General features: G+C 51.7%; 212 protein-coding genes, 1 tRNA gene, 1 other RNA gene, 2 pseudogenes, 1 riboswitch and 2 other annotated features (1 of these 219 cut by a window edge). Of the genes and pseudogenes, 48 read left to right on the top strand and 168 right to left on the bottom strand.

Features of this window, described 5'->3' with window-relative positions; all coding sequences use genetic code 11:
* From hrcA to ACX93W_RS01010, 15 genes and pseudogenes are all read right to left on the bottom strand, one after another.
* On the bottom strand, positions 1-661 hold the 5' portion of the coding sequence (gene hrcA, locus ACX93W_RS01080; protein WP_459390474.1) for a heat-inducible transcriptional repressor HrcA. Its footprint begins 365 nt before the window's first position; 661 of the gene's 1,026 nt are visible here — the first part of the coding sequence; it begins with the start codon at positions 659-661; its stop codon lies beyond the left edge, outside the window.
* 280 nt (positions 662-941) lie between these two features.
* Positions 942-1,406, bottom strand: coding sequence for an N-acetyltransferase (locus tag ACX93W_RS01075; RefSeq protein ID WP_459391977.1), 465 nt, complete (start codon positions 1,404-1,406; stop codon positions 942-944).
* 119 nt (positions 1,407-1,525) lie between these two features.
* Positions 1,526-2,707 carry a radical SAM family heme chaperone HemW gene (gene hemW, locus ACX93W_RS01070; protein WP_459390473.1) on the bottom strand — a complete coding sequence of 394 codons (1,182 nt, stop codon included), beginning with the start codon at positions 2,705-2,707 and terminating at the stop codon, positions 1,526-1,528.
* A 76-nt stretch (positions 2,708-2,783) separates the two neighbouring features.
* A complete protein-coding gene (lepA, locus tag ACX93W_RS01065; RefSeq protein ID WP_459390472.1) occupies positions 2,784-4,601 on the bottom strand; it encodes a translation elongation factor 4 in 1,818 nt (605 codons plus the stop codon).
* Positions 4,602-4,679: 78 nt separating this feature from the next.
* Complete coding sequence (locus ACX93W_RS01060; RefSeq protein WP_459390471.1) at positions 4,680-5,069, bottom strand: hypothetical protein; 390 nt, start codon at positions 5,067-5,069, stop codon at positions 4,680-4,682.
* Between the two features lie 5 nt (positions 5,070-5,074).
* On the bottom strand, positions 5,075-6,421 hold the full coding sequence (gene spoIIP / locus ACX93W_RS01055; protein WP_459390470.1) for a stage II sporulation protein P: 1,347 nt from the start codon (positions 6,419-6,421) through the stop codon (positions 5,075-5,077).
* Positions 6,422-6,728: 307 nt separating this feature from the next.
* Positions 6,729-8,396: a PLP-dependent aminotransferase family protein gene (locus tag ACX93W_RS01050; RefSeq protein ID WP_459390469.1), complete on the bottom strand. Its 1,668-nt coding sequence runs from the start codon at positions 8,394-8,396 to the stop codon at positions 6,729-6,731.
* A gap of 35 nt (positions 8,397-8,431) precedes the next feature.
* Positions 8,432-9,238: a MetQ/NlpA family ABC transporter substrate-binding protein gene (locus ACX93W_RS01045; RefSeq protein ID WP_459390468.1), complete on the bottom strand. Its 807-nt coding sequence runs from the start codon at positions 9,236-9,238 to the stop codon at positions 8,432-8,434.
* A gap of 49 nt (positions 9,239-9,287) precedes the next feature.
* Positions 9,288-9,964: pseudogene (locus tag ACX93W_RS01040) on the bottom strand (methionine ABC transporter permease).
* Complete coding sequence (locus tag ACX93W_RS01035) at positions 9,933-10,718, bottom strand: methionine ABC transporter ATP-binding protein (RefSeq protein ID WP_459390467.1); 786 nt, start codon at positions 10,716-10,718, stop codon at positions 9,933-9,935. Before ACX93W_RS01035 ends, ACX93W_RS01040 begins: the two are co-directional and overlap by 32 nt.
* 41 nt (positions 10,719-10,759) lie before the next feature.
* A complete protein-coding gene (locus ACX93W_RS01030; RefSeq protein WP_459390466.1) occupies positions 10,760-11,950 on the bottom strand; it encodes an acyl-CoA dehydrogenase family protein in 1,191 nt (396 codons plus the stop codon).
* 31 nt (positions 11,951-11,981) lie between these two features.
* On the bottom strand, positions 11,982-13,178 hold the full coding sequence (locus ACX93W_RS01025; protein ID WP_459390465.1) for an acyl-CoA dehydrogenase family protein: 1,197 nt from the start codon (positions 13,176-13,178) through the stop codon (positions 11,982-11,984).
* Between the two features lie 3 nt (positions 13,179-13,181).
* Entirely contained in the window at positions 13,182-14,291 is a 1,110-nt protein-coding gene (sfnG, locus tag ACX93W_RS01020) for a dimethylsulfone monooxygenase SfnG (RefSeq protein WP_459390464.1), read from the bottom strand.
* Positions 14,292-15,452, bottom strand: a complete 1,161-nt coding sequence (ssuD, locus tag ACX93W_RS01015; protein WP_459391976.1) for an FMNH2-dependent alkanesulfonate monooxygenase — start codon at positions 15,450-15,452, stop codon at positions 14,292-14,294.
* 47 nt (positions 15,453-15,499) lie between these two features.
* Complete coding sequence (locus ACX93W_RS01010) at positions 15,500-16,954, bottom strand: 4-hydroxyphenylacetate 3-hydroxylase family protein (protein WP_459390463.1); 1,455 nt, start codon at positions 16,952-16,954, stop codon at positions 15,500-15,502.
* Between the two features lie 317 nt (positions 16,955-17,271).
* On the opposite strand from ACX93W_RS01010, the gene ACX93W_RS01005 reads away from it, so the two are divergent.
* Positions 17,272-17,928: a TetR/AcrR family transcriptional regulator gene (locus tag ACX93W_RS01005; protein WP_459390462.1), complete on the top strand. Its 657-nt coding sequence runs from the start codon at positions 17,272-17,274 to the stop codon at positions 17,926-17,928.
* 158 nt (positions 17,929-18,086) lie between these two features.
* On the opposite strand, the gene gpr is transcribed toward ACX93W_RS01005, so the two are convergent.
* Positions 18,087-19,091, bottom strand: a complete 1,005-nt coding sequence (gene gpr / locus ACX93W_RS01000; RefSeq protein ID WP_459390461.1) for a GPR endopeptidase — start codon at positions 19,089-19,091, stop codon at positions 18,087-18,089.
* A gap of 226 nt (positions 19,092-19,317) precedes the next feature.
* On the opposite strand from gpr, the gene rpsT reads away from it, so the two are divergent.
* Positions 19,318-19,590 (top strand): 30S ribosomal protein S20, encoded by a 273-nt coding sequence (gene rpsT, locus ACX93W_RS00995; protein ID WP_459390460.1) that lies wholly within the window; start codon positions 19,318-19,320, stop codon positions 19,588-19,590.
* Positions 19,591-20,204: 614 nt separating this feature from the next.
* Here rpsT and holA read toward each other — a convergent pair.
* From holA to ACX93W_RS00955, 8 genes are all read right to left on the bottom strand, one after another.
* Positions 20,205-21,254, bottom strand: a complete 1,050-nt coding sequence (holA, locus tag ACX93W_RS00990; RefSeq protein ID WP_459390459.1) for a DNA polymerase III subunit delta — start codon at positions 21,252-21,254, stop codon at positions 20,205-20,207.
* A 254-nt stretch (positions 21,255-21,508) separates the two neighbouring features.
* Complete coding sequence (locus tag ACX93W_RS00985) at positions 21,509-22,651, bottom strand: anti-sigma factor family protein (RefSeq protein WP_459390458.1); 1,143 nt, start codon at positions 22,649-22,651, stop codon at positions 21,509-21,511.
* On the bottom strand, positions 22,648-23,196 hold the full coding sequence (locus ACX93W_RS00980) for an RNA polymerase sigma factor (protein ID WP_459390457.1): 549 nt from the start codon (positions 23,194-23,196) through the stop codon (positions 22,648-22,650). The genes ACX93W_RS00985 and ACX93W_RS00980 overlap by 4 nt, the downstream gene beginning before the upstream one ends.
* A gap of 323 nt (positions 23,197-23,519) precedes the next feature.
* Positions 23,520-26,102, bottom strand: coding sequence for a DNA internalization-related competence protein ComEC/Rec2 (locus tag ACX93W_RS00975; protein WP_459391975.1), 2,583 nt, complete (start codon positions 26,100-26,102; stop codon positions 23,520-23,522).
* A gap of 7 nt (positions 26,103-26,109) precedes the next feature.
* Positions 26,110-26,745, bottom strand: coding sequence for an MBL fold metallo-hydrolase (locus ACX93W_RS00970; RefSeq protein WP_459390456.1), 636 nt, complete (start codon positions 26,743-26,745; stop codon positions 26,110-26,112).
* 72 nt (positions 26,746-26,817) lie between these two features.
* Positions 26,818-27,348 carry a deoxycytidylate deaminase gene (locus tag ACX93W_RS00965; RefSeq protein ID WP_459390455.1) on the bottom strand — a complete coding sequence of 177 codons (531 nt, stop codon included), beginning with the start codon at positions 27,346-27,348 and terminating at the stop codon, positions 26,818-26,820.
* 160 nt (positions 27,349-27,508) lie between these two features.
* Positions 27,509-28,801: a homocysteine synthase gene (locus ACX93W_RS00960; RefSeq protein WP_459390454.1), complete on the bottom strand. Its 1,293-nt coding sequence runs from the start codon at positions 28,799-28,801 to the stop codon at positions 27,509-27,511.
* Positions 28,802-28,882: 81 nt separating this feature from the next.
* Positions 28,883-29,674: a ComEA family DNA-binding protein gene (locus ACX93W_RS00955; protein ID WP_459390453.1), complete on the bottom strand. Its 792-nt coding sequence runs from the start codon at positions 29,672-29,674 to the stop codon at positions 28,883-28,885.
* Positions 29,675-29,814: 140 nt separating this feature from the next.
* On the opposite strand from ACX93W_RS00955, the gene comER reads away from it, so the two are divergent.
* Positions 29,815-30,654 carry a late competence protein ComER gene (gene comER / locus ACX93W_RS00950; protein WP_459390452.1) on the top strand — a complete coding sequence of 280 codons (840 nt, stop codon included), beginning with the start codon at positions 29,815-29,817 and terminating at the stop codon, positions 30,652-30,654.
* Between the two features lie 220 nt (positions 30,655-30,874).
* On the opposite strand, the gene leuS is transcribed toward comER, so the two are convergent.
* The 5 genes from leuS to ACX93W_RS00925 all read right to left on the bottom strand — a co-directional run bounded on the left by leuS (position 30,875) and on the right by ACX93W_RS00925 (position 35,621).
* Positions 30,875-33,313 carry a leucine--tRNA ligase gene (gene leuS, locus ACX93W_RS00945; RefSeq protein ID WP_459390451.1) on the bottom strand — a complete coding sequence of 813 codons (2,439 nt, stop codon included), beginning with the start codon at positions 33,311-33,313 and terminating at the stop codon, positions 30,875-30,877.
* A gap of 58 nt (positions 33,314-33,371) precedes the next feature.
* Positions 33,372-33,610 (bottom strand) — a binding site (T-box leader).
* Between the two features lie 114 nt (positions 33,611-33,724).
* Entirely contained in the window at positions 33,725-34,153 is a 429-nt protein-coding gene (locus tag ACX93W_RS00940; protein ID WP_459390450.1) for a hypothetical protein, read from the bottom strand.
* A 115-nt stretch (positions 34,154-34,268) separates the two neighbouring features.
* A complete protein-coding gene (locus tag ACX93W_RS00935; RefSeq protein WP_459390449.1) occupies positions 34,269-35,030 on the bottom strand; it encodes a GNAT family N-acetyltransferase in 762 nt (253 codons plus the stop codon).
* A 7-nt stretch (positions 35,031-35,037) separates the two neighbouring features.
* The gene (locus ACX93W_RS00930; RefSeq protein ID WP_459390448.1) at positions 35,038-35,352 is read right to left on the bottom strand and encodes a hypothetical protein; all 315 of its coding nucleotides are present in this window, start codon (positions 35,350-35,352) and stop codon (positions 35,038-35,040) included.
* A 74-nt stretch (positions 35,353-35,426) separates the two neighbouring features.
* Positions 35,427-35,621: a YwbE family protein gene (locus tag ACX93W_RS00925; RefSeq protein WP_459390447.1), complete on the bottom strand. Its 195-nt coding sequence runs from the start codon at positions 35,619-35,621 to the stop codon at positions 35,427-35,429.
* A gap of 153 nt (positions 35,622-35,774) precedes the next feature.
* Between ACX93W_RS00925 and ACX93W_RS00920 the strand changes: the two genes are divergently transcribed.
* The 3 genes from ACX93W_RS00920 (at position 35,775) to ACX93W_RS00910 (ending at position 39,553) form a co-directional block, all read left to right on the top strand.
* Positions 35,775-37,463 (top strand): DEAD/DEAH box helicase, encoded by a 1,689-nt coding sequence (locus tag ACX93W_RS00920; RefSeq protein WP_459390446.1) that lies wholly within the window; start codon positions 35,775-35,777, stop codon positions 37,461-37,463.
* A 165-nt stretch (positions 37,464-37,628) separates the two neighbouring features.
* Positions 37,629-37,718 (top strand): YjcZ family sporulation protein, encoded by a 90-nt coding sequence (locus ACX93W_RS00915; protein WP_459390445.1) that lies wholly within the window; start codon positions 37,629-37,631, stop codon positions 37,716-37,718.
* A gap of 209 nt (positions 37,719-37,927) precedes the next feature.
* Entirely contained in the window at positions 37,928-39,553 is a 1,626-nt protein-coding gene (locus tag ACX93W_RS00910; protein WP_459390444.1) for a family 10 glycosylhydrolase, read from the top strand.
* A 79-nt stretch (positions 39,554-39,632) separates the two neighbouring features.
* Here ACX93W_RS00910 and ACX93W_RS00905 read toward each other — a convergent pair whose 3' ends face one another.
* From ACX93W_RS00905 to ACX93W_RS00895, 3 genes are read right to left on the bottom strand one after another with little or no spacing between them, the layout of a single operon-like run.
* The gene (locus tag ACX93W_RS00905; RefSeq protein WP_459390443.1) at positions 39,633-40,439 is read right to left on the bottom strand and encodes a Cof-type HAD-IIB family hydrolase; all 807 of its coding nucleotides are present in this window, start codon (positions 40,437-40,439) and stop codon (positions 39,633-39,635) included.
* Between the two features lie 22 nt (positions 40,440-40,461).
* Positions 40,462-41,223 (bottom strand): pseudouridine synthase, encoded by a 762-nt coding sequence (locus ACX93W_RS00900; protein WP_459390442.1) that lies wholly within the window; start codon positions 41,221-41,223, stop codon positions 40,462-40,464.
* Positions 41,224-42,864, bottom strand: a complete 1,641-nt coding sequence (locus ACX93W_RS00895; RefSeq protein WP_459390441.1) for an RsmB/NOP family class I SAM-dependent RNA methyltransferase — start codon at positions 42,862-42,864, stop codon at positions 41,224-41,226.
* A 137-nt stretch (positions 42,865-43,001) separates the two neighbouring features.
* Here ACX93W_RS00895 and ACX93W_RS00890 point away from each other — a divergent pair, with 137 nt between their 5' ends.
* Together ACX93W_RS00890 and ACX93W_RS00885 are read left to right on the top strand one after the other, a co-directional pair.
* Entirely contained in the window at positions 43,002-43,532 is a 531-nt protein-coding gene (locus tag ACX93W_RS00890; RefSeq protein ID WP_459390440.1) for a thioredoxin family protein, read from the top strand.
* On the top strand, positions 43,529-44,098 hold the full coding sequence (locus ACX93W_RS00885) for a PCYCGC motif-containing (lipo)protein (RefSeq protein ID WP_459390439.1): 570 nt from the start codon (positions 43,529-43,531) through the stop codon (positions 44,096-44,098). The genes ACX93W_RS00890 and ACX93W_RS00885 overlap by 4 nt, the downstream gene beginning before the upstream one ends.
* Before the next feature lie 156 nt (positions 44,099-44,254).
* On the opposite strand, the gene ACX93W_RS00880 is transcribed toward ACX93W_RS00885, so the two are convergent.
* From ACX93W_RS00880 to ACX93W_RS00860, 5 genes are all read right to left on the bottom strand, one after another.
* Entirely contained in the window at positions 44,255-45,061 is an 807-nt protein-coding gene (locus ACX93W_RS00880; protein WP_459390438.1) for a GTP pyrophosphokinase, read from the bottom strand.
* A gap of 17 nt (positions 45,062-45,078) precedes the next feature.
* The gene (locus ACX93W_RS00875; RefSeq protein WP_459390437.1) at positions 45,079-46,176 is read right to left on the bottom strand and encodes a quinone-dependent dihydroorotate dehydrogenase; all 1,098 of its coding nucleotides are present in this window, start codon (positions 46,174-46,176) and stop codon (positions 45,079-45,081) included.
* Positions 46,177-46,510: 334 nt separating this feature from the next.
* Positions 46,511-47,908 carry a L,D-transpeptidase gene (locus ACX93W_RS00870; protein ID WP_459390436.1) on the bottom strand — a complete coding sequence of 466 codons (1,398 nt, stop codon included), beginning with the start codon at positions 47,906-47,908 and terminating at the stop codon, positions 46,511-46,513.
* Between the two features lie 802 nt (positions 47,909-48,710).
* A complete protein-coding gene (locus ACX93W_RS00865; RefSeq protein ID WP_459390435.1) occupies positions 48,711-48,953 on the bottom strand; it encodes a ferredoxin in 243 nt (80 codons plus the stop codon).
* A 73-nt stretch (positions 48,954-49,026) separates the two neighbouring features.
* A complete protein-coding gene (locus ACX93W_RS00860) occupies positions 49,027-50,313 on the bottom strand; it encodes a DNA polymerase IV (protein WP_459390434.1) in 1,287 nt (428 codons plus the stop codon).
* Between the two features lie 299 nt (positions 50,314-50,612).
* Here ACX93W_RS00860 and cimA point away from each other — a divergent pair, with 299 nt between their 5' ends.
* Entirely contained in the window at positions 50,613-52,226 is a 1,614-nt protein-coding gene (gene cimA, locus ACX93W_RS00855) for a citramalate synthase (protein WP_459390433.1), read from the top strand.
* A 122-nt stretch (positions 52,227-52,348) separates the two neighbouring features.
* Here the strand turns inward: cimA and ACX93W_RS00850 are convergent, their stop codons facing one another.
* From ACX93W_RS00850 to ACX93W_RS00840, 3 genes are all read right to left on the bottom strand, one after another.
* Entirely contained in the window at positions 52,349-52,906 is a 558-nt protein-coding gene (locus ACX93W_RS00850; protein WP_459390432.1) for a TlpA family protein disulfide reductase, read from the bottom strand.
* An 82-nt stretch (positions 52,907-52,988) separates the two neighbouring features.
* Entirely contained in the window at positions 52,989-54,677 is a 1,689-nt protein-coding gene (locus tag ACX93W_RS00845; RefSeq protein WP_459390431.1) for a methyl-accepting chemotaxis protein, read from the bottom strand.
* A 99-nt stretch (positions 54,678-54,776) separates the two neighbouring features.
* The gene (locus ACX93W_RS00840; RefSeq protein WP_459390430.1) at positions 54,777-56,096 is read right to left on the bottom strand and encodes an ABC transporter substrate-binding protein; all 1,320 of its coding nucleotides are present in this window, start codon (positions 56,094-56,096) and stop codon (positions 54,777-54,779) included.
* A gap of 194 nt (positions 56,097-56,290) precedes the next feature.
* On the opposite strand from ACX93W_RS00840, the gene ACX93W_RS00835 reads away from it, so the two are divergent.
* Positions 56,291-56,707, top strand: a complete 417-nt coding sequence (locus ACX93W_RS00835; protein WP_459390429.1) for a M67 family metallopeptidase — start codon at positions 56,291-56,293, stop codon at positions 56,705-56,707.
* Here ACX93W_RS00835 and ACX93W_RS00830 read toward each other — a convergent pair.
* From ACX93W_RS00830 to ACX93W_RS00820, 3 genes are read right to left on the bottom strand one after another with little or no spacing between them, the layout of a single operon-like run.
* The gene (locus ACX93W_RS00830) at positions 56,693-57,427 is read right to left on the bottom strand and encodes an exonuclease domain-containing protein (RefSeq protein WP_459390428.1); all 735 of its coding nucleotides are present in this window, start codon (positions 57,425-57,427) and stop codon (positions 56,693-56,695) included. The genes ACX93W_RS00835 and ACX93W_RS00830 overlap by 15 nt on opposite strands.
* Positions 57,428-57,447: 20 nt before the next feature.
* Complete coding sequence (locus ACX93W_RS00825; RefSeq protein WP_459390427.1) at positions 57,448-58,515, bottom strand: DUF294 nucleotidyltransferase-like domain-containing protein; 1,068 nt, start codon at positions 58,513-58,515, stop codon at positions 57,448-57,450.
* Between the two features lie 39 nt (positions 58,516-58,554).
* Positions 58,555-59,919, bottom strand: a complete 1,365-nt coding sequence (locus tag ACX93W_RS00820) for an ammonium transporter (RefSeq protein WP_459390426.1) — start codon at positions 59,917-59,919, stop codon at positions 58,555-58,557.
* Between the two features lie 409 nt (positions 59,920-60,328).
* Between ACX93W_RS00820 and ACX93W_RS00815 the strand changes: the two genes are divergently transcribed.
* Entirely contained in the window at positions 60,329-60,769 is a 441-nt protein-coding gene (locus ACX93W_RS00815) for a MerR family transcriptional regulator (protein WP_459390425.1), read from the top strand.
* A gap of 36 nt (positions 60,770-60,805) precedes the next feature.
* A complete protein-coding gene (locus ACX93W_RS00810; RefSeq protein ID WP_459390424.1) occupies positions 60,806-61,471 on the top strand; it encodes a zinc metallopeptidase in 666 nt (221 codons plus the stop codon).
* A gap of 63 nt (positions 61,472-61,534) precedes the next feature.
* On the opposite strand, the gene ACX93W_RS00805 is transcribed toward ACX93W_RS00810, so the two are convergent.
* Positions 61,535-62,437 carry a LysR family transcriptional regulator gene (locus tag ACX93W_RS00805; protein ID WP_459390423.1) on the bottom strand — a complete coding sequence of 301 codons (903 nt, stop codon included), beginning with the start codon at positions 62,435-62,437 and terminating at the stop codon, positions 61,535-61,537.
* Positions 62,438-62,504: 67 nt separating this feature from the next.
* Positions 62,505-63,137 (bottom strand): rhomboid family intramembrane serine protease, encoded by a 633-nt coding sequence (locus ACX93W_RS00800; RefSeq protein WP_459390422.1) that lies wholly within the window; start codon positions 63,135-63,137, stop codon positions 62,505-62,507.
* A 111-nt stretch (positions 63,138-63,248) separates the two neighbouring features.
* Between ACX93W_RS00800 and tpx the strand changes: the two genes are divergently transcribed.
* Entirely contained in the window at positions 63,249-63,767 is a 519-nt protein-coding gene (tpx, locus tag ACX93W_RS00795) for a thiol peroxidase (RefSeq protein ID WP_459390421.1), read from the top strand.
* Positions 63,768-63,855: 88 nt separating this feature from the next.
* Here tpx and ACX93W_RS00790 read toward each other — a convergent pair whose 3' ends face one another.
* From ACX93W_RS00790 to ACX93W_RS00780, 3 genes are all read right to left on the bottom strand, one after another.
* On the bottom strand, positions 63,856-64,245 hold the full coding sequence (locus ACX93W_RS00790; RefSeq protein WP_459390420.1) for a DUF1499 domain-containing protein: 390 nt from the start codon (positions 64,243-64,245) through the stop codon (positions 63,856-63,858).
* Positions 64,246-64,357: 112 nt separating this feature from the next.
* Positions 64,358-64,540: non-coding RNA, 6S RNA (gene ssrS / locus ACX93W_RS00785), on the bottom strand.
* A 48-nt stretch (positions 64,541-64,588) separates the two neighbouring features.
* Positions 64,589-65,389, bottom strand: coding sequence for a YesL family protein (locus tag ACX93W_RS00780; RefSeq protein WP_459390419.1), 801 nt, complete (start codon positions 65,387-65,389; stop codon positions 64,589-64,591).
* A gap of 181 nt (positions 65,390-65,570) precedes the next feature.
* Between ACX93W_RS00780 and ACX93W_RS00775 the strand changes: the two genes are divergently transcribed.
* The gene (locus ACX93W_RS00775; protein WP_459390418.1) at positions 65,571-65,675 is read left to right on the top strand and encodes a sporulation protein YjcZ; all 105 of its coding nucleotides are present in this window, start codon (positions 65,571-65,573) and stop codon (positions 65,673-65,675) included.
* A gap of 126 nt (positions 65,676-65,801) precedes the next feature.
* Here ACX93W_RS00775 and ACX93W_RS00770 read toward each other — a convergent pair whose 3' ends face one another.
* Positions 65,802-67,403, bottom strand: coding sequence for a DEAD/DEAH box helicase (locus tag ACX93W_RS00770; protein WP_459390417.1), 1,602 nt, complete (start codon positions 67,401-67,403; stop codon positions 65,802-65,804).
* A gap of 204 nt (positions 67,404-67,607) precedes the next feature.
* On the opposite strand from ACX93W_RS00770, the gene ACX93W_RS00765 reads away from it, so the two are divergent.
* From ACX93W_RS00765 to ACX93W_RS00755, 3 genes are all read left to right on the top strand, one after another.
* On the top strand, positions 67,608-68,408 hold the full coding sequence (locus ACX93W_RS00765; protein WP_459391974.1) for a YitT family protein: 801 nt from the start codon (positions 67,608-67,610) through the stop codon (positions 68,406-68,408).
* 221 nt (positions 68,409-68,629) lie between these two features.
* A complete protein-coding gene (locus tag ACX93W_RS00760) occupies positions 68,630-68,818 on the top strand; it encodes a hypothetical protein (RefSeq protein ID WP_068680840.1) in 189 nt (62 codons plus the stop codon).
* 137 nt (positions 68,819-68,955) lie between these two features.
* Entirely contained in the window at positions 68,956-70,158 is a 1,203-nt protein-coding gene (locus ACX93W_RS00755; protein WP_459390416.1) for a putative glycoside hydrolase, read from the top strand.
* Between the two features lie 71 nt (positions 70,159-70,229).
* On the opposite strand, the gene pfkA is transcribed toward ACX93W_RS00755, so the two are convergent.
* Together pfkA and ACX93W_RS00745 are read right to left on the bottom strand one after the other, a co-directional pair.
* Positions 70,230-71,198: a 6-phosphofructokinase gene (gene pfkA / locus ACX93W_RS00750; protein ID WP_459390415.1), complete on the bottom strand. Its 969-nt coding sequence runs from the start codon at positions 71,196-71,198 to the stop codon at positions 70,230-70,232.
* A 26-nt stretch (positions 71,199-71,224) separates the two neighbouring features.
* Positions 71,225-72,253, bottom strand: coding sequence for a tetraprenyl-beta-curcumene synthase family protein (locus ACX93W_RS00745; protein ID WP_459391973.1), 1,029 nt, complete (start codon positions 72,251-72,253; stop codon positions 71,225-71,227).
* A gap of 240 nt (positions 72,254-72,493) precedes the next feature.
* Here ACX93W_RS00745 and ACX93W_RS00740 point away from each other — a divergent pair, with 240 nt between their 5' ends.
* The 5 genes from ACX93W_RS00740 (at position 72,494) to ACX93W_RS00720 (ending at position 77,672) form a co-directional block, all read left to right on the top strand.
* Positions 72,494-73,678 (top strand): MFS transporter, encoded by a 1,185-nt coding sequence (locus ACX93W_RS00740; RefSeq protein WP_459390414.1) that lies wholly within the window; start codon positions 72,494-72,496, stop codon positions 73,676-73,678.
* Positions 73,679-73,903: 225 nt separating this feature from the next.
* Positions 73,904-74,137 carry a hypothetical protein gene (locus ACX93W_RS00735; RefSeq protein WP_459390413.1) on the top strand — a complete coding sequence of 78 codons (234 nt, stop codon included), beginning with the start codon at positions 73,904-73,906 and terminating at the stop codon, positions 74,135-74,137.
* 7 nt (positions 74,138-74,144) lie between these two features.
* Positions 74,145-74,327 carry a hypothetical protein gene (locus tag ACX93W_RS00730; RefSeq protein ID WP_459390412.1) on the top strand — a complete coding sequence of 61 codons (183 nt, stop codon included), beginning with the start codon at positions 74,145-74,147 and terminating at the stop codon, positions 74,325-74,327.
* A 287-nt stretch (positions 74,328-74,614) separates the two neighbouring features.
* Positions 74,615-76,405, top strand: coding sequence for an oligoendopeptidase F (gene pepF, locus ACX93W_RS00725; protein WP_459391972.1), 1,791 nt, complete (start codon positions 74,615-74,617; stop codon positions 76,403-76,405).
* A 289-nt stretch (positions 76,406-76,694) separates the two neighbouring features.
* The gene (locus tag ACX93W_RS00720; protein WP_459390411.1) at positions 76,695-77,672 is read left to right on the top strand and encodes an S-layer homology domain-containing protein; all 978 of its coding nucleotides are present in this window, start codon (positions 76,695-76,697) and stop codon (positions 77,670-77,672) included.
* Between the two features lie 185 nt (positions 77,673-77,857).
* Here ACX93W_RS00720 and ACX93W_RS00715 read toward each other — a convergent pair whose 3' ends face one another.
* From ACX93W_RS00715 to ACX93W_RS00685, 7 genes are all read right to left on the bottom strand, one after another.
* Complete coding sequence (locus tag ACX93W_RS00715; RefSeq protein WP_459390410.1) at positions 77,858-78,733, bottom strand: DUF92 domain-containing protein; 876 nt, start codon at positions 78,731-78,733, stop codon at positions 77,858-77,860.
* Between the two features lie 51 nt (positions 78,734-78,784).
* A complete protein-coding gene (locus ACX93W_RS00710; RefSeq protein WP_459390409.1) occupies positions 78,785-79,555 on the bottom strand; it encodes a glycerophosphodiester phosphodiesterase in 771 nt (256 codons plus the stop codon).
* A 3-nt stretch (positions 79,556-79,558) separates the two neighbouring features.
* Positions 79,559-80,998: a CapA family protein gene (locus ACX93W_RS00705; RefSeq protein ID WP_459390408.1), complete on the bottom strand. Its 1,440-nt coding sequence runs from the start codon at positions 80,996-80,998 to the stop codon at positions 79,559-79,561.
* Positions 80,999-81,193: 195 nt separating this feature from the next.
* Positions 81,194-82,729, bottom strand: a complete 1,536-nt coding sequence (gene hemG, locus ACX93W_RS00700; protein ID WP_459390407.1) for a protoporphyrinogen oxidase — start codon at positions 82,727-82,729, stop codon at positions 81,194-81,196.
* Between the two features lie 5 nt (positions 82,730-82,734).
* On the bottom strand, positions 82,735-83,685 hold the full coding sequence (gene hemH, locus ACX93W_RS00695) for a ferrochelatase (RefSeq protein ID WP_459390406.1): 951 nt from the start codon (positions 83,683-83,685) through the stop codon (positions 82,735-82,737).
* Complete coding sequence (gene hemE / locus ACX93W_RS00690) at positions 83,678-84,748, bottom strand: uroporphyrinogen decarboxylase (protein WP_459390405.1); 1,071 nt, start codon at positions 84,746-84,748, stop codon at positions 83,678-83,680. The genes hemH (ACX93W_RS00695) and hemE overlap by 8 nt, the downstream gene beginning before the upstream one ends.
* Positions 84,749-84,938: 190 nt before the next feature.
* Positions 84,939-85,601: an O-methyltransferase gene (locus ACX93W_RS00685; protein ID WP_459390404.1), complete on the bottom strand. Its 663-nt coding sequence runs from the start codon at positions 85,599-85,601 to the stop codon at positions 84,939-84,941.
* 179 nt (positions 85,602-85,780) lie between these two features.
* Here ACX93W_RS00685 and ACX93W_RS00680 point away from each other — a divergent pair, with 179 nt between their 5' ends.
* Together ACX93W_RS00680 and ACX93W_RS00675 are read left to right on the top strand one after the other, a co-directional pair.
* On the top strand, positions 85,781-86,929 hold the full coding sequence (locus ACX93W_RS00680) for a THUMP domain-containing class I SAM-dependent RNA methyltransferase (protein WP_459390403.1): 1,149 nt from the start codon (positions 85,781-85,783) through the stop codon (positions 86,927-86,929).
* On the top strand, positions 86,922-89,078 hold the full coding sequence (locus ACX93W_RS00675) for an LTA synthase family protein (RefSeq protein WP_459390402.1): 2,157 nt from the start codon (positions 86,922-86,924) through the stop codon (positions 89,076-89,078). Before ACX93W_RS00680 ends, ACX93W_RS00675 begins: the two co-directional genes overlap by 8 nt.
* Here the strand turns inward: ACX93W_RS00675 and ACX93W_RS00670 are convergent.
* From ACX93W_RS00670 to ACX93W_RS00605, 14 genes are all read right to left on the bottom strand, one after another.
* Complete coding sequence (locus ACX93W_RS00670; RefSeq protein WP_459390401.1) at positions 89,038-90,186, bottom strand: GNAT family N-acetyltransferase; 1,149 nt, start codon at positions 90,184-90,186, stop codon at positions 89,038-89,040. The two genes, ACX93W_RS00675 and ACX93W_RS00670, sit on opposite strands and share 41 nt — an antisense overlap.
* 60 nt (positions 90,187-90,246) lie before the next feature.
* Positions 90,247-91,617, bottom strand: coding sequence for a PDZ domain-containing protein (locus ACX93W_RS00665; protein WP_459390400.1), 1,371 nt, complete (start codon positions 91,615-91,617; stop codon positions 90,247-90,249).
* Positions 91,618-91,761: 144 nt separating this feature from the next.
* Positions 91,762-92,064 carry a hypothetical protein gene (locus ACX93W_RS00660; protein WP_459390399.1) on the bottom strand — a complete coding sequence of 101 codons (303 nt, stop codon included), beginning with the start codon at positions 92,062-92,064 and terminating at the stop codon, positions 91,762-91,764.
* Positions 92,024-92,638 (bottom strand): DUF3990 domain-containing protein, encoded by a 615-nt coding sequence (locus ACX93W_RS00655; protein ID WP_459390398.1) that lies wholly within the window; start codon positions 92,636-92,638, stop codon positions 92,024-92,026. Before ACX93W_RS00655 ends, ACX93W_RS00660 begins: the two co-directional genes overlap by 41 nt.
* A 132-nt stretch (positions 92,639-92,770) precedes the next feature.
* Positions 92,771-92,998, bottom strand: coding sequence for a YuzB family protein (locus ACX93W_RS00650; protein ID WP_459390397.1), 228 nt, complete (start codon positions 92,996-92,998; stop codon positions 92,771-92,773).
* A gap of 43 nt (positions 92,999-93,041) precedes the next feature.
* Positions 93,042-93,344: an iron-sulfur cluster assembly accessory protein gene (locus ACX93W_RS00645; protein ID WP_459390396.1), complete on the bottom strand. Its 303-nt coding sequence runs from the start codon at positions 93,342-93,344 to the stop codon at positions 93,042-93,044.
* 44 nt (positions 93,345-93,388) lie between these two features.
* A complete protein-coding gene (locus ACX93W_RS00640) occupies positions 93,389-93,622 on the bottom strand; it encodes a hypothetical protein (RefSeq protein ID WP_459390395.1) in 234 nt (77 codons plus the stop codon).
* A gap of 230 nt (positions 93,623-93,852) precedes the next feature.
* Positions 93,853-94,740: a M14 family metallopeptidase gene (locus ACX93W_RS00635; protein ID WP_459390394.1), complete on the bottom strand. Its 888-nt coding sequence runs from the start codon at positions 94,738-94,740 to the stop codon at positions 93,853-93,855.
* A gap of 158 nt (positions 94,741-94,898) precedes the next feature.
* Positions 94,899-95,708, bottom strand: a complete 810-nt coding sequence (racE, locus tag ACX93W_RS00630; RefSeq protein WP_459390393.1) for a glutamate racemase — start codon at positions 95,706-95,708, stop codon at positions 94,899-94,901.
* A gap of 242 nt (positions 95,709-95,950) precedes the next feature.
* Positions 95,951-96,463, bottom strand: a complete 513-nt coding sequence (locus tag ACX93W_RS00625; protein WP_459390392.1) for a YtxH domain-containing protein — start codon at positions 96,461-96,463, stop codon at positions 95,951-95,953.
* A 2-nt stretch (positions 96,464-96,465) separates the two neighbouring features.
* A complete protein-coding gene (locus ACX93W_RS00620) occupies positions 96,466-96,978 on the bottom strand; it encodes a hypothetical protein (RefSeq protein WP_459390391.1) in 513 nt (170 codons plus the stop codon).
* Positions 96,979-97,225: 247 nt separating this feature from the next.
* Entirely contained in the window at positions 97,226-97,924 is a 699-nt protein-coding gene (locus tag ACX93W_RS00615) for a helix-turn-helix transcriptional regulator (protein WP_459390390.1), read from the bottom strand.
* A 99-nt stretch (positions 97,925-98,023) separates the two neighbouring features.
* Complete coding sequence (locus ACX93W_RS00610) at positions 98,024-98,446, bottom strand: DUF86 domain-containing protein (RefSeq protein WP_459390389.1); 423 nt, start codon at positions 98,444-98,446, stop codon at positions 98,024-98,026.
* A 148-nt stretch (positions 98,447-98,594) separates the two neighbouring features.
* Positions 98,595-98,882, bottom strand: a complete 288-nt coding sequence (locus ACX93W_RS00605; RefSeq protein ID WP_459390388.1) for a Dabb family protein — start codon at positions 98,880-98,882, stop codon at positions 98,595-98,597.
* A gap of 142 nt (positions 98,883-99,024) precedes the next feature.
* Here ACX93W_RS00605 and ACX93W_RS00600 point away from each other — a divergent pair, with 142 nt between their 5' ends.
* Positions 99,025-99,285, top strand: coding sequence for a hypothetical protein (locus ACX93W_RS00600; RefSeq protein WP_459390387.1), 261 nt, complete (start codon positions 99,025-99,027; stop codon positions 99,283-99,285).
* A 74-nt stretch (positions 99,286-99,359) separates the two neighbouring features.
* Here ACX93W_RS00600 and ACX93W_RS00595 read toward each other — a convergent pair whose 3' ends face one another.
* The 18 genes from ACX93W_RS00595 to ACX93W_RS00510 all read right to left on the bottom strand — a co-directional run bounded on the left by ACX93W_RS00595 (position 99,360) and on the right by ACX93W_RS00510 (position 116,453).
* Positions 99,360-99,749 (bottom strand): cupredoxin domain-containing protein, encoded by a 390-nt coding sequence (locus ACX93W_RS00595; protein WP_459390386.1) that lies wholly within the window; start codon positions 99,747-99,749, stop codon positions 99,360-99,362.
* 147 nt (positions 99,750-99,896) lie between these two features.
* On the bottom strand, positions 99,897-100,313 hold the full coding sequence (locus ACX93W_RS00590; RefSeq protein WP_459390385.1) for a hypothetical protein: 417 nt from the start codon (positions 100,311-100,313) through the stop codon (positions 99,897-99,899).
* 113 nt (positions 100,314-100,426) lie between these two features.
* Entirely contained in the window at positions 100,427-100,816 is a 390-nt protein-coding gene (locus tag ACX93W_RS00585) for a phage holin family protein (RefSeq protein ID WP_459390384.1), read from the bottom strand.
* Between the two features lie 194 nt (positions 100,817-101,010).
* Complete coding sequence (locus ACX93W_RS00580) at positions 101,011-102,381, bottom strand: hypothetical protein (RefSeq protein ID WP_459390383.1); 1,371 nt, start codon at positions 102,379-102,381, stop codon at positions 101,011-101,013.
* Between the two features lie 91 nt (positions 102,382-102,472).
* Entirely contained in the window at positions 102,473-103,045 is a 573-nt protein-coding gene (locus ACX93W_RS00575) for an SLOG family protein (RefSeq protein ID WP_459390382.1), read from the bottom strand.
* Between the two features lie 90 nt (positions 103,046-103,135).
* The gene (locus tag ACX93W_RS00570) at positions 103,136-104,620 is read right to left on the bottom strand and encodes a phytoene desaturase family protein (protein ID WP_459390381.1); all 1,485 of its coding nucleotides are present in this window, start codon (positions 104,618-104,620) and stop codon (positions 103,136-103,138) included.
* Complete coding sequence (locus ACX93W_RS00565; protein ID WP_459390380.1) at positions 104,617-105,807, bottom strand: glycosyltransferase family 2 protein; 1,191 nt, start codon at positions 105,805-105,807, stop codon at positions 104,617-104,619. The genes ACX93W_RS00570 and ACX93W_RS00565 overlap by 4 nt, the downstream gene beginning before the upstream one ends.
* Positions 105,783-106,481: a lysophospholipid acyltransferase family protein gene (locus ACX93W_RS00560; RefSeq protein ID WP_459390379.1), complete on the bottom strand. Its 699-nt coding sequence runs from the start codon at positions 106,479-106,481 to the stop codon at positions 105,783-105,785. The genes ACX93W_RS00565 and ACX93W_RS00560 overlap by 25 nt, the downstream gene beginning before the upstream one ends.
* Before the next feature lie 31 nt (positions 106,482-106,512).
* The gene (locus tag ACX93W_RS00555; protein WP_459390378.1) at positions 106,513-107,232 is read right to left on the bottom strand and encodes a carotenoid biosynthesis protein; all 720 of its coding nucleotides are present in this window, start codon (positions 107,230-107,232) and stop codon (positions 106,513-106,515) included.
* A gap of 2 nt (positions 107,233-107,234) precedes the next feature.
* A complete protein-coding gene (locus ACX93W_RS00550; RefSeq protein WP_459390377.1) occupies positions 107,235-108,104 on the bottom strand; it encodes a phytoene/squalene synthase family protein in 870 nt (289 codons plus the stop codon).
* Positions 108,105-109,571: a phytoene desaturase family protein gene (locus ACX93W_RS00545; RefSeq protein WP_459390376.1), complete on the bottom strand. Its 1,467-nt coding sequence runs from the start codon at positions 109,569-109,571 to the stop codon at positions 108,105-108,107.
* A 53-nt stretch (positions 109,572-109,624) separates the two neighbouring features.
* Positions 109,625-111,136, bottom strand: a complete 1,512-nt coding sequence (locus ACX93W_RS00540; protein WP_459390375.1) for a phytoene desaturase family protein — start codon at positions 111,134-111,136, stop codon at positions 109,625-109,627.
* 472 nt (positions 111,137-111,608) lie between these two features.
* Positions 111,609-112,130 carry a preQ(1) synthase gene (queF, locus tag ACX93W_RS00535; RefSeq protein WP_459390374.1) on the bottom strand — a complete coding sequence of 174 codons (522 nt, stop codon included), beginning with the start codon at positions 112,128-112,130 and terminating at the stop codon, positions 111,609-111,611.
* A 21-nt stretch (positions 112,131-112,151) separates the two neighbouring features.
* Positions 112,152-112,856, bottom strand: coding sequence for a 7-carboxy-7-deazaguanine synthase QueE (gene queE, locus ACX93W_RS00530; protein WP_459391971.1), 705 nt, complete (start codon positions 112,854-112,856; stop codon positions 112,152-112,154).
* 152 nt (positions 112,857-113,008) lie between these two features.
* Complete coding sequence (gene queC, locus ACX93W_RS00525) at positions 113,009-113,677, bottom strand: 7-cyano-7-deazaguanine synthase QueC (protein ID WP_459390373.1); 669 nt, start codon at positions 113,675-113,677, stop codon at positions 113,009-113,011.
* Positions 113,678-113,863: 186 nt separating this feature from the next.
* Positions 113,864-113,907, bottom strand: a riboswitch (PreQ1 riboswitch).
* A 7-nt stretch (positions 113,908-113,914) separates the two neighbouring features.
* On the bottom strand, positions 113,915-114,241 hold the full coding sequence (locus tag ACX93W_RS00520) for a hypothetical protein (RefSeq protein ID WP_459390372.1): 327 nt from the start codon (positions 114,239-114,241) through the stop codon (positions 113,915-113,917).
* 59 nt (positions 114,242-114,300) lie between these two features.
* Positions 114,301-115,329: a leucine-rich repeat domain-containing protein gene (locus ACX93W_RS00515; RefSeq protein ID WP_459390371.1), complete on the bottom strand. Its 1,029-nt coding sequence runs from the start codon at positions 115,327-115,329 to the stop codon at positions 114,301-114,303.
* A gap of 20 nt (positions 115,330-115,349) precedes the next feature.
* Positions 115,350-116,453, bottom strand: coding sequence for a rhamnogalacturonan acetylesterase (locus ACX93W_RS00510; protein WP_459390370.1), 1,104 nt, complete (start codon positions 116,451-116,453; stop codon positions 115,350-115,352).
* Positions 116,454-116,576: 123 nt separating this feature from the next.
* Between ACX93W_RS00510 and ACX93W_RS00505 the strand changes: the two genes are divergently transcribed.
* Both ACX93W_RS00505 and ACX93W_RS00500 read left to right on the top strand, forming a co-directional pair.
* A complete protein-coding gene (locus ACX93W_RS00505) occupies positions 116,577-117,515 on the top strand; it encodes a J domain-containing protein (RefSeq protein WP_459390369.1) in 939 nt (312 codons plus the stop codon).
* A gap of 35 nt (positions 117,516-117,550) precedes the next feature.
* A pseudogene (locus tag ACX93W_RS00500) lies at positions 117,551-117,907 on the top strand (class I SAM-dependent methyltransferase); the annotation flags it as partial.
* On the opposite strand, the gene ACX93W_RS00495 reads toward ACX93W_RS00500, so the two are convergent.
* From ACX93W_RS00495 to ACX93W_RS00455, 9 genes are all read right to left on the bottom strand, one after another.
* Positions 117,892-118,617 carry a LutC/YkgG family protein gene (locus tag ACX93W_RS00495; RefSeq protein ID WP_459390368.1) on the bottom strand — a complete coding sequence of 242 codons (726 nt, stop codon included), beginning with the start codon at positions 118,615-118,617 and terminating at the stop codon, positions 117,892-117,894. The pseudogene ACX93W_RS00500 and the gene ACX93W_RS00495 sit on opposite strands and share 16 nt — an antisense overlap.
* Positions 118,610-120,187 (bottom strand): LutB/LldF family L-lactate oxidation iron-sulfur protein, encoded by a 1,578-nt coding sequence (locus ACX93W_RS00490; RefSeq protein ID WP_459390367.1) that lies wholly within the window; start codon positions 120,185-120,187, stop codon positions 118,610-118,612. The genes ACX93W_RS00495 and ACX93W_RS00490 overlap by 8 nt, the downstream gene beginning before the upstream one ends.
* The gene (locus ACX93W_RS00485) at positions 120,184-120,912 is read right to left on the bottom strand and encodes a (Fe-S)-binding protein (protein ID WP_459390366.1); all 729 of its coding nucleotides are present in this window, start codon (positions 120,910-120,912) and stop codon (positions 120,184-120,186) included. The genes ACX93W_RS00490 and ACX93W_RS00485 overlap by 4 nt, the downstream gene beginning before the upstream one ends.
* 82 nt (positions 120,913-120,994) lie before the next feature.
* Positions 120,995-121,753, bottom strand: a complete 759-nt coding sequence (locus tag ACX93W_RS00480; RefSeq protein ID WP_459390365.1) for a DeoR/GlpR family DNA-binding transcription regulator — start codon at positions 121,751-121,753, stop codon at positions 120,995-120,997.
* Positions 121,754-121,849: 96 nt separating this feature from the next.
* Complete coding sequence (locus tag ACX93W_RS00475) at positions 121,850-123,328, bottom strand: rhamnulokinase (RefSeq protein ID WP_459390364.1); 1,479 nt, start codon at positions 123,326-123,328, stop codon at positions 121,850-121,852.
* A complete protein-coding gene (rhaI, locus tag ACX93W_RS00470) occupies positions 123,325-124,545 on the bottom strand; it encodes an L-rhamnose isomerase (protein WP_459390363.1) in 1,221 nt (406 codons plus the stop codon). The genes ACX93W_RS00475 and rhaI overlap by 4 nt, the downstream gene beginning before the upstream one ends.
* 92 nt (positions 124,546-124,637) lie before the next feature.
* Positions 124,638-125,015 carry a sensory rhodopsin transducer gene (locus ACX93W_RS00465; protein WP_459390362.1) on the bottom strand — a complete coding sequence of 126 codons (378 nt, stop codon included), beginning with the start codon at positions 125,013-125,015 and terminating at the stop codon, positions 124,638-124,640.
* Positions 125,016-125,036: 21 nt separating this feature from the next.
* Positions 125,037-127,106, bottom strand: a complete 2,070-nt coding sequence (locus ACX93W_RS00460) for a bifunctional aldolase/short-chain dehydrogenase (protein ID WP_459390361.1) — start codon at positions 127,104-127,106, stop codon at positions 125,037-125,039.
* Between the two features lie 194 nt (positions 127,107-127,300).
* Positions 127,301-128,209 (bottom strand): ArsR/SmtB family transcription factor, encoded by a 909-nt coding sequence (locus ACX93W_RS00455; protein ID WP_459390360.1) that lies wholly within the window; start codon positions 128,207-128,209, stop codon positions 127,301-127,303.
* Positions 128,210-128,384: 175 nt separating this feature from the next.
* Between ACX93W_RS00455 and ACX93W_RS00450 the strand changes: the two genes are divergently transcribed.
* From ACX93W_RS00450 to ACX93W_RS00425, 6 genes are all read left to right on the top strand, one after another.
* On the top strand, positions 128,385-129,551 hold the full coding sequence (locus tag ACX93W_RS00450; protein WP_459390359.1) for an iron-containing alcohol dehydrogenase: 1,167 nt from the start codon (positions 128,385-128,387) through the stop codon (positions 129,549-129,551).
* Positions 129,552-129,655: 104 nt separating this feature from the next.
* Entirely contained in the window at positions 129,656-130,483 is an 828-nt protein-coding gene (locus tag ACX93W_RS00445; protein WP_459391970.1) for an aldo/keto reductase, read from the top strand.
* A gap of 137 nt (positions 130,484-130,620) precedes the next feature.
* Positions 130,621-131,289 (top strand): TetR/AcrR family transcriptional regulator, encoded by a 669-nt coding sequence (locus ACX93W_RS00440; protein WP_459390358.1) that lies wholly within the window; start codon positions 130,621-130,623, stop codon positions 131,287-131,289.
* The gene (locus ACX93W_RS00435) at positions 131,276-131,998 is read left to right on the top strand and encodes an oxidoreductase (protein ID WP_459390357.1); all 723 of its coding nucleotides are present in this window, start codon (positions 131,276-131,278) and stop codon (positions 131,996-131,998) included. Before ACX93W_RS00440 ends, ACX93W_RS00435 begins: the two co-directional genes overlap by 14 nt.
* Positions 131,999-132,110: 112 nt before the next feature.
* Positions 132,111-132,389 (top strand): hypothetical protein, encoded by a 279-nt coding sequence (locus tag ACX93W_RS00430; RefSeq protein WP_459390356.1) that lies wholly within the window; start codon positions 132,111-132,113, stop codon positions 132,387-132,389.
* Positions 132,390-132,641: 252 nt separating this feature from the next.
* Positions 132,642-132,830, top strand: coding sequence for a hypothetical protein (locus ACX93W_RS00425; protein ID WP_459390355.1), 189 nt, complete (start codon positions 132,642-132,644; stop codon positions 132,828-132,830).
* A 28-nt stretch (positions 132,831-132,858) separates the two neighbouring features.
* Here the strand turns inward: ACX93W_RS00425 and ACX93W_RS00420 are convergent, their stop codons facing one another.
* From ACX93W_RS00420 to ACX93W_RS00410, 3 genes are all read right to left on the bottom strand, one after another.
* Positions 132,859-133,296: an RbsD/FucU family protein gene (locus ACX93W_RS00420; protein ID WP_459390354.1), complete on the bottom strand. Its 438-nt coding sequence runs from the start codon at positions 133,294-133,296 to the stop codon at positions 132,859-132,861.
* A 75-nt stretch (positions 133,297-133,371) separates the two neighbouring features.
* Positions 133,372-134,025, bottom strand: coding sequence for a class II aldolase/adducin family protein (locus ACX93W_RS00415; protein ID WP_459390353.1), 654 nt, complete (start codon positions 134,023-134,025; stop codon positions 133,372-133,374).
* 24 nt (positions 134,026-134,049) lie between these two features.
* Entirely contained in the window at positions 134,050-135,840 is a 1,791-nt protein-coding gene (locus ACX93W_RS00410) for an L-fucose isomerase (RefSeq protein ID WP_459390352.1), read from the bottom strand.
* A 127-nt stretch (positions 135,841-135,967) separates the two neighbouring features.
* On the opposite strand from ACX93W_RS00410, the gene ACX93W_RS00405 reads away from it, so the two are divergent.
* Entirely contained in the window at positions 135,968-136,987 is a 1,020-nt protein-coding gene (locus tag ACX93W_RS00405) for a LacI family DNA-binding transcriptional regulator (RefSeq protein ID WP_459390351.1), read from the top strand.
* Here ACX93W_RS00405 and ACX93W_RS00400 read toward each other — a convergent pair.
* Complete coding sequence (locus ACX93W_RS00400) at positions 136,881-137,861, bottom strand: AraC family transcriptional regulator (RefSeq protein ID WP_459390350.1); 981 nt, start codon at positions 137,859-137,861, stop codon at positions 136,881-136,883. The genes ACX93W_RS00405 and ACX93W_RS00400 overlap by 107 nt on opposite strands.
* 175 nt (positions 137,862-138,036) lie before the next feature.
* Between ACX93W_RS00400 and melA the strand changes: the two genes are divergently transcribed.
* Positions 138,037-139,335 (top strand): alpha-galactosidase, encoded by a 1,299-nt coding sequence (melA, locus tag ACX93W_RS00395; protein ID WP_459390349.1) that lies wholly within the window; start codon positions 138,037-138,039, stop codon positions 139,333-139,335.
* Between the two features lie 86 nt (positions 139,336-139,421).
* On the opposite strand, the gene ACX93W_RS00390 is transcribed toward melA, so the two are convergent.
* From ACX93W_RS00390 to ACX93W_RS00375, 4 genes are all read right to left on the bottom strand, one after another.
* Positions 139,422-140,408 (bottom strand): Rpn family recombination-promoting nuclease/putative transposase, encoded by a 987-nt coding sequence (locus ACX93W_RS00390; RefSeq protein ID WP_459390348.1) that lies wholly within the window; start codon positions 140,406-140,408, stop codon positions 139,422-139,424.
* 138 nt (positions 140,409-140,546) lie between these two features.
* A complete protein-coding gene (locus ACX93W_RS00385; protein WP_459390347.1) occupies positions 140,547-140,852 on the bottom strand; it encodes a DUF6171 family protein in 306 nt (101 codons plus the stop codon).
* 65 nt (positions 140,853-140,917) lie between these two features.
* Positions 140,918-142,402, bottom strand: a complete 1,485-nt coding sequence (locus ACX93W_RS00380; protein WP_459390346.1) for an alpha-N-arabinofuranosidase — start codon at positions 142,400-142,402, stop codon at positions 140,918-140,920.
* A gap of 133 nt (positions 142,403-142,535) precedes the next feature.
* A complete protein-coding gene (locus ACX93W_RS00375) occupies positions 142,536-143,309 on the bottom strand; it encodes an alpha/beta hydrolase (RefSeq protein WP_459390345.1) in 774 nt (257 codons plus the stop codon).
* A gap of 158 nt (positions 143,310-143,467) precedes the next feature.
* Here ACX93W_RS00375 and ACX93W_RS00370 point away from each other — a divergent pair, with 158 nt between their 5' ends.
* Positions 143,468-144,445: an aldo/keto reductase gene (locus tag ACX93W_RS00370; protein WP_459390344.1), complete on the top strand. Its 978-nt coding sequence runs from the start codon at positions 143,468-143,470 to the stop codon at positions 144,443-144,445.
* Between the two features lie 437 nt (positions 144,446-144,882).
* Here the strand turns inward: ACX93W_RS00370 and ACX93W_RS00365 are convergent, their stop codons facing one another.
* The gene (locus tag ACX93W_RS00365; RefSeq protein WP_459390343.1) at positions 144,883-145,488 is read right to left on the bottom strand and encodes an ATP-dependent DNA ligase; all 606 of its coding nucleotides are present in this window, start codon (positions 145,486-145,488) and stop codon (positions 144,883-144,885) included.
* Between the two features lie 128 nt (positions 145,489-145,616).
* Between ACX93W_RS00365 and ACX93W_RS00360 the strand changes: the two genes are divergently transcribed.
* The 3 genes from ACX93W_RS00360 (at position 145,617) to ACX93W_RS00350 (ending at position 148,177) form a co-directional block, all read left to right on the top strand.
* The gene (locus ACX93W_RS00360; protein WP_459390342.1) at positions 145,617-145,829 is read left to right on the top strand and encodes a small, acid-soluble spore protein, alpha/beta type; all 213 of its coding nucleotides are present in this window, start codon (positions 145,617-145,619) and stop codon (positions 145,827-145,829) included.
* A gap of 204 nt (positions 145,830-146,033) precedes the next feature.
* Positions 146,034-147,224, top strand: a complete 1,191-nt coding sequence (gene fabV / locus ACX93W_RS00355; RefSeq protein WP_459390341.1) for an enoyl-ACP reductase FabV — start codon at positions 146,034-146,036, stop codon at positions 147,222-147,224.
* 17 nt (positions 147,225-147,241) lie between these two features.
* On the top strand, positions 147,242-148,177 hold the full coding sequence (locus ACX93W_RS00350) for a ribose-phosphate diphosphokinase (RefSeq protein WP_459390340.1): 936 nt from the start codon (positions 147,242-147,244) through the stop codon (positions 148,175-148,177).
* 137 nt (positions 148,178-148,314) lie between these two features.
* Here ACX93W_RS00350 and ACX93W_RS00345 read toward each other — a convergent pair whose 3' ends face one another.
* Positions 148,315-149,253, bottom strand: a complete 939-nt coding sequence (locus tag ACX93W_RS00345; RefSeq protein ID WP_459390339.1) for an aldo/keto reductase — start codon at positions 149,251-149,253, stop codon at positions 148,315-148,317.
* A 46-nt stretch (positions 149,254-149,299) separates the two neighbouring features.
* The gene (locus ACX93W_RS00340; protein WP_459390338.1) at positions 149,300-150,301 is read right to left on the bottom strand and encodes a Gfo/Idh/MocA family protein; all 1,002 of its coding nucleotides are present in this window, start codon (positions 150,299-150,301) and stop codon (positions 149,300-149,302) included.
* A 213-nt stretch (positions 150,302-150,514) separates the two neighbouring features.
* Here ACX93W_RS00340 and ACX93W_RS00335 point away from each other — a divergent pair, with 213 nt between their 5' ends.
* A complete protein-coding gene (locus ACX93W_RS00335) occupies positions 150,515-151,366 on the top strand; it encodes a helix-turn-helix transcriptional regulator (RefSeq protein WP_459390337.1) in 852 nt (283 codons plus the stop codon).
* Between the two features lie 153 nt (positions 151,367-151,519).
* Positions 151,520-152,170, top strand: coding sequence for a ThuA domain-containing protein (locus tag ACX93W_RS00330; RefSeq protein WP_459390336.1), 651 nt, complete (start codon positions 151,520-151,522; stop codon positions 152,168-152,170).
* Between the two features lie 54 nt (positions 152,171-152,224).
* Here ACX93W_RS00330 and ACX93W_RS00325 read toward each other — a convergent pair whose 3' ends face one another.
* Positions 152,225-153,541 carry a UDP-glucose dehydrogenase family protein gene (locus ACX93W_RS00325; protein ID WP_459390335.1) on the bottom strand — a complete coding sequence of 439 codons (1,317 nt, stop codon included), beginning with the start codon at positions 153,539-153,541 and terminating at the stop codon, positions 152,225-152,227.
* A 127-nt stretch (positions 153,542-153,668) separates the two neighbouring features.
* On the opposite strand from ACX93W_RS00325, the gene nagZ reads away from it, so the two are divergent.
* Positions 153,669-154,949, top strand: a complete 1,281-nt coding sequence (gene nagZ, locus ACX93W_RS00320) for a beta-N-acetylhexosaminidase (RefSeq protein WP_459390334.1) — start codon at positions 153,669-153,671, stop codon at positions 154,947-154,949.
* Positions 154,950-155,047: 98 nt separating this feature from the next.
* On the opposite strand, the gene ACX93W_RS00315 is transcribed toward nagZ, so the two are convergent.
* The 49 genes from ACX93W_RS00315 to ACX93W_RS00075 all read right to left on the bottom strand — a co-directional run bounded on the left by ACX93W_RS00315 (position 155,048) and on the right by ACX93W_RS00075 (position 210,174).
* Entirely contained in the window at positions 155,048-155,731 is a 684-nt protein-coding gene (locus ACX93W_RS00315; protein ID WP_459390333.1) for a PspA/IM30 family protein, read from the bottom strand.
* A gap of 117 nt (positions 155,732-155,848) precedes the next feature.
* On the bottom strand, positions 155,849-156,814 hold the full coding sequence (locus ACX93W_RS00310; protein ID WP_459390332.1) for an acetylxylan esterase: 966 nt from the start codon (positions 156,812-156,814) through the stop codon (positions 155,849-155,851).
* 159 nt (positions 156,815-156,973) lie between these two features.
* Entirely contained in the window at positions 156,974-157,711 is a 738-nt protein-coding gene (locus tag ACX93W_RS00305) for a hypothetical protein (RefSeq protein WP_459390331.1), read from the bottom strand.
* 249 nt (positions 157,712-157,960) lie between these two features.
* Positions 157,961-160,432, bottom strand: coding sequence for a LysM peptidoglycan-binding domain-containing protein (locus ACX93W_RS00300; RefSeq protein WP_459390330.1), 2,472 nt, complete (start codon positions 160,430-160,432; stop codon positions 157,961-157,963).
* 280 nt (positions 160,433-160,712) lie between these two features.
* Positions 160,713-161,594, bottom strand: coding sequence for a branched-chain-amino-acid transaminase (gene ilvE / locus ACX93W_RS00295; RefSeq protein WP_459390329.1), 882 nt, complete (start codon positions 161,592-161,594; stop codon positions 160,713-160,715).
* A gap of 111 nt (positions 161,595-161,705) precedes the next feature.
* Entirely contained in the window at positions 161,706-162,578 is an 873-nt protein-coding gene (pheA, locus tag ACX93W_RS00290) for a prephenate dehydratase (protein ID WP_459390328.1), read from the bottom strand.
* Positions 162,575-163,600, bottom strand: coding sequence for a homoserine kinase (thrB, locus tag ACX93W_RS00285; protein ID WP_459391969.1), 1,026 nt, complete (start codon positions 163,598-163,600; stop codon positions 162,575-162,577). The genes pheA and thrB overlap by 4 nt, the downstream gene beginning before the upstream one ends.
* Positions 163,601-163,643: 43 nt before the next feature.
* On the bottom strand, positions 163,644-164,930 hold the full coding sequence (locus tag ACX93W_RS00280; RefSeq protein WP_459390327.1) for a homoserine dehydrogenase: 1,287 nt from the start codon (positions 164,928-164,930) through the stop codon (positions 163,644-163,646).
* A gap of 54 nt (positions 164,931-164,984) precedes the next feature.
* Positions 164,985-165,422 (bottom strand): ACT domain-containing protein, encoded by a 438-nt coding sequence (locus ACX93W_RS00275; protein ID WP_459390326.1) that lies wholly within the window; start codon positions 165,420-165,422, stop codon positions 164,985-164,987.
* A gap of 175 nt (positions 165,423-165,597) precedes the next feature.
* Positions 165,598-166,923: a GTPase ObgE gene (gene obgE / locus ACX93W_RS00270; RefSeq protein ID WP_459390325.1), complete on the bottom strand. Its 1,326-nt coding sequence runs from the start codon at positions 166,921-166,923 to the stop codon at positions 165,598-165,600.
* Positions 166,924-166,936: 13 nt separating this feature from the next.
* Positions 166,937-167,671, bottom strand: coding sequence for a Spo0B domain-containing protein (locus ACX93W_RS00265; protein WP_459390324.1), 735 nt, complete (start codon positions 167,669-167,671; stop codon positions 166,937-166,939).
* Between the two features lie 145 nt (positions 167,672-167,816).
* A complete protein-coding gene (rpmA, locus tag ACX93W_RS00260) occupies positions 167,817-168,128 on the bottom strand; it encodes a 50S ribosomal protein L27 (RefSeq protein ID WP_459390323.1) in 312 nt (103 codons plus the stop codon).
* A gap of 45 nt (positions 168,129-168,173) precedes the next feature.
* Complete coding sequence (locus tag ACX93W_RS00255; protein WP_459390322.1) at positions 168,174-168,506, bottom strand: ribosomal-processing cysteine protease Prp; 333 nt, start codon at positions 168,504-168,506, stop codon at positions 168,174-168,176.
* Positions 168,507-168,518: 12 nt separating this feature from the next.
* Positions 168,519-168,830 (bottom strand): 50S ribosomal protein L21, encoded by a 312-nt coding sequence (rplU, locus tag ACX93W_RS00250; RefSeq protein WP_459390321.1) that lies wholly within the window; start codon positions 168,828-168,830, stop codon positions 168,519-168,521.
* Between the two features lie 188 nt (positions 168,831-169,018).
* Positions 169,019-170,278, bottom strand: a complete 1,260-nt coding sequence (locus ACX93W_RS00245; protein WP_459390320.1) for an Rne/Rng family ribonuclease — start codon at positions 170,276-170,278, stop codon at positions 169,019-169,021.
* 256 nt (positions 170,279-170,534) lie between these two features.
* A complete protein-coding gene (locus ACX93W_RS00240; RefSeq protein WP_459390319.1) occupies positions 170,535-171,416 on the bottom strand; it encodes a M50 family metallopeptidase in 882 nt (293 codons plus the stop codon).
* Positions 171,409-172,329 (bottom strand): peptidoglycan DD-metalloendopeptidase family protein, encoded by a 921-nt coding sequence (locus tag ACX93W_RS00235; RefSeq protein ID WP_459390318.1) that lies wholly within the window; start codon positions 172,327-172,329, stop codon positions 171,409-171,411. Before ACX93W_RS00235 ends, ACX93W_RS00240 begins: the two co-directional genes overlap by 8 nt.
* 184 nt (positions 172,330-172,513) lie before the next feature.
* A complete protein-coding gene (locus ACX93W_RS00230; RefSeq protein WP_459390317.1) occupies positions 172,514-173,665 on the bottom strand; it encodes an FtsW/RodA/SpoVE family cell cycle protein in 1,152 nt (383 codons plus the stop codon).
* Between the two features lie 7 nt (positions 173,666-173,672).
* Positions 173,673-174,464 carry a septum site-determining protein MinD gene (minD, locus tag ACX93W_RS00225; RefSeq protein ID WP_459390316.1) on the bottom strand — a complete coding sequence of 264 codons (792 nt, stop codon included), beginning with the start codon at positions 174,462-174,464 and terminating at the stop codon, positions 173,673-173,675.
* A 3-nt stretch (positions 174,465-174,467) separates the two neighbouring features.
* The gene (gene minC / locus ACX93W_RS00220) at positions 174,468-175,136 is read right to left on the bottom strand and encodes a septum site-determining protein MinC (protein ID WP_459391968.1); all 669 of its coding nucleotides are present in this window, start codon (positions 175,134-175,136) and stop codon (positions 174,468-174,470) included.
* A gap of 63 nt (positions 175,137-175,199) precedes the next feature.
* A complete protein-coding gene (gene mreD, locus ACX93W_RS00215; protein ID WP_459390315.1) occupies positions 175,200-175,721 on the bottom strand; it encodes a rod shape-determining protein MreD in 522 nt (173 codons plus the stop codon).
* Positions 175,718-176,575, bottom strand: coding sequence for a rod shape-determining protein MreC (gene mreC, locus ACX93W_RS00210; protein ID WP_459390314.1), 858 nt, complete (start codon positions 176,573-176,575; stop codon positions 175,718-175,720). Before mreC ends, mreD begins: the two co-directional genes overlap by 4 nt.
* An 84-nt stretch (positions 176,576-176,659) precedes the next feature.
* The gene (locus tag ACX93W_RS00205) at positions 176,660-177,691 is read right to left on the bottom strand and encodes a rod shape-determining protein (RefSeq protein WP_459390313.1); all 1,032 of its coding nucleotides are present in this window, start codon (positions 177,689-177,691) and stop codon (positions 176,660-176,662) included.
* A 41-nt stretch (positions 177,692-177,732) separates the two neighbouring features.
* A complete protein-coding gene (gene radC / locus ACX93W_RS00200) occupies positions 177,733-178,422 on the bottom strand; it encodes a RadC family protein (RefSeq protein WP_459390312.1) in 690 nt (229 codons plus the stop codon).
* 30 nt (positions 178,423-178,452) lie between these two features.
* The gene (locus ACX93W_RS00195) at positions 178,453-179,094 is read right to left on the bottom strand and encodes a Maf family protein (protein ID WP_459390311.1); all 642 of its coding nucleotides are present in this window, start codon (positions 179,092-179,094) and stop codon (positions 178,453-178,455) included.
* 40 nt (positions 179,095-179,134) lie between these two features.
* Complete coding sequence (locus ACX93W_RS00190; protein WP_459390310.1) at positions 179,135-179,377, bottom strand: DUF4321 domain-containing protein; 243 nt, start codon at positions 179,375-179,377, stop codon at positions 179,135-179,137.
* Between the two features lie 61 nt (positions 179,378-179,438).
* Positions 179,439-180,890: a hypothetical protein gene (locus ACX93W_RS00185; RefSeq protein ID WP_459390309.1), complete on the bottom strand. Its 1,452-nt coding sequence runs from the start codon at positions 180,888-180,890 to the stop codon at positions 179,439-179,441.
* Positions 180,891-180,991: 101 nt separating this feature from the next.
* Entirely contained in the window at positions 180,992-181,834 is an 843-nt protein-coding gene (locus ACX93W_RS00180; protein ID WP_459390308.1) for a hypothetical protein, read from the bottom strand.
* Positions 181,835-181,878: 44 nt separating this feature from the next.
* On the bottom strand, positions 181,879-183,285 hold the full coding sequence (murC, locus tag ACX93W_RS00175) for a UDP-N-acetylmuramate--L-alanine ligase (protein ID WP_459390307.1): 1,407 nt from the start codon (positions 183,283-183,285) through the stop codon (positions 181,879-181,881).
* A 7-nt stretch (positions 183,286-183,292) separates the two neighbouring features.
* A complete protein-coding gene (locus ACX93W_RS00170) occupies positions 183,293-184,669 on the bottom strand; it encodes a bifunctional folylpolyglutamate synthase/dihydrofolate synthase (protein ID WP_459390306.1) in 1,377 nt (458 codons plus the stop codon).
* Positions 184,670-184,688: 19 nt separating this feature from the next.
* The gene (locus ACX93W_RS00165; protein ID WP_459391967.1) at positions 184,689-187,304 is read right to left on the bottom strand and encodes a valine--tRNA ligase; all 2,616 of its coding nucleotides are present in this window, start codon (positions 187,302-187,304) and stop codon (positions 184,689-184,691) included.
* A 209-nt stretch (positions 187,305-187,513) separates the two neighbouring features.
* Positions 187,514-187,785 (bottom strand) — a binding site (T-box leader).
* A gap of 315 nt (positions 187,786-188,100) precedes the next feature.
* Complete coding sequence (locus tag ACX93W_RS00160) at positions 188,101-189,516, bottom strand: LysM peptidoglycan-binding domain-containing protein (RefSeq protein ID WP_459390305.1); 1,416 nt, start codon at positions 189,514-189,516, stop codon at positions 188,101-188,103.
* 88 nt (positions 189,517-189,604) lie between these two features.
* Positions 189,605-190,528: an RluA family pseudouridine synthase gene (locus ACX93W_RS00155; RefSeq protein ID WP_459390304.1), complete on the bottom strand. Its 924-nt coding sequence runs from the start codon at positions 190,526-190,528 to the stop codon at positions 189,605-189,607.
* A gap of 198 nt (positions 190,529-190,726) precedes the next feature.
* Positions 190,727-192,031, bottom strand: a complete 1,305-nt coding sequence (hemL, locus tag ACX93W_RS00150) for a glutamate-1-semialdehyde 2,1-aminomutase (protein WP_459390303.1) — start codon at positions 192,029-192,031, stop codon at positions 190,727-190,729.
* Entirely contained in the window at positions 192,028-193,032 is a 1,005-nt protein-coding gene (hemB, locus tag ACX93W_RS00145; RefSeq protein WP_459390302.1) for a porphobilinogen synthase, read from the bottom strand. Before hemB ends, hemL begins: the two co-directional genes overlap by 4 nt.
* A gap of 34 nt (positions 193,033-193,066) precedes the next feature.
* A complete protein-coding gene (gene cobA, locus ACX93W_RS00140) occupies positions 193,067-194,605 on the bottom strand; it encodes a uroporphyrinogen-III C-methyltransferase (RefSeq protein WP_459390301.1) in 1,539 nt (512 codons plus the stop codon).
* The gene (gene hemC, locus ACX93W_RS00135; protein WP_459390300.1) at positions 194,598-195,566 is read right to left on the bottom strand and encodes a hydroxymethylbilane synthase; all 969 of its coding nucleotides are present in this window, start codon (positions 195,564-195,566) and stop codon (positions 194,598-194,600) included. The genes cobA and hemC overlap by 8 nt, the downstream gene beginning before the upstream one ends.
* Positions 195,556-196,227, bottom strand: a complete 672-nt coding sequence (locus tag ACX93W_RS00130) for a precorrin-2 dehydrogenase/sirohydrochlorin ferrochelatase family protein (RefSeq protein WP_459390299.1) — start codon at positions 196,225-196,227, stop codon at positions 195,556-195,558. Before ACX93W_RS00130 ends, hemC begins: the two co-directional genes overlap by 11 nt.
* Positions 196,228-196,245: 18 nt before the next feature.
* Complete coding sequence (gene ccsA, locus ACX93W_RS00125) at positions 196,246-197,058, bottom strand: cytochrome c biogenesis protein CcsA (RefSeq protein WP_459390298.1); 813 nt, start codon at positions 197,056-197,058, stop codon at positions 196,246-196,248.
* Positions 197,059-197,120: 62 nt separating this feature from the next.
* On the bottom strand, positions 197,121-198,491 hold the full coding sequence (gene hemA, locus ACX93W_RS00120; RefSeq protein WP_459390297.1) for a glutamyl-tRNA reductase: 1,371 nt from the start codon (positions 198,489-198,491) through the stop codon (positions 197,121-197,123).
* A gap of 296 nt (positions 198,492-198,787) precedes the next feature.
* The gene (gene yihA / locus ACX93W_RS00115) at positions 198,788-199,423 is read right to left on the bottom strand and encodes a ribosome biogenesis GTP-binding protein YihA/YsxC (RefSeq protein ID WP_459390296.1); all 636 of its coding nucleotides are present in this window, start codon (positions 199,421-199,423) and stop codon (positions 198,788-198,790) included.
* A complete protein-coding gene (gene lon / locus ACX93W_RS00110) occupies positions 199,420-201,933 on the bottom strand; it encodes an endopeptidase La (RefSeq protein ID WP_459390295.1) in 2,514 nt (837 codons plus the stop codon). Before lon ends, yihA begins: the two co-directional genes overlap by 4 nt.
* A gap of 37 nt (positions 201,934-201,970) precedes the next feature.
* A complete protein-coding gene (gene lonB / locus ACX93W_RS00105) occupies positions 201,971-203,674 on the bottom strand; it encodes an ATP-dependent protease LonB (protein WP_459390294.1) in 1,704 nt (567 codons plus the stop codon).
* Between the two features lie 127 nt (positions 203,675-203,801).
* A complete protein-coding gene (locus ACX93W_RS00100; RefSeq protein ID WP_459390293.1) occupies positions 203,802-204,218 on the bottom strand; it encodes a DUF1801 domain-containing protein in 417 nt (138 codons plus the stop codon).
* A gap of 189 nt (positions 204,219-204,407) precedes the next feature.
* Positions 204,408-205,517, bottom strand: coding sequence for a flavodoxin-dependent (E)-4-hydroxy-3-methylbut-2-enyl-diphosphate synthase (gene ispG, locus ACX93W_RS00095; protein WP_459390292.1), 1,110 nt, complete (start codon positions 205,515-205,517; stop codon positions 204,408-204,410).
* A gap of 256 nt (positions 205,518-205,773) precedes the next feature.
* Complete coding sequence (gene clpX / locus ACX93W_RS00090) at positions 205,774-207,030, bottom strand: ATP-dependent protease ATP-binding subunit ClpX (RefSeq protein WP_459390291.1); 1,257 nt, start codon at positions 207,028-207,030, stop codon at positions 205,774-205,776.
* Between the two features lie 21 nt (positions 207,031-207,051).
* Positions 207,052-207,642 carry an ATP-dependent Clp endopeptidase proteolytic subunit ClpP gene (gene clpP / locus ACX93W_RS00085; protein ID WP_459390290.1) on the bottom strand — a complete coding sequence of 197 codons (591 nt, stop codon included), beginning with the start codon at positions 207,640-207,642 and terminating at the stop codon, positions 207,052-207,054.
* 267 nt (positions 207,643-207,909) lie between these two features.
* Positions 207,910-209,199, bottom strand: coding sequence for a trigger factor (gene tig / locus ACX93W_RS00080; protein WP_459390289.1), 1,290 nt, complete (start codon positions 209,197-209,199; stop codon positions 207,910-207,912).
* 87 nt (positions 209,200-209,286) lie between these two features.
* Positions 209,287-210,174: a hypothetical protein gene (locus ACX93W_RS00075; protein ID WP_459390288.1), complete on the bottom strand. Its 888-nt coding sequence runs from the start codon at positions 210,172-210,174 to the stop codon at positions 209,287-209,289.
* 223 nt (positions 210,175-210,397) lie between these two features.
* On the opposite strand from ACX93W_RS00075, the gene ACX93W_RS00070 reads away from it, so the two are divergent.
* The 4 genes from ACX93W_RS00070 (at position 210,398) to hemH (ACX93W_RS00055) (ending at position 213,673) form a co-directional block, all read left to right on the top strand.
* Positions 210,398-210,474: transfer RNA gene (locus ACX93W_RS00070), tRNA-Arg, on the top strand.
* Between the two features lie 312 nt (positions 210,475-210,786).
* Entirely contained in the window at positions 210,787-211,368 is a 582-nt protein-coding gene (locus ACX93W_RS00065; protein ID WP_459391966.1) for a TetR family transcriptional regulator, read from the top strand.
* Positions 211,369-211,395: 27 nt separating this feature from the next.
* Positions 211,396-212,607, top strand: coding sequence for a GNAT family N-acetyltransferase (locus tag ACX93W_RS00060; protein WP_459390287.1), 1,212 nt, complete (start codon positions 211,396-211,398; stop codon positions 212,605-212,607).
* Positions 212,608-212,623: 16 nt separating this feature from the next.
* Positions 212,624-213,673, top strand: coding sequence for a ferrochelatase (hemH, locus tag ACX93W_RS00055; RefSeq protein ID WP_459390286.1), 1,050 nt, complete (start codon positions 212,624-212,626; stop codon positions 213,671-213,673).
* Positions 213,674-213,792: 119 nt separating this feature from the next.
* On the opposite strand, the gene ACX93W_RS00050 is transcribed toward hemH (ACX93W_RS00055), so the two are convergent.
* The 8 genes from ACX93W_RS00050 to ACX93W_RS00015 form a co-directional block, all read right to left on the bottom strand.
* Positions 213,793-216,183 (bottom strand): ABC transporter ATP-binding protein/permease, encoded by a 2,391-nt coding sequence (locus ACX93W_RS00050; protein WP_459390285.1) that lies wholly within the window; start codon positions 216,181-216,183, stop codon positions 213,793-213,795.
* Positions 216,184-216,323: 140 nt separating this feature from the next.
* Positions 216,324-217,013, bottom strand: a complete 690-nt coding sequence (locus ACX93W_RS00045; RefSeq protein WP_459390284.1) for a response regulator transcription factor — start codon at positions 217,011-217,013, stop codon at positions 216,324-216,326.
* Positions 216,991-218,451, bottom strand: coding sequence for a sensor histidine kinase (locus ACX93W_RS00040; RefSeq protein ID WP_459390283.1), 1,461 nt, complete (start codon positions 218,449-218,451; stop codon positions 216,991-216,993). Before ACX93W_RS00040 ends, ACX93W_RS00045 begins: the two co-directional genes overlap by 23 nt.
* Before the next feature lie 229 nt (positions 218,452-218,680).
* Positions 218,681-219,430 (bottom strand): 4'-phosphopantetheinyl transferase family protein, encoded by a 750-nt coding sequence (locus tag ACX93W_RS00035; protein WP_459390282.1) that lies wholly within the window; start codon positions 219,428-219,430, stop codon positions 218,681-218,683.
* Positions 219,427-219,621: an MbtH family protein gene (locus ACX93W_RS00030; RefSeq protein WP_459390281.1), complete on the bottom strand. Its 195-nt coding sequence runs from the start codon at positions 219,619-219,621 to the stop codon at positions 219,427-219,429. The genes ACX93W_RS00035 and ACX93W_RS00030 overlap by 4 nt, the downstream gene beginning before the upstream one ends.
* 39 nt (positions 219,622-219,660) lie before the next feature.
* Positions 219,661-225,222, bottom strand: coding sequence for an amino acid adenylation domain-containing protein (locus ACX93W_RS00025; RefSeq protein WP_459390280.1), 5,562 nt, complete (start codon positions 225,220-225,222; stop codon positions 219,661-219,663).
* On the bottom strand, positions 225,215-226,627 hold the full coding sequence (locus ACX93W_RS00020) for a glycosyltransferase (protein ID WP_459390279.1): 1,413 nt from the start codon (positions 226,625-226,627) through the stop codon (positions 225,215-225,217). The genes ACX93W_RS00025 and ACX93W_RS00020 overlap by 8 nt, the downstream gene beginning before the upstream one ends.
* 30 nt (positions 226,628-226,657) lie before the next feature.
* Positions 226,658-228,526, bottom strand: a complete 1,869-nt coding sequence (locus ACX93W_RS00015; protein WP_459390278.1) for a non-ribosomal peptide synthetase — start codon at positions 228,524-228,526, stop codon at positions 226,658-226,660.
* A gap of 281 nt (positions 228,527-228,807) precedes the next feature.
* Between ACX93W_RS00015 and ACX93W_RS00010 the strand changes: the two genes are divergently transcribed.
* Both ACX93W_RS00010 and ACX93W_RS00005 read left to right on the top strand, forming a co-directional pair.
* Positions 228,808-229,635 carry an aminoglycoside adenylyltransferase domain-containing protein gene (locus ACX93W_RS00010; protein WP_459390277.1) on the top strand — a complete coding sequence of 276 codons (828 nt, stop codon included), beginning with the start codon at positions 228,808-228,810 and terminating at the stop codon, positions 229,633-229,635.
* 230 nt (positions 229,636-229,865) lie between these two features.
* The gene (locus ACX93W_RS00005; protein ID WP_459390276.1) at positions 229,866-230,186 is read left to right on the top strand and encodes a hypothetical protein; all 321 of its coding nucleotides are present in this window, start codon (positions 229,866-229,868) and stop codon (positions 230,184-230,186) included.
* The last annotated feature ends 500 nt before the right edge of the window (positions 230,187-230,686 follow it).

Below are 230,686 nucleotides of genomic sequence, written 5' to 3'. Positions count from 1 at the left end.
TGTCAAGCACGCCAAGCAGTCCTTCAAAATGATCTACATGACGCTCCAGCTCCTGCCCCACTTCGGAGTACAGCTTGGCTTTCAACCGTACAATCGGCACGCCAACAAGCTTGGTGTTCAGAATGTTGACGACCTTGGCCATATCGTCCATATTGAGATCGGGCGGAATCGATATGGTGCGGTTCTCGACATGCCCGGTATTGGTGACGATAATCGCCACCGCGCTGGAATCGTTAAGCGGCACCAGGCCAAAATGCTTAAGCGTTGTTTGAAACAGCTCCGGTCCCAGCAGAATGGACGTATAATTGGTCAGATTGGACAGAATCATCGCCGTATGCTGAATGACTTGCTCCATCTGATTCATTTTGCCAGTAACAAAAGAACGAACCAAATCCAGATCGCTTTGCTTGACCTCTCCAAGCTTAACGAGATGGTCTACGTAATAACGGTATCCCTTGGTGGATGGCACCCGGCCCGCCGAGGTATGCGGCTGCTCCAGAAAACCCAGTTCCTCCAAATCCGCCATTTCGTTGCGAATGGTTGCGGGACTGAAGCCGACATCGCCCCTTTTGGAAATGCTTCGCGAGCCCACCGGCTCAGCCGAGCGAATATAGTCATCCACAATGGCATTCAAAATCATACGCTGGCGATCACTCAACATTCCAAATCCCTCCATTCGAATTTCGTTAGCACTCAACTCCAATGAGTGCTAATCACTAATACAAAAATACCAAACCCGCATTGCCATTGTCAAGTGGGTTCCCTCTTTAGAACGGCGTTTTTTAAGATTTATAATGGAAAGACGAATGGGGGTTGCCGGGAACCCAGAAAACAACATCCCGTCACATGGTTACCAGAACAAAAACACCTCCAAGTTGCCTCCACATCTTACGATATGGAATCATGCTCTTGAAGGTGTTTTTACAATCTAGGTTGAAGTTCTACAATTTCAGCTCTCTCAACACAGCGATTTCGTCGCAAGCGAGCTGCTTGGGGCAGTTGACGCAGTCGCGCCAAACTTTTTCCGGGAAAATTTCCTTTTCCACAATGGTAAAGCCATTGCGCTCGAAAAATTTGTCGGCATAGGTGAGCGCCATTACTTTGGTTATCCCTTGCTCTCTGGCCATCTCCAGCAGGCGATCCACCAGCTTGCTGCCGATCCCCAAGCTTTTGTAGCCGTCGGTAATGCCCAGCGACCGAATTTCCACCAGGTTGTCGCCCAGCTTTGCCAGCGAGCCGCAGCCAACCACAACGCCGTCAACCTCCGCCACAACAAACGTGTCTATTAATTCAGTCAGCGTTTCGCGGGTGCGGGGCAGCATGATTGCTTTCTCGGCGTATCCTTTTATTAATTGAAATAACGTTTCGACATCCTGTGACGTCGCTCTTCTGCATAACACTTGCATGGTGGTCATGCCGCCTTCACCTCCGCCTGTCAACACTGTTTATGCAACGCTGACATGTTCGTTTCTGAAAGATAATATGAATAAATATACATCATAATGTATTTTTTCTCAAGAGGCTTTTACGAAGAGATTTTTGGCACTCCAAGGAATGCGCCAAAGACCTCATTGCCGAGCAATACACCCTGATCGGAAAGTTTGTAGATGATATCCCCCGCCTCCGACTCCTCGGAAAGCAGCAGTCCCTGCGTCAAAAGACGGTTGATAACGCCGCCGAATCTGGAATCCAGACTTTCTCCAGGGAATTGCGCCGAAAAGCTGCGAGAGCTTACGCCATCCAGAAGCCGCAGCCCCACCATCATGAAATCCTCCATTGCTTCCTCTTGCGGCACCACGTTTACTTCGAGACGCGGAAGTTTAACCGTTGCGGCATCGATAAAGGGCTGCACGCCTTTAAGATTGACATGCCGAACTCCATTCACATAACCATGTGCGCCTGCTCCGAGACCATAATAAGGCTCGTTGCGCCAGTAGGTGGAATTATGTCGGCTTTCAAAGCCCGGACGGGCAAAATTGCTGATCTCGTAATGACGGTAACCGCCGGCTTTCAGCTTGTCCATGAGCAGCAGGAACATGCCAAGCTCCTCCTCTTCCGCTGGAAGCGGAAGTTCATTGCGCTCGTACAGCTTATGGAACAGCGTGTTCTCCTCTACCTTCAGGCTGTACAGGGAGTAATGCGGCAGCCCAAGCGCCATCGCACGATCCACGCTATCCGACAAATGCTGAACAGTCTGCCCCGGCAGTCCGAACATCAAATCGATCGACAAATTATCAAAACCCGCTTTTCTTGCGTTCTCAAGGCTGCGGTACACATCGTCTACATTATGAATGCGGCCGATACGCTCAAGCAAGCTGTTCTCAAAAGACTGGACGCCAAAGCTGATTCGGTTAACGCCTCCGTCGCGCATTGCCGCCAGTTTATCGGGGTCGGTTGTTCCGGGATTGGCCTCCATGGTAAATTCCACGTCACTCGCAAGCGGGAAATGTTTTCGTACGGAGTCAAGAAACCGCTCCATTTGGGGGGGAGTCAGAACGGTAGGCGTGCCTCCGCCCACAAAGACGGTGCGGATGACTTCCGGCGGATTTTCCGCGACGGTAGCTTTCATTTCTTCCTCCAGCGCGTCCAGATAACGATCAACCGGCTGCCCTTTCAATACATAGGATGTAAAATCACAATAATGGCATTTGTTCGTGCAAAACGGGATATGAATATACAATGCCTCCGGCGTTTTCCATACCGTCATCTTCTTTCGCAGCCTCCTCAAACAAAGAAAGGAGAGCGGCGCTCTCCTTTCTCGTCGTATCGCATTTTTATTATTTTTAATCTTCGTCGATTTTCAATACCGCCATAAACGCCTCTTGCGGAACCTCTACGCTGCCGACTTGCTTCATCCGCTTTTTGCCTTCCTTCTGCTTCTCCAACAGCTTCCGCTTCCGGCTGATATCGCCGCCGTAACATTTGGCCAATACGTTTTTGCGCATGGCTTTTACCGTTTCGCGGGCAATAACCTTTGTGCCGATGGAGGCCTGAACCGGAACCTCAAACATCTGGCGGGGAATGAGATCCTTCATTTTGGAGCATATCGCACGGCCGCGCTGGTAAGCGCGGTCCCGGTGAACGATAACGGACAAAGCATCCACTTGCTCGCCATTAAGCATAATGTCCATTTTGACAAGACTGCTCTTCCGGTAGCCGGACAGCTCATAGTCAAAGGACGCATAACCTTTGGTGCTGGATTTCAGCTGGTCGAAAAAGTCGTAAACGATTTCCGACAGCGGAATATCGTAAGTGAGCGTAACCCTGTTGGTATCCAGGTATTCCATATTGACGAACTCGCCGCGTTTGCCTTGGCAAAGCTCCATAATGGCGCCTACGTAATCGTTTGGCACGATGATGGCTGCTTTGACATAAGGCTCCTCGACAAAATCCAGCCTGCCGGATTCCGGGTAGTTGGACGGGTTATCAATATTCATGGTTTCGCCGTTTGTGAGCGTAACCTTGTAAATAACGCTTGGCGCCGTCGTAATCAGAGGGATATTAAATTCCCGCTCGATCCGCTCCTGGATGATTTCCATATGCAGCAAACCAAGGAAGCCGCAGCGGAAACCAAAACCGAGAGCCGTCGAGGATTCCGGTTCGTACCGAAGCGACGCGTCATTCAACTCCAGCTTTTCAAGCGCTTCGCGCAAATCGTTGTAGTCCTGCGTTTCGATTGGATACAAACCGCAATATACCATCGGGTTGATGCGGCGATAACCAGGCAGCGGCGCCGGCGCAGGTTTGATTGCATCCGTAACCGTATCGCCTACACGGGTGTCCTTGACGTTTTTGATGCCGGCAACAATGAAACCTACGTCGCCAACCGCCAACTCGTCCACTATGCCCATGCGCGGCTTAAACGCGCCAACCTCGATAACTTCAAATTCCGCGCCTGTCGCCATAAAGCGGATACGCTTGCCGGCGGAGATGCTGCCGTCAATAACGCGGACATAAACGATAACCCCTTTGTAAGCATCGTAATGGGAGTCGAAAATAAGCGCCTTTAACGGCTCGTCGGGATCGCCTTGCGGCGCCGGAACCTTGGCAACAACCTGCTCCAATATTTCCTTGATACCGATGCCCGCTTTAGCGGAAGCAAGCACGGCGTCGCTGGCGTCTAGGCCGATAACGTCCTCGATTTCGCCTTTGACACGATCAGGCTCCGCACTCGGCAAATCAATTTTATTGATGACCGGAAGAACCTCCAGGTTGTTGTCCAACGCCAAATATACGTTCGCCAAGGTTTGAGCTTCAATTCCCTGAGCCGCGTCCACCACAAGCAAGGCGCCTTCGCATGCCGCCATGCTTCGCGAAACCTCGTATGTAAAATCCACGTGCCCCGGGGTATCTATCAAATTCAGGATATATTCTTCGCCGTCATCTGCGCGATAAGAGAGGCGCACCGCCTGAAGCTTGATTGTAATTCCGCGTTCCCGCTCCAGATCCATTTGATCCAGCACCTGCGCCTGCATTTCACGGGAGGATAACGCACCCGTATATTCCAGGATTCGATCCGCAAGCGTCGACTTGCCATGGTCAATGTGAGCTATAATGGAAAAATTTCTAATTCTCTTCTGCCGTTCACGAACATCCGTCATGCTTGAGCCCCCACACTTCCATTAATTCCAATCATTCTTTCAATTATATCAGCTTGGCGTGTGGTCAGCAACGGAAGATCACTCCATAAACCCTTCAAATAACGAAACAACAAAACGGATGCCTTTGCTTGAAGCGTTTTGCAGCATGCCGGCGGTTGAGTCCGCCAGCTTATTTACAGCAGGATGGTCCTCCCTGTAGGGCATCCCGGGCAAGCGATCTTCTCCGTTCCACCGGGTTCTCTCATACGCCAGTTCGCGAATTTCTTCAAGCTCGCGTTCAAGCTCGGCAATTCGGCGATCCGTATCGGAAGCGTAAGAGACTTCGCCGGATGGCGGCGCATAACCCGTTTCTGTTTCCAGGGGACCGTATATATTTTCAACGCCTTTTGTGGACAACTCCATGCCGAACAAAATAAGAAAGGTAAGCGAGCCGCCAAGCAGAAGCCACTTCCATGATTGCCGTTTCATTGCCGTCACTCCTCTCCGGATACTTTTTCCGCTTCCCAATAAATCGACGAAACCGCCTTGGCCAAAGCATCCGCCGTCCGGTACGATTCCTCCAGCGTGTTTTCCACACCGCCGATTTCCACCAGCACATTGCCCGGCGACAGCGACTGATTATATTCCGCGTTTCCCGTATTTGCAGTTTTCCCCCAAATGCCGCGCGAGATACCAGGATAATCCTTTTCCAATGCCTCATGAATTTTGGACGCCACTTTTTCGTTTTCCTTCCAGTCGGGATTGCGGTGGCCGATAATAAAATAAACCTGGGCGTAGCTTTTGCCGTCGATATCAACCGTTGTGTATTCCCGTTTTTGCGAATCGCGATGAATGTCGAACATAAACTTCAATTCATTGCTGCTCGCCAAAGCTTCCTTCACTGTTTTAAGCGAATATTTGTAGCTCAGCTCCCAGCGGTAATCCTTGATTGCAGTGGAATAATCCGTATCAGAATGCATGCTGCCAACGCCAAGCTCCTCAAGTTTGTCCGCGAGCCTTTTTCCCACCAGCGTAATGTTTGTTGTTTTGGAAGTGGCATCTTTGGCGTCCGCTCCGAGCTCCGGATACCAGGACTCCCGGTTATGCGAGTGATAAACAAAAACAACTTTGGAGTTCCCCGTCGTCAAGGCTCCTTTATCGGGTGGGGCGCCAACTTCGCCATCCTCGCCGCCTTCATCGGGTGAAGCCGGCTCCTTATCCGTACCTGCGACGGCCTCCCCGTCATTCTCGTTTAACCCCTCCAGCGGGTCATAGGTCGGCGGATGGTCCCTCGGCCCAACCTCGACATCTCCTCCCGCTCCTTTCCTGATCAGGAAATACCGGTTATCCGTCATCCCCGCCATTTGGCTGGCAACCAGGCTTTCAGGCCTCGCGGGGTTAATATCCGTCAGCGTGCGCATCAGAAATGCGCCAATTTCTTTGCCTGTCAGCGACTCCGATTCCAAACTGCTTTGAAAAGCAGGCATTTCCATCTCCAGCATCTCGCCAAAAAATCCGCTGGACAGTGATGCCGCAATGCCTTTCATTCCAGAAGAGTCGAAATTGGGATTAGAGCCATGCCAAGCAACCGCAACCCCAAGCACAATAAAAAAAAGCATGGAGCTAAGCGACATTGCGACATAAGCCCGTCCAGTGACCAAAATACTTCTCATCTTTTCTCCGCCGCCTCGATGCCTATGCCGTCCATAATCGTCCAGTTCCCCGCCATGCTCCAGCATAAGCGGCCTCATAGGGGCTGCATGATCGCTGCCCGTCCCTTGACCAAGCTCTTTCAGCGGCGATGTGCCGTTCATATTCTTCATCCATGTTTGTTTCAGCATTAGAGATGACCCTCCCGTTCCCGCGAATCCCAATTGTCCATCGCTTGTACTCTTAATCTATGAGAGGGGCGGAAATCATAGAACCGCAATCTCTGAACCTAGCGGATCGAATGAGAGAAGGAGAAGCCAGTCGGATGATAAGACACATAAAGGAGGATCGTACAGAATACCAGGAGACGGCAAAGAGCAGCTAAGCGCAGACGGAGAAAGAGGCAAACGGAAAAAGGGGCATTTGAAAAAGGCCCGGACGAAAAAACGCCGGGCCTGAATGATAGCAAGACGACAGCTGATGCAGCTAGATGCTTCCTTATTTGAAGCCCAAGCCTTGCTCGTGGGTATAAGCGTCTCCAGCGGCTTTTGGCTGATCAAAAGCATCGCTTGCCTTAAGAGCGTCGATCAACCTTAAAATCAGCACATCCGTCACATGCTCCATTATAAAAATATGAGCGTAGCTAACCCCGCCCATCTGTTCGGTAGACAAGGAAAAGCGGGTAACGATAGACGGATTAGGACGCAAAAATCTTACCGTAAGCGCGCCTGGCGAACGGTCTACATGCAAATCCAGCTTGCGCCATACCGTCTGCTGCAATACTTGCAGTTCTTGGTAGGCTCTCTGCGCCAGATTTTCCAGCCCAACCGCTTTGTCGACTTGATCGGCATAGGAGCGTTTGGCAAAATAATGCCACAGCAGCAACGCGGAAAAGCCGTTTCGCGAGCCGGACAACGTGGAATCGCGAGCTCCGACATAGCTGACATCAACAAAGTTGAGCAAATATTTGGTTTTGCTCAAATAAACGCCAGTTGGCCACGGCGCGCCAATCTCCTTATGTCCGCTGACGGAAATGGAATGGATGTAGGTCCGAAAATCAAAAACAGGCACATCTCCGGCATATCGTCCCTGCTTCTTCGCTATTTCCAGAAAAGGCATATAGGCGGCGCCGAGCGCCCCGTCCACATGGAACCAGAAGCCGTTGCGCTGGCTGATGACCGTTTTGTCTCCGACTACGACCTTGAGATCGCGCTGAAACAAGTTGTTGGCCTTCAGAATCGGAAGCAGCGTATTCACGGCCTTCTCAACCTGATCGTATTCGCCTTTAAAGGTTGTGCCGAAATTGAAGTTAACGGCAATGGGATGACCTTTAGACGCAAAAAACTGCACCAGCGTCTTAAGCAATTCCAGATTGATCGAGCCGTCTGCGTTGGATGGAACCTTTTCCGGCCAATCGCCGCCGAGAGGAGATTGCCCGGGATAATGCGCCTTTCCGTATTCGGAGAAGGTTGGCAGAAGCAGCAAATCCTTGATTTTGTCGATGGAATAATGCGTATCCTCCGAATAAAACAAGATCGGAATATAAGCATTGGCATTGTCCTCCACTGAATCCTCCGCGGTGTATTCCCTATCGGGCCCTCCATCTGAACCTCCTTCGCCATTCGGCTCCTGAGGTTTCAAAAACAAACCTTGATACAGCTTGCTTCGAAGCTGAACAGGCTGCTCGTCTCCAGTGGAATCGCCTTCGGCTTTAGCCGGAATATCGGATGCCAGCAGCTTGCCGGACAAATAATCTCTTGCGTTTCTTAACCCGTAAAGATTGCCCTCCGTGCCTCCCATGGACACGACATAGCCCCAGTATGATTCGCCATCTTTGTCATCATGCGGCGCCTTGGCGTTCCACAGCTTTGCAAAATAGTCCAGCACCGCCCGCTCGATCCACTTTGTATTCAGCATAAAATTGCCCGATTGGAACGGATCGCCGATGTTGTTTAAATGCAGATTGAGGTAGTCGCCGAGATCGTCCTTGTAATTCAGCGCCTGATTGGCCTGATAACCAAGGAAATTGGATTTATAAAGACTCGTATACACTTTCAACTGATTTAACGCTTCATTAAATTGAGAAACGGGCAGCGCATTTTCGCCAAGCTGGAACAGACGGGTATTAATACCGGGCACCGGCGGGTAATCGTTGTATGATGTCATCTTGCAATCTCCTTATCGAGTTTGTTTTGTGGAGCTTACCAGGCGGGGACCAACACTTCCTTGCCCCCATAGGCATCCTTAAACGCCTGCTTGATGGCATCGGATTGGTAGGCCTTCTGGAGCGCCTTGATTTTGTCGGAGTTTTTATCCTGTGGTTTCACCGCAATGATATCAGGGGACCACAGTTCCTCCGACTCCTTGATCAGTGCGTCTTCGCCGAAGATAAGGCCGATTTCGGCCGCTAGCGTCGCGTACAGGAATCCGGCGTCCGCATCGTCGAGAGCACGGGTTAACAGCGCGTAATCCACTTCCTGGAATTTAAAATTCCGCGGATTGTCCACAATATCGCGCTGAGTTATTTTTGCGGGTTCTACCCCCTCCTTCAGCGCAATCAAACCTTCCTTGGCCAGCATGACGAAGGTGCGGAAGTTGTTGGACGGGTCGACCGGAATACTGATCACCGCCCCGTCAGGCAGATCATTCAGCGTTTTGTGTTTTTTTGAAAACAGCCCGCTAGGATCGGTAAACGCCTGGAACGCTGGCACCAGATCCGAATTATGCAAGGCGTTAAACTCGTTCAGGTAGGCGATGTGCTGATGATAATTGGCATCTGCCTCTCCGCTAATAACCGCTTCATTCAATTGGGTGTTATCCGAAATGAATTTGTACTCAAGCTTGTAACCTTCCTTTTCCAGCTCCTGGGCCAAAATTTTGGTGGTATCTTCATACAGCTTGATGTTTGCGGCCACAAACTTGATCGTTTTCTCCGAGTTGCCTCCGCCGCTGCATGCCGTCAACACGAGAAGCAGCAGAAGAAGTGGAAGCAGCATTATTTTTTTCATGGCATGAACCTCCTGCGAAATCAACATTTGTATTGTTAAAAAATGTTCGTTAATGCCTTTTGTCTAATCTGCGAACCAGATAATTGCCGGTAGATTGAATGATTTGCACAATGATAACGATCAAAATGACGGTAAAGGCCATCACATCAAGCTGGTAGCGATAATACCCGTACCGGATCGCAAAATCGCCGATTCCGCCTCCGCCAACCAGTCCAGCAACAGTTGAAAAGCTTATGAAATTGATGGATATGATGGTGCATGTGCTCACAATGCCGCTTCGAGCCTCGCGGTAAAGCACCTTCGTTACGATTTGGTACGTAGAAGCACCCATAGATTCCGCCGCCTGGATGACGCCACGGTTGACCTCCAGCAGCGTCTGTTCGATCAGGCGGGCTAAATCGGGGATTGCGCTAATCGCAGCGGAACAATAACCGCTGTTGTGCCGATTGCCGTGCCTACAATAAAGCGGGTGAACGGAATCAATACAATGAGCAGGATCAAAAAAGGAAAGGATCGCAAAATATTCACCGCTGCATCCAAAACGGCATAAAGCCGCGGCCGCTGCGCGAGGGAGCCGGGACGGATCAAATAAAGAAACGTTCCAAGCGGAATCCCCGCAAGCGCGGCAATTCCCATCGCAAACACCATCATATAGCCGGTCTGGCCCAGCGCATGCAAAATTTCCGGCCAAAGCTCAATCGTTGGCCCGAAGAAGTCCGTAAGCATATTCCCCCTCCTTCGCCTCTTGGCCGCGATTAAACAGCAGCCTGGCAATTTGAGACTTGGGCTCATGCTTCCGCTCCGCAAGATCCAGCGTTTCCACTATTACTCCGCGTTCCATAAGCGATACCTTGGAGCAGATGGAGCCAACAACCTCCATTTCATGCGAAACAATTACGATCGTAATATGCAGCTTGGTGTTGATGTCCTGCAAAAAACGCAAAATCTGACCTGTTGTATCGGGATCAAGCGCCGATGTCGGCTCATCGCACAGCAGCAGCTTGGGGCGCGCAACCAGCGCTCTGGCAATAGCGATACGCTGCTTTTGACCGCCGCTCAGCTTAGCCGGATAAACAAGCGCCTTGTCCTGAAGCCCCACGATATCCAGACTCTCCAGAATTCGTTCCCGCCGTTCGCTCTTCGGCACGCCAGCTATTTCCAGCGGAAAGCTGATATTATCGTAGACCGTCCGATTTTCGATGAGATGGAAATGCTGAAAAATCATGCCGATTTGCCCTCTTGCGAGACGCAGCTCCCGCTTGCCCAGCTTTGTCAAACCTACTCCTTCCAGCCAAACCTCTCCGCTATCGGGACGCTCCAGCAAATTGATCGTACGAAGCAACGTCGATTTGCCGGCGCCGCTTGTTCCGATAATGCCATAAATATCACCCTTGCCGACGGAGAGCGAAACATTGTTGACAACGTCTTGATGACCGTCAGCTCCAGAAAACGATTTGAATATGTTTTGCAGCTCCAGCATGCGACGGGCTCCTTTCTTTCGAATTGAATGTTGATTACGTATCAGGAATAAAAACCGGGAGCCGGCCCTTTGCCATTGAGTACCCAATCGCCAACAGTGCGCAGCTTGAACTCCACAGGATTATGCAGCGTGTGGACCCGCGCATTGCGCCAAAAGCGGTCATAACCAAACCTGGAGGCCGTGGAGCGCGCGCCCATCACCTCGAATATGCGGCTGCTGAGCAGCAGGGCTGTCTCACCGGCCTTTACATTGGCCGCTGCTGTCAGTACCGCGCATTCTCCGCGTTCCTCCTCCGTCAGCGCCGTCCCCTTATCCCAAACGTCATCCAGCCGCAAAGCCGCCTTTTCTAGCAAGGAGAGGGCAGCCTGATGCTCGGTCCACAACTCGCCGTAGCGACGAAGCGTGGATGTTTCTTCGGAGGCTCGTTCCACGCCCGACTTATACCAAGGGCGGGCATCCCGCAAGGTGTATTGCCTTGCTTCCGCAATAATACCTTCGCTGATGCCGGCGAACAGGCTGCCCAATATGCTTTGCGACAGAATGGGAATCAGAGTCGAAAATACGGTATGCCCCGCATAGGGCGTATGCAGAATTTCGTTCTCCTCCACAACAACCTGATGGAATCGAACGGTGCCGCTGCCCGTCTGGCGCTGTCCAAAGGCGTCCCAGTCGTCAACGACAGTGATTCCCTCGCGGGATGTTGGCACAATGCCTTCGTAATAATCTCCTGTTTCGCTGTCATGCCATGAAATCGCCAGTATGTCGGAATCCGGCGATCCGGAGCTAAAGGATTTGGCTCCGTCCACAATAACCCGGGAGCCATTCCGAATCCCGATAATGCCGCGGTCAAGCGGATTGGAGGAATTGCCCCAAAACCAATTGTTCGCAGCGGTGGAACGGTAGAAATGGCCTCTCTGCTCCTCGCTGCCTGCCAAATGCGGCGCAACCAGGCATAAAAAATGATAGCCGTAAAGATGGGCGAGCGAAGGATCGGCGGCAGCCAATATCCGGGTTACCTCCAATACGAGCGACCATTTCGATCCATCGCCTCCATAGACCTTCGGAATAAGCAGCTTCAGCAGTCCGCTTGACCGCAGGGCGTCGCGCTGCGCCGTGGGCGTTCCCCCTTGCTTGTCGCGCTCCGCCGCGTCGGAACGCAGCCATTCCGCCAGCCTTTCCGCTTTTTCCAGCGCTTCGTCCCGTATTGTTTTGCCTGCAAGAACGTCCGCCATAACGCTAATCTCCTTTCCTCAAGCCGCTGTATTAATCGCCGCCAGGCGTCCACAGTTCGGCAGGCAGACCAACCAATTGCTTGCCTACCAGCTCCCGCGCCAGATTGTTGGATGGCGTCAAAGCAAGTCCCGCTCTTACATCGCGGTAGATGCGTTCGATCGGCCCTTTTTTGTAACCGTATCCGCCCGTCACGTCCAGCGCTACTCCAGCCGCCTGGTTTGCAACCTCCGTGGCATGAATTTTAAATTCCGCACCTTCATACCACAGCTCGCCAAGCGGCGTGCCCTGTGCTTCGTATTGCGAAAATTTGGCCGACAGCTCACGCTGCCACGGCTTCAGCGCGCTGATTGCAATTTTGATTCTGGCAAGCTGATGACGAATAACCTGATAATCTACAAGACTGCGGTCAAAATCGCGGTGCACGGTACGCTGAGCGTGGCTGACCGCCAGCTCCAGCGCCTCCTCCGCAACGCCGATCCAGGCGGAACCGATGCCGAGCAAATAAAGCGGATCTACGCCGTTCAGCGCAATTTCGGCAGCACGGTTTTCCTCCCAGATAAGGTCTTCGCGGGGAACCTTGACATTGTGCAGCTTCAAGGGTCCGCTCTGATTCCCCCGCACGCCAAGAGCCTCCCATGGTCCCGCCGTAATGCCCGGATCGCTTCCGTCAACAATAAAATAACTCAAATCCGATGGCTGCTCCGCGCCGGGCGTACGCGTCTGCAAAATGTAAAAATCGGCTTGCCCTCCGCTGGTCGTAAACGATTTTTCCAGATCCAGCACATAGTTTTCGCCATCACTTGCAGCCTCGCTCAGATTAAACCAAGTATGGCCCCCCGTTGCCTTTTCGCTCATGGAATGCGTTCCGATAGCGCCTCGCCGCACCGGCTTCAGCCAACGCCGCTTCTGCTCCTCCGTACCGTAATACACAATCGTTTGAGCCGCTCCCACGTGCATCACATAGATAAGCGAAGTAGACGGGCAGCCGCGCCCGATTTCCTCGGCTGCTATCGCAAAAGCGGTGTAGTCCAATCCCAGCCCATCGTAATCTTGCGGAATAAGCAGGCTGTTCCAGCCGGCATCCGCCAAAGCCTGCAGGTTTTCCTTTGGAAAAATGCCTTCGCGGTCAATTCTCTCCGCATTGGGCCGGATCGTTGCCGTCACCGTTTCCCTGATGCGGCTCCGCAATTGTTCATAATCGATTTTTACCGCCGATGTTGTGCTCATTGTTTATACACTCCCCTCGTTAACTTTTTCCCGTCCGGCTCCGACGCCATCCGCCTGCGCTTCCTTGCCCCTTACAAGCGGAATAACGTTTTTCCCAAAAGACTCCAGTTCCTCGTCATAATGAAGGAACCCCGTCAGAATCAAATCTATGCCGATTTCCGCCAGCTCCAAGGTCCGTTCCGCCACTTGCTCCGGCGTGCCGATGAGGCCTGTTTTGAAGCCATCGTTAAACTGTATCAAGTCCTCAAAAGAGGAATTGGCCCACATGCCCTGCCTCTCTTGGGAAGCAGCTCCCGCTTGGCGGGTCTGCTTTCTGAACAGCTCGACGGCATCCCGGTCGGCATGCTGAATAATCTCCCTGAGCTGCGCTTTGGCTTCCTCCTCCGTCTCCCTGACGATAACAAAGGCATTTACGCCAAAAGAAACGGTTCTTCCGGCATCCAGAGCGTATCTCCGCACCTCGTCGATTTGCTTTTTCAACTCTGCCGGCGCGTTTCCGTTCATCAGATAATAATCCGACACCCGGCCCGCCATACGTCTTGCGGCCTTGGAGTTGCCGCCCTGGAATATTGGCGGCCCTGCGGCTTGAAGCGGCTTTGGCTGGTATTCCGCCTGTCTCAGCCGATAGAAATCCCCGCTGAATTCCGCCTTATCCTCGTTCCAGAGCTTGCGCAGGACAGCAATAAACTCCTCCGAACGGCGATAGCGTTCTTCATGGTCAAGCCAAGGCTCGCCCAAAGCAATATATTCATCCTTCAGCCAGCCGCTGACCACGTTAATCGCCGCCCGCCCTCCGCTCACATGGTCGATTGTCGTCAGTATTTTTGCAACAATCGCAGGCGGCCACAAACCGGAAGCCACCGCTGCGATTAAACCGATTTTTTCCGTTTTTGCCGCAAGCGCCGCGGCAATCGTCAACGCTTCCCACTGCTCGGTGGAATCGCTGCTCGCGATAAAACGAGTCGGCAGCAGGGTATGGCTGTAGCCTGTTTCCTCGGCAATGCGCGCATAACGGACATTGTCTTCAAACGAGCTGCTCGTCCTGCCGGGAAGTTTTGTTGCAAGCAAACCGTTGTTTTCCAGCGGCGCCCAATATCCGAATTGCATTGCCATTCAGGCGCCCTCCCTCTGCCCGGCTGCCGCTTTGGCCGCTCCGGGCAACAGATTACTCGCGATCATTTCGCCGAACGGACTGACATAGGCGGGACCGCCGCTAGCGGCGGATGCCAGATTTAGCTGGGGAAATAAAAGCTCCGCCGTGCGGTAAGCTTCCTCCAGATGCGGGTAGCCCGACAAAATAAATGTCTCGATGCCAAGCGCTTCGTATTCCCGCATGCGAGCAGCCACATTTTCCGGACTGCCAACCAGCGCAGTCCCTGCTCCTCCCCGCACAAGTCCGATTCCTGCCCACAGGTTGGGGCCGATGACGAGGTTGCTTCGATCTCCGCCATGAAGCTTCGACATGCGCCGTTGTCCCTCGGAGTCCATCCGGGCAAAAATGTTCTGCGCCGCCTGAATGGTTTCCTCGTCAAGATGGGAAATCAGCTCGTCAGCCGCAGCCCAGGCTTCCTCTTCCGTAGGCCGCACGATCACATGCAGCCTGATCCCAAAACGCAGCTCCCGCCCGCGGGCCTTCGCCCGGCTTGCCATAACTGCGATTTTTTCTTTGACCTGCTCCAGCGGCTCTCCCCAGGTCAGATAGACATCCACATGCTCCGCCGCCACCTCCATGGCGGCTTGCGACGAACCGCCGAAGTACAGCGGGGGATGCGGCTTTTGAACGGAGGGATACAGCAGCTTGCCGCCGGCTACCTTCAGGTGTTCGCCTTCATAATCAACCTGCTCGCCCTTCATCTCCTTCCGCCAAATATCAAGAAATTCATCGGTCATGCCATAACGCTTGTCATGGTCCAGGAATAACCCTTCCCCTGCCATTTCAACGGGGTCTCCTCCCGCCACCACGTTAATGAGCAGCCTTCCTTCCGAAAAGCGATCCAGCGTTGCCGCCATTCTTGCCGCCGTCGTGGGCGACATCAGTCCCGGTCTTACCGCGACTAAAAACTTCAGTTTTTTGGTCGCAGGAACCAAAGTGGAAGCAACCACCCAGGGATCTTCGCATGACTTGCCCGTTGGCAGCAGCACACCGCCAAACCCGAGCTCATCCGCCGCTTGAGCAATTTGCCGGCAATAGGCATGGGTGACGGCCCGCGCTCCGTCTTGCGTACCCAGATGTCTCCCATCGCCATGCGTCGGAATAAACCAGAATACTTCCATCGACGTTTCTCCTCCTTTTTGATCTCTCGTCATATTGCGCATGACCGTCAACTAGTGGATGCTCCCATTTTGCTGGCATCCTTCATCAGTCTCCACACAGGGTCCGTTAAGGATTGTTTATTGAATTGGACATATTGCGAGGCATAATTGCGGACCGGATCGCCGGCATAAAAACGCTCATACAGCTCATGCCGCGCCCCCAGCGGGCTGCCGATCAAATCCCAGGCCAGCTTGTAAAGCTGGACCTTCTTCTCTGCGCTAACCGACGCGCCTTCGAAATAGAGATGCATAAGCCCCGATATCGGACCATAAAAATCCTCAACGCCGGATGGCGCCTGGACAAAACCTCCGCCGCCTACCTGCTGCAATATTTCGATGGCACGGGGGTAAAAGCGGGTCCCGATATTTCTTGCTGTATCAATATAGCTAAGCTTCGGCACGAGCACTCCCGTTTCATTGCGCTTGGCCTGCGTCTCCGAAGCCAGCACCAGCGCCTTCATGACATCAATTTGGGTCAGCAGCTCGCCAAGCTTTTCCTGAACGTGCAGAAAGCCGTCTGCGCCAATGGATTCCGCAACCGCAAAAGCAACCCCCGCCACAAATTCAAGCTTTGCTACGTACCGTACTATATTTTGATGAAACGCCAGGCCGTTGGCCGTCCGATTGGAGCGAAGGCTCAACACTTTTTCGGTGTCGCCGTGCAGCAGCACCCTTTCCCAAGGAACAAACACATCATCAAAAAAAAGCACGGCGTCCATTTCCTCGTAACGGGAGCTAAGAATATGATTTTGCTCCCGGCTGTCGGCAAACGACTCCCGGCAAACGATATGGAGTCCCTTGGAATTGGCAGGCACTAACAGTACATGGGCATGCTTCTTCTGCTCGGTGCTGAACTTCAGAAATGAAAAAACAACAAAGTCATGGGTGTAAGGCGCCCCTGTAGCAATCATTTTGGCACCGCGAATGACGATTCCGTCGCTTGTTTCCTTGACGATGTGCAAAAAGCGCTCCGCAATCCGGCTATCCTCCAGGCTGCTGGAACGGTCGATCTGGGGATCGATTATAGCTGTTGTCAGGAATAAATCTCCGTCACGCGCCTGTTCATAATAATTTGAGATTTTTGCGGAAAAGCCGGAATCGTACCGGGCAATTTCATGGCGCGCCGCGTACCATCCAGTCACTAGCGAACGCGCATAATCAGACAAACGGCTCATCATCCCATGCGTTTGCCGCGACCAGCAGTAAAAAGCTTCATGCCGCTTGCGCAAATCCTCCGCCGAAAAGGGGACGAGGAACGAACTATGCGCATAGCGATTTTGACCCGGAACCAAATAACCGACCTTATCCCGCTCCTCCGGCTGATCCAGAAGGTTGAATAGCGAGCTGATTGTATCCAGCGTCCCCTTGAAGGCAGGGTGCTCGCGCAAATCCGGCACCGTTGCGCCCTCCAGCCATACGCTGCGCCCGTCTTTCAGGCTCTCAATAAACTTGTCACCTCTCACCCCTGCGCCCTCCTAAAATAATTAGCATTAATCCTATTGAATTAATTGTATTTGTTGTTTATTATAGATTGAAATATTTTCTATTCAAGAAACAATTTGTATCGACTTGTCGTTTAGGGAACATCCATGCCGTATCTGTTGCTCTCGGACTTTTTTTCACGACGAAAAGCACCATATTGTAAGCCGGTGACAAGCTCTTGTCCCGCTTCAAAACAAAAAAAGCACAGAGAAGGCAAGCCTACTCTGCGCTTTGCAGCAGGTTTGATTTTGTTGTTTAACCGACAAATGGCATCAATATGTTGAGAGGTGGGATTTGCATGACAGAGCCAACCAATGATTCTCTCTCCGGCGACCGCCGCATTATGCGCACTAGGCAAACGATCATTGAGTCATTGATCAAGCTGGTTCGCCGCAAGGCATTCCAAAGCATTACTGTTCGGGATATTACGGATTTGGCCAATGTAAACCGCACGACCTTTTATGCCCATTACACCGATAAGTACGATCTGCTTGACAGTGTTATGGGAGAGAAGCTCCAGCTGCTGAAGAAGGAGCTTATGGAGAGTTTGGCAGCAGGCCAAAGCGTTGATTCGGCCCAACCGGAAGTTGCCGACGGGTATTATCTGTCTTTTTTCAACCATCTGGCAGAGCAGGAGCCCTATTACCGCATTATATTGGAGGAGCCTTATGCCGAGAAACATTACGCTGCCATGCAACATGTTGTCAGAGACAGCTTGTACGAACGGATATTAACTTTTGATCCCGAACAAAAGCTGCTGATTCCGCTGGATCTCCTCCTGGATTACATGAGCGTTTCATTAATGGGACTTTCCCGCAAATGGCTGGAACAGCAGATGATTTATACGCCTCGTTATATGGCGCTCCAGCTTACGAGACTATCCGCTATAGGCGTTTATCAAGCAATGGGCATGCCGCTAAAGCCGAGCCTGACCAAGCGCACGCCCGGCGTTTAAGCCTCCGCCTCCCCTCTCCGCTAACGCGCCTCATCGCTGAGAGCCCTTGAAATCTAACTCCCTTCACAACAAAAAACCTCAACATCCACCATTTAAAATGGAGATTGAGGCTTATGCTCTTCTTTATTTTCATCAGACTATGTTGACTATGTTGTGCTTCAATGCGTGTAGGCGGCAACGTTGCTGGAGTCCACCGCTTCATGCAGTGCCGCATTTAAGCCGCTGGCGATAATGTTGGCGATATCCTCGATAAACTCATCTACTTCCTTCGGCGTAACAAGAAGATCATGGCCAACGGGGGTTAATACTTCCCGTACAAGACCCAATCGCTCATTTTCATCCATGCCGTTCAGCAGCCCCAAAATTTGATTCGTATCTCCTTTTTGCCGCTCAAGATGGGCCTTCATCAGTTCAAAAGCATTGCTTACGATAGTGGAAGCATAAACCACCGTTGGGACGCCGATCGCGATGCAAGGCACGCCAAGCTGCTCTTGAGTTAATCCTTTCCGTTTGTTGCCGATCCCGGAGCCGGGATGAATGCCTGTATCCGCGATCTGGATCGTTGTATTGACACGCTCCAGCGACCGGGACGCCAACGCATCAATCGCGATAATGAGATCGGGAGACGATTTCTCAGAGATGCCCTGGATAATATCGCTGGACTCAATGCCCGTCGTACCCAGCACCCCGGGAGCAACCGCGCTAACCGGCCGATAACCGGGAGCCACCTGATCCGGCATCAGCTCAAAGAAATGGCGAGTCACCATGACGTTTTCGACAACGAGAGGCCCCAAGGCATCCGGCGTAACATTTACGTTGCCTAGCCCCACAATAAGCACGCGAGCCATTGGTGAAATGTTCAGGTCTTTAAGGAAAGACTCAAAATGTTTGGCGAAGGCGGTTGCCACTTTATCCTGCAGCACCGTATCGCCTCCTCTAAGGCCAGGCACCTCGATCGTGACATAACGGCCTTTCATTTTGCCGATAGCCTGCTCTCCTTGCTCATTCTGCACATGCAGCATTGTTACCGTGATGCCGTCGCCTTTCTCTACATCCGATAAAATACCCGGGATGGGGCTTCCTTTGGGGGACTCCGCCAGCTCCTTGGCCTCCAGCGCCAGATCCGTTGCGATATTGAATTGCTGTAAATCGAGATCGCTCATTATGCTTCCCCTTTCACCTTCGGTCTTGGCATTATTGTTCGCAGAGCGCCATTTTTCATTCAAGAGGTAGTTCGAAATATCGGCTTTTGCTGGCGTAATACACCTTTCGTCATAGGCGGGTTTGCTGGCAGGCGCGCCCACTTGCGCTATTGCATTTTGGCAAGGGGCATGGTAATATATTTTAAGTTGTGTTGTCTAGGTTTATTGAAAGTAGGAGGTGAATTCCATGCCAAACATTAAATCCGCGATCAAACGCGTTAAGACTAGCGAAAAACGCCGTGCTCTGAACGCTTCGCAAAAATCCGCTCTTCGCACAGCTGTTAAATCGGCTGACCAAGCGATTGCAGGTACTGATGTAGATGCTGCTAAAGCGGCTCTTATCGTTGCTTCGAAGAAATTGGACAAGGCCGTTACTAAAGGCCTGATTCATAAAAATGCGGCTGCCCGCAAAAAATCCCGCCTGGCTAAGAGACTGAACGTTCTGTCCGCTCAAGCCTAGTATGGAAAAAATAAAGAGCGATGTCCCCGGATAGGAGATACCGCTCTTTTTTACTGCCCTTTTTTAAAGACTCAAAAATGAAATCAGTTCTTCGAGAAGTGATTCCAATAAAATATGCTTCTGCAGGCGAATTTTCAGGAGGAGTGGCGAGGGTCGGATTTGGCGGAGTAGTTGATGTCATAATTGATAAGACTGGTCGTGAAGTTGGTAGTCACATAAATTATTACTTTGGAGAAGTCCATGATGGGATGGAGTATGTTAGTCGATATGGCGATATGTATTTATTGCAACCAGGCGTAACTCTCGATTTTCATGAACCCCCCCACTATGTCTGCACTAACCCCGAACGCAATACCCACAGCTTCCAAAGTGCTAGTCAACAATGAAGAAACAACTTTTGACGCTTACACTATTAACGGCAATAATTATGTTAAACTGCGTGACGTAGCACAGGTAGCTAACGGCTCAGCAAAGCAATTTGAGGTAACCTGGGACGGAGCAAAAAACACAGTGGTTATTGACACAACAGCGAGCTATACCGCTTATTAATAAAGAAAGCTGCATGCAACACTTGTATAATTGTAAGTCCTGCCAAACATAAAAAAATAAGCCGGCTAAGCGCCGGCTCCACTCCGTTTGTTATCCACACCCAGGGACAAAAAGTACAGCTCCAGTCCCAGATGTTTGTCAATTGCTCCCGTTTTCATCCCGTAATCCAGATCTGCCAATGCCGATAACAGCTTGCCAAGAACGGCCGGCGAAAACTTTTTCGCTTTCTCCGCAGCCAGCTTAACCGCATAGGGATGCAGCCCCAGTTGGCCTGCCATCTGCTGCGGCGAATAATGATGCTGCTCAAGCTCCTTGATTTGCAGCATGATCCGCAGCTGCCGGGCGATTAAAGCTGCGATTTTGATCGGCTCCTCCCGCTTGGTCAACAATTGCTTGTACAGGTCCAGCGCGCGTCGAATTTGCAGCTCAAGAGTAGCATCAACAAGCGCAAACACATCCTCTTCCAGTGAAGCCGCCGTAAGCTGGCCCACCTCTTCAACGCCGATTGAGCCGCCTTTGCCGACATGAAGGCATAACTTGTCCAATTCCTGAGACAAACTTCCTGTGTTCATGCCGATTCGGGTTATCATTAGCTCCGCGCCATCGGCATCCAGTCCCCTGCCTTGCTCAGCGGCACGTTTGATCAGCCATTGTCTCAGTTCGGCCATATCCATTTCCTGAAACGGAATCAGAGAATTTCGCTCTTTCAGTGCCTTGACCAGCTTCCGCCGTTCATCAAGCTTGTCCGATTGTACGGCAAATACCAAAACGGTATCCTCCATCGGCGCTTCCAAATAGGACAATACGCGCTCCGGCGCATGCTCGACTTTGGCGTTTTCTTTTCCGGCTGCCGCCATAACGGTATTGTCTCTGATTAAAACCAGCTTGCGTCCGCCAAAAAAAGAGGGCGTTTCTGCTTCCAAAACCGCCTCTTCCACCGACGTTTCTGCGGTATCAAACTTTACGATGCCCATTTCCTTCTCTTCGGCCGAAAACATCATATTGCTCAAGGTATCAATAAATTGCGACATCCGGTAACGATCTTTGCCGAACAACACATAAACAGGACGAAATTTTCCCGCCTTCATCTCTCTATACGCTTCCTTGGCATCCATCCCTCATCCCCCTGACCGGTCCGAACCTTTTCTCTATCATACCGCAACAATCATGACACAACAACAAAGGGATGACTCCCCGAAGGCAGCATCCCTTTGTCTTTATATAAACATTCGTAGGCAGCTCCATGGCACTGCCCGAGGAATGGTCATACGACGCTGCGGAACGTCGCAGACTGTTACCTAGATTTATCATACTCAAAACCATGGCTAAAGGTGACGGCTTTTGAGAAAAACTTCTATACAACAAAAAATTAATGGCTTGCTTTCTTTTCGGTCCAATCCTTGGCGGAAATCACATATTTTTCGATTGCCCCTTGCCCAAGCTTAACCTCATAGCTTAACGTCGATGCGTCTTCCGCCCAGAGAAGTTCTCCGAACTCTCCGTTTTTGCGGGAGGTTTCCATCAGCTTTTCGCCGGATTCAGCATTTGTCACGACGATTGTAAAGCCGTTGACTGCGGCAAAATATAAACCGTCAGGAGAAAGCGCAACTTCGCTTGATACCAAACTATGCATGCCGCCTGTCGCCAGGCCGTCAGGCATTTGTTTGTCCTCCAACGCCCCCACAGGTGCAGGGGAAAATGATTCCTGGCCGAATTGGTCTCTAACAACAGGTCCGTCATAGTTTGCAATGACGTCTTGCTGCTCCGTGGCATCCTTGTTCGTGTTATCGCAAACAGCTCCGGTTTGCTGTACGGATTCCGGCTTGCCCGACAAAGATTCATGATCTGCCGGCGCTCCACCCTCCGCCGGAGCGACTTCTCCGTGCCGCGCTGTGGACTCGGTCTGCAGTTTTTCCTGTTCCGATGTTCCCTCTGAATCAGGTCCAAAAGATTGGATGCCGACGTCACTGTTAGATGCATCGCCGCCTGGGTCCTCCACTTTATTTTTGATGCTGGCAGCTTCATCTTGCATCGCAACGGTGTAGGACAGATCACCCGCAGCGCCGGAGCTATTATTGGCATTGGAACCAAAATCCGGCGGATACGTAATCATAAAGATACTGGCCACGATACCTGCAGCTACGACGCCGCCAATGCTTCCCCAGGAACGCCAGCGCTTCCGTCGCCGCTGGACGCCGGGGTCCGGGATTGTTGCTGCAGGAAGGACGGTTTCCGTTTCCGGTTGCGAATTCGCCTGAGAGGCTTCATCTTTGCCAATGCTGCCCATTACGTCAATACGCAGCAGCTCCGGCATGATCGCATCTACCAAACTGTAGCTTGGCACCACTTTTGGCAAGCTTGTCAGCTCCGCCGATAGCAGCGTTAGCCTCTCCAGCATTTCCGCGCAGTCCGGACACTGCCTGGTATGATTCATCAAAACGACGATCTCGCTTTCATCAAGATCATCATCAAGCTGTCTTTGCATCAGTTCCATCACCTCTTGACAATTCATCCCCGGACGCCTCCTTTCTGATAATCATGTAGTAGCGATTGAAGCTGCTGTCTGGCCCTGAACAGGTAGGACTTAACCGTATTGAGCGGCAGATTGAGGCAATCGGCAATTTCATTGTAGGAGAAATCCTGCAAATATCGAAGCACAACGACCGTTCGATGATGCTCCGGCAGCTGGTCAATAGCGCTTCTTATGTCTTTAAGAGCATAGGATGACATAACTTCATCCTCAACATCCCGCTTTTCCCTGAATACCAGCTCATGTTCGTCTATGGACACGGTTGGCTTGCTCCTTCTGAACTTATCGATACAAATATTGGTAACGATACGTTGCACCCAGGTCTTGAATTGGGCTTTTTCCTCATAGGAGCCAATTTTGGTATAAATGCGGATAAGCGCTTCTTGAGCAGCATCCATCGCGTCTTGCTCATTATTCAATATATAATAGGCTGTCCGATAAACATGCGTTTCAATCTCTCGCAATAGAGTAATTAACGCTTCTCGATCTCCCGATTGGGCTGCTTTAATGGTGCTGAGCTCAACCACGAAGGATCCTCCTCTCTTGCAACCTTATTGACGGGCCGGTTGCTTTAAAAGTTGCACCATGATGTGCACATTTTTTTTGTTATTTTATGGGCTGAAACCATAGCTAAATACTCTAACACTGTTTCACCCATCGCCAAACATTCTTGGTTACGAAATATCGTATAAAAACAAAGGAATATGACTTCAAGAGCTGATTTCTGTTTCGACCAATTTTAAAAGCTGTATCATGTACGGCATAACGCCTCTTATAAACATATGTGTCGGCTTCGAATTTGAAACTCCACCTCAAAGCATACCAAAAATATGGGATTGCGTATATAGAATCATTTTCTCCAATAATAGATTTGCCCTTCGTCAACACGAAAGGAAGCTTCTCCCTGCTGATCGATTCTCCAGAGCGCAACCCCTGCTTCCCGAAGTCTTCCCAACGTATCGGGATGGGGATGATTGTACGGGTTGTTGGTGCCGGCGGAATTTACGGCAACGGCGGGCCGCCAAAAGTCCAGCCAGTCCGAAGCTGTAGAAAACCGGCTGCCGTGATGAGCAACCTTCATAATGTTTATGCCTGCCGGCTCATTTTTCCCCTCCACCATCATACGCATAAGCGACCTCTCCGTTGCGCTTCCAATGTCGCCCGTAAACAGGAACCGTTTGCCGTATGTCTCCAGCTCCAGCACGAGGCTGATTTCGTTCTGGTCCTTAACCAGCCGCACGCCAGCCGATTGGGAATCCACGGGTTCAGCCGGCGGCCACAAAACAGCGAGACTCGTATCGGGATCAGGATTCCAGATTTCCCCTGCTTTCGGCGCATAGAGCGGAATCTTTTTATCAAGCAGCAATTGCAGCAGGCTTTTGGCATCCTGGGCTTCCTTAATGCTCCCGTTCCACCAGACGGCCGAAATCGGGATTTGCTCCGCGATTGCCGCCAATCCGCGAATATGGTCGCTGTCCAGATGGGAAACCACCAGCAGATCGATGTGCTGCACCCCCCGCTTCAGCAGGAGCGGAACCACCACTTTTGCCCCCACTTCGAAAGGGTCCTTTCGTGTTTTCCAGGCTTCCTCCGGCTTCTGAAACGAAATCGTTCCTCCGCCATCGATCAGAATATGCTTTCCGCCGGGCGTCCTGATCAATGCCGAATCCCCTTGCCCCACATCCAAAAAACTGATGACGGCATCCCGGTTTGCGGCATCCGGCATATAGGCGTAAAACAGCAATAAACCAAATACGACTGCAAGTCCGGCTAAGCCATAACGCAGTCTTTTGGCCTTGTGCAAGCCGATTGCCGCAAAAGGATTCTCATCAAGACATCCCTCCGACGCGCTTCGCTTTTCTGCCGCCTTCATGGCTTGCCAACTCCCTAATAAACGGAACAGCGCCAATAATAGAAGCAACCAGGCCGAAACCCACCATAGCGGAGGCGTCTTCCAAATCAATCTCCATTGATCGCTAACGCCGGTAGACATCAGTTCGACAAGTTTAAATGAAAAATCGTTTGCCCAAATGCCAACTGACGCAAGCGCCTGGGCCCCTCCCTGCCAAACCAGCGAAAGCATCAGACTGGCGGAGCCGACAGGCAAAACGGCAAAGCTGATAAACGGCACCAGCAGCAGATTCGCCGGCAACGACAGCAAATGAAATCCATTAAAATAGTAAAGCGTAACCGGAAACGATACGAGCTGCGCCGTTACGGAAACAGCCACCAAATCCGGGAACCATCCGTGCTTCTTCCATGCCGGCATACATCGCCTTAGCGGCTGCACGCCAAGGATCAGTCCCAGCGTCACAATAAACGAGAGCTGAAAGCTGACATCGTTCAAATAATACGGATTGATGATCAACAGCGCCAGGGCTGCCGCGCTGATCAAATGCAGGCCGTCCTTCAACTTGCCCATACGTGCCGCCGCAAGCCCCAGCATCGACATAATCCCCGCTCGCAGCACGGAGGGCGATCCCCCCGTTAGCAAAACATAGACCGGAACTGCAAAAAGCAAGATGAGCAAAATACGCTCCTTGGGCAGCCTTGCAAAGCGAAGCAGTCCTCCAAGCACATAAAGAAACACGCCGACATGCAGTCCGGAAATGGCTAATATGTGCGTCAAGCCCAGCTTCGAAAATTGGCCGAAGCGTTCCGGATCGAGATCCTCGCGTATACCGAGGATCAGCCCTTTCATGTACCCCGCCTGGCTGTCGGGGTACAGCTCGTCGAAGGCCGCGCCGAGCCAGCCGCGCGCGGCATCCACGCGGCCCAGCAGAGCGGCCGCGGTAAAGGCGCCAGCCGCCGGCTCCACCTGCGCGGCGGTGGCGCCTTTTCCCTTGAGCAGCCAGTGGATTCTCTGGCTGCGCAAATAGCGGCGGTAGTCGAAGCCGCCGCGATTGGTTGCCTCGGCGGGAGCGGCAAGCTCGCCCGCCACGGCAATGGCGTCGCCGCGCTGCCAGGCCGCGGCGGTCACTTGCTCCAGCTGCTGCTGAAGGCGCAGCTGAACCATGATCCGCTCGCCGAGGCCCGTCAGCGGCGGAAAACCTTCGCCATGGACGCTGTGCGCCTCCATGGTAAATCGGACGCGGTCGCCGTCGACCTCGACCGCGCTAACGATGGTGCCGCTGGCGCGAACGGCGTATGCCGCCAGCGGACCATTCAGGACGGCGGCTTCCCGCAGAGCGACCAGCGCCGTTTCATTATGGGCGTCGGTCCAAAGCCGCTGTCCCGACGCCGCTGCCAGCGCCAGCAGGCAAGCCAGCATCAGGCGAGGGCTCGCCAGCTTCCAGGATATCGCCGCGACGGCGAGCAGGAACCCCGCTCCTGCTGCCAGCAAGCTGCCGCGCATGCCCAGCGATGCCGCAAATGTGCTGCCAGCCACCCAGCTCAGGGCAAACCATAATAAAGGCCGATTGTTCATGATCATCACGACTTCATCCTCTCCCATACACAAAAAAAGAACCTTTCAGCGCAAGCTCAAGCTTGCTCCAAAAGGTTCTTCCTTGTACATATTCCCTATTAAAAGTTGTTTCGAGAAGCCTCGATAGAGGTATTCTCATCACGCACTTAAAGATATTTTTAAAAAATACGAAGCTCCCCGTCTTGGGGATCCATACTTCCCCCCGGCAATTCTGTTCTCGCAAAAATGCATCAAGCTGATGAGCATGCGTCCCCTGGATTCGCTTGATCACAATACCTTCCCATTCAAGGCGATCATTTACTGGCAATGCTCTTGAAAATCCGGCAGAAATTACAGAAGTTTGGTCTTTGGGCTGACAAAAAACAGGAAGTTCTTTATCTAAAACGGACATTGCCCTCTTATCCCAATGATCGAAGTGGCGATGCGTTAACAAAATGGCATCCACTTCCTTGAACACACTCTGCGGAGTCTTCATTTGAATCAACGGATTCCTTACGTAATTTCGAGTTAAAGGCACAGGCGAAAGCTGACCAGCTTCGCTCAGCATAGGATCTATTAGAATTGTCTTGCCGTTTATAGTGAGAATCGATGTTGCGTGCCGAATATGATGGATGGAAATCGTGATGTGAAGCAACTCCCTTGATTGCATATCTGCTATTTATAAAAATGATGAAGTTACGGCATCCTCCAACATTGTTGCCAGCTCCGGCAACGTCTTATTTTATGGTATTACCGCCATCTGCGCCTGCTCGGGAGGCGCGTAAGATTGAAGCTGGCGAAAAATAATTCCTTTTTTCTCCATAAGGCTGTATACCTTTTCGCTGTCCTTTGGATAGCTTCGATGATAAACAATCTCCACCACTCCGCTGTTCGCCAGCATATTGGCGCAGGTCCAGCAGGGCTGGTCCGTTACATAAACGGTTGATCCTTCCCGGTTTGCACGGTCGGTGAAAAGCAGTAGATTTTGCTCTGCATGTATGGTGCGAATACAGCGCTGCTTGCGAATGACCTGCTCCACGCCGTCCGCCACGCTCACTTCAATATCTTCAGCGATCATGCAACCGGCATCGGAGCAATCCGGCACGCCCATCGGAGCGCCGTTATATGCCGTGCCCAGCAGTTTTTTTCCCTGAACAAGTACGGCGCCAACATGTCTTCGGGGACAGCGTGAACGAGTCGAAACCATATAGGCGATGTCCATAAAATAAGTATCCCAATCTTTGCGCGAGGCATCATTTCCGGTTTCCGTCATGTGTGCTCCCCCTTCTGCGTTTGGCGGACTTGTCCGCCATTGTCAACCATTCTGTTCTCATTATACTTCAGAATTTGCCCGCATTAAAGACAAGAAGAAGCGCTGTCGCTTATCCGACAGCGCTTCGAGAATAATAAATGATTGCCGCAATGATTAATGATTAAGACTGGCTTGCTGCGATCGCTTGCTCCAGATCCGCGATAATGTCGCGAATACCTTCGGTTCCGATGGATAGACGCACCATGCCCGGCTCAACGCCGGCAGCGGCTTGTCCTTCCTCCGACAGCTGCTGGTGAGTCGTGCTGGCGGGATGGATAATCAGCGATTTGGAATCGCCCACATTGGCCAGATGGGACAAAAGCTGGACGGAGTTGATGAGTTTTTTGCCGGCTTCGATTCCGCCTTTGATGCCAAAGGTCAAGATAGCGCCTTTGCCGTCCGGCAAATACTTCTGCGCAAGATCGTAGGACGGATGGCTAGGCAATCCCGGGTAGTTAACCCATTCAACCGCTTCGTGACCTTCCAAATATTCGGCAACCGCCTGGGCATTGCTGCTATGACGCTCCATACGGAGATGCAGCGTTTCCAGGCCCTGCAGCAGCAGGAAAGAGTTGAACGGCGACAGAGCCGCTCCCATATCCCGAAGCAGCTGCACGCGGGCTTTAATAATGTAAGCGACCGGACCAACTGCGTCGGTATAAACGACGCCATGATAGCTTGGATCAGGCTCGGTCAAGCCGGGGAATTTGCCGCTTGCTTTCCAGTCGAATTTGCCGCTGTCCACGATGATGCCGCCGATGGACGTGCCATGCCCGCCGATAAACTTTGTGGCGGAATGAACGACAATATCCGCGCCATGCTCTATCGGACGGCATAGGTAAGGGCTTGGGAACGTATTGTCCACAATAAGCGGAATGCCGTTTTCATGCGCGATTGCGGCAACGGCCTCAATGTCGATGACATCGCCTTTTGGATTGCCGATCGTTTCTACGAAAACCGCTTTTGTTTTGTCGGTAATGGCGGCGCGGAAATTTTCCGGATTTGACGGGTCCGCAAATTTAACCGCAATGCCCAGCTTAGGCAGCGTATGACAAAACAGATTGTAGGTTCCGCCGTACAGGCTGGTAGCGGATACGATCTCGTCGCCCGCGCCAGCGATATTCAGAATGGAGTACGTGATCGCAGCTTGTCCGGAAGCAACCGCCAAAGCGGCTGGAGCGCCTTCCAGTTCCGCAACGCGTTTTTCAAACACATCCGATGTCGGGTTCATAATGCGCGTATAAATATTGCCAAACTCCTGCAGGCCGAACAATCGGGCTGCATGATCCGTATCTTTGAATCCGTACGACGTAGTCTGGTAAATGGGAACGGCCCTAGACTGCGTTGTGGGATCGATAACTTGACCTCCGTGGACGGATAGCGTGTCTAGCGATAGCTTTTTTTCCTCTGACATGGTCCTGATCACCCTCCAACTAATTGCATCGATAATTAACCGCCAACCCTGCGATTGGTTGTCCTTTCCATTATCTCATAATCAGCGGTTTGCGACAACGCTTTCTTTCAAGCCTGACAAGAGCTTTTCGCCTATGCCCTTGACCCTCAGCAAATCATCTACACTGAGAAAAAAGCCGTTTAGCTCGCGATCGCGGACAATGGCCGCCGCCTTTGACGGTCCAATCCCCTTTAAGGTCTCCAGCTGCGCGGCGGTTGCGCGATTAATATCCAGCTTTCCTTCATTGGCTGCTGCCGTTCCCGCTGTGCCGCCGCTAGTCGTACCGGTTGGGTTGTCCGCGCTGTCCGTTTGACTGCCTGTGTCATTGATACTACCTCCGTTATTGCCATTTTCGGCTCTATCTCCGCCAGTACCGCCGCTCACCGTACCATCTGCGTCGCCACCGCCGCCCGCATGGCTCCCATCGATATCCTCTATCTGAGCTTCAGCAGTAACGCCCGGCTGCACCGTATTTTCTGGAGTCTTTGAACCATTAACTTCATTATCGCCGCCATCATTAAGTGCTGTAGCCGTTTCCTTCGGTGAGCTCCCGCCTTTTTTCCAGATGGCGGAATCCTCCGCTCCGTCAAGCTTTGCCTGCAAGGCTTCATTCAAGGGCACCCATTCCCCGCCAGCACCACTCTCTCCTCCTGTAAATGCCAGCAGCAGCAAAATTACGGCGCCTGCCGCGCACAGCAGCCCCAACGTTTTGGTTTGATGAAGCCGTTTTCCGCTGCTCGCTCCTCCAGCCAGTTGTCGGCTGATATTTTCCTTCTTTCCGTCCATTCTTTTATTGTAAAGCCATTTGCGAGCTTGAGCTGCAACATTACGCATACCTTTCACCCCTTCCACAATGTAAAAGCTACAAATATTAAACGGCCCTATCTGTAAAGTGATGACATATGGAACAAGTACCCCGGAATACATTTTAAAGAATATGGAAATTTTCAAACTCTGGCACGGGAGGTTATGCCATGAAGGTTGGATTTATCGGAACGGGCTCTATGGGGAGCCTGCTTATTGAGGCGTTTATGACATCCGGGGCGCTGCTGCCTGCCGAAGTAACGGTCAGCAACCGCACCTTTCCCAAGGCCCAGTCCTTTGCGGAGCGTTATCCAGGCATGAAGGCGGAATTTTACAATGCCGATACGGCCCAGGCCAGCGACATTGTATTTATTTGCGTCAAACCCCATGAATTCATTCATGTTGTAAAGGACATCCGTCCCGTCATGACGCCCGACAAAATCGTTGTGTCGATTACAAGCCCCGTGCTTGTCTCCCATCTGGAAGGCGAGCTGAATTGCAAAATAGCCAAGATCATTCCCAGCATTACCAATCTGGTATGGAGCGGATCGGCGCTCTGCATTTACGGCGAAACAATGGAGGACAGGGACAAAAAAAGGCTTGAGGCGTTGTTTAATCATATCAGCGAACCGCTGCGGATTGAAGAAAGCTACACCCGTATCGTTTCTGATCTATCCAGCTGCGGTCCCGCTTTTATGGCTTTTCTGCTGGAGCAGTTCGTCAATGCCGCAGTTGAGGAAACGGGCATTCCCCGCGAGTCAGCCCAACAGGTTGCCTCCAATATGCTGCTGGGAACCGCGCTGCTATTGACTGAAGGACGCATGACACCAGCCGAGGTGCAGGAGCGGGTTGCCGTACCCGGAGGCATTACCGCCAAGGCGCTTAAGCTGCTTGAACGAAAAAGCGATGGCATGTTTCGGGATTTGATCGCGACAACTCATGCCAAATACAGGGAGGACCTAATCAAAGTATCCAGCTCCTTTTACGGCGAAGAGGTGAACGGTCAATAGCTGTTCTTCAGCTAAAGTCCGCTCACCTCTTCGGTTTGAGCTTCACGTATAAGTCGGGCGCTCTGCGCCCCTGACGGTGCTGCCTCACTGTTGGGCCTTGCGTTAATTCTCGCGGTACTGTCATGCGTTATTGCCATGCGCCGGCCTTGCGGTGCCGACGCGCTTTAGAGCTTTGCTGCATTGCTTTTCGGTTATCGTCCGATATGTTTTGCTGCCGGGCTTAATTAGCTACGATGTTGACGAGTTTGCCTTTAACCGCAACGACTTTCCGTATTGTTTTGCCGGCAATCAGCTCCTGCACTTTTTGCAGTTCTTTGGCAAGGGCCTCCATGTCGGCTTGGTCTGTGTCGGCAGCGATGGATACGCGTTCCACGATTTTGCCGTTAACCTGAACCACGATTTCCACTTCCTGATCGACCGTCCAGGCTGCATCATACGATGGCCACTGGCTGTAGGTAATGGTGTCATTTTGTCCAAGCTTCGCCCACAGCTCTTCCGTAATGTGCGGGGCAATCGGGGACAGAAGCTGCAGGAAATCGCGCAGCGCTTGCTCCGGCAGAACCTCGGTTTTGTATGCCTCGTTAACAAAAATCATGAGCTGGCTGATAACGGTGTTGAAGCGCAGGCCCTCATAATCTTCGCCGATCTTTTTAATGGAGCGATGCCATACGCGCTTGAATTCGTCGCTGGTTTCGCCGTCTTTGTTCAGCTTGGCCGTCAAGGTGCCGTCTTCGTTAACAAACAGTCGCCATACGCGGGCAAGGAAGCGGTACGTGCCTTCCACGCCGTTCGTATTCCACGGCTTTGTCGCCTCCAGCGGGCCCATAAACATTTCGTACATCCGCAGCGTATCCGCGCCGAATTCGCCTACGATATCGTCGGGATTAATGACATTGCCGCGCGACTTGGACATTTTTTCATTGTTAGTGCCCAAAATCATGCCTTGGTTAACCAGCTTGTGGAACGGCTCCTTGGTTTGCACTACGCCGATATCGTACAGCACTTTGTGCCAGAAACGCGCATACAGCAAGTGGAGCACGGCATGTTCGGCGCCGCCGATGTACAGATCGACAGGCAGCCATTCCTTCTGTTTCTCCGGCGAGCAGATTTCCTTATCGTTTTTGGGATCGATAAAGCGCAGGTAATACCAGCAGCTTCCCGCCCATTGCGGCATGGTGTTTGTTTCGCGTCTTGCTTTCATGCCGGTTTCAGGATCAATGGTGTTGACCCAATCCGTCACGTTTGCAAGCGGAGATTCCCCCGTACCGGAAGGTTTGATCGCGTCTACGTCCGGCAACAGCAGCGGCAGTTGATCCTCCGGCACGGTCTTCATAGTGCCGTCCTCCAGGTGCAGGATCGGAATCGGTTCGCCCCAATAACGCTGGCGGCTGAACAGCCAATCGCGCAGACGGTAGGTTACTTTGCCTTTGCCCTTGCCGCTTTGACTCAAATGGCCGATCATGGCTTTAATCGCTTCTTCATTGTTCAAGCCGTCCAGGAAGCCGGAATTGATATGCGGTCCTTCTCCTGTATAAGCCTCTTTCGAGACGTCTCCGCCTTGCACTACTTCAATGATAGGCAAGCCAAACTGCTTCGCAAACTCCCAATCGCGGGTATCATGGCCCGGAACCGCCATAATCGCGCCCGTGCCGTAACCTGCCAGCACGTAATCGGCAATCCAGATTGGCGTTTTTTCGCCGTTTGCCGGATTGATGGCATAAGCGCCCGTAAATACGCCGCTTTTTTCTTTGGCCAGATCCGTTCGCTCCAGATCGCTTTTGCGTGCCGCCGCTTCCCGGTATGCTTCAACCGCGCCGCGCTTCTCCTCGGTTACGATAGCTGCCACCAGCTCATGCTCCGGCGCCAGTACGCAATAGGTTGCGCCAAACAGCGTATCCGGACGCGTCGTAAATACAACCAGCGACTCACTATGCCCTTCGATGGCAAAGGTCACTTCCGCGCCTGTCGATTTGCCGATCCAGTTGCGCTGCATATCCTTGATGCTTTCGGACCAGTCCAGCTCCTCCAGATCTTCAAGCAGGCGTTCCGCATATTCCGTAATTTTCAGAATCCATTGGCGCATCGGCTTGCGGACGACGGGATGGTTGCCGCGCTCGCTTTTGCCGTCGATAACCTCTTCGTTCGCAAGCACTGTGCCCAGCGCTTCACACCAGTTGACGGGAACCTCCGCCACATAAGCAAGACCGCGTTTGTACAGCTGGATAAAAATCCACTGCGTCCATTTGTAATACTCCGGGTCCGTTGTGCTGAATTCCCGGTCCCAATCATAGGAGAAACCTAATGATTTGATCTGGCGACGGAAGTTATCGATATTTTTGAAGGTGATGTCGCGCGGGTGCTGCCCGGTATCCAGAGCATGCTGCTCCGCCGGCAGTCCAAAGGCGTCCCAGCCCATGGGATGCAGCACGTTAAATCCTTTCATCCGCTTGTAGCGGGATACGATATCCGTTGCCGTATAGCCTTCCGGATGGCCGACGTGAAGACCCGCGCCTGAAGGATACGGAAACATATCCAGCGCGTAGAACTTCGGTTTGCCTTTATCCTCTTTTGTCTGGAACGTCTTGTTGTTGTCCCAATATTGCTGCCACTTCGGTTCGATTGCCAGCGGATTATAACCGTGGCGATGCTCATGACTCATGCCATACATCCTCCTAGTCGTAGAAAAACATAAAGCCCCCCGCCCCCAGCGGATTAACGCTAGGGACGAGAGGCTATTCTCCCGTGGTACCACCCTAGTTAGCTCGAACATGCTCTGTCCGACGCTCACTCAAAGCCCTTAACGCGGGCTGAATCGGTGCAGATGCCTCCACATTGACAGTGTCGGCCTTACACAGCTCCAAGGCGAGCTTCCTTCCGCATAAGGTCCGGCTTTCACCAAACGCCGGCTCTCTGAAACCTTCATGACGGATGTACTGTTCCTCTTCAACGCTTATTTATGGAAAAACGAATATATACGATTATATAAGGCGGATCATACTCATGTCAAGCAATCGGACGTGTCACCGGGCATTCCCGCCATGCTACCCGAAACGATTCCGTGGTCACACCCTCAAGATGATTGGCGCGACGTCCCTGCATTTTCTGCATAATTTACTTTCCCGGTAACAAAAATCAATGAAATGACGAGCAGCAGCACCGTATGCATCGCAACACCTGGAATACCTCCGTACCCGCTTATAAAAAGGCCGATGGCCCATAATCCCAGCGCAGGCAATTGAATGACAAACAACAAGCATAATAACAGGATCGTCTGACCGTCATTGATCGCGGCATTCATGCGCGAACGAAGCGCGAGGGTAACAAGGAGCACGGCTCCCAGCGCCATGGAGCATTTGCTCCAGAAGGAGGTTGCGGCCAACTCCGAGCCTTGCTCCATGCCCAGCAGTGTTTTGAAATAAAAACCGTCATTCAAATACATCCATCCCGCCGCCAGCGACATCAGCCCGACTACTGCAATCAGCCAGTTTTTGTGGTTCATGACATCTCAGCCTTCCTCATAATATAGTATTCGCCGTTCAGAGAAACACTATCAACAGTATATACCTCATCTGACGGCCATATACGGTGGAAGGTTGCAGCGGCTGGGCTGGTGATTATTGGCTGGCGAGAGATTTGACTCTGTACCAATATTCATAGATTGTTGCAAACCCAACTTTGCCATAAAGGTTTAGCGCGGGCCCGTTATCGTTAACGACGAGCAGATATGCCTTTTCAGCGCCATTCCGCTTCGCCCAATCCAGCAGATGGAGCGTTAGCGATAATCCATAGCCCTTGCCCCGGTATTCGGGGTTGGTCATGATGTCGGATAAACCCGCCCATCCGTCCTCCAAAACAATGTTCCCGTAAGCCACCGGCTGGCCGTCCGCTTTAAGCGACGCAAAACATTGTTTAAGCGGCTGGCCGGAGAACAGCTTTCTCTTCGTTTCAATTTGGGCCGGACTAAGTCCTTTTAACTCCGCTATCTGTCCAAGCCACGATTCGTCCACTTCAGCGGAAAACTCCACCTCCGTATGAACCGGAGCCTGGAGAGCGGCAAGCTCCAGCGTTTGAACCAGCACATGCTCCGCTTTACGGTAGCCCAGCTCCTCCAGTCGGCAATCCAGATTACCGGGACGGGAAAAAGGGGTGATTTTGAAAACGGAGTCCATTCCTCTTTCCTTGTAAAACAGCTCGCAAAAGGCGATTTTATCATCCAGAGGCAACGAGTGCCCGTATATCGGATTTATGGAATTCGACCGTTTGGTATAACCCTCCGATACCCGAAGCAGCCAGCCGTCATAAAGCACTGTCTGAAGGGCTGGCCAACCGTTCAGCGTAATTTCTTCGATTCGTTTGTTTAAATCGTTACTTTCCACGATGAATTTATCCCCCTATCGGCGCAATGCCAAATCGCTGCAGCATTCCCTGTTGTCCTGCCTTTTCCAGAATAGCGGCTTGACGAGGCCCGAACAGGTCAAAATGGGGATAATCTCCCCGATGATGTATGTATCGGTGATCCAGTCCGTTATCCTTGCACCATGATGCAAGCTTGGCCAGATCGGAACAGCCGACCTTGGTTACGGTCTTCATCCCGGGAAAACGGTCGTCGATCCAAAAATGAGTCAAAAAAGCAATTTCACCCCTCGCTACGGCGTTTTTCCATGCCGCAAGCTCGTCCCTCTTGATGCCAAATGCCATTCTCCAACCTCCCTGCCTTCCATACTTCCTTCATCGACAGAAGGCAAGCACTAATTTCTGTTTTTGAACCGTTTTTATTCTATAATTTCCTTTACTCTTCCGACCGCCCCATCGTTCAGCCTGACCTTGATCCCATGGGGATGGGATGGAGAATTCGTCAAAATATCTTTGACTACACCTTCGGTGAGCTGTCCCGTGCGCTGATGCTGCTTCAGCACAATCCTCACCCGCAGTCCCGCCTTGATGGAAGTACGCAATTTGCCGTCCATACTATATCTTCATTCCTTTACCTCTAAATATTTGGCTATTACAGGTGGTCTTTCATTATTAACATACCACAAGCAATTGACAGATGCACTTGTCCTCGTCAACTGTTATACTTAGCATCAATACCTATTGTCAGGAAATGAGGAATTTTTGAAATGTCAAAGTCATTTACAGCTCTTAGCGTTCAGCAGGAGCTTTGTGAAGCATTAGCGCAAAACGGAATCAATGAACCAACGGCTGTTCAAAGCCAAAGTATACCAAGGTTGTTCAAGGGCGAAGATGTCATTGCCCAAGCCCAGACCGGCACGGGAAAAACGCTTGCGTTCGCCCTGCCCATGCTGCAGCGAATCCAGCCTGGTAAAGAGCAGGTTCAAGGCCTTATTCTGACGCCAACGCGCGAGCTGGCGCTACAAATTACGGTAGAGCTGAAGAAGCTGGCTCCGGTTGTGGGAGCTACCGTTTTGGCCGCGTATGGCGGTCAGGACGTTGATGCGCAAATTCGCAAGCTTCAGAACTCCCCGCATATCGTCGTCGCTACGCCAGGACGGTTGATTGACCATATGAATCGCGGCACGATTAACCTGGGCAAAATTTCCATGCTGGTGCTGGATGAAGCAGACCAAATGCTGCATATGGGCTTTTTGCCCGAAGTGGAAAGCATTATCGTGCAAACTCCTAAAGCGAGACAAACGATGCTGTTCTCCGCCACTATGCCGGATGCGGTTCGCCGGCTTGCGGGCGAATATATGAATGACCCGGTCGACATCACGGTACAGAGCCGCCATGTCACGCTTGACAGCATCAACCAGCTGGTAGTCGAAACGACAGACCGGGGCAAACAAAATGCGTTAATCCATTTGCTGGAACAGCATACGCCGTATTTGGCTGTTGTGTTCTGCCGGACAAAGGTTCGCGCGAAAAAGCTGAACGAAGCTTTGCAGGATTATGGCCTTGTCAGCGACGAGCTGCACGGCGATTTGACTCAAGCGAAACGGGAGCAGGTCATGCGCCGCTTCCGCGAAGCGCGCTTGCAAATTCTGGTTGCAACCGATGTTGCGGCGCGCGGCTTGGACGTAGAGGGAGTTACCCATGTCTACAATTATGACATGCCGCTTGACGCGGAAAGCTACATTCACCGGATCGGCCGTACCGGAAGAGCCGGGCACGATGGCATGGCTGTCACGCTGACCACTCCTTACGATACAGGCAAACTGGCGGCGATTGAACGGGGCATCCAGGCAGGTCTGAAGCGCGTCTCTATTGACCGGGAAGGTCAGATATCCGATAGTCAAAGCTCCGCTCGCAGAAGCAGCGGCGCTCGCGGAGGCTCCACCCGTTCCGGGGATCGCGAAGAATCCGCAGGACGCGGATCTGCACGCAAAGGCGCTCGCGGTACGGAAGGCAGAGGTCCTCGGCGCGGTGAAGGAGCGGGACGCGGCTCTGAAGATAGAGGCGGAAGACGCGGCGGGTCACCAGGGCGCGGGGGAGCGGACAGACGCAACGCAACAAGCGGGCGTTCTTCTTCCGAAGGCCGCAGATCCAATACGGGAAGAGGCCCAACATCCGAAGGAAGAAGCTCTTCAGCGGAAGGACGCGGCTCTGCTCGCAAACAAAGCTCCGTTTCGACTGGCAGCGTAAGCGGAAATCCATGGGAAGCCGGTGAAACATCCGGCGTTAATTCCCGTGGCGGCCGGAATGACCGCAGCGGCGGAGGTTCCCGCAGCCAAAGCTCCCGCGGCAGCCGGGACGGCGCCGCACGTGGCGGCCGATCGGGAGGCAAGGACCGGCCAGGCGGAAGAGACAGCCGCCAGAATAAGCCTCCAGGGGGCCGAGGAAGACGCTAGTCACAGCCCTTCCAGACAATCGGAGTTTACTCTTGCATTACCGCAAACGTCCAAGCAAAGCCTCTATGACAACATATATTGAAATATGCCGATAGCTGAAGCAAAACGATCCACCAATAGAATACGCTGCAGCTTAGGCAATCAATTAGCTCGGGAGGCTTTGGCATGTCAGGTGTGTATGGAGGCTACACGTCGGCGGGTGTAATCCTGGTTCTGTTCATTCTTCTGGTCGTCATTACAAAGACTTTTCTGTAACAGACAGAACATCCCCATCGTGAAATCGCGTTAGGGCCAGACGGCTCCAGCGCACATGAACTCCCCCTTTTGCAGCGATGATTCCATCGTTTCGCAAAAGGGGGTTTTCTATGCAATTTGAATAGATTCTCCGCAACAAACACGCCCCTTTTTGCGTCTAACTGCAAAACAGTTCAAATCTAGCAATCGAAACAGGAGGTTTTCAAAAAATGAAAGCAAGAAAGACGGTCGGCTGGCTGCTGATAACGATGATGTTTTTGGCATTTGCCATCCCGTCCGCCGAAGCCGCATCGTTGCCTAATGGAGCAAACAGCGGCAGCAAGGAAATCCAGATTTTGCTGGACGGGAAAGTGATTCAAAGCGATGTCCCGCCTTATATTCTGCCGGCGGTTTATGTGACGATGGTGCCCTTGCGCGTTATTAGCGAAGAATTAGGCGCTAAAGTCATTTGGAATGAACAGGACCAGCAGGTCGTTATCGTCGGCAAAGAAAATACATACATGATTATGAAAAAAGGCTCCAAAACAGCTATGGTCAACGGGCAAGAAATCCCTTTGGATGCTTCGGTGGAGCTCAAAAACAGCCGAATGATGGTCCCGCTCCGTTTTGTCAGCGAGCAATTGGGATTAAAGGTAGAATGGAACCAGGAGCTTCGCAGAATCACGCTGACGACGCAAAACATCGCCCCCAAGCCCCCGGATCAAGGCGGGGTGGATGAAAACAATGATCAAACGGAGAAAGCCGAATTGCGCGGCGTCTGGATTTCAACCGTCTATAATTTGGATTGGCCATCCCAATCGTCCTATGGCAATGCGACCAAGCAAATGGACGAATATCGGAAGCTGCTTGATGAATTGCAGGCATTAGGCATGAACGCCGTGTTTGTTCAGGTTCGTGCCGCAGCCGATGCCATCTATCCCTCCCGGCTCGTTCCCTGGGCGACATCATTGACCGGCACTCAAGGACGCGATCCCGGATATGACCCTCTGGCGCTCATGATTGAAGAAACGCATAAGCGGGACATGGAGTTCCACGCCTGGTTCAATCCTTTCCGTGCCAGCGTTGACGCAAAGCTGGAGAAATTGTCCTCCGATCATATTGCAAAGCAGCAGCCGGACTGGATTGTTAATGCAAGCAACAAGCTGTACATTAACCCGGGAGTGCCGCAAGCGAGACAACATATTATAGATTCTATTATCGAAGTGGTTCAAAATTATAAGGTTGACGGCGTTCATCTGGATGATTACTTCTATCCATCCAATGTTTCGTTTGCCGATGATGCCGCCTATAAAGCTTTTAATTCGGAGCAATTCCGAACAAAGGCCGACTGGCGCCGCAATAACATCAACGTATTTGTCCGGGATCTTGGGCAAGCCATAAACGCGGTCAATCCCGAGGTCAGTTACGGCATCAGCCCCTTTGGCGTTTGGCGCAACCAGGCGACTGACGCGACCGGCTCCGAAACCAAAGCCGGCGTAACCGCCTACGACAGCATGTTTGCCGATGTCCGTACCTGGATAAAGCAAGGCTGGGTCGATTATATTAATCCGCAAATCTATTGGAGCCTTTCATTTCCGGCAGCGAGATATGATAAATTGGTAGATTGGTGGGCGCAAGAGGTGCAAGGCACCGGGGTGGACTTATATATCGGACATTCTCCATACAAGCTGGGAACAAAAGAGGCCGGATGGGACAGCGCGCAGGAGCTCATTAACCAGCTGCACTACAACAAGCAATATCCTCAAATCAGCGGCGACGTATTTTTTAGCGCCAAAGATCTGATGAGGAATCCTCTAAACATTAAGGAAGCCTTGCAAACCTATTATATGAACTAGAAAAACAAAGGACCCCGGTCTCCGCTCAAAAGCGGGAATCGAGGTCCTTCTGCGCATGCTAGGATGTGTTTGCAATCCCCTAGCAATTTTCCCCCAGCACGTACCGTCGCAGCGCCGCTGCGGCTCCGGCGTCGTTGTTGCTGCCGCAAACGGCGTCAGCCGCCGCTTTGACTGCATCCGGGGAATTGTCCATTGCTATGCCAAGGCCGGCAAACTGAAGCATGGAAATATCATTATAATAATTGCCGATGGCAAATATGCGTTCACGCGGCATGCCTCTTTGCAAAGCCAGCTCTTTTAATGCATCGCCTTTGCTTGCTCCGGGATGCTGGATATCAATGAAAAAATCCCCGCTGCGAATAATTTGCAGGGTCGGCGCGAGATTTTCCCAATACCGCTGAACCTCGTCGATCCCCTCCATTGGGCCAAATACAGACATTTTGATCAAGCCTTCAGGCAGCGGGTCGCCGCTATTCAGCACAACAGGTTCAACGTTCAGATGCTGATAAATCGCTTTTGCCTGCTCCGAAAGCTGCTCTACCATCACGTCAAAAGCTGTATTCAAGTCAAACTGAAGACCCTCGCGGCGGCACGTGTCAAGGAACAGCTTCAGCTTTTCATTATCCATCGTAAACTGGGCGATGACATGGTTGTCGCTGGACGATACGGTTGCCCCTCCATTATGGACAATCATCGTGCCCGCCAGACCAAGCTCTTCCATAATCGGCATGGCGGCTCTCGGTCCTCTGCCCGTGCATAATACAATTTCGGCGCCCGTTTGCGCCGCTTCGCGGACTGCGTCCTTTACCTCGGGCAACAAGGCATGATCGTCATTCAGCAGCGTTCCATCCACGTCCAATGCAATGATTCCAAATTTCCCCTTCATCTCTCCCACTCCCGTCTCTCTTTCATGCTTTCCCCTGTTTACCGCCTTGAAGCTCCTTCAGGCTAAGCAATTCTTCCTGGCTGAGTTCTCTGTATTGTCCTTCTGCAAGCTCCTCATCCAGAACCAAGGGCCCCATCGTTACCCGCTTTAATGTAAGGACGGTTTTGCCGACGGCTTGGAACATCCGTTTAACCTGATGAAACTTGCCCTCCTTGATTTTCAGCGAGATATAGGTTAAGTCGCCTTCTTCATCACTATCCGCATTAAGAATTTGCAGCTCGGCGGGCATCGTCATATAGCCATCCTCAAGCTCGACGCCTTCCGAAAATGCCGCTATATCTTCGCCAGTCACTTTTCCGCGCACCGTAGCTTCATACGTTTTGACAACGTGTTTGCGCGGCGACAATAAATCATGCGCCAAAGCTCCATCATTGGTCAACAGCAGCAACCCGACAGTATCCTTGTCCAGCCTGCCAACCGGGAACGGTCCCGGCAGCGTATCTTCCGGCTTGAGCAAGTCGATCACGGTTTTGTCCCTGGCATCCTCCGTTGCGGATATGACGCCTTGCGGCTTGTTCAGCATAAAATAAACCACGCTGCGGTAATGCACTTGTTCGCCTTGAAAAGCGATGACTTGCTCGGAAGGATTTACGATTAACCCGCTATCCTTGACCGTTATCCCATCCACAGTGACCATGCCCGCTTTGACATATCGCTTAATTTCGCTTCGTGTGCCGCAGCCCGAATGGGCTAGCAGCTTGTCGATGCGCAGACGTTCCGTCATTTATATTCGCCTCCAGCCTGCAGCCAACTCATTTTTCAACATTCCGTCGACGTATTTTCCCCATCCAAGCGGGAAGCCGTCCACGCATACCAATAAATATCCTTTAGCGGGCGCACCGTTCCGAAGAGCCAGCTCCTCCGGCTCCACAAACAAAGTTTCACCCCGCAAAAATCGGGCTACCCGATCGTCCTGACTGCTCCAGCTTACGCTTCGCGCCGCCTGCTCTTCTGTTAATCCCATCGCCAGCGGCTGGGACGGAACAAACCGGTTTTTTTTGGCTTCGCCAAGCAGCCAGCCCCCGCGAATCACTTTAAGCCCCTCCAATGGAGGCAAGGCGCGATGTCTGTAATAAACCTTCTCCTGAAAAGCTTCCATGACCGCATCATCGGGCGCGTCAAGCAGCAGATGTTCACGGCAAAAGTCCTCCCACAAGGCTATGGGGTCCGTCATTTCAACGCGAGACGCATGATGGTTTTCTCCATGGCGCTGCTTTCGGCCATTGCGATTTTTCGGCGAGTCCGCGTACCCGCCACCCTGCTTCCGCGCTGAAGCAAGCAATGCCGCTTCTCCCCGTCCTCCTCCAGGAGCTTTTCCTCTTTTGGTGGAGGAGGGCTCCAAATCACGGCTTCCTAATGCTGTATCGGCATTATCCCGACTGTTATCCCTGTCGGAATATTCAGCTGCAGCCGAATCCCCAGCCTTAGCGAGCAGCACAGCAAAATGGCCTTCGCCAACTGTATGATGCGGCCAAATTCGGACCGCGCCCTTTAAGCTGTCCGTTATGTCTTTCCCCGCCCGCTCCGCAATCTCTGCCCCAATCCAATCGGGCCGGCCCTGCTGGAGACCATGCACAGGCTTTACGGGCACAACTGTAAAATCTCGATTCTCAGCCAAAAAAGCTGCGATTTGCTCTTCGTTTTCCTCCGGCGAAAATGTGCAGGTGGAATACAGGAGCTGTCCGCCGGGAGCCAGCATAGCTGCGGCATGGACCAAGATGTCTCTTTGCATGGCAGAGCAGCGTTCAACCGAATGCCTCTCCCATGACGCCGCCATGCTTTCGTCCTTGCGAAACATGCCTTCGCCGGAGCATGGAGCATCCACCAATATCCGGTCAAACCAGCCGGTGAAAAGGCGGGCAAGCCGTTCCGGTTCCTCATTGAATACAACAGCGTTGCGAATGCCGGCCATAGCTATATTTTTGGCCAGCGGTTTCGTCCGTTCATAAGCATTGTCGTTCGAGACAAGCACGCCTCTGCCCATCAGCCGTCCGCCGATCTGAACGGATTTCCCTCCGGGGGCCGCGCACAAATCAAGCACCCTATGGCCAGGCCGCACATCCAATAATTCCACAGGCAGCATGGCGCTTGGCTCCTGAATGTAATATAAGCCGGCATTGTAGTAGGGGTGGGTGCCGGGCCTTTCATCCTCGGAGTAGTAGAAGCCGTCTCTGCTCCAGGCGATGGGCCGCGTTTCTCCTTCCGACGGCGTCAGCTCATGCCATTTTCCCGCATCCAGCTTTAAAGGATTGATTCTAAGCCCGTAAGCCCGAGGAGAATAATAGGATTTCACAAATTGTTCATATTCCGCGCCAAGCAGCCCTTTCATTTTGTCCAGAAACGCTGCCGGCAATATTTCGTTCATATGCTTGTCCTCCTGCGCCGATCTTCGCGCTCCGCTGTCATTTACAAACCCACTCTAGTTTGGTATATAATAAAAAGTAAGTGCAGTGTGCGATCTATCACGGCATTCATCCAAACTTTCCGGAGGTAAGCAAGCTAATGAAAAAAACAGTGAGCAAAAAGAAAAAATTTCCGATGATTTATGTGTACATCGCTATTGTCGTGGTTCTGTTCGGATCCATTTTTGCAATCAGCAACATGGGTCCCGTAAATGCGCTTTACGACAAAAAAGTAAATGATCTTAACCCTGCAACACGCGCCCAGCTCGATGATCCCAATTACCAGAATATCATATTGCCGGCGGAATTGGACAAGAAGATCGCGGACAAAGAGGATTTCTTCGTTTACATGTTCTCCGCTTCATGCAGCTATTGCAAATATACAACGCCGCTGCTGGTGCCGCTGGTCCAAGAGCTTGGCATCGACATGCCGAAGTTTAATTTGCTTGAATTCCCCGCATACAATAACAAGCTGAATATTAATTATACGCCTACTCTGCTTTACTTCAAAGACGGCGTTGAAGTAGACCGTATGGAAAGCGGGATAAGAGAAGAAGGCACGGATGTCGGTTACACGATCGATGACTTCCGAAGCTTCTTCACCAAATATTCGGGAGCTGAGGCTCAGTGAGTCAAAACAGCCATCAATCGGAAACTCCAGAGAACGGCAAAGGGCGTAAATCAACGCCGGGCGGCTCCGAGGGACAATTTCGATTCACGCCGCGCGGCATCATGTACGCCTTGGTGTTCGGCTTTGCGCTAATTACGCTGCTGACCGCCTGCGGTCTTGCCAAGGAGGAGGGCAGCCACGCCGAGCTGCACGGCTCCGAGCACTGGCAAACCACCGCATCGTCGGAAACGTTGCCAGGCTTTTTGGACGAGCATACAAAGCTGACAAAAGAGCTGTATGCCCAGGTTCACAACCACTCCGACATTATGAGCGGTTTGAATTGCTATTGCGGCTGCATGCAAGGAACTGAGACCGACGACCCCCATGATTCCTTGCTTCGCTGCTATTGGGCAGAGCATCCCGCCGATGAAGGAGCTGTAACCTGGACCGACCACAGCACGGGCTGCGGCATTTGCAAAAAGGAAATGGAAGAAGTGATAGCCCTTAAGAAGCAGGGCAAAAACCTCGATGAAATTCGCGAAGCCATTGATGCGAAGTTTAAACCCAAAACCTCCGGACAATCCTGAACCGTCCTGTCCCCCGCATCCCCAAGTCAGGCAAACAGCCTCCGCAGTCCCCCCGATCGGGAGGGCTGACGGAGGCTGTTTGGCTTATCACGGCTGATCTGGCAGCCCGATCTGATACACCGCTAATCTAGCGGTTGAATACTCTTTTCTGGGCCATCAATCATGGTTGGCGCTTTTTTTGGCCTTCCCGATGGATGATTGAATATCTGCGGACAACGCTTGAAGTCCAAAATAATCCTCTTGCTCGAACAACTCGTTAAATTTCATCTGAAAATGAGCTGCTTCCCGTACCCGGTGATAGAAGTATAAATTTTGGATGCCGCTCAGCACTTTTGTTACGATATTGGAATGCTCCTCAAACTCCGTCTGGGCATCCAATATTTCCATGCGGATGCTGGTCATTTCCGTATCCAGCAAAAATGCCGCTTCGGCGGCCTTTTTCAACCGGCTTTTGACGTCTTCGGGCAAACTTTCCTTAAACTTGTAATTAAGGGAATGCTCAATCGTTGCCCAGAAATTCATGGCGAGCGTTCTTATTTGAATTTCAGCCAGCACTTCCTTATAACCCAATGCCGTCTGAACGGGATATTTGACAATAATGTGATAGCTTCGATAACCGCTGTCCTTGTAGTTGGCGATATAATCCTTTTCGTATACCAGCTCCAAGTCCTTGCGATTGCGGATGAGCGCCGCCACCCGGTATATATCGTCCACAAATTGGCACATGATTCGAATACCCGCAATATCTTCAATTCCGGCGTCGAGCTGATCCGAGGGCACGTTCAGCCGTTTCGCCTTCTCCAAAATGCTGGATATTTTTTTGACCCGTCCCGTTACGAATTCAATCGGCGCATAAGCCTCTCTCAATTTGAGCTCCGTGCGCATGGTTTTGAATTTTACTTTTAATTCTTCAACTGCTTGTTCATAGGGCTGTAGAAATAGACTCCAGTCTCTACCGTCCATCCGGCCGCCTCCTGTTTCTAACGATGATCTGCCCCCACTGCTTCGGCAATGTTGCGGTAGCCATCCTTTTTCAAACATTCCGTAAGACCGCTTGTCAGCTCTCGCAGCACTCCCGGTCCCTTATAGATCAATGCGGTATAAATTTCCACGAGTGACGAACCCGCGCGAATTTTATCGTATGCGTCCTGTGCCGTAAAAATGCCGCCGGAACCGATTATGGGAATCGTCCCTTTACTCTGCCTGTAAATGGCGGCTATAACCTCCGTGGAACGGTCGCGCAGCGGCTTGCCGCTTAGACCTCCCGTCTCGGACGAGTTGGCGTGAGTCAGCCCGTCCCGAGACAAGGTCGTATTGGTTGCAATGATACCGGCAACCCCGCTTTCCTTTATCGTATGTACGGTATGCTCCAATTGGTCCTGAGACATGTCGGGCGCTATTTTGACCAAAACCGGTTTAGGCGCCGCGCCCCGCTTTTGGGCCTGGACGGTTATTTCGTCCTTAACCGCTTGCAGCAGCTCTCTCAGTTCGTTGCCATGCTGCAAATCGCGCAAGCCTTGGGTGTTAGGGGAACTGATATTAACGACAAAGAAATCGCCGCAGTCGTACAGAACGGAAATGCATGACCGATAGTCCTCTGCCGCCAGCTCGTTAGGCGTATCCTTGTTTTTACCGATATTCACTGCAATCGGCACGCGATGCACTTTGCGCTTGTCCAAACGTTCTTTCATCGCCGCCGCGCCGTAATTGTTAAAGCCCATGCGGTTAATAAGCGCTTCGTCGGGCGGAAGGCGGAATAAACGAGGCTGCGGATTGCCCGGCTGCCCCTTCGGAGTTACTGTCCCTACCTCCGCAAAACCAAAGCCGATGCTGGAGAAGCCGTCGCTAGCCGTACCGTTTTTGTCCAGCCCCGCCGCAAGTCCTACGGGATGCGGAAAAGTAATGCCAAAAAGCTCCGTTTGCAGTTCGGGCGAAGCCGGTACGCCATACATGGCATTCATGATGGAGGTGGCTCCCGGAATCGCGCTGGCCGCAGCCAGCCCGTCCACGACGAGATGATGGGCCTTCTCGGGATCCATTTTGAAAAAAAGCGGCTTAAGTATGGATGTATATAGCAAACCGGTCACTCCGTTCCGAAATTTATACTCTATCGAACAGTTTATCCCTTTTGGCACAAAAAGAAAAGAGCCGCAACGGAGTACAACCCGGTATTTGCCGGCCTGTCATATTGCGGCAGAAGTCGAAAACGATTACAATATATAATTATAGAAGGAAATTGAAATCCGAATCAGAAAGGTTGTATGTATGATGAGTGCTGCCAAAAGAAAACCCGCCACTATGAAGCAAAAACCAAAAGAAGAGGTCAATAAGAAAGCGCTGATCTGGATCGCTGCTTCAGTCGGTGTCGTCATCATCGCCGTCTCCGCGCTTCTTATTTTTACATCCTAATCATTATGTCAGCCATTTATACACTTTAGCGGGATTGCTTTCATTTTGCTGGGGCTGTAGCTTGAATCTTTTTTCAGGCGTCTCGGCCCGGGATGGAAGACTCCCGTTTTTAATTTTGACCGTTGTCCCAAGGGGCACCATGTCGAATAATTCCTCTACATCCTCGTTATACATCCGAATACAGCCCAATGATTCATCCTTGCCGATGCTGTCCGGCTTATTGGTGCCGTGAATGGCATACAGCGTATTGGACAACGTCATCCCTCTTGTTCCGAAGATGCCTTCGTCTTCGCTCTGCGGGTCCCTGACCTTCTCGCCGATATAAAAGGTTCCTTCCGGCGTTCTGTCGCCTCCCAGCCCTACTTTGTAGCTCCTGATGACCAGATCATTCTGAACGACCGCCAACGTGTGATTAGATGTGTCGATAATGATTTCCAGCGGTTTCGACCAATCTCCTTGGAAAAGCCCGTTTGAGCCGATAACCGATGATTTTCCGCTGCCGGAGCTATTGCTGTTGTCGTTGCCGGAACTGCTATCTCCGTCGCTTGTCCCCTGCTCCTGTTCCTTCAGCTTTGCCAATACCCGTGCAAAAACGGCTTCCATTTCCTTGGCATCGCCCGACAATACATTATTGGGATATGGCCGCACCAAATCGGACGAGCCGCCCGGCCATTTGCCGTAAATGCGCTTGTAGTGCTGAATACCGCTCATTACTGTCCAATGCAGCTCCTGGTCGGCTTGCCATGCGCCAAATTGCGACTTTAATTTCATACTGTCGCCTGGCTCGCATTGACAGGCGTCCCGATCCATCATCGCAACATCAAATTTACCCTGGCCTTCGCCTTTTGTAGCCGACAGCCAGAACTTGGCGTTGCCCAGCCAGCTGCGCCACCCCTCTTGCTCATCCAGCGTAATCGCAAAGGATTGGTCCGGAGCGGCATTTCCTGCCGCAATAATTCCGTTTAGCGCATAACCAACCGGCCTTATTTCTTTTTTAGGCACAAACAATACGCCAAGCTCAGGATCCGAAAGCGGCGCGACTGCAACGGCATCGTCTTCCTCCGGCGAGGATTTGTCGCCCAAATAATGCTGCGCAGGCGCAACAAGCGCAAGCAGCAGGAGCGGCAAAGCAAGCAACGCGACCCGCCAGGCCCGTCGTTTTTTCTTTTGTTTCTTCTCCCAATCCTTCAGGCTTGCGAGCTGCTGTTCCGCAAGCGCGATGGGATGCGTTTCTTCTTCAAACGCTTCATAGATATTGCCTGCTTGTATAAAGCAATAGTTGGCTTTGCCCTCCTTGCCAACCTCTCGGTAATGTTTGCCTAGCAGATACCAGCCCATCTGGTTGTTTGGATGCTGCTTCACGAACTGCTTCAAATAAAGTACGTCTTCCGGCTTATTCACGCGCATCCCTCCAGCCTGTTTCTTTATCTATTCTAAGAAGTATATCGGCACTTGCTAGATAAATATCCATATGGCTGAAGTCAGATATATAAATTAACAAAAAAATTTTGCGAACAGCAACGCCATGTGAAAAGTTCATCCGAGCGCAGTTGTTCCCAGATTTCCCTGAATGACAGGGGGTAGTGTTAAACACGGAAGACGATAGCTTTTTTTTCAAAATGGACTTCGACAGCTGCCTTTTGCCCGCCTAACGGTCACCGATGACCGCTAGAGCCCCAAATGGATGCATTGGCTTCAGCTAACGGTCACTCGTGTCCTTTAGACGCTCAAAAGCCGCGGTTTGGGGATGAGTGTAAGCTTTTACGGTCATGGATGACCTTTAAAAATGGATATTGCATCAATACAAGGCTTTAACGGTCATGGATGTCCATAACGTGCAGCTAACTTCCAGCCCTGCACCCCACAAAGATGCTGCGTAATGTTTACAAGTCGAATTCGGCAATCAGAAGCCACTTGTCCCTCAGCGTTTGTACTCTATCGAAGTCAAGCACTGATTTCTGTTTCGAGCCTTAACTATGGCCTCATTGCTTCCTTTGCTCATCCCAAAATCGTCTCCATTAATGATTAACAATCGATCAATTGCGGTATATCCTAATTTTGGGATCATAACTTTCCTCCTGCTATGAATCCATACTATAACAAATGGCCGCAAGCCATTGGCATAAAAAAAATGACACACAAAGCTGTTTCCAGCCTGTGTGTCATTCTGTATGCCATTTTTTAACTAAGCGAGCTCCCTCAATTAGCCTTCTGCGTTAAACGGCTCGTCGGCGATTTTGATGGAATCTGTCGGGCAGCCGTCGCATGCATCTTGCAGATCATCAAACATATCGTCAGGAATTGCCGTCACGCCGCGGTTTTTGTCGCCGTCGAAAATGACTTCTGCCAATCCCTCGTCATCGTAATCGTAAATGTCTGGAGCTGTTGCTCCGCAAGCGCCGCAAGCGATACAGGTATCTTTCTCTACCCATGTAAACTTGGCCATGTTGTTTCCCTCCTTATGAAATACGGAAAAATCCGTCTAGCACCTACCTTGGCGATGCCCCTGTCTGAAAGCTTCAATCATCAATATATAACAAACTATCATCCTTTTGCAAGGAGGTTCCGCGAATTCGCTTATTCCTGATTAAGGCAGAGGGATCATCGCCCAGCATACCCGCCGTCAAAACAGCGTCTTCTCCGTATTTGTCCCTCAGCTTATCCATCGCTTTTATGAGCGCGTCTTTCTTTGGCTGTTCTTCATAGGTAAATAGATCCAGTTGAAGCGCGGCGTCCTGGAGCGGCGACAAATTTTGCAAAGCAACGCCCAACAGCCTAATCGGCTCTCCCATGGTCCAATGCTTCATAAAAAGGCGGCGCGCCTCCGCATTGATTTCCTCGGAGGATTGCGTCGGGACAGGCAGCGTATGGGATCTTGTGATCGTTGTCATATCAGGTCGGCGAATCGTAATCTGAATCGTGGATGCCACCATTTTTTGCCGCCGCAATCTTCGCCCCGTCTGATCGCTCAAATTGAGCAGCACCCTGAATATATCTTCAGCTTCGGTAAAATCATAGGGAAGCGTCGTCGTATGGCCGATCGACTTATTGGGCTCGTGATTTCCATTAACAGGGGAATGATCGATGCCGTGCGCCGCCGATTTCATCCAGGCCCCCATTACGCCAAAATGTTTAATCAGCTTGGGTTCTTCCGCGGCCGCCAGCTCGCCTATAGTTGAAATGCCCAGCTTGGCCAGCTTTTCTGCCGTCTTGCCCCCGATGCCGTACATATCGCCGCATGGCTTGTGCCAAAGTAGCCCGGGCACATCCCGGATGCGAAGAATCGTCAAGCCGTTTGGCTTTTTCATGTCGGAGGCCATCTTGGCCAGTAGCTTGTTAGGCGCAAGGCCAATGGAACAAGGCAGCTGCCATTCCTTTTTGATTCTCAGTTGCAGCGCCTCCGCGATCTCCAGCGGCGTGCCGAACATTTTGGAACCGGTGATGTCGATATAGCATTCATCTATTGATATGGATTCAACCAGAGGCGAATATTGTCTGGCGATCGCCATAAATCCTCTGGAATATTTGCGGTAAAGCTCAAAATCCGGTTTGATCAGGATCAGCTCCGGGCAACGCTTCAATCCCTGCGCGACCGTCATGCCGGTTTTTACCCCTTTGGCGCGGGCCGCATAGGAGCAAGTGACAATGATGCCTTTGCGCTGTTCCACGCTGCCGGAGACGGCCGTTGGCTTATTAAGGTAGACTTCAGGTTCTTCCGCTTCGTGGACGGAGCAATAAAAGGCATTCATGTCCACATGAATGATAACCCTTCCTTTTGAAGGATAATACTCCTGTACATTTCCCATTTTCCCGCCGCACTCCCCGAACATTTGTTTCTAAACCTTATAAAATCAGCATAGCTATAAGCGTACTGTAAGTCAATGCTTCCACACCCCGACCCTAATTTTTACGTATCCGTTCAAAAAAATGACTTTACCTCTCTACTTTGACGCATTGGGATGGTATAATAATAAAATTATGAATACAGGCGCCGTTCGGTTCCACGCCGAAACCAGCCTGTCATTACCTTGCGGAATGCCGGTTTTGCGCTACTATTCATGCTGCAGGCGTTTGCGCTGATTTATTGAAGGGGGCCCCACAACTAATGAATGGAAACATTACGATTTTTGACACGACGCTTCGCGACGGGACGCAAGGCGAAGGCATCAGCCTGTCCGCCGACGACAAGCTCAAAATTGCCCAGAAGCTTGACGCTTTGGGCGTTCATTATATTGAAGGCGGCAATCCCGGAAGCAACAGCAAAGATATCGAGTTTTTTCAACGCGCAAAATCACTGGGGCTTACTTCCAAGTTAACCGCTTTCGGAAGCACCCGCCGCAAAAACAGCATCGCCGAGCAGGACGCCAGCCTGCTGCGGATCGTTGAATCCGGCGTTCCGGCAGCAACCCTCGTCGGCAAAGCATGGGATTTCCATGTGCATACCGCCCTGCAAACCTCGCTGGAGGAAAATCTGGCGATGATTTACGATTCCTTTGCGTTTCTGAAGCGCTCCGGCATGGAAGCGATGTACGATGCGGAGCATTTTTTTGACGGGTACAAAAATAACCCGGAATATGCGCTGGCCGCGCTGCGCAAAGCGCAGGACGGCGGAGCGGACTGGCTTGTCCTATGCGACACCAACGGCGGAACAATGCCTGGCGAAATACATGAAATCGTAAGCCGCGTAGCGCAAGAGCTCTCTGCGCCAATCGGTATTCACACGCATAATGACTGCGAATTGGCCGTCGCCAACTCGCTCGCTGCCATCGGGGCGGGGGCTCGCCAGGTTCAAGGCACGATCAACGGTTATGGCGAGCGCTGCGGCAATGCCAACCTGTGCTCCATTATTCCGAACCTGCAGCTGAAGCTGGGCTATAACTGTCTGCCGGAGGAGAAACTGCGTGCTTTGACCAGCACCGCGCGATACATCAGCGAAATCGCCAATGTGCATATGCCGGTTGGTCAAGCGTTTGTCGGAAATGCCGCGTTCGCTCACAAAGGCGGGATCCATGTTTCGGCTATTATGAAAGACTCCAAGACATATGAGCATATTCAACCGGAGCTTGTCGGAAACAAACAACGGATTCTCGTCTCGGAGCTGGCGGGACAAAGCAACATTATTTCCAAAGCGGTTGAAATGGGTCTGGATATCAACGCCAATAATGAAAAAACAAAAGAAATTATCGACCGGATCAAAGGGCTTGAGCATCAAGGGTATCAATTTGAAGGCGCCGACGCTTCGCTCGAGCTGCTGCTTCGGGACGCGTTTACGGAAACCGTCAGCATCTTTACGGTGGAATCATTCAAAATGCATGTGGAAAAAAGCAACGGCAATATGATTTCGGAAGCTATCGTCAAACTAAACGTTGGCGGCCAGCAGGTTTATACCGCCGCAGAAGGCAACGGCCCGGTCAACGCGCTGGATAATGCACTGAGGAAGGCGCTGGTGCAGTTTTATCCGCAAATTGAAGACATTCACTTGTCCGACTATAAAGTCCGCGTCATTAGCGAAAAGGATGCCACAGCTGCCAAGGTTCGCGTGTTGATCGAATCAACGGGATTGGATAACACGTGGAGCACGGTTGGCGTATCCAGCAACGTCATTGAAGCAAGCTGGGAAGCGCTGCTGGACAGCATTCGATATGCCTTGCTGCATATGGACCGGGTAGAAATCGGCAAACCGCCCGTGCCGGAACGGCTGGGATTGGTGAACCACTAAGCACATATGCAAAAGAGGGGCAGGATGAATTCCGATGCGGAATTTACCCTGCCCCTCCCTTATTGAATCATTGCTTTTTCACGCAGCGACATGTTGGAGCCGCCGCTTATTGTCCAACCCGGTTAACTATTTTCAGAACCTGTTTTAACCCACTTGTTGATTAGCCGTTCCCATTCACCATAAGTAATCACGCCGTTTATGCGCTCCCTGATCACGCCATCGGCATCAATCAGAAAGCTCGTTGGAAACGTATTGACCTTGTACAAGCCGGTAACCGTGCCTTCGCGGTCCATCAGAATCGGAAACGTAAAGCCATGGTCCTGAACAAATTTCCGCGCGTCCCGCTCCTTGTCGTAATTGGTGGAGTTGACGCCGTATAGCGTCATAACCTTGCCATAATTTTCATGCAGCTTTTGCAAATCGGGAGCTTCCAGCTCGCATGGGCCGCACCAGGAAGCCCAGAAATTGACCAAAGCCAACCCTCCGCCTTCGCCAACCGCAACCGTTTCATCCTCCAAATTCGGCAGTTTGAAGACAGCCGCCTGATACCCCGCCTTAGGCTTAAAATCAGCCGCTGCCTCCACTGCTTTTGGGGAAGAATCGTTATTACTCATATACTGGTAAATTGCCAAACCTGACAACAAAAACGCAATTGTAAATATCGCAATGACATTTTTCATAGTGACCCTTCCTTTTTCTTCTGATCTGCCCCTATAGTATCATGCCCCAAGGCAAAATCACAAGAAAAGGAAGGGGCTTCCGTTAAACCTTAAACGAACCAACCAGTTCCAGCAGCTCTTCCGACATTTTGGTCAAATTGCCGGAGGAAGACGCAATCTGCTCCATCGTTGCCAATTGCTCCTGCGTTGCCGCAGACACGCTGATCGTTCCCGATGAGGTTTCGTCTGCGATTTTTTGAATCGTATTGATGGCTTGAACCAGAATCTCTGTATTAGCCGACATATTTTGGGCCGCATCCGATACGGTCTGGATTTGCTCCGAAACGGATTGAACGGCATTTTGAATGCTGTCAAAGGAGGAGCCCGCAGCGGCAACGGCAGACTTCCCGCTTTCCACAACCGCAATGCCGTTTTGCACCGACGCAATCGTTTTGGCCGTATCCTGCTGGATACTTTGAACCAGTCCAACGATTTGCTTGCTGGACCCGGCGGATTGGTCCGCCAGCTTGCGGATTTCGGTAGCAACGACCGCAAAACCGCGGCCGGCTTCGCCTGCTCTTGCTGCCTCGATCGCTGCATTAAGGGCAAGCAGATTGGTTTGAGAGGAAATATCGGAAATGACCGCCACGATTTCTCCAATTTCCTTGGAGCGTTCGCCAAGCCGCGAAACTTCGCCCGCGATATCCTCAACGGTATGCTGAATTTGGTTCATTTGCTCAATGACGGTGGCGACGGCGTTGTTGCCTTCTCTTGAAACATCCGCCGCATATTGGGATTGCTGCGATACGCTTAACGATTTTTCGGCGATTTGTCCAGCCTCGATTGTAAGCCCGCCCACAAAGCCCATGCTTTCATTTATTTTCTCCATTTGCTCCTGTGAACCCGCCGAAACTTGCTCGGTAATGCCCACTACCTGCTCTGTCGCTTTGGTCGTATGCTCCGCTCCAGCCGTTAGTTCCTGAGAAGAAGCCGCTACATGCTGGGCGCTATCCGTTAATTTGGTAATTAAATTACGCAAGTTGGCGGTCATATTATTAAACGCCGTGGACAATACCGCAATTTCGTCTTTTGTGGTAATTGCAATATTTTCGCCCGTTAAATCGCCGGACGCGATTTTTTCGGAAGCTCTGGATAATATTTTGACGGGTTTCGTTATATTGCTTGCGATCCAATACGCAATGCCTGCGCCAATCAGCAAGGAGATAACAGATAACAAAATAATCGCCAATTGGGTGCCGTGCACCTGCTGTTCGACACTTGCCGTCTTTTCATCCAATTCCTGAGCTTGCAGCTCTACAAAACGTCCAGCCGTTTCCCTGAATTTCTGAATGATCGGTTCGTTTGTTGCAAGCAGCGACAAATAAGTCTCTTCGCGGCCTTGCAGCTTGTATTCGATCATGTTTTCGATATTGCTGGTATACTGCTGCTGCAGCAGGTCAAGTCCTTGAAGGATTTGCCATTTATCCCTGTCTTCAATAAGACTTTGAAGCAAAGCGCTGACACGATTGTAATTCTTGACAGCCAGGCGGTATTGTTCGATATGGGCAATGTCGCCACTGGCAATAAAGGAGTTGATACTTAGCTCCTCATCCTTAACCGCAAGGCTTAAATCTTTAACGTAGCTGACGGATGCAGCTTCATTACTTAACAAATCCTGATAGGTTCTCTCGACAGACAACATCTGGAATCCGTTAGTTACCGAGCTGATTGCCAACAGCAGCAAAATGGCGGAGAAGCCCAGGTACAGCTTTTTGCTGATGGTCATTTTCATGGGTGTCGCACGTTCCTTCCGTTCATTATAATGTTAAACCAAGCTGTATAGGAGCTGGCAGATGCCGCGTTAAACGCTTTCGCCCGTATTGGGCTAAGGCTAATTGGCGAATATTTCGGCCGTTTCCTCCCGGAACACCGCTGCCGCTTCGCTCGCCGTTATTTCGCCTTTTTTGAATCGGGCTTCAATTTTGCTGAACACCGTTCCCACCCTGCCGGATACAAGAGGAGCCGGAGGATCGATTGGGCTTGATTGCTGCTCAACCTTCTCCATATAAAGATATTGCTCTCTTTCTTCTTCCTTCAAAATGGACATCAGATGCTCCCGCACGCCGGCCACGGCCGGTACACCCCTTTCGCCGCGCAAGTCTTCGTTGGCGCTTGTGTCGTTCAGGAAAAAATCAATAAACAAAGCCGCATTTTCGCTTTGCTTCGTATAGGAAGAGATGGAGAAAAACATCGACGGTTTTACATAATTTCCTTCCTGGCCGCCCTCATAAGACGGAAGCGGCATCAGCTTGAACGGTTTCCCTGCGGCGTTGGTATAACCGATAACATTGTTGCTCGTTATGGAATGAAACGCTGCAAGCTCCCTAGAAATGAGCTGCTCCTTTTCGCCCTTGAAGCTGCTCGTCAGCCAATCCGGCGCCATCAGTTCTTCTTGAATGAACTGATTTTGCATAGTCAGAAAATCTGTCAGCAGCTGGTCGTCGCTGTACCCGAGACCGGTTCCCTCAGCGTTATACATCGAGGCGCCGCGCTGGCGCAAATAATAGCTGAAATCAAAAGATGTGGAGCCGATGGGATAAAATCCGGGATCGCCAACCGCTTCCTTCAGCTTGCGGCTGATGGAGAGCAGATCCTCGTAGGTGTAGCCATCGCCCGGCGGTTCGATATTGTATTTGGCGAGCAGCGCCGGATCATATAGATAGCTTTGCGCATTAACACCGGTAACGATGCCGTACAGTCCTCCGTCCACCGTACCCGACTCTACGGATGAAACATCCATATCATCTATTTTGATTTTGTCCTGTTGAATCAAATCATCCAGCGGCAGCAGCAGCTTCCTTTTAACAAATTCATCAATATATTTGTAATCCATTTGAATAACGTCAGCCATATTCTGATCTGCCGTTTTCATTGCGATATTGATCCAATAGGTGGAATTCGGCGCATCCTCCCACTCTACTTTAATGTGGGGATATTTTTCCTCGAATTTCGCAATTGCTTTTAACGTTCGTTCCTGCCTTCCCTCATTCCCCCACCAATCTACTTTTAATACTTCTTGTCCTTCTTCTGTTTTTTCTGTTTCCTCTGATTTTTGATTGCTTTCGCTGTTTTTGCTGCATGCTGCGGCCAACATCATAACCAGCATCAATACAGCAAGCACCCCCAAAACCTGTTTCGGCTTAATCTTCATCCCTGTCACCCCATGCTGTTTTTAGTCTGAATTTCCTGTATTTTTCAGTACATATACTCTATCGGGAGAAAGACGCAAAATAATGATATGCATTTGGGCTATTGTATGGATTTTGTTAAGGGGAAGGGTTAAAATACGATGGAGAAGCTAATGGCGCAACCATCTAGCTGAATCCGTAAGGAGGTACAACCGCAATGACGGAGAGTATAATAGATGTATCCGCTTACAAAAAACTGATGAAACTTTGTGCCGACGCAAACCCGTTAGAGGCTTGCGGAATATTGGTGTCTGCCGAAGGATCGCCGATAATCGACTCGGTAATTCCAATCGCCAACGCTTCCCCCGAGCCGGAGGATTCGTTTTATTTTGATCCGGGGGAATGGACGGCGGCTTTTTTTAACATGCAAAAGAACCGGCAAAGGATTGCCGGCTTGTTTCATTCACATCCTAGTACGGACGACACGCCTTCCTACCGCGACCGCAACGGGTTCCTGCCGACGCAGCAGCTCTCCTACTGGATTATATCCTGCGACGGCGAAGGAAAACCCCATGCGCAGCCTTATCAGTTTATCGACGGCCGTTTTGAACCGTTGAAGCTAGTGCTTGCTTAAATAGGCGTACAAATCGCCTAAAGTTACAATGTTTTTCTCCACGATGACCTGCAGGTAGTGACACCAAAGCTTGGCCGTCATAACGGAGTCTTCCAGCGCGTGATGCCTGAGGCCAATGGGGATGCAGCATCGCTCAAGAACATCGTCAAGACCATACCCCTCGCGGCCCGGGTCCAGCCATTTGGCGATCATCATCGTATCCAAAACGCGATGATTCAGGTTAACTTTGGACGTCCGCCATAATGCGGCATTCAGAAACTGCTTGTCATGTCCCGACGCATGCGCGATCAGCAGCCTCCTGCCTACAAAAGCCATAAAGTCATGAAGCACCGACATCAAGTCCGGCGCATCGTTTACCATATCATTGGTAATGCCTGTAAGGTCGATAATCGCTTTGGGAACCGGCCGTTTGGGGTTAACCAGACTATAGAAGCTTTCCTCCGGCACCGGCACGCCGCCTCTTACAACGATAGCGCCAAAGGATATGATTTCGTCGCCGTTGTTGGGATTAAAGCCGGTCGTTTCCAAATCAAACACGACACACTCCAATTCCTTTAGCGGCGTGTCCATGACGGATTGCTTACGCTGCTCCCGGTTGGCATTGCGAATAAAAGCCATCTGCTGGGCATTTTGCGATCCCAGCATAGAAGCGATAGCGGGCGTTACCCCTCCCATCTTATACAGGCTCCACATACGACCTACGCCTTTTTGCTCCTTCAAACTGTCCCACCGCCTTACTGCTACATAAGCCTGCCCATCGTTTGTTTATAGACGGCCTTTTGCAGTCTTTTTCCCTGCTTCAGGCTTTTTTTAAGCTCGTCTGTCATCTCTTTGGTCAGCTTGCTGCTATGAAGCTTGCCATTGTTGGCATACAAACTATCATCACTATGTTCTGTCGTCAGCAATCTTAGTCGCAGGATACAAATAAATGCCCGTTCATATGCATTTCCATCTTCCTGTGAAAGCTTTCCTAACTCTACCAGCATTTTTATGCGTTCCAAAGTAGAGGTAGATGCAATATTGGACTGGATCGCAAGCATTCGAATAGAATTGACCATCGGAATGTAAGCTCCGTATTTGATGTCCAGGCTGCCGGCGTCTTCGCCATATCTTTCTTTCAGCAGCTGGCCAAAAACGTTGACCAATACTTTATGCCGCATCGTGTTTTCTATCATTCTTTTTAAGATGACGGGATGATTCAACGTATCGGAAAAAAACATGCCCTTTAAGCCGTCGGCCAGTCGCTTATCCCCGTACACGCAGCGTCCGTCTGCGATAATGAGCAAATATCTGACCGCTTCCCATTCCGGCTCCCGGAACCATCTCCCCAGCCGCTCTCTCCACTCCTGAAGAGACTGGCACCATTCCGGGTTTTCGCTCAGCACGTTTCCTTCACACGGCGGATAGCCGGTCAACACGAGATTACCGACAATCCGTTTGCTCAACTCCATAAAATAAGTCTTTGTTTCTTCCTCATGCCCCGGCCTATCCTCATAAATCAAGCCGCTATCCTGATCGCTGGACAACGTCTGCTCTCTCCGACCGCCGCTGCCGAACAATAAATAGGCATATGGCACGGGGGGAGACCCTTTCCCCATCCGTGCCATTTCCTCTTCGGCGATCATGATGGCCCTGATGATCAGGGCATCATGAGTTTCATTCAATTGTTCGTTAAATTGTTCGACAGGCCGTGTCGGGAGAAGAGCATACATCTCTTCGTGAAGCTGATCACGCAACCACCGCAGCCGTTCTACGTTGTCAGCAGAGCTGATATCTTCGAAGCGGTGCGGCGTCATCGGATCAATCATGCGCCGCTCTCTCCCCTCGGTCAGCACTTACTCGCTGGATTAGCCTTGTACGTTTTGACCCGGTTTTTTCAATTGCTCAGGATAACCATATACCCCGTGCTCGCTGAGGTCAAGACCAACAATTTCTTGCTCTTCCGTAACGCGGAAGCCCATGATTTTTTTCATAGCGCCAAGTACGATGAAGGAAGCTACCAGCACGAATGCGCCAGCCACAACTACCGATTGAATTTGAACCCACAGCTGTGCGAAGCTGCCTGTATCGATCAAGCCGCCTTGACCTACGCCAACCTTCTCGGCAAGCTCTTGTGTTGCAAAGATACCGTTGGCAAGCGTACCCCAGATACCTGCCATACCGTGAACGGAAAGGGCATAGATCGGATCGTCGACTTTCAGTTTTTCGAACATTTTTACGCTGTAGAATACCAGAACGCCAGCAATCAAACCGATAACAACAGCAGCCCATGGCTCAACGAATGCGCAAGATGCTGTAATGGCAACCAGACCGGCAAGCGTTCCGTTCAGCATATGCGTAATGTCGGACTTGCCTGTTACCGCCCATGAGATCAGAAGCGCAGCCACGCCGCCAGCACCGGCAGCCAGCATGGTTGTGAAGGCTACATAAGTGAAGAAACCGTCGCCGATTGCAACCGTGGAGCCTGCGTTAAAGCCGAACCAGCCTACCCACAGAATCAATACGGACAATGCCGTAAAGACTTGGTTGTGGCCCAAAATTTCGTTCGCGGAACCGTCTTTGTTGAATTTGCCGATACGTGGTTTCAGAAGCACCGTGGCTACAAATGCCGCAACCGCGCCAGACAAGTGAACAACCGTTGATCCGGCAAAGTCTTGCGCGCCATGATCAGCCAACCAGCCGCCGCCCCAGATCCAGTGAGCAACGATAGGGTAAATCAAGCCTACATAGAACAAAGTGAATACGACATACGATGCGAGCTTGGCCCGTTCTGCGAAACCGCCCCAAGCGATTGTCAGGGAGATGGCCGCAAATGCCAGCTGGAACAGGAAGAATACGCCGCTAGGGAAAGAGTCGCCTTCAGCAGCAGCTGTAGGAGCGCTGTAGAAGAAATCTCCCCAGCCGATAAACTTGCTTAAGCTGCTCGCTTCGCCAAAAGCGATGCCGTAACCGAAAGCCCAATAAATCAATGCCGCGAGACCGACTGTAAAGATTGTTTTGCCGGCTACGTGGCCTGCGTTTTTCATTCGAGTGGAGCCTGCTTCAAGAAGAATAAATCCGCCCTGCATCAAAAGTACCAGAATAAATGCCAGCATAACCCATAGTGAGTTGAGTCCCATGTCCAATGTAGCTCCGGATGGATCAGCCGCGAACGCGACCACCGGGAACAGGATTGTCATCAATCCCAGTGCGAGAAAAGTCTTCTTAACCAATACGACCACTCCTTTAATGTTATGTTTATTAACACATGACGAAAGACTTAATGTCATTATAGTCAGTGTAGACCAATTTGACAATACGTTTTTTAGCTTTTTGCGAAAAAAATCTAACGTTCGGCATTGAATCTAACACGAACGTTAGGATTTCACTCTCTTTTGATTAATTATTGCATCCGAAATGATTGCTTCTTTCGCATTTCCATCACTTTTCGCAGTCCTATATTATAGAAGCGCTATCAATAGCCCTTTAGTCTTCCCTTTCATGGCAGCTCATGTAATACGTTTGACTGTATGGTTGCTTCCTATTATCATTAATAGTAGACAGAACAATAAAGCGCGTGTTTAAAAAGTCCCGATTTCAATACCGCGAACTTTTAAACAAGCTCTAAAAGGTGGTGAGGGGATGGAGGAAGAGAAACTATACAGAATAGGAGAGTTGTCCAAGCTCGCGCAGATCAGTCCGCGAACGATCGACTACTATACATCATTAGGCCTCATTGAACCGGCCAAGCGATCGCTCAAAAACTACAGGCTGTACCACTTTGAAACTTTGCAGCGCCTGGAACGTATTGAGGACTTGAAAAAAGATAAATATACGTTGGATGAGATTAAAGAAAAGCTGGACACCTGGAGGAAGGTTACGCCCGAAGCGCAGATTTCGCTGAAGCTGACCGAAATTCAGCAGCATCTCTCCCAGCTGGAGCGGGAAGTCAAAGAGCTGGAGCCGGTAATCAAACAGCTTAAGCCCAAACAAGCAAGCCGGTTGTATACCCGGCTTATGCCGCAGACAGCAGCGTGTATTGAAGCGCTGATGCTTCTAATGAACAAAAGCTCGCTGATGTAGCCATTAGCGAAATTACATTGCAGGAGGAATGTCACTATGTATATCCTGATTATTGCCGCTTTCGCCCTGACCATATGGGCACAGTTCCGGGTAAAGGGCACGTTCAACAAATGGACGAAGGTGCAAGTCAGCAGCGGCCTTACCGGCTACCAGGCGGCAAGGCGGATGCTGGACAACAACGGCCTGCACGATGTGCCAATCGAGCCTGTACAGGGCTCGCTGACGGATCATTACGACCCTATCAACCGCGTTGTCCGCTTGTCCGAACCCGTTTATTATGAAAACTCGATTTCCGCCATATCGGTAGCCTGCCATGAGGTCGGCCACGCCATTCAGCATTCTGTAAGCTATCCGTTTCTGGTGGCGCGCCATCGCATCTTCCCTATCGTTAACTTCGCTTCCGGAATTGCGCCTTTCCTGTTGATCGGCGGTATTTTGTTCCAAGCCTTTGGATTAATTGGCCTTGGCATTATCTTTTTCTCCATCGCGGTTGCGTTCCAGCTTATAACGCTGCCGGTTGAATTTAATGCCAGCAATCGCGCACGCGAGCTGATGGTTTCAGAAGGCTTCATTTCCAATAACGAGGAACATGGCGTCGCCAAGGTGCTTAACGCAGCAGCCTTGACATACGTAGCAGCGGCTCTCCTTTCCTTGCTTGAGCTGATTCGTTACATTATGATTTTCACTCAAAACAGAGACTAAACCAAACAAAAATAAGCGGCGCAGGAGATTATCTCCTCGCCGCTTATTTTGTTCACATCCGCATTATTCATTTTTTTCCCTTGAATGAAAATATCGCAACAAAAAGCTGTAGAATACTTTGGCCACCAGCGGCAAACGTTCGTTGCTTCTGCGGATGATGCCGATCGTACGGGTAACCGGCGGATCGGTGATTCTAACCTTGGCCGGCTGCAGCGGACCCGTATGATGGAGCGCAAGTTCCGGAAGCAAACTTACCCCCATCCCAGCCGCTACCAATCCTCGAATCGTATCGGTCTCTTCGCCTTCAAAACCGATATTTGGCGAAAAGCCCGCTTGCTCGCATGCATCCCATACGATGGGGCGCAGAGAGTATCCTTCGCTGAACAATACAAACGCTTCGTCAGCCAATTGACTCAAAGAGATATGTTCAGCCTCCGACAGATGATGTCCGGGGGGCAATATGGCATACAGTTCCTCCGTAAGCAGCACTTCGCCGCATACCTGATCATGCTCGCTCGGCATTGGCGAAATAAACGCCAGATCAATATCCCCCTTCACCAGATCGCGAATGAGGGAATTGTACATGCCTTGCTTAAACCGAAACTTGACGTTGGGATGCTGCTTGCGGAAAGCCGCGACAACCTGAGGAATAAGCGAGATGCCCAAGCTATGGGGAAAGCCAAGGCGAATTTCCCCTTTTTCCGGGTCCAGAAATTCATGAATTTCGGTAACCGCCTTCTCCAGGTCCTGCAAAATCGCTTCTGCCCGTTTAAGAAAAAGTCCCCCTACAGGAGTAAGCTGAAGGTTGCGGCCTTTCTGGACAAACAGCTTGACGCCCAGTTCTTCCTCCAATTGATGAATCTGGCGGCTAACCGCCGATTGGGCCACATGCAGCTCCTCGGCCGCCTGCGTCACATGTTCCTTTCTTGCCACCCTAACAAAATAATAAAGCTGTCGAAGTTCCATACTGCCCAATCTCTCTCCCGTTTTATTGCCGTATTTGTGTTACACGCATCCTTCTAATGGAGACGGTTTATCCGTTGCTTGCGCCTCTGCGTCGGTTTTTGATGGTATCCATTGCGGAGTAAAGCAGATAACCGCTGATTGCTCCGCCAATATGGCCCCATAAATCAATTCCGCTGACCAGCAGTGAATGGATTACGCCAAAGCCCAATATCAGAAAAACCGTATTACGCGAAGCCGCGTCCAGCATATGCCTGCGATGCAGCGCGATAAACAGAAAGGCCCCGTAAACGCCGTAGATTGCTCCTGACGCTCCGAGAGCAAGATGATAGCCGCTATCCCCCGCCAAATGCATCAATGCCGATATAAGGTTGCCTCCGATGCCGCAGAGAAGATAAAACGGAACATACCGTTTCCACTTTAGCAAATACTCCAGCGGCGGCGCAAAGATGATCAACCCGAACATATTAAAAAACAGATGACCAAAATCGGCATGCATAAATACTGAAGTCAAATATCTCCACGGTTCTCTCAATCCGAATGGATCAAGCACGGTGTCCGTAAAAAAGACCCCGTAGCCGTAAGCGCGATCGCCGTACGCCAGAGTGATCAAAAACACAATTAAATTAACTAAAACAATAGCTGCCGTCGCGGGATAGTTCTTCAAATAACCGCGAAAGCTTTCATACCTGAGAAAAATCATGCCCGAGCTGCCTCCCTCTCCACACTGCCAATCATTGGACAACGATGTTTCAATATGATTATAATGAATAGCGTAACCAATAAACAACTTTTCCAAGGAGGAATAATAATTATGGCACAAGAACGTACAGGCGTTGCCACGCTTAAAGGCAATCCCATTACTTTGATTGGACCGGAGCTTAAGGTCGGTGACAAAGCTCCCGCTTTTTCATTGAACAAATCATTGACGGAAGCTTCCGCTTTGTCCGATTATGCCGGCAAAGTAAAGCTGATCAGTGTTGTGCCTTCCATCGATACCGGCGTTTGTGATGCGCAAACCCGCAAATTTAACGAAGCTGCCGCAGCACTTGGCGATAATGTTGTAGTATTAACTGTCAGCGTTGACACGCCATTTGCACAAGCCCGCTGGTGCGCCGCGGCGGATATCGATCGTGTCGTTATGCTGTCCGATTACAAGGACAACAGCTTTGGACAAGCTTACGGCGTATTGATCAAAGAATTTGCTCTGGATATGCGCGCCATCTTTGTAGTGGACGCCAATGATACCATTCAATACGTGGAATATCTGTCCGAAATGGCTGAACATCCCAACTATGAAAACGCAATTCAAGCCGCGAAAGCGCTGGTATAATAATACGGACGGAAAGACTGTGCGTTTCAAAACCCCATATACTGCAAACAAAGCGAGAGAAGGATCCCCTTCCTCGCTTTGTTATGTATTAGCTATTTACTTTAAACGCCCCAAGCTTCTTGTCCAACACCCGGTAGATATCTAGAATAGCCCGGTAATTGGAGCCCAGATCACCCATCGATCCACGCGAGGCCGAATAAATGTCGACTGCCGATGTTAGAGGATTAACACTGATGACCGAAACCGTAATATCCATCGTTCTGCCCAGCGCCGTACGTTTCTCCAACACAATTTCGCCAACGGATTGTACTTCATGCAGCACCTTATAGCCCTGCATCTTTTTTAGAGTGGATATCACTTCTTCCCAGGCTTTCTCCTTGGAAAGCTTGTAGAAGTGCGATTTCAGCAATGGATCCTTAGCTCTGTCACCTGTCAGTTCATGACTGCGCAGCAGCCCGATTAAGGTCCGCTTCAACAACAAAAATCTCCCCCTCTGGCATCTATCTACATTATCTAATGATAACATGATTTCACATATGAAAAAAGAGCTTTTGTCCGAATTCACGGAACAATCGCTCTTTCGCAACATTTAGGAACCCGCCTATGCCGTCCGACCCGCATGTTTCTGAACCCGCTCTCGCAGGTGGGTGTCCGCAACCACGCTTTTGAGATCCCTTTTAGAGGGCATGTCAGCCGCTTGGCGATGTAGGTCTCCCGTGAAACAGCCATTGGTTCAAAACAACGAAGGACCGAAACGAACATCGCAGGATGTATAGCTATTATAGACTGAATGCCGGCAAAAGTAAACGTCAACCGAGATGTTATTTATTGGATTCTTTGAAGTCGTCCTTGACCAAATCTTCACGGTCCATCTCAGCCGCTTCTTCAGCTTCCTCTTCCTCGGATTTGCGCTGTTTTTCCACTTGTTCCTGCAGCTTAACATAAATAATGTTAAAGTTCCAGTATGCAAGGAATGCAATGATGCTGCCCATAAAAAACGGAATCAGGAAAGTAAAGTGGAACAAGCTGATGTACACAACCAATCCGCACATGACCGCTGTGGACAATGAACGAAACGGCTTGCCGATTGTGATCAACACCGCGTTTTTAAGTAATTGAAACGTTTTCATATGATAGTGGACAAGCATGGAGAAAAAGTTGAACAAGGAAACGCCTAACAACGCCAAAAAGGCAATAAAGATGTAGGATAAAATATTGAGCTGTTCCCTGTATACGATAAAATCAACAATCATGACTGCAAACAGAACCGTATAAATGATTCCGCCGATCATGCTTTGTTTATAGTTCTCCTTATAACCGCGGAAAAACGTTTTAAACAATGGCACATCAACCTCGCCCGTTACCCACTTTCTAGCAACGGCAAACATGGCCGATGTCGCCGGAAAAATGGTAAATGGCGCAAGCACGGCCATCAACACAAGCGAAGTATATACGGCGCTAAGCATTTCCTCTTCCGAAACCGTTCCGCTTGCCACAAACAGGGTTGCCCCCACAAAAATAAATGGAATGGAGCATGCAATCCAAAGCAGATTAATGACCGAAAATCTCATAATCCACTCCGAAATACGGTAAAAGCCTCCCATTAGCCCTCTTGGTTCCATCTGTTTCCCTCCAACTTAGTTTGACTATACGGACATCAACACGCACGTAAAGGGCGTATGGCCGGAGTACAAACGTCCGCCCATTTTTTCCACCTTAGGCCATTGTCTAAGCCAGAGCGGCTTTCTTGCATAGGATGTATTGTGTTCACCCACTACGATGATTAAAAGGAGGTTGCTGCTAATGAGCAACGTAGGTCCCGGCTACGGTTACGGCCATAACTCTGTAGGTGCCATTCTCGTATTGTTTATCCTTCTGGTCATCATCACAAAGACCATCCTGTACTAATAAACCGACTAATAGATGTCGCCCGGTATGACATGATCGCCTAGCCGTCGTCGGCGTGGCGTACGCAAAAAAACCGGGGGAGTCCGGATGCCCGCAAGGCAAACGGACGTCCCCGGTTTTTTTTGCTTAGCTATTGGTGAAATCGTCCGAAGGTTTAGGTCTGCGGTTTTCACTGCTGCGGCCTTCGCCGCTGCTGCGTTTGCCATAACCGCCGCTGCCACGATTTTCGTAGCTGCCGCCGCTATTGTTTCCGCGGTAGCCGCCTCCACCACTGCTCCGACGATCATCGCGTCCGCGATAGCCGCCTCCGCCGCCGCTTCCGCCGGTACGGTTGCCGCCATACGACGAACCACCGCTGCGGTTGAACGGACGGCCATTGGAGCGAATGTCCGGTCTGCGCTTTTTGGCGCGCAACGGCTCTTCAGGCGTAAGCTCGATGTCCACGTCTTTTTTCTCGCCGGTCAACAATTTGATTGTCGCAGCAAGCAGATGCACGGAATCGTATTGCTCAAGCAATTGAATGGCAATTGCCTTGTACTCGGAAAACTCCTCGTTTTGAACAACTTCAAGCACTCGTTCCGCTGTAACGCGTTGCTTGCCTTCGATAGCCTCAGCCAAGCTTGGCAGCGGCTTGCGGTTCATGCGTTGGCGCGTAATGCGCTCGATGAAGTGAAGGTGATCAATCTCACGCGGCGTAACAAAGCTCCATGCTGTTCCTTCTTTGCCCGCACGACCGGTACGGCCGATCCGGTGCACATAGCTTTCCGGATCTTGCGGCAAATCAAAGTTTATGACATGCGTCACACCCGAAACATCCAAGCCGCGAGCCGCAACGTCCGTAGCAACCAGAACGTCAATGCTTCCATCGCGGAATTTTCGCATCACGTTGTCACGCTGGTTCTGCGAAAGGTCGCCATGCAATCCGTCAGCGGAGTAGCCGCGTTTTTGCAGCGCTTCGCTGAGTTCATCAACCCGGCGTTTTGTACGACCAAAAATGATCGCCAGCTCCGGGGATTCCATATCCAGCAAACGGCTAAGCGCTTCGAACTTTTGACGCTCGTGTACTTCGATATACGCTTGTTCAATGGATGGTGCGGTAACTTGCTTAGGAATAACAGACACATGCTCAGGGTCTTTCAAGAACTGCTGGGCAAGCTTCTGGATATTAAGCGGCATTGTTGCGGAGAACAGCATAGTTTGGCGCTCTTCCGGCACCAATTTGAGAATGGACTGAATGTCGTCCATAAAGCCCATATCCAACATTTCGTCTGCTTCATCCAGAACGACGGTTTGCACATCGTCCAAACGGATGGTTTTCCGGTTAATGTGATCCAGCAGTCGGCCAGGTGTTCCGATGATGATTTGCGGACGTTTCTTCAGCGCGCGAATTTGACGTCCGATTTCTTGTCCGCCATATATAGGAAGCGAACGAAGTCCTTTATAACGAGTCAGCTTGCCGATTTCTTCGGCAACCTGAATAGCAAGCTCGCGGGTTGGCGTCATGATCAGTGCAACAATGCGATCCTCGCTAGTCGGAATTTTGTTAATGAGCGGAATTCCGAATGCCGCTGTCTTGCCAGTACCAGTTTGTGCTTGTCCAATCAGATCGCGTCCTGTCATTGCAACAGGGATGGATTTGTCCTGAATGGGGGTCGATTCCTCAAAACCCAACTCCGTAATTGCCTGCAACACTTTTGGTTCCAGGCCAAATTCAGCAAATGTTTTCAAACGATTCTCAAACTCCTTCTATCTGCAGCCTTCTTTGAAATATTCAAATCATTATAGCACAGTTCTCATTATGAATACCAGCTTACATAAAAAGTCCATACTAAAACAAATTTAAACCCAGATTTAAGCGGATTTTCAGTACCAGGAAGATGGGGTGATACGTTGAAGGCAAGGCTTGCCCGGGAATTGGCGGCAATTCCGGTTATGACTCTGAGCTCGCTGCTAGTAGCGGGAGGGTTTAATTTCTTTCTGATTCCTCACCAGCTGTTGAGCGGAGGACTTTCCGGCATATCGATGATGATTGGCTATATAACCGGCGGAAATATCGGCTGGCTGTATCTTTTGCTTAATTTACCCGTGCTGCTGTGGGGCTGGTCGATGCTGGGCAAACGTTTTGTCGCGCTCAGCCTGTATTCCGTGCTGGCTGCAACTCTTTTTCTCCAGGTGCTTCCGGTCGTGCGCGCGGCTGACGATATTTTGCTATCGGCTGTATTCGGCGGCATCATAGTGGGGTTTGGCAGCGGGCTGGCAATGCGCCGGGGAGGCTCCTCCGGCGGTTTCGATGTCGTCGCGTCGATCATTACGCGGAGACGAGACTTGCCGATAGGCATGATTCTATTTTTGCTGAATGCCGCCGTTATCGGTTTGCTGGTCGTGTTCACGCGCAATTGGGACTTGGCGCTTTATTCGCTTGTTGCTATATTTTCATCGGGCAAAACAGTGGATTTGATTCATGTCCGGCACATTAAAGTAACCGCCTTTATCGTAACGACCAAAACCGAGGAATTGCTGGGCAAGCTGCTTCCCCACCCCCGCGGCATCACGATTATTAAAACCAAGGGAGCATATTCCTCAACCGACAAGGATATGCTGATGACAGTCCGCACCCGGTATGAGCTGAATGAACTGTGCAAGCAAGTTCGCGCTGTCGATCCCCACGCTTTCATCAATGTTGTGGAGACGGTTGGCGTCGTTGGCGATTTCAAGCGGCAAAGTCCTGCGTAAAAAAGGCGGATCAAAAAGTCTGCTTTCCATTGAAAACCGGGCTTTTTGAACTCTCATGAATATGGACTGGAACGGATTTTGGCGTCATCAGCTTTGTTTTTAGACTCAATCCTGTTATACTGTTATTAAGGTCCCGCTAGCTGTTTCTACTGTTTTCCGGTTTACCCTGCTTACCTCTATTTCGTTCCACATTCGAATGAAAGGGTGATGCTTGAGTGGATATGGAATCGGTCAAACTGTCCCAAATTGTCGAAAGGCTTGCGCCTGAACTTGGCTTATTTCTTACCAGCAAGGAATTGGAGCTCCGCATCGTCCTCCGTGACGGCATTGAGCTGCTGGAGCCCTCCGATGTGATGGAAATCGTGCAGCATAGCATTTGCAACGGTCAGAAAACGGCCTTGCTGCATTAACAGTACGGGAGTAACGAGCATAACGTCTAAGCCAGTCGACCTATCGGCTGGCTTTTTGTTTTCGGGTATAATAAGGGATGAATCCTCAGCGCGGAAAGCATATAATTTGATCAGGACGGACGATGGGAGAGGACATAATGGATATTGTTATGACTGCTTTAATGCTTTTGTACACATTAATTACCGGAAATGGCGACCAAAGCGCCGATGCCAAGCAATTGGCTATTTCCTATCTGAATGCTGCAGCCGGGGAAACCGTCATTCAGCCGGAAACGCCGATTGCCGGAGGAGAGCCCAAAGAAACGGGATCGCCTGCTACAACGATTCTCAAACAAGATCCGCAGCTGGATGCCCCGCCTATCAAAGGTATTTACGTTACGGCTCACAGCGCGGGCGGAGCCCGAATGAAATCATTGCTTTCCCTTGTCGACGGAAGCGATCTCAACAGCATGGTCATCGATATCAAGGATGATAACGGCTATATCACCTACCCTACAACAACGCCGGAGCTGCTGGAGATCGGCACCGCCAAAAAATTCATTCCGGACATCGAGCATTTGATGACGGAGCTGAAAAATCACGATATCTACCCCATCGCCCGAATTGTCGTTTTCAAGGATACCGTTCTTGCGGTCAAAAAACCGGAACTTTCCTTCCTGCAAGCTGACGGGACGATTTGGAAAAACGGACGGGGAGAAAGCTTTGTTAATCCATATCGCCAAGAAGTATGGGATTATAATATCGCGATAGCCAAGGAAGCCGCCAGACTTGGCTTCAAGGAAATCCAGTTCGACTACGTACGTTTTCCCGAAGGATTTGAAACAAGAGCCGATTCGCTTGTTTTCAACAAATCGGACCTCAGCCGCGTAGATGCCGTGGCCGGTTTTGTGCAATATGCGAGAAAGCAATTGGAGCCGCTAGGCGTGCGGATATCCATTGATATTTTTGGTTATGCGGCGTCAGTGCCCGCCGCCGAAGGCATCGGACAGGACTTTGTCAAAATAGCCAACGAAGTACATGTCATTTCGCCCATGATTTATCCCAGCCACTACAGCACAGGCTGGTTTAATCAAAAGACGCCGGATATCCGGCCATACGAAACGATAAAAGGCGCGATGGCGGATACACACGCCAAACTGGAAGAAACCGGCGAGCTCAAGCCGATTGTTCGGCCTTGGATACAAGACTTCACCGCAAGCTGGCTGGGACGGGGCAATTATAAAAAGTATGGGAAAGAAGAAGTGGAAGCCCAGATCAGGGCGTTAACGGAAGCGGGCGTCAACGAATATCTGCTCTGGAACGCGGGAAACAAATATACGCCTGACGTGGATTACAATTAAAAAAACGGGCATCGGCCAGTCCTCTCCAGGACGCGCCGATGCCCGTTTTTTTACTGCCTGCGGATTAATTTCTATTGAGACAAACGGAGAGCCAGATCGTACATCTCCATGTCGAATGGCTTTTTGGTGTTTACCACGGTGTCAATATCCGTCATGACCAGTTCGCCTTTAATGACGCCGCAGGATTTGCCGGATTCGCCGGCGATCAGCTGTCTTACAGCAAAGTCGCCCAGCTTGCTTGCCAAAATGCGGTCTGCCGCAGTTGGCGTGCCGCCGCGTTGGATATGGCCCAAAACGGTAACGCGCGCGTCGATGCCGCTAATTTCCGTAATTTTTTGGGACACTTCTTCGCCTTTTGCCGCGCCTTCCGCCACCACGATGATACTATGGCGTTTGCCTTTGGCAAAATTGTTTTTCATCCGCTCAGCCACTTCATTCAAATCAAAAGGAACTTCAGGAACCAGAATGGTTTCCGCTCCGCTGGCAAGGCCGGCATGCAGAGCGATATCGCCGCAATGGCGGCCCATTACTTCAACGATCGAGGAGCGCTCATGAGAGGACATGGTGTCACGGATTTTGTTAATGGCATCCACAACGATGCTGACAGCTGTATCGAAACCAATCGTGAAATCCGTAAAAGGAATATCGTTGTCAATCGTACCTGGCAGACCCATCGTTTTGATGCCGAGCTTGCTCAGCTTGTTCGCGCCTTGGTAAGAGCCGTCTCCGCCGATAACGACCAAGCCGTCAATGCCGCGGGCACGCAAAATATCGGCGCCGCGCTGCTGGCCTTCCGCCGTCGTAAACTCCTTGCAGCGAGCCGTTTGCAGAATTGTGCCTCCGCGCTGAATAATATCGCCTACGCTGCGCAGGTCCATTTCGCGCAAATCGTCGTTCAACAAACCTTGATAACCTCTTTGCACGCCATAAACTTTGATACCATGAAAAAGTGCGCTGCGCACTACTGCGCGAACCGCGGCGTTCATGCCTTGGGAATCTCCACCACTGGTCAATACTGCGATCGATTTAACTGCAGACATACAAATTCCTCCACACCTATAGAATATTAAGCCTGCTGTTTTCTGATCCAGTTGCTGTTGATCAGAAAAAACAAGCGGGTAAGCGGACTGTTTTTCATCAGCTGGCGCGACACCTCGCGCACGTCGCTTTGACTGCGCACTTTGGGGTCGGACAGATAAAGCGCCAGCAAACCTTCGATGATCAGCCGGTGAAAACGGGATCCCGGCAAACGTTTGACATCGTCCCGAGCCCGGTTGACGATCAGGCTGATCCGTTCCACCAGCAATCTTTTGCTATCGTAATAATTGCAAAAATTCAGATCGCCGCCTAACTGATCCTCTTCCTGGTCAATCAGGTAATCAAGCAAAATATGCAAGCCGCATACATGTGGGAAATAAATTTGACGAATTGCTCCTGCGTCCTTTAATGACAGCTTCTCTTGACTTGCCGCCAGAAACAGCATAAACATTCCCAGCGTCGAGCCGGTCGCCGCCGCAAATTCATTCCACTGCAAGCCGGGATAATTGCCGCGGTGCTTCTCCCACCAGGACAAAAGCTGAGGCTCGCGCATGTCATGCTTAATATGCTTGTACACTTGCAGGTCGCCGTACAAGGCAACCAATTCTTTCACATGTTCTTTTACATTGTCATAGGAAGGCAGCAGGGACGCATTATTCTGGCATGTTTTGACCAGATGATGCAGATAACCCCCGTCATCGCTTTCGTCCCGGAGCGAATAATAATCCTTCAGCTCCGCCGTAGGCTCAACCGCGTCCAGCATGGACTGGTGCAGCAGCCGAAAATCATCGGGATCAAGCGACGTGCTGCGGTCGCACAAATTATCCAAATAATCGCTGATGGTTTGAAGCGCCACGATTAGCGGAATCAAAACATGGCGATATTCCAGGTTGGCCGCCGCATAAACGCCGCCGCCCTGACAGTGGAATTTTTTGTCGTTCATACTGTTGATAGCCTGCGTTCTAAGCTCGGGATCGGGAATGCCTTCCGCCAGCGTTCTAAGCTTGGCAAGCTCCGCCTCCACCTCAGGCAGCACAAACCGGTATACGCGGTGCATCAGCTTGATTGGCCCCTTCGGAACACCGCGTCCTGATAAAGTCGTTAATCTCACACATGCACCTCCCGTGGAAGTCGTCTCCAATCCTCCACACAATAATGTACCATTTCAAATCGCAATAATCCAGCCACAAATCCATGTCTTGCATGTTATACTTATTGATAAATTGTAAATACGCCCAAAATTGCCGTGAAAACGAACCGTCATCGTTTTGACAGATTGCGAGTGAACATCAGACCCATGAACCAGCATGAATCAACGTCCGCAGCCCTTTCAAACAATGCACGAAAAGAAATATCCGTGCTTCGGGCTTTTAGCTTTTCCGCCTATTCGATACAAGCGTTGGTCGTTTCCTTTATTCCGCTTTATTTCCTGTCCAAAGGCATTAGCGAGCAAGGCATCGGACTCATTTATTCCACCGGACTATTCGTCTCCATCTTCGCCAATTTGTTGACGGGGCTGGCAAGCGACAGGCTTCGGACCATCCGTAAAATATTAACGGCGCTTCTGCTGGGCCAGCTGCTTGCGATGGGCGCCTTGTTTTCGCTGGAAAACTTTGCTTTAGTTTGCGCTACGATGGCCTTGTTCTATTTTTGCCAGACACCTATCAACCCGCTTAGCGACAGCCTCATCCTGTTATCCAGCCAGCATACCGGCACGCCCTATGCGCTCATTCGGATATTCGGCTCGCTCGGCTTTGCCGTCAGCGCTTTCTTCATCGGGCTTCTGCTGAAGGAAATCGGTACGGAGTGGACAATAGTGGTCGCCATCTGCACCATTTCCATATCCCTGCTGTTAAGCCTGTTTCTGAAGGATTACCAAGGCAAGGCTTCCAATATTCAGTTTTCCGGCTTTTTCAAGCTGCTCCGGCAAAAGAGCGTCATTCTCTTTTTTGGCCTTGTGTTGCTGGTATCTATCTCGCACAGGATGTACGAGAGCTTTCTTGCCGTAACGCTGCGGCATATCGGGGCTAGCGATTCCCAAATCGGGCTTGCGCTGCTGGTATCAGCCGTCAGCGAAATACCCGTGCTGTTTCTGCTCGGGAAATACGGACATAAGTTCCGCGAGCTGCCGCTTCTCGTTTTCGCTTCCCTCATGTACGCGCTGAGATTATGGCTGCTGAGCGAAATTGATGACCCGCGCTGGCTGGTGCTGACCCAGGCCATGCACAGTATTTCCTTCGGCGTCTATTTTGCCACGGCTCTACGTTATATTTCTCACTTGATCCCCGACGAATACCGATCTTCGGGACAAGCCGTATATACCATAATATGGACGGGGATTGCCGGCATCATCAGCGGGGTACTGGGCGGATTGATCTACGAGCAGCTTGGAAAAGCCGTATTTTATCAAATCGCAACCGGAATCGCCCTATTGGCGGGAATCGGCTTTTTTCTTTATTCGTTGCGGCGAAACCGGAGTTAGCTTTTCTTAGGTCATATGGTATGAAACCTTTGCCGTTTATGCAGTGAGATGTGTCACAATAATGAGATAAGCTGACTTCGTAAGGGGAAGCAGACTTTTTGAACAACTCCCTCATGCGCATATTCAAAAAGTTTGCTTTTCAGTGCCCAGCATTGATTACGGATGCTATTATAGCTATGATGGTAACAATACCCTATATTAAACACGCAAAAGGTGGCATAGCCCATGTTCAAGAAGCATCAAATTTACAAGGTAGACAAATACAACATGTTAACCGTCGAGGTTAAAGGAAAAACGCTGGTGCTGACGGAAATCTCCGATCAGTGGGGAGAAGAATCCCACATCTTCGTCAGCCGCCAGGAAATGCTGCATTGGGCGCGAAGCCGCTTCCGCGCCGAAGACTACGTTGGCCGGGAGCAGGAGCTTGAAGACATTATGACTGCCTTCAAGGAGGTTTAATCCCATTATGAATGAAGCAACCTCCTCCCTCATTTTTATTGTTTTGGCTTTTTCGCTAGGCGCGATTCTCGTCATGAAACGCGATACCTTGCCTCCGCGCCTGAAGCGCGGGCTTGCCCTATCGGCTATCGCAATGGTCGCGTTCGCCTTTTTCATCATCGTATACTCCTTCTACCGAATGGGTAGTTAAGCCGGAGGCGCAGCCTCCGCAGCCTCTGGCGCCATACATAAATCCACTCTTGCCTGGACACAATACCGACAAAACTGTGTTCAGGGGGAATCAGGATGAAATGGATTTCGCTGCTGCTTGCTCTTGCCATGCTGCCGGGATCCCCGTGGAGCCAAAATCTCCATGGCGACGCTAGGCGCGGAGCCGATAAAAGCGCTGGCCAGGCCGCTGCGACGGCGACAGCCGGCGCAAATACGCAATTGTTTAATGAACAGCAACACAACCATTTTAAAAGGAGGAATAATGGAATGAGCCAAGTACCTAAACGTTCCGAAACGGCGGCCGAACACCGCTGGAAGCTGGAGGATCTGTTTCAAAACCAAAATGATTGGGATAAGGAATACGCAGCCGCCAAGGCATTGAACAAAGAAATCGCCCAATTCCAGGGCAAGCTTGACGATCCTGGACAAATCAAAGCGTGTTTTGAAAAAGAGGATGAGCTTTCGCTGCATGTCGAGCGGCTGTATGTTTATGCCAACATGAGGCACCACGAGGACACGGCTGAGCCCGAGTTCCAGGCATTGTCGGACAAGGCCAAAAAGCTGAACGTGGAAACCGGCGAAGCCACCTCCTTCATTATGCCCGAGGTTCTGGCTCTGCCAGTGGAAAAGCTGGATGCTTACATCAACGATCCTTCTCTTTCTCTCTACCGCCACACGCTGGAGGAAATGAAGCGGCAAAAAGCCCATATCCTCTCCAAAAACGAAGAAGCGCTGCTGGCGCAAGTTGGCAATGTAAGCTCGGCCCCAGGCACGATTTTTGGAATGCTCAATAATGCGGACCTTAAATTTCCAAAAGTAAAAAATGAAAACGGCGAAGAAGTAGAATTGTCCCACGGCCGTTACATTCAGTTTATGGAGTGCAAAAACCGCGATGTGCGCCAAAGCGCCTTTACCGCAATGTACGATACATACGGCAAGCTGAAAAACACGCTTGCTTCAACTTTGAATGCCAACATCACCAAAAATATCTTTTACGCCAAAGCTCGCAAATATGACTCCGCGCTGGGCATGTCGCTTTACGGCGACAATATTCCGACGGAAGTCTACACCAATTTAATCGGCACGATTCACGAGCATTTGCCTCTGATGCACCGGTATATGGAGCTGCGCAAAAAGCTGCTTGGCGTGGATGAGCTTCATATGTACGATTTGTTTGCGCCGCTTGTTGAGGAGTTCGACATGGAGATCAGCTACGAGCAGGCAAAGGGCATCATCAGCGAAAGCCTGAAGCCGCTGGGCGAAGACTATCTCAAAGTGCTGCAAGATGGCTTCGACAACAGCTGGATCGACGTTTACGAAAACGAAGGCAAGCGCAGCGGCGCCTATAGCTGGGGCGCATTTGGCACGCACCCTTACGTGCTGCTCAACCATAAGGATAACCTGAACAGCATGTTTACCCTGACGCACGAGATGGGCCATGCGCTTCATTCCTACTATTCCGATACAACACAGCCGTACCGCGACGCGCAATACACCATTTTCCTGGCGGAGGTCGCTTCCACGCTGAACGAAGCGCTGCTCATGGATTATTTGCTGAACAAATCCACTGATCCCAAGGAAAAAATGTATTTGCTGACTTATTACGCAGATCAATTCCGCACCACGGTATTCCGTCAAACCATGTTTGCCGAATTCGAAAAAATCGTGCATGAGCGCGCCGAAGCAGGCGAATCGCTGACGCCGCAGGAATTGAGCAAAATCTACTATGACCTGAACGTCAAATATTACGGCCCGGGTATGGTGGTTGACAAGGATATCGAAATGGAGTGGGCTCGCATCCCCCATTTCTACACGAGCTTTTATGTGTACAAATATGCAACCGGCTTTTCGGCGGCAACCAGCTTCTCCAAGCAAATATTGGAGGAAGGCGCACCGGCCGTGGAACGTTATCTCGGCTTCCTGAAAAGCGGCGGCAGCGACTTCTCCATCAACATTCTTAAAAAAGCCGGCGTAGACATGAGCTCGCCGGAGCCGATCCGTCAAGCGATGAGCGTGTTCGAAGATCTGATTGAACAAATGGAACAACTGGCGAAGTAACATGGCTGGCGTTCTAGTGAAGCAAAACCTCCTGAGATCAACCGCAGGAGGTTTTTGCCTTTGTTGGCATCATGACTCTGAGTAGGCCATGTCATTAATTGTCTAATCTTTTTGTTGACCCTCTGTCGTCGTATAGCTCATGTAGTCTCTGCATAACATCGTTTTTTGCCCCGTATCTTCGACGATATAAAACTTAAAGTAATTTATGTATGTATTGTGCAACATTTCCTTATTTGATGCGTCCAATACTAGGTGAGCAGTATATAAAAACAAAAATGTGGGGGTTTACATGAAACGAACCGTTTTGGTACTCATCATTGCTTGTTTGTTTTTGGCGCCTAGCCAACTATTTGCCGATTCACCCCAGTTTACCGATGTAAAAGCCAATCAATGGTTTGCGACTCCGATTGCTTGGGCTGTTGAAAACAAAATTGTCGTTGGGTTTCCCGACGGCTCCTTCCGGCCCAATGCCCCGGTGACCGAGGAGCAATTTCTCATTATGCTGTCGCGGGCTGCCAAAACCGGACTTGAGCCTTACGAAGATGCCAAACAGCGGAATATGCCGATTTATTACAAGCTGAACCTTCCGCTGGACCGCAACGAAACGGCTGTCTATCTAGCCGCTAATCTGGGATTCAAGCATGAGAAGGATTTGGTTTCCGAATCCGTAGCTTTTCTGTACGAGCATCAAATCGCACGGGGCTTAAGCAGCTCGGGACAGACTGATTTATCGCAATACGGAGGCACAAAACAGCTCACAAGAGCCGAAGCGGTTACGCTGCTTCAGCGCGCAACGGAGGCATCCCTGACCTTTGGCGCCAAACTTGATCAGCAACCGGAAGTCCAATACCCTAAATCCGTCATTTTTAACGGGGAGGCGCCAACGCAATTTATAAAAGCCATTTCCAATTTGCCCGCTTTTGAAGGCCTTCGTTTGGATACTGGCCATTATGATGCTACATTTGCAACGGTTGCCATTCTTGAAGATCCAGTTTCTCTAATTGATTCAAGCGCCTTTATACTGGCAACCTCCAAGGACAACCCATACGTCACAGTATTCCTTCGGAATGTCAATGAAGTGACAATCGCCGCAGCTAAGGCTGTGCTGGCCCAATATGTCGGCCAATCGGAAGCGGAAGAGCTGCTGAATAAACATCTGGAGGTCAGAGATTCGAAAGCTGCAAACTCCTCCTATGAGTTTGAGTCAAGCTCCAACTACACAGTTCGTTATACCACGGGTAATATTACTATCCATCAGGGCAGCTAATGCGTAAAAACTTTCTGTTTCACGTCCAAACGAAGCGGCTTCAGCCCGTCGTTATTCCGATTTAACTTCAATCGTAAATGCCCAAGCCTTGAAAAAAACCGACCTGGACCAGGTCGGTTTTTAAGTAAGTCCATCATAACGTGCTTGTTGTTTTGGTGTAAAATGCACCAAAAAGAGCCGTGCCGCTACAGCAGCCATAAACCCAGCAGCCAGGCGAGCACGCCTGCAAAGACCGACGACAGAAGATTCACCCTGTCGTTGGTCAACGCGGCAAAGCCGCGTACATGGCGCGCCGCCGTGCCGCAATGCTCGGCGCGCTCCGTTTCGCTGCCGCACACCGTGCAGCGATACATGGCCTGGCCGGTCGCGCCGAGCCATGAGTCGGCGAAGGCTCCCGCCAGGCCGGCCGCGGCAGCCACGGCGATCAGCAGAGCCGCCGAGGGGTACGCGGCCACGCCCGTGCCCGCAGCGGCGAAGCCTAGCGCTGCGGGCAGCGGGTTCAGCAGCAGCGCGGCCGCTACGCCGATACATGCGGCGCCGCAAAGCGCGGCTGCGGTGCCCAGCGGCGATACTCCGCCGCTGGTGCCCGGGGCCACGATTTTGCCGCTAACTATGGAGCGCGGAGCGGAACGGCTGAGCGCGCCGATTTCGGTGGCCCAGGTATCGCCGGTGACGGCAGCCATAACGCCGATATACGCGAATAACCAGCCCTCATGAGGCCAAATCGCATGCAGACCGCACAGCAGCAGCCCTATGCCGCCGTTAGCCCAGACCTGCCCGGCATCGCGCCTTCCCGTTTTGGCATAGCCCGCTTCGGCTGACGCCTTTGCCCGCGATTTTTTCTTCCACTTCGACCATAGCGACGAGGAGACAAAAAAAACAATCAGCAAGCCAAACCATATCGGCTTGCCCAACGTTACAAATCCCGCCCCCATTGCGGCTGCCGACAAAGCTCCGGAAAGCGATAGCGATCTCAGCTTGTAAGCGGCAAAAGCGATTGTCCCTCCCCCAAGCAGTCCCAGCAATAACCGAATCCACCATTCCTCTACGATACCTACCATTGTGCGTTCACCGACCCTTGCTTCCATTGCTTCATCATTGTTGAAACGGATTCACCGGAAAGGAAGGCCCAGCCATCCCATTAGGTGGCGAGGCGGCATATTCAAGGCTTCCCGCCAGCGTTCCGGGTAATTGGTGCAAAGCAGCAGACCTGAATCCAGGGCCATCAGTTTGGCAAGGTTTCGCTTGTCGTTGACGGTCCATGCCATGCATTGAATACCTGCCGCATTTAACAACTCCATCCGCTGCCGGTTTAACCGGGAATAGCCGATAGACAAAAAATCGGCGCCAAGTCCTCTCAGTTCTTCTACGAGCGTAGGACGCCAGGCATCCACTATCAGCCCGGTACGAATGCCGGCATTCAGCTTACGGGCTTTATACAGCGTGCCGGCATGAAAAGAAGTCAACACGACTTGCTCCTCCATACCAAAAGCAGCAATGCGCTCCAGCGCCTTTTCCTCCAGTGCAGGGTAGCGGATGCCGTCGGTTTTCAGCTCCACGTTCAGCATACACTTCCCCTTAGCCTCCCGCAAAACATCATCCAGTCTAGGCACTTGCTCCCCTTTGAAGGCCCGCGAAAACCATGAACCCGCATCCAGCGACGATAGCTCGGATGCGCTCCAACTTCTGACCTCTCCCCTGCCATTTGTCGTTCTTCGGAGATTATAGTCGTGGATGACCATCGGAACGCCGTCTTTTGACAGTTGGACATCGATTTCGATCCACTTGATATCCGGAGCGTCGATCGCCAGTTTAATTGCTGCCATTGTATTTTCCGGCGCGCGGCCCGACCAGCCCCGATGCGCAACGCACGGATTTTTCATGACTTAATCATCCTCTCCCTGCCTGTTCTGCCCGCTAATTTTCCCGCTGCTGTCCAGGGATGCGCCATAGGAAATCGAGGTTAGGCGCCGCAGCAGCGTCTCAGCCTCTTCCCCCGTCATCGGAGTCGGTTGCCCCACCGTAACCTTCATCGGATTAAAGGTCAAGCTGCATTCGCCATCCTTGCTGCACAAAGCGTCCAGCACGCCCGTTTCGGCTAATTGATCTTTGGGATAAGCCGTAAACACAAAATTGCCCAAACTGTAGGCAATCCATTTCCCTTTATACATCTCGAAGCCCTGCAGGACATGGGGATGGCTTCCGACGATGAGATCCGCTCCGGCATCGATATAAGCTTTGGCCAAGCTTTTTTGACTGTCGACGGGCTTATCCATGCCGTCTTTGCCCCAATGCACCATCACGACAACAATATCCGCAGCTTCTTTGGCGCTTTTGATCGCCGCCGTCGCTCTGGTTGTGTCATAGGTTTCGGCAATGCCCGGCGTATTCCGGTCCGCCTTAAGCGACGACAGGGGAATGACGTGGCTTAAGCCGATATAAGCGACCTTGATCCCCTTCGTTTCTATGATATGCGGGGCAAATGCCTCTTTATCGTTGTTGCCCGTGCCCATATGCCCTAAGCCGGCCTCGTCCAGATGTTTGATCGTATCCAGCAAACCTTCGACGCCTTGGTCCATAGCATGATTTGTCGCCAGGCTTAAAACATCAAAGCCTGCATCGCGCAGAGCGGGCAGCGCATCAGGCGAACCTTTGTAAACATAGGGCTGATTCTGAATTGGCGTACCGCGTTTCGTTACGGGCATCTCCAGGTTTCCAGCCATAATATCCGGCTCGCTAAGATAGAGCAAAGCCTGCCGGTAAGGGTAATCGTAACCTTGCTGCTCCATAAGCGCCGTCAAATATTCGCCTGGAAGCACATCGCCGACAAAAGACAGGCTGACGGCATCCCCGGGTTCTACCCCAGCTTGCCCTGATCCCGCCGAGTAACCATCCGGCGTAGTGCCGCTCGCATCATCAGAACCGGAATCGATCCCTGCGTCATCCGTACCCTCTCCACTGCCATTTGCGGCTCCCTCCTCGCCGCCGGCAGCTTCTGTGCCAGCACCTTCGCCATTTTCTGTATCGGCGTCAGTGTTTTGCTCCTCCCCGCTGCCGGCATCCGTGTCCGAAACACCGCCGGAACCTCCGCCCAGGTCGGTATTGGAGCTGTTTGGACGTTGGCCTCCGTCAACCGTGATGGAAGACTCCGTACCGTCGTCAAAAGGCAGCAGCCCGCTTAGCTTTCCGCCGCTCAGCGCAATGCCCGCGCCAAGCAAAACAATGAAAGCTCCGCCTGTTATCAGACTCAGGCTGAACCTTTTTTGCCGTTTTCTTTTTCTTCTCCTCTTCTCCTGCTGAAAGCTATCCGATCGGGACAATGTCATGAAGGACTCCTTTATGAATATGACCTTTTGCTGTCATGTTGAACACTCACTATTATTATATCGTCTTACACACCTCGTTGCGAGACTGCTATTTTTTTCACAGCCATAGTGGCTGGGCAAAATCATACCCCAAAAGCAAACATCCTCCTCCCCGATTGGAGAGAAGGATGTTTGTTGGCCATATTTTATAACGGTTCAAGCCTTGTCTGCATTCAAAATAACGCCAGCCGCTTCCTTGCCTTGCCTGATGCAATCCGGCAAGCCCACACCGTCAAACGCGGCGCCTGTAACCCACAAGCCGGGCAGCTCGCGAGAAAGCCTTTCCCTCAATGCCTTTTGGTTCTGGACATGTCCAACCGGATATTGCGGCATGGAACGATTGAGACGCGTAATTTCCGTAAATTCCGGCTCCGCAGTAATGCCCATCGTTGTTTGGATATCTCTGCGTACGGCAGCGATCAACTCGTCATCGGGCAGCTTGACCGTTTCCTGGTCCTCGGAATGCCCGACATAACAGCGAAGCAGCACTTTGTCGCCGGGACTGGAGTGCAGCCATTTGCTGGACGTCCAGGTGCATGCCGTGATGCTGAGTCCTTCCGAGCGAGGCGTCACAAAGCCCGAACCGTCAAACTCCACGCCAAACGTAGATTTGTCAAACGCCATAACCACGTTGGCTACCGACACGTAACGGATACGCCGCAGCTCGCTGACATCAACCAGCGGCTCCAGCAAATCGGCAGCGGCATAGGCCTGCGTGGTCACCACTACATAATCCGCATCCAGCGTCTCTCCGTTTGAAAGCATGACACGATAAGGGGGCTTCAACTGCTCTCGTCCGCAGCCGCCAATGCCGTCTCTTCGCTCATCGCCAGTCTGTTTAGAGCCATCAGTTCCCCCCGCATCGGCACTTTCCCCGCCATCGGCTGACTGGCGGTGATGCTTGATTGCGGCCACCTTAACGCCAAGACGGCGCTCCACCTCCGGCATCGCAAGGTCCAAAGCCTCCACCATTGCGGACAAGCCGCCTTTGAAGGTCAGAAAAGTGCTGCCTTTAGCTTTGCCCTTCGCCGCCGCGGCAGTTGCTTTGCGGTTGCTGAGCATACCTCTGATCAAGCTGCCGTATTTGCGTTCAGACTCTGCAAATTGCGGAAAAGTAGCCTGAAGGCTCAATTTTTTCAAATCGCCGGCGTAAATCCCCGCAAGAAGCGGCTCAGCGATTCGCCTCATCATTTCGGTGCCGACACGCCGCTCCAGAAATCCGCCTAACGACTCGTCCGAGGTAGCCGGACGCGCTGGCAGAGCCAGATCCAGCAGCGCTCTAAATTTGCCCCGCCATGAAATTAACGATGACCGCACAAACGGCGCAATTTCCGTAGGGACGCCCAACACCAGTCCAGGCGGCATCGCATGCAGCTTTTTTTGATGCAGAATGTAGGTTTTTCCCGCTGCGGGATTGGTCGCCGTCAACTGCTGCTCTATCCCCAACTCCTTAGCCAGATCGATGATAGGCAGCTTGCGCGCAAGGAAGGAATCCGGTCCCTTCTCAATAACGAAGCCATCCTTCTTCAAAGTATTGATCTTCCCTCCAAGGGCAGGCGCTTCTTCCACTATCGTAACTTTGACCCGGCGATTCTGTCTCTGTGCTTCCCGCTGCAAATAAAAAGCGGAGCTCAGCCCGCTGATCCCCCCGCCAATAATGACAATTCGATCAATGACATCCGCACTCCGCATAACAGTCATTCCTCTCTTCCATGTGCCAAAACATCCACAATGCTTTCTGCTAATGTTTCCATATATAACGGGTCACGATTCAGCATGGCGATCCGCTCCAGAGTAATTCCGCGTTTGGCCGCTTCCGCTTTGGCCTCGATATCCAGATCGTATAAAACTTCCAGATGATCCGAAACAAAACCGATAGGCGCCGCCAGCACGGCTTTAACTCCCTGCTCCTGAAGCTCCGCCAACGTCTCCAGAATATCGGGGCCAAGCCAAGGCTCCCGCGTCCGCCCGGCGCTTTGCCAGGTGAACTGCCAATCGGAAACGTTAGCGGCTTTGGCCACTGCTTCCGATGTTTCAAGCAGCTGCTTTTCGTAGGGATCGCCCATTTCACGGATACGCTCCGGCAAGCTGTGGGCGCTAAATAATACTTTTACAGGTTCTTCTTCCGCCGCTCCGCTGGCCAAAACAGACAGACCGTCCTCAACGCGCTGCCTGAGCGCTTCGATCAGCTTGGGGTGAAGATGATAACTTTCCACAAAAGCCATTTCGACACCAAGTTCGGCCGCCTTTTCTTTGGCCCGCTTGATATAGCTTCCAACGCTCATAACGGAATAGTGAGGCGCAAGAACAATGCCAACAGCTTTTGTGATACCGTCATTCGCCATCGTCTCAACGCCATCTTCAATATAGGGGCGCGCATGTTTGAGTCCTTGATAACAAACGTAATTTCCGGGATAAAGCGTCTCCAGCTTATCCTGCAGCCCGGCTACTTGACCATCCGTATTTTCACGAAGCGGGAACACGCCGCCAACGATGGTTTCATACCGGTCCTTGAGCTCCTTAAGCTGCTCGGGCGTCGGTGGATGCCCGCGACGAATATGCGTGTAATAAGCCTCCACGTCGTCCATGGACTCCGGGGTGCCGTAAGACATGACCAAAACTCCGATTTTTCCCTGATTGTTAGACATAACCCGCTCCCTCCTTGCTTTTGGCGGCAATCGCCTTTGCCGAATAGGAATGAATAAATGCAGTCAGCTCGGCAAGCTTGGGCAGAGACGCTTCCGGGAATAGACCGTGTCCCAAGTTAAAAATAAAGCCCGGCTCCTGCAAGCCTTGATCGATAATTTCCGCAGCGCGGCTTTCAATGACAGACATCGGAGCCGTCAACACGGTTGGATCCAGGTTGCCCTGCACCGCTTTGCTTCCGCCTAACCGCCGCCGTCCCTCCTGGATGGATACGCGCCAATCCAAGCCGATGACATCCGCCTGCAAATTCCCGAGCAGCGGTAGCAGTTCGCCCGAGCTTACGCCGGGGAAATAGATTTTGGGCTGCGGCAAATCGCCAAGCTCCGCAAAAATCCGCTCCACAGTCGGCTGCACAAATGTCCGAAAATCCGCCGGAGACAACGCGCCTGCCCAGCTGTCGAACAACTGAAACGCTTTCCCGCCGCTCCTGATATGCGCACGCAAATAAGCGATAGCCATATCGCCGAGCTTATTCATCAATTTGTGCCATACATCCGGCTGGCTATACATCAGCTCTTTGGTCTTGAGATAATTGCGCGAAGGTTTGCCTTCGATCAAATAACTGGCAATCGTAAACGGAGCTCCCGCAAACGTAATGAGCGGAACCTTCAGCTCGCGGTCCAATATCGCAATCGTCTCCAAGACATGGCCCAAGTCGCCCTCCACATCGATCGGCTTCAAACGATCTACATCCGCCGCGTTTGTAATAGGGTTATGAATTACGGGACCGATTCCTGCAACTATATCAAAATCAATACCAATTGACGCAACCGGATTCATAATATCCGAATACAAAATAGCCGCGTCGACACCCAGCTTCTTAACCGGCATCATCGTAACTTCCGCCGCAAGCTCCGGTTGCTTGCATATTTCCAGCAGCGAATATTTCTCTTTTATTTTGCGATAGTCTGGATCATAACGTCCCGCCTGGCGCATGTACCATACCGGTACCGCGTCTACTTGTTCCTTCCGGCTTGCCCGTATGAAACGGTCGTTAAAAGACATGGCCGTTCCCCATTTCTATGTATTTTCATCTGCTTACCATTATGCCCTTTTTCACAGCGGCTAACAACCGCCGGGCTTTGGATTCCTATGACAATAGTATGACAAGTCGTAGCGCCAGTCATGAAGACGGGATGAAAAAAAGGAGAGGGCAGCCGTCAACATTATCCCTTCAGTCAGGGCTGCGGCTGGTTTACTTCCTCTTTACGATCGCGATGGCCAGTCCATCATAGCCCGGAAGCACCGTGCTTTCCAGTCTGGGGTCGCTTGCGATTGTTTGATTAAAGGATCGCACCGCCTGTACGGCAGGCCCTTGTCTGGTTTCGTCAACCGTTCTTCCACGAAGCAAAATATTGTCTGCGACAATGACTGCGCCTGGCTCGGCGAGCTCAATGGCGCGCTCCAGATAAATCGGGTAGCCTTCCTTATCGGCATCGATAAAGAATAAGTGAAAAGTCGCGCCTTCCTCATTCAGCAATGTCAGACTTTCACGGGCATCGCCAACCTTGTATTCCACAACATGCCCAAATCCAGCTTGCTCCATATGCTTTTGTGCGGCGTCCGCATAGGACTGATGCAGTTCCAGCGAAACCAATCGGCCTCCGCCCTCCATGCCGCGCGCAAGACAAACGCCGCTATAGCCGCCCAATGCGCCGATCTCCAGCACCCTTTGCGCTCCCGTCATGCGAACTAGCATCGTAAGCAAACGGCCATACCCTTCAGCGATCGAAATAGCGGGCATGCCGAGCGCGGCCGTTCCTTCCTTTACGTTTTCCAATATATCGTCACGCTTGTATAACCCTTCAACATATTGCTCGTCCAGATTCACTCGTAACCCTCCATCCTTATTTAACATCTATGAGTTTTAGTATCGTCTTGCTGTTTGGAGCGTTTATCGATGCTGTTGAGTGCCTTTTATGGCAAAAAAATTTCATTGCGAGGTTTCTAATGCAATCTCATGTGGAAATCCTATTAACATATGGCCTATACTTAATTGTACCAAACCTATACCGAAAAACGAAATGAGTGTACTCAATGAATCAACTTCACCTGATTGCGACCGCCCCGATGGGACTGGAGGCGGTTGTTGCGCGCGAGCTCAAGGAACTGGGCTACCACGATTTGAAAACGGAAAACGGAAGAGTCAATTTTACCGGAACGCCGGGCGATATTTGCCGAGCTAATCTATGGCTGCGCTCCGCCGGACGCATATTGGTCAACATGGGCCAATTTAAGGCTACTACATTCGAGGAGCTTTTTGAAGGCGCCAAAGCGCTGAATTGGCCGGATTGGATTCCGCAGGATGGCGAATTCCCCGTTAACGGAAGGTCGCAGAAATCTCAGCTGACCAGCGTGCCCGCCTGTCAAAGCGTCGTCAAAAAAGCCGTTGTGGAAAAAATGAAAGAACGGTACGGCACGGAATGGTTTCCCGAGGATGGCGGCAAATACGTGATCGAAGTCACCTTGATGAATGATGAAGCAATGCTGACGCTGGATACAACCGGCTGGGGTTTACATAGACGCGGTTACCGACTGGCTTCCACGGAAGCGCCCCTGCGCGAAACAATGGCGGCTGCCTTGATTCAGCTCAGCCGCTGGCAGCCGGAACGGCCTCTTTATGATCCGTTCTGCGGCTCCGGCACGATTCTTGTGGAAGCGGCTATGATTGCGTGGAATATCGCTCCTGGCCTGCGCCGCACGTTCAGCAGCCAAGGCTGGCCGCTTGTGCCGGAAAGTTTATGGGAGATTGCCCGTGAAGAAGCGTATGATTCGGTAAAAGACGACGTACCTCTGAACATTTCGGGCTCCGACATCGACCCGGACGCCATTTCCATTGCTGAAGCCGCCATCAAAAAAGCCGGCTTTGCCAAAGAAATTTCCGTACAGACATTGCCGGTAGCCAAAGCAAAGCTTCAAGGCGACTACGGCGTTGTCATTACCAATCCTCCCTATGGCGAGAGGCTGGGCGACGATGCCTCCGTGGAAAAAGCGCTGCGGCAATTTGGTCTGACTATGCTGCATTATCCGACCTGGTCTGTTTTTACCATCAGCCCTTCTACTTCGATCGAGCATTACATGGGCAAAAAGGCAGACAAAAAACGCAAGCTTTATAACGGCCGCATTCAAACAGACTTACTGCAGTTTTTTGGGCCTCTCCCTCCTAGAGATCGCGGCAATGTCTAGCAATCGCGTTCCTGTAAACACCTTGATTCGGCGTATCCAGAGCATATTTGAACGATTCGTCGTTCTGGATACGCTTCTGTTTGCGCTTTTGATGCTGCTCAAGCTGTATTGGTTCAACCGGCTGCTTTCCGTGCTGTATATGGATATGACCCGCAAAGATTTAATGATTGAAGCAGGGGCCGTATTGCTCGTGTCGTTCTGGTGCATCTGGCTGCCCCCGAGGGCGCGCAACATGACGCTGGCCGTGCTAAATTTGGCGCTTTCCCTTCTTCTGTATGGCGATGTCGTCTATTACCGTTATTTTCAGGACTTGATTACTGTACCCGTCCTGCTTCAAGCAGGCCAGGTGGATTCGCTCGGGGATAGCATAGGCGAACTGCTGCGCCTTCCCGATTTTTGGCTATTCGCTGATTTGCCCTTGCTATTTGCCTTAGCCATCGCTCTCTTATGGAAGGGCGATTCAAAGGCGGCAAAGAGTTCGTTATTGCCAAGGCGGCGCCGGCTGCTTCAGCGAGGCGCTGCTGGCATCGTTGCTTTATGTCTGGGCGCCGGCCTGTTTTTTGGCGGCGTTCATCATGCCACCGAAACATGGGCTAAAGGGCTGTTTCAGAAAAACTGGTGGAACCTGTCCATCTACAATGTAACAGGAGGATTGGGTTTTCACGGTTATGACGTGTACCGCTACGCCAAGCTGAATTGGTTTGGAGCAGAAACCGTAACGGCCGAGCAGCGCTCCGATACGGAGCAGTGGCTGGCAGAACTGGACGCCGAAAGAAGCCCGCTGCAGCAAGACAGCCTGTTTGGCGCCTATGAAGGAAGCAACGTTTTGATCCTCCAAATGGAAGCGCTGCAAAGCTTTGTGTTAGGTCAATCCATCGGCGGCAAGGAAATAACGCCAAATCTCAATGCGCTGATGGAGAGCAGCGCCCACTGGACCCGATTTTATCATCAGACTGCACAGGGACGTACATCGGATGCCGATTTTGGCGCCAATTGCTCCTTGTTGCCGCTGCAGAGCGGTTCGGTGTTTATCCAATATGCGTCCCACCAATTCGGGTGTATGCCCCAGCAGCTTAAGGAGCAAGGATACTCCACCAACGTATTCCATGCTTACCAAGGCGGCTTTTGGAACCGGAATGTGATGTATGCCAATATGAAATACGATGCGTTTTACAGCCTGAAACATTTCAAGTTGGACGAACCATTGGGGTGGGCGCTTGGAGACAAGTCATTTTACAGACAATCGATGGAGGTCATTTCGGAACTGGAGCAACCGTTTCATGCTTTCCTGATCTCTTTGACCAGCCATCATCCCTTCAAACTTCCGCAAGCTGTTCGCGAACTGGACACGGAGGAACTGGATGGCACGATTATGGGAGATTATTTGCAGAGCATCCATTATGCCGACGCGGCATTGGGGGAATTGATTCAACATTTGAAGGACAACGGCTTGTGGGATAATACGATTTTGGCTCTGTACGGCGATCATGATAATTCGCTTACGGATTGGGAACTGTACGACCGATTTATGGCAAATCCCGATAGCAAGCTTGAGCGGGAGCAGACGGTAAAAGGCGTGCCTTTTATACTCCATCTTCCAGATAACGGACAGGCGGGTCCACGCGACGCAGTGGGCGGCCAACTGGACATAGCGCCAACCCTGCTTCATTTGCTTGGCATTTCCGCACAGGAAAAAGGCATGCTGGGCATGCCTTTGCTTACAGATACGCAGGATGTTACCGGTCATATTGTCGTACAACGCAACGGTTCCTGGACCGATGGCGATTATTACTATATGCCCCCGGAAGACGGCATAACCGGCGAAGGCTTCTGTTATTCGGTGAAAGACGGAGATCTGGCAGACAGCGCTTTGTGCCAGCCTATCACGCTAAAGTCAGAGCAGCAGCTTACGATATCGGACCGAATTATTATGGGCGATCTGCTTCGCCACATTTACAGCGGCAGGGCGGTAGAAGTCATGGGCGAAACTAGCGATCCCGGCAAAACCGGCGACTTCAATGACTCCAATGATGCCGAACATTCCGGAGAAAGCGATGCTTTCACTGACATCAGTGATTTCGGCAGTTCCGATGTTTCCAGCGACGCTTCTACACGTAGTTCAGAGCAGCGGAATAGGGGAGAGGGATAGGCAGCAGTCTGCCCGCCCAAGCTAGCTGATCCTCCGACAATGACGAAACCGCCGGTTCCGGGTCAAACAGCAAGGCAGTCAGCTCGTCGCGGCTCAGCCGGACTTCTTCTCCACATATAAGGAGCGTGGCCGCCCAGGCGTGATCTTCCTCCGATATGGCGTTTTCCAGCAGCATGCCGGAAAACGCCTCTTCGTCGCGTTCGATCAAGTAAGGGGCAAGCTGCTTCCACAGTTGACGCGGATTGCGAATCCGCACAGTTCCTTCATTTTTCCCATCCTCGCGGATATTGCCCGCCAGCATGTCGTGCAGCTCTGCCTCCTGCCAAGGAACGGCTATAGAAAGACTCCCCAGCGAAAAATGATCCAGGCTTGCCCTCAGCAAAGCATGGACTGCGGCGGCATCTCCCCCGTATTCCACAACAAAAGGCGGCTTGGAGGCGACCTCTGAGCCTGGCACCGCCAAAACGCCGTACGCAGCGACTTCGCCGTCTAGCTCTGCGACGACAAGACTTTGCCGCAGCTTGTAGATGCTTGCCAGCGCTTGAGCCTTTAGCAACACGCCTGTTTCGTAGATGCTGCGGTTGTAACGGACAACCCCGGCATCGTGAATGCTCTGAACAGCGGGCAAATCCGCCGCAGCCGCTTCTCTGACCACGTAACCCGGAGCAAGGCCAGGTTGGCCATTGGCTCCTTCATTTTGCAAAACATAAGTCGGGGCATCGCCAAAAAAACGGCATCCATTCCGCATATACAATTGTCTGTCGCCGGATACGTACAGCAAGCTTGCACCGGCTTCATCCATTTGGCGAAAAGCTTCCTGCAGCAGCAGGCTTGCAGTACCTTTTCCGCGATGCTCCTCTGCCGTGCAAACGGAGCCCAGCGACATCAGCGGCAGCTTTGCAGCTCCAATTGAAATATGTTGGGGCACCAGTCCCATAAAGGAAATCAGCTCATTTCCATCGTAACAGCCCAGAGAGCAGCCTAACGCTCCGGAGAAAATGGCCGGAAATGCATCTGCCATCGAGGATTGGTCCTTATCTCGAAATGTTTTGTCCGAAAGTTCTGCCGCAGCCTTCAATTCTTCGTTGCCCATCTGCACAATAATCATACAATCACTCCTCTATCCAAGCTGATCTTCATTCTTGCGCGTTATAGGCTCCAACTGGATTTAGTTTTGTTTCTTCAGCCATTCCAGCACATCATCAATATGGTTTACAGCCACAATATTTAATGTCGGCGCCGCCTTAATAGCCGCTTCTGCACCTTCTGCCGGAACAAAAAACACATCTGCTTCCGTCCGGCTTACGGCGTATGCCTTCTGAGGAATTCCGCCTACCATACCGATGGAGCCGTCGATTTCGATCGTCCCCGTGCCCGCAATGCGATGGCCATTGGTCAAACCGCCTGGCGTCAGCTGATCCATAAACGCCAGCGTCAGCATCGCGCCATGAGATGGCCCCCCTGCATGAGCCGTATATTTGGTATAGCGGATTTTTCGGGGAGTATCCAGCTCTATCTTCGTTTCTACGGAAATCCCCATGACCGCCCGCGCGGTATCATCGGCTGCCGCTACCGTCGGTACGTCGAACTTCATTACCTTGTTGTTGCGGCGTATTTCAACCGTTATGGCATCGCCGGGTTTGACCCTTGCGCTCATATAGTCCAGCAATTCCTCCACTTTACTCAATAACGTTCCATTAACGCTGTCCATAATATCCCCGGCCCTCAATATGCCTTGAGCGGGGCTGCCATCGACAATGCCGGCGACCAACACGCCGTCATAAATGACGCCTTTGCCAAGGCCTACCTTCTGCAACGCAATAGCGGAGGCAATCGAGTTGGCGTCATTTTTCATCTCGACGGCTTCAGCGTAAATTTGGGTTAGCGATGGCTGGTTTTCCGGTTTGGGCTGAAACACATACTGAGGGAATAAACGGCCGTACAAGGAATCCGCAAGCACGGCAGGCCTGTCAAAAACCAAGACGCCGTCGATCGTTCCTCCGGATTCGCCCCCGTCCATATGAGCGTAGCGGTTTAAATTAAGCGTCATCCCGGGGTATGTTACCATTTTTCCGGTCGGCCAGAGAGTTGCAGACAGCAAGACCAGCATAATGGCAAATGCAGCGCCGGATCGCCAGGGTACCGCTTTGCGGCTTATGTATTCTGTAATGAGCAAGTCGGCAAACAGCAGAATCAAAGATAACGCAATACTGCCGATAAACAAGGCAATCAGCTGCTGAGGCCCAACCGCGAGTGACGCCGCGGCAATGATTCCGGCAATGGCTACACCCCATCTGGTCAAATACAACAGCCGGCCCCCGCCAGCCCTTTTGAGACGTTTAATGCCGCCTGCAACCCAGCATAGCGGAATGACCGCAACGCCATATTGGAGCCAATTAATCATGTCAATCCATTCGACGCCCCCGTTCCAGGCAATCGGAGCGGGCAGCCAGATCAGCTCAGCCCCGATCAATGCAGCTAAAAAAAGCGCCGCTCCGGTATAATAATAGACTTGTCCGACCGTATGAGTACGCAACAATCCTTCTCCTCCTCCATTTAGGCGTTCCTTAAAGCTGAATAAGGAGCGCCCTAGGAAAAGACGACCCGCATGGCTTTAGGCGCTATTGCTAGCTTCCTTTTACCGGAGTCGTCTCACTGTCCCAATCCAAATGGTATAAATGCATTATTTGCTTTGCAGATCGTGCTGCAGCTCCTCCCTGATCCCCCGGTCTCTGGCTTCGCCTTGTTCAACATCGGCGATGATGCTTAACCAGCGTTCGGGACTGCAGCCTTCACTATATGCTCGATGAATGAGATCGGCATAATGTCCGCTTTGCTCATAACCGCCTATTTTGCGCAAAACATCGATATAATCAATCACCAGACTGCGGGCAAAGCTATGCTCATACCCATGCCGGCTGATCAGAGCATCAAGTATGCTGCGTTCATACATGCTGAGTCTGATTGTACGAGCGGGCGTCCTCATAGATCCACCTTCCTCCCGTATAGATATGGCAACCTACGAAAACTAAGGCAGGCTCCCAAATTTCGGAACAAAACACCACTTGATTGCCTAACTGCAGCGAATCCAGCTTCCGGCCTTTGCGGGACGTTGTAATTTGTTCGTAGAACCAATCTTCATCTTTGTTTAATTGTATCCCCTTCTGTACGATTTTGCCAGTGTCATTGTCCGCCATGGGACCAATAATAATCTCCGGATGCGCGGCACAGGGATCATGCCCCTTCACGCTTGCTTTGCGGTGCTGGTACACAAACCCCGCCCAACCATGCGAGTCCGAAAGGAACAGCAGCGGCGCAATGCCGGGAGGGATGCTTTTCAGTTCGACGACCAACACGCACGGCTTGCTTCCATCCCAGCTTTCTTTGGCGCCTTTATGCGCCCATTTTCGAGCTTGGGCAATCGAGATGGTGGTGTAGAAGCCTTCCCCGAAATCTTTGCCGGGCTTCCAATATTGACTGTTCAACAGCTTGCTTCGAAAGGAATCCACCGTGCCGCTAGTTGTGCCATGGTAGAGCAATTGCGGAGTAATAATATCCATTTTATGCTCCTTTCCGGGTTTCGGCTTATACTTTGTGTTCATAAAAGTAAACAAAAAAAGTCCTGCATGCTTTCTCCATGCTGGACTTTTTGGGCAGGCTTTCTATTTAGCTGCGGCTACCAATGGTATAAATTATTTCTTCAAATAAGTCATTGCTTTTTCAATGGCTTCGTCTTCGGTAGCGCCTTTAATATAACGCCCGTTAATAAATACGAAGGCATAACGCGCGCAAGGACCGCAATACGACTTGCAGCCAACGCGAATTTCGGAATCCGGAGCCAATTTCTGGATCTTGGCTACGGTTGATTTCATCGCCATATGCTTGCATTTATCGCAAACTCTTATGTCGTTAGTTGCCATGTTTCAACATCCGTTCCCCCTAAGCCCTGACAGGCGGGAAACGTCAGTGGTCTCCGTGATTGCCTTTGGACGGATTTGTAATCGCAAAACCTTCCTCCGGAACGTAGAAATAATCGATGCGAATACCGTCCAGAAAATCATTGTCTTTCTCCAAAATGACGTCGATACCCTTATCCGTCGAAACAACTTCATCCTTCTCGCCAGGCACGTCAACTCCCATTCCGTAATGGGCGTGGTCGCCATGGGCATGCGTTACAAACACGCGCAGAAGCTTGCCTTCGTTTTCAGGCTTGTCCAGCTCCTGCTGTATCATTTTTGCCGCGTTGCGGGATATTTTGCATTTCACTCTGCTTCAGCTCCTTCTTGAATCGTCTCACTGCCTTGATGGCGCTAAAGTATATTATACTTCTTCCCCATCCTAACAGCAAACCATTCCGCTATAATCATCGTAAATGCAATATCGTCGATCGGAACCATCGGCATGACATCGGGAAGAACCCAATAAAGAAACACAGGCACGACAAACAGAAATTTGTCCCATATGGATACGTCTCGGGATTTCAACAAGCGAAAGATAAGAGCAAACGTATTTTTCCAATGCCTTAACGATAATAGCTTTCGCATTTGGCATCCCCCTTTTAGTGTGCTTTTTGAACAACCGCTTTTATCGATTTTTGAAACCAGTATAGCATAACACTCCGCCATTCCTCACTGACCTGCAGTCCAAAAAATAAAGCTGCCGCCGCAGGACCAGGGTCCAGCTTCACGCCAGACCTTTGGCCTGCCTGCATCACTACCCCGGCCATTCCTTCTGCAAGAATTCCGCTCGAATCTATTGCTATAGAAGTATCGCGCTACAGAAGCATCGCTTCAAGCAGCAGCGGCTTCAGCTCCGCGTACAGCTCGTCGAACATTTCGGCGGGTAGCGGATTTTCTCCCAAACCAACCTCAACTGTAAATCCGGGTTTTCGATATTGCCGGATAAACCAATCCTTATACCCGGCGTCGCTTCCGCTAAGCTTCACCGGCTTGTACCCGCTGGCGGCGCCAAGCTTTTCGGCCAGATTTTCGGCATGGGGCGGCTCGTAGTCCCGGTAATTCCAATAAATTTCCCTGCCTTGCGTATGCAGCGCCAATACAGCGTCAAAACGCAGGCTTTCAGTCAATCTTTCCATAGAGACGGCCTCCGGCTCGCTAAGCGGGAATGGTCCCGGATAGTCGCGGGAAGCAGGGCCGGGAACTCCTCTGCGCTTGCGCTCCTCTTCCCAATAAGCCGGGAATTGATCATTGAGGTCAACCCCTCTTATATTGGCCTTCCACCCGCTGAAATCATTCCTGCCTTCATTCCAGGCAAGCAATTTGTCTCTCCAGTGCGGATGAACGGAGGATAAACCCCGCTGTACCAGTTCGGCGCCGTCCGGATTAACCATTGGCACAACCCATAAGGTTGTGCTCCGACATAGCTCCGGCATTTGGTCGCCGCTTTCCTCTCCCTCCCCCTTGTACTGTTCCGCCAGCTCTGCTACAAATCTCATCAGCAGCGCCGATGTAATCCACTCATTAGCATGAAATGCCGCATTGATTCCAATATGCCGGGGACCGCAACCGCAGCGAAGGAGGAGCAGCTCTCTTCCCATTACACTGCGGCCGATCGAATATACGGATAAAGAAGAATGACCGCTCCCGAGCTGCCAGCTGTCCTGAATCATTTTTTCATACAAATAGGTTCCGTTATCAAGCATGGTTGTCCTCCCCGATTTGGAAAATGCAACCCGGACCGAAGCCACGAGGTTCGGTTAAACCGGGTTATTACATTCTATGTGAGGTCGGGATTGTCCTATCCATGCAAAAAACCGCCTTTCAATGAAAGACGGCCCTTAGTGTTTTTATGGGATGGGGATCAACTGATATGGGGCACCTGCCAGACAACCGGCGTCAATTGAATCTGTTCACCGAGCCATTGCTGGGCGATTGCCCGGAAAATCGCGGGATCTCCACTGCAGAAAAACTGGTGAACGGGAAATTCATCTCCCCGCGCAAGCTTGCGCTTGTCATGCAGGATCGTACTGATTTCCCTTGCTGTTTCATCCGCCGAACTGATTAGATTAACCTCGCTGCCCATGACTTCAGATATGGTTTCCGTCAAAAACGGATAATGAGTGCAACCAAGAATCAAACAATCTATAGGATATGTCCGCATATGAGCAATGGAATCATATACGACATCGAAAGTTTCGGAGGATCGAAAATTCCCCTGCTCAACCAATGTTACAAAGCGGGGACATGCTTCGCTCACCACCTGCACGTGAGGCGAAAGCTCGCGCAGCGCATTTTCGTAAGCGCCGCTTCTTATGGTTCCTTCCGTGCCGATAACGCCGATGCATCCCGTAGCGGTTCTGCCGATGGCAGCCCGCGCGCCGGGGTTAATGACGCCTACGACCGGAATCGCCACTCTGGAGCGGATATCCGTCAGCGCGACGGCTGTGGCTGTATTGCATGCTATAACAATCATTTTGGGCTTATATTGAATGAGATAATCTACAATTTCACGAGTAAAATCCAATACTTCATCAGCGGAGCGCGGTCCATAAGGCGTTCTGGCCGTGTCCCCAAAATAAACGATTTTCTCCCGCGGCAACTGGCGCATCACTTCTTTGACCACCGTTAGGCCGCCTACGCCGGAATCTAATATTGCTATCGGTTGCTGCACAAACACACCGCTTTCTTGGAGTAGGTTACAATCATCGGAGCAATTAACAACACAGCATATGTCTATTTGCTCAAAAACGTACCTACATCTTAACGCATATCCGGACAAGCTTCAAGGAGGAACGCGCCGTTGCGGTGTCAAGAGCCGCAAATCCGAATTAGCGTTTGTTCCGGAGCAGAGAGGGGATACAGGGCATCCTGCACACCCTGATATCCCCGTTCAATATACCAGCAATATGAGTATTATCCGCTAATATCTTCATCGGAAAATTCTCTTGCCGCCTCGGCATCCTGCTCCGTTAAACGGCTGCCATCACCGCCGCCGATGTTGCCCAATACAGCTACGCCCGCTTCAGCAAACGCCTCGCGTTTTTCGCCGGTATCGGTAAGCTCGCCTAATTCATCGCTCGCTTCCACTGCGAGTGAAGAAACCGATACGACAGGACCGTCGGCATGGCTAGCTTCGCCATCCTTGACGCCTTTAACCGCATGTACAGCGCTTCCTGCAACTTCTTTAGTCCGGTCGAACAGCTTAACTGCGCCGCTTCCGATTTCTTTGGCCAAACGCCCTGTCGCATCGCCTGCGCGGGTTGCGGCTGAACGAGTGGACTCTCCCACCTTTTGCGCTCCGCTTGCAATGTCGCCGCGAAGCTCCTTGCCGCTTTTTGGCGCAAACAGCAGCGCCGTGATGGAGCCTAATACGCCTCCGGCCAATGCGCCCAGCAAAAATCCACTGCTTCCTTTTCGTTTGTGCATGATCATTGTCTCCTTTCATTCTTAGCGTTCCCTTTCGCCTGCATCGTTGATGCATGGGAGGTGCGGGATGAATGGTCGGATTCGGCAGACCCTGACGGATTGCGGCCCGATCGCCACAGCTGCCAGGCAGTCAAACCAAGCTCCGCCCATTGCACGGCTTGTTCCGCCTCTCGTGATTGTGAAAGGCGCTCCGCATGCCTGATCGCGGATTGACTAAGTACGTTTGCCGCTTTTTCGGCTGCTGACGTTGTTTTGGCCACCATGCTTCCGGCATCTTCAATGGCGCGAAACCAGCCTTTGGCTGCTTCCAGCCCTTCCTGCAGGTTTCGCATGGCTTCCTCTGCCGGAATCAACACTGCACGGGTTTCCTCCGACAGGCGGGTTATTTCGGCCTTGGCTTCCAGCGCCGATTGCTGCAGAGCTTGCAATCGTATAACCAACGCGCGCATAGCCATCAATATGCCGATTGTCAGCACTGCAAATATAGCTGTCGCAACCGCTGCAATCCATTCCATATCCGCCAGCTCCCTTCACCGCGTCCTGTCGGGTTTTGCCGGGCAAATGCCCATAACGTATTGACAGTATAGTCAGCATGGGCTTGTTTTGACACAAACTTACTGCGAAAACCTTTATGATGGCCTTCGTAGTTTTTCATGCCAATAAAAATTGGCTTTGGCGGGCCCTTGTTGGTCTCCATACAAAAAGCCTGCCAGGATTTTTTGTCCCGGCAGGCTCCGCCTTCTTTTTGATTAAGTGCAATCTCTATAAATCCGATTGGCTGGAATCTTTGATCTCGTAACTGCAGCGCCCTCCGCCTTTGGCCAGGCACTCCGTTCTGTCCACATCCGCTCCCAGCAGCGAAGTGAACAATGCAAGCTCGCAGCTGCAAGCCTGCTGATATTGATCCGCAACACCTTTAATGGGGCAATTATATTCATGAAGCACATAGCCGCCTTCAGGACGTTCTTCCACTTCAGCCATATAACCGCCTGCATTCTGGATAATCGCAAGCTCCGTTACGCGCTGCGAAAGATTTTTTCCGTCCATTCGGGGAGCATATCTGTCCAATAGCCGGTTTTTTCTTCCCAGAAACATTTGGTCGATCAAGACTGCCGTTTCTTCGTCTCTCTCCAGCTCCGCCAACAAATCAATCGTTAAGGAATGATAGTTTTTCGGAAAATATTGCTCTGCTTGCTCCGTCAGTTCAAAGGCGTGCAGAGGTCTGCCCATTGCTTGGCGGACGGTAATAATCCGTACGGCTCCTTCTCTTTCCAGCTCATGCATATGACGTCTGATCGCCATCTCCGTTAATTCAAGGACATGAGCAAGCTCGCTGGCATGCATCCTTCCTCTGACACGCAAATAATGCAGGATATTTCTGCGGGTCGCACCTCCGGTTTTGGGACCAGCGCCGTAAGTGGATTCCTTATGCTCACTCTGTTCTCTATGCCTTTGCGCCACGGTTCCACCTCCATGCCTCGGATTGTTGCCTCCGCCGGCCCGATGGCATCATTGTCCGGTTGACGCGCATTAATGAGCGCGTCAACCTCTTTACAATCGTTAAGCCAGCTCCCGAGCCAAATAATGCTCAACAGACGATTTATAGTCCTCCAGCCAAACGGACAACTCCGCCGATATGTGATGAAGCTCTGCTCGCGGCCAACTATAATATTCCTGTACCAGAGGTTTGCGCAGCTTAACCAATTGAATCAGGTTGTCCCGCAAATGCTCCGAAAAAACGCCTTCAGCGCCTGTAATGTCGATAATATCTTCGTAGCTGCTAGCGTCTCTCATAATAAAGCCGTCAATCAGACAGCTCCCCACATCCGTAACGATTTCAATAGCCAGATGAAGACAGCGCTCCTGCGCCAAACCTTCAACGGCCGTTCCCTTCCAATTGCCGGACAACTCCCGAAGAGCTTCGGCGATTTGAGGGATTTCCGCCAGCCTGGCGGATATTTGCTCCTGATTTACGTAATACATAAAGGCTTCCCTGCTTTCGGCTTTACTTCCTGCGCTTCGCTCTTCGCTTCAGCCAGGCCACCATAATGATACTGCTGAAAATAATAACCAGCAGATAGGTCAACATCTCGTATACGTCTCTCATTTCCGCCATTGATCGTTTGGCCTCTTAGCTTTCGTAATCGACGCTTACGGAAGATTCTCTCACCAGCGTCATATGCTGAATGACCTTTTGATGCTCCGGATGAATCTGGTAAGCTTCCAGATCGGCAAGGGAATCAAATTTAGTGACCAAAGCGATATCGTATGAACGCTCGGAATGAAGCACGTCTGTGCCTACCTCGATGAATTTCAGCACATCGATTTTCCCTTCCATATTGCGAAGAACGGCTGCCGTCGCGTCAACGCTTTCTTGACTTCTGTCCTTTAATTTGAAAAATACGATATGGGTAATCATGTAGATTTGCCTCCCAAATGTGAATTAGCCCGACGCTTTTTGGCGTCAGCATGATTAATATCCTTTTGTCACATAATAACCTAAAGGCTTGTATAACGGCAATGTGCTTTTTGAACACACAAGTAAAGGAGAGACATTCGCCATGCGCTACAAAGCAACCGCTATCGCGGCATTAATTGGTTTTGGCATCTGTGCTTTCAACTACACGGGCTATGATCCCCACAATATGGTGTTTTTTATGCTGAGTGTTCCAGCCTGGTTTGCGGACCTGTTTATCGACATTCATGAGGTAAGCGTGTTGATGATGTACAGTTTAACTATTTTGACTTGGGCGCTGCTTGGTTTTTTCCTTGATGTGTTAATTGCGCGGGAACGCCGCAAAACAGCGCGAAGCGCCAGGTAATTAAGGGAGGCAGCCGCAGCCGCCATCGCATGCAAAAAGGAGCCTTTCGGCTCCTTCCCATTGTCTGTTTTGCTTTATGCAGCTTCTACAATTAACTTGGCTTGCATGGTTTGATGGCCCGGTCCGCATGCGATCGAACAATAGATGATATATTCTCCGGGCTCCGTAAATTCAAGTTCCGTCTCTTTGTTGGCATTGTCAAGCGATACTTGAAGCTCATCAATCTTGATGCCATGGACACCGCTTTTGTTTTCGAGTCTCAAGATGACCTTTTCCCCAACCTTGGCCGTAAACACATCTTCATTAAAGGTAAAATCGTTGGATGCCACAACCTTCATAAGCGTCACGCCATCCGGCATTAAAGCGGATTCATCAACTGGCTTTTCAGGCAATTTGAAGGTTAACAAAAACACACCCAGCAATGACGCAGCAACGAAAACGGTAAACATAATCCATTTGTGCATGGTGACAGGCTCCCCTTTGCAATCTAATCTGCATGTTTGCAACTTATAATATCTACTTCTTATATTACAAAGGTAGTCTGTCGATCTCAATAATAAACTTTGTAAAGAGGAAACTTTTTTCACACTTTTGACAAAACTATGAACATTTTATGAACTTGCCTGGCAATAGTTTTTTATGATTTCGTCGCATTCCTTGCGCACGGCCCCCCACAACATCGTAAAACGATGCTGATATCCCCGGCACAGATAGGCGCCTATTAAACCATCCTGTCCCCGTTTCTCCTCGTGAACGGATATGCCCCGGGCCCGAAATCTCAAGCCGAGGCCCGCCTTGTCCAAAAGCACGCGGTCCTGCACCCCTCTTAAAAACGAGATATATGAGTTTCGGAATTTGGCCTCCGACCTGGACATAATCCCGATATCATGCTCAAGAGCCGAGATCAGAATGCCCAGAATCATATAGCGCTGCACCAGCTGCAGTTCTTCCATGCTTTGAACAGGGGTCGTCCATGATTTTTTCTCCCGGTTGACGACGGCTCCGTTAATTGCTGCATTTGCGCCCATTGCCATCCCTCCATTACAGTCAGCATCAAAAGTAATGCTGCGTTCTCCGATATAAGAACATTTGTTCCCATTATAACGGAAAGGCAGCGCTCAACGCAACTGCCAATAGGGGATTATTTGTTTTTAAGCACTTCAATCATTTTTTTGACTCTCTCGGGCAAAGGAAAGCCCATCCGTCCATAATTTTCCGTAATCGAAATTAATTCATTGGCAATATAAAAATAGACTGCGGCCGCCATCGTTACATTTTCCGTTTCAAGCAAAATGTCGATTCGATGCGCGAGAAGAACGACAAGCAAAGTCAGCCCTTTTTTTGCCAGTCCCCAGGAACCAAACGCGCTGTTAAGGCCCCTGCCTTCCTTCAGAGAAGCGGAAACACCCGTGATGTAGTCCACTCCCATTGTCACCAAAAGCAGTGTGAGCGATTCAGTCCAATGTCCAAAAGCAAACGTTACCAAAGAACCCAACATTCCAATCATGGAGCAAACCCATACAAGCGACATCGCCGCCACCTCTTCTCACTAATAACTTTACTCCATACTATATGCGAGGCGTTTCAAGGTTGTCCGTCAACTTGTCTATGTCCAAAGTGAAATACGCTGAAATCTAGCAAAATCCGCTCCTGAAGCTAACGGGGCACAAAAAAAAAGAAATCGCCACCGTTAAAGTGGGCGATTTCTTTAGGGAGTGCCAAAACTTACAGCGCTTCTCCGTGCAAATAATTAAAGAACGGCACGTCTACCCAGAACTGGTAGGGCGTAATAACCGCATCGGGGTCGATCGCTTTAAATCCTTCAATTACTTTTTCGGAGTTTTCATTCAAGGAAAAAGGATGTACGGTATAAGGGCTGTCTGGATCAGTAATCAGGTTGTTGGTAATGATTTCATAGCCGTCGATTTCTGTTGGCGAGAAATAGAGCGGCTGCCACCAGGAGCCTGCAATCAGGCCGGTCTGGTCGGCTTCATTCTTTTTGGCATAGGCAAAAATGACATCCTGGAACTTCGCCTTGTCTTTGACATTGGCGAATTCAAACACCAGATCGTATTCCTTCGCATAAGCGATAAAATTGCCGTTTTCGATCTGAACGACGTTTGGACCCGGATCGCCCCACTCCTGCAGATGCAGGTAGGCCGATGTTTTAGGCTCGAATTGAACTTTGGCGTTCAGGCCTTCGCTGCGAAGCAAACCGATGAGCTGAACGGCATGCTTCAAGTTGGAATGCCCGTATGTCAGCTTCAAGGAGTCGATAAAATGAGAATCAAAACGGGTATCCTTTAAATTGTATCCGGTAATGAGCTCCTGCTCCAGCGCTTCGTTAACCAAGGCTTGCAGCTTGGGAGCATCGATAATATCGGAAGTCGCATAAGCGGCGTGAAGCTTTGTCACGATATCCGCGTCATAGACATATCCGATATATTGTTTGTACAATCCTTTGCTTTCCAGCACTTTGCCCAGCAGCACATTGGCGAGATCGCCGTCAACCGCGCCTTTGGCATTAAAGTCGGCATATTCCGAAGCCGGAAGCAAACCGGTATCAACGGCTGCGGCCAATTCCTGAGCTACATGGGTGCCCAAGCCTTTGCCCGTAATGCCAAGCGGAGCAAGCGAACGCTCCACCTTGTCGGCCGGATAGGTGTAAGCAAGCTCCTTCAAATCCGCTGCGCGAAGCGCAATCGATACCGCCACTGCATTGGTGAGAGGCTGGTCTCCGCCTACCGAGGGCCCCTTCAGCACGCCGCTTTCAAATAGCGCGGACGCAGGACCATACAACTTGTCGCCAGCTTTCAGATCGCTGAACTCGGCGCTGCCGGCAGCGCCCTCGTAGCCCAGAATAGCTGCCGCGGCTTCAATAAAGTCGCCTTTGGTGGGTTTTGCAGGCAGCTTTACGCCGTATTTTTCCTGCAGAAATTGTCCGTATTCCCCTGCGCTAATTTCTTGCGCGTGATAGGCGGAAGCCACCGATGCCGTCGCGGCTCCAACATGGGATGTTGGCTGGGCCAGCAGCAATGCCGCCGCACCAAAAAGCGCAATCAGCCATTTACCGCTTAAACCTTTCCGTGCTCTCATTATGTATGACCTCCTGAAAATAATTCCCATTAACTAAATCGGAATTAATGGTTTTCAGAATTATAGCAAGCAATCTTCAAAACTGTCAATGTTAAAAATGCCCATCCTGGAAGTCTTCAACTGCGCGCTCTTCATCGGCAATGCTTTGGATATCCTCCGATGTTACCGTGATGATGGGATAGCCGTCACGTTCCGAACGCTTTCGGGCTTTTTCCTTTAGAAACCGCGGGCTCCCCGCTGCCGCGTCCTCATCGTAAACGAGAATAAGGCCGTCGCTTTTTCGAAGCAAAAGCTCATCCCTCGCTTGAAATTGCCAAGGCCCCTCGTAAGGCGCTTTGCTTACCGGGGCATAATAATCGACCTTCGCCAACAAATTCCGGTAGTAGGACTGCTTGTCTTCTTTCCAGTCCTCCTCCTGATTGGCAAACGCCGTTATTACCGAAACCTTTAGCCCCGGATAACGATCCTTTAAACCAATGGCCGCTTCGCAGGCCCAGAGATCAACGCCGTATTGTCCAGGCGTTATGACCCACTCCAGCCCGTCCTCCAGCAATGGAACAAGCTTGTTCTCGATGGCTTTCCGGATATAGGGAATGCCTTTATGCTTTTGGCTGAAAATACCCAGTTCATGTGCCCGATAGCCCGTCACCATTGCCGTCTTCATATCTGATCTCCTACAGGTTCCGTCATGTCATTGGAGCTTTTTTCCGCACAAAACGATTACTATACACTCTAAGAACAGAAGCGGAATTTGTCAAATGGAATGATTGCCGCTCTTTAAAATCCGGTCCGCCACAAGCATGCCGGAGAGCGTAACCATTGGCGTGCCTCCCCCGGGATGGGTTGTCCCGCCCACAAACCAAAGGCCTTCCGCGTCGCCCCTGTTGGAAGGACGGTTAAAGGTTTGGCGCGGCGTATTGGAGGAAATGCCGTAGATGGCTCCCCTATACGCGGAAGTACCAGCCTGCAAATCCCTCGGGCTGTACGTTTCGGCAAACTCCGTGCTGGCGGTCAGCCCGCCCAGCCCTCTCTCTTCCAGCTTGCTCAGCAAAAAGGACGCATACTCCTCCCCCCGCTCCTCCCAGTTCCATCGTTCCGACAAATACGGGGCATTGGCCAAAATAAACAAATTGCTGCTCCCGGGAGGCGCCATGCCCGGTTCTGAATAACCGGAGTGGCAAATATAAATCGCCGGATCGGACGGAGCCGTCAATCGGCCGAAAATATCCGCAAACTCATCTCCATACAAGGGGGGATAAAAAACTGTGTGATGACGAAGTCCGCTGAACGTCCGACGGACACCGGCCATCATGGCAAAACCGGACAGGGAAGGTTCATACCCTTCTATACGGGCATCGCTCATGGAAGGACGGTTTGCGGCAGCGAGCAGCTCCTGATGAATGGACAATACGTCGCCGCCCGCCACGACCAGATCAGCGTCATAATCTCCATTGCTGGTGCAAACCCCCGTCACTTTGCCCCCTTTTACCGCGATGCTGTGCACTCTCTCCGACAAACGAATTTCGGCGCCAAGCTCTTTGGCGAGCTTGCCAAACGCCTCGGCGATTTTATAATTGCCGCCTTTTGCGGCATAGACGCCCAGTTCAAGCTCGACATGGGCCAGCATGCCAAAGATGGCGGGAGCCTTAGCAGGGTCGGAGCCGACATAAGTCGCATACCTGCCAAACATGGCAAGCGTGTGGGGATGGGAAAAATAACGGCGAAGCAAGCCGTTAAGCGAGGTGAAGGGCCGCGCTTTAAGAAAACCTTTTACCAGTCCCGGCCGAAGCTTGTCGCTCCAGCCTATCAGCAGGTTGTTAAGAAACTGTTCTTCCGCAAGCCGGTACAACGATGCCGATTCTTCCATAAAGCTGCGATAATTGGCGGCATCGCGGGGGCTGAATACAGCCAGCTGGTCTTCCATCGCCTTGGGGTCGGAGTAGGCATCCACTATGGAACCGTCGCAAAATAGATTTCTTGAACCGGAATCAAGCCGGTATAGAGTAACGTAATCCTCCAGCGATCTTCCGACTGACCGGAACAGGGAGTCAAAAATATGGCGCATCGTAATAGTGCTTGGTCCCCTGTCAAATAGATAACCGTCTCGTTGAAGCCGTTGAAGCTTGCCCCCCACCGTAGCTTGCTGTTCCAGAACAGTCACTTTGCAGCCGGCATGAGCCAATTTGATCGCAGCGGCCAAACCGCCTAAACCCGCGCCGATGACAATTGCTTTTTTCATAGATACCGCCTTCCCTTCCAACTATAACCTTTGCCCGTTACGGACCCATGCCAAGAAGCGGCAGCGATCGCAAGCAACGCGGCAATTCCCGGCGCAATCAATAGGGCGTCTTGAAGCGGCCGGCGATGATGCCGGTCGATCGTAAGCTTTATCAACATCCCCAGCAAACAGCAGAGCGCCGCGGGCAGCAACGACGAACCCGGCAGCAGCCCGGCAACCGCGCCAGCCAGCGCCAGCGGGGGAAGAATATACAGCAGACTGTAATAGATCATAATAAATAAGAGAAGGGGATGACTCCGGCCCAATCCCGGAAACAGGTTTTTCCGGTAGCCGTTCCAAACCCCTCCGGCGTCGTTATACATACGCATCGAGACATGATTGCATAGATTAGCCAACGTCATGGGATTGCCGGATGACTTGATTCTGCGCGCAAGCTCCATATCGTCAAGCAGATGTTTCCCCAACGCGGCATGGCCGCCGCATGCTTCATACGAGGCGGAGTGAACCAGCATAAATGCGCCATGAGCGGCGACAAATGCCGGATTGGGTGATTTTCGCACCATAGGTATTGGCAAATGACAGGCGATAACAAAGGACATTAACGGCACTACCAGACGCTCCAGCCAACTCCCCGTCACTTGCCTTGGGAAACCCGTAATCAATCCCGCGCCCTGCTGCTGCGCCATTGCCATCGCCGCAGCCAAAGCGTCGTTGCCTAACTCCGCATCGCTGTCAAGAAACAGCAGCCATTGCCCCGAAGCAACACGTGCCAGCTGCATGCAGGCATGAGATTTCCCCGTTATGCCTGGCGGCAGCGGCGCGCCATCAAGCACCCGCGCCGTTAAGCCATCCCGATGTCCGGCAGAGCGGATGGCCTCTAATGCCTCCGCCCTCGTATCGTCCTCGGAACGATCATCCAGCACTAGCAGTTCAAGACTGGGCCAATCCTGCGCCAACACGGACTGAATGCAACGGCCAATCTTCCCTTCTTCATTCCGTGCGGGAATCAACACCGACAGACTTGCGCTCCCGTCAGTGGTCCGCCGCCGGGAGGCAGACATAGCTTTGCCCCCTTCGGCTTGGCCCGAAGAGGGCGTTGTCAATTGCGGCATTTGATTCAAATTCCACAGTACATATAACCATTGAAACCCCAGCACAGCCGCTAAACATCCCAATAACGTTTCCATTGCCGCAGCTTCTCCCTCCAGTCGTCAAATCGGTCGCTCGTGGAACTTCGCCGGAGAAACAGGGACTCAAACCATTCATTATTCGCCATCCCGGCTTCGCCCGCTTCAATGGCCATGTCTTTGTGCCGGTTTAGCTGGGTTTCCAACATGCCTTGCAGCAAATCGGTTATCTCTTTTCGCTTCCATTCATCCCAGCTGTTGCGGACGGCTCCGCCAAACCACATGGATACTTCGGGCTTTTGCCCGCATGTGCTGTAATGAATAGTGACGGGAACAAGGGCTGCTTGCGGGCATTTGCGAAGCACATAACCGGCTCCGCCTCCGAAAACAAGCGGCCGCTCCTCCTGATGGGTTATTTTGCCCTGGGGAAAAAGCCAGACATGCCCGTCTTGCCGCAGCAGCGAGACGGTATGCTCCAATGCGGCCAAGATGCCGCGTTTACTGCTGCGATCAACGGGATAGGCTCCCAGCTTGCGGAAAAAACGGTATTTGTCCAGCTGAATGTTGTCCATCATGAGGTTAGTCGGTTTGCCGGATACGGTCTTGGCGGCATGCCGCAAAAGAAGGCCGTCCCACCATGAGCTGTGATTGACGATAAACAAGACGGGGCCTTGCAGTTCATCCCGCAGAGGGCCAACCCGTATTGAAAAGGCCCGAAAATGCCGCCGCAGCAAATAGTGCTCGTTATACCGGTCGAAAACAGCTCTAAAAAGGCGGTGTTCGTTTCGCGATTTTATAGCGCAGCCCCCCTTCCAGCAAGGCGGAAGCCGCAACGGCAATCAAGATGGGAAGGTATTGCTCCTCCCGAATTCCGAGCAACCCAAACATCATAAGCATCATCTGCGACAGGGTGACCGCTTTCCGTCGTACCGGAACCGGTACTGCCCGAATCGGAAACAGAAACGACAACGCAAACGAAATCAGAAACCAGCTTGCGAAGTTGCTGAACGGAATGCCGTAATATCCCCCGTCACCCTCCCAAGACCAGAAACTGCGGGCATAGGCAACGGGGTCCAGCACCAGGTCGAATATAACCGTGCACAAACCCACCCAGAACGCCCGGAGCCACTTGCTGCCTGAATCACTCAGCAAAACCGCGGTTACGATGACGCCTGCCCAGGCAAACGCAATGGTCAGAGGAACCCCGCCTAACGAAAAACCAAGTACGGACGAATAATGATAAGTGCCAAAAGGCCAGCCGGTCGCAACGCCAAGCCATTCCACGGAGAACGTAAGCAGCCCCGCTGCGAAGGCTCGGCCCCAGCGGATAACCACTTTTTCTCCCAGAAGCCGTTCCACGTCCAGCGCGCAGCATGCAAAAAACACAAGAAACAAACCGTTAGAAAAAGCCAGCCAGTCCGGCACGCCAACCGTGAGCATCAACAATAGGCCAACAACGTACCAAAATACAAAAAGTTTGCCCATGCTCAGCTCACCGCGGTTTCCGTCCCGTTTTGGCGCGGCTTGCCGTATTTCCGTTTAACCGTGGCATAAATGACCCCTTTTTCCAATGACCCCACAATGGAGCGTTTCGTAAACACTTCATAGCGGTTGTCCCTCACTTTGTTCAAAATGGCACTATAATAGCCAGCTGCCAATTCTACCGCGATGGCGCTTTGCACAGGGTAACTTCCGATATTCTCCATGCCGATCCGAAACCATGACTTGGATAGCTCCGCCAGCTCGTCGATGAGATGACGAAACGCCTCGTTAACCTCTCCCCGGTTAAACTGCTCTTCCGTATAGCCGTGGCGCTTCATCCATTCCAACGGCAAATACCGGCGTCCCCGATCACGGTCCTCGCCTACATCCCGAATGATATTAACGATCTGCATTGCCTTGCCCAAATAAATGCCCGATTTCGTTACGGCTTCGCCCGGCGCGTCATGCAGAACCGGCAGCAGCATTTCGCCTACCGTTCCCGCCACCAGATAACAATAACCTTCCAACTGCTCCATCGTCTCATAATGGGTTAATACCAAATCTCTGCGTTGTCCCTCCATCTGACGGAAAAACGGCTCTTTGCTAAGCTTGAAATGGCTGAACAGCCAGCGCAGCGAGTCCCATATAAAATGTCCTTCCGTATGTTCCAGGTCATCAAAACCTTGCTCCAGCTCTTCAATTGTAAAAACCGGCTGCTTCTCGTCGATGGCATCGTCGATGAGGCGGCAGAAGGCGTATATGACAAACACGGCTTCTCTTCTGGGACTGTCCAACAGGCGGAATGCATGGTAAAAACTCGTTGAACCTTTGGCGATCATGGCTTCGCATTGAGCCAGATTGTCTTGAACATTCATTTAGAAAACCTCCTCGTAAAGATGATGGGCAAGCAGCCTTGCTCCTTGCATAACAATGGGAATGCCTCCGCCGGGATGAATGGATGCCCCAACGGCATAAAGGCCATTTATTTTATTGTGCTTGAACTGCGGCCGGAAAGCCGCGGATTGCTGAAGCAGCGGGGCGAGCCCAAAGCTTCCCCCCAGGAATAAACCATCCCGGCTGGCTTCCCGGGGCGTTCGCACGCTTTTCCAAACGATCGATTCCTTCAGGCCGGGAAATCCCCTCCGTTCGGCTTCGTCCAATACATGCTCTACCAGAGCTTCCGTCTCCTCTTCCCAATTGACATAGGGTTCGGGAGGACAAGGAATTAAAAAATACAACACGCTTTGGCCCGGAGGGGCAGCCTCCGCGTCCATTGCCGCAGGATTAAACACATAAAAGGACGGTTGCTGGGTTAGTTTCTTTTTGACAAAAATGTCTTGCAAGCTATCATGAAGCGATGGCGGCAGGAAAAATTGATGAGGTGCCGAGTCGTTCCATACCTTATCCGTTCCGGCATACACCAGCACACAGCCGGACGACGGCACATATTTGCCGCTCCGTTTCTCTGCTTCGACAATCGACCCGTTTCCGGATAGATGAGGAAGCCTGTGGGGCATATCGCCGTTATAAACCACGGCGTCGCTTCGATACTCCTTGCTGTCCGCAATCAGCCCCTTGCAAGAGCCGTTCTCCAGCAGCAGGCTCTCTACTTCCGTGCCGGTGTGAATATCCACTCCCCGCGACCTCAGCTCCTTCTCCAGCAGCGGAACAAGGGAGGCATAACCGCCTTTAACATACCAGACGCCGTAATCATGCTCCGCATAGGGGAGCAGCGTATAAAGTCCCGGAGCCTGGAACGGCGCTCCCCCGATATATAACGTCTGCAGGGAAAAAGCGTCTATAAGGCGTTCGTCCTTAAAGAACGAGGCCGCAAGCGATCTGGCGCTTCTGTAAGCGCGCAGCCTGGCCAATAGCTTCAAATTGGATACGGTAAAAAAATGGCTTTTTCGCAAAAAAGGACGATCCAGAAACGCTGCCTTGCCAAGCTTGAAGCCGTCTCTCATATGGTCCATATACCGGAGGAAATCCTTCGAGCTTCCCGGAGAGAGCCGCTCCAGCTCCTCCAGCTGCTTATCTCTGTCCCGCCATTTCGTCAGCTTCGTTCCATCATCATAATGAAAAACATGCATAGGCGAGCATTCCTGAAGCGGTATGGCTGAGCGGGGGATACCGGCTTCCTCCAGAATGCCAAGCAGCATTTCCGGCAGCAGCACTATGGTTGGACCCTGGTCGATCCGGAAGCCGTCTCCTTCCTGAAACGCAAGCCGGCCGCCCAACCGGTCTTTTTTTTCAAAAAGCCCCACATCGGCGCCTTGCTTGCTCAGAAGCAGGGCGGTCACCATCCCCCCGATGCCGCCACCCGCAATCAAAATCCGTGGCATGTCCGCCACCTCCTATGCCTTGACTATAAGTTCAAATAATGATTGTCAGTAGATTAGATATGCGCTGCGGCTGAGCTTTTTTTGCCCTGATCCTGTTCCAGAATAAGCCTGGCGCTAATTCGCGCGGATTCAAAGATGGTAGGCAGGCCGCTTCCGGGATGGGTGCCCCCTCCGACAAGCCAGCAATTGGCCATTTCCTGAAACCGGTTATGAGGCCGCAGCAGAAGCATCTGATCCAGGGAATGGGCCAGATTAAAGGTGGCCCCTTGATAAACATCGTGGCTGTCCCGCCAATCCAGCGGGGTAAGGCTTTGACACACCTCTATGGAATCCCTAAGCTTGCCGATGCCCGGCTCTTGCTCCAGCCGGTCGATCACGAACTCCTTGACCGCCTCCTGCTCCTGCAGCCAGTCAGTGCCGCCCGTCAAATTAGGCACCGGCATAAGCACGTAAAGCGCCGTTTTGCCCGGAGGAGCCAATGTAGGGTCGTTAACGGACGGATTATGAACATAAATGGAAGCATCTTTGGACAGCACCTTGCTGCGGGTCAGCTCATCCGCATTGCGGCGATAATCCTTTGCAAACAAAATGGTGTGATGAGGCATATCGATTTCCCGGTTTAAGCCCAGATACAGCATAAAAGCGGAACAGGAATATTTTTTGGCGGCAAGCTTCACCGGCGAATATTTTTTAAGCTGTCCCGGCTGGAACAAACGGCTCATCGCCGTTGCGAAATCTGCGTTGATGACGACGTGGTCCGCATGAACCTTCTCGCCGTTTTCCAGTTGCACGCCAATGGCTTTCCCGCCTTGCGAAAGCACCTTGTCAACGCCGGTTTTCAAAGCAATTTCGCCTCCGAACTCGCCGATAATATCCGCCATCGCCTGGCAAATCCGGTTTACTCCGCCAATGGGATGGAACAAGCCGTATTGATGCTCCAGATACGACAATATCGTAAACGTGCCAGGGCAGTTCCAGGGCGACATGCCCAAATATTTAGCCTGAAAGGTAAAAGCGCTGATTAGCCGCTCATCATTGAAATACCGCGAAAGCCTGTTGTAAACAGTGTCCGTAGCATGAAGCTTGGGCAAAGCGGCAAACACATCGGCAGAGAACAAATCGCTTATTTTGCTGAAGGGCCGCTGCAACAGCGGTTTGACGACCTTGAACTTCTCGCCTTCCTCACGCAAAAAACGCAAATACCCTTCTCCGTTGCCGGGAAAATGCTGCTCGATCTCCGCCACCATCTTTTCACGGTCACGCGTGGCTTCAAAGGAAATGTCTCCGAACTGCAGACGGTACATAGGGTCAAGCTCAACCATTTTTACATAATCATGCAGCTCACGGCCCGCCGCATGGAATAATTCCTCAAGCAGCCAAGGCATCATCAGAAACGTTGCGCCGCGGTCGAATTGATAATCTCCCAGTTGAAAGCGGGATGTTCTGCCGCCCACAACGTCTTGTTTTTCATAAACGGTAACCTTGTAGCCTTGCGATGATAAAAGCATTCCCGCCGCAAGTCCTCCCGGCCCGGCTCCGATAACCGCAACTCTTTTACCGACCACCGCAATTGCTCCCCTCAATAATTATTTATACCGTAAGGTTAATTAATACTATACTATACCCTTTCGCAGATTCACAACAGATATTTTCATTTTCAAAATTAAAATTGACATAAGAAAAAGGGGCTGTCCAAAAAGCCGATCCGCGTATCTGATTCAATTAAAAACGCTAATGGACATCCGTGTCCGTTAGCGCTTATTTTTTAGCTTTTTGCGTTTGTAACGGACATTGATGTCCGTTACAGTGAAAATTATCCAATAATTACCCATTTTGGGGCTCTAACGGACAAGGATGTCCGTTAGCATTTCAAAATCTGCGTTTTACGCGTCTAACGGACTTCCGTGTCCGTTAGAGCGTTTGACTTTTTGGACAGCCCCTCTTCAAAATGCTGCGGTATAATCTTTTTCACGCAGATATTCATTGATTCAATTATTCGGGTTTTACAACAACAGACGCCATAATCTTCCTGTTGTTTTACCGGTTGTCGACCTTTTCGGGGTACAAATCATGATTCAGCAAACGATGCTCCGCCATGGCTTCATATTTCGTTCCGGGACGCCCCCAGTTGCAATAAGGATCAATCGAAATGCCGCCGCGCGGCGTAAATTTGCCCCATACCTCGATATAATGCGGGTCCATCAGCTTAATGAGGTCGTTCATAATGATGTTCATGCAGTCCTCGTGGAAATCCCCGTGATTGCGGAAGCTGAACAAATAAAGCTTCAGCGATTTGCTCTCCACCATGCGCACATCCGGAATATAAGAAATGTAGATGGTCGCAAAATCCGGTTGACCCGTAATCGGACAAAGGCTTGTGAATTCGGGACAATTGAATTTGACGAAATAATCGCGGCCCTGATGCTTGTTGACAAAATGCTCCAGCACCTCCGGCGCATAGCTGAAGGTGTAGGCCGTCCCCTGATTGCCCAGAAGCGTCAGGCCATCCAGTTCCTTGCCGTCTCTTCCTTTTTCATTATTTGCTCTCGTTTCACTCATTGAATTCATCCCCGCTTTTGGCTAAACGCCTTTTTTATTGCCCCACACCCATGTATGAAGCTGCGGCAGCACGTGTACGCCGCGAAGTCCCTTATCCTCCATGACCAGCCCGACCAGCCATTCATATCGCTCCACCAAATAAGGCAGCATGGCTCCAGGATCGGTTTCAAGCAAATTCCCGTTCCCGGCCTGCAAATAAAAAGGAACGCCGGGATAGCGGCTATGAATGGATGCGGCATACGCCAGGTCGGCTTCATCAAACACAACAACCTTCAGGCAAAAAATGCTTCCGGCTTCGGACAATGACTCCATGATATCGTCAAGCTTCCCCAAATCGGTAACCATGCCGGAGCTTGGCGGTTTGGGCGACAACGTCAACTCGTCGATATCGGAAAACCATGGCTGCCACCGGCTTCCCTGGGTCTCCAGCGCAACCTTGATGCCTTCCGCATGAAGCAGATGGATCAAGGAATCCAGCTGCGGAAGCAAGGCGGGATTGCCGCCTGATAGGGTGACATGGTCAAAACGGCCGCGGCCTACGGCTTTCAGCTTATTGAATATGTCGATTGCGCTCATTGGCACAATTTCGTCCTTGCCCGTCCCGTCCCATGTAAAAGCTGAGTCGCACCAGCTGCATTGATAATCGCAGCCGGCAGTGCGGACAAACATCGTTTTACGTCCGATAACCATGCCTTCTCCTTGCACGGTCGGCCCAAATATCTCCATAACGGGGATGCGGCGTCCTCCGGAGGAGTTTGTCTGCCGCCCATTGTCATCCACCGTCAATGCAGAGCCCTCGCCAGCGTTCGGCCTCTTATGAACGGCAGCTTCCCTGTCAGCGGGCGCATCATCGTGATAAAGGTTCGCAGGCCGCATCATCAGAGTGTCTCCCCCAAAAGCGCCTTGCTCTCCAAATAATCCTCCAGACCTCTCCGGCGCAAATGACAGGCCGGACATTCACCGCAGCCATCCGCCTTGACGCCGTTATAGCAGGTCAACGTACGTTCACGCACAAACTGGAATGCGCCCAGCTCATCAGCCAGTCCCCAGGTTTGCGCTTTATTCAGCCACATCAGCGGCGTATCAATAACAAAGCTGTAGTCCATCGATAAGTTCAACGTCACATTAAGCGACTTGATAAATACATCGCGGCAATCCGGATAACCGCTAAAATCCGTCTCGCAGACGCCGGTTACAATATGGCGAGCGCCAATGCCTTTAGCCAATACGGCCGCAAAGGTCAAAAAGAGCAAATTGCGTCCATCAACAAAAGTGGAAGGTAATTCGCCTTCCTCCTGCTTGATATCAATATCGTTTCTTGTTAGCGCGTTCGGCGCCAACTGATTCAGCAGCCCCATATCCAGCACGTGATGGCGGATTCCAAGCTCGGCGGCAATTTCAGCCGCGCAATCCAGCTCCAGGGCATGCCGCTGTCCGTAATTGAAGGTGACGGCTTCTACCTCTCCGAATGTTTTCATCGCCCAGAACAGACATGTTGTGCTATCCTGTCCGCCGCTAAATACAACAACCGCTTTTTCGTTCCTCATCTGTTACCCGCTCCTCTCGTTTTCTTAAAAGACGAAGCGTTCGCAAAACCTGGCATAGGGAGTTTCCCTCTGCCTTTCTCCAAAAGAAATCGGCGCTTATCGGTTCAAATGAACCGATAAGCGCCGAACACAAAAACGACGTTGCCCCCTAGACGTTTTTTCAAAAAACGCCATAACGGACAACCGTTTCGTTTAGTTTTTTATAGAGGGAGTTCGCGAACCTCTCCCGGCAACGCATTACTCTTGTGCAAATGCAATTATATAAGTTGAACAAAAGGAAATTTTTTTGTTCAACTTATATAGACATGCCGGATTTTCTTTTTCAGTTATCCATCGTACTATATCACAACAATCCCACCATGGGAATAACCCATTTACAGCAGCTCCCCCAGCTCTCTCAAGGTTTGCGCCATATGCTGCAGCAGTTCGGGAATATCCTCCATCTGTTCTTCGCCGATCGCTCCGTCCCGAAACGGTCACCAGTCCGTCCAGATTGTCCATATCATACAGTTCGTTCTCCAGCGCAACCTTTATATTTTCAAAAACCGTGGGGTGAAAATTCATACGTTTGCCTCCAATTGCCTCGGCCGTGAAACATCCCGGCATCCCCGAAGCGGGGTAATTTACAATAAATGTTTGGCCGCATGCTGTATGGCCAACGAGTGGATTTGCCCGCTTGCGGGAATGTTTTCGATCAGCACATCTCCTCTGCCCGCTTCTATCATCATCTTCTGAAGAGCAGCAATGCGGCCTTTATTGAAGTCCATAAAGCGAAAATCGACTTGTCGCAAAGTGACCATCTCGGTCAGCCTCTGGAAAGCTTCTGCTTTTATACCTGGGTTGATTTCCTTCAACTCCACATATTCCAGATGGCTCGCCGTCCACAAGAGGTCGATTTCTTTCAACCCTTTCATGTAACCCAGTTCCAGTTGGCGCAACCGTTCAAGCTTGGAAAAATCAAAAAGCCGTTGCGCTTTTGGCTGAGCGATATGAAGAAATTGCAGATTGGTCAGCAAGCTCAGCTCGTCCAGGCTGGTCAGGTTGCGAACGGAGGACAAGGTCAGTATTGACAACGGTGAACCCTCAAGGGCCGCTAAAGAACCCTCTTCCAACGTGCAGCTGTCGATGAACAAATATTGAATCGATGGCAGGGACGCAACGAAGTCAAGCTCGGCGATGGCGCAGTTCAATACGAGCGACTCCAACGAGAAGCAGTCCGAGATCGGCGACAAAGAGTTAAATTTCCCGGACAATCTGAGGTAGCGCAATCGTTTGAAAGAGCGGATAAAATCCAGAGATAGTTCCTTTTTGGAGCTTATCACCAAAAAATCCATGCGTTCCAATGAGGAAAGTTTACCCAAATCCTGCGAATGGTTTATGGCGAGCTGGAGGGCCGATACATGCCCGAGGCAGGAAAGCGCCGTCAGCAATTCCTCCGAATAGCGACTTTTGGCATCGCTATGGCTTACCGATAAGATCAAATCCGGACGCCGGGAAAACAATTCATTATCCAGCCTAACCAAATCGTCCAACGTATCGACTCCGGCAAGAAATGACACAGTAGCGCGGTTTCGGAGATGCCGGACGGCATCCTTGATTTTTTTCGTCGTCCAGGGCACTCCGCTCATTGAGCCCGGCCAGATTTCTCCCATTATGCTCCCCCTATCGGTTCCTATGCTCTCAAATAAAGCGCAACAGGCGTCAGGTTTAGCTCCCTTACGCCCTCAACGACCAGCTCCGCAAGCTTCATGGCGCCAGCTTCCTGGAAATGGGTATCGTCCTTGACGCCTTCTGAAAAGGCGATAAACTCGCCGGGCAATCCCCACATAAACAGCTCCTTGCATCTTTCGGCTCCCAGCAACGTGAAAAGCTCTTCAGACTTGACGGCCAAATCGATGATCTGCGTATCGCTTTCCTTGGCTAATTCCCTCATCGCTGCCAAATAATCTCCATGCGTATCGACCAGCTCGCCATTATCGTCGAAACGGCGGCGATGCATCGAGGTGACGAGAACCGGCTGCGCTCCTTTTGAACGCGCCCCTTGAATGTACTTCAAAAGCATGTCCTTATATGAGCCGAACGGCTCGGTGTGCCGGGCAGAATCGCTTTTTTGATCGTTGTGTCCAAACTGAATCCACAGATGGTCGCCAGGACGGATCTCTTCCATAATAGCCTCTAGCCGTCCTTCGTCGATAAAGCTCCGGGAGCTTCTGCCCGAAACGGCCCGGTTGTCCACCGCAACCTCCGCCTTAAAATAAAGCGGCAGCATCTGGCCCCAGCCGGCATACGGAAAGGTCTCCTGGTCGGTCACCGTCGAATCTCCGGCCAAAAAAACCGTCATCGCGGATGGAGCCGGCTGGATTCGCAAATAGTTGATGCGCGGCGTTATGCCGGAGAAGGCCAGCTTCAGATGCTCCTCCTTCACCTTGACGGTGAAGCTGTATGTGCTATATTGTCCGGCAATTGTGCTTGCCCGGGACAAAACGGTGGAACGCTTTCCGAACTGAATCGTAGTAACGGTAGGCGCCAGCTCATCGCCGATTATGGCGGTCAGCGTATAGCAGCCGTTGGGCAGATCAACGCGGAACGCCGCTTCCATCGGAATACAGAAGGCGGAACGCAGACGGTCACCACCGCTGCGTATACGGGAGCCGATGCAACCTCCCGGCAAAAAGCCGTAACCCGTTTCCTGACTATATACGCTTTCGGGCAAGATTTGTATAAAAGGAGACGCCGGGGATTCCCCGATTCCAAAATCAAACTCATAGGTTTTCATTGCAGCCTTCATCCTTTCGGAGAGTGATCGAACATGAGTTCATTTGCGTTGCCGGGATAATTCCGTATACTTATACTATAGGGAATCTAGCGGATTTTTTCCAATTATAACTGAGGTGAAACTGTGGACGACAACAAACAACTTGAAGAAGCCTATCGCTTAATGGGACTTGAACCAATGGCGAACAAAGAGGAAGTCGAAAAGCGTTATACTACGCTGCTCAAAAGGGACCGCGCACGCGCAAAACAAAGCGGCAGTGAAAGCGCATCCTCCGACAGCGGCAGCGAACCCGATTTTTCAAAAATGACGGAAGCCTACCGCTTTATTCTGGAATACGAGGATCGTAAAATAACGGACGCCTTCAATCAGCAGGAATACGGCAAATACGGCGGCATGGCGGAAAAGGCTCAAAAGGTGGATCATTTTTGGCGGTATTATAAATTCCATACGCTGGGAGCCATCGTTCTGATTGCGCTGATCGTTTATGGCATCAACAGCTTCATTGATCATCGCGAGCATCAAAAATATTTGGCCAGCCTGCCGCCCGTTGATGTTCACGTCTCGTTTTTTGGCACCTTTATGCTGGAGGAAGGACAAAAGGATCAAACAGCCGTTAACGAGGCGTTGTTGACGCAATTCCCGGAATGGCAGCGAGTGGAATCCACCATCACCTTTGTCCCGCAAGATGACATGAACCAAATGGCTTATTTGCAAAAAGCCGCTGTTACGCTGGTAACGGAAAAAGCGGATGTCTATATTATGGACCGCAGCATGCTGGAGTACATCGGCACCCAAGGCGTTCTTATGGAGCTGGACGACAAATCGGATCTCATTGGCGGACTGGACGAAAAAAGACTTCAGAAATTAACCGTTACGCCAGGCGTATCGGATGAAACTCCGGGAGAAGAGCATATTTACGCCATCGATTTAAGCGGCTCCTGGCTTGCCACGGATCTTCCGTTGCTCAAAATGGATTTGTTTGCCGGCGTACGCGTCAACTCGGAAAATCCGGAAAAAGCTCTTCAGTTCATTAATACCTTTAAAAACACCATTGCTGAATAACTCCATAGCCCTATAAATGTTGGAGAGATGCGCCGATGAAACAAAATAAATACGACGATACAGAATTTTTCTCCGCCTATAAAGAAATGCCCCGTTCGGTCAATGGACTGGACGGGGCCGGAGAATGGCATGAGCTGAAGGCAATGTTGCCCGATCTCCGCAATAAAAACGTGCTGGATTTAGGCTGCGGGTTTGGCTGGCATTGCCGTTACGCGCGAGAGCAATCCGCCCGCTCCGTCATTGGAGTCGATATTTCCGAAAACATGTTGCAAAAAGCTCGAGAGCTAAGCAATGATCCTGCCATTACTTCTCTGAAAATGGCCATTGAAGACTTCGATTTACGGGATTCATTTATGAGCATCCCCGCTTCATGCCTTCACCCGATCAAAAGCGCATAAACGATTCCCGGGCCGTGAACGCCGATGGTCAAGTCATTTTCGATATCGGAGGAACGGCTCGGCCCCGTTATAAAATGAATCCCTGCGGGCAAGTTTTGGCGCCCCGCGTGGTGAAACGTTTCCAGCACCTCTCCCAGCCTTGTGACAAGACGATCCAGCGGAATGAGAATAAACAATACAGTGGGAAGCAGGCTGACGGAACGCCCTTTTTCGCCAGAGGACAGAACGGTTACCGAGCCGGTATAGGCGACGGCATGGTCGGCTTGCACGATGCCAAAGTCGGCGCCTGCCGCCACGGCCTTCCATGACTTGCCAGGGTCGCTGTTCCATACGGCTATATCGGCATGGGGAAGGGCTTTCTCCAGCTCAAGGTCAGCCAGAGCAGCTTCATCTTGGCGAACCACTGATTTGGCGCCCATCTCCTCCGCCTTTGCCGCAATAAAAACGGAGGCTTCACGGAGCGAGGCAAGGCGTGCTACATGACCGCCAACGGACAAAAAATTGTCGGTAAACCCTTTGATTTTCTCCTCATCACTCCATTCCAGAGCAGTCCAGAAATCCGGCGCGCCGCGATGGGGATGATGCGGCGCTTCCGTCATGGGACTATGCCCCAGCCGTTTGGCGATTCCGCCGATAAACTGCTTCTGCCTCTCCCGGGACTGCTTTTCCAGCCGGGCAAGCCACTGCTCATGGGTTTCAGTCATGATTGACGCCTCCTCCCCGCTGCTTATTCTTGCTGTCCTTGCTATCGCCGTCGTAGTTTGCACCATGCCCGGCACTCCGCTTTCTCTCTTGCAGCACCCGCTCCATCCGCTCCGAAACGGAAGGTTCCATTCCTTGCAACCCCGCCCGCAGCTCTTGTTCGAGCGTTGGCCACCGGTCGCGGAATGATTCCTTTGGCAGCGCAGGCGTAACGCGATAAGCGTTCCAGCCTTTGAGCGGGCCTAGCTTGGACTTGATGAAGCCATCGCGAAGCAGCAGCTTTTGCCCTGCTTTGCCTAGCCGCAGCATACCTCCGAGCCGCTTGGAGCTGCCCATAATTGCTGCAAATCCTCCCATGCCAAGGCTCTCCAGCTTGCTGCCATGACCGCTTTCCACTTTGCGCCGCCGCAAATAAACCAGCATGTCGTGCAGCGGTATTTTGACGGGACAAGCCTCGTAGCAGGCGCCGCACAAAGTAGAGGCGTTTGCGATATCGTCCCACTCCGCCACATTGGCGTTCAGCGACGGGGTCAACACCGCGCCGATGGGGCCGCTATAGGTGCTGCCGTAGGCGTGTCCGCCGATATGCCGGTAGACCGGACAAGCATTCAGGCATGAGCCGCAGCGGATGCAGTTCAGCAGCTCTTGAAACTCGGGATCGCCCAGTTGAAGCGACCGGCCGTTATCCACAATAATAATATGCATTTCATCCGGGCCGTCGGCGTCGGCGCTTCGGCGCGGGCCCGTAATGCCCGACATATACATCGTGAGCTTTTGCCCCGTAGCGGAACGCGGCAGCAACGTCGCCATGACCTCCAGATCGCTCCAGGAGGGAATGATCCGCTCCATGCCCATCAGCGTAATTTGCGTCCGGGGAATGGTGCTTACCATTCGCGCGTTTCCTTCATTTTCAAAGAGTACCATCGAGCCGGTTTCGGCAATGGCAAAATTGCAGCCGGTCATTCCGATGTCCGCCTCCAGAAACTTCTCCCGCAGCTTTTTTCGCACAAAACCGGCCAAAGCCGTCGTATCCGGCGGCAGCTCGTATCCCGCTTCCTTTGACAATAACTCGGCGATTTGGTACCGGTTTTTGTGGATGGCGGGAATGACGATATGAGAGGGCATCTCACCGGCCAGCTGGATGATATATTCGCCCAAGTCGCTCTCTATCGCTTCAACGCCAATCCCCTCCAGCGCCTGATTGAGATGAAGCTCCTCCGAAACCATCGATTTGGATTTGACAACCGACCGCGCTCCGGTGCGGGTGGCGATATCCAAACTGATTTCCACCGCCTCCGCCGCCGTAGCCGCAAAATGGATATGAACACCGTTTTCTCTGGCGTTATCGACAAATAAGTTCAAATAATAGTCGAGATGGGCGATGGTATGCAGCCGGATGGCGCGTCCCCGCTCTCTCCATTGCTCCCAATTGCCATGCTCGGCCGACGCGTTTTTTTTGCCGTTTCTGAGTCGTTCCGTCGTAAAGCGGACCGCCTTCCGCAGAAACTCGTCGTTCAGGGCAATCTCCGCCCGCGCTTTTACCGTGGCTCCGCTTTTGCTTCCTCCGCTCATGCGCCCTTCACCCCCTCATACAGCAGCTCCGCCAGATGCATGACGCGCACCGGCTTGCCCCGGTAATGCAAATTCCCGGCGATATTCATCAGGCAAGCCATGTCCAGGCCAACAAGCACTTCCGCTTCCGTCTCCAGCACATGGTCTGCTTTCTCCGTTACCATCGCTCCGGAAATATCCGCCATTTTGACCGCAAATGTCCCGCCAAACCCGCAGCAGTCCTCTGCAAACGGCAGCGGAACAAGCTCCAGATGATTAACCCGCTCAAGCAACAGCATCGGTTCCTCCTTGATGCCCAAAATTCGCGTTCCATGACAAGAGGGATGGTATGTCACCTTGTGCGGGAAGGAAGCGCCAAGATCCGTTATGCCCATGACTTGAACCAGAAATTGCGTAAATTCGTACGACTTCTCCCTCAGCTCGCGAACCCGCTCCATCTGGTCCGGCTCATGCTGAAACAACTTGTCGTAATGATGCAGCATACCGGTACAAGAGCCTGAAGGCGCTACCACAAAGTCGCTGTCTTGAAAAGCATCCAGAATGATCCGGGCCGCCTCGCGCGCTTCCTTCCAATACCCGCTGTTGTAGGCGGGTTGTCCGCAGCAGGTTTGCACGCTTGGAAATTCCAGCGTCACTCCGTACTCTGCAAGTAGTCGCGCCATGGCCTCGCCGACCCTTGGAAACATGGCGTCGCTCATACAGGTAATAAACATGGAAACCTTCATGCCTGGCTCCAGCCTCCTTCTTTTTAAAAAAGCGCTGCACTCCTTAAACGAAGCCAGCGCAATTTTATCGTAGAAACTCTCGTTATACTGTTTTTACGGTAATTCCCCGCTGCTCCAGTTCGGCTGCTCCTTCAGATGAAAGACCGGCATCGGTAATGAGCATATGAATGTCGTGAAGATCCGCAACATGCGTAAATGCCTGCACGCCGTATTTGCTGGAGTCCGCGAGCAAAATAACGGAATCCGCCATCCCCACCATTTTGTGCTTGATCCGGGCTTGAAGCTCGTTTGATTCGCTGATTCCCCGTTCCAGATGCAGTCCCTTGCAGGACAGAAACGCTTTATCCACATGGTAGGCGTCCAGCGAACGCTCCGCCAGGGGCCCGACATATGAGAGGCTGCGCGAAGCCAATAGGCCGCCAGTTGAAATGACCTGGATTTTTTCCTTCCCGGCCAGCTCCATCGCCACCTTGATGGAATTGGTAAGAACCGTAATATGCATATCCGGCATGGAAGCCGCCATATACCAAGCCGTGGTGCTGGCGTCCAGCAGAATTCGCTCCTTTGGCGCAATCAGCTTGACTGCCTCCTCCGCGATACGCTTTTTTTCCTCGGCAAAGGTAATTTCCCGCTCAAAATAAGGCGTTTCGGATTGCTGCTCCTTGACGCTAACGGCGCCGCCATGTGAACGGCGCAGCCTGCCGGCCTGCTCCAGCCGATCCAAATCGCGCCGGATGGTCTCCTCCGTCACCTGGCATTGCTCGCTCAGCTCCGTCACACGGATGCTGCCCCTCTCGTTAACCAGCTGCACAATTTTTTCATAACGCTCAGCTACCAGCATACCTTGCCCTCTTTCCAACCGTTTCCGGCATCCGTAGTTTGCGGACAAACCGGGCCGGCGCATGCCATATTGCTCCAGCTGCGCCGATACCGCCTGTTAGCTTGCGGACAATCCCGTTGCAACCAGGTAGCGATGGTAAGCCTCCGCCCAATCGCCATGGCCCTTCGGCTCATACGTCACAATGGGGAAAGACGCTTTTACAATCGACCTGGCTTGCCAAATGTCCTCAATTTGCCCTCTTGCTATCCATTGTACCAGCATATTGCCGATTGCGCTTCCTTCGACAGGACCTGCCCACACCGGCTTGCCTAACGCATCGGATGTCCATTGGCATAAAAGCGTGTTTTGTATGCCGCCGCCAACCATGTTCAGCCCTTGGAACGTTGTCCCTGCCAGTTCCTCCGTCTGCTCCAGCGCATACCGGTATTTGAATGCCAGCCCCTCCAGCACCGCCCTGACGGTTGCGCCAAGAGATGACGGTTCCGCCTGACCGGTTTTGCGGCAATATTCGCCGATCCGCGCCGGCATATCGCCGGGCTGCAGAAACAAATCGTCGTCAACATCCAGGAATACGGCAAAAGGCGTGGCTTCGCCGGCAAGCGCTACCAGCTCCGGAAAGCTGAACGATTTGCCCTGGCGTTCCCATTCCCGCCTGCATTCCTGCAGAATCCACAGTCCCATAATGTTTTTGAGCAGCCGGTAAGTGCCATAAACGCCGCCTTCATTCGTAAAGTTAAGCTCTCTTGAACGGTCTGTAATGACGGGAGCGTCCACTTCGGTGCCGATCAACGACCAGGTTCCGCAGCTCAGGTAGGCAAAACCCGGTCCTTCAGCGGGCACGGCCGCCACAGCGGAACCCGTGTCATGCTCCGCCACGGCGATAACGGGCGTTGGCTCTATGCCCAGCTCTTCGCACAGCGATTCCCTTATCTGCCCAACCTCCGTACCGGGTTGAACAACCGGTGCGAACAGATTCCGCGGAGACCCTACGGCAGCAAGCAATTCATCATCCCAATCTCCCGTGAAGGGATTAAAGGCCTGGCTGGTCGTTGCCAGCGTAAATTCGTTTGCTTTTTGGCCGGTCAAATAATACCGCAGCAAAGCGGGAATCATCAGGAAATGCTTGCCCTCGCGCAGTAGGGGAGACCGCTTTTCCTCCAGTGAAGCGAGTTGATAAAGGGTGTTGATCGGCATCAGCTGAATGCCGGTATTGCCAAACACTTTTTCAACGGTCAACCGTTCCACAACCCGCTCCATCACGTCGTTGCCGCCAGCATCGCGATAATGGCGCGGGTTGCCCAGCAATTCGCCGTTGCCGTCGATCAGCCCGAAATCCACACCCCAGGAATCGATGCCCAAGCTGTCCAGAACATGTCCTTCGGCTTTGGCCTTCCATAATCCCGTCTGGAGTTCATGCAGCAATCGAAGAATATCCCAATAGAGGCCGCTCCCGGCCCGCACAGGATCATTGGAAAAGCGGTGAAGCTCGGATATCTCAATCCGCCCGTTTTCCAAATGGCCGATCATCGCCCTGCCGCTGCTTGCTCCCAAGTCAAACGCCAGGACGGAGCTCACCAGCTTGCACCGCCTTTGCCTCTCGCCAATATGCTGTCGCCGTAACTCCCCGCCAAATACGTCTTCATGGGATCAAGCGGCAGCCCCTGTTCTTCGCGCACGGCATGGAGAAGCGGAGCAACGTCAAATTCAAAGGCGCTGCGTACGGCATGTTCGGCTCCAAGCACATCATTGCGCGATGCGGCATCGTTCACTTCATCATGGTTGATCAGAAGCGACTTGGCATATTGCGTTTGCACATTCAATACAGAACGAAGCATCGCCGGAATCTTTTGCTCGATATTGTGGGACTGGTCGATCATGTAAGCGATATGGTTTACACTGTTCGCCACCTCTACGCCACCATCCTTGGCAGCGCTCAAAATCTGATAAAAGATGAGGAACAACTCGTACGGATTGACGGAGCCTACGATCAGATCATCGTCCGCGTATTTCCGGCTGTTGAAATGGAAGCCGCCCAGCCGCTTTTCATCGATCAGGTAAGCGACGATGTGCTCGATATTGGCGCCCGGCAAATGATGTCCGGTATCCACCAGCACCTCTGCCTGCGGGCCCAGCTTTTGTGCCAGGTTAAATGCCATGCCCCAATCCGCCAGATCGGTATGATAAAAAGCCGGCTCAAAACATTTGTATTCGATCAACAGGCGCATATCGGGATTTAGCGCCTTGTACATTTCCTCCAGCGCCTCCTGCATCCAGCGCTTGCGGTTGCGGATATGTCCCTGGCCGGGATAGTTGGTGCCATCGGCAAACCAGAGGCTCAAATCCCGGGAACCTGTCTCCTTTGCGATATCGACGCATTCCAGCAGATGATCGGTTGCTTTTCGCCGAATGGAGGCATCCGCATTGGTTACGCTGCCAAGCATATATTCATCTTCCTGAAACAAATTGGGATTTACAGCGCCAATGGAAAGCCCAAGGCTTTCGGCATGAGTGCGCAGTTTGCCATAATCCTCCGTTTTGTCCCAAGGAATATGAATAGCCACAGACGGAGCAAGTCCCGTCAGGCGATGGACCTGGGCAGCATCCTGGAATTTTTCGAAGGGATCCCTTGGCACGCCTTCCTTCTGAAACACCTTGAAGCGAGTGCCGGAATCGCCGTAACCCCAGGAAGGGGTCTCAATGCGCAGCGCTTTCAATTTAGCCTTTGCCTCTTCCAGATTAATGCCTCTTGCGCTCTGCTGTTCTTCAAACAGCGCATACGCGCGATCATTCATGACCAAAACATCCTCTCATTCTGATGTATGATGACATGGGCCGTGCAGGCCGTGCAGCCAGATGTTGTCCAGGCTGATCGCGGCTCAGGCCATTATTGTTTTTTCAACGGGTAAGCCATCGTCGACATTAAGGCATTTTCCGCCTGGGTGGAATCCAGGCGGCTGTATTGCACTACTACGGGAATGTCGCTTCTCAGCTCAATGGCATAGGGCACGCCAACTAGAATGCCTTCGCCGTTTTTCTGAAGACCAGATGTCCGGATATGCTTCGTTCTTCGCGCTCCGACAACCTGAACGATATCTTCAAGCGGCTCCCGGTCTTCGTAATAAATCGTGATTGAAATCAAAGCTTCCTCGGAAGAGGTATTCAGCACGCAAATAGATTCATGGCTGACAAGACTGCCGGTGCTATCCGGCGGAATATAACCGTCGGGAATAATCCAATGCTTCTCGCCTATGGCTCGGTACATGCTCGATCTCCTTTCGGCACGTTATCTTGTAAAGGCGGCCGGAACGCCTCCGTCGATCGTCAGCATGCAGCCGGTCGTTTTGGCCGATCTGGACGATGCAAAAAAAGCGATGCCTTCCGCAATGTCTTTGGGATAAATATTAACTAATAGAGTAGTCCGTTTGCGATAATATTCCTCCAGTTGATCCGGCTCAATGCCGTAGGCCGCCGCGCGTTCATTGCGCCAGCTGCCGTTCCAGATCGCAGAGCCTTGCAGGATCGCATCGGGCAGCACGGTATTGACGCGAATGCCAAACTCTCCGCCTTCCGCCGCTATGCAGCGGGCCAAATGGGCTTCAAGGGCTTTGGCGGAGCTGTAGGCCGTTGCGTTTTTGCCGGCGTAAACCGAATTTTTGGAGCCGATGAAAACCATATTGCCGCCGATTCCTTGTGTTTTCATTAGCTTGAAGGCTTCTCTGGCCACCAGGAAATAACCCGTGCCCAGCACGTTCATGTTCAGGTTCCATTCCTTCAGCGACGTTTCGTCAAAGGGGCTGGATGTCGCCAAACCCGCATTGTTGACCAAAATGTCGACTCCTCCGTAAAATACGGCCGTTGCATCGTAAGCAGCCCGTACCTGCTCTTCACTCGTTACGTCCATCCCGACGGCAATCGCGCGGTTTTCGCCGAATTTGGCATTGATTTCGGCCGCTACCTTCTGCGCGCCCTCCAGATTCAAATCGGCAAGCACGACATGTGCTCCTTCCGATACGAGACGGCGCGCCGTCTCGCTTCCGATGCCGCCCGCGCCGCCGGTAATGAGCGCTACTTTGCGGGAAAATTCCGCTTCCGCCGGAGCCAGAGACAGCTTATACAGCTCCAATGGCCAATATTCAACATTGTAGGATTCATTTTCGCTAAGGGAAACAAAGCTTCCAAGCGCTGTTGCGCCGCGCATGACGGCAATCGCACGGTGGTACAATGCGCCGCTTACTTGGGACATGGCCCAGCTTTTTCCGGTGTTGATCATGCCTACCCCGGGAATCAGGATGACACGAGGCGCCGCTTCGAACTGCACGTCGCCTTCATGACTGTTGCGTTTGAAATATTGTCTGTAACGTTCCTTGTATGCCGAAACTTCTTCGGCAAGCTTGGCTTTGAGTCCTTCTGCGTCATTGGCATCGGGCGTCCAGTCCACGAACAGGGGCACTACTTTGGTATGCACCAAATGGTCGGGACACGCCGCGCCTACCTGCGACAGCTCCGCAGAGTCTCTTCCTCCGACAAAAGCCAATACGTCATCGGCGTCGTCAAAAGACAGAATCATCGTTGTTTCGTCGCTAACGGCTCCTCGCACGGTTGGCATAACCGCGGCCGCAAGCGCTTTCCGCACATCGGACGGAAGCGGTGCAAACTTAACGCCGCCAAACAGCTCTTCTTCCCTTACGCGAGCTTCGATAAAGGCTTCCGCTTCATTAATAATTTTGATCGTTTGGTCATAACAAGCCTCGGAGGTTTCGCCCCAAGTGACAAGCCCATGCTTTTCCATCAGCACCAATTCCGCATTGGGATTAGCCAACACGCCTTCGGCAATCATCTTGGACAGAGTAAAGCCGGGACGAACATAAGGCACCCATACAAACCGGTTGCCGAATATCTCTTCCGCCAGCTGCCTTCCGTTGTCCGCGCAGCACAAGCTGATAATGGCGTCGGGGTGGGTGTGGTCCACATGTTTAAAAGGCAAAAAGGCATGCAGCAGCGTTTCTATAGAAGCGCGCGGATGTTTAGCATCGATCATGCAGTTTGCCAAATAGGCCACCATTTCTTCGTCAGGCATTTCGGAACGTTGAAACAGCGGAGCGATGTCCTCCAGGCGTAGACCCGTGAAGTTGCCCGCTTTCATCGTTGCCAGATCGGAGCCGCTGCCTTTCACATACATCACTTCGACGTCGCGGCCGCGAAAATCCTTTATGACCGTTTTGCTGGAGGTGTTGCCTCCGCCAAAATTGCAGACGCGGCGATCCTCGCCAATAATGTTGGAGCGGTATACCAATTCGTCAAGACCGCTTTCCAGCTCGGCCGCCTTTTCCTTGTTCCACAAGCTTTGTACCATGGATTTACCTCCGAATGATTGTTTTAATGTGATTTAAACCCATGATATCATCTTTGTTTATTTTTGAATATATTTATTTTTGTTTGAAACAAAAATAGAGAAGCGCGATGGCATCTCTATTTGGGGCGAAGTTATGGTATTTTACAATAGCGATGCCGGATATTACCGGATAAGCCAACAGGATGTAATTTGCCTCATGGCAGGCAGCGAAGAATAACGTCGATATCCTGGTTGTAATTGCCGAAGCCGCTGCCGAACAGGGTAACGCCGCCGCAATTTTTGGCTGTTGCGCTGCAGGAAATGCGGAACAATATTTCTTTTCCATAAATGAAATGAAGATCGTCAATTGTTGTTCCGGATACCCGAACTCCGTCAATAAAGGAACCTTCTCGGTTGACCCGGATTGTTTTGATGAATCCATGATGTATGTTTTTGTACCACCACTCCGGCGTATATTTGCCCCGGTTTCCGCCGAAACCGCCGGGATAGGTCCAAATGCCGATAGGGGCGTCATTGATGGCAAACGTAATATCCGAAGGGAGATGATTAACTGCGCATGGCGTTTCGGAACATATTTCCATCGAGATTTCAAGCGATTCCGGCTGCTCGTTGTTGATCATATAATTTGGAATCCGGTATTCCACATAACCGGAACCAAACCAAAGCGCTTTGGCCATCACATGTTCAGGATCCGCAAAATACCGAGGATCGTCGCACATGCCGATCATGCTGGTTGCCGACGCCATGCCGCAGGTCGGCTTGACCTCGTAGGACGAATAATGCCCGATGGGAATAGAAAACGCATATTTTTTCCGGTTGTCGCTGACGGGAACTCCTTTAAAATGCAGCGTCGCTTGTTCAAGCTGAAGATAACACAGCTTCTGCATCCCTCTTTTGCCCGCGATGTTTTCGGAACGAATAATGCCCGCTTCCTGAAGTTTTTGTATATGTCGGGTCACGATGGGAGATTTTATATCCAGCGCTTCGGACAAGCTTTTAATATTCATAGGCCCGGAACCAAGAAGCTCGATAATTTTGACCCGGGTTGGTGATGAGAAACACTCAAGGAATTGCATATTTTCAAGATTAACTTGGATATCCATGGTAACGCCCCTTCTATAGCTCCATCTCTATTTCAGCTCATTATATAACTTAAAAGTTAACCTTTCAACCCTCTCTTAAACTTGACACTGTCCATTATATTCACTAAAATGAAGCCGAATACATAACTGCCAAGCAATTTGATTACCCCAAAAGTTAATTATAGGAGGAGCGCACATGAACAACTTTCAGTTTCAGAATCCCACACGCATCATTTTCGGAAAAGGCACCTCGGACAGCATTGGGGAATGGACGGCCAAATACGGCAAAACCGTTCTGCTCGTATACGGCGGCGGCAGCATCAAAAGCAGCGGCTTGTACGATCGCGCCTTGACGCAATTGCAAGCAGCCGGTGTCAACGTTCACGAGTTGGCCGGCATTGAGCCCAACCCACGTCTGACTACCGTTAACAAAGGCATTGAAATCTGCCGCTCCGAAGGCGTCGACTTTATACTTGCCATTGGCGGCGGTAGCGTTATCGACGCATCCAAAGCGATTGCCGCAGGCGTTCCTTATGAGGGAGATGTCTGGGACTTCTTCACCAATAAAGCCCGAATCGAAGCCGCTTTGCCTATTGGCACCGTGCTGACCCTTGCGGCGACCGGCTCTGAAATGAACGGCAATACGGTTGTATCCAACTGGGAGGAAAAGCTGAAGCGAGGCGCGGGAAGCCCTCTCCTATATCCTGTCTTCTCCATTCTGGATCCCGTATTGACCTATAGCGTTCCTCGCAATCAGACGGTGTACGGCTCGGTCGACATTATGTCCCATGTGTTCGAGCAATATTTCAGCTTGACCACCGACACTCCGCTTCAGGAGCGGCTCTGCGAATCCATTCTGCAAACCGTCATCGAAAATGTGGAGCTTGCGCTGGAAAATCCGGAGCATTACGAAGCCAGGGCCAACCTGATGTGGTGCGGCACGATGGCGCTTAACGGCGGCTTGATCAGCGTTGGCGTCAGAAACGACTGGGCATCGCATGGCATTGAGCACGAAATTAGCGCGATCTACGATATTCCGCATGGCGGCGGTTTGGCAGTTGTATTCCCGAACTGGATGAAATACGTTTACCAGGAGCGAATCGACCGTTTTGTGCAATATGCGGAGCGCGTATGGGGCATCAAGGCGGAGGGCAAAAGTCACGAAGAAGTTGCGCTCGCCGGCATCCAAGCAACGCATGAATTTTTTAAACGCATCGGCTCGGAAACCCGCCTTGCCGATTTCGGCATTGGGTCCGATCAGTTGGATCGCATGGCCGAGGAAGCCGTACGCTACGGCCCTATCGGTTCCTTTAAAGTATTAGGCAAGGACGATGTTCGGTCTATTTTGGAACTGGCTATTTAGTACCATGCTTAACGCGGCGTATCGCCGCCCGCAATATCAATGATTGTGCAACGTCATATCAGGGTAATGGTTAATGGACACGACCTAACAAGGAGGATACGATGATGGCAAACGCATTAACGGAAAGCACTGTACTGAGCAACGGGGTGAAAATGCCTTGGTTGGGCCTTGGCGTATTTAAAGTAACGGAGGAAGGCCTGGCGGAAAAAACGGTTAAAGCCGCAATCGACGCCGGCTACCGCCATATTGATACGGCGGCGGCTTATGGCAACGAAGAAGGCGTTGGCGCCGGGGTCAAAAACAGCGGCGTTCCTCGCGATGAGCTGTTTATTACCACAAAGGTATGGAATTCGGATCAGGGATATGAAACTTCCCTTGCCGCATTTGAAAAAAGCCTTTCCAAACTGGACATGGACTATGTCGATCTGCTGCTGGTTCATTGGCCGGTCAAAGGCAAATACAAGGAGACCTGGCGCGCTCTGGAGGAAATCTATAAAAGCGGCAAAGCCAGAGCTGTAGGCGTCAGCAATTTTCAAATCCATCATTTGCAGGATTTGGCCGAAGGCAGCGACTTGGTGCCAATGGTGAACCAGGTGGAATATCATCCGCTGCTGTCGCAGGTTGAACTGCTTGCTTATTGCAGAGCCAACGGCATTCAATTAACGGCTTGGAGCCCATTGATGCAGGGCAATCTCGATATTCCTCTTCTGGCTGAAATCGGGAACAAATACGGCAAAACGCCGGCTCAAGTCATTTTGCGCTGGGATCTGCAAAACGGCGTTATCACAATTCCTAAATCCGTAACTCCATCGCGCATTGCCGAAAACGCCGATATTTTCGACTTCGAGCTGTCCCGCGAAGATATGGAACAATTGTCCTCCCTCAATCAGAATCGGCGTTTTGGATCAGACCCCGACAATTTTAATTTCTAATACGATTAGGCATCTCAAAAAACGCACGCGGCGGAGCTTGACTCTGCCCCGTGTGTTTTTGTTTCCCTCCAGAAGCGTTGACCTTTTGACTCCCCGGCGATTCGATGATACTTTTATTTAGAATGGAGGAGATCCGATTGGCCAAACGCGCGATGACCGATGAAGCAAAAGCACTGAAAGCTGCCGCAATCCTTGATCAGGCAGCAGAGATGTTTGCCACTTCTCAATACGATACGATTAAAATGTCCGATATCGCCAATGAAATGGGCATGTCAAAGGGCATTTTGTTCGTTTATTTTAAAACAAAAGAATCGCTATTTTTCCATCTCCTGTGCAGGGAATATGAAAAAAGACTAGAACGTCTTATGGAGATGATTTCGGAAAAACCGGTAAAAAATTTTGAGGATTTTAAACATTTAATTATAGATGAGCTGATCGAGCTTGTTGATCATAACCCGCTGTATATCCGTTTGGAAGGCATGCGCTCCACAGTGTTGGAGCATAACGTCGATCCCGAAATCATGTTAAAGCTGAAGACCGACTTGTACCATGGAATGATGAACATGACGAATTTAATTACGGCTAACGGCATCTTAGAAGCATCGGATGTTATGGACGTCTTTCAGGCTCAAGCCTCCATTATTATCGGATGCCATCTATCAACCAGCATGCCTCCGGCGCTTGTAGAAATTGTGGAAAAGAACGCTCTGGAAGGATTCAAACGCGATTTCAGGCAAGACGTCATCCGGACAATGAGCAATTATTTGGAGGGATACCATAAGGAGACTATTTATGGAAAACAATAAAATGAAGGCTCTCGAATTAACCGCGGTTGTGGCGGGGGCAACGGGACTTGTCGGAAAAGACCTCGTCCACCTCCTGCTGAATCATCACGCATACAGCCGGGTTATTGTTCTTGTCCGGCGGGGACTCGGCATCGCTCATCCCAAGCTGGAGGAGAGGCATATCTCTTTTGACCGTCTGGCGGAGGAGCTTGACGGTGATCTTCTATATGGCGCCGATGTCTTTTGCGCGCTTGGCACTACGATCAAGCAGGCCGGCAGCAAGGAAGCTTTCCGGCGCGTTGACTATACGTACCCGCTTGAATTAGGACGCGCAGCCCAACGGTTTGGCGCTTCCCGCTTCATTATCGTAACGGCAATGGGGGCCTCCGCAGCCTCCAAAATTTTCTATAATCGCGTCAAAGGTGAAGCCGAACGCGACTTGACCGCTCTTGGATTGCCGCGGCTTGTCATTTTGCGCCCTTCCCTGCTGCTCGGCAATCGGACAGAAAGCAGGCCGGGAGAACGAGCGGCCATACTGCTGTCGCGCCCGCTTGGCGCTTTGATGATTGGACCGCTTGCCCGATACAAAGCTATTGAAAGCAGCGATGTTGCACTGGCGATGGTTAAGGCGGCACGCATGGCGGGGCCTTCTTTGCAGATACTGGAGTCCAATGCCATAGCTGATCTTGCGGCTTCTCCGGAACAGGAGCCGAACTCTACAACAAAATAACCCCTGCTCGCTTTTGACATAACGGGGATACCAAAAAGGCTGATGCAACATCATCAGCTTTTTTTTATTTTCCTATAATCCCAAAATGAGTGATTACTAAAAAATCGGTTATATGGCACAATCGGATGCGCTGATTCTCGACGAACCCACCGCAGGCATAGATCCCTCGCTGAGGCTGATGATCTGGAATGAGCTATATCGGCTCTGCCAAGGCGGAATCACGATTTTGCTGACCACGCACGTAATGGATGTAGTCGACAAATGCCATCGGCTAGTCATGATTTCAGATGGCCGGCTTATCGCAACGGGCACACCGGAGGAACTTAAACAATCCGCGCAAAAAGCTACGATGGAAGAAACCTTTCTTTTTTACGGAGGTGCAGGCAAATGAGGATAATATCGCTTTTTATTCGTATTACGAGGTAATTTCTGCATGACAAAAGAACTCTTGCCCTTCTTATTTTGGCGCCAATGTTGGTGTTGACCCTGCTTTTTCTCGTTTTTAACGGAGAAGACTACACGCCCAAAATCGGCACGGCCGGTCTGCCAGCCCCGTTGAACAACAGCTTGCCGGAGGACATGCCAGCTTGACGTCATTTACTACTGTGCAGGACGCCGAGGAGGCGCTGGCAGCGAATTTCAGTTGATGCAGTTTATTCCGCTCGTTATTGTGCCGTCGGAGCAAAACGAAAAATGGCTGATGGAGCTAATGACGCTTGCGGGCCCCATCGCCGTCAAAATGGCCGCGCCTTTCCTGATGCGCGAATTCCTTGACATAATTATGGATGGATTATCTCCGCTTCCGAGAGAGGAACAGCCCCGCTCATCGTAACATGAGAGGGGCTGTCCGTTTATCATGATTATTGCGCGGCGGTAATGACGCCTTTTTTGATAATCAGGTTGGCATAAAGCGCACTTTCGCCGGTTGCCACGATGGCATAAGCGGATTTGGCTCGCTCGTAAAAGGCAAACCGCTCAACTTCCTCGAACGGGTCCTCAAGCCCTGCATATTCCTTAATGATTTCGCCATAAACGTTCCAGATTGGCGTTTCCACAGGATCGCCTGGCACAACCGCCATTAACGCCGCAGGTTTAACCTCGTATTGGTCCAACGGAAAAAGCCCCAATATGGCGTCCAGCAGCTCCGGAATGTCATGACCGTCACACCGAATCAGCCGTTGCGCATGGCTGGCGGCCGGAAAATTCCCATCCGCAAGAACCAGCTCATCTCCATGCCCCATTTCCATTAACACCTTCAGCAGCTCGGGCGAAATCAGCTTGGGAATTCCTTTTAGCATGTCCCGACCCCTCCTTTATCCATTTCTAGACAAGCAGTTAACACCCTAAGACTAACTCAGAAAACAGTGTCATGTCTATTTCATTTTTTGCAGCAATTGAATGCGGTAGGCTTCGCTTTCCAGCGAGGCAACCTCCCGGAATTCATCATCGGTCAACACTTTAGGTTCCTTGATTGCTTTTGCAATCAAATAGATTTTGGCGCTTTCCTCCACCACTTCAGTCCGATAATAAGCTTCTCTCAAGTTGCGGCCGGAGGTTACAAGTCCATGGTTGCCCAGCAATACCGAGCTGGCCTGATTCACCACCTCGACATAAGCAAATGCAAGCTTGTCGGTAGTTGGCAGCACATAAGGCACATACAATGTTTTGCCAACAAGCGCCGCCTGATCCGGAAACATGACGGGCAATTTCGTCTCCACCAGCGTAAACGCGATGCAATACGGCGGATGCGTATGGACGATAGCGTTAATATCGGGATTGGCGCGATAAGCGTAAAGATGCATCAGCACTTCAGACGACGGCCTAAGCCCAATGTCCGTAATCTCTCCCGTTTCGATATCGACTTCGACCCATTGCTCCGGCTGAATTTCATCCAGCGCAAAACCGCTGGGCGACAGATACATTTTGCCGTTTTCCCGGGCGCTTATATTGCCACCCGGTCCAACCACCAGCTTGCCAGCGACCGTTTTGCGGGCATATTTGCATAATTCTTCTCTAATGCTGCTCATTTCTCTCCTGCCTCCATCCATTGCTTATTTATACAACGGGCCAAAATTGCCGCATGCCCGGTAGTCCGCTCCTTCGGAATGCGCAGTGCCGAACAGTCCCCATGCCCGGGGACGGAAAATCCTCTCCTGCGGCACATTATGCATATTGACCGGGATTCGCAGCATGGAGGCCAACGTAATGAGATCGGCTCCGATATGGCCATAGCTGATGGAACCGTGATTGGCTCCCCAATTATCCATGACGTCGTACACGGTGCGGAACGCGCCTTCACCCGTCAGCAGTGGCGCAAACCAGGTTGTCGGCCAGGTGGAGTCGGTTCTTTTGTCCAGCGCATCGTGGACATCCTGCGGCAATTCAACGGAATAACCTTCCGCTATTTGGAGGACCGGTCCAATGCCCTTCACCAGATTGAGGCGGGACATGGTCATCGGCATGCCTCCGCGAGTCAAATAATCGGTGGAGTAACCGCCGCCACGGAAATATTCAACCGATGCGGGCCGCCAGGCGGTAGCCTCCAGACATTTCCGCGCTTCCTCCTCTTGAATTTCCCAAAATGGCTTCATCGCCGGCTGTCCGTCTCTGGACTGCTCGCCCGTGCCGTCCAGCGTGGCCGAACCGGAATTGATCAAATGCAGCAATCCCCCTGAGGCTGCGCCTTCCAGCTTATGACCGGTTACCCGCTGTACGGATTCCGGACTCCAATAGGTGCGGACATCGGCAAAAATTTGCGCTGTGTTGGTCAGCAGCTGGCCAAACAGCATAACGGCTCCGTTTAAGCTGTCATTTTCCGTAGCGACCGTAAAGGGCGCGCGAATGCCATTCCAGTCGAAGGAGGAATTAAGGATGGTTTCCAGAAAATCTCCATTTGGAAAATGGTCCGTCCATTGGCGCTGTCCCTGAAATCCCGCGGCAATCGCGTAATGGCCCATTGCTTCTTCGCCAAAGCCAAGCTCCCCAAGACGAGGATTGCCAATCATCAGGTCGCGCGCGATTTGCGTCATTTTGACAACAGTTTCCCAATCACGGTCCTTCTGTTCTCTCGAGGTTCGAAGATGATCTGGATTGTTGTCCGGGCCTTCCTTGCAGTTGGCCTTGACCCATGACAACGCTTTCTTGAACTCTTCGACGTCATAGATTTCTTCATTCATTCTCCGCACAAATTCCGTCATATCGATGTATTCCGTGCGCATGCCCAGATACTCCTGGAAAAATGCGTCATTCACGATTGATCCCGCTATTCCCATGGAGACAGAACCCATGGACAAATACGATTTGCCGCGCATATAGGCCACAGCAAGACCTGCGCGCGCAAAGGCAAGCAGCTTTTCCCTGACATCCTGAGGCACTTCCGTTTCGCCGGAGTCCTGCACATGCTCCCCGTATATGCCAAAGGCGGGAAGCCCTTTTTGCGCATACCCGGACAACACCGCAGCCAAATAAACCGCGCCGGGACGTTCCGTACCGTTAAACCCCCAAACGGCTTTTGGGATGGCAGGGTCCATGTCCATCGTTTCCGTACCGTAACACCAACACGGCGTTACCGTTATCGATACCCCTACGCCAGCTTTGGCAAATTTTTCTCCACAGGCCGCGGCTTCCGCCACGCCTCCGATGGTGGTGTCGGCAATGACACATTCGACAGGTTCGCCGTTAGGATACCGCAGCTCGCTCGACAACAGCGCAGCTGTCGCCTTTGCCATGTTCATCGTTTGCTCTTCCAACGACTCCCTTACCCCTTTGCGACGGCCGTCGATCGTAGGTCTTATGCCTATTTTAGGGAAACCGCCTTGAAACCTAAAATCCGTATTTGCCATGGTATAACCTCCAAATCAGGATTAAAAATGTTATCGATAACCCTAAATTATCAGGATTGCCCGTTGCTGTCAACGCTTTCTTTTTTGTATGATAGAGGGCAGGAAAGAGACATGAGGAGCGTATTTTATGGTTACGATATATGACATCGCGGCCCGTGCCAACGTTTCGGCCATGACCGTATCCAGGGTTATCAATAACACCGGAAAAATTAGCGAAAAAACAAAAGCCCGAGTCAAACGCGTGATGGAGGAAATGAATTATGTTCCGAATCAAACGGCAAGAAGCCTCGTGCTGCAGCAAACGAAGCTGTTGTTTTTGCTCATTACGGATATTACCAATCCGTTTTATACAACTCTTGCCCGGGGCGCCGAGGACGCTGCAAAAAAATACGGATACCGTTTGCTTTTTGGCAACAGCGATGAAGATCTGGAGAAGGAAAGAGATTACATCAACACGATTCTGGCGACTCGGGTAGACGGTGTTTTGCTTGCCCCGGCGGGCGACCCCTCCCTGCCTCACCTGGAATTGCTGAAGCGCCACAATGTGCCGTTTGTTCTGCTCGACCGGGAGGTGCCCGGCGTTGATAGCGATATTGTGCTCGGCGACAGCAAGGAAGGCGCGCGCCGCCTCGTGGAGCATCTGGCCGATTGCGGGCATTCAGCCATTGCCATGATTAACGGCTCTTCCTCGATCTCAAGCGCGAGGCTTCGCCTTCAAGGTTATAGGGAAGGTCTGAAGCTGAGAGAGCTGCCTCTACGCAACGATTATGTATACGAAACCAGCTTTGGCGCGGGCGGCGATTCATCGGCTATGGGAGCTTGGCTGGACGGATTAACCCCCAAGCCATCTGCCATTTTGACAGGCAATAATGTACTGGCGCTTGAGGTGATGAGGCTGCTTCATAGCCGGGGTCTAAAGGTGCCGGAGGATATTTCGCTTGTCTGCATAGACGACCTTGGCCCCTCTTCCGAGGTTGAGCCGTTTATGACGGTCGCCGCCCAGCAAGCCTACCAGTTCGGCTATATGGGGATGGGGATGCTTATGGAGCGGATTCAGGACCGGGAGGGCCAGCTTCCATGGCGGAAGATTGTGCTTCCGGCTGATCTGCTTCTTCGCCGCTCGGTCGGGCATCCCCCGCTCGCTTGAACTCGGTAGGCGTAACGCCGCTCCATTTGCGGAACTGCTTGGTGAAAAAGAGAGGATCATTAAAGCCGACCGATGCTGCCGTCTGGGCGACGGTCAATCCGTTCATAAGCAGCGTCTCGGCTTTTTTCATCCGCACCTTGTACAAATATTGCATGGGGGACAGACCCGTCGTCTCCTTAAAAAGCTTGGTCAAATGGGCGCGATGATAACCAAGCGCTTTGGCGATTTCGTTTACCGAGGTATGCTGTCCGTATTGATAAGACAACATGGAAATGGCCTGCTGCAATCCCGGAAAAGCTCGAGAATGCAGCTCGCCCGCTTCCTCTTTGATACCTTCTCTCTTCCCAAACGGGGGTTCTCCGTCGGCCGCGGAAATCGCAAGCTGCCCCAGCTTAAACAGCATAATCCTTAACCATCCGGAGGCTTCTACGCTGCGGAGCCCCGCGCTTCCTCCTTCCGGTTGCTCCAGGCTGACCCGCAGCTTGCGGAACAGTTCCTCCATTTCGGCCAGATCGCAGCCTCGGACTATTCCGGCATCCGGAGCAAATCCGATGCGGCTTAACATATCATCACTCGCTCCGCCAGAAAAGGCTACCCACATATACGACCAGGGATGCTGCTTATCCGCTTCATACCGGACGAGCACCTCAGGAAAAATGACAAAACAGTCCCCCGCCTTCAACCGATGTCTTTCGCCCAATGTCTCAAACACCCCGCCGCCGTCCAGCACAATATGAATAAGGTAGTAGTCATGAACCGCAGGTCCAATGGCATGCCCGCCTCGAGGCTCACCCTCTCCGCAAAACAACACGGACATTTCATCGCGGAAAGGCGATGGATTAACGGCAATGGAAATTCTGTGGTGGTCGCTCATAAATCCATCTCCTTATTGAAATATTCCCTCCCTCTTATTCTAGACCGAAAGACGACATTTATCCATATAGTGCTGCTTTCTTTCCATATGAAAAGGAAGCGTATAACTTTATACTAGGGCTGTAAACAAAGACTTTCTCGAGAAACCAACCCATTCAAATCAGGAGGTTTTTTCAATGTCCAAAATTACATTTATCGGAGCTGGCAGTACGGTATTCGCCAAAAATATTTTGGGAGACGTCATGCAAACTCCGGCGCTCCAGGGATTTGAAATTGCTTTGTTCGATATCGACGGAGAGCGCCTGCGGGATTCCGAGCAAATGCTGCTTAATTTGAAGCAAACCAGCGGCAGCACTTGCGTTGTGAAGACTTATGCCGATCGGAAGGAAGCGTTGAGAGACGCCCGCTATATCGTCAATGCCATTCAGGTCGGCGGATATGATCCCTGCACCATCACCGATTTTGAGATTCCAAAGAAATACGGACTGCGCCAGACGATTGGCGATACAGCTGGTATCGGCGGGATTTTCCGGAACCTGCGCACGATACCGGTTATGCTGGACTTTGCGGCCGATATACGGGAAGTATGTCCTGACGCCTTATTTCTAAATTACACCAATCCAATGGCGGTGCTGACAAATGTCATGATTACGCATGGAGGCGTAAAGACCGTTGGCCTGTGCCACAGCGTACAAGTATGCGTGCCTCATTTGTTCGATCATCTGGGTATGGACACTGAAGGTGTCAAGTGGCATATCGCCGGCATTAACCATATGGCATGGCTGCTTGAGGTAAGCAAGGATGGAGTTGATTTGTATCCCGAAATCAAAAAACGCGCGGCCGAGAAACAGAAGGAAAAACATCACGACATGGTTCGATATGAGCTGATGCAGAAGTTCGGCTATTACATTACCGAATCCTCGGAGCATAATGCGGAGTATCATCCTTATTTTAGCAAGAAGGGCTATCCCGAGCTGGTCGACCGCTTCAATATCCCGCTGGACGAATACCCGAGACGCTGCATCAGTCAAATCGAAGATTGGAAAAAAATGCGCGACACTCTCGTGCTGGACAAAAATCTGGAGCACTGCCGGAGCCATGAATATGCCTCCTACATTCTGGAAGCCATCGAAACCGATGTGCCTTACCGTATCGGCGGAAACGTCATGAATACAGGCCTTATCCCTAACCTGCCGCGCGAAGCTTGCGTCGAGGTTCCGTGCCTCGTCGACCGGAATGGCGTCACGCCTACCTTTGTGGGTAATTTGCCGCCGCAGCTTGCTGCGTTGAACCGAACCAATATCAACACGCAGCTTCTGACGATCGAAGCCGCGATAACGGGCAAAAAAGAGCATATTTATCACGCTGCGCTGCTGGATCCACACACATCCGCCGAGTTGTCCATAGACGACATCGTTGCGATGTGCGACGACTTGATTGAAGCCCATGGCAGCTGGCTTCCGAAATACAAATAAATTTTACGTCTACATCTCAACCAGAAATAAAAAAACAGAGCGGAAACGGGGACTGGACAGTCCTCGCTTCCCACTAACGTCTGCATTTATTTATTTTCCGGCCGTTTTCTGCTTTTCGCTATCATGGTGACCTCCGAGAGAGGAACATCCAGCATATCAGCTACCTCGTCCGCCAGAAACCCTTTGTCCAGCAGCTTTTGTACCGTATCCGCTTTTCCAAGGGCCAAGCCTTGCATCAAGCCTTTTTCAATGCCTCTTTCGATACCTTTTTCCATACCCTGCTGCAATCCGGCTTCAAGCCCTTCTTCGTATCCCCACCGCTTCCACGCTGGCATCAACTCCATCAGATCCGCCTCCTCCTCTCCGAATTCGGCCGCCAAAAGCTCCAGCAGCTGCAAGTCCTCAGCCTTGTCCGGTTTAAAATATAAATCGCCTACTGACATGACGAGCTGCAAACGAGCCTCGTCCAATTGCTTCCGCAGCTTCAGCAGCATGCGCAAATAATGCAGCCGCATCTCGCGCTTTTCCTTTTTAGTATAACCCATTTTCGCCAGCAGCGCAGCAGCGACCGGGTTAACAGAATCCACAAAACGTCGCCAGCTCAGACGGCGCAGCTCGATTTTAAAAAAGTGAAACTTCAAAATTTCATGATCCCCCGCTGCGGAGACCAGCTTGTCTGCCTCTTCTCCCCCTTCGTCCGCTGTAAAGATCGCGATAGGAATGATCAATTTGTGCTCGGTGCGATGACGTTCGAAAAGCCGGCTGTAATAAATAAACATACGTTCATGAAACTGAGGATCCCTGTACGATTGCGGCTCCAAATGCAGGAGCACAAACGCGCTCCCGTCGGCATTCCTGGTTTCCAGCAGCAAATCAAGACTCCGTGCCTGCTCCCCTATGATATCCACTAATAGCTCTTGCATCAAAAATCGGGCATGACCAAAATCCAATAAGGGCAAAAGCTGCGGAAAAAACAGCTCGATAAATTCCTTGAAAAAAACTTCAAGCAGCTTTTTGAAAGCTTCATCATGGCTGACCTCACTACGCAAACGTTCTTCTTGCCGCTCTAACACCGCCTCCACTCTCCTTCCCGGAACGCAAAAAAGCACACGACTACGGGCGCAATGCGCCTGTTGTCGTGTGCTTCACGATCTGCTCCATATATCGACGATTATAACGAGTTGTCCGCCGGACTGCAAGCGCGGCTACTACTAGCCTGATACGGCCTCTACAGCGGCGGCGGGCCATAACCCTCCACCCGGCAACGGGCAGCTTTTCGACTTCAGCTTTGCAGCAACCCGGACATAACAGCCGCAAGCGGAGCAGGTTTCGCCGTCCAGCAATCGTGGGCAGCTGCGGCAAGCCTGAAGACGGGCATCGTATTCGGCATCGCTTACGCATACATCGGATCGGCTAAACATTGGCGCGGCCAACATCCGATCGATGTCGGCGCTGCTAACCTGGTAGCGGTTATCGCACCCTTTACACTCGTCCCGGTAACCGTACTGCTTTTCCATACACAACCCCCTCTTCGGCATTGCTTTCTATTCATATCTTGTTACCGAACCAAACCGAAAGCCTCTTACTTCAGCTCAAGCACCGTAACCGACATCGGGGAAAGCTTCACTTTCAGCGTAGTGCCTTCCACCGCAAAAGCCGAAAATACAGACGGTTTAACTTTATCCGGCTGCTGGAACGTATTATGGGCATCCATTTCGCTTGCCGCCAATACCGTACCCGATACCGATATGTTTTGGTCAACCAAACCGCGAAGCTCGATTTCCACTTCGGCGTCGTTAGTTGTATCAACGTTGCACAAGCTAATATGGATGGCGCCTTCCGCATTTTTCGAAGCGCTTGCGGATACTTGCGGAATGCTTTCATTTCCGTACGTATATTGACCTGTATTCAAATGCAGCGCCAAACGCTCTGCGTCCTGATGCACTTGGAACATGCCGAAAACATGATAGGTAGGCGTCAGCAGCATCTTATCGCCTTCCGTCAAAATGACGGATTGAAGCACATTGACGATTTGAGCGATGTTGGTCATACGAACGCGATCATTGTGGTTATGGAAAATATGGAAGTTCAGAGCCGCGACCAGCGCATCCCGGATTGTGTTTTGCTGGTACAAGAAGCCGGGATTAGTGCCCGGTTCAACATCAAACCAGTTGCCCCATTCGTCAACAACCAGACCTACCCGCTTCGCAGGATCGTATTTATCCATAATCGCGGAATGACGAGTGAGCAATTCCTCCATAAACAGCGTTTTGCGAAGTGTAACAATCCATTCTTCCTCCGAAAACTCTGTTGCGGCGCCTTTTTTGTCCCAGGTTCCGGGAATTGTGTAATAGTGCAGAGACAGAGAATGCATATGATTATGCGCCTCGCGCATCAAAACTTCGGTCCAGCGGTAATCGTCAACGTTTGGTCCGCAGGCGATTTTGTGAATAACATTGCCGCTGTAATTGCGGACATAGGTTTGATAACGGCGATATTCATCCGCATAATATTCAGGACGCATATGTCCGCCACAGCCCCAGTTTTCATTGCCCACGCCAAAATAAGTCAGCTTCCAAGGCTTCTCCCGGCCATTGGCGCGACGCAGCTCAGCCATCGGCGAAACGCCGTCAAATGTCATATATTCAACCCATTCAGCCATTTCCTGAACAGTTCCGCTTCCGACGTTGCCGCAAATGATCGGTTCACATTCCAGCTGCTCGCACAACTGCATAAATTCATGCGTGCCAAAATGGTTGTTCTCCACAACGCCGCCCCAATGCGTATTTATCATCCGTTTCCGGCTTTCGCGCGGGCCGATGCCATCCTTCCAGTGGTATTCATCGGCAAAACAGCCGCCCGGCCAACGCAGCGCCGGAATGGAAATCGCTTTAAGCGCTTCCACAACATCGTTGCGGATACCTGCTGTATTGGGAATCGGCGAATCCTCGCCTACCCAGAAACCTTCGTAAATACATCTGCCAAGATGCTCGGAAAAATGGGAATAAATATTGCGGTCGATTTTGCCAAGCGTCTGATCTCCTTGAATAACAACCTTGCTGCTCATTCCATCGCCTCTTCTCCAGTATTAGGATATCCATGCTCATGGAATAATATATTTGTTAATCCATAAACATATTAGTTAATCCTATCCCTATCATACTGGCAAACGAGCTATTTTTCAATTCCCTTTTGTCATTTTACAGCCATTTCAGAAAATGCTGGATTTGCACGTCCCAATATTCCCAGGAGTGGTCTCCCGGACCTTCGGCATAGTGCAGTTCCACACCGCTTTCGCGGCATTTATCCCTGAAGGCCAAATTTTCTTCATACAAGAAGTCTTCCGTGCCGCAGCTTTGAAAAAGGCGAGGCGGCAATGCGCCGGCTTGTCCCGCACGCTCCGCTAAAGCAAGCAAATCGTCATCCGAGCCGTCAATTTCCCTTTGGCCAAAAATAAGGTTGAACGCACGGCCAATCGACGAATTCTTATCTGTCTTCTTGATAAAACCCGCAAGATCCAACGCGCCGGAAAAGCTTCCTGCCGCCGCAAACATGTCTGGACGCCTGAGGGCCCACTTAAACGCCCCATACCCGCCCATCGACAACCCGGCGACATAATTGTCCTCTTTTGCATGAGACAGCGGGAAAAACGAACGGGCTAACGCCGGAAGTTCCTCTGACAAAAAGGTCCAATAGGCTCCACCGTACTCCATATCGGTATAAAAGCTGGTATGGGCATTGGGCATAACAACCGCAATTCCGCTTTCCGCCACATAACGCTCCACCGATGTCCGGCGCGACCAGATCGTATCGTCATCAGAAAATCCGTGCAGCAAATACAACGTTTTGTGGCGGCCTCCTCCGCTGACATTGTTCATCCCGATTTGAGTGCGGGTCTGCTGGGGCAAAATAACGCTCATTGATGTGTTGATGCCTAATGTTTCCGAGAAAAAATCGCATTGAATACGTGCCATGAGTTCATCTCCCTATTAAATATGAATAACTCTCCTCGTATCTTCATCAAAAATGTACCATGTCTGCATGAAAAGATGCAAAAAGATAGGCGCTTCCCTCCCAAAGGAGTATAATGGAAAGGAATGTCCAAATTTGTTATTCAGGAGGCTGATCATGTATGACTGTAATGCCGCTGGAACAGAGAGGAATTACAACAAGCAGACTGGCTCTCGGCTGCATGGGTCTAGGCGGAGATTGGAGCTATGAACCTTACCGGGATGAGCATGTCAAAACAGCGGAGGCGGCGGTGGATGCAGCATTGTCCATCGGAATCACGATGTTTGACCATGCCGACATCTATACGCGAGGCAAAGCCGAGCAAGTATTCCGCCATGTGCTGGACAAGCAGCCGGGACTGCGCGAAAAGATCGTTATTCAATCCAAATGCGGCATCCGGCTTTCGGAGGGCAACCTGCCCAACCGTTTTGATTTTTCCGGGGAGCATATTCTGAATTCGGTTGACGGTATTTTAAGCAGACTTGGAACCGATTACATTGATATTTTGCTGCTGCACCGTCCCGACCCGCTGGTGGAGCCGGACGAAGTCGCGGAAGCGCTGACCAAACTGAAAGAATCCGGAAAGGTGCGCCATTTCGGCGTATCCAATATGCACAGCGGTCAAATCGACTTCCTGCAGCGCTCTTTTTCCGAACCGTTTATTGTTAATCAACTTGAGCTTAGCCTTGCCCGTCATGACTGGGTTGATCATGGCGTTTACGTCAATCAGAAGGCCGGCTTATCCGTTCATTTCGAAGAAGGCCTCATGGAATATTCCCGCAGCAACGGGATTCAACTGCAAGCTTGGGGACCGCTCGCACAGGGCAAATACAGCGGAAACCTTCCCGAAAACGCGTCCGAAAGCGATATCCGCACCGCCAAACTTGTGGAGCAAATGGCTAATGAGCGGGAAACAACGCCGGAAGCGATCGTATTGGGCTGGCTCATGCGCCACCCCGCAGGCATTCAGCCTGTTATCGGAACAGCTAATCCGAAGCGTATTCTGGCTTGCTCCGATGCGCAGCGTCAAGCTGATGCCATGACCCGAGACGATTGGTGGAGACTATACATCAGCGCCCGCGGAGACAAAATGCCATAGAGGGGTTGTTCAAAAAGTCCGATTTCCATTGCGTGACATGCCTAGCGGCATGGACAGCGTCGAATATGGCATTCAGCCGAAATAGGCGTATGCTTACGAAGGATGTTTCCTCCGGAAACATTTGAGGTCCTCACGTAGCTACCACTACGCTCCGGTCCTCGATTTCTAGCTTCTTGCCATCTTCTCGGCACTGAAAACCGGACTTTTTGAACTTCATTTATGCGGTTGTTCAAAAAGTCCGCTTTCCATTGCGTGACATGCCGGGCGGCATGGACAGCGTCGAATATGGCATTCAGCCGAAATAAGCGTATGCTTACGAAGGATGTTTCCTCCGGAAACATTTGAGGTCCTCACGTAGCTACCACTACGCTCCGGTCCTCGATTTCTAGCTTCTTGCCATCTTCTCGGCACTGAAAACCGGACTTTTTGAACACGCACTATAATGGTATCCGTCCCTTTGTGTTCGTGACAGCCAGCCAATCCTGGCTTCGCCCCTCCCGATACTGGCTTTGCTTTTTTTTGCACATAATGCCTTCAAGCCCCAACAAACCCGCCAAGCGATACAGCTTGACGCCCTCCTCTTCCACATAGCGCATATGTTTAAAATAGTTATTTTCCTCCAGTATGCTATGCAGCGCCTTTTTTCTCTCGATCAGCGGCCATGACCGCAAGTCCGCTCCATTCAGACTTATGAGATCAAAGACAAAATAAGTAACCGGCAAATCCTTTGCCGCATCCCGGATATCAGACCGCCGGGTCATCCGGTATCTGCTCTGCAGCTTGTCCATATCTTCCCGCCCGGTTTCCGGATCCAGATATGTCACCTCGCCATCAATCACCACATCCGCCGGTGTAACAAGCGGGACGCGCAGAAGCTCGGGGTATTGCATCGTCAAGTCGTAGCCATGCCGCGATAACAAGGTCGTTACCCCGTCCTTCATCGATAGGCGCAGCCGCTGTCCGGCTATTTTTGGCTCAAACAAATGGTCTTCACTGTCAAACGGAGCCTCCCGCTTAAAGGGCAGCATCGGTTTCTCAAACATAGGCAAGCCCCTCCATTGCTCCATTTTAGCATGGCGGCTTCCCTCAATTCGTCGGTAAATTGTGGTGAAGTTAGCGAATAATGCACAAAGCGGCATCGCATAATAGAGTCAAAGGAGGTTGATCAGAGATGGCAAGCAGTCAATCCAGAAGCATCGTTGTCCCTCAAGCCCGCGCGGCGCTGGAGCAGATGAAATATGAAGTTGCCCAAGAACTTGGCATTCAGCTCCCGCAGGACGGCTATTACGGCAATATGACCACTCGGGACATGGGCTCCATCGGCGGATACATAACTCGCCGCCTCGTCCAGATGGCCGAGCAGCAGCTTTCCGGATACCGTTGAAGACCAGACGTCGCCACTAATTTCCGCGGCAGAGCTATAGCGGCAACCACAACGCAACCAACCCGCTGCGACACTGGGCTTGGCTGCGTTTTTTATTTGTTTTTTGCCTTCGCCACGGCCTGCCGGACGGTTTCTCTTTCTTTTACGTCTGAAAATCGGTAAAATAGGAGTATTCCATTTAAAAATGAAAGGAATAACTCCTAAATGATTATTCAACCTAAAACTCGCGGATTTATCTGCACAACCGCACATCCAGAGGGCTGCGCCAAGCAAGTGCAGCGGCAAATCCAATATGTGCAGGGACAGCAAGCCATTACGGGCCCGCGCAATGTGCTGGTCATCGGCGCCTCCACAGGCTACGGTCTGGCATCGCGTATCGTATCCGCTTTTGGCGCTGGCGCGGCTACAATCGGCGTTTACTTCGATAAAGCAGCGGAAGGCGCGCGCACAGCTTCCGCCGGCTGGTACAACTCTGCAGCTTTCGAGGCGTCCGCTCAAGAGGCAGGCCTCAAGTCGTACAGCATCGTTGGCGATGCGTTTTCCGATGAAATCAAAGCCAAAACGATCGACCTGATCAAAAACGAGCTTGGCAGCGTCGATCTCGTGGTCTACAGCGTGGCGTCGCCGCGACGGACCCATCCCAAAACGGGCGAAACGTTTTCCTCCGTCATCAAACCGCTGGGCGGCGTTTACAGCAACAAAACCGTTAACTTCCATACGGGCGATGTTAGCCAAGCGACCATCGAACCGGCTACCGAGGACGAGCTTCGTCAAACCATTGCTGTCATGGGCGGCGAGGACTGGGGAATGTGGATCGATGCGCTGGAGCAAGCCGGCGTGCTGACGGAAGGCGCAACAACGGTTGCTTATTCCTACATAGGTCCGGAAATCACCCACGCAGTCTATCGCGAGGGAACGATCGGCGCAGCCAAAAACCACCTGGAAGAGACGGCAAACGCACTAAACGTCCAACTGGGCACAAAAGGCGGCCGGGCATTCGTTTCCGTCAACAAAGCACTGGTAACGCAGTCCAGTTCTGCGATTCCAGTTGTCCCTCTTTATATTTCCGCTCTGTACAAAGTCATGAAGGAAAAAGGGCTGCATGAAGGCTGCATCGAACAAATGTATCGCCTGTTTGCGGAAAGACTTTACGGCGAAGGCCCTGCTCCTGTAGATGAAAAAGGGCTGATTCGTGTGGACGATTGGGAAATGAAGCCCGAAATTCAAGCTGAAGTCGCTAAAGTGTGGGAACAGCTGACAACGGAAAATGTCTACGAGCTGTCCGATCTTGAAGGCTACCGCCGTGAATTTTTCCAGCTGTTCGGCTTTGAAACGGACGGCGTTGATTATGAAGCCGACACCAATCCGGATGTCGCCATACCCGGCCTGAGATAGCACCTGAGGAGGACCTTATGTCAATCAAAATTTTTTCCGGATCGTCTAACCGCGATCTGGCGCTCAAAATGTGCGAGGAGCTGGGCATGCCTTTGGGCAAAGCCGCTATCTCCCGCCAGCAAAGCGGCGAAATCCATGTATCCTATGAAGAGTCGCTTCGCAATAGCCACGTTTTTCTTGTTCAATCGCTGTCGCATCCCGTCAATGAGCATTTGGTGGAGCTGATGGTGATGATTGACGCGGCAAAGCGGGCTTCCGCCCAGTCGATCAACATCGTTATGCCGTATTACGGATATGCCCGCCAGGAGCGTAAATCCGCGCCGCGCGAACCCATCTCCGCCAAAATGGTAGCTGATGTGCTGACAACGGTTGGAGCAGGCCGAATCATTACGGTGGATCTTCATGCCGATGCGATTCAAGGCTTTTTCAAAATAACGGTGGACCATCTGACCGCGCTTGATTTGATCATTGGTTACCTGCGCTCCAAAAACATTAAAAATCCTGTTGTCGTTTCTCCCGATGCGGGACGAGCCACAACTGCGGAAAAGCTAGCCAATATGCTGGATTGCCCGTTCGCCATTATGATCAAAAACCGGCCTGCGCACAACCAGTCGCAAATTACTCATATCATTGGCGAGGTAGAGGGCAAAACCCCGATTATTATCGAGGATTTGATCGATACCGGAAGCACGATCGTTAACGTTGTTGAAGCGTTGAAAAAACGCGGAGCGGAAGATGCCTTTATCTGTGCGACGCATGGATTATTTTCCGAAAATGCCGTGCAGAAGCTGAACCATCCCAACATCCAGGAAGTCGTCATTACCGACACCATTGCGCTGGATGCGGACAGCCCTGACAAATTTGTTGTATTGCCAATGGCTCCGCTGCTGGGAGCTGCTATCCGTATCATTACAGAAGGCGGCTCTATCGCAACGTTGTTCAAAACAGAGTAGGAGTCAAACACAAAGCATTTTAGCCAAAAGCATGGCCTCCGCTTTTACGTAATATTGAAGCAAATAAGAGCCTTCAGATCCACTTTCCAGTGGTTTGAAGGCTCTTTTGCATAGAGTACGGTATTTTTGCGCTCAGGTTACCCTTTTTCGACGGCTCCTTCAAGCCATTCCAGCTCCGATTGAGTCAACTGGATGGAGGAGCCTTCATGACAAGACTGAAGCTCTTCCGCGCTCTGTGCGCCAATCAAGGCGCAGGTCGGAAAAGGCTGATTCAACACGTAAGCAAGCGCGATTTGAATCGCCGTTGCCCCCTTCTGTTCTGCCAGTTCACGGGCGCGCGCCAGCCGCTCCCAGTTCGCATCGCTGTAAAAGACGCGTACCAGATCGCTATTATCCCGGACTTCAGGCGTAAAGCGGCCGGTAAAAAATCCTCTTGCCTGGGAAGACCAGGACAGCAGCGGAAGCTGAACCGACTGATGCCAGGCTAATGTCTCGGCATCTGCGGACACGCATCCGGCCCAGAAAGGCTCGTTAGCTTTGGCTAAACTGAGATTGGGGCTGCTGAACGTAAAACCCCGAAGACCCTTGTTAGCTGCATAAGCATTCGCTTCTTCAATACGCCGCCAGGTCCAGTTGGACACGCCAATCGCTCCAATTGTTCCCGCCTGAACATGTTCGTTAAGAGCATCCACGATGACTTCAACAGGCGTATCAGGATCGTCACGATGCAGGGCATACAGGTCGACAAAGTCGGTCTGCAGCCGCTCCAGGCTGTCGGCTAGATCTTTATTAATGGCATCCCTGTTGACGCGGGGGCCAAATTGATCGTGATGCGCTCCTTTGGTCATAATGATCAGTTTGTCGCGATTGCCTCTTTCCTTCATGTAACGCCCGATTACTTCTTCGCTTTGTCCTCCGCAATAAATATGTGCGGTATCCAGCGAATTGCCGCCGATGGCGAAAAAGGCATCCAGATTGGCTGCCGCTTTCTCATAGGTCTCATGCCTAAAATAGTCCGTTCCTTTCATCAGCCTCGAAACCGGCTTGGCGCAACCTTCAATGTTGATATATTCCATTATGGAAACCTCCTTGAATGTCGTTATCGTTCCAACCACTTACCTCTTATAGTTCGATTCTGGATCGTTCACGCGCGGAGCGCAGACAAGCCTCGATAACTTTCATATTTTGGACCGCATCCACCGGCGCAAACCGGAGATTTGCTTCGCCAGTAATCGCTGCGTGCATGGCGTCGGCCTGAGCCGTATACGCGTTAACATCCGCACATATCACTTCTCTGGTCTCGTTGCCCCGCTGTACGAAAAAGTTGGCGCTGCCGGGCGAATTGGTCACATATGCAGAGGGAACCCGAATCATTCCCTCCGTGCCAAGCACCTCCAGCGGATTGCGGAATGCCGCCCACATGCCGCAGTCAAAAACAAGCGACTTGCCGCCTTCAAATTCAAGCAGACCGGACAGCATCATATCAACATCATCATGCTGCGGCGAAAACATGGCGTGAGCCGTTGCCGCTACCGGTTCCTGGCCGAGCAGCAGCCTGGCCGCGCTGATGGGATAGCAGCCAACATCATACAAAGAGCCGCCGCCCCATTCCTTAACATACCGCACATTGCCGCTGTCCCCGGCGTTATTAAACGTAAAGGAGCTGAATATGCTCCTCACCTCGCCGATTTCGCCGGAAGCAATAATGGAAGCAATTTCATCATAACGAGGATGCCAGCGGTACATAAACGCTTCCGATAGCTGAACCCCTGCACGCTGGCAGGCATCCGTCATTTGCTGAGCCTCCGCTGCGGTTAACGCAAGCGGTTTTTCGCATAAGATATGTTTTCCGGCTTCCGCGGCCTTACGCGTCCATTCCAAATGCAGATGATTGGGAAGCGGTATGTATACCGCATCAATTGTATCGTCGGCTAACAGCTCTTCATAGCTGCCGTAAGCGTCCGAAATGCCGAATTGCTTCGCGACATCTCTGGACTTTTCCAAATCCCGGCTTGCGATGGCAGCAACCACGTTTCGGTCGGAACCTTGAATACCGGGTATAACTGCGCGCTTAGCAATGGCAGCGCTGCCAAGAATGCCCCATCTTAATTTCTTCAAAGTCACTCCAACTCCCTTTATAGAGATTGTTCAAAAAGTCTGCTGCTCCTTTTCTAGCTTCATCCCAAATTCTCGGTACTGAAAGCCGGACTTTTTGAACTTGCACTTATGAAAATTTATTATTACGATATTGTCATTATAATTGGGTGGGTTTGAAATGAAAATAACAATATATTAAGATGAATTATAACAATATTGTCATGAAAGTCGAGGATGCCCATGCAGCGCCAAAGCCATCTGCTTACTTTGCCCACCAGTCCTTACTTCTGCATGCCGGAGTCAGTGGGCCTCTACCACAGATGGTCCGAACATACCGTAAGCCGCAATGCGGACGCCATGAACAATTTTAACATTCATTTTATTTCCAGCGGAAAAGGGTATGTCGAGCAAGACGGCATCACCTATACGCTTGGCCCGGGAGATGCCTTTCTTTATTTCCCGCTGCAGCAGCAGCGTTATTACAGCAGCAAGGAAGAGCCCTGGGATATCCATTGGGTCCATTTTTACGGCGACAGCTTGTTTGATTTCATGTTGAAACGCGAGCTGCACCTTAGCCGAATCTGGAGCATCCGCCAGCCAGAGTTGTGGATGGAAGCCCATGAGGAACTGTTGGCCGAAGCGGAGCAAAATCGGATGTTGCGTCCTCATCGGCTTTCTACGCTGACCTATGCCCTGTTAACTTTATTTGTGGAGCAAGCCGTGCCCAAAGCTAGCGGGAAAACTTCTTCTTCGGGAGGTCGGATACTGGAGCTGCTCCCCGTTATGCAGCAGGAGGCGACAGAGCCTTTTCTGCTGGAGAGGTGGTCGGATCTGGCCGGGGTCACGCCCCATTATTTTTGCAAACTGTTCCGTCAGGTGATGGAGATGACGCCGATGGACTTTATTACCCGCTGCCGACTTCAGACGGCCAAGCAATGGCTGCTGGAGCGCCAATCCTTGACGATCGGCGACATAGCCAGGGAAGCGGGGTATCCAAGCGTCAGCTATTTCAATAAACGGTTTATGGAGCATGAAGGCATGACTCCGTCCGCTTACCGCCAGCTTTATGAAACCTCCTACCGTCACCTATAGGGTGCACGCACACTGATCCTCGCAAGCTTGAGCCAAGCCCCGTAAAACGTCTTGCCGCAACGGGAAGAGAAGCTTACAATAAGGGAAACGCTCTCTATTGTAAGGGCATTCATATTTTTTGTCCCCATACGAGGGGGCTTGGGAGGAAGAGAGATGAGCCAATCCATACACGCCATCATGCTTGGAAACAATGAGGATGCACCTTGGCATCCCTTGTCCGCAGCTTATGAGGAAATGAAAACGATCGTTCCCGACGGCTGCCGCTTGACCGCTAGCTTGGATTATCAACTGTTGGCGCAATTGGACGGCGAGGTAACTTGCGACCTATTGATCAGCTACACCGATTGCTGGAGGAAACCATTGCCTGCCGAGCAACGGGCTGGCCTGCTTCGTTATGTGGCGGGAGGCGGGAAACTGCTTGTCCTGCACAACGGTATTTCACTTCAAGCCAGCAGCGAACTGCTGACCCTGATCGGCGGTGAATTTACGGATCACCCGCCTTACCAGGAACTGAATTATATCGTTACGGAAGCTGGCGCAAGCCATCCCATTATGGAAGGCATAGAGTCCTTCCTTTTGAACGAGGAGCCTTATCAGTTCGTGCTTGACCCCTTTGTTGAAAAAACGATTTTTATGGAATATGAATTCCAAGGCACTACCATTCCGGCGGGCTGGGAGCGCAAGTATGGCCTCGGCACTGTTGTCTATTTGCAGCCCGGCCATCATGCGCCCTCCTTTCAATCCCCCGCTTACCGGAAAATCATTGCTTCAGCGATCACTTATTTGAATGGGTTAAACCCGTAAGGCGTCTACACGGACATTATTCGCCGGACAAGCTGAGCGTCTCCAAGGAGCCGCTCAGTCCGTTGCGGCCGCTTCCGCCTGTTTTGTCCCCGGTCTTCCCAGACCGACATAATGAAGTCCGGCTTCCTCAACCGCGGCGCGGTCCAGGACATTGCGCCCATCCACAACGACAGTTCCTTTCATGGCAGCTTTGACGGCTTGCCAATCAGCCGAAACAAATTGCTTCCAGCCGGTCGCTACGACCAAAGCATCGGCCCCCTCTAACGCTTCCATTTGGGATGAAGCCCACTTGACCCCTTCCATATCAGGAGCAGATAGCGGATCAAATGCGTTGACCCCGCAACCTTTTGCCGCCAGCGCTTCCATAAACACTAATGCTTTGGAATAACGGAGATCGTCAGTATTTTCCTTGAAGGTAGCTCCCCATACCGCAATGGATACGTCTTGGTTCAACGCTCCCAGCACTCGCTCCAACTTCGACACGTATGCCTGCACCTGCGTTTCGTTTACAGATGCGGCAGCCTCGAGCAGCTTTAACCCCATCCCCTTGCCAGACGCTGTTGCAATAAGCGCAGAGACGTCTTTGGGCAGGCATGAGCCGCCATAACCGATGCCCGCTTGCAGGAACTTCTCTCCAATCCGCACATCCATTCCGATTCCCCGCGATACCTCGGTAATATCCGCATGGAATGTTTCGCACAGCCTTGCCAGTTCGTTAATAAAAGAAAGCTTGACTGCAAGGAAGGAGTTGGAGCCGTATTTGATCATTTCCGCTTCCGTGCGGCCCGTATGCAGCACCGGCGCGGATATGCCGTCATACAGGGAAGCGACAAGCGCCCCGGCATATGGACTGGAGGCCCCAACCAAAATGCGATCGGGATGGAAGGAGTCGTGGATTGCCGTTCCTTCCCGCAAAAATTCAGGGTTGGAAACAACCTCGATCCAATCCTTTGAAACACCTCTGCGCAGAAAAAAGTCTTGTGCCCAATCTCCAGTTCCGGGCGGCACCGTGCTTTTAATAATGACGGTTTTAGGTCCTCGTATTCCATTCGCGATGCTTAGCAACACGCTTTTGACATAGACCAGATCCGCCGTTCCGTCAGGCGCCGACGGCGTTCCCACGGCCACCATAATGACCGGACATTCTTCAACGTAATGCGGGACATCGGAGCTGAAATGCAATCGGTTGTCGCTTACGCCTTGCTGCACAAGTTCCTCAAGCCCAGGCTCAAAGATTGGGATATGTCCGTTTTGCAATGAAGTAATTTTCGAGTCGTCGCGATCGCAGCACCATACGGTATGGCCGAGCTTCGACAAAACAGCCGAGGTCGTGAGGCCGACATACCCCGCTCCCACCACACAAATATTCATTTGGGTGCATCCTTTCCACACTGATTGATGTATAGCATCATGTGCAGGCAGCAAGAAAATGGAAACGGCGTTTGACCCGCCGGATTCAGATCGGTACAATAGGAGAAATTGAATGGGAGGTTGATTTATGCGAATCGTATTGGCTTTTGCTTTATCCATTGTGCTCATCGTAGCTGGGGGCTGCGGAAGTTCCAGCGGCGGCGCAGCGGCGCCGACGGCCTCTCCGCCCTCTTCGACTTCGGCTGCGGAATCACCATCTCCCTCGCCTTCCGCACCGGACAAAACCGGGGAACCTGCAGCGACCCCGCTTCCGGGCGAGGATATTGCAGATCAAATTGCCAACATGACGCTTGATGAAAAAATCGGGCAGCTTCTGCTCATTGGACTGGACGGGAAAACGATTAGCCCTTTTGCCAAAAAAATGATCCAGGATAATAAAGTTGGCGGGTTTATCTTGTACAAAGACAATATAAAATCGGCTGCCCAAACGGCAGCATTATTGAACAGCTTAAAAGCAGCAAACAAAGAAAACAGCGTTCCTCTCTGGCTAAGCCTTGACCAGGAGGGCGGTAAAGTAAGCAGGCTGCCGGCCGAAATCAACAAGTTCCCTTCCGCGCATGAACTGGGGGCTCTAAAGGACATTGAACACACAAAGGATGTTGGGCATGCATTGGGTTTATCCGTTAAAGCATTGGGTTTCAATATGGATTTTGCCCCTGTACTCGACATTGACAGCAATCCGGATAATCCTGTCATCGGCGATCGTTCATTCGGCTCCGACGCTGATACGGTTATTAACCACGGATTAGCAATGATGCATGGCATTTCCGAAGCAGGCGTGACGACGGTGGTCAAGCATTTCCCCGGACACGGAGATACTTCAGTGGATTCCCATTACGCGCTTCCGGTCGTAGGCAAATCCTTGGACGAGCTAGGGAAGCTGGAGCTGCTGCCATTTGTGGAAGCCGTAGGACAAAACGCCGATGCTGTAATGGTTGCCCATCTGCTGATCCCTGCGCTGGATAAGGATTATCCCACCTCCATTTCCGACAAAGCCATCAACGGACTGCTGCGGAGCGGACTGGGCTACAACGGCGTAGTTGTTACCGATGATTTGACGATGGGAGGTTTGCTTCAGGACAATGAAATTGGCGAGGCAGCGGTCAGAGCTGTACAAGCGGGCGCCGATCTGCTCCTGGTCGGACATGACGAGAAGCTGCAGCAGCGGGTGCTGGCAGCACTGAGCAGCAGCGTTAAAGATGGCAGCATCACGGAGGACAGGCTGGATGAAAGTTTGCACAGGCTGCTTGCGCTGAAGCAAAAATACAAGCTCCAGGATGCGAAATCCGATACCCCTGACATCAATGCCATAAACGAAGTTATTTCAGAAGCGCTGAATAATCCATAACGATGTTAACAGTCATCGAATAAAAAAAGCCTCCCATTTGGCCGCAGCGCAGATCATTTTGCGCCGCGGCCACACGGAGACTTCTTTTTATACAATACCTATTCTTTTTTCCCTTCCAGCTCCGCTTTCAGAGCCGCCAATTCATCTTCCAGTTCGGCATCCTTGCCTGATTTTTCAAGCTCCTCGAATTTGGCGTCCAGCGATTTGCCTTCATTCGCCAGCTCGTATGCCGCATCCGCCTGATCGTGCATTTGTTTGATGCGCTCCTCCATACGGTTGAAGGTTGCGCCGAGATCATTGCCGCCAATGCCGCTCATTGTTTTATTGATGCGTTCTTGAGCCTTCGCCGCTTCGGCCTGGGCGATCAGCGTGCTGCGCTGCGTTTTCATTTCCTGCACTTTTGTTTTCATTTCCTGCAGCTGTGTACGCAGCTTGTCTGCGGTAGCTTTGGCCCTGTCGTAGCTGGCCTGTACCGAATCGCGTTTTTCAGTATAACGCTTTTTATCGGCAAGCGCTTCGCGAGCAAGGCTTTCATCCCCGCTGGCAAGTGCTTGGCGAGCTTGCGCATCGCGTTTTGCGATAACCTCCTGCGCTTCGTTCAGTTCGCGTTCAAACCGTTTCTCCACTGCGATTTGGGTCGTTACGGCAGCCGTCACCTTTTCGATATCTTCATCCAGTTCACGAAGAACCTGGTCAATCATCTTCACCGGATCTTCCAGATGGTCCAGCGCTGCATTGACATTGGATTTACCGATACGGAACAGTCTTTGAAAAATACTCATAGTCAACAATTCCTCCTTCGCCCTGATAGGTCGTAATAATTAACAATACGCGCCAATTGGAATAACGTTTCAACTGATTACGTCAGCATCAGCCCATCTAACGACAAATTTCCTTAATTATACCATGGACCCCAAGAAAAATTGCATCAGTTTGTCGTTTAAGCCGGGCAGATTTTCATGGCCAAAGTCCGGATAAATCAACGTTTGTTTGGGCGCGGTCATTTTATTGTAGGCAGCAAATTGGGTCGAAGGCGGACATATGGTGTCCATCAATCCAACAGCCATGACCACCTCGGCTCTGATTCGATCCGCCAGAAACTGAAGGTCGATATAGCCGAGCCGCTCAAAAATCTCGTCCTCCCGCTCATGAAGGGGATCAAAGCTGCGGAAATAATTTCTCAGCTCCTGATAAGCATCTTTAGCCAGATCCATTGTCCAAGTCCGTTTATAGTCGCACAGGAATGGAAATACCGTGCCAAGCTTGCTTACGCGCGGCTCCAGGGCAGCGCAAGCGATCGCCAACGCCCCGCCCTGAGAGCCTCCGGTTGCATATACATGGTCCGGGTCTACCTCCGGCAGCGACAAGGCAATGCCCGCAAGCTGGGCGGTATCCAGAAAAATATGTCTGAACAACAGGTTGTCGGGATGATCGTCGAGTCCTCTTATAATATGCCCGTTCAAGGTGTTGCCCTTTACGCCGCCGACATCCTCGGAGTGTCCTCCTTGTCCGCGCGCATCCATCGACAATACGGAAAAACCAAGCGAGGCATAAGCCAGCTTGTCGCTCCAGTCGCCGCTATTGCCGCTGTAGCCATGGAACTGCACAATGGCAGGATGTTTGCTTTCTGCATTCCGCGGCCGTACATATTTTGCATGAATCCTTGCCCCTCTTACGCCTGTAAAATAAAGATCGAAGCATTCCGCCTGAGGCGTTTGAAAGGAGCTTGGGACAAGCTCCGCCTTGGCGTCAACCGCAGACAGTTCCGCAATCGCCCGCTCCCAGTATTCGTCAAAATCGGCCGGTCTGGGATTCATCCCCTCATATTGCTTAAGCTGCTCCAACGGCATATCAATCAGCGGCATCCAAATCTTCCTCTCTCAAAATATCGAATATGTATGATGTAATCGGATACAAAATCAACCTTATTATACACCCAGCTTTTGGCTTTGTCTGCCTAATAGAGAAGCTGCCGTAATCCAAAAACTGCATAACAACAACTTTCCTGTTGTTTCGTTTCCGCTTTAAGGCTGGAATTTAAGCTGATTATCCTTGATCGCCCAATCCGAAAGCCTGCCTTTTACAACGTCTGCCTGAAAGGCGTTGGCATTAGCGTCGTAGACAACTACACTGGCGTCCATGATTTCATTCAGGTTCACACTAACCAGAATATGGTTCTCCATTTTGTAGATGGTTGTTTCCGCTGCCGAACCTACCGTAGCCACGATTTCCTTGATCCCGTCTTGATCTACATCTGCTTCTACAGTGTTAGCTTCGATATGCAACAGGGTTGGCGGATTAGAAACATGCGATACATAATACGAAATGGGGGCATTTGCTCCGACCGCGCCTGCAACTTTAATAAAGGTTTCTCCCAATGCGTCAACCGTGCTTACGGAGTAACCGCTAGCTTCTCCATACCCCATCTGTCCAATTTCATAAGTTGCCTCTTTAGTTTGGAGAGCGGCATATATGGTCTCCTCGTGTTTTCCAAAAACAATAATTTCAGCTCCGTCTGCCGATTGATTTTCTAGTTGCATGGAAGGTTCAACAGGAGTGATGGGCGTTGCTGGCGAGAAAATCAGAGATTCATCATACGCCAATTGAATCGGATTCAAATCAGGCATTGTTGTCGACACGGCGGACTGTTCCGCTTGACTGTCATTATTGTTAGGTAATTGGGACAAGCCTTGATCTGAAACAATGGTACCGCATCCCGTCGATATAATTAATACAATGAATACAGACGCTGCTTTTTTCATTCCAACCAACTCCTTTTAGCCAGTTGCCTTCAATTTAAAATGTGAACTTAGCGCTTCGCCTTCCTTGATATAGACGGCAATATTTACAAAATTGTTGTAGGAAATTAACATTTTTTAAGGAAGCAGTCAGTGCCATTCGGGGTTGTTGCAGCGTTTGCGAATAAGACGTTAAAACCATACGAGCTGTTATTGTTAAAATGATTCTTGTACGAAAAAACCGGCATCCTGAATTGGATGCCGGGCGGTGTCTTAACGATTCAGCCAAGGGCGGCTGCCCCTGGTTGTTTTAGGTTTTGGCTTGGAAACAACCGTGCGAATGACTGCTTTTTTCGCCTTCTTTTTAGACTTTGCCGCTCCTGTTTTGGGAGTTGAATCGGGTGTTGGGTAATCAGGAGTCAGATAATTAGGAGTTGTGTAGGTAGACATCGTATTGGCATTGATATGATCTTCCCTGCCACCGCCGCAACCGCAACCTCCTGGCGCACCATAGACTGGCGCTAGCTGTCCCGCGTGTCCAGGCCACATCGGGAGATGTGCTGCCGGCGCATATCCAGCGGGATATCCGCCGGGAAAACCAGCATAGCCGGGCGGTGGATATTGCGCGGACAAAGCAGCAACTCCGGGATGATTGGGCATTACGCTGTAAGGCGTAATGGCACCCGCATTTTCGGAATAAGCCATCGGCGAGACGACACCCGCATTTGGCGCAAGGGACGCCGGTGATACATTGGCGTTTGGTCCGACGGAAGAAGGAGATACATTGGCATTTTCACCCAAACCTTCGTAAGGAGAATTTCCATATCCCCACATCGGGCCCATGCCATAAGGACTATAAGGCGAAACCGGATAATGAGGATACATTCCGGGAGGGCAATCATAAGGATAAATCGGTTCCGTTGAAGCATATGGCGCCCATTCCCCGCCGGTATTTGGACTTACATTCTGAGCTTGGGTATTACCCCATTTGCTTTTGCCGGCAGGAACGGTTTCTGCCTGCATCCCGTAAGCGGATGGCGAGATATTGCTGTTGGCGGCATTGGCTCCGTCGAATACCGGGTAATCGGGTTCCAACGTAGCTTCGACTGCCGGAGTCGCATATTGCTGGAACAAATCCATGCTCTGGATATATTCGGAATTCATTGCGTTTATTTTGTTTTCTACCGGCTTCTCAATAGGCAGAGCTTTTTTGGAAGCCGGTGCTGTTGACAGCGGCGAGACGTTGGCGTTGCTCAGCGGGCCTACGTTGGACCCATATGGCGAGACGTTGGCATTGCCCAGCGGGCCTACGTTGGACCCATATGGCGAGACGTTGGCGTTGCTCAGCGGGCCTACGTTCGATGCATATGGCGAGACGTTGCCGTTGCTCAGCGGGCCTACGTTGGACGCATATGGCGAGACGTTGGCGTTGCTCAGCGGGCCTACGTTGGACCCATATGGCGAGACGTTGCCGTTGCTCAGCGGGCCTACGTTGGACCCATATGGCGAGACGTTGCCGTTGCTCAGCGGTGCCATTTTCGAAGACTGAGGCGATATTTTGCTATTGCTCAGCGGCGCCATGTTGGACGACAACGGCGAGACGTTGCTGTTGCTCAGCGGCGACACGTTGGACGACAACGGCGAGACGTTGCCGTTGCTCAGCGGCGCCATGTTGGACGACAATGGAGAGACGTTGCTGTTGCTCAGCGGCGACACGTTGGACGACAATGGAGAGACGTTGCTGTTGCTCAGCGGCGCCATGTTGGACGACAATGGAGAGACGTTGCCGTTGCTCAGCGGCGCCATGTTGGACGACAATGGAGAGACGTTGGCATTTGGCAATGTTTTGCCCGTGGACAGAGGCTGGACTTTGCTTGCCAATGGTTCTACCTTGCCCGTCGCCAACGGCTGGGCTTTGCTTGCCAATGGCTCTACCTTGCCCGTCGCCTGTGGCTGGACTTTGCTTGCCAATGGCTCTACCTTGCCTGTCGCCAACGGCTCTATTTTGCTCGCCAACGGCTCTACCTTGCCTGTTGCCAGCGGCGCTGTTTTGTTCGCCAAAGGCTCTACCTTGCCTGTTGCCAGCGGCGCTGTTTTATTCGCCAAAGGCTCTACCTTGCCTGTTGCCAGCGGCTCCGTTTTGCTCGCCAACGGCTCTACTTTTTTCTCCGGCTCTTTTTTGGCGGCAGGCGGGGGCTCTGGAGCTGCGGGAACCGGGCTAACGATTGGTCCCGTATTCGTTTTCTCCGTGATAGGCGCCGTATTCTTTTTCCCCGTGGCAAGGCCGCTTAACGTTTTCCCGATAACCGGAGCCGTTGACAGCTTGCCTACAACTCCTTGGACGTTTTGCATAAAGTTGCCGCCGTGATTGGTGCTGGCTGTGTGACTTTGATGAGGCATAATGGTTGCGTCAGCCTTTGGAATATTTACGATTTCCCCGGTGAGCAGCACATTTGGGTTTTTCAATTGGGGATTGGCATGAACCATTGTGGCGAGCGGTACGCCCCACGCTTTGGAAAGCTTCCACAGAGTATCCCCTTGCTTGACGACATGCTGATGCATAATGTCAGAGGAATGAATACCCCCGCCGGCATGGCTGGTCGGTATTTTGATCTTCATGCCGATATGCAGCACATCCGGATTGGTGATGCCGGGATTCAACTGCAGAATCTGATCCTGAGTTACGTTATATTTTTGGGCCAGGCCGTATAACGTATCTCCCTGTTTCACAATATGGATTTTCACTGCCCAATAACCTCCTGTCACGTTCTGTAAGAGTGCGTGTTCAAAAAGTCTGCATGACTCGTAATGGGAAGTGGACTTTTTGAACAACCTCTATAACGGGATTGTGCGAATGCCCGCTATCAATCTCTACATCCTATGCAGAACATGGGCAGGTGTCTCCACTTTGACAGAAAAAAACAACGGATTTATATCTCTTCAAGGGACAAACGGCAAAAAAAGTCCCTGCAGGCAGATTGCATCTGCGCCACAGGGACCTTCATCATAAACCCGAGGGTTTGGTTTAGCTGTAAACTTGAACGCCGTCTACCGTAACAATGCTGCGGAATTCCTCCAGCAAATGAGTGGTAATCGGGCCTGCCTGGCCGGAACCGATCTTGCGGCCGTCCACTTCGCGAACCGCGATAACCTCGGCTGCCGTTCCCGTGAAGAAAACTTCGTCCGCCACATAAACATCATGCAGCGTAAAGGGCTCTTCCTTCAAAGTGTAGCCGAGCTTGGCGCAAAGCTCCATAATGGCCGCGCGCGTAATGCCTTCCAATGCGCCAACGTAGCAAGGAGGCGTATAGACGACCCCTTTTTTGATGATAAAAATGTTGTCGCTGGAGCCTTCCGCCACATAACCTTGCGAATTCAGCATTATTGCTTCGCCTACACCCGCCAGGTTGGCCTGAATTTTAACCAAAATGTTGTTCAAATAGTTGAGCGATTTGATCTTCGGGTTCAACGCATCAGGAATGTTGCGGCGTTGCGATACGGATACCGAAACCAAACCATTTTTGTAGGCTTCTTCGGAATAAATCGCCAGCTGCTCTACAATAATAATGACCCAAGCCGAAGGGCAGCGTTTGGGATCAAGGCCAAGGTTGCCGGGACCGCGCGATACGATCAGGCGAATGTAGCCGTCGCGCAGCTCGTTGCGGGAAATGGTTTCCACCAAGGCGTCCTGCATTTCATCCTGCGTCAGCGGAATATCCAGCATGATGGATTTGGCCGAGTCGTACAGCCTGTCCAAATGCTCCTTGCATTTAAAAATGTTGCCCCCGTAAATCCGAATCCCTTCAAAAATGCCGTCGCCGTACAGGAAACCGTGGTCGTAAACGGAAACCTTGGCATCCTCTTTTGTCACATATTCACCATTCAGATAAATCCATTGCTGTGCCATAACCTAACCTTACACCTCCACAAAATGTCATGCCGATTAATACCATACTTATATACTTTACAGCAAAAAAGTCGCCATGTATACGGCACCCTCTAATTCCCGGACAAGACGCTACAGCAGCTGCTCGTAGGAAAAGGACGGGTAACAGCCCAATATGCGCACCTGACACCCAATCGCCTCAACCTCCTGCAGAGCGGAAGGCAATAGCACCGTATCCAGCGACATTTCGATCTCGATGTAAAAATAGTAATTGCCCAGTTTTTTCTTGGTGGGACGCGATTCAATCCGCGACAAGTTGATCTTCCGCCAAGCAAAAGCCGACAACACCTGATGAAGCGCACCTGGATAATCCTCGGGCAGCGTAATCAGAATGCTGGTTTTGATCCGGCCGGACTGCCTTGCCGTGTAAGGCTCATGCCCCACCAAAACAAAACGGGTATAGTTATTATCGTGATCCGTTACCTTCTCCTCCAGCAAATCAAGTCCGTTAATCTGAGCCGCGATGCGGGTACCGATCGCCACGATGCCTTCGCCCGGATTTTCCTTTACGATTTTTACCGCCTCAGCCGTGCTGCTGACATGCTCTGTCTCGGCCTGCGGCATAAAGCGGCGCAGAAACTGCAGGCATTGCGCCATCGCTACAGGATGGCTGATCACCTTGCGGATGCGTGAAAAATCGAGCTCTCCGGCGCCGTTTACCAGCTCGGAACGGCGGCCGATCAAATTTTGGATAGAGGGATAAACCCACTCCGCCTGCATCGGCAGATCAACTTCATGAACAAGCCAGTCCATATGAAGACTGACGGAGCCTTCAATCGTATTTTCGATCGGGATAACGCTGTACTCGCTGACCCCGGTTGCCGTGGACTGAAAAACATCGGCGATAAGCCGATGATGTCTCCAGTTCACCTCTTCGCTGCCAAAAAGCTGCTTTGCCGCTTCATCGGATACGGAACCCGCGGGCAGCAGAGATATTGTTTTCATGATTTCCGCTCTCCTTTGATTCTGTCCAAAAACGGCAATTCCACACTGCCGTTTTCACTGCCGCCAGAAAATCCGCCGGCAGCTTCGCCCAACTCCGCAACGTTTACCTGCGGACCATCGCTATACGGCGCCAGCCACAGCGTCTGCGCCGCAATCCCCTCTTTCTGCAGCGTCTCCTGCAGAAAGGACTCCAGCGCCGCCTTGTCGCTGCTGGCGGCGTCCACAAACGCTATCAGCGTGGGCCCGGCCCCGCTGAGCGCAGCTCCCAGCGCGCCAAACTCGCCGGCGCGCGCCAATATTTCCGTCATGCCCGGAATCAGCGGCGCACGGTAAGGCTGGTGCAGCCGGTCGCCAAGCGCATGACGAAGCAGTTCAAGCTCGCCGCTGGCAAGCGCGGCGACAAGCAGCGAGCTGCGGCCGACGTTGTAGACGGCGTCGGCCCGATCCACGGCGGCCGGCAGCGCATGCCGCGCCTTCTCCGTGGAGAGCTGGAACGCCGGAATGGCGACCAGCGTCTCCAGCTGCGGCGGAGGCTGCAGCTTTACATGCTGCGCCTGCTCGCCCTGCTCCCACGCGGATACCACAATGCCTCCAAACAGCGAAGCTCCTACGTTGTCGGGATGCCCCTCCAGCTCCGTTGCGAGCTGGAACAGCGCCTGCACGCTCAGCGGCTCGCCGATCAGCGCATTGGCGGCAACAAGCGCGCCAACAATGGCGGATGCGCTGCTGCCGAGTCCCCGCGTCAGCGGAATATCGCTATACATGGCGATATGCAGCTCCGGCAGCTCGGCTCCCGCCTCCTTGAATACAAGCTGGGCTACCTTGTACAGGAGATTGCTTTTGTCCCGGGGCAGCGTCTCCATGCCTTCTCCATGCAGGTCGAAAGTAGTCTCCCCGCTTGCGGGAACCGACATCTCCACCCAAGCAAACAGCGACAGCGCCATGCCAAGAGTATCGAAGCCCGGACCCAGATTGGCGGTGCTCGCCGGCACCTTGACCGTAACCCTGCGGCGGGAGGCGATTTCTTCTAAGCTTTTGTCCATTTCTCCTACGTTATCCATAAACCTATCCTTCCACCCGGTACACGCTTTTCACCGTGTGTACGACATCCAGCTTCCGGAACGTCTCCAGCACTTTCGCGACAGCGGCTTTATTGGCGTCATGAGTAATAATAATGATTTCAGCTTCCGGGTTATTTGGGTTTGGCTGCTGCAGCACGGATTGCAGGCTCACTTCGAAATCCGCAAAAACCTGCGTGATTTGCGCCAAGACGCCGGCTCGATCCGCCACGTGCAGAAGCAGGAAATATTTCGACGAGATTTGCTCGTCCGTTTTTTGCCTGGTTTCATTGTAAGCCAGCGCATTTTTTTTGCCGCCTACACCCAGCTTTACGTTTTTGACGACGGCGACCAGATCCGCGACGATAGACGTAGCGGTCGGCAGCTCGCCCGCTCCAGCACCGTAAAACATCGTTTCGCCCACCGCTTCGCCGTAAACATAGACTGCGTTAAACACTCCGTTGACGGAAGCGATAGGATGACTGGACTTCACCATGGTAGGCTGGACGCTGATGCTGATCAGATCGTCCTGGCGCTCCGCGATACCTAGCAATTTAAGCTCGTAGCCAAGCCGCTTGGCGTAAAGGATGTCCTCTTTGGAGACAGATGAAATGCCTTGAGTCGAAACCGTGTCCAGCGATACATGGGTACGGAAACCCAGCGTAGCCAATATCGTCATTTTTCTGGCTGCGTCCAGTCCCTCCACATCGGAGGTGGGATCAGATTCCGCATAGCCCAAAGCCTGCGCTTCCTTCAGCACATCCCCGTAGGATGCGCCTTCCTGACTCATTTTGGTCAAAATGTAGTTGGTTGTGCCGTTAACGATTCCCATAATTTTTGTAATGCGATCTGATGAAAATCCTTCCACCAATGTACGCAAAATCGGAATGCCGCCCGCCACGCTTGCTTCATACAGCACATCGCAGCCGTTCTCCTGGGCCTTGGCCAAAATCTCCGGCCCATGCAGGGCCATCAGATCTTTGTTGGCTGTTACGACATGTTTGCCCAGCGACAATGCTTCCAATATATATTCACGCGTATTGCCGATGCCCCCCATCACTTCAACAACTACATCGATTTCAGGGTTTCGTATAATATCCCAAGGATCCTCCGTCAGCTTGTCTTGCGGCACAGAAACCGCGCGGGATTTGGTTTTATTTTGCACGAGCACTTTTTCGATCACTATGGGGGAACCAACCTGATTTTGCAGATCCTCCTGATGTCCCTCCACAATGCGGACAACGCCGGTTCCAACTGTTCCCAAACCAAGCAATCCTACTTTTATCGGCTTCATACAGGCCTCCAATTCAACGGCAATCGTTTAGTTTATTTCTATATGTTCATTTCATTACCCTTGCCCGATAACGGCGGCTTTGCGCACGCCCTGCTGCTTTCTGAGCAGCTCCATCAACGATGTTAGGTCTCCCGCCAGTCCGGCAATGTCAACCGACAAAACGACGTTGGCGTATCCCTGCAGCGGAATGCTTTGGTTCATCGTCAGCACATTGCCCTCACGGCCAGCCAACAAACCAAGCACGCTGGACAAAACGCCCGACCGATGCTCCAGATCCATCGATATGGTGACAATCCGCTCGCGCGACACATCCTGGAGCGCAAACACGCCATCCTTGTATTTGTAGAAGGCGCTGCGGCTTATGCCTGCCCGCTCCGCCGCCTCGTGTACAGTAGGCGCGGCCCCGCTGCCCAGCATGTCTTTAACCTGCATCGTTTTGACGATGGCTTCCGGCAGAAGGTCCTCCCGAACGACATAATAGCGCTCCGCCATTTTCGTCCTCCTCAGAAAGACAATTGTACATCCATAGTGGACATTATAAACAATCGGGGAAGCTCAGGCAATAGGCAATTGCAAAATAGAGCAAAAAGAAAACTCCATTCGGGAATAAAATTAAAGGGGCGTCCTCTCATTCCCATGAATGAGGACGCCCCTTTTTATATGTGATTTAGTCGTACGGATTGTAGTCACTGCCTTCAAAAAACTCAAACGCAAAGTCGTTGACGCGGACCATATCGCCGTCTTTTGCGCCTTTTTTACGCAAGGCTTCGTCTACGCCCAGCTTGCGCATCGTGCGGGCAAAACGCATAACAGCGTCATACGAATTCAGATTCATCCGTTTCATCATACGATCGATGCCTTCGCTCTCCACGACATATACTTCATCTTCGCGGCGAATCGTAAAGGAGATGTTCTCTTGTTTGTTCATCGTATAAACCTTGCGTTCAGCCTGTTCCGCCGGTTCAACTTCAACCACTTGCTGTTCAACGGTATCCAGCAGGTCGGCGGCTTTGTACAGCAGCTCCTGAATGCCTTGTTTCGTCAAGGAAGACACCGGAACAATCTCATGATTTTTGCCGTCCTGAAGCTCCGCCAGACGTTCCTTGAACAGAACCAGTTGCTCCTCCGCCTCCGGCATGTCCATTTTGTTGGCGGCAATAATCTGCGGGCGGTCCGCCAGATTGGCATTGTAAAGCGCCAGCTCCGCATTGATTTTTAGCCAATCATCAAAAGGATCGCGTCCCTCGGAAGCCGCCATGTCTACAACATGGATGATCACGCGAGTTCTCTCGACATGGCGCAAAAATTCATGGCCTAACCCGACGCCTTCATGCGCGCCTTCAATCAGTCCCGGCAAATCCGCCATTACGAAGCTCCGGCTGTCGCCAACGTCAACGACGCCAAGATTAGGCGTAATGGTTGTGAAATGATATGCTCCGATCTTTGGCTTGGCTCCCGATACAATGGACAACATCGTGGATTTGCCTACGCTTGGGAAACCAACGAGGCCAATATCCGCCATAACTTTAAGTTCAAGCACGATCCAGCGTTCCTGACCCTCTTCGCCATTCTCCGATATGTATGGAGCCGGATTGGTTGGCGTAGCAAAACGGATGTTGCCGCGTCCGCCGCGTCCGCCTTTGGCCACAACAACCCGTTGGCCTTGCCGGGTCATATCTGCGATTGTTTCGCCAGTATCATCATCGATAATAACCGTGCCTGGCGGAATGCGAACTACAGTATCATCGGCGCTTGCGCCGTGCATGCCTTTTACTTTGCCGCGCTCGCCGCGCTCTGCTTTAAAATGCTTCTGGTAACGGAAGTCCATCAGCGTACGCAAACCCTCGTCGACCTGGAAAATCAGATCGCCGCCGTGACCTCCGTCACCTCCGGCTGGCCCGCCGTTTTCAACGTATTTCTCCCGTCGGAAAGAGATAATCCCGTCGCCGCCGTCGCCGCCTTTTACAAATATTTTTGCTTTATCGACAAACATGAATAGCCTCCGTTCAAGCGCTGATGTCCGCGCGCAGCAGTACTTTCGAGCTATGCCCGGAGTCTACCACCTTAAGCGGCGCGCCCTTTAACTGCTGTATCATTTTTTGACTCCACTGCTGCTCATTAATAAGCTCGCCTTCATAATAAAATGCCGCATACAGCGCCGTATCATCCCTGCTTAACGCCACCCGAAGCACCGCAAGTTCTCCGGTACCCGGTTTTGCAGCAAGCCTGTACGTGTTGATCGCGTGAATCAGCGTATCGGCAATTTTGTCATGATCAAACCTCATGCCGGACAGGTTCAGATCGTTTTGAATATCGAGCTCCAGCAGCATATTGCTGGAAATGGTTCGGAAAGATTGAATGTAGCTGACCAGCGAAGGAACGCCTAGCTTGGCAATCGCGCTGTCAACCGCCATTCTCTCTCTTATATTCTCCATAAAGCTGATGCACTTATCCAGCTTCCCCAGTCGGGCGTATCCAAACAATACCTGCAAGTCGTTCATCCAGTCATGACGGTGATGATTCAACGTGCGTATGCCAGCACTTTGCATCGCCTTTATTGTTCGGGACAGCTGTTCTTCATGTTCCTTTTGCTTTGTGGTGATCCAGAAAACAGCTGCTGCAGCCGTCCAGCATACAAAAAGGACCGCCGTCCAGATTTCCTCAGGCATAAGCAGCAACGCCGCTCCTGGCAGGACAATCGATGCCGCGGCTACATATTTGGCCAGCCCATTGCGTCCCATTCCACGAACCTACCTTCTTGTAATTTCCTAGCTTATCCAGTATATCACGACCGTCAGGCAAGGTCATTAGCAAAATCGCATGTGAACGAAGCAACCCCGGCCTAGCAATGCCGGCCGGGGTTTCCGATACAATACTTATTATGATTTAAGCTTCAACTGCCGCAGCAACAGGAGCTTGCGGAGCAGGGTATACGCTCACTCTTTTGCGATCGCGTCCATAGCGCTCAAACTTCACAACGCCGTCCACTTTAGCATAAAGCGTGTCGTCTTTGCCGATGCCCACGTTAGTGCCGGGATGAATCTTAGTTCCGCGTTGACGGAACAGGATGCTTCCGCCCGTTACAATCTGGCCGTCAGCGCGTTTAGCGCCAAGACGTTTGGATTGCGAGTCGCGTCCGTTCTTTGTGGAACCTACGCCTTTTTTGGAAGCGAATAACTGGAGATCCAATTTCAACATGATGTAGCCCTCCTTCTTACTGAAATGATTGCAATGTCGGGAGAACTAAACGCTCTGCTCCTTCACGGCAACAAATTTCCCATATGACTCGGCGATCGTTTCAAACATAACAACCATGGATTCCAGCAGCAGCTGTAACTGTTCCTCTTTCTCCCTATCGGGATGGAGCGGAATGTCACTGGAGAGCCAGCCGTTTCTCATCGTTGCCGGCAGAACGACGCCCGTTAACGTTTCAATTGCGTTGACCGTGCCTACGGATACGGTAGATACACCAGCGCAAACAATGTCCTTGCCGCGTTTCGCGTACCGGGCATGTCCTTCCACCGCAAATGACAAAATACGCCCATCAGCATTGCGCACAATCGTAATTTCAATCATGCCAAATCCCGCTTACGCCTGGATTTTTTCGATTGTTACTTTCGTGTAAGGCTGACGATGGCCTTGCTTGCGACGGTAGTTCTTTTTGGCTTTGTATTTGTACACGATGATTTTTTTGCCTTTACCGTGTTTTTCGACTTTGCCAGTAACGGTTGCGCCAGATACAACTGGAGCGCCAGTAACCAAACCATCCTTGCCGGAAACGGCCAGAACGCGGTCGAACGTTACGCTTTCGCCTTCGCCGCCATTCAGTTTTTCGATGTAAAGCACATCGCCTTCCTGAACTTTGTATTGCTTGCCGCCAGTTTCGATAATTGCGAACATATTGGGTGCACCTCCTTATTTTCGAAGACTCGCCTGAAGCAGGTGGCAGAGGCTTTCGCCGATGCGCTTCTCATACCCCGACAGAGCGGTACCTGTATATTTCAGCTGCACATATGAAATACACACTCGAATATCTTATCATACTGAAGCCCATAGTTCAAGACTACTTTTTTGGCATTCAGTTTTCTTTAGCTCTTTTTCTCTAATTGCGCCAGCTTATGCCGTCCGCTTCCGCCGCAGCACGGACATAATTCCCCTTTGTGCACGGCTGCAGCTTCCCTTGCTTTTTTGCGCGTCAGCTCCATCAAACCCAGCTTGGTCCAGCCGACGATGCTGCATTTGGTCCCGTCTTCCTTGGCTTCCTCCGTCATTCTGGCCAAAATGCGGTTGCGGCTTTCATCCCGCTCCATATCAATAAAATCGATGATGACAATACCGCCTACGTCCCGAATCCGAAGCAGCCTTGAAATCAGTTCTGCCGCTTCCAAATTGGTGCGGTACACGGTGTCCTCCAGGCTGTCGCTTCCCGTAAATTTGCCGGTGTTGACATCGATCACCGTCAGCGCTTCCGTTTCCTCCCATATTAAATATCCGCCGCTTGCAAGAGGAATTCGCCGGGCGAAGGCAGTCTCAAGCTGCTCCTCCACCCCAAAATGACGGAACAGGTCTTGGCCTTCTTGAGGCGAATAAAGCTTTAGCCGATCACGATGCGCTGGCGCCATTTCGCCAAGCAATCTTTGCGCTTCCTTAAACTTCCCCCCATGATCGATCCAGAGTTCGTGAATGTCCGCCACTAGCGTATCCCGGATCACCCGATGCATCAGCCCGGCTTCCACATGCAACTGGCAGGGCGCATTGCAGGTAGCTGCTTTTTCCAACACATGATTCCACAGCTGGCGCAGCTTGCCAGCGTCGCCGGCCAGCGCTTCCTCGCTTTCGCCCTCTGCGGCTGTGCGCATAATAATGCCCTCTTGATTACTCCTGATCGCTTCTCCGATCAGACGCAGCCGCTCGCGTTCGCTCTCGCTTCCGATTTTTTTGGAAACGCCGACGTATGCCGCCTCTGGCATATAAACCAGATACCGGCCTGGCAAGTTGAAATGAGTCGTTACGCGAGCTCCCTTGCCGCCGATAGGGTCTTTGACGATCTGAACGGCAACGACCTGTCCCGGCTTGGCGATTTCCTGAATCGCGGGTTTCTGGCGAGGCTGCTTGTCCGAGTGGGGATGCAGCATATCATCGATATACAAAAATGCGTTTTTTCCGAGGCCGATATCCACAAACGCGGCTTCCATGCCGGGAAGAACGTTGACGATTTTACCCAAATAGACATTCCCGACCAGGCTGCTCCCAGCCGATCGTTCCATATAATACTGAACCAGCACGCCATTTTGCACGACCGCGGTTTGCAGGGAGTTTTCCTGCACGTGCAGCAATAGTTGCTTCATCCCTTCACCGCCTTTTTAGAGGTTGTTTAAAAAGTTCGCTTTCCATTACGGGACATGACTAACGTCATGGCCAGCGTCGAATATGGCATTCAGCCGAATCTTCCGTTGCTCACTTAGCTCCCACTAAGCTCCGCTACTCAGCTTCTAGCTTCATGCCATCTTCTTGGTACTGAAAACCGAACTTTTTAAACTTCATTTTAAGAGGTTGTTTAAAATGTTCGCTTTTCATTACGGGACATGGTTATATAATTTAATTTTACAGCAAAAGCTCGCTGACTGCACGGTGGGGGCCAAGACCCGATAGGCAGCTTCTGACAATAGCGTTTTCCGGCAGCATCTTCAGGCTGTTTCCGTCCCGCTCCGAAACATAAACAACATGAAATGTCTCGCGTTTGAACAACCTGGCAACCGACAAAAGTGATTGGCTGCCGTTTACCACAAGATGAGTAGCCTTTTTGCCGGCTTCCATGGCCCGGCTCGTCATCCGTTCCCGATGCGTCAGGAAACGCAGGAACAGGAAGGGGACATTTCGGCTGTATGCGCGGTTGCTGGCAAACAAAAACAAGCCAACCACCAGCAAATTCAATTGTACAGCGCCTGCCTCCAGCAGAAACGGAATAACTGCCGCGGCAATCATCAGGCAACTGCAAAGCAGGCCAAGCCGCGCCGTCCAGAGCAGCGCTTTATAATATTGGCAAATGCTGCCCAGCGCAGCATGAAGAAGCTTGCCTCCGTCAAGGGGATGAATCGGCAGCAAATTGAATACCGCGATCATAAGATTGGCGTCTACGACATAAGCCGCCCACTCGGAATGCCATAGGTCAAGTTGTCCCAGCCCCCAGGCTGCCAGTGCCATCCAGCCGTTTTGCAGCGGACCGGCAAGCGCAACAATCACGTCTTCCTTCGCAGATACGCCCGCTGCTTCCTCCACCTCGGCAACGCCTCCAAAAGGCAGGAGCTTGACCTCTTTGACCCTCCAGCCAAAACATTTAGCGGCCGCCACATGCCCCAATTCATGCACGAGCACAATGACAAAGAGGACGAGCAGCTCCATAAAATAGCCGGTAAGCGCAGAAGCCAGCATAACCATTACAAACAGCGGGTGGATGGACCAGAGTATGCCGCCCCATTTAATCAAGCGGAATCACATCCAGGGGATCAATATATCGGTCATTTCGCTTGACGGCAAAATAGAGCGGGCTGCTTCCGCTTGACCCGGCTTCCGGGAGTTTTCCGATAATATCGCCCGCCTCCACCCAGTCATTGACTGTCACGAAAGATTGGCTCAACTCGCCATAAACCGTAATGACGTTCCCGGCATGCTGGATCAAAATGTTATCGCCTTTGTCGGTCACAAAAATAACCCGACCTTTGTCCACCGCGGAAACCTCGGCTCCGGAAGGGGCCGCGAGCTGTATGCCGTTTAGCAATTCGGCAAAGGTGCGCAGAAGCGAGGCGTCTTTGACAGGAGCCGATGCAAAAACGCCCCCGTCTTCTCCCGCACTCGCCGTTTGCGCGGATTCCTTTTGGAACAGGGGGATAAATGACGGAGCTCCGGAAAAAGCGGTTTTATACCATTCCGCTGCGGCCGCAAAATCAAATTCATCGGTCAGCGCGCTTTTGATCAGGACCTGCCCTTTCAGGCTCCATTCCTGTTCCAGCTGGAACAGGCCCCAAATGCCGCCAAACAACAGGAGGGCAACGGCGGTTTTCCATTTCAATCCGGACCAGAAACGCCCGCCGGAACCGGAGCTTTCATCCCTATTGTTCCTATCGTTCTCCTCGTCCCGCCAGGCTGGGACTCCAAAATGCTCGTTGGACTCCCAGGACGACCAAGGGTTACGGTTTTGCTTCCAGGCAACTTCGGGATCCGGCTCGTTATCTCTGGGCAAGGGCAATCCTGTATCGGGTTTGCCGGTTTTCAGCCCCGACGAGCGGCCGCCGTTACGATCTTGTCCAGACGTAAGTTGCCGGGGTTTCTCCTCAAAGGTATCCAGCAACGATTGTATTTTTTGGCGCCTGCGCTCCCTGATATCATCCTTTAACCCCATTCGTATCCCTCCCGCGTACTTGTCCATTCCTTACTCCATCCTATGTGCGAGCGAGGACAAGTATGCGGCAGCCTTTATTCCTTCCCAAACCAAAAAAAAAAGCATGAACCTGGACACCTCCCCAAGCCATGCTTATTTTCAAATGTCAGCCAAGCCGGCGGCTTTCAATTAAACATACCGACAGCTATTCCGCCAACTCATAGATCTCTTGATGCGCATTTATGCTGAACACTAGTCCTATCGACAACATATTAATTACCAGTGAAGAGCCCCCGTAACTGACAAAAGGAAGCGTAATGCCGGTAATGGGCATTAATCCGATCATCATGCCGATGTTCTGAAAAATTTGGAACACAAACATGGATACGATGCCGATTATGATATACGATGCCCTTCGGTCGTAACACTTGAAGGCAATCATGATCATTCGATAGATAAGAAGGAAATATAGCAGCAGCAAAACCGCCGCTCCCTGAAAGCCAAACTCTTCGCCTACGACAACAAAAATGGAATCCGAATAGGCGTAGGGGATAAAGCCGGCATTTTTCATCTTTCCTTGCAGAAATCCTTCACCGCTTAATCCGCCTGACCCGATTGCGATCTGCGCGTATTGGGATTGATGCCTTGCATCTGATGAAGCTTGTTCGGGATTGATGAAGGTATTGATGCGGTTGTACCAATGAATTTTCTTTTGCTCTTGCAGATAGTCCTTTATTTCTTCGTTAAAGGTGTTGAACAGAAACATAAACAGCAAGATGCTGCCTACAACAAGCGCCAAACCGATGGCCACATGCACATATTTGACATTGCCGATCCACAGCATACCCAGAACAATGACAATATAAATGATGGCATTGCCCAAATCCGGCTGAATCATAACGAGCAGGAAGGGTAGAAAAGAAAATGCAAATATGGGCAGCAAATCGTTGGAGAAATTCAGCCTGTCGCCTTGCCGCCGCCCCATTAAATAAGCGATGCCGATAATCAAAATGATTTTAACGATTTCCGCCGGCTGAATGGAAATGGCTCCATCCATAAGCCGAAACCAGCCTTTTGCTCCGTTGATTTCAGCTCCTACCAAATAAACCAAAATCAATAGCGCAATTCCAATACCATAAAGAACATACCAGCTTTTGAGCACAATCCGATAATCAAAAAATACCGATACAATCGCTACGAAAAATCCAAGGCCATAAAAAGCGATCTGTTTGATGTCATTGTTATCGTAACCTGCGATATTGGCGGTGGCGCTATGAACAACTGCAATGCTGACTCCCATCAGGCATAACAATATGGCCAATATGCCCCAATCCAGCTTTTTTATTTTATTAAGCACCTGGCAATCATCCTATTCCAAGAAACTTGCGGAACCGTTTGAACGCACCCGCTTTTTCATCCAGCACCATAAGCGGCACCATGTCTCCCAGAATGCGCCTTGCAATATTCCGGTAAGCGATCGCCGCGCGCGATGCGGGATTCATCACGGTAGGTTCGCCGCTATTAGACGCGGAAATGACCTTTTCGTCATCCGGGACAATACCAAGCAGATCGATGGCCAGCACCTGGCAGATTTCATCGATATCCAGCATTTCGCCGTTTTTCATCATCGTGGAACGAATTCGGTTGATGACAAGCTTGGAGGGAATTTTTTGCCCTTCCAGCAAACCGATGACGCGATCGGCGTCGCGAACGGCTGCGTTCTCCGGCGTTGTAACGACAATTGCCCGGTCGGCGCCGGCTATCGCATTGCGAAACCCATGCTCGATCCCGGCAGGGCAATCAATAATGACATAATCATGCTCTTGCTTAAGCTCGAGAATCATGGCGCGAATCTGCTCCGGCTTCACGGAGTCTTTGTCTTTCGTCTGCGCTGCGGGCAGCATATACAGTTCATCGAACCGCTTGTCCTTCACTAGCGCTTGATTAAGGCGGCAGCGGCCTTCAGCCACATCGACCAAATCATAAATAATCCGATTTTCCAATCCCATCACTACGTCGAGGTTGCGCAGGCCGATATCCGTGTCCACCAGGCAAACCTTTTTTCCGAGCAGCGCCAGCGCCGTGCCGATATTAGCAGAGGTTGTGGTTTTCCCTACGCCGCCTTTGCCCGATGTAACTACAATCGCTTCTCCCATGCCCTACACTCCCTTAAACAAAATAGGCTCCTGCCTCATGCGCACCAGCTGCGACAGCTTGTCGACCTGCATCTGGCCTTGATCCAAATATGCGAATTCCATCGCCGATTCATTGCTCAGCCACTCTTCCGGCGGCCGGCTCACTACATCTGCAATGCGAAGCTGCGTCGGTCTCATAAGCGATGCGGCGATGATGGCGTCCTGACGTCCGCCTGTACCTGCATGAGCCATGCCTCTAAGCGCGCCAAGCACGTATATATCTCCCGTGCATAATATCGTACCTCCGGGATTGACATCGCCGATGAGCAATAAATTACCTTCATTCTCCAGCGTTTGGCCAGAGCGCACGATGGAAGTGATCGTATTCAATCTCCCGCCAGGGCCGTTATCCTCGGAAGCCTCGGGCTGATCGCTTGTGACGGAACCAACGATCAAATTGCCTTGAGAGCGGATAATTTCGGTCAATTCTTCCTTTTGCTCGTCTGTAATAAGCCTTGTCCCAAGCTTGACATGAACATGTACAAGCGGTCCGCTAAGCAGCTGTTGATGCGTTTTTTCCAGCTTATGGTGCATTTCAGCCAATAAATCTTCAAACGGGCAACTGTCGTCGAGAAGGAACAGAAGACCTTCCTTGACGCCTTTAATCATAATATGTTGTTTTCCGGTCACTATTGTCCCTCCCCAACCTATTCAATTCTTGCTTGCCGTGCCGAATTCCTGCCACGGTCACCCAATTTATTCCTCATCGCTCTCCGCGGCGAGGCTTCTTGACTCAAACATGCGTCGTAACGGCACGTAAAAAGCCAGGGCAAAAGCAAGCTGAAGAAACAGGCTGGGCAAAATATGGTTCATAAGTGCCCAAGCGTAAGAAGCGCTGGTAATCCGGAATACTGTATAAATGTAAAATAGGCCGGTGTCATAGAGCAGGCATGCAAACCCGATAATCGTAAGCGCCATCATGATGGTTGCCCGCTTTTTCTCCATCAGAATCCCGGCTAAATAACCGCATAATCCCATAAGGAAAAAATGAGCGCCGATTAGGTGGCCATAAAAAACGACATCCTGCAGCAGGCCAAAACCCGCACCCAGAAGCAGCGCCTGATGCCGATTGACATACAGGGCGGAATACATGACCACAACAAATACAAAATGGGGAATGATTCGTCCGCCAAACCCTTCCGGTATGAGCCATGGGACAAGCGATCCTTCAATGACAAACAGGAGCAGCATCAGAAGAATGATCCGATTGATGCTCATTCTTCCTCTACTCCACTCTCTGAATCCGCAAATTCAGGAACAGCAACAACAAACACTTCGGTCAAATGGTCAAAGCTTGCGGACGGCTTAACGGTTGCGGTATAGGTCAGTGCAAACTCCCCGACCTGCTTGCTTTCAATCGTTCCCACGCGCAACCCGCGCGGATAAACGTTCCCGCTGCCGGATGTAATGACGGTATCTCCGATTTCAAGCTTGTCGTTTTCAGGAATGCGGGTCATGTTGAGTCTTCCGGTTTCTTTGTTATAAGTGCTAAGTATGCCAAACGATTCATTCTCGCGGCCTTCGATAGTGGCGGCAATGGAATTGGAATTCGGCGACGATTCATTTAACTCCGTGATCGGCGTAACGGTGGCCGTAAACGGAGTAACGGAACTTACAATGCCAATCAAGCCATCCACATTCACAACCGCCATATTTTTTTTAACGCCGTTTTTGTCCCCCAGATTAATGACCATCGAACGGTTGTTAGCATCGTTGCTTACGGAAACGACTTGGGCAATCAGATAGCTGTAGTTATTTATTTGTTTTTGCTGCTCGGTAAAATTAAGTTCCCGCTGCAAGCGTTCGTTTTCGTTTTTGATAAAATTATAAGTCACTTTGTCACGCGCATAAGCCGCGGCCGTCATTCTGAGCTGTTCATTTTCCTCGTACACATGCCGCAAATCGGCGATATCTCCAAAGAAACCCGCTATCCAGCCAGCGGGCGTGTAAAACCACATCTGCACATAGCCGGTCGTATCCCTGAGCACCTTCTCCGGCCAAGTAAGCTCCTTTCGGTCGCTCAGGGAAAAGCCGATGATCGCAATAAAAACGATAAATGCGACCATCAGCATAAGAACTCTTTTATTTCTAAAAAAACTTAACAGCCCGATCACCTACCCCGACAGGAATTGCTTTTCTCCGCTTCGTGAACCCTTCTATCTCTTCGAACGAGACGCTGAAGCCCTCTGCTTGAACAGATGAATGTTATCGAGCGAACGCCCGGTGCCAATCGCGACGCAATCCAGCGGATTGTCGGCAACGATAACCGGCATGCCGGTTTCCCGCTGCAGCAACTTGTCCAGGTTGCGCAGCAGCGCTCCTCCGCCCGTAAGGACGATTCCACGATCCATAATATCCGCCGACAACTCCGGCGGGCATTTCTCCAAAGTCACCTTGACCGCTTCCACAATCGCGTTGATCGTATCCGTCAGCGCGTCGGTAATTTCATCCGACGTAATAGGAAGCGTCTTCGGCAGGCCCGAAACCAGGTCGCGTCCACGAATTTCCAGCGTTTCCGGCTGATCGAGCTGCAGCGCTGAACCAATTTCCATCTTCAGCTGCTCAGAGGTTCTTTCGCCAATCATCAAATTGTATTGACGCTTGATGTATTGAATAATCGCTTCGTCCATCTCATCGCCCGCCACACGAATCGAGCGGCTGGTTACGATGCCTCCAAGCGAAATGACCGCTACCTCAGTCGTGCCGCCGCCAATATCGACTACCATGCTGCCCGTTGGCTCCCAAACCGGCAAATCCGCTCCGATAGCAGCTGCAAAAGGCTCCTCAATCGTATAGGCCTCGCGCGCTCCCGCTTGTTTGGCGGCATCCTCAACAGCTCTCTGTTCCACCGCCGTAATACCTGAAGGCACACACACCATTACATTGGGATGTTTTGGAAACAGCGATTTTTGCTTTTGGGCGCTGCGAATAAAATATTTAATCATCGTAGCCGTCGTTTCGAAATCGGCGATAACGCCGTCCTTCATGGGACGGACCGCGCGAATATTTCCCGGCGTCCGGCCAATCATCTTTTTGGCTTGCTCGCCTACGGCTTCAATCGTTTTTGTATCGGTACGCAGAGCAACCACGGATGGTTCCCTGACCACAATTCCTTTACCTTTCACATAAACAAGCGTGTTGGCTGTACCCAAGTCAATTCCCAAATCTTTAGTAAAACTTCCAAACATAACCTTGCTCCCTTCTGCTCGCCACATACCTTATTATTATATTACAGATACCCCTGCTCCTTCAAACTCACATATTTCCCATCTCCGATAACCAGATGATCCAGCACTTCGATGCCAACAAGCTGACCGGCCTCAGCCAGCCGCTTCGTCAAGGAAATATCCTCCGGACTTGGCGAGGGATCTCCGCTGGGATGATTATGCGCGCAAATAATAGATGCGCTGCTGCATTTGATCGCGGCTCTGAAAACCTCTCTGGGATGAACCAGCGAAGCGTTCAACGTGCCGATCGATAACGTTTCGCGCGCAATAATATGATTTTTTGTATTGAGGAACAAGCAGACAAAATGTTCTTTTTTTAAATAACGAAGTTCATCCATCACATAGTCAGCAGCATCGCCGGGCGAACGTACGGTTACTATCTCGCCGTTCCCGCTTTTGGCCAGGCGTCTGCCCAGCTCGATTCCCGCTCTAAGCTGAAGCGCCTTGGCGGGTCCGATACCTCGTATGGAGGTCAGCTCGTCCATGCTCATATCCATCAGATTGCGAAGAGTGCCGCATTGCTTCAGCACGGCGCCCGCCAAATGAAGAGCGGACTGCTTCTGCGTGCCTGTTCTTAACAAAATAGCCAGCAGCTCCGCATGGCTGAGCGACTCCGCTCCATATTGCATCATACGTTCTCTAGGTCGATCCTCACGGGGCACATCACGCAACGCCGTCGACTGCAAATCCATTTAATAACCCGCCTTTGCGAAAGAGTGGTTTCAAATGGCCTGGATGCCGTAGGGCTCAAGCATATCCGCGAGAAGAGACAAGGGCAATCCCACAACATTGAAGTAGCAGCCTTCAATCTCCTCTACAAGCGTAGCTCCCAAGCCTTGAATTCCATACGCTCCGGCTTTGTCGAGCGGCTCCCCGGTTGCCGCATACCTTCTTGCTTTTTCCTCGGTAAAAGCTTTCATTTTGACAATTGTTTTTTTACTTTCAACTTGCATCTCGCCGCTGCCTGTATGAAGCACGGCAATACCGGTGTACACCTCGTGCCGGCTGCCCTGCAGCTTCATGAGCATGGAGACAGCATCATTCTCGTCAAGCGGTTTTCCCAGCACTTCCCCGTCCAGCGCAACAACGGTGTCCGCAGCGATAATAACGGCGTCCATCGTCGAAAAGCTGGTTCCTTCTTCGGCAGACTGCCTCTTCAACAGCTCCATGGCGGCTTGCGCCTTGGACGCGCTTAGCTGCCTCACTGTTTCATTTGGCGTCCAGCCAGGCAATACGCTTTCGTCAACATCAGGGGACAAAACAGAAACCGGCAAGGAAAGGTCCAGACTTGCGACCAGTTCCCTCCGGCGCGGCGATGATGAAGCCAGCACAAGCCGGCTAATACATATGGGATTTTGCAGCATGAATTAGCTTACACTCCTTTTTACACATGCCTACATTCGCTTACATGCGCCTGTAAGCCCAGATCGCAACAATTGCCCCGATAATGCTAAGCAAGCTGATCTGAATCGATACCGACAGATCAAAGCTGAGCACATACAAATCCACTGCGGGCGACCATGATGTCACAAGCGGGCGGGTAAGAAAGGAAATGCCCGGAACAGGCTCCAGCCATCTTGCAACCAGCGCGCCAGCCAGCAAACCAAGCACAATCAGCAGAAACAGAATCCAGCCGTTTTTCTTCATTGTTCAAGCCCTTTCGCCACGAAATGACACCTGTATCCATTATACGCAGGTTATCTTTCCTTTACAATGCGCTCATAGACTCAAACCATTCTTTCTGGGAGAGTACCGTTTTCAGCATGCCCTCCTGAAGTTTCCGCAGCGCGGCTTCCTCCGGTTTTTTGTCATATTGGCTCAGAGCATCCGAGGCTTGCTGAATCCCTTCCGACATCCCATTGAAATAATTTATTCCGTCTCCAGACGTCAGGCCTTCCTTCATAGCCGAGGCGCTTTGCTGCCAAAGCTCCAGCTTCTCCTTCCAGGCCGCCGCAGCCGATGAACCCAGCGGGGAGAGGGAGCTTTGCTCCAACTGAGCTTCAGTCAAGCTGCACCACATGGCCAGCAGCTCGTTGCTGCGAGCGAAAAAAAGCCCCGCGTCCTCTTCCTTGCCGGCAAACGGCATGTGGTCAGGAGCGACAAGCTCCATCTCTTTTTTGTACAGGAGCAAATCGGGCAGCCGCTTAACCAAGCTCTCCGCCATAGCGTTTCCATTCGCAATACCGGCAAAAACGCGGAGATCCTTCCCGCTATTATAGGATACCGCAGGCAGCTGCTTTCCTTTCAGCTCAGCTAATGCCGCATCTCTGCCTTCCACCTGGGAAAATACGCCGAATTGCAGGAACGTGTAGCTGGCAGAAACATCGCCAAGACTAACCATTGGTGTTCCGGCGGCGGTTTCTCCGGAATTGCCACCAGCAGGCTGAGCTTCCGTTCCAGGCGAACCGACGCCACCAGCGACGCCATTGTCCGTTGCTGCTCCATTATTGCCGCCTCCTGTCCCCCCTGGCGATTCTGAACCACCTGGATCAACAGCGGCATTTGCCGGAACGGCACCAGGCTCCTTGTCCACGCCCGGAAGCAGATGAGGCCCGATAAAGAGGGCGAGAAGCAAATAACCGAACAAGGCTCCTGTCAATAGCGCGCCAGCTACGGAAAACACAACTTTTAACCAGGATGGTGTAGCAGTGCGCCGCAACGTGGAAAAAGAGCTATCCTCGCCCTTGTATACTTCAGGCGGTGTTGCTTCTTTTCGCCTTGCTTCAGGCTTTTCTTCAAGTCCGCCTCCAAATAATTCGGCGCCAAAATCGGCAGAACGTTCCTCATCGCCCTCTCGGCCCCATTTGCCGGAACGGCTTTGCCCAACAATGGCAATAGGCGGTTCCATCTTGCTTTCCGTATCGGAAACACGACTCTTTTGACCAACGTTTTTTTCGTTGGCAGCGTCCCGGCCGCTCACAGAGGTTGCCGTCCCTCTTATTAGCTGCTCCAGCGCGCTAATATCATCCTGGTAAGGCGAATCCCAGGGATGAGCCTCCTCTATACTATTCGCAGTGGATAATCCATATAAGGGGACAACCTTAGATCCTGAGGACATCCCTTCCTTTTGTCCTTCAGCATGTGATCCGGGGGATGATTGCTTTGCCGATCGTTGATCTTTATGTTCAAAACGAAACGTCATTTGATTATTGGGTTTCATTCATATCTCTCCTCCCTGTTCTGCTACTATTCTATGAATCGGAAATGAGAGATATGAAAACAAAATAGTGACAAACCTGCAACGGAGTTAAGAGAGTATTCTTAACTATTCTCCTCCCAGAATGAAGAAACCGTCAAATCGAGGTTATACTCCCTGTTTGCTGCAAGCCTTTCCGGACACCAGTCCTCCAGCTCTTCACAATAAGCGCCTCTCAGGAGCGATTGCTCTGCGATTTCCTTTGCCAAAGCAGCCGGTATTTCGCGATACCCGTCAAATGCTGTGAAGCTTGTCCCATCAGGAGTTAACATGATTTTTTTGACCGGCTCCAGCAAAACGATATCTGCTTGCTTCATCGCTTCCTTGAAGGCTAACGATGCGGCAATCTTGTAAGACATATTGCTTGAATCCATGGGGTGGACAGACCCTCCAACGATTGTTGCCTTAATGTCAACAACGGGACTTCCACTGTGTTGACCTCTTGTAAAAGAGCGCTGGATGCCACTAATGACTGAAGGAATAAATTCGGCGCGAATGACCGCATCATCCAGGACCAAATTGATAATCTCCAACCCGCTGCCGCGTGTTTTTGGTTCAAACTCGACCACGCAATGTGCGTATCTGTCAATGCCAGAATTCTGACGGATATACTTTCCTTCCCCCCGCACTGCACCTTTAATTGTCTCCTTATATAACAGTTGTGGCGGCTCTGTTCTCATTGCAACTCCGCTTTCATCGCCAAGCTGCTTCAGCAGCTGTTCCATATGACGTTCTCCCCGGCCAGCAACAATAACAACACCAGCTCTTTCATTTGTAAAAACAGCAAAGCCGCCGGTGTCCGCTGACATGCGGCCAAAAGCCTTAAAAATTCCCTTAAGTTCATCCGGTGTATCGGGCCGATGAATTACCACCATCATGTTAAGCGCATTCAGACCATAAATATCCATGTTTATCCCCCTTGCGAAGCGGATGGCAGCAAAAAAGCGGGAGGTTATCTCCCGCTTCTCTGCTCCAAGTATTTGGCCAGCTCTGCAGCTGTTTTCCATATATCGCCGGCGCCCATCGTAATGACCAGGCTTCCGGGTTTGACCGATGTCTTCAACGTTTCAAGCACTTCTTCTTTGGTGGGGATATATTCCGCTTTGGCATGGCTGTTGCTGCGGATCAGTTCCACCAGTTTTGCGGAGTTTACGCCTTCAATCTGCTTTTCTCCGGCAGGCGAATAAATATCGGTAATGATAACCCGATCGGCCTCCGAAAAAGAGCGGCTGAACTGCTCGAACAGAAAGAAAGTCCGCGTATAGCGCTGAGGCTGAAACACCGCGATAATTTCTTTGCCCGTTGCTTTTGCCGCGCTGATTGTCGCTTGAATTTCCGTCGGATGGTGTGCATAATCGTCGATCACAAGAATATCGTCGACCTCTCCCATCACTTGAAAGCGGCGTTTTGCGCCTCTGAACAGCTTGATGGCTTCCTTGACGGCGCCAAAGGAAAGTCCCGCTTCCAGGCAAGTGATGATGCTTGCCATCGCGTTGTATACATTGTGTATGCCGGGAACCGACAACTCAATATTGCCGAGGAGACGGCCTTCCTTCAACATGTCGAAGGATACGCGGCGATCGCCAAGCTCGATATTTTCGGCCTTGAACATGGCTTCGCCCTTGATGCCGAATGTAATCAAGCCCGCAAGCTCGCTTTGCCCCGATTCCTCGTATACCCGTGGAAGCAGCTCCTGGATAGTGTCATCGTCCGAGCAGACGATCGCTTTGCCGCCTTCTTTCACCTGACGCAGAAACTGGACATATGCCGCTTTCAGCTTTTCGAAATCGCCATCGTAGTTTTCCAGGTGATCCGGTTCGATATTGGTCACGATCGCCAGAGTCGGATGATAGTGCAGGAATGAACCGTCGCTTTCGTCGGCTTCCGCAACGACGTATTCGCCTTTGCCTGCTTTAGCGTTTGTGCCGACATTAACGATTTCCCCGCCGATGATATAAGTAGGGTCCGCGTCGCAAGCTTCCATCACCAGAGCGATCATCGATGAAGTTGTTGTTTTTCCATGCGCGCCAGCTACTGCAACGCCTTTGCCGCCGTTCATAAGCCGCGCCAGCATCTGGGAGCGATGCAGCACCGGAATATTGAGCTCCTCCGCAGCCTTGCGCTCCACATTGTCGCTCGTCAGAGCCGTGGAGTAGACGACCAAATCCGCACCCCGGACATGCTCCGGCTGATGCCCGATAAAAATATCCGCTCCTTTTGCCGCCAGCTTTTCCGTTAACTCCTGCCTGGCGACATCAGAGCCGGTAACTTTGTAGCCCATTTCAAGCATAACGCGGGCGATTGCGCTCATGCCGTAACCGCCGATTCCGATGAAATGAACGTGTTCTGCCGTATTCAAAGACGGTTCACCAACCTTTTTCAGAATCCGAGTTGTACAAAATGCGGGAGCGTACGTCCGCTATCAAATAAAGCGTTCCCGTTACGACGCCAAGATCCCGTTCCCCGGTTAACTGTTGTAATTTATGCAATGCCGTTTTCCAATCCTTCTCTACCAGCAGCTGAAAGGGTTTGCCATCGGGACGGCTGGACCGCAGCTTCTCCACAATGCGAACCAAGTCTTTCGCATCCATTTTCATTCGGTAATCCGGCTCGGTCAAGATAAGCGTATCCACTATTGGTAGTATATGCTTAAATGTATCTTCATGATTCTTATTCTCTACCATGCCCATCATGACATGAAGAGCTTGATATTTGTAAGTGTCCTGCAGCGTCTCTGCAAGTTTCTCCGCGCCTTCCGGATTATGTGCGCCGTCCAGCAAAATGCGGGGATTGCGGCTCACCATTTCCATTCGCCCCGGCCAAGCCGCCTCATGCAACCCCCGAGCCAATATGTCGTCCTCCACAATCAGGGCGTTATACTGGCGAAGCACTTCCAGCGCCATAACCGCCACTGCGGCATTGCTCCGTTGATGCGATCCGCCTAGCGTAATCGACAAGCGCTCTATGGACCGAAACGGCCCTTGAAAGGAAAAGCTTTGCTCTTCCTCTCCCGCTTCCAGCAGCTTCTCGCTGAATTGCTCGCCAGCCAAATAGAGGGTGCTGTTTTTTTCTGCGGCCGTTTCTTTCAATACGGCGATCACCTCAGGCTGCGTCGCCGCGCTTACAACAGGCACGCCCGCCTTGATAATGCCGGCTTTTTCCCTGGCTACAGCCTCCAGCGTGTTGCCCAGCCGATCCATATGGTCATGCCCGATATTGGTAATGATCGAGATAACGGGCACGACAATATTGGTCACATCCAGCCGTCCGCCAAGTCCGGTTTCCCAAACGACGTAATCAGGATAAGTCTCCTTGGCATAAAAGAGTATCGCCAGCGCCGTAGACACCTCGAACATCGTGGGCGAACCAAGCTCGGTAGCCGCAATAGCTTCAACATGCGGCTTCAACACATTCGCCAGCTTCAGCAGTTGGTCTTCTCTGATATCTTCGCCGTTGTATTGAAACCGGTTGGTGAACTTCGTAATGTAAGGCGACGTAAAGGTGCCTACATCATAACCGCTCTTATGCAGCACTTTGGTTAAATATGCGCATGTGGAGCCTTTCCCGTTTGTTCCTGCAACATGGATGAATTTCAGGCGGCGTTGCGGATTATCCAGCAGCTCCATCAGCCTTATGATGCGGTCCAGGCCCGGTCTGATGCCAAATGGCAGCAGGCCGTTTATCCAGTCTACCGCCTCCCGATAGGAGGCCAGCTCTGATGCAACCTTTTGTTGTTTGCTCATTCGCTTACCTACTCCCCCGTCAGCCGCGAAGCTCCGAAATACGCGCCAGAACCTTGTCGCGCTTCTCCGCATAATCATTCATCTTGGCGCGTTCTTCTTCAATGACTTTGGCAGGCGCTTTGGCAACAAACCCTTCATTCGCCAGCTTTTTCTCCACGCGTTGAACCTCGGCATTCAAATGGTCCCGTTCCTTCTCCAGGCGCGCAACCTCTTGGGCGATGTCGATCAATCCCGCAAGCGGCAAATAAAGCTCTGCGCCCGTCAGAATTGCGGTCATCGCTTTGTCAGGAGCGGCAATGGCCGTATCGATTTCCAGCAGCGATGTGCCGCAGAATCTCTGGATAAAGACCTCGTTCCGCTTCAGAATCGCCTCTTCGCCATCGCCAACAGGTTTGATCAGCAGTTCGACCTTTTTGCTCATTGGCACGTTTACTTCGGCGCGGATGTTGCGGACCGAACGAATCATGTCCATCAGCAGCTCCATTTCGCTAACGGCGTCCGGCGCCTCCAGCGCTGGATCATAAACCGGCCACTCCGCCAGCGTAATGGTGTCGCCCACATGCGGCAGATGCTGCCAGATTTCTTCGCTGATAAACGGCATGAAGGGGTGGATCAGTCGCTGGGTGCGATCCAGCACGTACGACAATACCGATTGGGTTGCGCGTTTGGCATCCTGATCGGAACCGTTCAGGCTGAGTTTGGAAAACTCAATGTACCAGTCGCACAGATCATCCCAAATAAAGTTGTACAATACGCGGCCGGTTTCACCGAACTCGTAGCTGTCGATCATGCGAGTTACGTCCGCCACCGTTTCATTCAGACGATGAAGAATCCAGCGGTCCGCCGTACCCAGCTTCACGTTGATATTGATATCCTCCGCCGTAAAACCTTCCAGATTCATGAGGGCAAAACGGGAGGCGTTCCATATTTTGTTGGCAAAATTGCGCGCCTGCTCCACCTTCTCAAAGCGGAAGCGCAAATCCTGCCCCGGCGTACTGCCTGTGGAAATCATAAAGCGCATAGCGTCTGCGCCGTATTGTTCGATAACCTCAAGCGGATCAACGCCGTTGCCCAGCGACTTGGACATTTTTTGTCCGTCCTTGTCGCGAACGAGACCGTGCATCAGCACGTCCTTAAACGGCATTTCGTCCGTAAATTCCAGAGCGGTAAAGATCATTCTCGACACCCAGAAATAAATGATGTCGTAACCCGTTACCAGCACGTTTGTTGGATAATAACGCTGGAGATCTTCGGTTTGCTCCGGCCAGCCAAGCGTCGAAAACGGCCATAGCGCAGAACTGAACCAGGTATCCAATACGTCGTTGTCCTGGAATAGATGATCGCCTTCCGGATTTTCGCGGGAAACGGTAATTTCTCCGCTGTTCTCGTCGTACCAGGCCGGGATGCGGTGACCCCACCACAGCTGTCTGGAAATACACCAGTCGCGTACGTTTTCGATCCAGTTCAAATAGACTTTTTCAAAACGTTCCGGTACAAAATTGACGCCTTTGCCGGATTTTTGCGCTTGAATGGCTGCTTCCGCAAGAGGTTTCATCGCAACGAACCATTGCGTGGACAAATACGGCTCAACAACTGCGCCGCTGCGCTCGCTATGGCCGACTTGATGGAGGTGGTCCTCGATGAGAACGCAAACGCCTTGCTCCTGCAGGTCGCTAATCAGCTTTTTGCGGCATTCAAAGCGATCCAGCCCCTGATACGGGCCTGCTTCCTCATTCATCACGCCGGATTCGTCCATAACGATAATTTGCGGCAGATCGTGGCGTTGTCCCACCTCGAAGTCGTTAGGATCATGCGCGGGCGTAATTTTGACCGCGCCGGAACCAAATTCCTTCTCTACGTATTCGTCGCCGATAATAGGAATTTCGCGGCCCAAAATCGGCAGCACGATAAAGGAGCCGATCAGATGTTTATAGCGCTCATCTTCGGGATGAACGGCAACGGCGGTATCGCCCAGCATCGTTTCCGGCCGCGTCGTGGCAACCGTAATGGTGCCCGAGCCGTCCTTCAGCGGATATTGCAGATGGTACAGGTGACCGTTAACTTCCTTGTGCTCAACTTCAATATCCGACAGCGCGGTGCGCGCAGCAGGGTCCCAGTTGATTATTTTTTTGCCGCGATAGATCAGGCCTTTTTCGTACAGACGTACAAAAACTTCCCGAACCGCCTTGGACAAACCTTCGTCCAGCGTAAAACGCTCACGGGAATAGTCCAGGGACAAGCCCATCTTGGACCATTGATCGCGAATGGTATCGGCGTATTGATCCTTCCATTCCCACACTTTCTCCAGGAATGCTTCACGGCCCAAATCGTGACGCGACAAGCCTTGCTCGCGGAGCTTTTTCTCCACCCGCGTTTGAGTCGCTATGCCGGCGTGATCCGTTCCCGGAAGCCAAAGCGCGTCATAACCCTGCATTCTTTTTGTACGGATCAGTATATCCTGCAGTGTAAAATCCAGCGCGTGCCCGATATGAAGCATGCCGGTAACGTTGGGCGGCGGAATAACGATTGTATAGGGCTCGGCATCGGGGCGTTTACCCGCTTGAAAATAATTGCCGTCAACCCAATATTGGTACCATTTTTGCTCGGCTGCTTTGGGGTCGTAAGTTGTAGGCATCGCCGATGTTGGTTTTGCATTGGCAGGCGCCCCCGTTTCCGGGTCGGCCGTTTTCAGTTCATGCTCTGACATGGAATTCATCCTCCAAACATTATTCTGATATAAGAGGTGGTTCAAAAAGTCCAAAGCAGACTTCTTGAACACGTACTATGCGCGGTGGTTCTGCGATTGCAAAACGCCCGAAAAAAACAAAAAGACCCTTCATCCCGATAAAGGACGAAAGGTCATGCTTCCGTGGTACCACCTTTGTTCCGCAAGATTAAAGCATATGCGGCGCTCAAACAGATAACGGCTGCAGCCGGCCTGAACTAAACCCAAAGGACATGACTGAACATCATGCAGTCAATATGATCTTGACTCGGGAAATCATACAGGCAACTCCGGGGCGACCCATAAACAGCTACATCCTGCGGAACCTCTCAGCGCAACGCTCCCGCTCTCTGAAGGCTTGCTGTTTATTATTCCCCTTCAATGTTATTCTACATATATTGCTATATCATAACGTTGTTTTTGCCTGTAGTCAACTTTCATTTCGGCTGAATTCCATATTCGACGCCGGCCATGCCGCCAGGCATGACCCGCAATGGGAAGCGAACTTTTTGAGCAACCTCGTATAAAAAAAGCTCAAAAAGTTCGCTTTTCAGTGCCGAGAAGATGGAATGAAGCCAGGAATAGAGGACCGGAGCGTAGTGATAGCTACGTGAGGACCGGATATTTCGGCTGAATTCCATATTCGACGCCGGCCATGCCGCCAGGCATGACCCGCAATGGGAAGCGAACTTTTTGAGCAACCTCTTTAAGGGATGTAGAGTAGTTGGCCTTCCTCTACCGCAGACTCATGCAGCCGGTTGTGAATCAGAATCTCGCGTGGATTCAAGCTGTAGCGGGTTGCAATCTGCTCCAGCGTTTCCTCTCGCTGCACGATGCACAAGCGGATTTTCCGGAATTCGTTGCCTTCCGAAGGTTTGGCAAGAAACAGCTGCTTCCATTGTATCTCGTCCTCGGGCGCGGTTTTACGGGCGTTTTCCTCCGCTTCCTGCTCGCTGCTTTGCTGCTGCGCCGCTTCACGCGCCGCCTGCTCGCGCTTGCTGGATTGAAGCAGCGTTCGAAAGCCCAAACCTTCCTGCTGTTCACGTTCCGTACCCGGCGCTGGCTTGCTGGCAAAAGCAATCTGTACCTCCTGCCTTCTTCCAACCGCTTCCGTTTCCTGACTCTCCCTTGCCTCTGCATCCTGAAACTCGCTAGCAGCCTGTAAAATATCTCCTTGGGGCTCGTCAGTGCCGGCGCCAGGCTGATAGGGATCTGGTTCCCGGATAGTTTCGGATGTTTCATGTGCCCATTGCTCGGCTTGAGTCCATTGTTCGGCATGCAAATGCTGTTCTTCGGCGTACGCAGGGGTTTCTTCCGGCGGACGGACAGTTTCCCCTCCGCCATCATCGGTTTGCTCCCATCCCGATGTACTTTGGTCAACCTCTTCCACAGCCTCGGTCTGATGCGTTTGCCGATAATCATATCCCTGCCAGCCGTATGGAGAACCTTCCCCGCTATTTCCCCCCCAAGCTGCAGGATTTACGGTGTTTTGCTGCGCTTCTTGTTCCGCTATGGCGTTCCATTGAAGCCAGCCGCCCTCTTCGCGATTTCCCGGTTCAATCACAATTTCAGCGCCATACTGTTCTTGCCCGTTCTCGCTATAGTTAAATCTTGCGGCTTCTTCGTCGCTATTTTCGGTTATGTAGGATTGCTCCTCTGGTTGCGCGCCGATAACCGCGGCTTGATCGCCATCTGCGAATTCTCTCTGATGAACCGCCGTAATGGGCTCATCCTCCCACTGCTGCTCTTCTAGAGGTTCGACGGATATTCCCCGGAGCGACAGCACCCCCGTAATATTGAGTGTTCTTGCCGAAATCAGGTCCACATCGAAGTTATCGATTTCAATCGAAATGTCATCAAGTCTGGATACCCGATTCATCGGCAGAGAAATCTCTACCGGAATCCAATGCTCCAGGGTCAACGGACCTGCGGCTCCACCAGCGCTGCGATATACGCCGCTCAGGAGCAGCTGCCCTTTCAGAATTGCTTGATCCCCCTGGTCGATCACCTGAATTCGGGGCACCAGCTCGATTTCCTCCAACTCGTCTATTGCAGCAACGTCATCCGGCAAATGCACACGCTCGTACACATCAAAGCGCAATCCGTCGCTTCCACTCGACATGCCACAGTCCTCCCTTCTCATACTGAATGCTTGGTCTGGCCTACATTCACTACTTATCTATATGGGAGAAGCCGCCTGGTCATGACAGTCAATTTGCGCGAAGTCCAAGCCTTTTCGTCAGCCCGTCAAGCCAATGAGGCCAAGGCGATGACACATTGCAGGCTTCGCCTGTTAGAGGATGGGGAAAAATAATCTTTTCGCCATGCAGCGCTTGGTGGGGCAGCAGCTCGACTCGCCCGCCGTATAAGGCGTCGCCTACCAGCGGATGGCCAATATGACTCATGTGAACGCGAATTTGATGCGTTCTGCCCGTTTCCAGAGTGAGCCGGAGCAGGGAATAGCCGCCTTGCCGGGCTATGCATTCATAATGAGTTACCGCAGCTTCGCCTCCCGGCGTTACCCGTCTCCTGCCGGCCTTATGCCTGTCCTTTCCGATAGGCGCCTCCACGGTTCCTCGCTCCGACTTGGCCATGCCATGTACTACCGCAATGTAATGCCTGCCGATGTCTTTACGCCGCATTGCTTCGTCCAGCCTCAGTTGGGACAGATCATTGGTGCTGTACAGTACCGGACCCGACGTGTCGGCATCAAGCCGATGGATATGTCTGGCGGGCAGAGGGTCGCCTTTTATGGCCAAATACGCAGAGGCCGCTTCGTCCAGAGTCCCCTTTTGTCCTTTGACGGATTCGTGGACGGGCATTCCGACGGGTTTGTTCATAACAAGGCAATAATCATCGCTGAAGAGCGCTCCCGGCAGCTGATCCAAACTCCCTGCCACGGCCCTTGCTCCTGTTCCTGCCATCGCTCCGCTACTCTTTGGAGGAGGGAAGGCATGCAAGAGAATCCTCCCCTCCGGGGACCAGGCAATGCCGCCAATTGAAAATAATCCATTAATCCACTTCGGAGGAAATGGCGCTGCCGAAAGCAGCCATTGCCGCACCGCATGAGGATGGCTGCCTGGTTCCGGCGCCGCCGGCCAATCGTTATTAGCCGCACGAAGACGCAATTCCATCCATTCCCCCTTCCGTGACGCTCCTTCAATAGGTCCGTTTAAGCGCATCTTTGGGCAAGCTCCCTTCTCTTTGAACTCCATTCGCCACGATCGTCATAAATAAAGCGGCGCAGTGGCGATTTGACCGCTGCGCCGCTTGGCTCGGCAAAATGATTATAACATTCGCAATGAAGCAGCTTATGAGCTGAACAGGCTGCCTTATCGCTCCAACCGGCTCAGCGCCTCATCATTCGCCGCAATCGTTTCATCCAGATCGGCGTCGCTGTGGACCGCGGATACAAACATGCCTTCGAATTGAGAAGGGGCAATACTGACGCCAAGCTCCAGCATGGAGGCGAAATATGCTTTGAACTGCTCCAGGTTGGAAGATTTGGCTCCTTCATAATCGGTTACGGTTTGTTCTGTGAAAAACGGACAAACCATGGAGCCGACACGGTTAAGGCTCATCGGAAGGCCATGCTTGGCCGCATTGGCAATAAATCCGGAAGCCAGCCGCGCAGCGCTTTTCTCCAGCGATTCATACACCTCGGGCGTCAGCAGCTTAAGCGTAGTGTACCCTGCCGCCATCGCGAGCGGATTGCCCGACAAAGTGCCCGCCTGATAGATCGGTCCGCTTGGCGCCATCATCTCCATCAGCTCGCGTTTTCCGCCATATGCGCCAACCGGCAAACCTCCGCCAATGACTTTGCCAAAGCAGGTCAAATCCGGCGTAATCCCGTATAGCCCTTGGGCGCAGCCGTAGCCTACGCGGAAACCAGTCATTACCTCATCAAAAATAAGCAAGCTGCCATATTGCGTCGTCAAGGACCGCAGCCCCTCCAGAAAACCGGGCTGCGGAGGCACAACGCCCATGTTGCCCGCAATCGGCTCCACGATTACGCAGGCAATCTCTTCGCCGAATTTTTGAAAGGCCAGCTTGACCGATTCCAGATCGTTGTAGGGCACCGTAATCGTGCCTGACGCTACGCCTTGCGGCACGCCAGGGCTATCGGGAAGGCCAAGAGTAGCGACGCCTGACCCTGCTTTGATCAGCAAGCTGTCGGCGTGGCCGTGATAGGAACCTTCGAATTTCAAAATTTTCGCGCGGCCTGTGTAGCCGCGGGCAAGTCTCAACGCGCTCATCGTTGCTTCCGTGCCGGAATTGACCATCCGGACAATGTCGACGGATGCCACTCTTTCGACAACCAGCTCCGCCATCAGCGTCTCGAGCTCCGTTGGAGCGCCAAAGCTGGTACCCCTTTCGGCCGTGCGCTTGATTGCTTCTACCACCTCGGGATGGGCATGGCCCATAATGAGGGGTCCCCAGGAGGCGACGTAATCGATGTATTCGTTGCCGTCGATATCGTAAACCCGGCTTCCCGCCCCGCGCTCCATATATACCGGCGTCAAGCCAACCGATTTGAACGCTCGGACTGGGCTGTTGACGCCGCCCGGTATTACCTTTTTGGCCCGGGCAAACGCTTCAACCGACTTTTGCTCCGATTTTCTTCCGGCTCCGCTCATTGAAGCTCCTCCCCTCTAAGCCAACGCGATGCATCCTTGGCATGATACGTAATGATGATATCCGCTCCCGCACGCTTCATACCGGTCAGCGTTTCCAGCACGATGGCGCGTTCGTCCAGCCACCCGTTAGCCGCAGCGGCTTTCACCATGGAATATTCCGCGCTGACGTTGTACGCGACAACCGGCAGGTCAAACTGCTCCTTCAGCATGGACAGCACATCCAGGTAAGCAAGCGCAGGCTTCACCATCAGCATGTCCGCGCCTTCGGTCACATCGGATTCTGCTTCGCGCAGCGCCTCGCGTTTGTTCGCAGGGTCCATCTGATAGGTTTTGCGGTCGCCAAACTGTGGCGTGGAATGAGCTGCTTCCCGAAACGGCCCGTAAAAAGCGGAGGCGTATTTAACGGAATAGGACATAATCGCAACCTCGTGGAAGCCGGATTCGTCCAGCCCCTCGCGAATCGCCGCTACAAAACCGTCCATCATATTGGAGGGCGCAATGATATCCGCTCCCGCTTCTGCCTGGGAAACTGCCGTTTTCACCAAAAGGTCCAGCGAATGGTCGTTGTCGACAACCGCTATTCCCGTTGCTTCATCCTGATGCACAACGCCGCAATGGCCATGGTCGGTAAACTGGCACAGACAGGTATCCGCCACAACAACCAGCTCAGGAGCCCATTCCTTGATCAACCGGATTGCTTGCTGCACAATGCCGTCGCTGGCAAATGCGGAGGAACCTATAGCATCCTTTGTTTCCGGAATGCCAAAAATCAAAACGGATGTAAGGCCCGCCGCAACAATATCCTGAATCTCCTCACGCAAACGGTCCAGCGAATAGTGGTAAACGCCAGGCAGCGATGAAATTTCTTCTTTTACATTTTCGCCGCAAGTGACAAAAATAGGATAAATAAAATCGTGGCTGGTAAGCATCGTTTCGCGCACAAGGCTGCGAATGCCCGCCGTCCGCCTTAACCGGCGGTGTCTTGTAATGGGAAAACTCATGTTCAAATCTCCTCCTCAAAGAGTGGTTGTCTCTTTATCCTCTCCGATAATGGACAATGGCGTCAAGCAGCCCTTCCAGCGTCGACTGCTCGGCTTCAACGGCAATGGATAGTCCGGCTTGCTCCATGCTTTTGGATGTGATGGGGCCGATGCTTGCCAGGGGGATGTCCGCCAGCAGTTTCTCGGGCGCATCAACTCCCTTAAGGCGCAGCAGCTCAAGCAGATTGGCAACGGTGGACGAGCTTGTAAAAGTAATCATATGAATGCCGCCTTCGCGCAGCCATTCCAGCGCCATATCTCCTTGCCCTTCAGCCATTACGGTTTCGTAAACATCCAGCACGACAGGCTCCACGCCCCGTTTCTTCAGCTCCTCCGGCAAAAGCTCTCGCGCCAGGTCGCCTCTTGGCAGCAATGCGCGTTCCCCAGGGACAAGCCACTGCTCCAGCTTCTCCAGCAGCGACTCCGCATGGAATTGAACCGGGAGCTCCTCCGCGATCAGCCCGCGCTCGGCGAGCTCCTCCGCTGTTTTGGGCCCAACGGCGACAATTTTTGCTCCGTGGAAACGCCGGACATCAATCCCCAAACGCCGTAGATGACGGAAAAAGTATTCCACGCCGTTCACGCTTGTAAACATCAGCCAACGAAAGCTCTCCGCTTCCTCCAAGGTTTTCCTGATGTTTTGCAGCACGTCCGGATCCTGCGGCTCTCTGATCTCAATGACAGGAAATTCGCATGGCTCGCCGCCGAGCTCTTCGATTTTTTCGGCAAGCTCGCTTGCTTGCGCCCGAGCTCTGGTGACCATGATGCGCATGCCAAAAAGCGGCTTACGCTCATACCATGCCAGCTTGTCCCTCTGCAGCACAACTTCGCCAACCACAATAACGGCCGGCGGTTCAAAGCCGGCTTCCTTTACGCGGTCTTCGATATTTTGCAGTGTGCCGACCAGCGTCCGCTGCTCCGGCCGCGTGCCCCAACGCACCAAAGCAACCGGCGTTTCCGGAGGCCTGCCGTGGCGGATCAACTGGTCCGCGATATAGCCGATTTTGGCAACCCCCATCAGGAACACCAGCGTGCCTGTGGCATTTGTCACTTTGTCCCAATGAATGGATCGGTCAAGCTTATCAGGGCTTTCGTGGCCTGTAATAATGGACAGCGACGAAGCCAATTCTCTGTGCGTAACCGGAATGCCCGCATATGCGGGCACCGCGATGGCGGATGTAATGCCAGGCACGATTTCAAACTCCACTCCGTTGTCGTACAGCAGCTCGGCCTCTTCCCCCACGCGGCCAAAAATGGTGGGGTCTCCGCCTTTCAGGCGAGTGACCGTTTTGCCTTGAAGCGCAAGATCTACCAGCAGCTGATTGATTTGCTCCTGCTTCATGGTATGGCGGTCCGGCAGCTTGCCAACATAAACCAGCTCGGCTCCCGGACGCACATGCTGAAGCAACCTTGGGCTTGCCAGTCGGTCATAAACGACAACATCGCATTTTTTCAGGCACTGCAGGCCGCGCACGGTAATCAAACCGGGATCTCCGGGTCCTGCGCCCACCAGATAAACGGTTCCTTTATTCATGCTGTCCCCCGATTTCCGCCAAAATGGCACCGGCTCCGCGCGCAATAAGCTCCTCCGCAACAAGCCTTCCCAACTGCTCCGGGTTCCGGCCTTGCCGGGTTTCCTTCAGCAGCAGCGAGCCGTCGGGATGGCCGACCATGCCCGTCAGTTCCATCAGCGGGCCTTCATCATCGCGGTCGGCAATGACCGCGTATGCGCCAAGCGGCACTTGGCAGCCCCCCTCCAGCGTCCCCAAAAAGCTGCGCTCGCACCGCACGGCAAGCTCCGTATCGATGTCATTCAACAAGGAGAGCAGTTCCTTAACGTCGCTGTCGCTCTCCCGGCATTGAATGCCTAGCGCACCCTGTCCAACGGCCGGCACGCATACATCGGAGGAGAGAGTAGCCGATATTTTTCCTTCCCAGCCCATCCGGCTTAGGCCTGCTTCCGCCAGCACGATAGCGTCGAAACCTTCCTCCTTCAGCTTGCGGATGCGGGAATCAATATTGCCCCGAATGGATTCCAGCTTCAGGTCGGGACGAAGATGCTTGAGCTGACTTGACCGTCTCAGGCTGCTTGTACCGACTCTTGCGCCGTTTGGCAATGCATCCAGACTGTCGCCTTCCTTCATGATCAAACAGTCGAACGGACTAACCCGTTTGGGGACCGCGCCGTTTATCAATCCTTCCGGAAATGCGTAAGGCATGTCCTTCATGCTATGTACAGCCAAATCGATTTCGCCCTCCAGCAGAGCGCCTTCGATTTCCTTCACAAACAGTCCTTTGCCGCCAACCTTGGACAAGGTCACATCCAATATGCGGTCGCCTTTGGTAATGATTTTCCGGATTTCAAACCTGTAAGGCAACCCGTTGGCTTCGCAAATCGCCTTTAATTGATCAATTACCTGACCGGTTTGCGTCAGCGCCAACGCGCTTTGTCTCGTTCCAACTACAATGATACGCTCCTGCTTCTCACTCTTCATGGCTATCCAGCCTTCCTTCTGTCCTCGTCAGCAGTTCTTTCAACCATTGCTGCGGGTGTATGGCCTTGCTCCAATCCTGAAGTGTTTCCTCCGCCGCGAGCCGCAATACGCTGCGGCGCAGCTCCCTGTCCGGAATCGCGGTTTTTGCGTAATACCTCAGCGCCCTGAGACGCCGGAGCGCAGCCCCGGCCTCATGACTAAATCGGGACTCCAATTCCCCTTTGATCAAGCTGGCCAGCGCGGGGCTGGCGCCACCAGCGCTAACGGCAATCGTCAGCTCGTCCCGGCGAAGCACGGAAGGCGTTATAAAATTCCCTTCGTCACCCCGATCGGCCCGGTTGCACCATATGCCTCGCTTCTCGGCTTCATTCATAACGTCAAGATTGACGGCGGGACTGGATGACGCGGCAAAAACGAGGAAAGCGCCGTCAAGGTCATCCGGCACAAATTCTCTGCATATGTAGTTCAGCCGCCCCGAATTGTTTAGCTCAACAATACCCGGAACGGCATGGGGACTAATCAAAGTTACTTTGTCGGCGCCGCCTTCCATCAGTCCCTTCAGCTTGCGTTCCGCCACTCCGCCGCCGCCGACCACAACGATCAGCTTGCCTTGAATGCGCAGCGAAACGGGATAGGCGGGATTAAAGGATGCCCCTTCCACCAAAGCTCTCCCCCTTACCTAATGAAACGATGAAAACGAATTGGATACCAGATTCAGCAGCAGGACGGCAAAAGCGCCAAGATAAAGCTTGGCGAGCTGCTGGCCCGGCCTTCTGTTCCTTGACCGCTCGATCACGTAATACACAAACATGGCAAGCGCGGCAAAGGAAGAGATCACCTTCCAGTCCAGCAGGAGCCGCATCTTCCCTTCCACCAGCAGCGAAGCGACGGCAATCGCAAGCGACAAGGCAAGCAGCGGCAAGCCGATAGCCGCTGCGCGTTCCATATATCGCTCGATACTGCCGAGTCCGGGAAACCGCTTTAATCTCTGCGACCATTTTCTCTGCTTGAGCCGATGATGCAGGAACAGATACATGCCAGCAAACAACGCGCCTATCGTAAGCGCGGCATAAGCGCACAGCACCAGGCTGATGTGGACATAGAGCAATTCTCTGGTCGTTTGCCATACTTCCACATTCAAACCTTCCGACTGCTGGCTGTAAAGATTAAGCGCAAGGACGGCAAATCCGACGACGTTGACAAAAAAAACAATATAATCTATCGAAAAAAAACGGCTGATCACCAGCGAAGTCGTAATGAGCAGCCATGAAAAAAAGAGCCAATACTGAATTGCGGGCAAATTGGGGTAGTCATAATAAGAGATAAGCTTCATCACGAGATACCCTGACTGAAGAACCCATACAAAAACAAGCAGCCCTGCGCCAATCCGCTTTGCTCTCCGGCTTGCATTCATAAAGTCGGAGAAAAAAAACAGAAGGCTCAGGGCGTATAGATATAAAATAGCATCATAGATCCAATTAGCAGTTCCCATAACCCCTCCACAATACAGCCATGCCATGCGATGGCGGCGGAAATCGCCTGGACCGGGGCAGGCTAAGGTCGAACAAGCGCCGGCGCAGCGACACGGGTATGGATCGGTTTCGCTTGCGCAGCGGCGGAAGGCTCCGGCGTGGACACGCGGCTTTCTTTTTGCGACAGCTCTTCCTCAAGCGCAAACAGCTTAACAAACATATCCATTGCTTCATCGCCTTTTTTCTCGCCAGCCATCTCTTTAATGCGTAAAATCGGATCCTGCAGCATCTGATTCACGATGCTTTTGGTAAGCTTGCGGATAACCTTCAGTTCGTGCTCCTCCAGGTCCGGAAGTTTGTTGCTCATGGAAATCATCGTTTCCTCATGAATGTCTGCCGCCTTGGTCTGCAGAGCGCGAATGAGCGGCACGACGCCAAGCGTCTTGTACCATTGGTCAAACAACCGCTTTTCGTCCTGTATCATAACCTCGATTTTTGCGGCTTCCTGCCGGCGCTGTTCCAGATTGCTCTCCACGATGCCCTCCAGATCGTCGATATCGTACAGAAAAACATTTTCGACGGTTGATATGGCGGGATCAAGATCCCTTGGCACAGCGATGTCGATCATAAACATAGGACGCGACTTGCGGCCAGCCATTGCTTTTTCAACATGCTCACGATTCAGTACAAAACCTTCCGCTCCCGTGGAGCTGATTACGATATCCACCTCGTGCAGCTTATGGATCGCCTCCTCCATGGAGCAAGGCACGCCGTTAAATTTGTCGGCCAGCTGCGCCGCCCGCTCAAACGTGCGGTTAACAACAATTACGCGATCCGCTCCGTTTGCGTACAGATGTTTTGCGGCAAGCTCGCCCGTTTCGCCCGCGCCAATGATCATAACCCGCTTGCGGTTAAAACGGCCAAAAATCTGCTTGCCCAGCTCGACAGCCGCATAACTGACGGATACGGCAGCTTCGCCGATCATCGTTTCGGAATGAGCCCGTTTCGCCATCGTAATCGCCTGCTTGAACAACATGTTAAAGACGGTCCCTGTCGTTTTTTTGCTTTGGGCGAGCAGGAAAGCATTTTTAACCTGGCCAAGAATCTGCGTTTCCCCGATAACCATGGAATCCAGGCCGCTGGCCACTCTGAACAAATGATCAATCGCCTTTTCATCCTCGTACATATATAAATGGTTCGTAAACTGCGCTCTTGGCATATTGAACCATTTTTCCATAAAGCTGCGTATATGATGTCCGCAAAGCTGATGTCTGTCTACTACAGCATACAACTCTGTACGATTGCAGGTTGCCACTATGACACATTCCATAATGCTTGTTGTTTCAATAAGCCCTTGCAGGGCAGCCGGCAGTTCCTTTTCCGCCAAAGCGAATAATTCTCTCACTTCGACTGGAGCCGTCCGATAATTCAATCCCACTGTGATAATGTGCACGCGTGATCACCCGCCTTTCCTGCAGAGTTGTACCAATGCCAATCTCACGAAATATTATATCACAGTTCGACAAACATAATGGCAATATATTTGACCAATGTTTGAAAAATACCTCTCCATTATTCCCCTTTCTCGCAAAGAAATAACCATGGAGCGTTCTCCATGGTTATTTTCTGTGTCGCGTATTATTTGTCACAAGCCGTTTGGGGCGTGTCAGCAAACCCGCTCAGGGTCATCTTTAACCGACTTTTGGCCCCTGCGGAGTTTTCATACGCTCCAAGGTTCATCAATTTTTCTTAAGATTGACTATTCTCGTCTGCTTCAAGGTTTTCCCCGTCCACTTCTTCCTCTGAGATGGCTTCGTTAATGACCGCCCACAGCTGATCGCGACCAAGTCCCGTCTCCGACGAAAATAGTACGACGGTATCCTCAGGCTCGACCTCGAGCGTTGTTTTGATCATTTTGATATGCTTGTCCCATTTGGATCTCGGAATTTTATCCGCTTTGGTCGCTACGATGCAGGTCGGGATTTGAAAATGCTTCAGCCATTTGTACATCAGCTGGTCATCCTTGGAAGGCTCGTGCCGAATATCGATGACAAGCAGTTGCAGCTTGTGCGGCTCGCGCTCCTGCAGATAAGTTTCAATCATCGTACCGAATTGCTCGCGCTGCGTTTTGGATACTTTTGCGTAACCGTAACCGGGAAAATCCACCAGATATAATCCATTATTAACTCGGTAATAGTTCAATTGCTGGGTTTTTCCCGGCTGGGAGCTGGTCCGCGCCAGATTTTTGCGCATGATCAATTTATTGATCAGCGAGGATTTCCCGACGTTGGAGCGCCCTGCCAGAGCAATTTCTGGCAAGGCGTCCTCAGGATATTGATGCGGTTTGACCGCGCTTATAATAAATTGCACGTCTCTAATAATCATGAGAGGGGTATACCCGCTTTCTCCGCTGCAAGCTCCGATGCAGGCAATAACGCATGCTGAAGCACTTCGTCCATATGCCCTACCGGCACAAAGGTCAAATCATCGCGCACGCTATCGGGAATATCCCGCAAGTCGCGTTCGTTGTCCTTTGGCAGCAATATTTTTTTGATGCCCGCGCGGTGTGCGGCAAGCGATTTTTCTTTTAACCCGCCGATTGGCAAAACGCGTCCGCGCAGCGTAATTTCTCCCGTCATCGCAACTTCCTTCGCTACATGGCGGTTAGTAAGCGCTGAAATGAGCGCCGTGGCGATCGTAATGCCGGCGGAAGGGCCGTCTTTAGGGATCGCCCCTTCAGGGATATGAATATGAATATCATTTTTTTCATGGAAGCCAGGGTCGATTCCAAGCTCCACCGCTTTGGAGCGCGTGTAGCTGAAGGCCGCCTGCGCGGATTCCTTCATGACATCGCCCAGCTTGCCTGTCAGCGTCAGCTTGCCGCTGCCCGGCATAATCGTAACTTCGATAACCAGCGTATCGCCGCCTACTTCCGTCCAGGCAAGCCCCGTAACAGCCCCGATCTGGTTTTCGCTCTCCGCCAGACCGTAGCGGAATTTGGAAGGTCCCAGCCATTCCCTGATTTTCGGAATGTCCACAACCTGCCGGATTTGCTCCTGCAAGCCGTTCTGACCGGTGACAGCCTCGTTTGCGTGTTGCGCATCGGCTTCTCCGTCCCCAGCCATTGCAGCGATTTCGCCTTCGGCAGCTTGCTCGCCGGCTTCACCGCTTTTGGCCAGCTCCGCGTTATTCACCCGCTCGCCTTGCATGGAAACAAGCTGCTTGGCCGCCTTGCGGCAAATCGCCGCGATCTGTTGTTCCAGATTGCGGACGCCCGATTCCCTCGTATACTCGCGAATCAGGAGCAGCAGCGCGTCGTCCTCGACTATGAGACCGTCTTCCTCCAGGCCGTGTTCCCGCTTCTGCTTGGGCAGCAAATAACGAACCGCGATTTGCTCCTTCTCCAGCTCTGTATAACCCGGGATGTACAACACTTCCATCCGGTCCAGCAAAGGACGCGGAATGTTGTGCAGCGCATTGGCCGTCGTTACGAACATCACGTTGGAGAGATCAAACGGAACCTCGATATAATGATCGCTAAACGTATTGTTTTGCTCCGGATCGAGCACCTCAAGCAAAGCCGAGGAAGGATCGCCCCGGAAATCGGAAGCCATTTTGTCGATTTCATCCAGCAGGAAGACGGGATTGAGGCTGCCTGCCGTTTTCATGCCCTGCATGATGCGGCCAGGCATCGCGCCCACATAGGTGCGGCGATGGCCGCGTATTTCGGCCTCATCCCTCACCCCGCCAAGCGAGATGCGGACAAATTTGCGTTCCAGCGACTTAGCAATAGAACGCGCCAAGGAGGTTTTGCCGACGCCAGGAGGGCCAACCAGACACAGGATAGGACCCTTCAGCTTTTTGACCAGCTGCTGCACGGCCAGATATTCCAGCACGCGCTCCTTCGGCTTCTCCAGACCATAATGGTCTCCGTTTAAAATATCCTCAGCCTTCGACAGGCTGAGATCGTCCTCCGTCATCTTGCTCCATGGCAAAGCAAGCAACCAATCGATATAATTGCGAACGACTCCGCCTTCGGCCGAAGACGGCGGCATTTTTTCCAAACGGTCGATCTCTTTGCTGACCTTCTCATAGACGGCTTCCGGAACACCCGCATTTTCCAGCTGGTTCCGCAGCTCCTCGGCTTCGCCGGCGCGGCCTTCCTTATCGCCAAGCTCCTTCTGAATCGCCTTCATCTGCTCTCGCAGATAATATTCCTTCTGCGTCTTTTCCATCTGCTTTTTGACGCGCTGATTGATTTGCCGCTCCAGCTCCAGCACCTCTCGCTCATTATTCAGCAGATCCAGCAGCCGCTCCAGTCGGGCCGCAACATCGATTGTTTCCAAGATGTCCTGCTTATCCCTGATTTTCAGAGACAAGTGACTCGTAATGACATCCGCAAGCCTGCCGGGTTCATCAATATCGGAAACCGCGGCATAGGTTTCGGGAGTCACTTTTTTGGAAAGCGAAATATAATGCTCGAACTGACTCAGGACGGAGCGCATTAGCGCGTCCACTTCGGGATCGTCGCTTTCCGATTCCGGCAATTCCTTGACTAAAACCTCATAAAACTCCTCATTGTCCAAATAGCTCTGAACCTCTGCGCGCACAACTCCCTCAACCAGCACTCTGATGGTGCCGTTGGGCAGTTTCAGCATCTGCCGGACCTTTGCAATCGTCCCTACCTTGTAAATATCTTCTTCGGTAGGATCCTCTATATTCACCTCGGACTGCGAGCAAAGCAAAATCATATGGTCGTCTACCATCGCGCGGTCTAGCGCGCGCACCGATTTTTCTCTGCCCACATCCAGATGCAGAACCATGCTTGGATACACGAGCAGTCCTCTAAGCGGCAGCAGGGGCAGCCGGCGCCCCCTTGATTTTCCAGGCCCCATACCAGCACCTCCATTTCTTAACGTCTACCCCATTTTATCACTCAGCGGAATCCGCCTGCAAATAGGGGACAGAAGCCGGCATGAATAAATCGCTTTGAAGGGGCGTTTCGACCGCTTCCCGATCGATTTCGGACTGGGGAAAAACATGCTGGAACACCTCATCCACACGGTCAACAGGAATCACTTTTAACCCTTCCAAACCTTCAAAAATAGCCTGCCAGTTCTCACGCGGCACAATAACCCGCTCTGCTCCTGCTTGAAATGCAGCTTCCACCTTTGCAAGCACGCCGCCAACCGGCTTGACGTTGCCGTGTATGCCTACCTCGCCCGTCATTGCAAGCTTATTGTCGATTGGCAATCCCCGTATCGCGGATGCGATGGCAGCCGCCATGGCAATGCCCGCCGAAGGCCCGTCAATAGGCGTGCCGCCGGGAAAATTGATATGAAGATCGTAATGCTGGGGCTGCAGCCCAAAGCGGCGCAGCACAGTCAACACGTTTTCGACGGAACCTTTGGCCATGCTTTTGCGACGCAGCGTTCGGGACCCGCCGCCTAATTCCTCTTCGTCGACAACGCCCGTTATCGTAAACTGGCCTTTGCCGGAGACGGCCGGAATAGCGCTGACTTCGATTTCCAGCAACGTACCCATGTTGGGACCATACACAGCCAAGCCATTTACAAAACCAACTTGAGGCTCTGCCGGCACTTTCCGGTCGGGGCGCGGCGGAATTTGGCTGCTGTTAACTACCCATTCAATATCTCCGGCGCTAATGGTTTCCCGTTTTTCCGATAAAGCGACGCCCGCGGCCAATTGAATGACGTTTACAGCCTCACGCCCGTTAGTGGCGTATTTTTTGACTACCTCAACCGCGCCAGGGCAAGGCGGAAAGCCGATTTTTTTGACGGCGTTTTTAGCGACCTCCGCTATTTCTTCCGCTAATAATGGACGGAAATAAATCTCCATGCAGCGGGAACGAATAGCCGGAGGAATTTCCTGCGGCGAACGGGTAGTCGCCCCGACCAGCCGAAAATCGGCAGGCAGGCCATTTTGAAAAATATCGTGAATATACAACGGAATATTGGTATCTTCCGAGTTGTAATACGCGCTTTCCAGAAAAACCTTTCGATCCTCCAGCACCTTTAACAGCTTATTCATTTGCACGGGATGCAATTCACCGATTTCGTCAATGAACAAAATACCGCCATGAGCCTTCGTTACGGCTCCTTGCTTGGGCTGGGGAATGCCTGCGACCCCCATAGCTCCCGCCCCTTGATAAATGGGATCATGGACCGATCCGATCAGCGGGTCGGCAATGCCCCTTTCATCAAAACGCGCAGTGGTCGCGTCGATTTCCGTAAATTTGGCCTCCGGCAAAAACGGAGATGACGGATTTTTTTTGGCCTCCTCCAAAACAACACGCGCCGCTGCCGTTTTACCGACGCCGGGCGGCCCATAAATAATGACATGCTGCGGGTTGGCGCTGCAAAGCGCCGCTTTAAGCGCGCGAAGCCCATCCCGTTGGCCGATAATGTCACCCATCGTTTGCGGCCTTGTTTTCTCCGCCAGCGGCTTCGTCAATGAAACCGACCGCAGCTTTCTCAGTTTATCCATTTCCTTGCGCGATTCCTTATCGACTACCGAGCGGTTGGCTTTCTGGTTGCGCAGCAAATTCCAAAAGTACAACCCGATTACAACCGCAAAAAAAACTTGAATTACCATCAATACAATGCTTAAATTCACTGGTATCCGCTCCTCTCTTACGCCCATTCATTCCGCAGGCATCCGTATTATGACAGTATTGCCCCATGAGAGTGGGAATAATCGCAAGGAGAGGCTTCAATTCCAAAATTTCGATCATCGTAAGGAATCAACCGTAAACGCTTTTCAGAAACTGCACAGAATGACGGATGAGCTCTTGCAGAACGGAAGTATCAATATCCGAAACTTTGTTAATATAAACGCAAGCTTTGCCCGACGTGTGCTTTCCCAGCTTGTCCAGCAGTTCGCTCCGCGCTTCGTCGCCTGGAGCGAAGTAGAGGCTGATCTTTCCTTTTCTCGGCGAAAATCCAACGAGCGGAGCATCTCCTTCATGCCCTGAAGCGTATTTGTAATGATAGGAACCAAACCCGATTATGCTGGGTCCCCACATCTTTGCTTCAAAACCCGTCGTTTCCGTAAAAAGGTCCAGGAGCCGATAAGCATCCTCCCGTTTTTTGTCCGATTGAACCTGCTCTATAAATTCGATCACGCTGTTGTCGTTTACGACCGTTTTCAACTCATACATACTCGTCACCTCTCCTTTATGATTGCCCTCGCGACCATTACAACCAACTTGGTATGCCGCAAAATGCAAAAAGACACCTTATGAGGAGGAACTGAGTTACTCCAGCAGAAGGTGCCCATGTTGCGCAAACATGCCTGTGGCAAATTGGCGTCGAATATGGCATTTGGCCGAATTTCCGTTGCACGCTGCTTACGCGTGGGCGTGTTTGCTCCGGCCCGGAATTTCACCCGTTTCTTCAAAAACTTTAACGATAATGTCAATTTCCTTTTTCAGCTCGTTAAGCAGCTCCGCCTCGGGAACTTTACGAACCAGTTCGCCGTAACGGAACAACATGCCTTCGCCACGCGCCCCCGCAATCCCGATATCCGCTTCGCGCGCTTCACCCGGGCCGTTAACGGCACAGCCAAGCACGGATACTTTAATCGGAACTTTGATTTTGGAAATGTATTCCTCAACCTCGTTGGCAATGGAGAACAAATCAATGTCGAGTCGTCCGCATGTCGGACAGGAAACCAGCGTTGCCGCATTCGTAATTAAACCGAATGTTTTCAACAGCTCGCGGGCCACCTTGATTTCTTCAACAGGATCCGCGCTAAGGCTGATACGAACAGTATTTCCGATGCCCATTGCAAGCAACGCGCCGATGCCTGCGGAGCTTTTGATGGTGCCGGAATGAAGCGTTCCCGCCTCCGTAATGCCAAGATGAAGCGGATATTTGATTTTCTCCGCAGCCATCCGGTAAGCGGCGAGAGCCATTGGCACATCGGATGCTTTGAGCGACACGATAATATCGTGGAAGTCCAGCTCCTCCAAAATGCCGATATGGAACAAGGCGCTTTCCACCATCGCTTCAGGCGTAGGATATCCGTATTTCTCCAACAGGTGGTTTTCCAGAGAGCCGGCGTTAACGCCGATCCGAATAGGAATCCCCCGTTCCTTGCAGGCGTTGACCACAGCTTCTACACGCTCGCGGCGGCCGATGTTGCCGGGATTGATGCGAACTTTATCAATGCCGTTTTCGATCGCGAGGAGCGCAAGTCTGTAATCAAAATGAATATCCGCTATAAGAGGGATATGAATCCGTTTTTTGATCTCCTTGATAGCAGCCGCGGCTTCCTTGTTGTTAACGGTAACCCGTACCGCTTGGCAACCGGCTTCCTCAAGGCGAAGAATTTCCGCAACGGTGGCTTCAACATCCGCCGTTTTGGTTGTGCACATACTTTGAATTATGACTTCATTACTGCCGCCGATTGTCAAATCGCCGACTTTAACCGCTACCGTATCCTGGCGTAAATACATAGGCAATCTCTCCCATAAGAGTAGCTCTGTTTTTATCCCGAAACGTCAAATTCCACCCCATGACCAAGGCTTCCAACAGCCTTCATCACAGGGTGGATACCTTTTAGAGGTCGTTCAAAAAGTCCACTTTCATCTTCCCGGTACTGAAAACCAGACGATTTGAACTCGCACTTTAAGCTTCAGACGTGACATTTCCCCCGCCAACAACTTGCGCTTATCCCTGAGAGACAAGCCGCAGCGAAAGGGGCTTACGTCATCAGGCGCTTTCTTCCTTCTTTTTACCTTTTTTGGCTGTCAGTTCAGGCATAATTTTGTCCTGAACGGATTTTTCGGTGATGAGGCAAGTGTTGACATCATCACGCGAAGGCACCTCGTACATCACGTCAAGCATGATGCCTTCGATAATCGCGCGCAGGCCACGGGCGCCCGTGTTGCGCTTGATGGCTTCCTTGGCAATGGCGTCAAGGGCAGCCGGCTCGAAGTCAAGCTTCACATTGTCCATCTCCAGAAGCTTCTGGTATTGCTTAACAAGCGCGTTTTTTGGTTCGGACAAAATGCGAACCAATGCCGGCTCATCAAGCGGCTCCAGAGTAGAGATGACTGGCAAACGTCCAACGAACTCCGGAATCAGGCCGAATTTCAGCAGATCCTCAGGAAGAACCATGGAGAGGTATTCGCCAGCTTTAAGATCCTTTTGCGTATCGCCGCTGGAATTAAAGCCAATGACTTTTTTGCCAATCCGGCGTTTGATCAATTGCTCCAGCCCGTCAAACGCGCCGCCGCAAATGAACAGGATATTGGTTGTGTCGATTTGGATAAATTCCTGATGCGGGTGCTTACGGCCGCCTTGTGGCGGAACGGATGCAACCGTGCCCTCCAAAATCTTCAGCAACGCTTGCTGTACGCCTTCGCCCGAAACATCGCGCGTAATGGACGGATTCTCCGACTTGCGAGCTACTTTATCAATTTCGTCGATATAAATGATGCCCCGCTCTGCCTTCTCCACATCATAGTCGGCTGCCTGGATCAGTTTAAGCAGAATGTTCTCAACATCCTCGCCTACATAACCGGCTTCCGTCAGCGAGGTAGCATCAGCGATTGCAAAAGGAACATTGAGGATTTTTGCCATCGTTTGCGCCAGCAGCGTTTTACCCGAACCCGTTGGGCCCAAGAGCAAAATGTTGCTCTTCTGCAGCTCTACGTCTTCGATTTTGCTGCCGGAATTGATGCGCTTGTAGTGGTTGTAAACCGCTACGGACAACGATTTTTTGGCAGCTTCCTGACCGATTACATAGGAGTCCAGAATGGTGCGGATATCTTTTGGCTTAGGAATATCCTTCAAATCCAACTCTTCTTCGTTGCCCAGTTCCTCTTCTACGATTTCTGTACAAAGTTCGATACATTCATCGCATATATAGACGCCGGGACCGGCGACAAGCTTGCGAACCTGATCCTGCGATTTGCCGCAGAACGAACATTTCAATTGGCCCTTCTCATCATTGAATTTAAACATGCACTCACCCCTTCGTTTCGCTTACAGCGCGGTTGGCGCCGTGATGACCTTGTCGATCAAGCCGTAATTAAGCGCTTCTTCCGCGCTCATGAAGTAATCGCGGTCCGTATCCCTGTCGATTTTCTCGTAGGGCTGTCCGGTGCGCTCAACGTAGATTTCATTCAGCTTTTGCTTGGTTTTCAGAATCCAGTCTGCGTGGATTTTAATATCCGTCGCTTGACCGCGAACCCCGCCCAGCGGCTGATGGATCATAACCTCTGCGTTTGGCAGCGCAAATCGTTTGCCCTTGGCGCCGGCAGTCAGCAGCAGGGAACCCATGCTTGCCGCCATCCCCATACACATGGTGGATACGTCCGGCTTGATATATTGCATCGTATCGAATATCGCCATGCCGGCCGTAACGGATCCGCCTGGCGAATTAATGTAAAGATGAATGTCCTTCTCAGGATCGTCGGCCGCCAGAAACAGCAGCTGTGCGATTACGGAGTTAGCGACGTCATCATCAATCGCGCTTCCCAGAAAAATAATGCGATCCTTCAGCAATCGGGAGTAGATGTCATAGGAACGCTCTCCGCGATTTGTCTGTTCAACTACAATCGGTACCAGATTCATGCGACCAACCTCTTTTCATTGTGGAATTGTCTTTACTTCCTCATTGTATCATGTAGGAGAACCTGTGTCATTTTTCCGAATAATACAGTATACGGCGCGTAACGCCTGATATGTACGTCCCCCGGCCGTGGCCTGGGCACAAAATCAATATGTAAGTTGGAAATAAGGCACGTGTTATAACGTGCCTTATCCCGGGTATTGCTTATTGAATGCCACCGGCATACCGCTTAGCGGTTCTATGCCGATACAATGCTGGCATTATGTCTCTTAAGCCGTTTTGCTATTTTCAAGCAGGAATTTGATTGTTTTGCGAAGCAAAACATCTTCTTTCAAATTGGCGATATTGCCGTTTTTCTCGAAGATTTCTTGCAGCTCTTGAACAGGGCGGTTGTATTGCTTGGACAGCTTTTCCAACTCCTCGTTCAAGTCTTCTTCGGAAGCTTCAAAGCCTTCAGCCTTAGCGATGGCTTCCAGCACCAGGTTGTTGCGAACGCGTTTTTCAGCGTCGGAACGCATTTGGTCGCGAAGCACGTCCTCGGATTGGCCGGAGAACTGGTAGTACAGATCCAGGTTCATGCCTTGCGCGCGAAGACGGTTTTCAAAGTCCTTCAACAAATAATCAGTTTCAGTGACAACCATCGACTCCGGAATTTCCACTTCAGCAGCAGCAGTCGCCTTGTCAACAACGGCAACCTCGCGAGCTTGCTCAGCATCTTTTTCCTTGCGCTCTTTCAATTTCACAGAAAGATCTTGTTTGTATTCTTCCAGCGTATCAAATTCGCTTACGTCTTTAGCGAACTCGTCGTCCAGAGCAGGCAGGGATTTGCGTTTCAGCTCATGCAGCTTCACTTTGAAGACGGCTTGTTTGCCGGCCAAATGCTCAGCATGGTACGTTTCAGGGAATGTTACTTCAACATCCTTGAAGTCGCCAAGCTCCATGCCAACAACTTGCTCTTCGAAACCAGGGATGAAAGAGCCCGATCCCAGTTCCAGGGAATAACGCTCGCTGTAGCCGCCGTCGAATTGCTCGCCGTCTACATAGCCGTCGAAATCGATGACGGAAATGTCGCCGTTTTGCGCAGGGCCTTCTTCAACCACTGTCAATTCAGCGTGACGGGTTTGCAGACGCTCCAGCTCGGCAGCGATCTCATCTTCCGTTACTTCCGTTTGGACAGCTTCGATTTCCAGGCCTTTGTATTCGCCAAGCGTAACTTCAGGCTTAACGATGACTTTGGCAACAAATTTGAACGTTTCGCCTTTGGCAAATTGCGTTACGTCGATTTCCGGACGGTCAACCGGCTCAAGGTTGTGCTCTTTAACGGCAGCCGTATAAGCATCAGGAAGCAAAATGTCGATTGCATCCTGGTACAAGCTTTCTATGCCAAAACGGGATTCAAAAATACCCCGCGGCACTTTGCCTTTGCGGAAGCCAGGCACGTTTACTTTGCTTACTACTTTCTTAAAGGCTTGATCCAAAGCGCCGACCACTTTCTCGGCGTCAACCTCAACGTTAATCGAAACGAGGTTCTTGTCTATTTTTTCCCATGTTGCTTTCATTTTATGCCTTCCCCTCCAAAATGCGCATGCATCTCATGTTTTCACGTTACATAAACCATTCTATTATAAACAAGATAGACAATCTTTTCAAGGCTGATGTTCATCGTCGCCGGATTGCAGAAGCATTGCAATGCTTCTGAGCGTGCGGCAAGCCTGTTCATAGCGGAATCTAAGATTGTCTGTAATGCCGTATGCCTCCCTGACGTCATCGTCATTCGCCGAGCCGTAGACAGTCAGAAGCAAGGTCAGATGGAGTGCGGCGGCATAACAATCCACAATGTCCTCGTCTTCTCTGAGCATCCAGCGGTAAGCGGACGTTCCGTACAGGTATTGCAGGCTTTCCTTCCATAGCTCCCTCGCAAAATGGGGCAGCGTAGGATCATCGGCTTCCACAACCATTTCGGTCCGTTCCAAAATACGGCCGACGGGATCTGGAAAATGCTCCAGCGACAGAGGCGTGCTCCCGATCTCCAGATTGACCTCCTCGCCCATTCTTTGCAGCGTCACCGATCCGTCGCTTCCCCGCTTGCGCAGCGCCTGAAGCGCCTTGAACTGCAGAATGGGATGCAGGTCTTCGCTTTGCAGCCATTCAAGTATGTATGTCTCGATTGAGCTGTCCTGGATGTAAACGGCGCGCTCCAACGCCAAAAGCTGCTGGTCCAGCATAGGATGATGCTGCATGATATAAAGAACTTGCTTGATGTATTCCTCATCCTGAGCCGGCGGCTGCAGAAGTTGCGTCCTCATCTCCTCCTCATCCAGCTCGTCCGGACTTGCTTCCCCTCGTGCTCCGGTTTCATCCGGAAAAGCCATCTCCAGCCAGCGCAGAAGATTTTCCCATTCCTCGTAATGGCGTTTCTCCTGTCCTTGGCACTGCAGCAGAAAAGAAAGAAGCTCCTTGGCTTCCTTGTACTGCTCGGCCTCCAGCATACGAGTCAGCCCGATCTGGTATTGATCCAGCATATTGGGAAACAAATAAACGTTATCCTTATTGTCCTCGCCATCGTTTTTTGGTTCTCTGGGGTCCTGGGGAGTCGTAATGTTGTCACCGCCTTAGGTACTTCAAGTATGTAGTGGACGCAATCTTGCGATAGATTATACCACGAGAGGCCATAATAAAAAAAGTTGTCTGCTTTTTAAAATAAACCAAATTTTTGCTTGCCAAACACTACAGGTGCATGTTATATTATTTTTCAGTGTCCCAGTAGCTCAGTCGGATAGAGCACTCGCCTTCTAAGCGAGTTGTCGGGGGTTCGAATCCCTCCTGGGACGCCATTACGTTGAATATAGCTACTTTTTATAAATGGAAATCCCCATGATCCCTTGTCTTCAAGGAATGATGGGGATTTTTGTTTTGCCTGCGAAAAAAGCCTAGTCAGGGCAATCTTTCCGCAAAAACCGCCTTTTTCGTAGAGGTTAGACGCTGCCCACTAAAAAAATATCCGTTCCTCATGAAAGACGTTTCGATGAATAACCCGTACCGCAGCTAGGAAATAGCCGCTTAATTGACTGCATGCCGCCCGCAGGATTAAAATGAATGATAATCAGTCACCACTTCGATCCTCTATTGTTTAGGAGGTTACACTCATAGAAGAAAAGAAGGCGCGAATACTTAGTGCGGCAATCGAAGTTTTGAGCTGCAACGGCCTGGAAAAAACTAAAATATCGGATATTGTAAAAAAAGCGGGAATCGCTCAAGGCACATTTTATCTCTATTTCCCTTCCAAGTTAGCCGTTTTGCCTGCCATTGCAGAAAACATGGTTCAAAAAACGATGGATGCTCTCCATGCAAAAATACAATTAAACTCCCCCATTCAAGAGCAGCTGAAGCAATTTATCGAAACGATGATTCAGTTAGTCCATGAAAACCGGGAGCAGTTCGCCCTCTGCCATGCCGGTTTGGCATCCAGAGAATATAGTAAGGAATGGGAGACCATCTACCAGCCGTATTATGATTGGGTAAGTAATTGGCTGGATGCAATCCTGGCCGGCGGCCGCGTTCGCGGAATGCTTCAAGCCGATCAAGCGGCACGCTTTGTTATCGGAGCCGTACAGTCCGCCGCAGAACATCCCTATGCGCCTTGCCAGGACAATCAATCGGGAGACCTTGCGAGAGCTGAGGAAGTGTATGTCTTTATCGCCCAAGCTTTAGGATTAAAGACGGTGTAATCAAAGCCAAACGCAAAGGAGCACGATATGAGTCGAAAAAAAGAATTCAAGATGCAAAAAGTCGATATTACGCATCTCGAACAATACAATCAATTGCTACGATATGTTTTTCAAGTTACCAATAATGATCTTCACAAAATAGGCTGGGAAGAACGGGAGATCATTCACGCCAAATCGCCGATATTGGAGCAAGCCGATGTGCTGGGCTGGTTTTATGGGGATAAGCTGGTGTCGCAGGTAGCCGTTTACCCGCTGCAGGTCCGAATTTTTAATGTAACCTATGATATGGGAGGCTTGACCGCCGTCGGGACTTTTCCGGAATATTCAAGCCAAGGCCTGATGCACAAGCTGCTTTATCAGGCGCTGGCAAATATGCGGGAGAAAAAACAGTCCATTTCCTATCTTTATCCCTATTCCATTCCGTACTACCGCAGAAAAGGCTTTGAAATCATTTCCGACAAAATCGTCTTTGAGGTTAACGACCATCAGCTGCCCAAAAATAAAAAGGTTTCCGGCGAAGTGGAGCGCGTTTCGATTGAAAGCGACGATGTCAAAGCGGCTTACGAACGCTTTTCGCTCCAAACTCACGGCGCTTTGCTGAGGGGCGATCTGGCCTGGAACGAATATTGGCGCTGGGATTCCGACGATCTGACCGCCGCTGTCTATTATAATGATGACAGAGAGCCGGACGGCTATGTTCTTTATTGGATTCAAGATGAAATCTTCCATATCAAAGACATGATATTTGTTAATGAAGAAGCACGCAGCGGATTATGGAATTTCATCAGCGCGCATTTTTCCATGATTTCAAAAGTCGTAGGCAACATCCATACCGATGAGCCGCTGGCCTTTTTATTGGAGGATGCGGATATTAAAGAAACGATTTCCCCTTATTACATGGCTCGTATTGTCGATTTGGAACAGTTTATCGCACAATATCCCTTTAAACCGGACACGGGCGAGCGCAAATGGACCTTTAAGCTGGAGGATCCGCTTCTCTCATGGAATCAAGGCACCTTTACGCTGCAGATTCACCCTGATGGAAAAGGCGAGGTCTCTCCTTCCACAGAAGAAACCGACTCCAGCATCAGCATCCAGACGATGACGACCATGCTGCTGGGGTACAAGAGACCGGACTATTTGCACAAAATCGGAAGAATTACATGCGGGCCGGATATCGTAGATATGCTGGAGGATGCGATCGAGCAGCAAACCCCTTATTTCTCGGATTATTTCTAAACACGGAAGGTAACCTATGAACGACGAAAAAATCGGTATCATTCTGGGGCAGATCGGCACGCCGGAGCAGCCTACCGCCTCGGCGGTCAGGGCATATCTCAAGCCGTTTCTGTCCGACCGGCGAGTGATCGACTATCCTCCATGGCTCTGGCAGCCGCTGCTGCAGGGCATTATTCTTCGGGTACGGCCCAAAAAGTCGGCCGCCCTGTACCAGGAAATTTGGAGCGATGAAGGTTCGCCGCTTATGGTTTATTCCTTGCGGCAGCAGCAAGGTTTGCAGAAGAGATTAGGCGACGGTTATCAAGTCGAGCTGGGACTGGCCTATACCCGGTTAGACCCTGCCAATGCGATCAAAACGCTGGAGGAAGCCGGCATTAGCAAAATCGTGCTGCTGCCCCTCTTTCCCCAATATTCGTCAACCACGACAGCGAGCTTTTATGAATCCGCCATGCGGGCTGCCTTGGGCGAAGGCAATGGCAAGGCCGGAAGCGGCGCGTCGAAACGATTTATTCCGGAATTGAGGCTGGCGGGAGCATTTTATAAAGATCCCGCATATTTGGAGGCGCTTAGGCAGAATTTGAACGCCCAGATTCAATGTCTCGGGGAGCGGCCCGACCACTATGTTCTCAGCTTTCACGGCGTTCCGGAGCGCTACATTAAAACCGGCGATCCGTATGAGCAGCAATGCCGGGAGTCTGCGGAGGATTTGGCCAAGGCGATGGGTTGGGCCCCCGGAGAGTGGCGGATCAGCTTCCAATCCCGCTTTGGAAAAGAGCCCTGGATCGGGCCGTCTACAGCGGAAGTACTGGAGGAGCTGTCGGCGCAAGGCGTCAAACGCCCGTTTGTATGCGCGCCGGGTTTTGTCACGGACTGTTTGGAAACGCTGCATGAGCTCGGCATCGAAGGCCGCGAGCAATTTGCCGAAGGCGGTGGCGATCCGCTGCAATACCAATTCGCTGCCTGCCTGAATGATGATCCGACTTGGCTCGATTTTTTGGCGGATTATAGTGTACGACAATCCGCGGGCTGGCTGGGGGCAACGACGCTTAAACCTCTATTATTATGAAAAAGACAAAAAAGGCGCCTGACGGGGAATGCAACCTCCCACGCTTAGCGCCTTTTGCTTTAACTTTTTCTTTTACTTCTGCTTTAACTTTTGCTTTTTTCTTTGGCCTTTACTTGCAATTACTCCGTTCTAAGCGCAATAACGGGGTCCTTTTTGGTAGCCGCTTTGGCTGGAATCAGTCCCGCGACCAACGTCAGGAACATGCTGCCGAGCACAAGCACCGCGGAATGAGTCGCCGTTAATTGGGCCAAGCCTTGAATATCAAGCGCATTTGCAATGAGAATGTTGATGACGGACGCCAGCGCATAAGAGATTACGATGCCGATCGCGCCGGCCACAAATCCAACAATCAAGGTTTCTGCGTTAAATACGCGCGAAATATCTTTTTTCCTTGCCCCGATGCTTCGCAATATGCCGATTTCTTTCGTACGCTCCAATACCGACACATACGTAATGATGCCGATCATAATGGTGGAAACAACCAGAGAGATCGCCGCAAATCCAATCAACACATAAGATACGGTATCCAGCACCGTCTGGATGACGGAGCCGATCATTTCAGACATGTCGCTGTAAACGATTTGGTCGGCTTCAGCCTTCCCATCGTTGTATTTATCCAGGTATTGCTTGATTTCGTCTTTGCTCGCAAAATCTTTTGGAAAAATATTAATGCTCGACGGAGTTGTATCCGCGCCAAGGCTTTTCAGCCTCATCTCCTTGGCCTCATCATTGGCAAATGGCGCGTTCAAGATCACATCGCGATCAGATGTCTTTTGCGCCTGCGCAATGTCGGAATTTTGCGCTTGCTCCAGAACGTATTCCGTTAATGCCGGCGTATACGCCAACCCTTCGGACAAATAGCCGCTGGTGGTTGTCCCGCTTTCTTTTATCCGCAAAATCCCTGCAATCGTCAGCTCGATGCCTTCGTCAGCGCCGAACAATGCCTCATAAGAATCAGCGGCGGAGGGAATAAACAGCCCATTTCCGGTTTCCGTATAATAGCTGTTGTTCGGAACTACTTTCATAATCGTTTTCCCGATAAAATCGCTCAGCTTCCATTCCGCATCCTCAGAAAAAATGCCGAGTTTTTCATAAAACGCCTTGTCCAGCCGGTTGTATTCATCAACAACGAGAGCTACCTCATTTGCTGCGCTTGGGTAACGGCTTCCCTCTCCGATCAGATCGTACATGGACAAAATAAACTCGTCATTATCCGGCAGCTCCTGCCAGTAGGTAGGCATCCCGCCGAAACCCGGAGGCATGTCCATCGCCATCCCTAACGATGTTTCGTATTTAATTACATCGTCTTCCGCTTTCGCCAGCAGGTTCATCTCGACTCCGTTGCCATAAGAGACGGCATTGACGGCACCCGGAAGCGCGTCCTGGATACCGGAAATATACGTGAAATAATCCTCGGTCAACACATTGACATGTTGTTGAATGTTGGCGGTGCTATCGTAACGGTACATAATGTCGCCGTCGGGAAACTCATCTGCTTCACCGCTGCTATTGCCAAAGGGAGAGCCGTCGGGCGGCTGCGGACCTTGTATGCTTTGTGCGCCTTGAGATATCGTCAGCGGAAATCCGGCCAGCGTCTCGGATTGCATAGTGGAAATGTAGTTGGACAAACCATTGGACAGCGCCAGCACAAGCGCAACGCCGATAATGCCAATACTGCCTGCAAACGAGGTAATGAGCGTACGGCCTTTTTTGGTCAACAGATTTTTGAAAGAAAGGGACATGGCCGTCAGCAGCGACATGGAGGTTTTCCCGGGGCTCAGCTTTCCGCCTGCCTGGGCATCGGTTGTTTTGCCCCCCTTGTCATTCCTCATAAGCGGATTGCTGTCCGACTGCACTTCCCCATCGCGCAAATGGATGATTCTGCTGCTATAATTCTCTGCCAAGTCGGCATTGTGCGTGACCATGATGACCAGCTTTGTTTTGGATATCTCTTTAAGAATATCCATGACCTGCAGGCTGGTTTGGCTGTCCAAAGCGCCCGTAGGCTCATCTGCCAAAATAATATCGGGATTGTTGACAAGCGCTCTCGCAATGGCAACGCGCTGCATTTGGCCGCCGGACAGCTGGTTCGGTCTTTTCTTGAGCTTGTCCCCCAGCCCCACGGATTCCAGCGCCTTCGTGGCCTTCTCGCGGCGTTCAGCGACCGAAACCCCGGATAGCGTCAACGCGATCTCTACATTTTGCAATATCGTCTGATGCGAGATCAGGTTGTAGTTTTGAAAAACAAATCCGATCGATGTATTCCGATAAGCGTCCCAATCCTTATCCTTAAAATGTTTGGTAGAGCTTCCTCCCAGAGAAAGATCCCCTTCGTCATAACGGTCAAGTCCGCCGATAATATTAAGCAGCGTTGTTTTGCCGCAGCCGGACGGGCCCAGAATGGAAACAAATTCGCTTTCCCTGAACTCCAGCGAAACTCCCTTTAAAGCCTGCACCACTTCGCCGCTGTTATAGGATTTCTTGATGTCGGTTAACCTGAGCTTGGACATGCCGTTGATTCCTCCCCAACCTTTTTGAACTAAAGACATCATAACAAGCAATAGTAAACTGAAGAGGAGGCAAAAGTTAAACGAAAGGTTAAAAAAGACTTACATGTTTAGTTCAGCGTCCACCTATTTGGAACGGCAAATTAAAGCTTAAATCGGTAGCCCGCTCCCCATACGGTCTGAATATGCTTGGGGTATTGGGGATTGCTTTCGATTTTTTCGCGCAGGCGATTAATATGTACAGCTACCGTTTTCAAGTCGCCGATGGCATCCATTTCCCATATTCGCTCATACAATTGCTCCTTGCTGAACACAATGTCCGGATTCGACACCAGAAACAGCAGCAGCTCATATTCTTTATTTTTGAACTCCACTTCCTGCTGGTGGACATAAACCCGATGGGTCAGCTGGTTGATCCGAACCGGCCCGGCATGCACCTCGCGCGTCCGATTAGCGCCTCCATTCGTCAGGCGCTGATATTGCGCCAGATTTGCCTTCACCCTCGCAATCAGCTCAGTGGGCGAAAACGGTTTTGCAATGTAGTCGTCGGCGCCTACGCCCAACCCCCTCACTTTGTCCACGATTTCGCTTTTGGCCGTCACCATCAGAATCGGAATATCGTATTTGTCGCGAATGGCTTTGCACAGCTCGTAGCCGCTCATCCCCGGCAGCATGAGGTCTAGCAGAATCATATCGTAGGTTCCCGTTAACGCCAGCTGCAACCCTTCGTTCCCGTCCGATGCAATGGTTGCTTCAAAACCTTCAATCTCCAAAAAATCCCGTTCAATTTCGGCAATCGCCATATCGTCTTCAATAATTAGAATTTTTTTCATGTTCCGCTCCTTCTGTGCCTGAATGCTTTGGTAATGTGATAATGATGGATAATCCCTCTGTTGGCGCAAGCTCCGCTTTGATGTCTCCGCCAAGGCGCTGAATGATTTTGACCGATATTGCCAAACCAAGGCCGCTTCCGAGGTCCGGCGTTTTCCGGGACGCATCGCTGCGATAGAATACATCAAACAGCTTTTCCAGCTCGTCGGGAGCGACGCCAGGACCGTTATCGCTCAGCTTCAGCTTAATCCGATCCTCTTCTTGCATGGCGGTCACCACGATTTTGCCCTGTTCCTTATTTCTGTATTTGAGGCTGTTCTCCAAAATATTTTGAATCACATTGCGAAACTGGACGACATCAATGATAACCTCGGCATGAGGAATCGCATCGTCAACCTGGATGGTCAACCCTTTTGGCTCATATTCCGCAGCAAACGCCGCCATCGTTTGACGGAGCTCCCGGCCCATGTCCACAGCCTCCAGATGGAGCGGAAACTCCCCCAGATCCAGCTTTGAAAATAAAAAGAGCTGATTAATCAGATGCTCCAGGCTAGCTGTTTTGTTTTTGATAATGTCAAAATATTTGCGCTGCATCTGAGGCGTCGCAGCAACTCCTTTTTCGATTCCCTCCAGGTAGGCCTTAATCGAAGTTAATGGCGTTCGCAGATCATGGGATATGCCGGCGATCAGCTCTCTCCGATTGTTTTCGTCCCGTTGACGCTCATTGACCATATGGTACAGATGCTGCGCCATCTCGTTAAAGTCCGCGCATACCGATGCAAATTCATCCTGCTTGTCGTAATGGATCCGGTAGGTCAAGTTGCCGTCTCTCAGCTGATGGACGCCGTGGGACAGAATATGAATGGGATTCATAATGCCGCGAAAAACAAATTTGGTTAATGCCCGGTTTGTAGCGATAACTACGATAACGAGAAGCACGGCGGATACCAGACCGATATACAGCTGCTGTCTGGACTTGTTGGAGCCGTCAACAGTAAAATTGGTATCCGTCAAAACAACACCGTATGGGCCCGCCTTAATCCGGAAAACCGATAACGTATCGGTCACCAGCATAAACTGATCGTCCTGCGTCAAGTCCAATCCCGAGAGGCGGTTTTGGGGCAGCGTAGCCGGATAAACCAAGGTTTGTCCATCATAAAGAGACAATGTCAGGCCAAGTCCCTCGTTATCCCTGTTGAAGGCATCGATATCCGCCTTCATTACATCCCTGTTTTCTCCTGTGCCCCACGAAGCAGCCAGCGATTTGACCTTTTCCATCCGCTTCATCATAATGTCCCCGTGCTTAAAAGGCGGCGCATCCCGAAAACCCGTTATGCCCACATAAATCAATATGAAGCAAACGCCCGCCGCAATCATCAGCACAATTGGCAGCACGAGCATCAGAAAATTGGATAGATACAACCGCCGCTTCACGCTCATAGCAGTCCCCCCGCCCTCAACAATGATAGTTAGCTATAAGTATAGAGGAATCGGGAGAAAAAGCTAATCAAACGCACAAGAAAAAAGAATCGGACTTTAACAGCGATCGGAAAACCCCTCTGTTCCGCAGCGTTCCATCTCGGTTGAATTGAGCCAAAAAAAACAAAAAGAAACTGCCGCTTTCGAAGCCGACAGTTTCAATCTGTTTCGCCAATAGCACTTTGAATTGTTAGCGCAGTTGGTCCGCGTTCACCAAAACGACTCTCTTTGGCCAGTCTTGGGACAAGGAGCATGCTGATAACGAGTAGTCATTATCCACTTGAAATTGACACAGGTTCCAGCGGCGCGCCGATCCCGCCTCCGTAATGACCGAGCTTAACCCTTTCCGGGCAACTCCAACATTGCCGCCTGCTTCTCCAGTTACGCTAAAGGAGTCTAGCGGAAGCGAAAGCCCCGCCCCCAAAGCCTTGAGGTAGCTTTCCTTGCGGGTCCAAATGTCATAGAAAAGCCGATTGCGCTTCTCCGGCGGCTGGCTGCATAACGCTTCGTATTCGCTGGAGGCAAACATGGAACGGGCAAGCTCCATGTCCGCCATCCCCATCTGCTCAATATCGATTCCGATATCCATGGAATGAAACGCCGCTACCGTCCATATGCCGGAATGGGAAACATTGAAATGAACATCCTCTCCTGCCAGCACCGGCTTGTTGTAAGGATTTTTCTTAAAAAGAATTTTGCTTGCGGGCAAACCGAAGCGCTCGCGCAGGACGTAACGGACCAACACATCTCCAGCCAGCGACCGCCATTGGTCCTGCCAATGCCGAAACCGCTTTATTCGCAGCGCCCGATCCGGAGGCACGAGCACAGACCATGCCGCTATCCGCTCCTGCTCATCAGCAAGCGTCTCCAAGGGGCCGCTCAGTCCGCTGTCGTCCTGAAGATTCATGCGCACCGCATAAATCGCCGGAACCTCCTTCATCCCTGGCGCAAGCTTAGCGGCGTCAAATCAGTCCAAACTTCCTTGACGAAAGCCAGGCATTCATCCTTCGAGCCATTTTTTCCAGCTTCGCTCCAACCGGCGGGAATGTTGAGTTGCAGCGGCCAAAGCGCATATTGCTCCTCGCTATTCACAACTACTTTGTAGCTTGATACTGACACATGATTTTCCATAAAACCATCCTCCCCATCGTCATTTTAGAGTCCAAACCTTTAGAGTCCAACGCCCATCTGGCGGTCCGCCATTTGCTGCAGCTGATCCTTGTTCCGTATAATGACGGCGTCTGGCACAGCATCGGGAAGGATCGTCTCCATATGGCGCAATTGCCGATACCGCATGCCAATAAAGGCCCACAGGAACAAAATGATACCGATTGATGCAATCAGCAGGCCAATGCCTTTTTCCCCTCCGCCTCCAAACCATCCCGTTGACGAGGCTCCTGCGGGCAGCGCCGATGCCAGTGGTCCAAATACCGAAACAACCAGCGGTCCCGCGAGCAGGAAGCTAAGCGGCCGCATGCTGAAAGCCATCACCTGGTTGGTTGCCAATACTCGCCCCTGCAGCTCCAGCCCTACTTTTGTTTGAATCAGGGCCAGCCAGTGCGTGTTAATAAGCGCCAGCGCAAGGCCAAAACCAAACAATCCGATAATCGCTGTCACAAGAGAAGGATAAATGCCAACAACCGCAATCGATACCCCCGTCAACATAACGAATCCAACCATGCCGTCCGCTCTGCGGTCAAAACCGCCCCAAATGGCCATCAGTATGGAACCAATCAAGAGGCCCGCGCCCTCAAAGGCAATAACCAAGCCCACCTTGTCGGCAGTCATAAACTGAAGGAGGAACGGTGTGGTCAACACATTGTACAGACTCATGAAGAAATTGACGACGATAAAAAACACGACCATCGCAACCAGGCTTTTTCGGTGAATGATATATTTCCAGCCCCCGATAATCTCTCTGCTCATCGGCTCCTCGCGTTTTTTGAACATCAAGTTCGGGAAACGGAGCAGCGACAAAATGATCATAGACAAACTCAGCAAAACCAGATCAATAACAACAATTGTTTCCAAGCCGATCAATACGACCAGTGCGCCGCCCAGCGCAGGCGCCATAATTCCGTTCAGCGACATGACGAGTTGGCCCAGGCCGTTGGCATGTCCCAAATATCGTTTGGGCACCAGCTGCGCGGTCGCGGCCTGATAAGCCGGCATCGTAAAAGCGCCCGCGATGGAACCCATGCCGGCGGCGACATAAATCGCCCAAAGCGCCAAGGCATCCAGATATAGCATCGTTGCAAGGAAGATGACTGAGCATAGCGCCAACGCTTGACCGGCCAGCATAACCTTGCGCCTGTCATATCGGTCCACAACCGCGCCAGCTACGGGCAGAAGGAGCAGGGTTGGCAAAATGGCATACAGTGAAATCGTCGCATAATCCGAGATGGAACCGGTGCGATCATATACCCAGATGCCCAGAGCAAAACCGGTCAGCGAAGTTCCGATTGTGGCGATAATTAAGCACATCGTGACGATTAAAAAAGATTTGACGCTTGGTTGAACTTCCCTTTTTTCGGGTTCATTCCCCGCTTCATGCCGCGATACGGAGAGCGCCTTGCGATTCTTGCGGGCCGCCGCCCCCCTAACGACTTCATCATCCCTCTCTTCGCCCCATCGGGAAATTTGCCGCGTCAAAATTTTGGTCACATAATCCGCTTGATGCTTGTGAAAATAATGGCCGGCATTATCAACAATATGCAAGTTTACATCCTCGCTAAAGTCCTGCCACTCCATATAACGTTCCTCGTAGAACTCCGTCATGCGGTCCGCGCCGCCTACAATACAGGTGACGGGCGCTTTGAGCTTCGGCTTTTGATCCAGCGCATAAAGCGCCGTATAATAGTCCTCCGCCTCACGCGCGTCATGCCTCAGATTGCGGAGCACAAACTTTTGCTCTTCCGGCGATATTTCATCATCGAAGCCGCCAAAAGCGCGCAGCATGTCGCGAGCAAACTTGTCGGACGTCCATTTCTCGCGCGGGAAGATGCGATGCCACCATTCCGTCAGCTTAAACGGCAATCTGGCGCCAGGGAAGGTGCCTGCCATAAACACCCCGCTTACCTCTACATTGTCTTGCTCCAGAAGCAGAGCGGTGCGAAGAACCATCGCTCCGCCCAGGCAGTGGCCGTAAAGATAAACCTCCCCTTTGGCTTTGCTTTTGATCTCCGCCGCCATTCGCGCAGCCGTCTCCTCCAGCGAAACGAGGGGCTGCTGGGGACGGCTGTAATCATGGCCCGGAATTTCTACCGCAAACAAGGAGTAATTAGGGGGCAATGCTTTAGCCATAGGCTGAAACGTTATGGCGCTTCCGCCGCCGTAAGGCACGCAAACCAGCGTGCTCACTTTGCCGCCGATGGTGGATGCCTTCTTGAATTCGATCAGAAGCTCGTCGCTCCTGGTCGCGCCGGAAGTCAGATGCTCCGCCAGCTCGCGAATCGTGGGATTTTGGAAAAGATCCATGACGCTGAAGGAATTGCCCATCTTGCGCACAACCTTGATTGCCTTGAAGGAATCGCCGCCGATATCAAAAAATTCATCGTTAATGCCAACCTGCTCAAGCCCCAGCACCTCGCTCCAAACAGCGGCGATCTCCAATTCTTCCTTGGTCTGGGGTTCGGCAAAGTCGGAATGTCCCGCCATATTCTCCCCGCTTGGAATAGGGAGAAGCTGCCGATCCAGCTTACCGTTTGCGTTAAGCGGCAGCCGTTCGATAACAACAAAGGCCGAAGGCAGCATATAATCCGGCAAAATGTTTTTTATATGTTTGCGAATACTGCCCACATCGGGCTGCGCCGCCGAACCTGCGCCTTCCTGGCCGGAAATCTCCTGGCGATGCTCCGGCACCAGATAAGCAACCAGCCGCTTATCGCCAGGTTCATCCTCCCGAACGATGACAACCGCGTCCCGAATACCGTCGAGCTGCAGCAAAACATGTTCGATTTCGCCGGTTTCGACCCGGTACCCGCGAATTTTGACCTGCTGGTCCATCCGCCCGACAAACTGGATGGTTCCGTTGTGCAGATGGCGCACCAAATCGCCCGTACGGTACATTCTGCCCCCCGGCTTTTTGGTAAACGGGTCCGGCAGGAAACGCTCCGCCGTAAGATCCGGCCGGCCATAGTAGCCGCGCGACACCGCATTGCCGCCAATGAACAGCTCGCCGATGGCGCCTGCGGGGACGGGCTGGAAGTAAGAGTTAAGCACATAGACCGGAGCGTTTGGAATCGGGCTGCCTAGCGGTACCGCAGACTGGCGGTCCTTCTGTGAGCCCTCCTCCGGAACCTCGTAGGCAAGCACGGAAACCGTTGTTTCCGTAGGGCCGTAATGATTCTGGATCCGGCACTCCGGACGAAGCTTACGGATGTCCGTGATCGTGTCCCAATGGGAAGCTTCGCCCGCCAGGATCAAGCAATGCCGGGGCACAACGGCGGCGGGATTAGACACGCCGAGCAGCGCTTCCATATGACTGGGCACGATTTTCATAACGTCAATGGGATTTTCCTCGCAATAAGCGGCGAATGCGTCAGGATCGGCCGTCCGCTCGTAAGGAATAACATGGACGCAACCGCCCGTCGCAAAAGCGCCCCAAATCATCGGCGTGCCAAGATCGGCGGCAAGCGTGCTGACGATCGCAAATGCCAGGCCTTCCTTCAGCTCCAAACGTTTCAGTATGCCATCCAAATAGTTGGAATAGCTGCCATGCTCCACGGCCACGCCTTTTGGTTTTCCCGTCGAGCCGGACGTAAACAGCACATACATGAGATCGCCGGGCCTTGCGAGAATTTCCGGATTCCCGGGTTTCTCCCGGGATAGAATCTCAACGTCCCGATCAAGGCAAACGACGGCTTTTACTCCAGGGTCTGCTCCGCCCGATTGCGAGAAGGTTTCATGCAAGGCTTCCTCCGTTACGATAACGGACACCTTCGCCTCTTGGGCGATCATTTGCAAACGGACTGCGGGCAGCTTGGGATCAAGCGGCACATATGCGCCTCCCGCTTTCAGGATGCCAAGCAAGCCGACGATAATATCTACCGTTCTTTCCATGTAAAGACCGACGGTTTCATTGGGGCCAACCCCCAAGCCGCGCAAATAATGAGCCAGTTTATTGGCCCTTTCATTGAGCACTCCATAGGTCAACATTTTCCCCTCGCTGTAAACAGCCGCTGCCGCAGGCGTAAGCGCCGCTTGTTTCTCAACAAGAAGATGAGGCAATCGGGGCTCTCTTGAATCATCCATATCGGCGTTCCAGTCAACGAGCAATTTCCGCAGAGAATTTCCCGATAATGCTGCAGCCTCATATAATGGCAGGTCGGGCTCCTCCATCACCCGCTCCAAAATCATGCAATAATGTTCGGTGAGCTGGCGGATCGTGGATTCGTGAAACAAATCAAGACGGTAGGTCAACGTAACCTCTATGCCCATCTTTTGATTTTCAAAAACCGTCATCGTCAAATCCAGCGTTCCGCCGCGGGTCCGGTTTCCCACAAAGGGAACAACCTGGAGGCCGGGCAGGTCAGTCATGGATTGTCCATGCCGTTCAAACAGAAACATCGTATCGAAATAAAGGGCATGCCCCAATACGCGTTCGGGATTCAACACCTCAACGATCCGGTCGAACGGCAAATCCTGATGGTCATTCGCCTCCAGCACCGTGTCCCGAACCGACGCAACAAAACGGCTGAAGGTGTCGCTCTTGTTTATCGAGGAGCGAAGCGCAACCGTATTGGCAAAAAAGCCGGCCAGCTTTTCGATTTCCTGCTTGCCCCGATTCGCCATGGGCGTCCCGACCGTAATTTCCTCCTTGCCGTTATAGTTGGCAAGAAGCACCTTGTATACCGCCAACAGGAAAACAAACGGCGTACAGCCATGCTTTTTGCTGGCTTCACGGATCCGCTGGGAGAACGATGAATCGACCTCCATGCTGTAAAAACCGGCTTTGCGTTCGCTTTGAATGGAGGGCCGCGGATAATCCGTCGGCAAATCCAGCATCATCGGCGCCGGCGTAAGCTTGTTTGTCCAGTAGCGAAGCTGGTTCTCGCAAGCGTCCCCCGTCATCCATTTTCTTTGCCAAACCGCAAAATCGGGATATTGAATTGTAAGCTCGGGAAGCTTGACCGGCTCCCCCAGCAAAAAGCTCCGGTAAAACGCTGCGAGCTCTTCGTCGAAGATGTCGGCCGAGCCGCCGTCGTAAACCAAATGATGCGTCATCCAGACCAAAACATGTCTCCGGGGCTCCATCTCGTAAAGAATCGCCTTTACAAGCGGTCCGTTCAGAAAGTCGTAGGGCGTCGTCGCTTCCCGCTCCATGTGCTGGAACACTTTGTTTTCATCGCTTATCCGGATGACTTGAAGCTGGATGTCAAGCTCCGGGCGAATGACCTGCACAAAGTCGTCATTTTCATATGCAATGACGGCTCTCATAATTTCATGACGCTTGACGATTTCGTTTAGCGCGTTGTTTAGGGCCGGTATGTCCAATTCGCCGATCAGTTGATAGCCATTGGCAAAATTATAGCGTTCCGTGCCGGGCATATATTCCTCAAAAAACATCGTACGCTGCTGCGCGTAGGATAGAGGAAAACGGTTTTCTCCCTCCTGCCTGGGCAGCTTTGGTATAACGGCTGATGCTGCGGCGGCTTTTGCCTTCTGCTGCTTGGCCTTTAGCGCTAGAAGCGCCCGACGCTCGGGTGATAATTGATCAATCGTTTTACTCATAAATAGCCTCCTTCAAGGAAGGCGAATGTTTCCCAAGCTTCCGCTCCGCCAGACGCTGCGCCAACAGAGAACGCTTGCCCGCGGAGAGCGAATGATTGATGGCGTCCAGCCGTCTTGCAGCAAGAGGCGCACCATGGCTTCGTAGCGGCGATTGACGACGGGAAGCCTCGTAATCGGCATACATTTTGTCCGAATCAATGGCATATTCCGCCTTGCCAACGATGCTTTCCATGGCGGAGCAAGCAACGTCCATCGTATCGTGCTCCGCCAAAACCTTCGCAAGCTGACGGCAGCGCTCCTTCACGGAACTTGTCCCGATGCCCATTATGGCATTGGCGATCAGCGCCGGCTCCCACTGCAGGGGCGGCAAATAGTCGCCGATTCCGAGATGCTTGATCCGCATCCCGTTATCCGGCCGGTCCGTATCGGCCGCGAGGGCCAACTGTGGAGTCGCAGCCGTCATGGCTCCTGTAATCGTGCCGATCCCTCCGTGATGGATCACGCCGGCTACGAGCGGATACACGCTCGCAAGCGGCAATATTTTATGCCAGGTGATGTAGTCGGGAAGGTCGCTCGGCATAAGCTCTTCATGCCTGGTCACTACGATGGTTCGGCGCTCCAGCGCTTTAACCCCTTCGATAGCCGCCCTATAGAAGTTAGGCTTGATCATTTTGCCGGTGCCGCCCGTAATCAATAACGGGGGTTCTCCAGCTCCTATAAAGTCCAGCAGCTCGCTTGGCAGCGGCTCGTATTCGTTGGCGTCGGCAAGCGGGAAGCCGACCGTCTCCACCTTCAGCGCCCAATCCGGGGCTTCGATGGCGCTATCAAAGCTTTCGTGCCAGAAGCCGATGTTTTTCTTAACGGCGCCCATCCATGACGTCCAGCTTGTAATGGGGAACAGTCCAAGCTCGCTGCGGAATGTATTAATAAGCGAGATCGCAAAATCCAGCCCAAGCTCCTCCCAAATATGAAGCTGGGTAACATAACTCGGCGCCAACACTCCGGTGACGACGGGAATCCGCATGACTTCAGATACAATCATCGAAACAAAGCCGTCTCGCTCCCGGCAGATCAACACGGAATCCTTCTCCTTGCACAATTCCGTCAAAATGTCATATTCCTTTTGAAACTTTTCCTTGGAGTAATATTTTCGCTGGTAGGCTTCGTTGAGGTCGGGTTTCTTGAGGGGGTCTTCCATCATGTGGAGATCCTTCATCACTTCCATATAGTCCTCGGGCTCATCAATCGCGCAGAAGGAAATACCGGCTTTTTTTGCAAGACGCTCGAATGCGCCGTGAGTGACCAGAGTGGCTTTGTGGCCGCGCCGGACCAGTGCGGAAGCCAGCCGCAGAAACGGGAGCACGTCACCGTTCGTCATATGCGTATTAAGAACAAAGTTTGCCATCCATTTTCACCTCCTGACATCCTGCCGACTTCATTTCAGCAGCGCCTCGATTTCCTCTTCCGTCAAATGCTCCATCTCGCTCAGCAGTTCTTCCAACTCAGAGTCATCGGTTTCCTCCAGCAGCCTTGCTTCGATTGTCGACGCTAAAGTCCGAATCGTGGTGCCTTGCGTAAGCATATCCTTAAGCGAAATTTTGACGCCAAAAGCTTGTTCGCTGCGGACAAGAATTTGAGTGGCGATAAGGGAATGGCCCCCTAAATCAATAAAATCGTCATCCAGCCCGATTTGATCGAAGTTGAAGAAGCCGGACCAGATCCCGGCAAGCTCTTTCTGGATAAACGTTTCCGGAGGCGCGTAGGCTTGTCCGATCATAAGGCGGGACAAGGTCGGGCTGGGCAGAAGCTTGCGGTCCGTTTTGCCGCTTGGGGTCAACGGAAAAGCCTCCATCTCTATAAAATAGGACGGAATCATATATTCCGGCAGCCGCTCCTGCAGGTGGGTTCTCAATTTGCTGACGGATGGCGAATAAGAGACATCCGGTATAAAATAAACGGCAATGCGCTGATCGCCCGGCTGGTCCTCCCGCACGACCGTAACAGCCTGGTTGACGCCGTCATGCTGCTCCAGCACCGTGCTGATTTCGCCCAGCTCGATACGGAATCCCCGCACCTTTACCTGGTCGTCGTTGCGGCCCAGGCATTCCAGGTTACCATCAGGCAGCCAGCGTCCCAAATCGCCCGTATGGTACATGCGCGCCCCGGGTTCCCCGCTGAATGGGTCCGGCACAAAACGTTCTGCGGTCAGGTCCGCCCTGCCGAAGTATCCCCTCGCAAGCCCGATGCCGCTAATAAACAGCTCTCCGGTTTCTCCGGGCGCAACGGGTTCGTAAGCATCGTTCAACACATACATGGCGTTTCCTGGCACAGCCATGCCGATCGGAATAACCGTCCGTGATCCATCGCGATCACTGGTCCAATTGGTAATAAACACCGCCGCCTCGGTTGGGCCGTACAAATTATGGAACTGCGCGCTCATCATGCCGCAGAATCGTTCGTTAAGCGCCGCGGACAACGGTTCGCCGCACAAAAAAACATGGGCAAGCCCTGTGACGTCCCCCGCCCCCTCCTCGCTGAGGAAGGTCTGGAGCATTGTGGGCACGAATTGCACGTGAGTGATCCCTTCGTTTCGGATCTCATCCCATAAATACGCATTGTCCAGATGGCCTTTGGGCTTGGCCACAACCAGACATGCGCCGCAACTGTGCGGCCAGAAAAATTCCCATACGGAAACATCGAAGCTATAAGGCGATTTCTGTAGAAGTTTATCATGTTCCCCCATTTCAAAAGTTTGCTGCATCCAGTGGATCCGGTTGGCAATAGCAGCGTGCGTATTCATCGCGCCTTTCGGCTTGCCGGTTGATCCCGAGGTGTAAAACATGTAAGCCAGATGGCTCTCATTCAAATCAATGTCGAGATTTCCCTCCTCCTCTTCATCTTGGTTCCCCAATGGCTCCGGCTTGTCCAGAATCAATACCTCTCCGTGTAGTCCCCGAAACCGCTCGCCGAATTTGCGCTGGGCAATGACTCTCTGTACCTTGCTGTCCTCGATCATATAGGCCAGCCGATCCATTGGATAATCGGGATCAAGCGGCACATATGCCCCGCCAGCCTTCAGGACGCCATACAGGGCAACGACCATTTCGATCGAACGCTCCATGCAAATCCCGACCAGGACGTCCGGCCCTACCCCTACCCGCCGAAGGCGATGCGCCAGCCGGTTTGCGCGTGCATTCAACTCCGCATAAGTTAAAGACTCCCCTTGAAATCTGACGGCTTCATGCTCGGGCGTGCGTTCCGCTTGCCGCTCGAACAACTGGTGAATCAAGCCTTTAGCTTGCATTCAATCACTCCTTAGTTTGTTTTCATCTTCAAGTGATTTCCAAAGCTGTTCACAAAATATGCTACTTTATTACAGTAAAGAGTGCTAATGCTTGAATGACTAATTTATCGTTAAAATGACACTTTCCGAAAACAGTAAAAATCAGTTATAAGATTTGTTTTACCTTGTCGCGAGGGTTGCCTCGGGCGTACATTACTATTTAGCAGGCGGTGCACGAGGCGATACACGCACGTCTTGCATAAGCATTGGCAAGGAGGCATTAAAAAGGAAAGATGGAAACAATGACTTGGAATCAATGTCCGGCGGAGGTCAGGCGTCAGGCCAGCCTATTGACCGTTTATATGGAGGATTTTTTGGGAAACGCTTTGACAGGGGTTTATTTGCACGGCTCGGCGTGCCTGGATGCTTTTCGTCCCGGGAGAAGCGACCTGGATTTGCTAATCGTCGTCGAACGTCCCTTAAGCGCCCAAGAACGCTTTCAGCTGATGTGCGCATTTCTCAGCCTGCATCGTCAGCCCGCTCCAGTGGAAGCCAGCATTTTGCTGCGGAGCGATTTAGCGGCATGGAGGCATCCAGCGCCATATCAATTTCATTTTAGCGAGCATTGGCGTAAACGTTACGAGGCAATCGAGGCATGGGAGGATTATAGCTTTTGGGACTTTAAGGAGGAGCAACTTGACCCGGATTTGGCATGTCATACAGAGTTGGCGCGGGAACGCGGCATCGCTCTATTAGGCCCGTCTCCGCAATTCGTGCTTCCGCCGGTACCGGACATACATGTCACGGATTCCCTTCGGAACGATGCAAGAGACTTCATAAGGACGGGTCACGAGGCGATGGCCGCGCTGACGCTGGCGCGCGTCTGGAGCTATTGCGAGCTGTCCGTCTTCCTCTCCAAGGCAGAGGCGGCGAAATGGGCTATTAAGCAGCTTGCCGGCACTCCCGACAGCCGTACGTTGAAGGCGGCATTGGCCGTTTTCGAGGAGGAAACCGTTCTGTTCGATGTCGAGCGTGAAGTTTTCCTCGTGTTCGTCGACAACATGCTGTGCCGGATTGACAGTAGAAATAGCGCGGCGGAGGCGACAGTAACTATCCCCGTCAACGTTTAAACTGCAAAAAAAGGACGGTCTGAAAAGATTATTGGTCATTGCGTTTGCGGAATAACCGGAGGCAGTTGGCACATGCAGACCGCTTGAATCCACTTGTTGACGAACAAACGATTACTTGACGGATAAAAGCACAGCTAGCGAACGTATGGCTAGCGTGGCAATACAGCGCGGCGCATGGCCAGCGGGCAATACAGCGCGGCGCATGGCTAGCGGGCAATATAGCGCGGCGCATGGCTAGCCGGGCAATACAGCGCGGCGCATGGCTAGCCGGGCAATACAGCGCGGCGCATGGCCAGCGGGCAATACAGCGCGGCGCATGGTTTGCGGCCAATACAGCGCGGCGCATGGCCAGCGGGCAATACAGCGCGGCGCATAGCCAGCGGGCAATACAGCGCGGCGCATGGCTAGCCGGGCAATACTGCGCGGCGCATAGCCAGCGGCCAATTCAGCGCGGCGCATGGCTAGCCGGGCAATACAGCGCGGCGCATGGCCAGCGGGCAATACAGCGCGGCGCATGGCTAGCCGGGCAATACTGCGCGGCGCATGGCTAGCGTGGCAATACAGCGCGGCGCATGGCTAGCCGGGCAATACTGCGCGGCGCATGGCTAGCGTGGCAATACTGCGCGGCGCATGGCTAGCCGGCCAATACTGCGCGGCGCATGGCTAGCCGGGCAATACTGCGCGGCGCATGGCTAGCCGGCCAATACAGCGCGGCGCATAGCCAGCGGGCAATACTGCGCGGCGCATGGCTAGCGTGGCAATACAGCGCGGCGCATGGCTAGCGTGGCAATACTGCGCGGCGCATGGCCAGCGGGCAATACAGCGCGGCGCATGGCTAGCCGGGCAATACTGCGCGGCGCATGGCTAGTGGACATTCATGTCCGTTAGCCGCGTTTTTCATAGCTTTTGTTCAATGTAATGGACATACATGTCCATTACAGCACTAGCCTTGCATAGAACCTGACATGCATTGTATTGGAAAGAATTCATATACATGAATTCCAACATCAATCAATATTTTACAGCGGTATGGGAGACCTCATTGCCAAAA

Source organism: Paenibacillus sp. CAU 1782 (assembly GCF_054551715.1).
Note: the sequence above shows the minus strand (reverse complement) of the source record. Positions and strands in the feature narration are given on the sequence as shown.

Bases quoted from the DNA above. Each gene is read 5' to 3' on its own strand.
- ACX93W_RS00485 (WP_459390366.1), bottom strand. From the start codon at position 120,912: ATGAAGGTTTCCATGTTTATTACCTGTATGAGCGACGCCATGTTTCCA.
- ACX93W_RS00350 (WP_459390340.1), top strand. From the start codon at position 147,242: ATGTCAATCAAAATTTTTTCCGGATCGTCTAACCGCGATCTGGCGCTC.
- hemL (WP_459390303.1), bottom strand. From the start codon at position 192,031: ATGAGCGGAGCCGGAAGAAAATCGGAGCAAAAGTCGGTTGAAGCGTTT.
- lepA (WP_459390472.1), bottom strand. From the start codon at position 4,601: ATGACGGATGTTCGTGAACGGCAGAAGAGAATTAGAAATTTTTCCATT.
- rplU (WP_459390321.1), bottom strand. From the start codon at position 168,830: ATGTTCGCAATTATCGAAACTGGCGGCAAGCAATACAAAGTTCAGGAA.
- ACX93W_RS00590 (WP_459390385.1), bottom strand. From the start codon at position 100,313: ATGGGCGCAAATGCAGCAATTAACGGAGCCGTCGTCAACCGGGAGAAA.
- ACX93W_RS00370 (WP_459390344.1), top strand. From the start codon at position 143,468: ATGACTGTAATGCCGCTGGAACAGAGAGGAATTACAACAAGCAGACTG.
- ACX93W_RS00760 (WP_068680840.1), top strand. From the start codon at position 68,630: ATGGAATCGGTCAAACTGTCCCAAATTGTCGAAAGGCTTGCGCCTGAA.
- ACX93W_RS00840 (WP_459390430.1), bottom strand. From the start codon at position 56,096: ATGAAGATTAAGCCGAAACAGGTTTTGGGGGTGCTTGCTGTATTGATG.
- ACX93W_RS00890 (WP_459390440.1), top strand. From the start codon at position 43,002: ATGAAAAAAACAGTGAGCAAAAAGAAAAAATTTCCGATGATTTATGTG.
- ACX93W_RS00910 (WP_459390444.1), top strand. From the start codon at position 37,928: ATGAAAGCAAGAAAGACGGTCGGCTGGCTGCTGATAACGATGATGTTT.
- ACX93W_RS00570 (WP_459390381.1), bottom strand. From the start codon at position 104,620: ATGAAAAAAGCAATTGTCATCGGCGCGGGTTTAGGCGGTTTGGCCGCT.
- ACX93W_RS00965 (WP_459390455.1), bottom strand. From the start codon at position 27,348: ATGACGGAAACCGGAAATGATGCCTCGCGCAAAGATTGGGATACTTAT.
- ACX93W_RS00970 (WP_459390456.1), bottom strand. From the start codon at position 26,745: ATGCAATCAAGGGAGTTGCTTCACATCACGATTTCCATCCATCATATT.
- ACX93W_RS00735 (WP_459390413.1), top strand. From the start codon at position 73,904: ATGTTCAAGAAGCATCAAATTTACAAGGTAGACAAATACAACATGTTA.
- obgE (WP_459390325.1), bottom strand. From the start codon at position 166,923: ATGTTTGTCGATAAAGCAAAAATATTTGTAAAAGGCGGCGACGGCGGC.
- comER (WP_459390452.1), top strand. From the start codon at position 29,815: ATGAAGGTTGGATTTATCGGAACGGGCTCTATGGGGAGCCTGCTTATT.
- yihA (WP_459390296.1), bottom strand. From the start codon at position 199,423: ATGATTATTAGAGACGTGCAATTTATTATAAGCGCGGTCAAACCGCAT.
- ACX93W_RS00650 (WP_459390397.1), bottom strand. From the start codon at position 92,998: ATGGCAACTAACGACATAAGAGTTTGCGATAAATGCAAGCATATGGCG.
- ACX93W_RS00710 (WP_459390409.1), bottom strand. From the start codon at position 79,555: ATGAAAAATCCGTGCGTTGCGCATCGGGGCTGGTCGGGCCGCGCGCCG.
- tig (WP_459390289.1), bottom strand. From the start codon at position 209,199: ATGAAAGCAACATGGGAAAAAATAGACAAGAACCTCGTTTCGATTAAC.
- ACX93W_RS00600 (WP_459390387.1), top strand. From the start codon at position 99,025: ATGCGCTACAAAGCAACCGCTATCGCGGCATTAATTGGTTTTGGCATC.
- queE (WP_459391971.1), bottom strand. From the start codon at position 112,856: ATGGAGATATTTGGGCCGACCGTGCAAGGAGAAGGCATGGTTATCGGA.
- queF (WP_459390374.1), bottom strand. From the start codon at position 112,130: ATGAGTGAAACGAGAGCAAATAATGAAAAAGGAAGAGACGGCAAGGAA.
- ACX93W_RS00005 (WP_459390276.1), top strand. From the start codon at position 229,866: ATGGCTAGCCGGGCAATACAGCGCGGCGCATGGCTAGCCGGGCAATAC.
- ACX93W_RS01060 (WP_459390471.1), bottom strand. From the start codon at position 5,069: ATGAAACGGCAATCATGGAAGTGGCTTCTGCTTGGCGGCTCGCTTACC.
- ACX93W_RS00435 (WP_459390357.1), top strand. From the start codon at position 131,276: ATGGAAAACAATAAAATGAAGGCTCTCGAATTAACCGCGGTTGTGGCG.
- ACX93W_RS01045 (WP_459390468.1), bottom strand. From the start codon at position 9,238: ATGAAAAAAATAATGCTGCTTCCACTTCTTCTGCTGCTTCTCGTGTTG.
- ACX93W_RS00010 (WP_459390277.1), top strand. From the start codon at position 228,808: ATGACTTGGAATCAATGTCCGGCGGAGGTCAGGCGTCAGGCCAGCCTA.
- pepF (WP_459391972.1), top strand. From the start codon at position 74,615: ATGAGCCAAGTACCTAAACGTTCCGAAACGGCGGCCGAACACCGCTGG.
- ACX93W_RS00860 (WP_459390434.1), bottom strand. From the start codon at position 50,313: ATGGGAAATGTACAGGAGTATTATCCTTCAAAAGGAAGGGTTATCATT.
- ACX93W_RS01075 (WP_459391977.1), bottom strand. From the start codon at position 1,406: ATGCAAGTGTTATGCAGAAGAGCGACGTCACAGGATGTCGAAACGTTA.
- ACX93W_RS00580 (WP_459390383.1), bottom strand. From the start codon at position 102,381: ATGAGAGCACGGAAAGGTTTAAGCGGTAAATGGCTGATTGCGCTTTTT.
- ACX93W_RS00100 (WP_459390293.1), bottom strand. From the start codon at position 204,218: ATGTATGAGTTGAAAACGGTCGTAAACGACAACAGCGTGATCGAATTT.
- ACX93W_RS00025 (WP_459390280.1), bottom strand. From the start codon at position 225,222: ATGAGTAAAACGATTGATCAATTATCACCCGAGCGTCGGGCGCTTCTA.
- ACX93W_RS00305 (WP_459390331.1), bottom strand. From the start codon at position 157,711: ATGAAAAAAGCAGCGTCTGTATTCATTGTATTAATTATATCGACGGGA.
- ACX93W_RS00655 (WP_459390398.1), bottom strand. From the start codon at position 92,638: ATGGATATTATTACTCCGCAATTGCTCTACCATGGCACAACTAGCGGC.
- ACX93W_RS00015 (WP_459390278.1), bottom strand. From the start codon at position 228,526: ATGCAAGCTAAAGGCTTGATTCACCAGTTGTTCGAGCGGCAAGCGGAA.
- clpP (WP_459390290.1), bottom strand. From the start codon at position 207,642: ATGAATCTGGTACCGATTGTAGTTGAACAGACAAATCGCGGAGAGCGT.
- ACX93W_RS00900 (WP_459390442.1), bottom strand. From the start codon at position 41,223: ATGACGGAACGTCTGCGCATCGACAAGCTGCTAGCCCATTCGGGCTGC.
- ACX93W_RS00280 (WP_459390327.1), bottom strand. From the start codon at position 164,930: ATGAAGCCGATAAAAGTAGGATTGCTTGGTTTGGGAACAGTTGGAACC.
- ACX93W_RS00895 (WP_459390441.1), bottom strand. From the start codon at position 42,864: ATGAACGAAATATTGCCGGCAGCGTTTCTGGACAAAATGAAAGGGCTG.
- clpX (WP_459390291.1), bottom strand. From the start codon at position 207,030: ATGTTTAAATTCAATGATGAGAAGGGCCAATTGAAATGTTCGTTCTGC.
- ACX93W_RS00365 (WP_459390343.1), bottom strand. From the start codon at position 145,488: ATGTTTGAGAAACCGATGCTGCCCTTTAAGCGGGAGGCTCCGTTTGAC.
- ACX93W_RS00880 (WP_459390438.1), bottom strand. From the start codon at position 45,061: ATGGACGGTAGAGACTGGAGTCTATTTCTACAGCCCTATGAACAAGCA.
- ACX93W_RS00310 (WP_459390332.1), bottom strand. From the start codon at position 156,814: ATGCCGCTGATTGATATGCCGTTGGAGCAGCTTAAGCAATATGAGGGG.
- ssuD (WP_459391976.1), bottom strand. From the start codon at position 15,452: ATGGAAGTATTCTGGTTTATTCCGACGCATGGCGATGGGAGACATCTG.
- ACX93W_RS00715 (WP_459390410.1), bottom strand. From the start codon at position 78,733: ATGGTAGGTATCGTAGAGGAATGGTGGATTCGGTTATTGCTGGGACTG.
- ispG (WP_459390292.1), bottom strand. From the start codon at position 205,517: ATGTATTTACGCCAGGATACGGTAGCGGTTAAAGTCGGCGATTTGACA.
- ACX93W_RS00780 (WP_459390419.1), bottom strand. From the start codon at position 65,389: ATGGAACCAAGAGGGCTAATGGGAGGCTTTTACCGTATTTCGGAGTGG.
- spoIIP (WP_459390470.1), bottom strand. From the start codon at position 6,421: ATGCTGAAACAAACATGGATGAAGAATATGAACGGCACATCGCCGCTG.
- ACX93W_RS00985 (WP_459390458.1), bottom strand. From the start codon at position 22,651: ATGAATTGTCAAGAGGTGATGGAACTGATGCAAAGACAGCTTGATGAT.
- ACX93W_RS00685 (WP_459390404.1), bottom strand. From the start codon at position 85,601: ATGTTAAATAAGGATGGAGGGTTACGAGTGAATCTGGACGAGCAATAT.
- ACX93W_RS00050 (WP_459390285.1), bottom strand. From the start codon at position 216,183: ATGTCCAAGCTCAGGTTAACCGACATCAAGAAATCCTATAACAGCGGC.
- ACX93W_RS00345 (WP_459390339.1), bottom strand. From the start codon at position 149,253: ATGGAATATATCAACATTGAAGGTTGCGCCAAGCCGGTTTCGAGGCTG.
- ACX93W_RS00045 (WP_459390284.1), bottom strand. From the start codon at position 217,013: ATGAAAAAAATTCTAATTATTGAAGACGATATGGCGATTGCCGAAATT.
- ACX93W_RS00625 (WP_459390392.1), bottom strand. From the start codon at position 96,463: ATGCACAAACGAAAAGGAAGCAGTGGATTTTTGCTGGGCGCATTGGCC.
- minD (WP_459390316.1), bottom strand. From the start codon at position 174,464: ATGGGAGAAGCGATTGTAGTTACATCGGGCAAAGGCGGCGTAGGGAAA.
- ACX93W_RS00565 (WP_459390380.1), bottom strand. From the start codon at position 105,807: ATGGAAACGTTATTGGGATGTTTAGCGGCTGTGCTGGGGTTTCAATGG.
- ACX93W_RS00595 (WP_459390386.1), bottom strand. From the start codon at position 99,749: ATGCACAAATGGATTATGTTTACCGTTTTCGTTGCTGCGTCATTGCTG.
- ACX93W_RS00550 (WP_459390377.1), bottom strand. From the start codon at position 108,104: ATGAATGTTCAAGACAATCTGGCTCAATGCGAAGCCATGATCGCCAAA.
- rpmA (WP_459390323.1), bottom strand. From the start codon at position 168,128: ATGTTGAAATTGGATCTCCAGTTATTCGCTTCCAAAAAAGGCGTAGGT.
- ACX93W_RS00640 (WP_459390395.1), bottom strand. From the start codon at position 93,622: ATGCGAAAGCTATTATCGTTAAGGCATTGGAAAAATACGTTTGCTCTT.
- ACX93W_RS00680 (WP_459390403.1), top strand. From the start codon at position 85,781: ATGAATCAACTTCACCTGATTGCGACCGCCCCGATGGGACTGGAGGCG.
- ACX93W_RS00975 (WP_459391975.1), bottom strand. From the start codon at position 26,102: ATGATCATGAACAATCGGCCTTTATTATGGTTTGCCCTGAGCTGGGTG.
- ACX93W_RS00375 (WP_459390345.1), bottom strand. From the start codon at position 143,309: ATGGCACGTATTCAATGCGATTTTTTCTCGGAAACATTAGGCATCAAC.
- ACX93W_RS00245 (WP_459390320.1), bottom strand. From the start codon at position 170,278: ATGAAGCAACTATTGCTGCACGTGCAGGAAAACTCCCTGCAAACCGCG.
- ACX93W_RS00745 (WP_459391973.1), bottom strand. From the start codon at position 72,253: ATGCACCGCGTATACCGGTTTGTGCTGCCTGAGGTGGAGGCGGAGCTT.
- ACX93W_RS00925 (WP_459390447.1), bottom strand. From the start codon at position 35,621: ATGGACGGCAAATTGCGTACTTCCATCAAGGCGGGACTGCGGGTGAGG.
- ACX93W_RS00490 (WP_459390367.1), bottom strand. From the start codon at position 120,187: ATGAGCGGAGGAAGCAAAAGCGGAGCCACGGTAAAAGCGCGGGCGGAG.
- ACX93W_RS00335 (WP_459390337.1), top strand. From the start codon at position 150,515: ATGCAGCGCCAAAGCCATCTGCTTACTTTGCCCACCAGTCCTTACTTC.
- ACX93W_RS00960 (WP_459390454.1), bottom strand. From the start codon at position 28,801: ATGTCAGAGGAAAAAAAGCTATCGCTAGACACGCTATCCGTCCACGGA.
- ACX93W_RS00620 (WP_459390391.1), bottom strand. From the start codon at position 96,978: ATGGAATGGATTGCAGCGGTTGCGACAGCTATATTTGCAGTGCTGACA.
- ACX93W_RS00545 (WP_459390376.1), bottom strand. From the start codon at position 109,571: ATGCCACGGATTTTGATTGCGGGTGGCGGCATCGGGGGGATGGTGACC.
- rhaI (WP_459390363.1), bottom strand. From the start codon at position 124,545: ATGAATGATCGCGCGTATGCGCTGTTTGAAGAACAGCAGAGCGCAAGA.
- ACX93W_RS00915 (WP_459390445.1), top strand. From the start codon at position 37,629: ATGTCAGGTGTGTATGGAGGCTACACGTCGGCGGGTGTAATCCTGGTT.
- ACX93W_RS00410 (WP_459390352.1), bottom strand. From the start codon at position 135,840: ATGGCAAATACGGATTTTAGGTTTCAAGGCGGTTTCCCTAAAATAGGC.
- ACX93W_RS00520 (WP_459390372.1), bottom strand. From the start codon at position 114,241: ATGAATTTTCACCCCACGGTTTTTGAAAATATAAAGGTTGCGCTGGAG.
- lon (WP_459390295.1), bottom strand. From the start codon at position 201,933: ATGGGGCCTGGAAAATCAAGGGGGCGCCGGCTGCCCCTGCTGCCGCTT.
- ACX93W_RS00810 (WP_459390424.1), top strand. From the start codon at position 60,806: ATGTATATCCTGATTATTGCCGCTTTCGCCCTGACCATATGGGCACAG.
- ACX93W_RS00465 (WP_459390362.1), bottom strand. From the start codon at position 125,015: ATGTACCGAGCCATAGGCGAGAAGCATTGGATTATTCCCGACGGTTAT.
- ACX93W_RS00185 (WP_459390309.1), bottom strand. From the start codon at position 180,890: ATGAAACCCAATAATCAAATGACGTTTCGTTTTGAACATAAAGATCAA.
- hemE (WP_459390405.1), bottom strand. From the start codon at position 84,748: ATGTCTTTTAACGACCGTTTCATACGGGCAAGCCGGAAGGAACAAGTA.
- pfkA (WP_459390415.1), bottom strand. From the start codon at position 71,198: ATGTCTGCAGTTAAATCGATCGCAGTATTGACCAGTGGTGGAGATTCC.
- ACX93W_RS00805 (WP_459390423.1), bottom strand. From the start codon at position 62,437: ATGGAACTTCGACAGCTTTATTATTTTGTTAGGGTGGCAAGAAAGGAA.
- ACX93W_RS00515 (WP_459390371.1), bottom strand. From the start codon at position 115,329: ATGGGAGAAATCTGGCCGGGCTCAATGAGCGGAGTGCCCTGGACGACG.
- ACX93W_RS00675 (WP_459390402.1), top strand. From the start codon at position 86,922: ATGTCTAGCAATCGCGTTCCTGTAAACACCTTGATTCGGCGTATCCAG.
- nagZ (WP_459390334.1), top strand. From the start codon at position 153,669: ATGCGAATCGTATTGGCTTTTGCTTTATCCATTGTGCTCATCGTAGCT.
- ACX93W_RS01025 (WP_459390465.1), bottom strand. From the start codon at position 13,178: ATGAGCACAACATCGGCGGTAAAAATCGATTATGAACAATTGCGGAGC.
- ACX93W_RS00740 (WP_459390414.1), top strand. From the start codon at position 72,494: ATGAACCAGCATGAATCAACGTCCGCAGCCCTTTCAAACAATGCACGA.
- gpr (WP_459390461.1), bottom strand. From the start codon at position 19,091: ATGAGCGATCTCGATTTACAGCAATTCAATATCGCAACGGATCTGGCG.
- ACX93W_RS00385 (WP_459390347.1), bottom strand. From the start codon at position 140,852: ATGGAAAAGCAGTACGGTTACCGGGACGAGTGTAAAGGGTGCGATAAC.
- cimA (WP_459390433.1), top strand. From the start codon at position 50,613: ATGAATGGAAACATTACGATTTTTGACACGACGCTTCGCGACGGGACG.
- queC (WP_459390373.1), bottom strand. From the start codon at position 113,677: ATGAGGAACGAAAAAGCGGTTGTTGTATTTAGCGGCGGACAGGATAGC.
- ACX93W_RS01035 (WP_459390467.1), bottom strand. From the start codon at position 10,718: ATGCTGGAGCTGCAAAACATATTCAAATCGTTTTCTGGAGCTGACGGT.
- ACX93W_RS00420 (WP_459390354.1), bottom strand. From the start codon at position 133,296: ATGCTAAAAGGAATTCCCAAGCTGATTTCGCCCGAGCTGCTGAAGGTG.
- ACX93W_RS00205 (WP_459390313.1), bottom strand. From the start codon at position 177,691: ATGTTTGGAAGTTTTACTAAAGATTTGGGAATTGACTTGGGTACAGCC.
- ACX93W_RS00195 (WP_459390311.1), bottom strand. From the start codon at position 179,094: ATGCTGCAAAATCCCATATGTATTAGCCGGCTTGTGCTGGCTTCATCA.
- ACX93W_RS00845 (WP_459390431.1), bottom strand. From the start codon at position 54,677: ATGAAAATGACCATCAGCAAAAAGCTGTACCTGGGCTTCTCCGCCATT.
- ACX93W_RS00165 (WP_459391967.1), bottom strand. From the start codon at position 187,304: ATGCCTACAACTTACGACCCCAAAGCAGCCGAGCAAAAATGGTACCAA.
- ACX93W_RS00405 (WP_459390351.1), top strand. From the start codon at position 135,968: ATGGTTACGATATATGACATCGCGGCCCGTGCCAACGTTTCGGCCATG.
- cobA (WP_459390301.1), bottom strand. From the start codon at position 194,605: ATGAATAAAGGAACCGTTTATCTGGTGGGCGCAGGACCCGGAGATCCC.
- hemH (WP_459390286.1), top strand. From the start codon at position 212,624: ATGAACGACGAAAAAATCGGTATCATTCTGGGGCAGATCGGCACGCCG.
- ACX93W_RS00720 (WP_459390411.1), top strand. From the start codon at position 76,695: ATGAAACGAACCGTTTTGGTACTCATCATTGCTTGTTTGTTTTTGGCG.
- ACX93W_RS00380 (WP_459390346.1), bottom strand. From the start codon at position 142,402: ATGAGCAGCAAGGTTGTTATTCAAGGAGATCAGACGCTTGGCAAAATC.
- ACX93W_RS00400 (WP_459390350.1), bottom strand. From the start codon at position 137,861: ATGAGCGACCACCACAGAATTTCCATTGCCGTTAATCCATCGCCTTTC.
- ACX93W_RS00265 (WP_459390324.1), bottom strand. From the start codon at position 167,671: ATGGGACGCAATGGGCTGGCCAAATATGTAGCCGCGGCATCGATTGTC.
- ACX93W_RS00865 (WP_459390435.1), bottom strand. From the start codon at position 48,953: ATGGCCAAGTTTACATGGGTAGAGAAAGATACCTGTATCGCTTGCGGC.
- ACX93W_RS00610 (WP_459390389.1), bottom strand. From the start codon at position 98,446: ATGTATTACGTAAATCAGGAGCAAATATCCGCCAGGCTGGCGGAAATC.
- ACX93W_RS00480 (WP_459390365.1), bottom strand. From the start codon at position 121,753: ATGCTGGTAGCTGAGCGTTATGAAAAAATTGTGCAGCTGGTTAACGAG.
- ACX93W_RS00255 (WP_459390322.1), bottom strand. From the start codon at position 168,506: ATGATTGAAATTACGATTGTGCGCAATGCTGATGGGCGTATTTTGTCA.
- mreD (WP_459390315.1), bottom strand. From the start codon at position 175,721: ATGAGCATCAATCGGATCATTCTTCTGATGCTGCTCCTGTTTGTCATT.
- pheA (WP_459390328.1), bottom strand. From the start codon at position 162,578: ATGAAAACAATATCTCTGCTGCCCGCGGGTTCCGTATCCGATGAAGCG.
- ACX93W_RS00415 (WP_459390353.1), bottom strand. From the start codon at position 134,025: ATGAGCAGCATTAGAGAAGAATTATGCAAATATGCCCGCAAAACGGTC.
- hemG (WP_459390407.1), bottom strand. From the start codon at position 82,729: ATGCGGAGTGCGGATGTCATTGATCGAATTGTCATTATTGGCGGGGGG.
- ACX93W_RS00755 (WP_459390416.1), top strand. From the start codon at position 68,956: ATGGATATTGTTATGACTGCTTTAATGCTTTTGTACACATTAATTACC.
- ACX93W_RS00670 (WP_459390401.1), bottom strand. From the start codon at position 90,186: ATGATTATTGTGCAGATGGGCAACGAAGAATTGAAGGCTGCGGCAGAA.
- ACX93W_RS00030 (WP_459390281.1), bottom strand. From the start codon at position 219,621: ATGGAAAATCATGTGTCAGTATCAAGCTACAAAGTAGTTGTGAATAGC.
- ACX93W_RS00835 (WP_459390429.1), top strand. From the start codon at position 56,291: ATGACGGAGAGTATAATAGATGTATCCGCTTACAAAAAACTGATGAAA.
- ACX93W_RS00905 (WP_459390443.1), bottom strand. From the start codon at position 40,439: ATGAAGGGGAAATTTGGAATCATTGCATTGGACGTGGATGGAACGCTG.
- rpsT (WP_459390460.1), top strand. From the start codon at position 19,318: ATGCCAAACATTAAATCCGCGATCAAACGCGTTAAGACTAGCGAAAAA.
- ACX93W_RS00430 (WP_459390356.1), top strand. From the start codon at position 132,111: ATGGCACAATCGGATGCGCTGATTCTCGACGAACCCACCGCAGGCATA.
- ACX93W_RS00160 (WP_459390305.1), bottom strand. From the start codon at position 189,516: ATGTCGAGTGGAAGCGACGGATTGCGCTTTGATGTGTACGAGCGTGTG.
- ACX93W_RS00330 (WP_459390336.1), top strand. From the start codon at position 151,520: ATGAGCCAATCCATACACGCCATCATGCTTGGAAACAATGAGGATGCA.
- ACX93W_RS01005 (WP_459390462.1), top strand. From the start codon at position 17,272: ATGACAGAGCCAACCAATGATTCTCTCTCCGGCGACCGCCGCATTATG.
- hemH (WP_459390406.1), bottom strand. From the start codon at position 83,685: ATGTCTAACAATCAGGGAAAAATCGGAGTTTTGGTCATGTCTTACGGC.
- ACX93W_RS00315 (WP_459390333.1), bottom strand. From the start codon at position 155,731: ATGAGTATTTTTCAAAGACTGTTCCGTATCGGTAAATCCAATGTCAAT.
- ACX93W_RS00035 (WP_459390282.1), bottom strand. From the start codon at position 219,430: ATGAAGGAGGTTCCGGCGATTTATGCGGTGCGCATGAATCTTCAGGAC.
- ACX93W_RS00730 (WP_459390412.1), top strand. From the start codon at position 74,145: ATGAATGAAGCAACCTCCTCCCTCATTTTTATTGTTTTGGCTTTTTCG.
- ACX93W_RS00455 (WP_459390360.1), bottom strand. From the start codon at position 128,209: ATGGATATCCAAGTTAATCTTGAAAATATGCAATTCCTTGAGTGTTTC.
- ACX93W_RS01050 (WP_459390469.1), bottom strand. From the start codon at position 8,396: ATGACATCATACAACGATTACCCGCCGGTGCCCGGTATTAATACCCGT.
- ACX93W_RS00930 (WP_459390448.1), bottom strand. From the start codon at position 35,352: ATGGCATTTGGCATCAAGAGGGACGAGCTTGCGGCATGGAAAAACGCC.
- ilvE (WP_459390329.1), bottom strand. From the start codon at position 161,594: ATGGCACAGCAATGGATTTATCTGAATGGTGAATATGTGACAAAAGAG.
- hemB (WP_459390302.1), bottom strand. From the start codon at position 193,032: ATGAGTTTTCCCATTACAAGACACCGCCGGTTAAGGCGGACGGCGGGC.
- ACX93W_RS00180 (WP_459390308.1), bottom strand. From the start codon at position 181,834: ATGGATATTTATGGTCTGAATGCGCTTAACATGATGGTGGTAATTCAT.
- ACX93W_RS00775 (WP_459390418.1), top strand. From the start codon at position 65,571: ATGAGCAACGTAGGTCCCGGCTACGGTTACGGCCATAACTCTGTAGGT.
- hemC (WP_459390300.1), bottom strand. From the start codon at position 195,566: ATGAAGAGTGAGAAGCAGGAGCGTATCATTGTAGTTGGAACGAGACAA.
- ACX93W_RS00815 (WP_459390425.1), top strand. From the start codon at position 60,329: ATGGAGGAAGAGAAACTATACAGAATAGGAGAGTTGTCCAAGCTCGCG.
- ACX93W_RS00800 (WP_459390422.1), bottom strand. From the start codon at position 63,137: ATGATTTTTCTCAGGTATGAAAGCTTTCGCGGTTATTTGAAGAACTAT.
- ACX93W_RS00660 (WP_459390399.1), bottom strand. From the start codon at position 92,064: ATGAGGACGCCCGCTCGTACAATCAGACTCAGCATGTATGAACGCAGC.
- ACX93W_RS00765 (WP_459391974.1), top strand. From the start codon at position 67,608: ATGACTCTGAGCTCGCTGCTAGTAGCGGGAGGGTTTAATTTCTTTCTG.
- ACX93W_RS00575 (WP_459390382.1), bottom strand. From the start codon at position 103,045: ATGAAGACGGCAATGGTGACGGGCTATCGGGCACATGAACTGGGTATT.
- mreC (WP_459390314.1), bottom strand. From the start codon at position 176,575: ATGCTGATGGTCGCATTTATCGTTTTTATTGCGATCATCGGCTTTTCC.
- ACX93W_RS01030 (WP_459390466.1), bottom strand. From the start codon at position 11,950: ATGGCGGACGTTCTTGCAGGCAAAACAATACGGGACGAAGCGCTGGAA.
- fabV (WP_459390341.1), top strand. From the start codon at position 146,034: ATGATTATTCAACCTAAAACTCGCGGATTTATCTGCACAACCGCACAT.
- ACX93W_RS00585 (WP_459390384.1), bottom strand. From the start codon at position 100,816: ATGTCGCTTGTATGGGTTTGCTCCATGATTGGAATGTTGGGTTCTTTG.
- ACX93W_RS00360 (WP_459390342.1), top strand. From the start codon at position 145,617: ATGGCAAGCAGTCAATCCAGAAGCATCGTTGTCCCTCAAGCCCGCGCG.
- ACX93W_RS00635 (WP_459390394.1), bottom strand. From the start codon at position 94,740: ATGCTTGATAACGGAACCTATTTGTATGAAAAAATGATTCAGGACAGC.
- ACX93W_RS00825 (WP_459390427.1), bottom strand. From the start codon at position 58,515: ATGATTGATCCGATGACGCCGCACCGCTTCGAAGATATCAGCTCTGCT.
- ACX93W_RS00155 (WP_459390304.1), bottom strand. From the start codon at position 190,528: ATGGAATTGCGTCTTCGTGCGGCTAATAACGATTGGCCGGCGGCGCCG.
- ACX93W_RS00605 (WP_459390388.1), bottom strand. From the start codon at position 98,882: ATGATTACCCATATCGTATTTTTCAAATTAAAGGACAGAAGTCAAGAA.
- ACX93W_RS00920 (WP_459390446.1), top strand. From the start codon at position 35,775: ATGTCAAAGTCATTTACAGCTCTTAGCGTTCAGCAGGAGCTTTGTGAA.
- ACX93W_RS00510 (WP_459390370.1), bottom strand. From the start codon at position 116,453: ATGAAAACCTATGAGTTTGATTTTGGAATCGGGGAATCCCCGGCGTCT.
- ACX93W_RS00020 (WP_459390279.1), bottom strand. From the start codon at position 226,627: ATGGCAAACTTTGTTCTTAATACGCATATGACGAACGGTGACGTGCTC.
- sfnG (WP_459390464.1), bottom strand. From the start codon at position 14,291: ATGGCAATGCAATTCGGATATTGGGCGCCGCTGGAAAACAACGGTTTG.
- radC (WP_459390312.1), bottom strand. From the start codon at position 178,422: ATGGATTTGCAGTCGACGGCGTTGCGTGATGTGCCCCGTGAGGATCGA.
- ACX93W_RS00955 (WP_459390453.1), bottom strand. From the start codon at position 29,674: ATGCGTAATGTTGCAGCTCAAGCTCGCAAATGGCTTTACAATAAAAGA.
- ACX93W_RS00190 (WP_459390310.1), bottom strand. From the start codon at position 179,377: ATGAAGAAAAACGGCTGGATTCTGTTTCTGCTGATTGTGCTTGGTTTG.
- ACX93W_RS00275 (WP_459390326.1), bottom strand. From the start codon at position 165,422: ATGGCGGAGCGCTATTATGTCGTTCGGGAGGACCTTCTGCCGGAAGCC.
- ACX93W_RS00235 (WP_459390318.1), bottom strand. From the start codon at position 172,329: ATGGGGTTAAAGGATGATATCAGGGAGCGCAGGCGCCAAAAAATACAA.
- ACX93W_RS00495 (WP_459390368.1), bottom strand. From the start codon at position 118,617: ATGACTGAAACCCATGAGCAGTGGCTTGCCCGGCTGGAAAAGCAGTCC.
- ACX93W_RS00040 (WP_459390283.1), bottom strand. From the start codon at position 218,451: ATGAGCGTGAAGCGGCGGTTGTATCTATCCAATTTTCTGATGCTCGTG.
- ACX93W_RS00060 (WP_459390287.1), top strand. From the start codon at position 211,396: ATGAGTCGAAAAAAAGAATTCAAGATGCAAAAAGTCGATATTACGCAT.
- ACX93W_RS00445 (WP_459391970.1), top strand. From the start codon at position 129,656: ATGGCAAACGCATTAACGGAAAGCACTGTACTGAGCAACGGGGTGAAA.
- holA (WP_459390459.1), bottom strand. From the start codon at position 21,254: ATGGATGCCAAGGAAGCGTATAGAGAGATGAAGGCGGGAAAATTTCGT.
- ACX93W_RS00850 (WP_459390432.1), bottom strand. From the start codon at position 52,906: ATGAAAAATGTCATTGCGATATTTACAATTGCGTTTTTGTTGTCAGGT.
- ACX93W_RS00940 (WP_459390450.1), bottom strand. From the start codon at position 34,153: ATGAACCACAAAAACTGGCTGATTGCAGTAGTCGGGCTGATGTCGCTG.
- hemW (WP_459390473.1), bottom strand. From the start codon at position 2,707: ATGACGGTATGGAAAACGCCGGAGGCATTGTATATTCATATCCCGTTT.
- ACX93W_RS00555 (WP_459390378.1), bottom strand. From the start codon at position 107,232: ATGGGCAAACTTTTTGTATTTTGGTACGTTGTTGGCCTATTGTTGATG.
- melA (WP_459390349.1), top strand. From the start codon at position 138,037: ATGTCCAAAATTACATTTATCGGAGCTGGCAGTACGGTATTCGCCAAA.
- tpx (WP_459390421.1), top strand. From the start codon at position 63,249: ATGGCACAAGAACGTACAGGCGTTGCCACGCTTAAAGGCAATCCCATT.
- ccsA (WP_459390298.1), bottom strand. From the start codon at position 197,058: ATGGGAACTGCTAATTGGATCTATGATGCTATTTTATATCTATACGCC.
- ACX93W_RS00450 (WP_459390359.1), top strand. From the start codon at position 128,385: ATGAACAACTTTCAGTTTCAGAATCCCACACGCATCATTTTCGGAAAA.
- ACX93W_RS00705 (WP_459390408.1), bottom strand. From the start codon at position 80,998: ATGACATTGTCCCGATCGGATAGCTTTCAGCAGGAGAAGAGGAGAAGA.
- leuS (WP_459390451.1), bottom strand. From the start codon at position 33,313: ATGAGTCATGAGCATCGCCACGGTTATAATCCGCTGGCAATCGAACCG.
- ACX93W_RS00170 (WP_459390306.1), bottom strand. From the start codon at position 184,669: ATGAGCAAACAACAAAAGGTTGCATCAGAGCTGGCCTCCTATCGGGAG.
- ACX93W_RS00460 (WP_459390361.1), bottom strand. From the start codon at position 127,106: ATGGTACAAAGCTTGTGGAACAAGGAAAAGGCGGCCGAGCTGGAAAGC.
- ACX93W_RS00325 (WP_459390335.1), bottom strand. From the start codon at position 153,541: ATGAATATTTGTGTGGTGGGAGCGGGGTATGTCGGCCTCACGACCTCG.